Raw genomic sequence first — 230686 nt, 5'->3', positions numbered from 1 at the left:
AATTTATAAGGGCGGTGCCTTAAAGAGCACAGGGAGATTGTAAGTAGCCCGATATTGTTGGCTTTTGCTTAGCTTGCTGACGGGATTTGTCGTATGAAACATGAAAATTACCTCATGTTTTATATAAGGATTCGACACTATATCAAAACCGGTAACTCTCAATCTTTCAAAGCTATGTGTCAGATCAGGTCATGATAAGACACATAAATTTAAAAATCTATATATCTGGCCCGATAGACTTTTTTATAACAGCTTTATAAATTAAACAAATCTGCCATAGAGACAGATTTGTTTAATTTATAATTAGAGGTTTGCAACGTTATGATATACTTTTTGCACATCATCATCATCTTCAAGGGCATCAACAAGTCCTTCAAAGATTTCTAAATCTTCTGGTGAAAGTTCAACTTCTGATTGAGCAATCATTTCTAATTCTGTTGTTGAAAATTCAGTAATTCCAGCTGCTTTTAGCGCTGCAATTCCTTTGTGCAGGTCTGTAGCTTCAGTATAAATAACGATGTTTCCTTCTTCTTCGGTTACATCACGAACATCAACTTCAGCATCAAGCAAAATTTCAAAAATATGGTCAGGGTCTGTTCCTTTAAATACGATCACTCCAGTATTGTCAAACATATAGCTGACAGCACCTGCCGCTCCGATATTCCCGCCTTTTTTATTAAAAATTGTGCGAATATTAGCAATCGTACGGTTAACATTAGACGTCAACGTTTCAGCGATAACCATTGAACCATTGGGTCCAAAGCCTTCATAACGCCCTTGCACGAACGTTTCATCTCCGCCACCTTTGGCTTTATCAATGGCTTTATCAATAACATGTTTTGGAACCTGTGCTTGTTTCGCACGTTCAATAACGAATTTTAAAGCTGAGTTTGATTCCGGGTCTGGTTCACCTTGTTTAGCCGCAGCATAGATTTCTACACCAAATTTCGCATATACTTTGGACGTTGCACCGTCTTTAGCCGTTTTTTTAGCAACAATATTTGCCCATTTACGTCCCACTGGAAACATCTCCTCAAAAAATTATTTACATTAATGGCAGGTTAATAACCTGCATGTTTTTCTGCCGCATTATATCATAATATATAAATTCTCGTCTATGAGAAATAAAAACATCCAGCTTTTACGGGGGGTTACTTTGATTTTAACAATGGCTAATATGGTGGGTAAGTCATTTTTTAATTTTCTTCTGGTTCTTTTTTTATTTTTAATAATTGAATTGCAGCAATAACGTCTTATTGATGGTGGTGTCGCTCATCAGGTGAGGTGGAACGCTTGCACGTCTTGCGACAAATTGTGGCAGAAACTTAATGGCGAAATTAAGAGCCTATCCCATTAGGGCTATTTTACTTGCCATTTTGGACCTGGGCAGTGCTCAAAATCTTCACGTACTACGTGTACGCTCCGGTTTTTGCGCGCTGTCCGTGTCCAAACTGGCTGCGCCAATAACGCCTACTGGGATAGTCTCTAAGACGATATATTCCCGCCTTGAGCCGCGTTAATTTGTTGCATACTTTTAAACGGAGGTATACCTCTTGTAGGCTATACCTCCTGCTTCACGTTATCGCGCGATTAACGCAAATACGCCCCAGCCAAAGTATTCTCGCGTCCAGGTGACGTGACGTTTGGGGGCTACCGTCAGTTCTGTTCGAACCTCTTGCGCAAACTCATCGTCAGGGTTTTCCTCCAGCCAGCGGCGCATGGTCATCCACTTCGCGGCTTCATATCTGTCCCAGCCTTGCGGGTCTGCCAGCACCATTTCCACTACGTCATAGCCAAGTTGGTCGAAAAAGGCGACCAGTTCGGGCAGGGGGCGAAAATCGGCGACGGATGAGACGCCACAGGCGTGGGCGATCTCTTCCGTTGCGGGGATCCGACGCCAGTACGGTTCACCGATGAGAATGATCCCGCCAGGTTTGAGGCTTTTGGCCAGCAGATCTATTGTCCCCGCGACACCGCCCGCAATCCAGGTCGCGCCTACGCAGGCCGCCACGTCATATTTTTCCTCGTCGATATAACCGGCCGCGTCGTTATGAATAAAATGTACATATTCACTGACGCCGAGCTCTTCTGCACGTTGTTTTGCCTGTGTGGTGAAGAGCGGGCTTATGTCAATGCCAGTACCTGTAACACCGTAATCGCGAGCCCAGGTGCAGAGCATCTCACCCGAACCGCTACCGAGATCGAGAATCCGCATGCCTGGCTTCATGCGTAACACATGGCCCAGTGTGGCGTACTTTTCCGCTGTAAACGGATTATGGATACGGTGTTCGCTTTCGCTAATGGTAAAAATACGTGGGATATCCATTGGGTTATTCCTTTTACTGAGGGCAATACCCTCAGAAGTGGATGCTTTTTCAGCCAGCAGCGCAAACAGCTTGCCTGCAAAAGTCTCGCCGACCGGCCAGGTGTGACTGTCCGGGCGCTGCAACACAGTGAAGCCAGCATCACCAAGCAGGCTGATATATTCATCATCGCGCCAGGCCTTCATTTGACTGCCGAAACGGGTGGTACAGCCGTTTTCCTCTATCGCCCAGAACTGCGTTGAGCTGGTTTGGGCCTCTTCATCCCAGGCATTTTCCGTTAACAGCAGATGAGGCTCGGCAAGAAACAGGCCGTGCGGACAACGCTGCCAGCCTGGCTGCGCCATGCCCTGGCGTTTAACTTCATCGAAGGTATGCACTTCAACAAGCAGTTTGCCATCCGGTTTCAACCACTGAGCGCAATGACTGATGAGGCTTTGCGCATCAGCAGCGCTAAAGACATTCAGTTCCCCAAACGTCATCATAATGAAATCAAAAGGTTCCGTGGGGTGGTATGTACGAATATCCTGCTGAATGTAGTCAATATTCAGGTTTGCGGCTTGCGCCTGCTGGCGAGCCCATGTGATGGATGCCGGAGAGAAATCTACGCCTGTGCAGTGAAACCCACGCTCCGCTAACAGGCGGGTATAAAAACCGGGGCCACAGCCGAGATCCAGAATGCGGGCGCCAGCGGGTAACTGACGGGTAATCCATGTTACCTGTTGCTCAATCACGGTTAGCCGGCGGCTGGCCCAGTCGTGGTCCTGCGACAGATGATTTTCCAGCATGCGTTGGCTGAAGGCTGGCTCGTCCCAGGGGATTTTGCCTTCATCGGGTAATAGCCGAATGTGATGCGTTGCAAAAATAACGGCGCTGATATCCATCATCATCTCCTTAGCGATTATCAGGCTGGGCGCGAACGCTGTTCAGCCCGGTTGTATTAATGCGGTAGGGCTGACCGTTAACGGATTTGATCAGCTTTTTGGTTTTGAGTTTTTTGAATACAGCGAGCGTGCAATCGGCGAGCAACAACCCTTCGCGGCTATAGCACTCAACGGCGGTGACGCGGCCTGACGCATCGCGGATGTGCGTAATGCGTCCGCCTTTGGCGAGAACGTGTAAGGTACGTTGTTCCTGACGGGATAAATTCATACTGAAGAACCTGTTTAATCATCATAGGCAAAACGTGCAAACACACTGCGGTGTCCGCATTCGATTTCGGCGCATTGATAATCAGTCCGGCCTGAAAAGGTCGGGGAACTGATTATCAGATGATGACATTCTCCAGCATCAAAGCCTCGGGTTGAGTTGAAAGGTATTTACGTCGTGAATGATAACACCTGATTTCTGTAAGTGAATAACCGGGAGTGAAAAGTGTGATCTCAAAGGGAGGCTCATGACGTTTAACGTATCAGATGAATAGCTCCCGCAATTACCATAATGAATATTGATTAAACTCATATACCCGATAATGACCGCTTTGATAGTCTCGACGTATCTTTTGGCCATTGACAGGGTTGTAGCGTTGGAAATCTTTTTTTAACCCGCTGAAAAATATCACTTAAATATTTTTCATACACAAATATTTATGGTCCGCTGAGTTCGGATCCGGTTTTGTATGGGTTAAAAAAGGTACGTTATGAAAGTCATATGGACTGTCACTCCTGTGGGGTATCAGCGCATAGCGAAACGTTGCCCTTCATGCAGCGTAAAACGGGACTTCACGCCTTCTGGGGCATTTCGGGTTAATTCGCAAAAGAAGGTACTCGATGTCTGGAGTATCTATAAATGCACACACTGCGATTACACCTGGAATATCTCCCTGTTCTCGCGCCTGCCAGTCAGCAAAATTAACCGCGATCTTTATGGCCGACTGATGGCGAATGATGCTGCCACGGTGCAATATTTTGCTTATGACAACGCGATCCTGAAGCGAAACAATGCTGAATTATCGGGGCAGCCTGATTTTCACATTCAGGAACGGTGGCTGGTCAGTATCGCCTCCCACAAGCAGGTCAGTGTTAGCGTCAGGATTTCCCGTTCTTTTCAGGTCAGCCTGCTGTCCATTTTGAAGAGGCAACTCCTGTTAAGCGCAGCCGAAATCAAGAGACGGATTGAAACAGGGCAAATAAGTGGCGTCACGATGAAAATGCTTAAATCGCGAAAACTGAAGAATGCGAAATATGACTTGCAGCTCTCTGTTGAAACACTGTATGACCGGCGAAGGATTGTTCTGACCCGTCGATAAAAACAATAAGCTTACCTTACGTTTAAGTGTGCTGGTATGGCAACGACGTAACGGAATGAAAGAAGGGCTAAGGGACAGGTGAGCTTTAGTTGAATAACCCTTGTCTGTGGCATTCAGTGAAGACTGAATGCCATGGATAATCCAGATTTTCGCACCAGTGATGATATTGTATGGATTCTTTGCGCAAGCCAGCAGAATGACAAAGGGCGATGGGTTACAATTATCTGTAGAGTAAACAAAAGGAATATAATGTGGCGCTATACAATATCTCTGAGAAAATACTGACTACCCTTGAAAAAACATCTTTCACCATCGAAAGGCTGCAGGAACGCTATGATCTTCAGGAGGCTATCAAGAAGAATATTGATATTGTCGCGCCGGGCTGCCTTGTCATATCCGAAGAATTCTCTGATTGGGAGGATAGTCGGCGGAGGATTGATTTATTAGCGATTGACAAGCAGGCCAATTTGGTTGTCATTGAACTGAAACGTGATGAAATCGGCGCGCATATGGAACTGCAGGCGCTAAGGTATGCGGCAATGATTTCAACGATGAGTTTTGCGAAAGCATGCGAATATTATCAGGCATATCTTTGGAAGCATGGGATCGATGAGAATGCAAAAGAGAAGTTACTGGATTTTGTGGAGTTAGAAGAAAACGAACTCGCTGATTTTGGTAAAGATATTCGCATCGTTCTGGCATCAGCGGATTTCAGTAAAGAATTAACGACAACCGCAATATGGCTAAGAGATAAAGGTGTCGATATTCGCTGTGTTCGCTTAACGCCTTACAACTTTAAGGGTGAAGTGCTGATTAATGCTGAACAAATAATACCAGTCCCTGAACTGGAAGAATATCAGGTCAGATTCAGAGAGAAACGCACGGAACAAATTATTAGCAGTCAAAAGTCGGAGAGGGATTATTCCTTATATAAATATAAAGGAAAAACCTTCAATAAACGGAAGCTTGCACTTGAACTTTTCACTGACTGGATTAATAAACATAATCCTGCGAATATAGATGATCTCAAGAATAAATTGAGTGAAGACTTACAGAAAAGAACAGTAGCACTGGTTGAGCAGATCCCTGAAAAAAGGAAAAACAGATATCATATGCAGGAAGATGCGTTGATTGAGTTGCCGTCCGGTGAGCGTATTGCTATATCGAATCAATGGGGGTTAGGGACTATAGAACTGCTTATTGATTTTGTTCGTCAGGATAATTTTGTAGTTGAAAAAGTGGGTTGACAGGAAGTAATAATAAAATAGATCCCATTCATTAATGGGATCTCACGTTTCATCCGATACGAAGACCATGGTCTCTTTGACAGTAGCGTCATAATTACGCAAGCCTCTTTACTTTGCTTATCATTTATATTTAATGTAAATATTCACTCAACACCATTAAAAAATAAGAAAAAATGACTCACTGTTGAGCTGATATTAATACCTGAACCACTGAATTAGAGTAATGTGGTGCTATCCATAGCGTAAGTTCTGTTGCGGTTACAGGGGGAGGAATGCACACCTTTAGACCATACTCACTAAGGCATAGCGATCTGTTATATGAAGATATTCCGTTAGAAATACGCGAGCAAATACTCTTATTGATTATCAATACGTTAGGGAATTGCTCCTCTTTTTATGATATGACATTATACTGCTATCATAATAGTCATTCTGACGAAGTTTATCGAAGAATATGTAAAACGTTGCGCAAAGAGTATGGCTTATTCACCTTATATGCGCATTCAACGTCATATCTGGATGAAATGAGTAATCTGTTATTAAAAACAGATGATAAAAGAAAGCATATTGATACCATTGAGCTTGCTTTTAACTATATAGATACCTACCTTCGAACCTATGAAGTTACGCTTGGGTTAGAACCGGATAAGGCGATTAGTGAATTAAACAATATATTTCATGAGCATAGTTTAAAATATCGCTATGAAAATGGTAGAATTGTAAGGTTGCGCAGAATAAAACGGCTTAAAAACATATGTTATTATTTGTACTCCCCTGGAGAGTATGGCTTTGTCGAATATGATCTTATGGAAGCGTATAATCGCCTGATACTTAATGATTTTGCCTGTGTCGTAAGGGAATGTCATGCAGCCTTCAGAAGTGTTATTCTCAGAATTCATGAGAGAAAAGGTATCGTGTATCATGAACAAGATAGTTTAAATACCTTAATGACTAATCTGATGGCGAGAGGCGTTATATCTGCTGAATATGTACATAAATTTCATTTTTTAAGTGACGTGCTGGAGTCAGAAATATTTCTGCCGATGGCGCAAGAAAAATCGCATCATCACTACGCAATGATGCTCCGTATCTCTGAAGAGTTGGCCTGTAGTATTTATTATCTTACTGAGCGGAGTATATTTTTTCTTACCCAGCGGGCTGAAGAAGACAGTGTCGCGCCATAATAATGATCGCGCTGTCGCTCAGTCAGACTGGATCATCGTTATTTAAATTTGTTCAGACGTCGGAATTTTTTGTTCTGCCGTCTGTTTTTTTAGTGATGAGCTGTTCAGTGCAATAATAAGGGGTACAGTACGATGACTGATTTTTAAACTGCATATCATCTGTGTCGCATTTACTCATGGGTATTGGGTCAGGGAGAGAGAAGAATGAGCACTATTTTAAAGCCTTTTTTATTGGCAGTAACCCTGATGTTAATCTTAATAAGGCCTGGCTTTGCAACGGAGGATGGAGCGATAACCATGGTTAAAACCTACAGCGCTTATGACTATTTGCAGACCCGAGCGCGGTTGATGCACGCTGTCGCCGATCACGGTCTGGTGTTATTTGGGGAATTTGATCATGCCAGAGCGGCACAGAATGTTAACCTGAAAATGCCGCCGACAACGGTTCTGGTCTTTGGCAATCCTAAAGGCGGAACGCCTCTCATGCTGGCGCATCCCGAACTGGCGCTGGATTTACCGTTTCGGGTGCTCATTAGCCAGCAAGCCGATGGGCGAACGTTAGTCAGTTATCATCCCGCTGAAACGCTGCAACGTTATGGTCTTGATGCCGCAGACATACAGGCTTTGAAAAAACTGGAACAGCTCGTTGAAAAAAGTCTCCACTAAAGCTGAAAATCGGGCGATGTGTTTGCACGGGTGATGTCGCGAATAAATGCGCTCACATCGTCCATTACCTGATGCGACAAGGCGGCATCGAAGGTGGCGCTATCAGCATCACAGAACCCGTGCCGCGCATCGTACATTTTACACTGCACCCGGGGTCGCTTTTCCAGCGCCTGTCGCATGGCGAGGGGATCAAACGCCGGCTCATAACGCGCGATAATAACCAGTGTCGGACAGAGAGGCGCAAGATGAAGGTACTGGCGTATACGGGAACCGTAATAGCAAATGACGCCATCGCATAACCCACTGGCTGCACTTAGCCATGCGAGCGTTGCGCCGACGCTATATCCTACGACGATTAACGTCTCATACTGCGTTCTGAGCTCGTGGAGTAATTTGGTAACGACGGCGGGATCAAAGCCGACATTTGCTGAAAAGTGACGGTAAGCCTCCTCCTGCTGTTCATAGCGAAAGGGGGTATGGTGAGGAAACAGCGCGGGAATATAGATGTCGAATCCGCGCGTCATCCATTCATGGCCTGCGCGTTGGATATGAGCGTTAATACCATAAATTTCATGCAGAATAATCGCTGCCCGGCGATGGCGGCTCGACAGACTGGAGGCGTTGCTTCCCCCGGATACGCCTGGGGCGAAAAACACGGTGTCTTTTATCATAACGCGTTCTTGATACAAAGAGAGCGGCTGGATTTTCGCCGATCACGCTATGTCAGAGGCGTTGTTCCTGTCAATGTACAGACACATTTTATGGCCTGATTTTTGGTTGATAAATTTTATATTGGTAAACCAATATGCTGTTCATATTCAGGCATCAGGGCTAAAGGTGGAACATCAGTCGTGTATTGTCTATTGCCTTTCCTTTCATCTGGCCTCACTAGCGAAACGGGGCGCATTATTATTTTGTTGGTTGACCAGTTTCGCGTTTTTGGTGTGCTACGCGTGCTATCCCTATTTACAAATGCTATAGTCTGATACCGGGAAATCGCATCGGACGGGCACGACCAATATGAAATCAAACACTTCTCAGCAAAGACCTTACCAGGAAGTGGGCGCAATGATACGGGATCTGATTGTGCAGACGCCGTACCGCCCCGGGGAGCGCTTGCCGCCGGAAAGAGAGATCGCTGAGAGGCTCAATGTGACGCGTACCGTCGTGCGTGAAGCGCTGATCATGCTGGAAATTAAAGGTCTGGTTGAAGTCCGCCGCGGCGCCGGGATCTACGTGCTCGACAGCGCGGATAATAACGAGATGGAAGGCGCTGACGTCAATCACTGTAATGACGCCGGGCCGTTTGAACTGTTACAGGCGCGTCAGTTGCTGGAAAGCAATATCGCTGAATTTGCCGCTCTGCAGGCCACCCGCGAAGACATCATTAAAATGCGCCAGGCGTTACAACTGGAAGAGCGAGAGCTCGCCTCCAGCGCGCCGGGCGGCTCAGAAAGCGGCGATATGCAGTTTCATCTGGCCATTGCCGAAGCGACCCATAACAGTATGTTGGTAGAGCTCTTCCGTCAGTCCTGGCAATGGCGTGAAAATAATCCGATGTGGCTCCAGCTTCATAGCCATCTGGGCGATACGCTTTACCGTAAGGAGTGGCTGGTCGATCATAAGCAGATCCTCGCGGCGTTAATTAAGAAAGACGCCCGCGCAGCGAAGCTGGCGATGTGGCAGCACCTGGAAAACGTGAAGCAGCGTCTGCTGGAGTTTTCCAATGTTGATGACATCTACTTTGATGGCTATCTGTTTGAGTCATGGCCGCTGGACAACGTTGATGCCTGATTATACCTGGAATAGCGTGGGCAGACCCAGTCCACGTTTTACTTCCTGTAGCGTCTTTTGAGTGACCTCATGCGCCCGCTCGCTACCTTTTTTCAGCAATTCCATTAGCATTCCCTTATCCGCAATAAAGGTTGCCCGCCGTTCGCGTATTGGCGCGATCAGTTCTTGCAGGCAGGTCTCCAGCTCATTTTTACAGACACGATCGCCTAATCCGCCTTGTTGATAATGTGCTTTCATCGCCGCGACTTTGGCTTTATCCGGATGGAACGCATCCAGCCACGTAAAGACGACGTTACCTTCTATTTTTCCCGGATCGCTAATTTTTAAATGATTGGAATCGGTGTACATCGCGCTGACCGCACGGTGGATGGTCTCTTCGCTGGCGGAAAGAAGCAGGGTATTGCCGAGCGATTTCGACATCTTGGCGCTGCCGTCAATGCCGGGCAGACGGCCCGTATCGCTCAGGAGCGCCTGACAGGGTCGCAATACCGGCGAGGAGAAAAGACTATTCATCTTATGAACGATCTCATTCGTTTGCTCAATCATGGGCAATTGGTCGTCGCCAACCGGTACCATTTCGGCCTTAAAGGCGGTGATATCTGCCGCCTGGCTAATGGGATACGCCATGAACCCGACCGGCAGGGAACGGGTAAAGCCTTTTTGGGCAATCTCATTTTTTACCGTAGGATTACGCTCCACTCGGGCGACGGTAACGATATTCATATACAGCACCGTTAATTCGGCGAGGGCAGGTAACGCGGATTGCAGGCAGATCGTCGTTAGCGCGGGATCGATGCCGACGGCCAGATAGTCAGCTAACACTTGCGGAATATTATCGCGGATTTTTTGCGGATTACTGCCGTTATCGGTGAGTCCCTGCAGGTCGGCAATCAGGACATACTGTTGGTGATCCTGCTGTAGCGCGACGCGCTGGCGCAGTGAACCGACATAATGGCCGAGGTGCAGCGAGCCGGTGGGGCGATCGCCAGTCAGAATGATAGGAAGGGTGTTCATTAAGGACTCCTTTATGCTTACTGTAAAGCCGAAAGACGTCCCGAAACGCAGTAGCCGCCTTTCGGCGGCTACTTAAAGAGGGATAGTGATCCGTGCCGCCTTCAGGAAGGCAGCCACCAGCGGAGATGACGTTGCGTAGCGTTGGATCGTTTCGTGTTCATGTGATCTAACGTATCACGACTAAACGTAAGGGTAAAGCGGCTGACGTGTCGTCCGGGCATAAAGTCATATCGCCTGAACAGAGAACATGTTACTGACTTTGAAACGCGATTTTATAATTTGCTGCCCAAAATACGTGGCGCTGAAAGGCGCATTTTTGATGCAAATCATTTATTACTGTGATAACACTGCGCGCGATAAAAACATTAAATATATTCACATAGTAAATATGTTCTATTGGAATGGTTGTTTTCGATATGACAAAAGTCTAAAAAGCCCATTGATGTGAAAAGGAATAAGAATTGTCTATATTCCGATTCGGTGTAATTAAGTAATTTCTCGGATAAAAATAAGAAATGATATTGATATTTCTTTTTTGATATGGTTCTTATAGCGGCTATGGTTATTCAGGAAACGATGCTTGAATGCCAGGCGTAATAGATTTCAGGTCAGTAGCGCTATTGTAAAATGGATTGTTGATGGCAGAAGGTATTTAGCAAGAATCCAGTTATAGCAGATTGTCGGTATTTAATCTGGTATACAGAGACACCAACGAAATGGCTGGAAAATGGAACGTTCTTTCATTGTTGGCGTTCCGTCCTTGTCAGCCTGCTTTGCCGCATGATAATCACGGAGGGGGGATGGACGCCATCTATTTAAAACTGGACGGTATTGAAGGCGAAAGCCGGATCAAAGGTTTTGAAAACCAAATAAAACTTATTGCTTACAACCACAACCCGACGAAACGGGAGTCCGGCGAAGCGAGAGGGACATATATTGGAGGGTTGACGCTGACAAAGCCAGTCGATCTTGCTACACCAGGCCTCTATGAGCACTATTGTAACGGGAAAACGGTGAAAGAAGGCGTGCTGACATTATGCCGTCGTGATAAGGGCGCAATGCTGCCATTTATTATTTATACGCTCACCAATGTGCGAATTTCACGCATGAGCAATCATGGCGACGCCGAAGGCAGCGCCACGGAGACCGTGGATTTGGTTTATAGCCATATTCGCTGGGATATTCCCGCATTAGCGTCGAAAAGCAAAACACGGCGGCCCCTTCACCGACAGGCGCTGTGGCGATGAGGACAAAACAAGCTTGCGGACTCGCAGTGGGCGATGCTGTATAGCGAAATGGCATTTAGCGGCTTGCGAAGGCTGATGAGCGCTCATGTAACCAATCGATTGCCTGAAAAGGCGATAACGCATGGCCCTTACACCCGTTATGATTTTTACGCATAGCCGCTAATAAAACGGCATTTTTTATATACACATCAAGTTGATAGTGTGTTTCTGACCTTGACGTAAATAAGCGGGAAAAGCGATGAAACACACCATTGGGATACTGGGGGGGATGGGACCTGCGGCAACGGCGGATATGTTGGAAAAATTTGTTGAATTGCGACATGCCAGTTGTGATCAACAACACATCCCGCTCATTGTCAGCTCTATCCCTGATATTCCCGATCGTACAGCATGTCTGTTATCCGGCGGGCCTTCGCCATACCGTTATCTGGAGCGTTATCTGCATATGCTGGAAGACGCCGGGGCGGAGTGTATCGTTATCCCATGCAACACTGCGCATTATTGGTTTGATGATTTACAGAACGTCGCGAAAGCGCGAATGATCAGCATCCTGGACGCCACCCTGGGGGATATTCCGCCATCGGCGCGGCACGTTGGTCTGCTGGCGACCAATGCGACGCTGGCGACCGGGTTATATCAAAAGAAAGCTCTGGCGCGGGGGCTGACGTTAATTCAGCCAGAAGAAGCGGGGCAGGCGTTGGTAATGCAGGCTATTTATACGCTTAAACGTGGCGATAAAACTGCGGCGCAAGCGCTGCTGCTGCCGCAAATCGATAGCCTTATTGCCCGTGGCGCTCAGGCAATTATTATGGGGTGTACCGAAATTCCGCTTATTGTGGCCGGACATGAACGCGCGATAGCGTGCCCGATGATTGATTCCACAGCGTCGCTGGTGCGCGCGGCGATTCGTTGGTATGAGTCCTGGCCAGACACCCGCGCCTCTTTGACCGGGGAACAACGCCTTACCGCCTGAGGTGTTTACAGCGCGGCCTGAAGCCCACGCAGGTCGCGCCAAAATGTTTCGGCTACCTGACTCATGCGGGTATTCATGCGATAAGCATAAGCCTGAATCGGAATAACCAGTTCGTCGGCATCAAGCACTATCAGGCGTCCGTCGGTAATCTCCTGACGGATAGCATACTCGGGCAACCAGGCGATTCCGCAGCCGTCCATCGCAACCTGTTTTAACAATTCACTCATCGAAGAGACGAAAAATGTACTGAAACTCAGTTCAGCATGGCGAGTCAGGGTTCGATTTATCAGCCGGCCCATATAGGAGTTCTGACTGTAATTAAGCAGGGGAAAGTGCGGCTGCTCAAGCGTATAGCGCGGCTCGCCCCGGCCATTGCTGGCGCAAACCGGAAACAGTCTCGACTCAAACAGGCGGATGTTATCAAACGGCGCTTGTTGCAGGTTTTCATCGTGATAAGAAAAGATAAAATCGCTTTGTCCCTCACGTAACATATCCACCGCCTGGTCGACATCTATCGCCTCAACGGCGTAGGTAAACTGCGTCGGCATCTGCTTAACGATAGTCGGCAACAGGCCGAGGGAGAGCGAGTGGGCGGCGGCAATCTTGATTTTACGCAGCGTATAATCGCTGCCGCCGCGCAGTTCGGTCAGATTACTTTCCAGCTGCTGTAACAGGTGGCGAACCTGGGAGTGAAAGATTTTACCCTGTTCGGAAAGCTGTAGCGGCGAGACCTGTCGGTTAAACAGTTCAACGCCCACGGCATGTTCCAGGGCGCGAATCCGCCGGCTAAAAGCGGGTTGCGATACGTTGCGGATAATGGCGGCCTGAGAGAAATTGCGGCACTTTTCCAGCGTCAGAAAATCATACAGCCATTTTGTCTCAATATTGTGCAAACCTGCTCCAGTTACATCCATTTACCGTTATCCTGTCAGCCGCCCGAAGGGGCATTCTACGTCCATTCGGGCGGCTGACAACCGCTTATCCCGTCCTCTTTCAGAATGCCGTGAGGGGGCAGCCTGAAACTAGCGGGAATTACGCCGGTTCAAAGGTACCTTTTACGCAGGCTTTCCCCTCATTGACCATGCGTTTGCCGCGCGCATACACCTGCTCAATGCGTAAATCTTCGCTAAAGACAAGCAGATCCGCATCGTGACCGGGACGGATTTCGCCTTTGCTGTCCAGACTGAGGAAGGCGGCTACGCTGGTCGTCAGCGGGCGCAGAGCATCGGTCAGGCTGAATCCGTAGTGGTTAACCAGCGTCTGCAACGTCTCCAGCAAACTTTCGAAGCCCGCGACGCCGATACCCGTCAGATTTCCGGCAGCGTCAAATAGCGGCTGGCTGCCGTTGCCGTCTGAACTGAGCGTCACCCGGGAAAGCGGGACGCCGGCTTTTACCGCTCTGGCAATGCCCTCCGCCGGCGCGACGGGATCCGGGATACTGGTGGTAATGTCGATCACGCCGCCTTTAAGCGCAAACGCCAGCGCCTGCTCGAAAAGAGATTCGCTACGGTTGACGTGGGTAGGCAGCAGTTTACCGATCGGCACGTCACTGTTTTCCAGGATGTCATACAGCGGCTGTAACCCTTTTTTGCTGCTGCCCATATGAAAAACGCTGACACCGGGTTTGCCGCCCAGCAGGCCGCCAACGCGTGATTCGGCGGCCATGCTGGCGAGTTGATTCCCGCTGGGCGCGGCGGAACGGTGGTCGGAGACTGCGCATTTCACGCCAATGACGCGGTCGATCAGCGCGACGTCTTTTTCTACCGAGCCAGTAATGGTCGGCGACGGAACGTGATAAGCGCCCGTGAGCATCCAGGCGGTGATCCCCTCCTCATTTAGCGCTCGCGTTTTGGCTAACAGCGACGCGGGATGACGGCTGACGGAGTCGGTGCCAAGCAGGCCGACGACCGTTGTTATCCCGGCTTCCGTCAGGCGGCTCAGAGAGACTTCCGGCGTTCGCGTCGTCGGCCCCGCTTCGCCGCCGCCGCCGATCAGATGAACGTGTTGGTCGATAAAGCCCGGGCACAGCATACGGCCGCTAAGATTAATCACCGTACAGTCCGGTACGATATCGCTGGGGATGTCAGCGCCGACGGCAATAATTTTGCCATTCGCGAGCAGAACATCGCAGATGCCCCGGTCTTCTGGCGCAAACAGGTGCGCACCCTGTAATAAGGTAAACTCCGCGGCGGATAAATCAGGCATGATAACTCCTTATTAAACAATAAGCTGCATGACCCAGATCGACAGCAGCGCATTGATGGCGCAGACTGCGATAATATGCGGGTAATATTTGGCGTTGACTTCGGCAGTACCGAGACAGCGGCCGACATTCTGTACCGGGTTTCCCATCAGGTAAATGGCTGGCAGTAGTACGGTAACATCGTGGCCGCTTAGCGCGCCGGCGGTAGCCAGACTGGCCGCCACGCCAACGGCGCCGCCCATACTCATCAGCGAAGCCAGAAGCACCGTAGCCGCTTCGCCGGGAAGCCCCCACAACGCCATCACGGGCTGGCAGATATGGCCTACCCAGTCGAGCAGACCGGTAATTTTCAGCGCCTGAATAATGACAAATGCCATGACCACATTGGGTAACAGGTTGGTCGTGGCGATGGTAAAACCGCGGCGTGCGCCATCGATAAACATATCCATGACATTCTTACGTACCTGAGTCGTCATGATTGGGCTCCTTGCGCAGGGTGACGGCGTTCTTCGATGTTAATCCAGACGCGCAAAAGGTTTGCGCCGATAAATTTGAATAGCAGAATGACCACCAGCGGAATGATGACTGACGTCCCCAGAAAGGCGAATACCACAACGCCGGAGGAGAAATAGTTGGTGATAATAGCGCTGCCGCTGGTCTGCCAGGCGGCAAAAATCACTTTATCGCGTTCGGTGATTTCACCTTCCTGCGCCAGCTCTTTAGTCATACCCGCCGCGGCGTCGGTATTTTGCAGGTTGGCGATCAGCGCCAGTGAGCAAATGCCGGGAATGCCAAGCAATGGTTTCAGGATAGGCGTCATCAGTTGCTGTGCCGCCCGCAGACCGCCCAGTCCATCCGTGATCGCGATGATACCCAGAGAAAGGATAACCGACGGTGCCAGCTCCAGCGCAAAAAGGAAGCCATCTTTCGCGCCCGTTCCGCCCGCGCCGCGAAAGGTCTGCGTACCGGTCACATGACCGAATGACCCGTTGAGTACGGTAAAATCAAAAACGCGCCACCAGCCTTCGCTTCCGGAAAATACGCCGGAAAAGAAAATAATGGTGAGAAAAAACGCCAGGTATCCCTTTATCCCGACCTTTTCTGTATCAAGCGGCATGGCCGCCCCGTCCACTTGTTGCGCCATAGCGATCCCCGAATTTTTTTGATGATGTGTTGGTTGTAGCCACAGGCCAAAAAGCCCGAAACAGAAAGACCTTATCAGCCATAAGGGTAAGGACAAAATGCAAGTATGTATCGTGCTATGCGTTTCTTGCATAGTAGCGCGAAAAATCACCATCCTCGCTACTGCCGGAGGCGCGGGGAACCGTGGACGGTATAACGCGAGGTAAAAAAGCAAAGAAACAGGTGTTGACGCAGGCCGGAGCTGGGAGCAGGAAAAAAGGAGAAATAAATTTGACGTTAGTCAATTTCACGCCACTTAATTATCGTTGTTAAAAAATAGGATTTTTTAACCTAAATTTTACTTTTTTACTGTAATTTTTCACGCCTTAAGAGGAATTGTCACGGTCAGGTCAGTAGCCGCTGATAGGTCAGCTTGCGCCCTAAGAATCCTACGGGCAGGTAATAAAAAACGAATAATCGAATTAATTTCATGATGTGATTTATTTATAATTGTGATGATTTGAGAGGAAGCGATAATCATCATAATGGAATATATAGCCAAAATAATTCGAGTTGCTTAAAGGCGGCAAGGGAGTGAGTCCCCAGGAGCATAGATAACTATGTAACTGGGGTGAGCAACGGCCCGTCAGGGCGAGGCCCATGGATGGGCCGGGTAATCCGTAGCCAACACAGAAGCCACTTGAAGTAGGAAGGGTATATAAAATAATAGGCAGATTGATAGCACTAATAACCATAGAATAAGTATAGTTTTTAGTGGCATCTTTACCTTGAAATAACGTGTTGAGGATGTGCTATTAAAAACAGATCCGCATTGCGCCGCGAATAGCATTAAAGATACAACCCGGTGCGGAGAGCGCGGGTTTACTCTACCGCTTATTCACGTATCACAAACCGTTTTTGTTTTATCTGCTGCGCGGCGCTGATCAGCGCGGCAAAAAAGAGCGCCGCGGCACCGCAAAGCGTGGCGTTGATAATTGCCGACGCGCCATTGCCTGACAGACTGGCGGCGAGCGGACCGAGAATTTGCCCAATACCATACGTTAGCGTCACTAGGCCTAACAAATTAATATTGCCCGGCGCGCTGAGTTGTCGGGCTAGCGGCATCACCAGCGAGGTTGTGCCCATAAACGTGGCGCCAAAACCAATACTGCTCAGTATTAACAGCAACAACGAGTCGCTGGCGAGAGACAGCAGCACGCAGGCGCTCTGGATCAACAGGTTCGCGGTCAGGCATGGCAGGACACCCCAATGTTTTGCCGCCCACAGCCAGCCGAAGCAGCCGGGAATGATCGCCAGGCCGACCAACGACCAAAGGTGCGCCGTGAGTAGCGGAGAGCCCGCGCTTTTCGCCATCAGCGGCAAATAGGTAGCGACAATGATGTAGCCGAATCCGGCGAAACCGTACAACAGCGCCAGTTGCCACCAGGGCATAGGCTGATTTTCGATTCTTGCTAAGGGCGCAGGCGGCAGCGCATGAGCGCGGGGGGGAATCAACATTGCCACGATTAATAGCAATATACCGGCGAGCGCTCCGGCCCCCAGCCATAGCGAATGGGCCGAAAGCGCATAATGTAAACCGCCAATGACATATTCGTTGCCCAGTGCAATCCCGGCCCCGACGCCGGAAAAGAGCGCGGCGATCACAAACGGATGGCGGGTATGATGCAACACAATCATTGATCCAAAAATCATCATTCCCGCACTCGCGACGCCTGCCAGGAAGCGCACCAACATGACGACCGCGGGCTGAGTAAATATCGCCATAGACAGAATAAGAATACCGGTGGCGACCGCCGAAGCCAGCAGCATGGGGTGTAGACGAGAGGGGAGATGAAAAAGGCCAAAGGAAAACAGTAAGCTTCCCGCCAGGTACCCTGCATAATTGGCGCTGGCAATCCAGGAGAGTTGGTTAAACGTTAGCTGCTTTTCCGCCAGCATTACCGGCAGCATGGGCGTATACAGAAAGCGGCCAACTCCCATCCCCAGCGTCAATACCATCATACCGAAAAGCGCCGTAAAAATGGGATGGCGAGGTGAAGCGCTCTGAGCATGAACCATGGTTTTTCTCTTTGCTAAAGTAAGGCAGGAATGCCGGATTGTTGTTGTAAATGATAATAAAAAGTAAAATTAATGTTTCAAATTTGCAAGAAAAGAAAGTGAAGCGCAGGCGAATAACGGATTGAGAAGAGGGGCATCGGTGGGAAATGGCATTAAATTAATGCCTCCCACGTGCGGGGTTTGGCAGTTAATCTGAACGAGAATTGCGCCTTCCCCTTCTTAGATACTGAGCAGTGCCGGTATTTGCGACAGTAAATATAACACCAGACCAATAGCGCCGCCGACCAGCGTGCCGTTCACGCGGATAAACTGCAAATCTTTACCGATATTAAGCTCAATCTGCTGCGACATATCGCGCGCATCCCAGCCTTTTACGGTATCGCTGATGTGGCGCGTCAGGAAGGCGGCGAATTCCGGCGCGACGCGGTGCGCGGCCTGTTCCAGATGACCGTTAAGCGAAGCGCGTAATGCGTCGTCGGCGATCAGCGTCTCGCCAAACCATTGTCCGGCATGAGCGATGCGCTGCTTCACCTTTGAGTCTTCGGCGTTGATATCTGTTTTTAACCACTGGCGCAGATCCGCCCAGATCTCGCCGAGATAACGGTTAAATGCCTCATCTTCCTTCAGGTAACTTTTAATGTTTTCTGCCCGGGCAGCCATTTCCGGATCATGTTTAAGTTTATCGATCAGCTTATACGTCGCGCGATCGAAGGCATGACGAATCTGATGCGCGCGGTCGTGACTGATATCATCCAGCAGAGAATTTACCGCGTCGGAGACCAGTTCAGCGCTGTGTTCTCCCAGCCATTCGGTCGGCAGAATCTTCGCTTTTAACGGATGCTCGGTCTCCAGCCAGCGTATGATCTGTCTGGCGATAAATGTTCGGGAGCTGTCACGCTGTAACAGGGCGATAAGCTGGGCGATCAGCGTATCGAGTAACACCTGGTGACGATCGTTTTTGGTCATGCTTTCCAGCATCAGGGCGCTGGTGCCGGAAAGATCCACTTTATCAATCGCCTTATGTACCGCTCGCTTGAGCAGCCGCTGAATACGGGCGTCATCGGTTAGTTCCAGAAAGCCGCTCATAATTTGCAGCAGATGCTGCCCGACCCGGCTGGCGTTGTCCGGCTGGCTGAACCAGTTTCCGATAAGCAGCGCGGGTTCATGGCGGCGGATTAGCGCGATCAGCGACTGCGTATCAAGGAACTTCTCCTGCACAAATTGCCCAAGATTTTCGCCGATTCGGTCTTTGTTACGGGGAATAATCGCCGTATGTCGTGAAATAAACGGAATGGGAATGCGGCGAAACAGCGCCACCACGGCAAACCAATCCGCCAGCGCGCCAACCATCGCCGCTTCGGCAATAGCTTTTACGCCCAGCACCCAAAAACTGGGCGGCAGGAAAAGCGTGGTTACAAACGTCGCGGCGGCTATCAGCAACAGTGAGAGCGCCAGGCGTTTGGCGCGTTTGAGTTCGGCGATTTTATTCATAGGGTTAAGGATAGAGCCAGACGGCAGGAGCGTGCAAAAAACATCAGATTATCCTGTGCCGGATAAGCCTCTATCCGGCAGAGTGTTTACTTCTCAGCGACCAGTTCTGCCGCCTCATGCTGGCGCACGCGCTGTAATAATGTCGCCAGGGTGAAGACCACAATCACCCCGGCCACCGCTGCCAGCAGGTGAAATGGCAGTCTCCCGCCGTGAAACCACAGCCAGCGGCCAACTTCGACCGACACCGCCATCACCGTCAGAATCACCATGTTCAGCGAGGCTGAAACGGTCCCTTTTGGCAAGTTGTTGGAGAAAAGCGTGAAGCGAAACAGCGTCGGGAAAATCATTCCAATGCCGAACGCGTACAGGCTGGTGCCCAGCACAGACCAAAGCCAGACGTGCGGCAGAAGAAGATTACCGAGGAGCAATGTCGCCAGCCCGCTTAACTGAATTGGTACGGCGCGCCAGATAAAACGCGGTCGGGTCGGATCTTTCACCAGGCGCACAACGATCATATTGGCCACGATCACCGCGCCGAATACGGGCACCTGCGCCCAGGCGAATTGCGAAGTACTCATCCCGCCGGCATCGATCAGGATCACCGGCGACACCGCCACCCAGCTCATCATCGGGATGTAGCTCAACGACAGCGTCGCCGCCCCGGTGAGAAAAATCGGGTTGCGAAACACATTACGAAAATCGCGCAGTACGCTCACCGCGCTGAACGGCACCGCGCCGCGTTGCACCGTTTCTGGCATCGCCAGCAGCAGGCCGCACAACGCCAACAGTCCCATCACCGCAATAATACCGAACAGCACCTTCCAGTGAACGAAGTGCATCAGCGCGGCGCCGGAGAGCGGGCCGATAACCGGAGCGACCAGCACAATGGAGGTAATAATCGCCATCAGCTTAATGGCTTTGGTTTGACCGAAAGCCTCCTGTACCGTGACGTAGCCGACCGTTGCGATAAAGCAAATGCTGGTGCCCTGCACAAAACGGGCAACCAGAAACTGCGTCATTGAGGTCGTCAACAGCGTTGCCGCGCAGGCGAGAGTAAAAATTAATGCCCCTGCAATCAGCACTGGCCGGCGGCCAATCCTGTCGGATAGCGGCCCCAGAAGCCATTGCAACGCCATTCCGCCCGCCAGATAGAGACTGACCGAGGCCGGCGCAAGACTGACGTCAGCATTAAAATCGCGCACGACGTTAATGATGCCAGGCTGAATCAGATCCGTCGTCAGATAGGCGGCAAAATCGTACAAAATCAGCGCCATCGGGAAAAATAACGTTGTGGCGCGTTGGGAGAAAAACTGAATAATCCGTTGCATAAAAAATGCGCTCCATGTCGGAGAACCCCATGATGGGATAGCGAAACTCAATACCGTCATCGTGACGTCAGGCAGGCGATGGAAACAGCGGCTGCGGATGTACTGAATTTCATGTAATCAAAAACGCTGCCGGTGAAAACACAGACAGGAAGAGACGCGTTCTGAATCTCGTCAGAACGTGTGGCGATTACAGATAACAATCAGCACATCACACCTCGGGAAATTTACGTTGCACGGAAAATATACACATTAAGTGTAATTAAATTTTGATGTTAATCAAAAGAGTTTGTCTGGTTAATAAAGATAAAGGCAGGGCGCGCAGACTGGCATTTTGCGTGTTCAGTTCCGAAAATGCATATGCATTACAGATAACAGGATTTATCTTTCGTCGCGCCTCGCAATGCTGAAAAGGTACGGATGAGAAAGGAATTTTCAGGAGGTAGAGTCGCAGCATCCTGGTTTGGGATGACGGAGCGCCATGAAAAAATCGACGACCTCAACACCGCATGATGCGGTGTTTAAAACCTTTTTGCGCCACCCGGAAACCGCCCGCGATTTTATGGAGATTCATCTGCCGGTGTCGTTACGCCAGCTTTGCGACCTGCGGACGCTAAAGCTGGAACCCGGCAGTTTTATTGAAAAAAATCTGCGAGCCTATTATTCCGATGTGCTTTGGTCGCTGAAAACGCGCGAGGGCGACGGTTATATCTATGTCGTGATTGAACATCAGAGCACGCCGGATGCGCATATGGCGTTTCGGCTGATGCGGTATGCGATGGCGGCAATGCAACAGCATCTGGATGCGGGGCATAAGCATCTTCCGCTGGTGGTGCCGATGCTGTTTTATCACGGTGTTGATAGCCCGTATCCTTTTTCGCTGTGCTGGCTGGATGAGTTTGCGAACCCGGAAGTGGCAAGAAGACTCTATGCCGCTGCCTTTCCGCTGGTCGATATTACGGTGGTATCGGATGATGACATTATGCAGCACCGCCGCATTGCGCTGCTGGAGCTCATCCAAAAACATATCCGCCAGCGGGACCTGCTGGGACTGGTTGAACGGATTGCTTCGCTGTTAGTTACTGGTTGCGCTAATGACAGGCAGCTTAAAGCGCTGTTTAATTATCTTATGATTCAGCACGGACATACGCCTCGTTTCACCACGTTTATTCGTGATGTGGTAGGGCATGTCCCGCACACTAAGGAGAGACTGATGACGCTGATAGAGAGGATCCGCGCAGCGGATCGCAGAAAAGGGGAACGGCAAGGGAGACAGCTCGGTCTGGAGGAAGGATTAGAAAAAGGGCTGGAAAAAGGTCAGCATGTTGCCGCATTGCGTATCGCCAGACAGATGCTGGCGGACGGACTTGACCGCGAGACTGTCCAGCGGTTCACCGGCCTTACGGCTGAAGAGCTTCAGGATGTTAGTCACTAACGCGGTTCCAGTCTGAATGTTGCAGGCCCGGTGCCCACCGGGCAACGCGCTCTATAATTATCGCTGATAACCTCACGAATATACCGAACTTTACCGATAGCGCCAGCCATCTCTACTACCCTTATTGTTCTGAGCGGCATTTACGGCTGCCTTAATGACGATAACAAGGAGACATGTGATATGGCTTACCAGACAGTGAATCCTGCCAATAATCAGCTCATTAAAGAGTATCCCCCGCACACGGACGCGGATATTGAAGCCGCGCTGCAAAAAGCTGACGCGCTCTATCACTCCGATTGGTCCAAAGGAGAGATTGACCAACGTCTGCCGGTACTGCATAAGCTGGCTGACTTGATCGACAGCCGTGTTGAAGAACTGGCAAAAATCGCCAGCCAGGAGATGGGCAAGCTCATCGAGCAAAGCCGTGGCGAAGTCAAACTATGCGCGCAGATCGCTCGCTATTATGCGGATAACGCGAAGCAGTTTCTTGCCCCGGTGCCTTATAAAACCGAGTTTGGCGACGCGTGGGTAGAACATCATCCGATTGGCGTCATCATGGCTGTTGAGCCGTGGAACTTCCCGTACTATCAGTTGATGCGTGTGCTGGCGCCGAACCTGGCCGCAGGTAACCCGGTGCTGGCGAAACATGCCAGCATCGTACCGCACTGCGCCGAGACGTTTGCTCATCTGGTGCGTGAAGCCGGCGCGCCGGAAGGCGCATGGACCAACCTGTTTATTTCCTCCGATCAGGTGGCGAATATCATCGCCGACCCGCGCGTGCAGGGCGCGGCGCTGACCGGATCTGAAAAAGCGGGGAGCGCCGTGGCGGCACAGGCGGCGAAGCACATTAAAAAATCGACGCTGGAACTGGGCGGGAACGATGTGTTCGTCGTGCTGGACGATGCCGATCTTGAGAAAGCGGTGAAAATTGGCGTGCAGGCACGGCTCACTAATGCGGGGCAGGTATGTACGGCGGCGAAGCGCTTTATCCTGCATGAGAAAATCGCCGATCAATTCCTCAGCCAGTTCACCGAGGCGTTCAGGAAGGTGAAGGTGGGGGATCAGATGGACGCTTCTACCGAACTGGGGCCGCTGTCGTCGAAAGATGCGCTGGAAACATTGACCAGACAGGTCGAGGAAGCGGTGAAAAATGGCGCGACGCTGCACGTTGGTGGCAAGCCGCTGGAAAGCAAAGGCAACTTCTTTGAGCCGACGATTCTGACCAATATTACGCGTGACAACCCGGCGTACTTTGAAGAGTTCTTCGGCCCGGTGGCGCAGATGTATGTGGTGAAAGACGATGATGAGGCGGTAAAACTCGCCAACGATTCCCACTACGGCCTGGGCGGCGCGGTGTTTAGTCAGAATATCGAACGCGCTAAACGCATGGCCTCCCGGATTGAAACCGGGATGGTTTATATCAACTGGCTGACCGACACCGCAGCGGAGCTGCCGTTCGGCGGCGTTAAGCGTTCGGGCTTCGGACGCGAGCTATCGGATCTGGGGATTAAGGAGTTTGTGAACCAGAAGCTGGTAGTGGTGCGCCGCTAATCCCTGTTGCCCCTCTGAAATCGGGAGGGGCCTGGCTTTTTGCAGCGAAGGACGCGGATCTTAAATCAGAACGAAATAAGCGAACAAAACCCCCTCAATTGCCCTCCTTATTTATCCACGTTGCACTAACCGTGCTTTTTATCCCGGTATTGTTTGTACAGACATTCATGATGCCCGCATTTTCTGTTCTATGCGGAGGCCGGTATGGAATTTTACGAGAACCGCCCCAGACAACCATTCATTGGCTTTGTGCAGCTCAGACGGGCGCTAAAAAGGTGGTGGCTGCGTAAGCGGGCCTGTCAGGCGCTGCGACGAATGAGTGACGAGCAGTTAAGGGATATCGGGTTGGAAAGGAAGGATGTGGAATAACAGATAAGAGCCAGTAAAACTGGAAAGGCTGGATAATCTTATCTTAACCTCTCCAGTAGGCGGGTATCCTGGAACGCTAATTTTCCTGCCAGGCTTTCTCGATCAGCAGTTTGGCTTTATCCAGGTCGTGTTCGTTACGCACAATCAATTCGACGTCGCCGGTTCCCCAGTGGCCAATATGCGTGACGTCCCGGCTAAATCCTTCTTCAAGCTGGATATGCTGTGGATTGATTTTCAGCCACAGGCGTAGGTGTGGGTCGGTCACGGGATAAACAGCCACGCACAGAAAGTTACGAATGAGATGGAAGGCGTCATAGAGCTTAAGCTCTTTAAACTGAACCTCATCACTGAGTGACAGCACATAGCTTTTTAGCTGTTCATATAATGAAAGCAGCGCGGGAGAGGCCGAAGAGAGCTGTTCGCGCTGCGTGCGGGTATGGCGTTTACCGCTGCTGACGGAACCGTTCGCGATGATGTACTGAGGGCTATTTTCGACCACGGCGTTAACCAGTTCCAGCATTAACAGGTCGTCGGCAAAAAGCTTATAGCGAATCAGGTTGATATTGCGGTTGATTTGCTGAACGGCATGTTCGTCGTATTTATTAAAATCGGCGGCAATACAGATTAACCGTGTGCCGGACCAGTCAATGGCTTTGGCCGCGGTTTTATTTATTTTCTCCATCACCAGCAACTGAAATTCCGCTTTATGATCGAGCAGCCAGTCGAGATAAAAGAGCCCCTGGTTAATGACGTTTTCATTGCTGTGGCGCTTATATTCAATAATCACCGGGCAGTTATTTTCATCGAGGCCGAGGGAATCAATTCGCCCACGATGGGTTTTACCCGTGCGGTATTCGGTGCCGAGAAAGCGGACGCCAAGGAATGTTTCCATATGGGATTCGATCAGCATTTGCAGATCTTTTTCAATGGCTGCGGCTTTGCCCGGCAGTTCTTGTACTTTCCCGCCACCGAGGCGGAAAAGCTGGATATCGCTCATGGATCCCTCCTGAATTTTCTGCGCACTATCATACGTTATGTGAAAAGAGATAAAAGAGATAAAAGCGGAAATCGGGCTTTTGGAGGTGAGATATGTTATAAGCCCGACAGCAGGTAGTTACCGGGCAGCGGGCCGTAGGTCGGATAAGCGTTAGCGCCATCCGACGCTGTTACAGCAATTTGCGCGTCTTACAGAAGAAAAGTCCAGCTGAAAACCAATGAAAATAAGCCGCTGGATGAGAGGTGATATTATATTTGGTGATGAGAATAAAGCGGCTATTTAGTCGCTTTATTGGTTTCTGGGGCAGGTTAATTTATGGCGGCGTCAGCATTATAAGAAGGAAAGGGTTCGAATGATGCAGACCCTGTTCATCTGCCCGGGCAACGTTGACCACCGTATAAAGCTGCCCCTCATCGATTTAACTGGTAATGAACTGCCACACAATCCAGCAGCCAAAGGCGATCAGAATGCCGCCGGCGGCGCGTTCAATTTTCCAGACAAGATTACCCAAGCGACGTTGAATTTGCGGCAGGGCGATAAGCGTTATCAGCAGCAGATCCCAGAGTAACACTACGCTGGTCATCCAGATTCCACATATGGCCTGCTGTGTAACGGTCACGTTTGGGCCCAGCAGGGCTGTCATTAGCGCCAGATAAAACAGAGCATTTTTCGGATTCAACAGCGATGAACCTAGCCCCAGTAATAGTTGTTTTGCCAGTGACGGACATGCCGATGCGGCGTACCGCCACTCCAGCGGCCCGGCGCGGCTTTTCAACAGTTGACGGCCCACCCATAGCAGGTAGGCGGCACCCAATAGTTCGATGATGGTAAAGAGCAGCGGCGTCTGACGTAGTAGCCCTGACCCAATCACCACCAGCAGAATATAGAGCCCATTTCCCGCCGCAATGCCGAGGCACAGTCCGACGCTGCCGCGCAGCCGATAGCGTACGGCGTAACCGACCAGCAAAAAGAAGTCCGGGCCCGGGCTGAGCAGCGCCATAAAATGCGCCAGCGCCAGTGCGGGAAACGCCGGGGGAAATAACGTTGTAACCTGTTCCATAATAACCTCAGTGATGATACTGAGGCCAGCCTATACCTGCGGATGCGCTATTTATTGTCGGATATTGATCTGTTCTGCGCGTACTGACGCGGCGTTGCCGCCGTGTAGCTGACGAAGGTTTTGTGGAAATGACTTTGATCGGCGAAACCGGTCTGATAGGCAACATCGGCAATATCGTCCCCGGCGCGCAATCGGTGCCGGGCATATTCAATGCGGGCCATATTGGTAAAGCTGACAGGAGTCAGGCCTGTATCCTGCTTAAAAGTGCGAATCAGAGTCTCCTTACGGAGCGCAAACTCCTGCGCTAGTGTGTCCAGCGTCGGCGGTTCCTGAAGGTTGCTGACTAAGCGGGCAACCAACTGGCGGCTGATGGCACATGGCGGTTCGGCGTCGGCACTTTGTAGCGGCAGGGCGCGCAACAGGTGGATAATAAGCGCCGGAAGTCCGGCGGTTTGCTGCTGAGTAATAGACGTCACAATTTGCTGATAAAGCTGGAAAAGCTGCGGGTCCTGCAACTGTGGCTGCGTGGTATGCAGGCGGCTATCCGCCGGCAAATGGGGAAGTTGCGTCAGGCACCAGTCCGCATCGAGATACAGCATATGATAGCTGCGTGGTCGCTCGTGGAGCGGGTTACAACTGTGTGGAGATTGCGGGGGGATCAGGATCAGCTCGCCGGGGCGTAACAGATACTCTTGCCCGTTACTGATGCAGCGGGTTTCTCCGGCGATGATTGCGCCCAGCGACAGTTGCGGGTGGCTGTGGCGCTTATAGGCCTGACGGCTTTCACTGGTGGTACGTAGCTCCAGCCACGGCAGTTGTGGCAGACGCCAGAAGCGTTGGTGAATATCTCGGATAAGGGGCATACAATCTCCTGTGCGGTCCCGGCTTTTCTGCGCCCGTTTACTTCCTTAACCCCGCAAACGCCGCTCTGATCTCGTCTTCCGGCAACTGGATCCCGATAAACACCAGCGTGCTGTGCGGCGTTTCGTCGCCCCACGGTCTGTCCCAGTCGGCGCTGTAGAGACGCTGCACGCCCTGGAACAGCAGGCGGTTGGGTTCGCCGTCGATCCACAGCATCCCTTTGTAACGCAGCAGTTTATCCGCTGATTCCAGCAGCAGGTTTTCCATCACCCGCGAAACCTCGCTGATATCCACCGGGTAATCCAGTTCCACCACAATTGACGACACATCGTTCTGTTTATCGGCAATAAAGTGGAAACGCGGTTGGCTTGCCAGCACGTTCTCTTCCAGCATAAAGCCGCTGGTATTAAACAACTGACTCAGGTCAATATCGCCGTGTACCACGGTGTAAACCGGGGCGCGGGCGTTGATACGCGCCAGCCGCTCGCGCAGTTTCTCGCTGTCGCCTGCCACGTCGGTTTTGGTCAGCAGGATACGGTCGGCGTAGCCTATCTGCGACTGGGCGATGGTGAACTGGTTCATCTGCTCGTTAGCGTGCACCGCGTCGACCAGCGCAATCACGCCGTCTAACAGGTAGCGTTCGCATAATACGTCATGGGAGAAAAAGGTCTGAATAATCGGGCCGGGGTCAGCCATGCCGGTGCATTCAATCACCAGACGGTCGAAAGCAATATCGCCGCGGTCGCGGCTGTCGAGCAGGTCTAATAGCGCATCTTCCAGCTCGTTGGAGCGGGTACAGCAGATGCAGCCGTTGGTCAGGGTTTTGATCTGTGTAGCGCGATCGCCAATCAGTTGATCGTCAACGGAGACTTCGCCAAATTCGTTTTCGATAACGGCGATTTTAAAACCATGTTGTTCGTTGAGGATATGGCGTAGTAGGGTGGTTTTGCCGGCACCAAGAAAACCGGTAAGTAGGGTAACTGCAATCGGGGTCATAGTCTCTCCATTAACAACAGCGCATACCGCCTTTGCCATCGCCGCCGTAACGTGCTTGTTGACGTTCGCGGAAGAACTCTTCATAGGTCATGTACGGCTTGTCGGGATGGTTGGTTTTCATGTGCTCGACATAGTTGTCGTAGTCCGGAATACCAATCAACATTTTTGCCGCCTGGCCGAGATATTTTTTTGCCTGACCTAAAGTATCAAACATTCTGCCGTCCTGTTAATGAATAAAGCCGGATGGCGGCTTGCGCCTTATCCGGCCTACACTAGCCGGGATCGCTGTGCGCTACCCGGCATCAGTTTTAGTGGTGTGAAGAGATCTTCACGCCGCCTTCCGGCACGGGCACATACGGGGTTTCTTTGTCGGTACGTTTATCGCTGTTGCGTACCTTCATCCAGGTGATGAAACCGTAGAAGATAATACTGTACACCACCACCAGGAACAGAATACTCAAACCAGCGTTAGTGTAGTTATTCACCACGATATGGTTCATATTGGCAATCTGCTGCGCGGTCAGGTTGGTGCCGTTGGCAATCTTCTCTTTATACAGGTTTGCCATGTAGAAGAAACCTTCCATCTGTGGGTTGGCGCTGAACAGTTTCAGGCCCAGTGCCCAGGTGGTGCAGATCAGCAGCCATACCGCCGGGATTACCGTCACCCAGATGTACTTGGTGCGCTGCATTTTGATCAGTACCACGGTGCTCAACACCAGCGCCACGGCGGCCAGCATCTGGTTAGAGATACCGAACAGCGGCCACAGGCTCTTCACGCCGCCCAGCGGGTCGACCACGCCCTGATACAGCAGATAGCCCCACAAACCGACGCAGCCTGCGGTACCGATGATACCCGCGACCAGAGAATCGGTTTTTTTCAGGAACGGGACGAAGTTACCCAGCAAATCCTGCAACATAAAGCGGCCGGAACGGGTACCCGCATCCAGCGCGGTCAGGATAAACAGCGCTTCGAACAGAATACCGAAGTGATACCAGAAGCCCATATCCGCCATCGGCAGGACTTTGTGGAACACATGCGCGATACCTACTGCCAGCGTTGGCGCGCCGCCTGCGCGGTTCAATACTGACGGTTCACCGATATCTTTCGCCGTTTGCAGGATTTGTTCCGGGGAAATCACAAAGCCCCAGGAGCTGACGGTCGCCGCTGCATGTGCGGTAACGTCTTTCAACTGCGCCATAATCAGCGGCGCGTTCTCGCTGCCCATCTCGTGCAGGTTTGGCATGGTAATGCCCAGACCTGCCGGCGGGGTGTTCATCGCGAAGTAGAGACCCGGTTCAATAATCGAGGCCGCCACCAGCGCCATCACCGCAACAAAGGACTCCATCAGCATCGCGCCGTAGCCGATAAAACGCGCATCGGTCTCACAGGCCAGCAGTTTCGGCGTGGTGCCGGAAGAGATGAGCGCGTGGAAGCCAGAGACGGCGCCACAGGCGATGGTGATGAACAGGAACGGGAACAGGGCGCCTTTCCACAGCGGGCCGGTTCCGTCGACATACTGCGTCAATGCCGGCATTTTCAGTTCCGGGTTGAGGATCACAATCCCCAGCGCCAGACCGACGATCACGCCGATTTTCAGGAAGGTAGCGAGATAGTCGCGCGGGGCGAGGATCAGCCATACCGGCAGCAGCGCGGAAACAAAGGCGTAGCCGATCAGCGCGAAGGTAATGGTGGTGTCTTTAAAGGTCAGCGCCGGGCCCCAGTAAGGGTCGTGGGCAATCACGCCGCCGAAGTAAATAGACGCCACCAGCAGCACGATACCAATAACGGAGACTTCGCCTACGCGTCCCGGACGCAGGAAGCGCATGTAGATGCCCATAAACAGCGCAATCGGCACCGTGGAGCAGACGGTGAAGACACCCCACGGGCTTTCGGCCAGCGCTTTAACCACAATTAATGCCAGCACCGCGAGGATGATGATCATAATTAAGAAGCAGCCGAACAGCGCGATGGTGCCTGGAACGGTACCCATCTCTTCTTTGATCATCTCGCCAAGAGAGGCGCCGTTACGGCGGGAAGAGATGAACAGCACCATAAAGTCCTGCACTGCGCCCGCGAGCACTACGCCCGCCAGTAACCACAGTGTCCCCGGCAGATAGCCCATCTGCGCGGCCAATACCGGCCCGACCAGCGGACCTGCGCCGGCGATGGCGGCGAAGTGGTGACCAAACAGCACGTAGCGGTTAGTCGGCACGTAGTTCAGGCCGTCGTTATTGATAACCGCCGGCGTCGCGCGCGTCGGGTCGAGTTTCATGACCTTCTGGGCGATGTACAGGCTGTAGTAGCGGTAAGCCACCAGATAGACGGAAACGGAAGCGACCACGATCCACAGGGCGCTCACGTGTTCACCCCGACGTAGGGCAACAACCGAGAGGCAGAAAGCACCGATGATTCCGAGAATCACCCAGGGTATGTGCTTGAATATCTTTTTCGTATCCATAGTAAAACCTGGTTGTAAGTTTAATTATCAGCCGAAGCTGGGTGGATATTGAGTTCGTGTTTGAGGAGGTAGATTGACTGCTATGCTGAGAGGATCTTGCCAGATCATCGCGCGCGTAAAGTTAGGTAAATCAGTGAGTGGTTGTATGGCGGTTTAAGCGGTCGGACGTACCGGTAAGCGGTTTCGCAGAGGAGGGCGTGGGCTATTTTATGTGATTGAGATCACGATATAAAATGGGACGATCCTTGTTGCGCGGGGCGTCATAACGACTTAACTGAGCTAATCGTGATATTAATGGCGCGCATCCCATAAAGTTTTCCCTTTCCAGGCCGAAAATTCTGTATCTGTCTAGCGGAAAGAGAAAACATGTTAAAGCGAATTAAAATTGTTACCAGCTTACTGCTGGTATTGGCGCTATTTGGCCTTTTACAACTGACATCCGGCGGGCTGTTCTTCAACTCGCTGAAGAATGACAAAGAAAACTTCACCGTATTGCAAACCATTCGTCAGCAGCAGTCTGCCCTGAATGCAACCTGGGTGGAGCTGTTGCAAACGCGTAATACCCTGAATCGCGCGGGTATCCGCTGGATGATGGACCAGAGCAATATTGGCAGCGGCGCAACTGTCGCTGAACTGATGCAGGGGGCGACCAATACGCTGAAGCTGACCGAAAAAAACTGGGCGCAGTATGAGGCGTTACCGCGCGATCCACGTCAGAGTGAAGCGGCTTTCCTTGAGATCAAACGAACCTATGATATCTACCACGGCGCGTTGGCGGAGCTTATTCAGCTTCTTGGCGCGGGTAAGATTAACGAGTTTTTTGATCAACCGACTCAAAGCTATCAGGACGCTTTTGAGAAGCAGTACATGGCCTATATGCAGCAAAACGATCGTCTGTACGATATTGCTGTTGAGGATAACAACAGTTCCTACAACCAGGCGATGTGGGTACTGGTCAGTGTGCTGATTGCCGTTCTGGTGGTCATTATCGCCGTCTGGTTCGGCATCAAACTGTCGCTTATCGCCCCGATGAATCGTCTGATTGAAAGCATTCGTCATATCGCCAGCGGCGATCTGGTGAAGCGTATCGACGTGGAAGGCTCCAACGAAATGGGGCAGTTGGCTGAAAACCTGCGTCATATGCAAAGTGAACTGATGCGTACCGTTGGCGATGTACGTAACGGCGCGAATGCAATCTATAGCGGTGCCAGCGAGATTGCGATGGGTAACAACGATCTCTCTTCCCGTACTGAGCAGCAGGCAGCGTCTCTGGAAGAGACCGCCGCCAGTATGGAACAACTGACCGCCACCGTGAAACAGAACGCCGAAAACGCCCGTCAGGCCAGCCACCTGGCATTGAGCGCCTCTGAAACAGCGCAAAAAGGCGGCAAAGTAGTGGATAACGTCGTACAAACAATGCGCGATATCGCCTCCAGTTCGCAGAAAATCGCCGATATTATCAGCGTAATCGACGGCATTGCTTTCCAGACCAATATCCTGGCGCTGAATGCGGCGGTAGAAGCGGCGCGCGCAGGCGAGCAGGGACGCGGGTTCGCGGTGGTGGCCGGTGAAGTCCGTAATCTGGCCCAGCGTAGCGCGCAGGCGGCACGGGAGATCAAGAGTCTGATTGAGGATTCCGTGAGCCGTGTTGATGTGGGTTCGACGCTGGTCGAAAGCGCCGGTGAAACCATGGATGAGATCGTCAATGCAGTGACCCGCGTGACCGATATCATGGGCGAGATTGCCTCGGCGTCTGACGAGCAAAGCCGTGGTATCGACCAGGTGGGCCTGGCGGTAGCGGAGATGGATCGCGTAACGCAGCAGAACGCCTCGCTGGTGGAAGAGTCCGCCGCCGCGGCTGCGGCGCTGGAAGAGCAAGCCAGCCGTCTGACCCAGGCCGTCGCGGTGTTCCGTATTCAACAGCAACAGCAGCGTGCGCGTGATGTGGCAGCGGTAAAAACCCCGGCAGCCGTGTCGTCACCAAAGGCCGCTGTGGCCGACGGCAGCGATAATTGGGAAACGTTTTAAGGGCGTATGGTGAACAGTCGGCCTACAGATGATCGTAGGCCGGATGAGATGTTCACACTTTTGCCTGATGGCGCTTCGCTTATCAGGCCTGTGCGCCAGTTTATTGATAAAGATGATGTGTAGGCCGGGTAAGGCGCAGCCGCCACCCGGCATATATGACATTCTCTTTTAACTCTCAACATTCACCACTTTGATCTCCACCATGCCAATCCCCAATTTGCGCGGCGAATGGCCCAAAATATTACCTTCGTTGGTGGAGACGGGAGCGGGCGGCGCAATGACTAAGGTATTCGCGTCCGTCGGGTTGTTGAAATGCAGCGTGATAGTGGACACATCGTGACCCAGCACCAGCGTCTGCTCTTCGTTGCCTACGCGTACCGGAATCGGCCGATTCGCGTTGTCGCCGAAGGCTTTGGCGGTGATCACCAGATCAAACTTTTTCGGCAGCGGCGCTTTATATTCGATTTTAACCTCATCGCCCAACTGCGCATTTGACCAGCGCCCCCAGGACTCCGGCCGGGAAATGCCGCTAAACTGCTTCACCTCCTCCGGCGCGCCCGCCACATTAAAGATAAAGCTATCGGCTTTATAACGAATATCGTTATCGACAATCTTTAAGGTATCGACGTTGCCTTTGTAGCGTTCCATATCGATCATCGTGTCTTTAAACGCCGTCTTACCCTGCCACTGCGCTTTATCGACATGCTGTACGGTTTGCTGCCCGCCAAGCTGCCCCTGCGAGACGCACCAGTCGGTGGAGAGCGCCAGCGCCGGCGCCCATAGCTGCGCCATTTTGTAGCAGCGATCGATCCAAACGAAATTATCGCGCGGGGCGAAGTCGGCCAACTGGAACCGTAGCGGAGCGGAGTATTCACTTTCCGGTAACGGTTCAACACGCTTATCCGATACGCGCAGTAGTAACGGCAGGCGGAAGTGGCTGCCGGAAAACGCGATCATGTTTTTGTCCCGATCGACGGTAAAATCTTTTATCTCTTTCGGGAAATTCCACAGGCGAATGATATCCGGCTTCATCGCCAGCACTTTCTCTTTTACATTCAGGAACACTTCCGACAGCGACTGCCCGGAAAGGCTGCTACGTCCCAGACCGATAAAATTATCGCCGCCGAGAATATCCAGCACCGTTGCGCCGTTGTCCATCGTGTTGCGTTTGACCGCCAGCGTCTCCTGCTGCGGTTTATCGCCGCGCAGAATAAAAAACAGATTGTTGCGATCTTGCTTATTCAGGTATTTCCAGGCCGTATTATTCATCGCCAGATGGTCGGAAGAGACGACGATAACGGTATCTTTAAACCATGGTGACGCTTTGATTTTGTTGATAAACTCGGCGATGTTTTCCTGGCTGCAACTTACGGCGCTAAAGGACTGGTTGGGCTTGCCGTCGTAATCGTAGCGTTTGCGGTTGCAGGTGCGTGAGATAAAACCGTCCGGGTGATGGGTATCCACCGTCAGCGTAAACAGCGAAAAACGCTGGCCTGAGCGGGAAAGCGCTTCAAATTTCTTCCATGCCTCATCAAGCACCGTATCGTCGTAGAAGCCCCAGTCGTTACGATAAGATGGGTCCGCCACCACCGTTTTTAGCTCTTCAGCGCCGTACAGATGATCAAATCCGTGTGATTTCAGGAACACGTCTTTCCCGGCAAAACGCAGGTTAGCGCCCTGCACGAAATAGTTCTGGTAGCCGGAGTTTTTCAGAATATCGCCGAGGCAAATATTTTGCGGGAAGAAGCTGGAAACCGACGCGGACGCATTGCCCTCAAACGGCGCAAACAGCGGAATACCACACTGGGAAGCCACCATCCCGGCGATGGTGTAATCCGTTCCCGGCAGTTGCATGGTATGGCTGAAATCCAGCCCCTCATTTTTCAGCGCGCCCAACTCTGGCGTGAGATTGGGGAACGCGTCATTATCAAAATAGGTCCGTTCCAGGCTCTCGCCGTAGATATAGACCAGATTGAGCTTCGGATTAGGAATGGTTTTTGCTGGTTCTTTATAATAAACGGCAAAATCCGGATCGCCATCGCGCATTTGTGATTTTACCAGTTCGGTAATCTGGCGAAACGCCGGGCTGGCGTCGACCGAACCCAACGCCAGCAGTAACGCCAGCAGGCTGTAACCGACATGATGAGGATGGTGACGGCGGCGGCGTAGTACCCATCCCAGCGCGCCGAATACCGCCACTAACGCCAGGGCAATGCCGATTCCCGGCAGAATATATTTGCCGACTCCCGCTCCCGTCAGACTATTCGTGAGCGTATAAAGCACTGCGTCGTTGATCCCGTCGCCGGTAAAATAGTCGCTGGCATACAGGGTAATATTCAGAATGACAAAAAGTCCCAGCACCGTGAGAGTGGCGGCAAACCACCAGGTGTTACGGCCCGCCTTCCAGGCATATATCAGCACAGAGGCGAGAAACAGAGCGACAGAGAGCAACTCGGACAACTGACGATCCTCAATAAACCAGGCTTATCGCTGGCAGGAAAAAATTTCTAACAATGTAATAGCGATGTCACATTGCTGCAATTCTAATAACTTTACACGGCGCTGTTATTTAGAATGAGTTTAGAAAGTTGGTTTTTTGATCGGCATCACTTCCTGCCATAGCGGTTAATAACAGGAAAAGACGAAGAGAAAAATCGGGTTAATGCCGTGTTGGCGGGTAAAAGGCCAAAACACGGCTTTTAACAGGGCGTCCCGGCGTGGCGCACGGTCAGAAAAACGCAGTCAGGAGAGGAAATTCAGCCCTTGCTGCAACACCAGATCGCAAGCTTTGGTTTTCACCTTTTCCGCCAGCGGCGTACTGCCGATATTATTGAGGTTCAACTGCTGGCCGTCCTTCGTCTTGAGCAACCCTTGCAGGCCGTTCAGGTAGTTAGTGTCCTGCTCCTGCTGTGTGGTATCCAACCCCAACTTGTTCAGAATCTGATTTTTAACGTTTTCCACGTTGGTAGCGGACGCCAGTTTCTGTTTGGCGCAGTACTGCAAAATACCGGCGGCATTATTCATATTATCGGCGCTGAGTGACTGGGCACCTCTGCTGAGCAGACCGGTTAGCGCAGAAAGCGACATCCCGCCCTGCTGTGCGTTCGCGCCCTGAGCGCTTAACTGACTGGCGGCAATACCGCTGGTGGAAATCAGTACGCTGGCGATCGCCGCGCAGCACAGAACATGTTTCGCTGTATTCATGGTAATCACCTGTGTTATGCCAGCCAGGCGTTGTATCGCCCTGGCGCACGTTGCAATTTAATACTCTTTACCTGTCACCCGGCTGCGGTAACTGTCCCAGGTAAAATTAACCCATAAACTGTTGCCGAGACGCATACGGTCCATGACGCGTTCGCCAAGCATTTTCGTCATCTCTTCCATATTGCTGTTCGTCAACATGCCGGTGGGACGTTTTGACGAGGAACGACGATCGACAATTTGATTGATGATCACTTTTTCATAGCGGGATTCGGTCTGCACGCCGATCTCGTCGATCACCAGCAGATCAACGTTACTCAGATCGTTAAGCAACTGCTCTTCGCTGGTTTCCCGATTGCTGAACGTGTCTTTCATCGCTGACATAATATCCGCTACGGTGATAATCAGTACCGACTTTCCGCGCAGCAGCAGCTCGTTACAAATAGCCGCGGCGAGATGGTTTTTACCGGTTCCCGGCTTGCCGGAAAAGACAAAGCTGGCGATATTGCCGTCAAACTCATCAACGTACTGTCGGGCTTTGCTTAACGCGTTCATTTGTCCGTCGCACTCAACCCGATAGTTATCAAACGAACAGTTCTGATGCAGCGGTCGAATGCCGGAACGGTTAAAGGTGCGCTGCATTTTCATCGCCCGGTTTTCCCGCGCCAGCGCCGCCGCCCGGATCTCGCCTTGCTCTTTCTGCCACGCCAGCAATTCTTCGCCCGTTTTAAACGCCGGCGTAATATGCGCAGGCATCATTTTTTGTAGACGCTGCATCAGGTCGCCAACATTTTTCATCGTTACCCCCTAAAACCTGGTGGAATATGATTGTCAGGTTCGCTGACGCTATTGATGTCGCGCTGCGGCATTCCGCCATTGCTGGAACGGCTGATTTGCACGCTGCGCGCCAGCTTTTGCTGCCACTGGATATGGTGAAAAACCTTACCTTCCGCCTGCCAGTAGGCGATAAACGCCGCCAGCTCTTCTGCGGTGACCGGCTCCCGAAGCGCCACGCCCCAAAGGGCAGCCTGACGCTGAAAATCCGCATCCGGTTGCCAGGCGGGATACATGGCGAATTTTCCGCAGGGAATCGCAACGGGGGCGGCTTCGGGTTCTTCGTAAAATTGCGCGTCTAACGCCACATCGCTTCCCGGACGTGATAACTTTTCTTCAAGCGCCAGCAGTTCAGCCATGCGTGCAGGCGTCACGGCATAAAATGCAGGCGCATTATTAGCGAATACCGCCACTGCGCCGCCCGTTGACTTCGCCAGCACAGCATGATGATCGTGTAAAAGGGCGTCAATACCGATGACGTCCGACGTTAAAATTCTGGAAGACATAATGTTTCTCAATATGGAACAACAACCGAGAAGGGCGACTGTTTTTATAGTACCACACAGACCTGTAAGAACAGCAGGAGGCGTTCCACCATTCACACGCGGGGGCGTTTGCGGTACAGCCATAATCCCGGTACAGAGAGGCCAATTGAGAGCGCGCCAACAATGGAAGAGGCTTTCAGAAAATTGGTCAGCAGCGTAATCATCATCGGTTCGCTATAGCCCAGATGGCTAATTTTTACTGCGGAAATCATCGCGGTATAGGCGGAAATCCCCGGAAACATCGGGATCACGGCCGCGACGGTAAACACTTTAGGGTGAGCGAGATACCAGCGTGACCACTGAATACCAATACTGCCGACCAGCAGCGAAGCCATAAACGTCGACCATTCGATATTAAAGCCAGCGCTCATCATTAGCATACGCGAGCCATGACCCAGCGCCCCCAGTAGCGCGCACCACGGAAGCGCCCGGTGGGGAACATTAAAGACCATCGCAAACCCGACGGCGGGGATCGCAGACAAGATCATGTCCTGCATTAGCGCCAGTAAAAAGTCGATTATACCCATCCTCGTAGCCCCCATATTGTCATTGACATCACTACGCCCACACAGGTGGCCAGTGTCAACAGGCTGGCGATAGCCCAGCGCGCCAGCCCGGTATTAATATGTCCTTTAAACATATCTGCGACGGAATTAATCAGCGGAAAGCCCGGCACCAGTAGCAGTACGCTCGCCGCCATGGCGATAGTGGGCGTCTGGCTAAAGGCGGGAAGGGTGAGCATCAGCCCGGAAATCGTGGTAGCGACAAAGGCGGTAATGCAAAAATTGATCTGCGGATGTAAATGCCGCTGCGCCAGCATCTGGCGGATATACATGGCTATCATACTGGCGAAAAAGGTGATAACCGCGCCATCCCAGCCGCCATTATTCAGCTTACAAAAGCAGGAGCAGGAAAGACCGACCATAAACGCCACCAGCCAGCGCGGATAACGCAGCGGGCGGAGCTGGCTAAAGCGTTTTTCCACGCCTTTGTAATCCAGCAGACGATGTTCCGCGAGGATAACGATATGCTGAACCTCCGTGACGACGTGCATATTAATGCCGCGATCCTGGTTTTTACGTGTCGATGTCAGACATTGTCCGTCTTTAATGGTCGTCAGGACAATGGCGTTAGAGGAGATCGCGCTTTCGACGCTATCCATACCGAGCGCCAAACCGAGGCGGGTGGAAAGCTCATCAACCAGTGCGCTTTCCGCCCCGTGCTGCAATAAAAGCAGCCCGCATTGAATACATAACCGTGTTACTGCTCGTTGAATTGATTGCTCTTCTTGCATGACTCGTCCTGTCCGAAAAGACATTCTATGCGCCGCCACTATGACAGAGGCTTTCTTTTTAACACGAAGCGCAGGCATGATGGCGTTGGTTAAGATCAATTTCTTGTTGATAAAAACGTCAACCGCCAGACGCAACGCATAAGCTTCCTGAGACGTGCGCTTCGTCACAGGCAGGATATCCTTATGGGCGACGGTTCTCGTATGTCCGTTTCCAGAATAGAGGCATTATGCCAGCCTGGCCGCTCATTTTTGAATCAATGATGTGGTGAATTTTATCAACGATATGCATTAATGGTTTAACCACAATGGCGTGAGCAGCGGGCGTAAAAATAGGCATGACTTAGTGTAATTCGTAGATATTACATGGGTTTTATGGATGGTGGACAGTATTGTTGGGCTTTTGTTTTAGGACTCAGCAATATGAATGAAGGGCGAACTCATATTTTAAATTTATTAATATGATGCGTTTTCGTTAGAATTGCTAATGTGCAAATTTAGTTAATTTAATTGTCTTGCTTCTGGTTTTATGAGTAACTATGCGATAGTGATTTCATGTTTTTGTGCTATGTGGATTGTAGCGCAATCAATGTTAGATATTTAAAAATAAAACAAGGATAATTAATCCACTCGGCCTATATTTCTTTGCGATCATTGTTAATAGTGTTTTTATTAATGGGGCAATGAAAGGGGGCGGCGTGGGTGCGGAGGAATTATGCTGCCAGGATGCTGCAAAAATGGACTTATTATCAGTAAAACCCCTCTTATACAGGAAGGCCTTAAAGGGGCTATAACAGGTAATTTCCCCGATTATAAACTGGCGTATTGTCGTACGATAGAAGAGCTAACGCTGCTACAGCTACGCCGAAGTAATTTAGTTATTGCTGATTTAGCAGTTAACAATGCCTCTCCCCGCGCTATCTGCGAATATTTTTATAGCTTAATCTCGCAATATCGCGACATACATTGGGTATTTCTGGTTCCTAAATCCTGCTATCCACATGCGGTTGATCTCCTGATGGGCCCCGTCAGCACCTTGCTTTCAGACGAAGAGCCAATCGAGAATCTTATTAGCGTTATCCATGCGGGAAACGCTCGCTCAGAAAGAATAAGTAAAACGTTATTATCGCCTCAGGTACCGTCTGAAATTCAGCAGGCCCACGACAGGCCGATTGTCCTTACGCTGTCTGAACGAAAAGTATTACGCCTTTTAGGAAAAGGGTGGGGCATTAACCAAATTGCGGCGTTACTTAAAAAAAGTAATAAAACAATTAGCGCCCAAAAAAATAGCGCCATGCGACGCTTATCAATACACAGTAATGCAGAGATGTATGCATGGATAAACAGTTCTCAGGGAGCCAGAGAATTGAACCTACCTTCGGTATATGGAGAAACCATGGAATGGAAAACAGAATCAGCAAGAGAAATGTTGCGCTCGTAGAAAAATGCGTGATGAGCACCATTGGTATTAAAGGGCTATTTGATGCAATGCCGGATTGCCGACATACGCTTCATATTTTTTCAAAACCATCCGCGTTTTATAAGGCTGCGCTAAAGACGCCGTTTTCTGCCGTTATTTTTTCTCTTTCTGCGTTAAGAACTGAACGCCGGACAGGATTATCCAGCCTGACGGAACTGGCGATAAATTGTCCCCATATGCGGCGTCTGGTGATTGCCGATGATGATGCTGAAGCCCGCTTAATCAGCGCATTATCCCCGCTGCCGCTGGATGGGGTCATCAGCAAAGCGTCGCCGTTGGATGTTTTACAGGATGCCTTATTTACATCGCTTAATAGCGCCCGGCGGACAACGGAGCGTACAGACAATCTTTGGGAACTTCACCAGAATTGTATGCTTAGTCCAACCGAGCGGGAGATTCTGCGTTTCATGTCGAACGGCTACTCAATGCCGCAAATTGCCGTCCAGTTAGAACGTAACATTAAGACTATCCGGGCGCATAAGTTTAATGTGATGTCCAAGCTGGGCGTGAGTTCTGATGCCGGGTTACTCGATGCGGCGGATATTCTGTTATATCTGCGCGCCGGAGATGGTACCGCGCTCCAGCATCGGGTATAGCCCGCGCCGGATGCGCCGTGCTTGTTCGGGGAATCCGGGTGTCAGGCACGTTATTGGCACACGTCTACCCAGGTCGCCGATGTCAGTTCAGCCATTCTTTCCGGCGTGATGCGTACCGCGCTGTGCGTGGCGCCTGCGGCAGGCAATACTTCGTTATACCCCTTCAGAGAGATGTCGCAATAAACGGGCAGCGGGTGCTCCAGCCCAAAGGGACATACGCCGCCGACAGGATGTCCGGTTGCATTGACCACTTCATCGCTGCTCAACATACGGGCTTTTGCGCCGAAAGTGGTTTTAAGCTTCTTATTATCCAGGCGGGCATCGCCTTTCGCGACCACCAGGATAATGGCGTCTTTTACTTTAAGCGAGAGCGTTTTAGCTATCTGCCCTGGCTCTACGTTGTGCGCTTTGGCTGCCAGCTCGACAGTCGCTGTACTTTGATTTAATTCGATAATTTCAATATCGGGAGCATGATCGGCCAGAAATTGCCGTACAGATTGCAGACTCATTCTTCTCTCCTGAGACCTTACCAATAGCCACGGTAGACCCAAAAATGGCAAAACGTAATTTGGCATACGGAGAGCGCCGCTGTAAATATAATAATGTGACAGGCCAGCAGCAGTAAGCCGTGACGATAACTGAAGGCAACGTAACGCAGTTTACTTTAGCGTGCAGTCGCCGCACTGTTGTACGTCAGGTAAGCGGTAACGTTGGCAGCAGGTTCTGCGTACCAGAAGACCGTCGCGCATTACGACGGTCCGCCACAGCGGGTTATCCTGACCGTCGGATAGCTGCTTTTCAAAAAAACAGCGCTGGCGTAGCGTTGCCAGCAGGGCTTCGCCAAGCAGCGGTTTCATCTCAGTCAGATACCAGTTGATTAAATAACCGGTATTGCTCCAGATAAGTTTCGCGTTGATGTCGCCAGTCGCCTCCAGCGCCTGAATGACCGGCTGTAGTGCGGAGACTACCAGCGTTTCCATTCGTTCTTCCGGGGAACGCTCCGTTGCCAGGTTATCCTGATGCACATCAAGCCAGAAACACGCGGCGCGCCCGGTTTCATGAAATTCAACGTGAATATGTTCTGCCGAGACATTGATAGCGCGCGCTTGCGTCAGTAATGCCAGCATCAGCGGCGGCGCCATCAGCCCGATATACCATTGCGCCCACAGGGAGAGTAACGGTTTATTTTCACGTGGCAGGCCTGGCGTGTGCCGATAGATGTGATCGGAATAGGCGGCCAGCAATGAACGAAACGTCGCGGGGCGCGTCCACTGGGCAAGAGTCATTGCCGTTGGCGGCGGTGTTTCATCCAGCCGGATGAAGTCCAACAGGTGCTCACGGGTAGAGGCGATCGTCTCGCGTACTGCGTCCGCCAGCGAGGCGTCTTCCGGCTGGGGAGCAGCTCGCCAGATAATATCGTCAGCAATCGGTGCGGAACGGTAGGCCATAGCGCAGTTTAATGATGTTAATCTAAATGATAATGATTGCTAATCCTATCGATAGCGATAAACGATGGCAAGCGGTTTATGGTTAACGCTGTTGGCGTAGCACGATTACGTCAGCAGGATTCATAGGGCGCGCATGTCGTCGCTGACCAGAATGTGGTTACGTCCAAGATGCTTGGCTTCGTAGAGCGCTTTATCCGCTTTTTCGATAGCGTCTCCGATATTGCGATCCGTCAGGGGCGCAATGCCGATACTGACAGTGACATTGGTGGCGACGCTTTCGTTAAACATATGCGGGATTTTAAGATCGTATACTTCCTGTCGGATACGTTCTGCGGTAGCGCGGGCTTGCTGTGGTTCGGCGGTGGTCAGCAACACCAGAAATTCTTCCCCGCCAAAACGGCAGACGACATCGCGCGATCGCACGGCGTTCCGAATTGCCGCTGAGACGCGGATTAACGCCTGATCGCCCATCATATGACCGTAGTGATCGTTATACGCTTTGAAATGATCGATATCCAATAGCAGGACGTAGTGTTCATGGCTGCCCGGCGCCTGTAACGTATCCAGCCGATTTTGCAGGCCACGGCGGTTATATAAGCCGGTTAATGGATCAAGCATGCTCAGGCCATTGAGGGTTTCCCGCTCGGCCAGCAGCTTAAACATGAGCTGTTGGGCAAAATTATCGTAGCGTTTCTGGATAACATGTTGAATAGCGATTCCCACCATTGGCAGGGCCAGCAAATAGAGAATTCGCAAACCTTGTTCATTACCGTTCAGCCACAGGCAGACCGCGACTGGCGGTAGCGAATAGAGCGTAAACGCGACGATATTCGCGGCAAAGGCTATCGAGCCGATAAACAGAACGCTAAGCAGGGAAATCAATAAAAAAGAGAAATCATAATGGCCTAACGCCGGATACTTTAGCGCAATATGCGCCGCCCATATTCCCCCAAAGAGTAGGGAGATAAAGGGGAGATTAATTCTTTTTTGTCCATATTTCCCATGCCATATCAACAGTAATACGCTCAGGACCACTATCCCGATCATTGGCGTGCAAAATACATTGATCTGATAAAGGGGGAAAACGAGAGTAAATAGCGCCGACACGGCGTTGAGAAACAAGAAAAGACGTAAAGAAAACTGATACTTCTTAATACGAAGCGACCGCCAGGATGGTGTTGTCATGGGTAATTGTCGTTATTTATCGGTGATATACACGGAATCGGGCGCCAACATGAAAATAACGTATGAGAAAAGGTCGCCTAAAGCGAGGTGTTGTTGTTTTTACGTTAACAGTCGGACAATTTATCACCTTACTGAATACGTGTCATCAACCGTTAAGTAAAACTCATTTCTTTAGCTTTCTCCCTGGCTGACAAATGAGAAAATATATCATATGATATTGGTTATCATTATCAATTCCAGAGGTGAAACCATGTTGCAGCGGACGTTAGGCAGCGGATGGGGCGTGTTATTGCCTGGAGTGATTATCGTTGGACTGGCGTTTATCGGCCTGTCAGCTTATGCGCTGAAGCTGTTGATTGTATCAGGATTGCTACTGTCTGCGCTGATGTTGTATCACAAACAATTACGGCATTTTGTATTGCTGCCATCGTGTATGGCGCTTATTGGCGGCATGATGTTGGCAATGATGAACTGGAATCAGGGATGAAAATGAAGAGACAAAGGAAGGATAAGATAATTGGTGCGAGGGGGGGGACTTGAACCCCCACGTCCGTAAGGACACTAACACCTGAAGCTAGCGCGTCTACCAATTCCGCCACCTTCGCACAGTTATCTTACTTTTTGATATCGCCTCGTTGGTGCGAGGGGGGGGACTTGAACCCCCACGTCCGTAAGAACACTAACACCTGAAGCTAGCGCGTCTACCAATTCCGCCACCTTCGCCCAGTGCGAGCAATATCAACGTGGTTTTGGTGCGAGGGGGGGGACTTGAACCCCCACGTCCGTAAGGACACTAACACCTGAAGCTAGCGCGTCTACCAATTCCGCCACCTTCGCATACCATCGATTCTTGAAAAGAATCACTACCACGGAGGCGCATTCTAGTGGTTTTCAGCTATTCGTCAATAGTTAATTGCATGGGATAGATTGATTGCTGCAAAAATGGGCGCGAGATGTAGGTTGGATAAGACGCCTGGCGTCGCCATCCGGCACATGCAACCAGATGGCGCTGCGCTTATCAGGCCAACTATTTCTTCGCCTGACGGGTCATCACGGTACGATAAACCTTAAAGCGCCCGGTTTGCGCGATGACTTCATGGAAGCCAAAAGTCTCATCCAGAATCTTAGGATAGGGCAGAAAGGCGTTCGCCACGATGCGTAACTCTCCGCCGCTGTTCAGATGGCGCACTGCGCCGCGAATGAGCGTTTGCGCCGCATCGAGGCTGGTTTGCATTCCGTCGTGGAACGGCGGGTTGGAGATGATCATGTCAAAACGTCCTTTGACTTCCGAAAAGACGTTGCTGGCGAATACCTCGCCTTCAAGACCATTAGCGGCAAGCGTGGCGCGGCTGGCTTCCACCGCCGGCGCGCTGACGTCACACAGCGTCAGGCGCACTTTCGGCGAATGGCTAGCCAGCGCGGCGGAAAGCACGCCAGCGCCGCAGCCGACATCCAGCACTTTACCTTTGGTGTGCGGCGTCAGCGTAGACAGCAGCAGTTGGCTACCAACATCCAGTCCGTCACGGCTGAATACGCCCGGCAACGTTTTGATGGTCAGCCCGTCGATGTTGTACTCGGCCCACCAGGATTCGAGACTAAACTGCGGCTGCTTTTCCAGACGACCATGGTAAAGGCCGCAACGTCGCGCGCTATCTACTTTGTTCAGCGGCGCATAGTCCGCCAGCATCGGTTCGGCGCTACGCACGCCGCTGCGGTTTTCTCCCACGACGAAAACATCGCTGCCCACCGGCATTAGCGACAAAATATTCATCAACTGGAACTGCGCTTCGGGTTTATTTTTCGGCCAGTAGTAGATCAGCGTATCGCAGTCAGCGACATCGCTGGCTTGCGCGACCAGGCTAAAACGGACGTTATCGCCCATCTGGCGGCTTAACGCCTGCCAGTGGTGAAACTGTTGCGTATACGCGCGGCTGGCGGCGCATTCAAAGCGCGCGGGCAGGTCATCCTGCAAATCTCCGGCAAAAAGAATACGGCTTTGTTCGAAATCATCACTGTGGCGCAGCAAGACTTCACTTGCCGGGGTAAAAGCAGACATGGAATGCTCCTTAATTCAGACTGGCGGCGATTATAGTAGTTTGATGGCGGAGATTCGACAGATTTGCTATATTTGCGCCCCTGATTACAGGAGCGTTTCGCTATGACATCCCGACGAGACTGGCAGTTACAGCAACTGGGTATTACGCAGTGGGCGCTGCGACGTCCTGGCGCGCTACAGGGCGAGATTGCGATTTCCCTTCCCGCGCACGTTCGTCTGATCGTGGTTGCAGAGGAATTACCCGCGCTGAACGAGCCGCTAATGCGCGATATTTTACGCGCGTTGACCGTGAGTCCCGATCAGGTTTTACCCCTGGCGCCTGAGCGCGTCGCCATGCTGCCGCAGGGCAGCCGTTGTAATAGCTGGCGGTTAGGAACTGACGCGCCGCTCCAACTCGAAGGCGCTCAGGTCACGACGCCGGCGTTTAATGAACTCCGGGCAAACCCGGCGGCACGCGCCGCACTATGGCAACAAATCTGCGAACATGAACACGATTTCTATCCTCAGCACGACCGATCTCCCCGCAGCCTGGCTGATTGAGCAACGCGCTCATGCGTTTCCGTGGAGCGAAAAAACGTTTTTCGGCAACCAGGGCGAACGGTATCTCAACCTTAAGCTGACCGCTGATGACAGAATGGCCGCGTTTGCCATTACACAGGTGGTGCTGGACGAAGCGACGCTGTTCAATATTGCCGTCGATCCGGATTTTCAGCGTCGGGGGCTGGGGCGTATGCTGCTTGAGCATCTGATTGATGAACTGGAAAAACGTGGGGTTGTAACGCTATGGCTGGAGGTACGCGCCTCTAACGCTGCCGCCATCGCGCTGTATGAAAGTCTGGGGTTTAACGAGGCGACGATTCGCCGCAATTACTATCCCACGGCACAAGGGCATGAGGACGCCATCATCATGGCGTTACCGATAAGCATGTAATAAAAGAGGCAAGGTGTAATGATGAAGTGGGACTGGATTTTCTTTGATGCCGATGAAACGCTGTTTACGTTTGATTCTTTCACCGGCTTACAGCGGATGTTCCTTGACTATAGCGTCACCTTTACCGCTGAGGATTTCCAGGATTACCAGGCCGTGAATAAGCCGCTATGGGTGGATTATCAGAACGGCGCGATTACCTCATTACAATTGCAGCACGCGCGCTTTCAAAGTTGGGCTGAACGGCTAAACGTTGCGCCGGGGCTGCTGAATGACGCTTTTATTAGTGCGATGGCGGAGATCTGTTCTCCTTTGCCGGGCGCCGTTTCGCTACTTAATGCGATTCGCGGGCAGGCTAAAATCGGTATTATTACTAACGGTTTTACCGCGCTACAACAAACTCGTCTGGAGCGCACCGGGCTGCGTGAGTATTTCGATCTGCTGGTGATTTCCGAGCAGGTTGGCGTCGCGAAGCCCGATCCGAAAATCTTTAACTACGCCCTGGAGCAGGCGGGGAATCCTGACCGCTCGCGCGTATTAATGGTTGGCGATACCGCGGAGTCCGATATTCTTGGCGGCATTAACGCCGGATTGTCGACCTGCTGGCTTAACGCGCATCATCGCGAGCAGCCTGCGGGTATTCATCCAACCTGGACTGTGGCGTCATTAAGCGAACTGGAGCAGCTCCTGTGTAAACACTGATTGCCTCCCCCAGGTTGATGGGTAAAATAGCCGCATTTTTCGTATTCAACATGCGTGGTCAAACGCCGCGCTTACTCAAGAAGATTTGACTATGACGTTGTCTCCTTATTTGCAAGAGGTGGCCAAACGCCGCACTTTTGCCATTATTTCTCACCCGGACGCCGGTAAAACCACCATTACCGAAAAAGTGTTGCTGTTCGGACAGGCGATTCAGACCGCCGGTACGGTAAAAGGCCGTGGCTCCAGCCAACATGCAAAATCTGACTGGATGGAGATGGAAAAACAGCGTGGTATCTCCATCACCACCTCGGTGATGCAGTTCCCGTATCACGACTGTCTGGTGAACCTGCTGGACACCCCGGGGCACGAAGACTTCTCCGAAGATACCTACCGTACCCTGACGGCGGTGGACTGCTGCCTGATGGTGATCGACGCTGCAAAAGGCGTTGAAGACAGGACTCGTAAGCTGATGGAAGTTACCCGTCTGCGCGATACGCCAATCCTGACCTTTATGAACAAACTCGACCGTGACATCCGCGACCCGATGGAGCTGCTGGATGAAGTCGAGAACGAGCTGAAAATCGGCTGCGCGCCGATCACCTGGCCGATTGGCTGCGGCAAGCTGTTTAAGGGCGTTTATCACCTTTATAAAGATGAAACTTATCTGTATCAGACCGGTAAGGGCCACACCATTCAGGAAGTGCGCATCGTTAAAGGGCTGAATAACCCGGATCTGGACGCCGCCGTCGGTGAAGACCTGGCGCAGCAGCTGCGCGACGAGCTGGAACTGGTGCAGGGCGCGTCTAACGAGTTTGATGAAGAGCTGTTCCTGGCAGGGGAAATTACCCCGGTATTTTTCGGTACCGCGCTGGGTAACTTTGGCGTTGACCATATGCTGGATGGTTTAGTGGCGTGGGCGCCTGCGCCGATGCCGCGTCAAACCGATACCCGCACAGTGGAAGCCTCGGAAGAGAAATTCACCGGTTTTGTCTTTAAAATTCAGGCCAATATGGACCCGAAACACCGCGACCGCGTGGCGTTTATGCGCGTGGTTTCCGGTAAGTATGAGAAGGGCATGAAGCTACGCCAGGTCCGTACCGGCAAAGATGTGGTGATTTCCGACGCGTTAACTTTTATGGCGGGCGACCGTTCGCACGTTGAAGAAGCGTACCCGGGCGATATTTTGGGTCTGCATAACCACGGCACCATTCAGATCGGCGATACCTTCACCCAGGGCGAGATGATGAAGTTTACCGGTATCCCGAACTTTGCGCCGGAACTGTTCCGTCGTATTCGCCTGAAAGATCCGCTCAAGCAGAAGCAGCTACTGAAAGGGCTGGTGCAGCTTTCTGAAGAGGGGGCGGTGCAGGTATTCCGTCCCATCTCCAACAACGATCTGATTGTCGGCGCCGTGGGCGTTCTGCAGTTTGACGTTGTTGTCGCGCGCCTGAAAAGCGAATACAACGTTGAGGCGATTTATGAATCCGTCAACGTGGCGACGGCGCGCTGGGTGGAAAGCGCCGATGCGAAGAAATTCGAAGAGTTTAAGCGTAAGAATGAAACGCAGCTGGCGCTGGATGGCGGCGACAATCTCACCTATATCGCCCCCACGATGGTTAACCTGAACCTGACCCAGGAACGTTACCCTGACGTTCAGTTCCGTAAAACGCGCGAACACTGATCCCTTTCCGGGCGCGGCATCCGCCGCGCCTTCGTACTTTCCCTGCCTTTTTAACCGCTTACGGAATGTTCTTAAATCCCGCGTTTTTTCTCCGATCTGCCTGTTTTTTATACGCACCGACAAGCGATTTTAAAATTGTGATCTATATTTAACAAAGTGATGACATAAATGTCGGCTTTAATGCCTGTTCAATGCGTGAATATGAGAGCTTAAAGCTGAGATTTGTTTCAGTCACGATATTAATAACTGAAACGGAAGGGTGGCAGGCGACGCGTCGTTACAAATTCACGAATGTGATGCCAGTCATTGACTTCAGAAACCGGTGAGTTTCACCGCATTCAGCAATGCAACCTCGTGTTGCCTGAGCTCAAATTACGAGCAAACTATACAGGACAAAATCGATGACTATGACAAGACTGAAGATTTCTAAAACTCTGCTGGCCGTAATGTTGACCTCTGCTGTTGCGACAGGTTCTGCCTTTGCAGAAAACGCAACAACGGACAAGGCGCAAAGCGGAACCGAAACCGCAGGGCAAAAAGTCGATAGCTCTATGAATAAAGTCGGTAACTTCATGGATGACAGCGCCATCACTGCGAAAGTAAAAGCTGCGCTGGTAGACCATGACAATATTAAAAGCACCGATATTTCTGTCGAAACCAATCAGAAAGTCGTCACCCTGAGCGGCTTTGTAGAAAGCCAGGCGCAGGCTGAAGCCGCCGTGAAAGTGGCGAAAGGCGTAGAAGGCGTGACCTCCGTTAGCGACAAACTTCACGTTCGCGACAATAAAGAAGGTTCCGTGAAAGGTTATGCCGGCGATACGGCCACGACCAGTGAAGTCAAAGCCAAGTTGCTGGCGGACGATCTCGTCCCTTCCCGTAAAGTGAAAGTGGAAACGACCGATGGCGTCGTACAGCTCTCCGGTACTGTTGAAACTCAGGAACAAAGCGACCGCGCTGAAAGCATCGCGAAAGCCGTTGATGGCGTAAAAAGTGTTAAAAACGATCTGAAAGTTCAGTAATTCGTCGTAATTCGTCCTCCCGACGTTTGTCGGGAGGCGTAATGTGCACCACACTAAAAATATCGCGAATGAGTAGCCTGAGCGCTCATATTTAGCGGTCGACATTAACTATGGTAAAGGAGAGGCTTATGTTTCGTTGGGGCATTATATTTCTGGTTATCGCGTTAATTGCCGCCGCATTGGGTTTTGGTGGACTGGCTGGTACGGCTGCCGGCGCGGCGAAAATCGTCTTCGTCGTCGGGATCGTGCTCTTCCTGGTCAGCCTGTTCATGGGCCGTAAACGACCCTAGCAGGCAGCTGTAAAGATATATTGTTATCAAGCCAGTCCAGCGGACTGGCTTTTACGGTTTTAGCCGTTAACGTTTTGCGTTACCTTGTCAGCCTGGAAAAAAATGAAAAACAGGAAGGCAGAGGTGGGCCAGCGAATACCGGTTACGCTCGGCAATATTGCGCCGTTATCATTAACACCGTTCCGGCCAGGCCGTATGGCGCTGGTCTGTGAGGGCGGGGGGCAGCGGGGTATATTTACCGCAGGCGTGCTGGATGAGTTTATGCGTGCGCAGTTTAATCCTTTCCATCTCTACTTCGGCACATCAGCCGGTGCGCAAAATCTCTCGGCGTATCTCTGCAACCAGCCCGGCTACGGGCGTAAAGTCATTATGCGCTATACCACCAGGCGCGAATTTTTTGATCCGCTGCGATTTGTACGCGGAGGAAACCTTATTGACCTCGACTGGCTGGTGGAATCCACCGCCGCCCGAATGCCGCTGCAGATGGATACCGCAGCGCGCCTGTTCGACAGCGGAAAATCCTTTTATATGTGCGCCTGCCGGGGGGATGATTACACGCCGGGCTATTTCTCGCCGACAAAACAAAACTGGCTTGATATCATTCGCGCCTCCAGCGCCATACCGGGTTTCTACCGTACCGGCGTTACGTTAGAGGGCATCAACTATCTGGACGGTGGCATTAGCGACGCCATTCCGGTTCAGGAGGCGGCAAAGCGAGGGGCGAAAACCATTGTGGTGATCCGCACCGTACCCTCGCAAATGTATTACACGCCGCAGTGGTTTAAGCGTATGGAGCGCTGGCTGGGGGAGAGCAGTCTACAGCCGTTGGTCAACCTGGTGCAGCATCATGAAACGTCCTACAGCGCGATCCAACAATTTATTGAAAAGCCGCCGGGTAAGCTGCGGATCATTGAAATTTATCCGCCGAAACCGCTGCACAGCATGGCGCTGGGCAGCCGTATCCCGGCGCTGCGTGAGGATTACAAAACCGGGCAATTATGCGGGCGTTATTTCCTTGCCACCGTTGGTAAATTGCTCGCCGCAACGCCGCCTCTCTTGCGCCATACGTCGCGGATTGCCGTGCCGGAAACGGTGGTCGTGCCTCCGGCGCCGGTGGCCAATGATACGCATGTGGCGGAGGTCATTAGCGCGCCGCAGGCAAACGACACCACATTTACCGACGAGGATCTGGCGTGAGCTGGCGCTTTATCGATACACACTGCCATTTTGATTTCCCGCCCTTTACGGGCGATGAGCGCGCCAGTATTCAGCGTGCCTGTGAGGCGGGCGTTGAAAAAATCATCGTGCCGGCGACCGAGGCGGCTCACTTTCCCCGCGTGCTGGCGCTGGCGGCGCGTTTCCCGTCGCTTTATGCTGCGCTGGGATTGCACCCCATTGTGATTGAGCGTCATGCCGATGACGATCCTGATAAGCTACAACAGGCGCTGGCGCAACAACAGAACGTCGTGGCGGTAGGCGAGATCGGTCTCGACCTTTATCGCGACGACCCGCAGTTCGCCAGGCAAGAGCGATTTTTAGACGCGCAGCTGCAACTGGCAAAACGCTACGATCTGCCGGTGATCCTGCACTCGCGGCGCACGCATGACAAACTGGCGATGCACTTAAAGCGCCAGGATCTACCGCGAACCGGTGTGGTGCATGGTTTTGCCGGCAGTCTGCAACAGGCCGAACGCTTTGTGCGACTGGGCTATAAAATCGGCGTCGGCGGCACCATCACCTACCCGCGCGCCAGTAAAACCCGTGATGTTATGGCGCGGTTGCCGCTGGACGCGCTGTTGCTGGAGACCGATGCGCCGGATATGCCGCTAAAGGGGTTTCAGGGGCAGCCGAATCGCCCGGAGCAGGCGGCGCGCGTATTTGATGCGCTCTGTGAATTACGTCCGGAGCCCGCAGAGGTGATAGCCGATACGCTGTATCGCAATACCATTACCTTGTTTCGGCTCTGATGGCATCGCAGCCGCCGTCCGGCAGGCGACGGTTACAAATATAGCGCCGGCAAAATCAGCTTCGCCACCCCACGCGCGCGCAATCCGTCTGCCAGCCGTTCCACCTCTTGCGGCGTCGCGCCTGGCCAGGCTTTAGCTTCGCCATAGACGCCATGCGCATGAAAGGCATTCAGGCGCACCGGAACCTCGCCCAGCGAAGTAATAAACGCCGCCAGTGAATCGATATGCGCCGCATAGTCCACCTGACCCGGGATAACCAGCAACCGCAGCTCCGCCAGTTTTCCCCGCGCAGCAAGAAAGCGGATACTGTGCTTAATATGCGTGTTATCACGTCCGGTCAGACGGTGATGACACTCGCTCTTCCAGGCTTTCAGATCGAGCATTACGCCGTCGCAAACCGGCAGTAGTTTTTGCCAGCCGGTTTCGCTTAACTGACCATTACTGTCCACCAGACAGGTCAGTCGTTGTAACTGCGGATCGGCTTTGATCGCCGTAAATAGCGCCACAATAAACGGTAATTGCGTGGTCGCCTCTCCGCCGCTGACGGTAATACCTTCAATAAACAGCGATGCTTTACGAATATGACGCAGCACATCGTCAACGCTCATGGTCTGCGCCATTGGCGTTGCCTGCTGTGGGCACATTTTCAGGCAGGTATCGCACTGCTCGCAGATGTCCGACCGCCATACCACTTTCCCGCCATCAACGCTGAGGGCGTGGTGCGGACACTGCGATACGCATTCCCCGCAGTCGTTACAGCGTCCCATCGTCCACGGGTTATGGCAATTCTTGCAGCGCAAATTGCAGCCCTGTAAGAATAATGCCAGGCGGCTGCCTGGCCCATCGACGCAGGAAAACGCAATGATCTTACTGACTAAAGCGCATCTGTTGTTCATGGCTGACTACGCGTGGCTGTCGTTCCAGGATGCGGGTATTACGTGCGGCTTCTTCTCCCAGCCAGGTGGTATTCGTGCGCGAGCCTTCGGCGCGAAATTTCGCCAGATCCGACAGGCGCACCATATAACCGGTGACGCGCACCAGATCGTTGCCGCTGACATTGGCGGTAAATTCCCGCATCCCGGCTTTGAACGCGCCAAGACAAAGCTGAACCAGCGCCTGCGGATTACGCTTGATGGTTTCGTCCAGCGTCAGAATGTCGCTGATCCCGGCATGATAAAAGGCATGGTGCGGCGCGACGGTTTGCAAATGGGTGATAGGGTCCGGTTCATCGCCATACGGCAGACGCGCGCCCGGCGTAGTGCCAATATCGGAACTGATGCCAGACTGGGCATGGAGCAGCGCCCGTTGCTTCCAGCCATACTTCACTGGCGTATTTTCGACGAAATCCGCCAGTTGGGCGCTAATACGGTAGCCCAGCTCGTTTGCCGTTTCATTCTTGCCGTAACGGGCGTTCAGGCCCGCGTTTTCGCACAGCAGATTCACGGCTTCCGCCAGCCCGTACATACCGAACATCGGCGCAAAACGTTCGGGATCGATCAAACCTTCCTGTACAAGAAAGCTATTCTCAAAGAAATGTGACTTTTCATAGAGGAATTCACATCGTGAATTAATGATGGCGATCTGCTGTCGGCAGTAGTGCGGTAGCGTGCGTGAAAAGAAGTCATCGACAGACGTACTGCGTTCTGCCACGGCTTTCAGGTTGAGACGTACCAGCGTACTGCCGCCGCCGCCAAGCGGTAGCGAGTTATAACAACTGACGATGCCATAATGGCCTTTTGTGAAAATTTTATCATTTACAGGGCCATTGGAAATGTGTGGCTTACTGCATTCGCAAATGTTTTTGGCGACCTCCAGCAGCAGATCGTCCGGCGTAATTTCCGCATCGTAGATAAACGTCAGGTTAGGCGCCACCTGCTTTAGCTCGGCATCAGCGCGCAAAATCGCTCGTGTGACAGGCGTATCGGCAGGGCCAATATTGGCATGCATAAAGGCGTCTGGCAGCGTTCTGTCGAGATAACGCCAGAAACGTTTTATTCGAATATCGATCGCATCTTGTGTTAGAATTCTAACATACGGTTGCAGCAACGCATCAAGCTGGCCGAGATAAACCGGCATGGACGTCACGGAAGGAACGTGATGATACAGAATGGTGAGTAGGGATAACGCATCATCCAGATCTTTCGCGCCTTCCAGTTCCAGCCACTGTGAACCGTTAGCCAGAAATCGGGCGTAATCGGGCAACACGTAGCGCGGTTTGAAGGGGGCGTGCCCCTCAAACATATCGCAAATGACGCCTTCATCCAGCGCCTGGCGGGCATCTTCCGGCAGGGGGGGATAAGGCAGGGCGTTTTCAGCTTCCAGCGCCAGAAAATGGCGTTTTTGTTCAGGCGTGAGCACCGGGCTGGTCACAATTTGCTGGCAACGCTGCTGGAGCGCAGTTTCGCATGAGGCAGGCATCTTCGTTTCCTCTTTATGCCGGGACGATGCGCTATTGTAGAAAATGGCGGCAAACCGACTTTGATCCTGATGCGCTTATCGCTCGAAGAACAGACGGTGACGGCGGGATAATTTGATTCAGATCTCATTACAGTAATGCAAATTTGTACGTAGTTTTCATTAACTGTGATGTATATCGAAGTGTAAACGCGAGTGAATGTTAGAATATTAACAGACTCGCAAGGTGAAATTTTATACGGCAATGCCGTTGGAGAATGTCATGACTGATTTAAAAGCAAGCAGCCTGCGTGCGCTCAAACTGATGGATCTGACCACTCTGAACGATGACGACACCAATGAAAAAGTGATCGCGTTGTGTCATCAGGCAAAAACCCCGGTCGGGAATACGGCGGCGATTTGTATTTACCCGCGTTTTATCCCGATTGCGCGTAAAACTCTGAAAGAACAAGGTACGCCGGACATCCGCATTGCAACGGTGACTAACTTCCCGCATGGCAATGATGACATCGATATTGCGCTGGCGGAAACCCGTGCGGCGATCGCCTACGGCGCTGACGAAGTGGACGTGGTATTCCCGTACCGCGCGTTGATCGCCGGTAACGAGCAGGTGGGTTTTGACCTGGTAAAAGCCTGTAAAGACGCTTGTGCCGCAGCGAACGTATTGCTGAAAGTGATCATCGAAACCGGCGAGCTGAAAGAAGAGGCGCTGATTCGTAAAGCCTCTGAAATCTCCATCAAAGCCGGTGCGGATTTCATCAAAACCTCTACCGGTAAAGTGCCGGTAAACGCTACGCCGGAAAGCGCGCGCATCATGATGGAAGTGATCCGCGACATGGGCGTTTCCAAAACCGTTGGCTTCAAACCGGCGGGCGGCGTACGTACGGCGGAAGACGCGCAGAAATTCCTCGCGATTGCAGACGAACTGTTTGGCGCTGACTGGGCAGATTCTCGTCACTACCGCTTTGGCGCATCCAGCCTGCTGGCAAGCCTGCTGAAAGCGCTGGGTCACGGCGACGGTAAGAGCGCCAGCAGCTACTAAGCTCTGATTTGCCGGATGGCGCTGCGCTTATCCGGCCTACAAATCCAGGCCTGTAGGCCGGATAAGGCGTTAACCGCCATCCGGCGATGTAAGCCTTCTACTCTTTTCCCTCAGGAGGGTACCGTGTTTCTCGCACAAGAAATTATTCGTAAAAAGCGTGATGGTCATGCGTTGAGTGACGAAGAAATTCGTTTTTTTATCAATGGTATTCGTGACAATACTATCTCTGAAGGGCAGATTGCCGCCCTGGCGATGACCATCTTCTTCCACGATATGACCATGCCGGAGCGTGTTTCGCTGACCATGGCGATGCGGGATTCCGGTACTGTCCTTGACTGGAAAAGCCTGAATCTCAATGGCCCGATTGTCGATAAGCATTCGACCGGCGGCGTAGGGGACGTGACGTCTCTGATGTTGGGGCCAATGGTAGCGGCCTGCGGCGGTTATGTGCCGATGATCTCCGGTCGCGGCCTCGGACATACCGGCGGTACGCTCGACAAACTGGAAGCGATCCCGGGCTTCGATATCTTCCCGGATGACAACCGTTTCCGCGAAATTATTCAAGACGTGGGTGTGGCGATTATTGGGCAGACCAGCTCGCTTGCACCAGCGGACAAACGTTTTTACGCCACCCGCGATATTACCGCGACGGTGGACTCTATTCCGCTGATCACCGGTTCCATCCTCGCCAAGAAACTGGCCGAAGGGCTGGATGCGCTGGTAATGGACGTAAAAGTCGGCAGCGGCGCGTTTATGCCAACCTATGAACTTTCTGAAGCCCTTGCTGAAGCGATTGTCGGCGTGGCAAACGGCGCGGGAGTTCGCACTACGGCGTTGTTAACCGATATGAACCAGGTGCTGGCTTCAAGCGCCGGTAACGCGGTGGAAGTGCGTGAAGCCGTGCAGTTCCTGACCGGTGAATACCGCAATCCGCGCTTGTTTGACGTTACCATGGCGCTATGCGTGGAGATGCTGATCTCCGGTCAGCTGGCGAAAGACGACGCCGAAGCGCGTGCGAAATTACAGGCGGTGCTGGATAACGGTAAAGCGGCAGAAGTCTTTGGTCGTATGGTGGCCGCGCAGAAAGGGCCGAGCGATTTCGTTGAGAACTACGATAAATACCTGCCGACCGCCATGTTGAGCAAAGCGGTATATGCTGATACCGAAGGGTTTATCAGCGCAATGGATACGCGTGCGCTGGGGATGGCGGTCGTCTCGATGGGCGGCGGCCGTCGTCAGGCGTCTGATACCATTGATTACAGCGTTGGCTTTACCGACATGGCCCGTCTGGGCGACAGCATCGACGGGCAGCGCCCGCTGGCGGTGATTCATGCCAAAGACGAAGCCAGTTGGCAGGAAGCGGCGAAGGCCGTCAAAGCGGCAATTATCCTTGACGATAAAGCGCCAGCAAGCACACCTTCGGTCTATCGTCGAATTACTGAATAGTTGTATACTGATCTGATCAATTATTTTTGAAGCACTAAGTACGGAGAAGATATGAAACGTGCATTTATTATGGTGCTGGACTCATTCGGCATCGGCGCTACTGAAGACGCGGATCGTTTTGGCGACGTAGGTTCCGACACTCTGGGCCACATCGCAGAAGCTTGCGCCAAAGGCGAAGCTGACAATGGCCGTAAGGGCCCGTTGAATCTGCCTAACCTGACTCGTCTGGGGCTGGTGAAAGCGCATGAAGGCTCTACCGGTAAAATTGCCGCCGGCATGGACGGCAACGCGGACGTTATTGGCGCATACGCATGGGCGCACGAACTGTCCTCCGGCAAAGATACGCCGTCCGGCCACTGGGAAATCGCCGGCGTGCCGGTGCTGTTCGACTGGGGCTATTTCAGCGATCACGAAAACAGCTTCCCGCAGGAACTGCTGGATAAGCTGGTGAAACGCGCCAACCTGCCGGGCTATCTCGGTAACTGCCACTCTTCCGGTACGGTCATTCTGGACCAGCTCGGCGAAGAGCACATGAAAACCGGCAAGCCGATTTTCTACACCTCCGCTGACTCCGTGTTCCAGATTGCCTGCCACGAAGAGACCTTTGGCCTGGATAAACTCTACGAGCTGTGCGAAATCGCCCGTGAAGAGCTGACCGAAGGCGGCTACAACATTGGCCGCGTGATCGCGCGTCCGTTTATCGGCGACAAGGCCGGTAACTTCCAGCGTACCGGCAACCGTCACGACCTGGCCGTAGAACCGCCAGCGCCGACTGTGCTGCAGAAACTGGTCGATGAAAAACAGGGCCACGTGGTGTCCGTCGGTAAGATTGCCGACATCTACGCCAACTGCGGCATCACTAAGAAAGTGAAAGCGACCGGTCTGGACGCGCTGTTCGACGCGACCCTCAAAGAGATGAAAGAAGCGGGCGATAAAACCATCGTCTTCACTAACTTCGTCGACTTCGACTCTTCCTGGGGCCACCGTCGCGACATCGCGGGCTACGCCGCAGGCCTGGAGCTGTTTGACCGCCGTCTGCCGGAGCTGATGGAGCTGGTGGGGGAAGATGACATTCTAATCCTGACCGCTGACCACGGCTGTGACCCGAGCTGGACCGGTACTGACCATACCCGTGAGCACATTCCGGTGCTGATCTACGGTCCGAAAGTCAAACCGGGCTCTTTAGGTCACCGTGAAACCTTCGCGGATATCGGCCAGACGCTGGCGACCTACTTTGGTACATCGCCGATGGACTACGGTAAAAACATGCTGTGATACCCGTTGTCTTTCGCGCTGTAGATGCGTTGACTTCATTCGCTCACCCCGGTCACATAGTTAATCTATGCTCCCGGGGATTCACGAATTCGTCGCCTTCCTACAACGCGAAACCCTTAGGGTATTTCACTGTTTTTACACACGTTTTGTAGACCTGATAAGGCGTAGCCGCCATCAGGCAATAACAACAAATTTAAAGGGAACTGAAGATGGCAACTCCACATATTAATGCAGAAATGGGTGATTTCGCTGACGTCGTATTGATGCCGGGCGACCCGCTGCGTGCGAAGCACATTGCTGAGACTTTCCTCGAAGATGTCCGCGAAGTGAACAACGTTCGCGGCATGTTAGGTTTCACCGGGACTTACAAAGGCCGTAAGATCTCCGTGATGGGCCACGGTATGGGTATCCCGTCCTGCTCCATCTATACCAAAGAGCTGATCACCGATTTCGGCGTGAAGAAAATCATTCGCGTCGGCTCCTGCGGCGCTGTGCGCATGGACGTCAAACTGCGCGACGTGGTGATCGGTATGGGTGCCTGCACCGACTCCAAAGTGAACCGTATCCGTTTTAAAGATCATGACTTCGCGGCTATCGCTGACTTCGACATGGTACGTAACGCGGTTGACGCGGCAAAAGCGCTGGGCGTAGACGCGCGCGTGGGCAACCTGTTCTCTGCAGACCTGTTCTATTCTCCGGACGGCGAAATGTTCGACGTGATGGAAAAATACGGCGTACTGGGCGTAGAGATGGAAGCGGCGGGCATCTACGGCGTTGCGGCTGAGTTTGGTGCGAAAGCGCTGACCATCTGCACCGTGTCCGACCACATCCGTACCCACGAGCAGACCACAGCCGCTGAACGTCAGACGACCTTCAACGACATGATCAAAATCGCGCTGGAATCCGTACTGCTGGGCGATAAAGAGTAAGATTGTGAAGGGGGCCAGAGCAGGCCCCCTTCATCGTTTATTTCGTCAGCACTTCCCACTGTAAATTGCTTTCTAGCATGACCGTATCGGTAGCATGCGTAAATTGATTATCGTTCAAGACAGGTGTTAATGTCAGCGTGACGTTCATCATTTTCCCACTGACCTGCTGGTTATTATCCATCGCGATGATACCGTTGTTATTATGTAGCAACAGACTATCCAGGGCACTGTCATTGGGAGCAAAGCTCACTCTATCAAGGGTGCTGGCAATAGGATAACTTTTACCATCTACTATCATCTGACTAACACGTACGGCGAGACCACCGTTATTTCCAAAATAAAATCGTCCCTTTTCCCCCGCTGAGGCCTGCACAAAAAGAGCAATATTCTGGCTTTCTGGGCAACTCACACTAACGTGAACCTCCTGTGAAGACATTTGATTCCAGCCTTGCTGAGAATTGACGATATCATCTTGCTTAAGCCAGCCAAAGCTGACGTTTGGCGAAGAGAACGTTATTTGGCAGTCATCGTCGGCCCGGGCTGATGGAGGGAGTAGTGCGGTGAAGATACAACATATAGCAATCCCCAACCATTTGCTGTTGGATTTCATTGACAGACTCCCTTTGCCGTTTCATAAAATGCCTCTTTATCCTGGGTTTTCTGCAGCGTGTAGTGGATGCGACACAGACGATTCATATCATCATCAGCGGCATATAACGCAGGATTATCCCCAACATCGGTGATAAATACGCGTCCGCTGTCGACAGCGCTGACCAAATAGTTATTTTTTTCATCTACAATGCTGGTGCCTTTAGGTAGCCATGAGCCATCCGGACGCTTTACTGTCAGCATCACACGGCGTGTATTCAGCACGTTGAAATCCAGTACCCGAAAAGCGCTGTGCGCGACGGTAATATTCTTAATACCGTTTGCCAGTTCCATGCTCTTTGGTAGCGTATTCGCATTAACCTCTACGCGGGATTTCCGCCATTCAGTTAGCCCCGGAATGACGGCCTGCCCCCAGCGGTCAGTCCAGATTCGCCCCTGTGGCGTGGCGATTTCAATGCCGCTTTCTGGTTCACTCAGGCGTGCGATAGCAAAGGTATTTTTGATGGTGTAAGGCGAGAACGTTATGCCATGTTCATGTGCAGCGATGCCTCCGCTGAAGGTTGCGTTATAGTTGCGGTAATTATCGCCATCAGTGCCGCCGCCCACGCTGAGTTGAGTGTAATGAAGATTGCTATTGAGATTACCGTTGAAGCTATTTTGCTGGTTTTTTGCATCACGATCCGCAGAAATATAGTAATGGGTGTCTTTACTCAGCGAACCATTATTTTGTAGCCCATAGGTTGTTTTATCACCTTGATTACGCATATAAGCGCCGACGCGCTGCTCACCGAGTGGAATGCTGATGTTGATGTAAAACATATCATCATCATTACTGTCGTTATGATTCTCATCATCCTGATTAACAGCGTGCTGCCAGTTAGCGGTAATTGAGGCATATTTAAATGTTTTGCCCCAGGAAGCCATTATGCTGCGAGAGTCGTTGTCATTATCCGTAGCCTGATAAGTGTAATAACCCAGTGAGAAGGTACCTAACAGATTATGGTTCCAGGCGATATTAGCACTGGAGCTACTTTGATATTCGTAAGCATCTTTATTGAGCGCATCCGTTAACTCACGATATCCGTCGCTGTAGCGGGCGGTACTAACGTCAAGTCTGATTTCCCCGGGCAGCGCCATGCTGGCGCGTAGTTCACTTTTCGCACCCTGCAGAGATTCGCCAAAGGACGCTTTACTGCCCAGCATTGAGCCGGAAAACGTCCATTTGTTGGTTGGAAGCCATTGCAGCATCCCTCCTGCCGCTTGATAGTCTTGTGCCAGTACGCCAGACGCCTGCGCCAGCCAGTTTTCACTCAGTTTCCAACCATCGCTGATGTTATAGATCCAGGGGAGCGAATAGTCGCTGGTGGTATCACGTATGCGCCCTATGGACATTGTTAAGCCTGCGGGCGTGAGTTCGCGTAAATTAAAGGATACTGCCGGCACCGTGAAGGTTGTCGTTGAGCCATCGGTTTCAACGACGCTGACGTTAAGGTCGGTATTGCTGCGTATGATGGGGACATTTTCAAGGGTAAATGCCCCAGCGTTCACTGGTGCGGTATAAATAATCTGTCCGGACTGACGAACTTCAACGCGAGCCTGGTGGGTTCGGGCAATACCGTTAATGGTTACGCCTTGTGTATCCTGTGCCAGCCCTTGTTCAGGGATAAGCTGTACGCCGTTGATCGGCGCGCCACTGAATAGACTGGAGTTGACGTTGATCTGCCCAACTTGCGCACGCATTTTTTGTGCCTGAAATACGTGCTCCGCATAGGTATATAGACTATCGGTACGGTATTCTCCATCATTATTCGTCAGCATGTAGCGGCTGCGCAGCGTCCATTCCGCGAAGTTTAAGCCAGCTTCAAGGTTTGCCTGGGCATAGTTTCGGCTATCGCTACCGGATGACTCGCTGCGACTGGCGTACAGGTTATAGTTAAATAACCCGGCGGTGCCGCCTTTAATCACGTTGTTTAGCGAGAGTAAGTTATTATCCAGAGCCTGCGCCGGAACAAAAAGCTCCAGCGATTCACTGTTTGGCAGTGGGGTAATAATCGCTGAGGGATAATCTTCTTGTAGGCTATGGCATGTTTCTTTGGCGCTGATATTAAGCGGTACGAGCCCGCTGGCGCTGAGGAAATCGTCATCCACGCAAAGCTGGCCTTCTGTGTCGAAACGCGCGACCAACGACCCTCTATTTACGCCATTGATCTTTACCATGACGGTGTGGCTGCCTGGTAGAAAACGCGGCGCACGGGAAAAATATTGTGCCACGTTGGGGCTAATGCCTCTGGAGGTGAGAATACCCATGTCAAAATTCAGCTCCTCCGCCAGAGCCGAAAACGCCGTGGTCGCCAGTGAGCAATAAAGCGCAGTTTTGATGTATAGCGGCAGTTTTAAATACTTCACGTGCTAGCTCTCATCACGGCACCAGCGGTGAGGTAAAGCTGGGGACTTCAATGCCGTAACGGCTGGCAGGGTAAAAACGTACGGATGTATCAGCAGCAAGGGGCGTTTTTATACTGACGTTCAATGTTTCGCCGGGCAGAATATAGGTTTTTTTAATCGTGCCTTCGCCCCCGGAAGGTAAGAAGGTAATATTTTGGGCTAAACGTACAACGTAGGGAGACGGATTTTTGACGTTGATTGTTTGTCCGTTTCTGGACCAGGTTAATAATTTCCAGGCATCAGTAACGACCGGTAGATTTTTAGGACGAATTAATACCGGCAAATCCTGGCGTAGATTAAAACCTATTTTCATTCCTTTATCGGTAGATTTCGGAGGAATACCTTCAAACGTGACGCGCTTATAGTGCTCGACGGTGAGAGGTTCCGTGCTTTCCATAATAAAGCGTAGTTGCTGCTGCTGGCCTGCTTCAACGCGAACAACTGGTTGAGTGACATCCAGTTTCACACCATTGTCGTCAGGTAAATCAACGACGGTGGTATATAACAAAGCCGGATTGCTGTCGGTGTTTTTAACATTCATTACGCCGCTGTGTGTGGATTCTTCAATCACCAGTAGCGTAGTTTCCGGTACCATGCCGGCAGCGTTAGCCTGTGAAAAGAGTGTTGAAAAAACAAAAGGGACGCTGAGTAATAATAATGGAAGTTTAGTCACTGCTGGCATCAGGATTAGTCCTTTAATTTTAATCTGTCTCCCCATAATAAGGGAGACAGATCAATAACCTTTTTACACGGTCTGGATCAGAGATATTTAAGCGTGATGGTTGCCTGACCATCCAGATCAGTATCATCAGTAATGGCCAGCGTTGCAGTATTCTGAATAGCCAGTGAGGTTTTCAGCGGGAAAATGGCGAGGGTATACGGAACCGGTTCGGTGGTGCCTTTTGTAGCAACGGTAAACATTTCCATATTGCCGTTTTTGATAATCCCGGTGGAAGACTTCTGCCAGACTGGGCTATCAACGGTTCCTGAGATAGCGTCAGATTTTACACCATCAGCGGTAACGTTCGCGGTATCGGTATAAATAGAGAACGCGCCGATTTTTACACCTTCGGTTGTTTTGCCAACGCCGTAGGACATTGTGGTATCAGATACTATACTATTAGTCATATCGCCATTGGCTATGGAGATAACGGATGCGCCTGGGTGGGTGTCCGCACGGTCATCGGTAATAGTCCATGCTGCTTTGGTTGCAGACGGACAAGAGATACTCAGAGAGACATCTTTAGTACCCAGTTGGTTTACATCGGTTGCGGAAAGTGTGGCGAGGCGGATAGTACCGTAATCAACCACGCCGCCGCCGCTGAGTTCTGGGGTACAACCACCAACAACCAGTTGACCGGTGACTTTTAATACGGCAGTGGTGTCAGCATTCACGCTGGTTGTAGCAAAGGAAGCTGCAATTGCAGTAATAAGCAAAATTTTTTTCATTATAGTTCCATTAAAGAGGTGTTGAATATTCCATGTGAATGCTGGAGTTACAGATATACGAGTGTAAAGGTCGCCTGACCATCAAGCGTGGTGTTATCGGTAATAGCCAGTGTGTCCGTTCCCTGTATAGCGGCAGCTACGCGTATAGGAAATGTTGCGGTGGTAAAAGCGACGGGGCCATTGTCATCGCCAACACTATATGTATTGCGGGTTGGAAATGTATTGGTAAGCGCAACGTATTCGTTTGATGCTAAAGCCCAGACACCAGGATTCGAATCATTTGACGCTAGCATCTTCGTCTTAACTCCATCGACGGTCGAATTATTCGCGTCTATGGAGAGGCCGTATGCACCAATCTTGATACCATCTGCGGTTGTACCCAGACCTAGCTGATAGTTTGGTATTCTATTGTTCTGACCGCTAAATGTTGCGTTATCGATAGTCAGCGTTGTCGCCGAATCGGCATGATTATCGGTAGCGACCCAGCCAACTTTTGCCGGTGCAAGGCACTGAATCGTGAGTGTTATATCTTTGTATCCCAGTTGATTCGTCTGAGTTGGCAGCAGATCGCTAACGGCCTTAGTACCGAAATCTACAACGCCACCATCACTTAACTCTGGTATACATGCGCCGTTGGTTAAAACGCCAGTCAGTTTTAATACAGCAGTGGATTCAACCGCTTGCGCTGAAGTTGATAATCCTATTACGACAGAGGTCGCTATTAATAATTTTTTCATCAGTAATCCCTAACGATTAAGTATATTTCCAAATGACATGTAATGCGCGGGTCGGGATTCTATGAAGATAATGATATGTTGTAAATTTAATAAAATTAAATCTTGGTTAAGAAAAACTTTAATCATCATTGGTGATGATAAATGGTTTATAATTCGCTGGGTTTATGAAGTGCGGGGAAATAATATTAATTTTAAAGAATATAGTAGTTAGTGAGTGTGTTTTAACTATTTGTGCTATTCACTCATTTTTCAGAATATGTTGTTATGTTTAAATAATATCAGAGACACATTCGTCTCTCTGATATTATTCATTTAGCGCACAGCTTCTGCAATCCACGCCGACAGTTCCCGCAGTTCTTTTTCCTGCTCCGGGAAATCAATCAGCAGCGCTTCGCACGTTTCCTGTAGTTTATCCGCGCGGTACAAACACCCTTGCAGCCGCTCGGCCAGCGCTTCCAGCGGTGCCGGGTTCAGGCTATCGGTAAACGCCTGTGCGCGGGTAATCACACCTTTCTCGACGTCAAAATGCAGCTCGACGCCGCCCCAGGTGAAACGCTCGTCCAGCAGATGGCTGAACGCCGGTGCCTGGCCGAAATTCCACTCCCAACTGCTCTGGCGCGCAAAGGTTTCGGCAAAATTCGGCAGATCCGGCGTTTTATCCGGTGAAATCACTTCCGCGCCGACGCGTTCGCCGTAATGGGCGAAAAAGGCTTCCGTCACCGCCTGGCAGACCTGTTCATGGGTGATACCCGGTAATAGCTCGGTAAGATTGGCCACGCGGGAGCGAACGGAGGTAATCCCTTTCGCCGCAAGTTTCTTTTTATCGGGATTCAGATAGTTCGCCAGACGGCTGAGGTCGGCGTTCAACAGCAGCGTACCGTGATGGAAGCCGCGATCTTTGGTTTCGCGATAGGCTGAACCGGAGACTTTGCGATCGCCGTCCGGCGTTTTTACGACCAGATCGTTGCGTCCCGAAGCATCGGCCATGACCCCCAGCGAATTCAGCGCCGCGAGCACAATATGGGTGGAGATGGTTTTATCGTATTCCGGTTTACCGGCCATAAAGGTAAAGCAGGTATTACCGAGGTCATGGAATACCGCGCCGCCGCCGCTGCTACGGCGGGCCAGACGGACGTTATCTTCTTCCATACGCCGCGTATTACACTCTTTCCACGGGTTTTGCGCGCGTCCAATGACCACCGTATCCGCGTTGCGCCACAGGAACAGCACGCGCTGGGTGGCGGGCATCTGGCGGAAAATGCACTCCTCGACCGCCAGGTTAAACCAGGGATCGTAAGAGTCAGAAATAAGCAGGCGTAATGTTGTCATAGTGGTTTTCCTTACCTTTATTAAGCCGTCATTTTACTCTTTTTCCTCACGCTCTTCCTCTTCCGGAACAGGCTTGCTGGCCGTTAACAGGAAGGGCGACTGCTGCCAGCGGGTGCGTTTACCTTGTAGCAAGGTGCGCGTCAGCACCACGCCTATCGCCAGCGAGAGTAGCAGCATCAGGCGTAGAATGTTGGTGGTGTTATCGACCTGCTTTGCTTCGGTGGCCAGCGTGTGGGTATCCAGCGTCAGACGCAGGTAGCCCAAGGGGCCGTTTTTCCCCTGGATAGGCTCGACAATTTGTTGGTTAAAATAGCTGCCCGCTTTTTTGCCATCCAGCGCCAGCCTGTCGCGCACATTGACGCTTTCGCCAGCGCGAGTAATAAGATCGCCCTGTTCATCATAGACGCCGGCATCCAGAATACGGCTCTCTTGCGTGAGCTGACGCAGCACGGCGTTGATGCGATTTTCATCCGGTGTTTCGCTGCGCATCAGCGGGGCGATGTTGAGCGTCACCTGGCGCGCCAGCGTGCGGGCCAGCTCTTCCAGCTGCGGATTGCGCTGTCGCTGGTGGTTTTGACTAAACCATGAAGCGCCCTGCATGAGCGCGACGAGCAGTGTGAGACAGAACAATACAATGACTGCACGATGCAGCCGAAATTTCAGTTTTGCGCGAGCCATATTCCACCTGCTGAAAATTTGAGGCTTAATGTTGCCAGAAGCGATGGTTACAAGGTAGCCTCATGCGTTATTTTCCGCGGGGCGGTTACCGGCCTGAACGATTTACAGGAGCTTTAATGCCTAACATTACCTGGTGCGATCTGCCTGAAGATGTCTCTTTATGGCCTGGTTTGCCTCTTTCTTTAAGCGGCGACGAGGTGATGCCTCTGGATTACCATGCAGGCCGCAGCGGTTGGCTGCTGTATGGGCGCGGGCTGGATAAGCAGCGTTTAACTCAATATCAGACCAAACTGGGCGCCGCAATGGTGATTGTCGCCGCCTGGTGCGTGGAGGATTATCAGGTCATTCGTCTGGCGGGGTCGCTGACGCCGCGTGCGACGCGGCTGGCGCATGAGGCGCAGCTGGATGTCGCGCCGCTGGGTAAAATTCCGCATCTGCGCACGCCGGGGCTGCTGGTGATGGATATGGATTCCACGGCGATCCAAATTGAGTGTATCGATGAAATCGCGAAGCTGGCCGGTACCGGTGAGAAGGTGGCTGAAGTGACGGAGCGCGCGATGCGCGGCGAGCTTGATTTTACCGCCAGCCTGCGCAGCCGCGTGGCGACGCTGAAAGGCGCGGATGCCGATATTTTGCGCCAGGTGCGCGGGAATCTGCCGCTAATGCCAGGATTAACGCAGCTGGTGCTAAAACTGGAAGCGCTTGGCTGGAAAATCGCTATCGCCTCCGGCGGCTTCACTTTCTTCGCCGACTATCTGCGTGACCAGCTACGCCTGACGGCGGCGGTCGCCAATGAGCTGGAGATCATGGACGGTAAATTTACCGGCCACGTTATCGGCGATATTGTGGATGCTGAGTATAAAGCCAATACCTTGCTTCGTCTGGCGCAAGAGCATGACATCCCGCTGGCGCAGACGGTGGCGATTGGCGACGGCGCTAACGATCTGCCCATGATCAAAGCGGCAGGGTTAGGTATTGCCTTCCATGCCAAGCCAAAAGTAAACGAAAAGACGGAGATTACGATCCGCCACGCTGACCTGATGGGCGTGTTTTGCATTCTCTCCGGCAGCATGAACCAGAAATGATTAACCTGCCCAATGGCAAGGCGACCGTAGGCCGGATAAGCGTCAGCGCCATCCGGCAACAGCGTTAACGAAAGAGGTAAAACGTGGCAAAAGCTCCCAAACGCGCCTTTGTTTGTAATGAATGCGGGGCCGATTACCCGCGCTGGCAGGGGCAATGCAGCGCCTGCCATGCCTGGAACACCATTACCGAGGTGCGCCTTGCCGCATCGCCGACGGTGGCGCGTAACGAACGTCTGAGCGGATACGCCGGCAGTGCGGGCGTATCAAAAGTGCAGAAACTGTCTGACATCAGTCTTGAGGAACTGCCGCGCTTTTCTACCGGTTTTAAAGAGTTTGACCGCGTGCTGGGCGGCGGGGTGGTACCCGGCAGCGCCATTTTGATTGGCGGTAACCCCGGCGCGGGCAAATCAACGTTGCTGCTGCAAACGCTGTGCAAGCTCGCCGAGCAGATGAAAACGCTGTACGTCACCGGCGAAGAATCGCTACAGCAGGTGGCGATGCGCGCGCACCGTCTCGGCCTGCCGACCGCTAATCTGAATATGCTCTCCGAAACCAGCATCGAGCAGATCTGCCTGATAGCGGAAGAAGAACAGCCGAAACTGATGGTGATCGACTCCATACAGGTGATGCATATGGCGGACATCCAGTCGTCGCCGGGCAGCGTCGCCCAGGTCCGCGAAACGGCAGCCTACCTGACGCGCTTCGCCAAAACGCGCGGCGTGGCGATCGTGATGGTCGGCCACGTCACCAAAGACGGGTCGCTGGCGGGGCCGAAAGTGCTGGAACACTGTATCGATTGCTCAGTATTGCTCGACGGCGACGCCGATTCTCGTTTCCGCACGCTGCGCAGCCACAAAAACCGCTTTGGCGCAGTCAATGAGCTGGGCGTCTTCGCCATGACCGAACAGGGGTTGCGCGAAGTGAGCAATCCGTCCGCCATCTTTTTAAGCCGCGGCGATGAGGTCACTTCCGGCAGTTCAGTGATGGTCGTCTGGGAAGGTACGCGACCGTTGCTGGTGGAGATTCAGGCGCTGGTCGATCACTCGATGATGGCGAACCCCAGACGCGTGGCGGTCGGTCTGGAACAAAACCGTCTGGCAATCCTGCTGGCGGTGCTGCACCGACACGGCGGTCTGCAAATGTCGGATCAGGACGTCTTCGTCAACGTGGTCGGCGGCGTGAAAGTCACCGAAACCAGCGCGGATCTGGCTTTACTGCTGGCGATGGTCTCCAGCCTGCGTGACAGGCCGTTGCCGCAGGATCTGGTGGTGTTTGGCGAAGTGGGGCTGGCAGGCGAGATTCGTCCGGTGCCGAGCGGGCAGGAGCGTATTTCCGAGGCGGCGAAACACGGCTTTCGTCGGGCGATTGTGCCTGCCGCCAACGTACCGAAAAAGCCGCCGGAAGGAATGCAGGTGTTCGGTGTTAAAAAGCTCGCAGATGCGTTAAGCGTGTTTGACGACTTATAATTCGCTGTATGTAGTGATGTTGTATAATTTGCCGGATGGCGATGCAATGCGTCTTATCCGGCCTACGGATTGATACGGATTGATGTTGTAGGCCTGATAAGCGAAGCGCCGTCAGGCAGTGTTATGCGATTTTTCCAGCAGGAGGCTCTTGTGTCATCGTTCGACTATCTCAAAACCGCGATTAAGCAGCAAGGTTGCACTCTGCAACAGGTGGCTGACGCCAGCGGTATGACCAAGGGGTATCTGAGTCAGTTACTTAACGCCAAAATCAAAAGCCCCAGCGCGCAAAAACTGGAGGCGCTACACCGTTTTCTCGGGCTGGAGTTTCCCCGCCGGCAGAAAAACATTGGCGTGGTGTTCGGTAAATTTTATCCATTGCATACCGGACACATCTACTTGATCCAGCGCGCCTGTAGCCAGGTGGATGAGTTGCATATCATTATGGGATATGACGATACGCGCGACCGCGGGCTGTTTGAGGATAGCGCCATGTCGCAGCAGCCCACCGTGTCGGATCGCCTGCGCTGGTTGCTGCAAACCTTCAAATACCAAAAAAATATTCGCATCCACGCCTTTAATGAAGAGGGGATGGAGCCTTATCCGCATGGCTGGGACGTCTGGAGCAACGGCATTAAAGCGTTTATGGCAGAGAAGGGAATACAGCCGAGCTGGATCTACACTTCCGAAGAGGCTGATGCGCCGCAGTATCTTGAGCATTTAGGGATTGAGACGGTGCTGGTCGATCCTGAACGCACGTTTATGAATATCAGTGGGGCGCAAATCCGCGAAAATCCGTTTCGTTACTGGGAATATATTCCTACCGAAGTGAAGCCGTTTTTCGTGCGTACCGTCGCGATTCTGGGCGGGGAATCAAGCGGCAAGTCTACGCTGGTCAATAAGCTCGCCAATATTTTTAATACCACCAGCGCCTGGGAATATGGCCGCGACTATGTCTTTTCGCATCTGGGCGGCGATGAGATGGCGTTACAGTATTCCGACTACGATAAAATCGCGCTGGGCCATGCGCAATATATTGATTTTGCAGTGAAATATGCGAATAAAGTGGCGTTTATCGATACCGATTTCGTCACCACCCAGGCATTTTGCAAAAAATACGAAGGGCGCGAGCATCCCTTTGTCCAGGCGCTGATCGACGAGTATCGCTTCGACCTGGTGATTTTGCTGGAGAATAATACGCCGTGGGTAGCTGACGGACTGCGAAGCCTGGGCAGTTCAGTGGATCGCAAAGCGTTCCAGAGCCTGTTGGTCGAGATGCTGAAAGAAAACAACATTGAGTTCGTTCACGTTAAAGAGGCTGATTACGATGGCCGCTTTTTGCGCTGTGTGGAACTGGTGAAAGAGATGATGGGCGAGCAGGGATAAGAACCAATGCCTGATGCGACGCTTACCGCGTCTTATCAGGCCTACAGTTTCACAACGTATTGGAATCGCTGGGTTTGTAGGCCGGGTAAGCGCAAGCGCCACCCGGCATTCAGACATTTATTTGGCAATACGCTTGTACTTGATACGCTTCGGCTCCAGCGCCTCGGCGCCCAGCGTGCGTTTCTTGTACTCTTCGTATTCGGTAAAGTTGCCTTCGAAGAATTCCACCTTACCTTCATCCTGATAATCCAGAATGTGGGTGGCGATACGGTCGAGGAACCAACGGTCGTGCGAGATAACCATCGCGCAGCCAGGGAACTCCAGCAGGGCGTTTTCCAGCGCGCGCAGGGTTTCGATATCCAGGTCGTTCGTCGGTTCGTCGAGCAGCAGGACGTTGCCGCCCACCTGCAGCAGTTTCGCCAGATGCAAACGACCGCGCTCACCGCCGGACAGTTCGCCAACGCGTTTGCCCTGATCGACGCCTTTGAAGTTGAAGCGGCCTACATAGGCGCGGCTTGGCATTTCAGTGTTGCCGATCTTCATGATATCCAGCCCGCCGGACACTTCTTCCCAGACGGTTTTGCTGTTGTCCATCGCGTCGCGGAACTGATCGACCGAGGCCAGCTTGACGGTTTCACCCAGCGTAATGGTGCCGCTATCAGGCTGCTCCTGACCGGACATCATGCGGAACAGGGTCGATTTACCCGCGCCGTTTGGCCCGATGATCCCGACGATAGCGCCTTTCGGCACCGAGAAGCTCAGGTCGTCGATCAGTACGCGGTCGCCGTAGGATTTACGCAGGTTGCTGACTTCAATGACTTTGTCGCCCAGACGCGGTCCTGGTGGAATAAACAGTTCGTTGGTTTCGTTACGTTTCTGATACTCAACGCTGTTCAGTTCTTCAAAGCGAGCCAGACGCGCCTTACCTTTCGACTGACGGCCTTTCGCGCCCTGACGCACCCACTCCAGCTCTTTCTCAATGGATTTACGGCGCGCCGCTTCGGCAGACGCTTCCTGCGCCAGACGCTGATCTTTCTGCTCCAGCCAGGAGGAGTAGTTGCCTTCCCACGGAATACCTTCGCCGCGGTCAAGTTCCAGAATCCAACCGGCAACGTTATCGAGGAAGTAACGGTCGTGGGTAATCGCCACGACGGTGCCTTCGAAGTCGTGCAGGAAACGTTCCAGCCACGCAACAGACTCGGCATCCAGGTGGTTGGTGGGTTCGTCGAGCAGCAGCATGTCCGGCTTTTCCAGCAACAGACGGCACAGCGCCACGCGACGGCGCTCGCCGCCGGACAGTTTTTCGACTTTGGCATCCCAGTCCGGCAGACGCAGAGCGTCAGCAGCGCGCTCAAGCTGCACGTTCAGGTTATGACCGTCGTGCGCCTGGATAATCTCTTCAAGCCGGCCTTGCTCTGCCGCCAGCTTGTCGAAGTCGGCATCCGGATCGGCATACAGCGCGTACACTTCATCCAGACGTTTGAGGGCGTTAACCACTTCCGAAACGGCCTCTTCAATCGACTCGCGTACCGTGTGTTCCGGGTTTAGCTGAGGTTCCTGCGGCAGGTAGCCAATCTTAATGCCGGGCTGCGGGCGCGCTTCGCCCTCGATATCTTTATCGAGACCCGCCATGATGCGCAGCAGGGTAGACTTACCGGCGCCGTTAAGGCCCAGCACGCCGATTTTGGCGCCAGGGAAGAAGCTCAGCGAGATGTTTTTCAGAATATGACGTTTCGGCGGAACCACTTTGCCGACACGATGCATGGTATAAACGAATTGAGCCACGTTGGACTTCGCCTCTATGTTTATCGTGATGGTGAATAGATTTCAAAGGCGAAGTGTAGCCTTTTTCCCTGCCTAAGCCCAGCCAGCAGATCGCACTCGCAATAAAAGTAAAAAAGTGTCCGTAACGTGGCGCAAATGGCTATGACTGGTTAGCATAAATTCATTACGCGGCATGATGCTGCATTGGATAACAATTGAGGAAGAGCTTGTGGATAGAGCCAAACCATTTGTCTGGCGTCTCGTCGCCGCCAGCGTATGCCTGCTGACCTTTTGTCACCTCGCGCGGGCCGACTCACTGGAAGAGCAGCGTAACCGCTATGCGCAGATTAAGCAGGCCTGGGACAACCGCCAGATGGATGTGGTAGAGCAGATGATGCCGGGTCTGAAAGATTATCCGCTCTACCCGTATCTGGAATACCGTAAGATCACCGACGATTTGATGAACCAACCGGCGATTGCTGTCACGCAGTTTGTGCGCGCCAATCCTACGCTTCCGCCTGCGCGTACGCTGCAATCACGCTTCGTCAATGAGCTGGCGCGTCGTGAAGACTGGCGCGGCTTGCTGGCGTTTAGCCCGGAGAAACCCGGCACCACGGAAGCGCAATGTAACTATTACTACGCGAAATGGAGTACCGGGCAAACGGAAGCGGCCTGGCAGGGCGCGAAAGACCTTTGGCTGACCGGCAAAAGTCAGCCGAATGCCTGCGATAAACTGTTCAGCGTCTGGCGGGCCTCCGGCAAGCAAGACCCGCTAGCGTACCTGGAACGTATTCGGCTGGCGATGAAAGCCGGGAATACGGGGTTGGTTACGGTGCTGGCCGGACAGATGCCGGCGGAATATCAAACGATCGCCTCAGCGATCATTACCCTGGCTAATGACCCTAATAACGTGTTGACCTTCGCACGCACCACCGGCGCCACCGATTTTACCCGCCAGATGGCGGAAGTCGCGTTTGCCAGCGTCGCCCGCCAGGACGCGGAAAATGCGCGTCTGATGATCCCCTCGCTGGTACAGGCGCAGAAACTTAATGAGGAACAAACGCAGGCGCTGCGCGATATCGTTGCCTGGCGACTGATGGGCAACGATGTGACCGATGCGCAGGCGAAATGGCGCGATGACGCGATTATGCGCTCGCAATCGACGTCGCTTATCGAGCGGCGCGTGCGTATGGCGCTGGGGATGGGCGATCGTCGCGGTCTCAATACCTGGCTTGCCCGACTGCCAATGGAGGCGAAAGAGAAAGACGAGTGGCGTTACTGGCAGGCGGATTTATTGCTGGAGCGCGGTCGTGACGCCGAAGCGAAAGAGATCCTTCATGCTTTAATGCAGAAGCGCGGTTTTTATCCGATGGTCGCGGCGCAGCGTTTAGGCGAAGAGTACACGCTTAAAATCGATAAAGCGCCCGCCAACGTAAACAGCGCGTTGACGCAGGGGCCGGAGATGGCGCGTGTACGGGAGCTGATGTACTGGAACCTGGATAACACGGCGCGCAGCGAATGGGCGAATCTGGTAAAAAGCCGTAGTAAATCTGAACAGGCGCAGCTGGCGCGCTATGCGTTTAACCAGCACTGGTGGGATCTGAGCGTACAGGCGACGATCGCCGGAAAACTGTGGGATCATCTGGAGGAGCGTTTCCCGCTGGCGTATAACGATCTTTTTACCCGCTATACCCGCGGAAAAGATATCTCACAAAGCTATGCCATGGCGATTGCCCGCCAGGAGAGCGCCTGGAACCCGAAAGTAAAATCGCCGGTAGGGGCCAGCGGCTTAATGCAGATTATGCCGGGAACGGCCACCCATACGGTGAAAATGTTTTCGATTCCGGACTACCGCGGCCCCGGCCAACTGCTGGAGCCGGAGACCAACATCAACATTGGCACCAGCTATTTGCAGTATGTCTATCAGCAGTTTGGTAATAACCGTATTTTCGCCTCGGCGGCGTATAACGCCGGGCCGGGGCGCGTGCGCACCTGGCTTGGCAATAGCGCCGGGCGTATCGATGCCGTAGCGTTTGTCGAAAGCATTCCCTTTTCGGAAACGCGCGGCTACGTGAAAAACGTTCTGGCCTATGACGCTTACTATCGCCACTTTATGGGGCAGAAAGAGGCCTTAATGAGCGACTCTGAGTGGCAGCGACGGTATTAATGCAGACGGGTTATGTTATCATTTGTACTCGTGTAACAGTACAAACGGCGGTATAACATGACCCAGCATTCCCCTTATTCATCGGCTATCGCCGAACAACGTAATCAGGAGTGGCTTCGTTTTGTGGAGTTACTCCGTCAGGCATATGCAGAGGATCTGCATCTGCCTTTATTACAACTGATGCTTACGCCGGACGAGCGTGAAGCGCTGGGAACGCGCGTGCGCATTATTGAGGAGTTGTTGCGTGGCGAAATGAGCCAGCGCGAGTTGAAAACCGAGCTGGGGGCGGGCATCGCCACCATCACGCGCGGGTCAAACAGCCTGAAATCCGCGCCGGTTGAACTGCGTCATTGGCTTGAGCAGATACTGCTGAAAAGCGCCTGATTTGCTCGTAGGCCGGATAAGGCGAAGCGGCCATCCGGCAACATCGCCGCGAAATGCCTGATGGCGCTGTGCTTATCAGGCCTACAACATAGCGCAAATAATTATCGATACACCGCGTTATGAAACGGGCTGAGCGCCAGGATCACCGCCTGGTAGTAAACGCTGGAGCGCGTTAATTTTCCGGCGGTAAATACGCCAATGGCGCCCTCTTTGCGACCAATCTCGTCAATACCGGTATAGTGGGACATCACCGGGCCAAGCGCTTCTCCCTGGCGGACTCTGTCGAGAATGACGGCGGGCAGCGGCAGCGTGGCCGATCGCGCTTCACCGCGCTGAACGCCGTTATCAATCACCACCCAACTGAAGGTGGCGTCATCGTCAATTCCGGCTTCAATGGCTACCCAGAAATCAGCTTGTGGATGCAGGCGTCGCGCATTATCCACGCGATTTCGTGCGCCAGCACGCGTTTCCTCGCTTCCGAAGGGCTGCTCCGGTACGCCGCTCTCGACGGCGACGGGCGTAATATGGCACGATCCTTCGCCGAAAATCTCTTCAAATGCCTGTAGAATTGCCTGAATTTTGGCAGGATTGGTGGTCGCAGAGATAACCTGGTGCATAATTAAGCTCAGTTTTAAAAATTTATCGCAGTATAACGGAAAAAAAACATGTTACAGGTATACCTTGTTCGCCACGGTGAAACGCAGTGGAACGCCGAGCGACGTATTCAGGGCCAATCGGACAGTCCCCTGACAGCAAAAGGCGAGCAGCAGGCCATGCAGGTAGGAGAACGCGCCCGCAGCCTCGGCATCACCCATATCATCAGCAGCGATTTAGGCCGCACAAAACGCACGGCGGAGATTATCGCCCAGGCGTGCGGGTGTGATATCACCTTTGACTCCCGCCTGCGCGAGCTGGATATGGGCGTGCTGGAAAAGCGCCAGATCGATTCGCTGACGGAAGAAGAAGAGGGCTGGCGTCGTCAGCTGGTCAACGGCACGCAGGATGGCCGCATTCCCGGTGGGGAATCGATGCAGGAGTTGAGCGATCGCGTTCATGCCGCGCTGGCGTCCTGTCTGGAGCTACCGCAGGGCAGCCGACCTTTATTGGTCAGTCACGGTATCGCGTTGGGCTGTCTGGTCAGTACTATACTGGGACTACCCGCCTGGGCGGAACGCCGGTTACGTTTGCGCAACTGCTCTATTTCCCGCATCGATTACCAGGAAAGTCAGTGGCTGGCGTCTGGGTGGGTGGTAGAAACCGCAGGGGACGTTTCGCATCTGGACGCCCCTGCATTGGATGAGCTACAGCGTTAACGGCGAATCGGGATCAGAAATTCGCAGCGCAGGTTGATAGGGCGATCGCCGGTTTTGGTATCTTCTGACGGGTAGTATCGCTCTATATCCTGTCCTTTACGACGGGTCAGATTCAGCATTGGCATACAGGTGCCGTAAACGGTCAGGATAAAATCCTGCACGCCGGTTCCTAACCCTTCATAGGTGAACATGACGTATTCACCGCCCTGCAACAGCACAGGATGCGCCGACTGAACATAGCCATCGGCCTGCTCTTGCGGCAGTGCGGTGGTATAGAATACTTCCTGCTCATCGTCTTTCTCCATGCTGGGGCGCGTTTCATTAAGCCCATAAAGCACTGGCGGAATAGTTGGCGAATGACCGAGGAAATCATGCCAGAATTGCACGCGCATTTCGTGGCGGAAGTCGGAAATCTGTTCCAGCGAGCAGGAATAGCTCTGCGTGACGCCAAGGAGCGGCGTATCTTCCAGCGTAACGAACTGATGTTCCGGCACGGTAAACTCGCCCAGCCGTAATGGCGGGCGAATGCCAAAGGCGCTCCATTCCGAGGAGCGACGATACAGCGCTGGCGTCTGGGAAAACTGTTTCTTAAAGGCGCGCGTAAAGGTTTGCTGAGAATCGAAGCGGTACTGAAGAGCAATATCCAGAATTGGACGCGCGGTCAAACGCAGCGCCACTGCTGATTTCGATAAACGACGGGCGCGGATGTAAGCGCCAATGGCGTGGCCCGTCACGTCCTTAAACATTCTCTGCAGGTGCCACTTGGAATAGCCTGCTTTTGCCGCCACATTGTCAAGTGACAGCGGCTGATCCAGATGACCTTCCAGCCAGATTAACAGGTCGCGAATTATGCCAGCCTGATCCATAAAATATCCCCATCCTTTCAACAACGAGCACCCGATATCAGGTAAGAGGATAATAGCATTTTTTGTTCTTTTAGCATTCAGTGTTTTTTTTGAGCTTAAATGCTTTTTTTAGGCAACGTGACAGGTAATTATTCTAATCCTGTGATCTATAACCATTTTATTTTAGAATGTCTAATAATTACGCAACGTAACTTTTATGAATGGTAACAATATGAAATACAAGAGCTTAGTACTTTTCTCAATTTTGTTGCTGCTGGGGCAGAGCGCCCGCGCGGAACAAATTGGTTCAGTCGATACGGTATTTAAAATGTTCGGTCCTGACCATAAAATCGTGGTGGAAGCTTTTGACGATCCTGATGTCAAAAACGTGACGTGCTATGTTAGCCGGGCGAAAACGGGCGGCATAAAAGGCGGATTAGGGCTGGCGGAAGATACGTCTGACGCCGCTATCTCTTGCCAGCAGGTCGGGCCTATTGAACTGAGCGACAAAATTAAGAACGGCAAGGCGCAGGGAGAGGTAGTTTTCAAAAAACGCACCTCATTGATATTTAAGTCATTGCAGGTCGTGCGTTTCTATGATGAGAAACGCAACACGCTGGCGTATCTGGCCTACTCCGACAAAGTAGTCGACGGGTCGCCGAAGAACGCCATCAGCGCGGTGCCGGTCATGCCGTGGCGACAATAACAGGGAAAGAGTATGCAGCAACCGCAGGTCTGGTTAGTCGAGGATGAACAGGGAATCGCCGATACGCTCATCTATACCCTGCAACTGGAAGGGTTTACCGTTGAGCTATTCGCTCGCGGGCTGCCCGCGCTGGAAAAAGCGCGTCAGCAACGGCCGGATGCGGTGATTCTCGATGTGGGACTACCGGATATCAGCGGCTTTGAGCTGTGTCGGCAGTTGCTGGAACGCCATCCTGCGCTGCCGATTCTTTTCCTGACTGCCCGTAGCGATGAAGTGGATCGATTGCTTGGTCTGGAGATCGGCGCAGATGATTATGTCGCCAAGCCGTTCTCGCCGCGCGAAGTGAGCGCCCGCGTGCGCACGCTGTTGCGCCGGGTGAAAAAGTTTGCTGCGCCGTCGCCGGTGGTGCGTACCGGACATTTTGAACTCAATGAACCGGCGGCGCAGATCGCCTGGTTTGGTACGCCGCTCTCGCTGACGCGTTATGAGTTTCTGCTTCTTAAAACCCTGCTGCTGTCGCCGGAGCGCGTGTACTCGCGTCAGCAATTGATGGATATTGTCTGGTCTGATGCCCAGGAGACCTTCGATCGGACGGTCGATACACACATCAAAACCCTGCGCGCTAAGCTACGCGTGATCAACCCGGATCTCTCGCCAATTAACACGCATCGTGGAATGGGATACAGCCTGAGGAGCGTCTGATGCGCATCGGAATGCGTTTGCTACTGGGCTACTTTCTTATTGTCGCCGTCGCCGCCGTGTTTGTGCTGTCTATCTTTGTTCAGGAGATAAAGCCGGGCGTCCGCCGCGCGACGGAAGGGACGCTGATTGACACCGCGACGCTGCTGGCGGCGCTGGCCCGCGACGATCTTCTCTCCGGCAACCCGACTGACGGCCAGTTGGCGAAAGCATTCGCCCAGCTGCAACATCGCCCGTTTCGCGCCAATATCAGCGGGATCGTCAAAGTGCGCAATGAATACCATGTCTACATGACGGATGCGCAGGGGAAGGTATTGTTTGATTCGGAAAACAAAGCGGTGGGGCAGGATTATTCTCGCTGGAATGACGTCTGGCTTACGCTGCGCGGACAGTATGGCGCCCGCAGCACGGCAAAAGATGCTGCCGATCCCAATAGCACGGTGATGTACGTAGCCGCGCCGATAATCAGCGATGGACGGATTATCGGCGTCCTGTCTGTCGGTAAACCGAATGCGGCAATGGCGCCGGTGATTAAGCGCAGCGAACGGCGCATTCTGTGGGCCAGCGCCGTTTTACTGGGGATTGCGCTGGCGATTGGCGCGGGGATGGTCTGGTGGATTAACCGCTCCATCGCCCAGTTGACGCGCTATGCGGATTCCGTCACCGAAAACCGCCCGCTTGCGTTACCTGCATTAGGCAGCAGCGAGCTGCGTAAACTGGCGCAGGCGCTGGAGAGTATGCGCATTAAGCTGGAAGGCAAGAATGAGATTGAGCAGTACGTGTATGCGTTGACTCATGAGCTGAAAAGTCCACTGGCGGCGATACGCGGCGCGGCGGAGATTCTGCGTGAAGGACCGCCCGCGGATGTGGTTACCCGCTTTACAGAGAATATACTGGCGCAAAATACGCGAATGCAGGCGCTGGTAGAAACCCTGCTGCGCCAGGCGCGGCTGGAAAACCGGCAGGATATCCCTCTCGCGCCGGTTGCTGTTGATGAGCTATTTACGCAGCTTAGCGAGGCACGCAGTATTCAGTTGGCGGCAAAAAATATCACCCTTACTCTACGGCCTTCCTCGCTGGTTGTCGTCGCCGACGCGGAGCTTCTGGCGCAGGCGCTGGGCAATGTGTTGGACAATGCCATCGACTTTACGCCTGAAAATGGCGTTATCACATTAAGCGCTCAGCCGATGGGGGAGAAAGCGATCCTGCAGGTGACGGATTCCGGCTGTGGTATTCCTGATTTTGCGCTGCCGCGCATTTTCGACCGATTCTATTCGTTGCCCCGTGAAAACGGACGTAAAAGCAGCGGGCTTGGGCTGGCGTTTGTCAGCGAGGCGGCGCGGCTCCTCAACGGTGAGGTGACGTTGTGCAACCGCCCCGAAGGCGGCGTGCTGGCCTCGTTGACACTTCACCGTCACTTCACATAACTTCAAATTCTCCCCACATCGCGTTCTTACACTGCTGGCATTGCAAAGGAGAACGCTATGTTGAAATCCCCCCTGTTGTGGAAAATGATTACGTTAGGCGGCGCCATGATCCTGCTGTTAATTCCCCTGATGATGGTACGGCACACCATCGTGGAGCGTGCTGATTATCGAAGCCATGTAGAAGCCGCTATTCGTCAGAGTACCAGCGGCCCGCAAAAGGTTGTCGGCCCGCTGGTGGCGGTTCCGGTGACAGAGCTCTATACCGTGCTGGAAGAGGAGAAAGAGGTCCAGTATAAGCGCAGTTATCTCTATTTTTGGCTGCCGGAGTCGCTATTGGTCGAAGGCAATCAAAACGTTGAAGCGCGAAAAATAGGTATTTATCAGGGGCAGGTGTGGCATACCGATATGGCGATAAAGGCGGAGTTTGATGTGGCCCGTCTGCATGAGCTGAACAGACCGAACATTACCCTTGGAAAGCCCTTTATCGTCGTAGGCGTCGGCGATGCGCGCGGTATCAGCGCAGTAAAAGCGCCGCAGGTGAATGGTGAAACGCTCACTGTAGAACCGGGGACCGGCTTACCGGAAAGTAGAGAGGGCATTCATATCCCGCTGCCGGACAGTCAGTGGGCGACGCGCAACCTGACGTTGGATATGTCGCTAAATTTAAGCGGAACCGGCAGCTTTTCACTGGTTCCCGTCGGGCGTAGCAGTGAAATGACCCTGACCAGCAACTGGCCGCACCCAAATTTTGTGGGGGATTTTCTTCCCGGTAAACGCGAAATCAGCGGTTCAGGATTTCAGGCCCAGTGGCAAACCAGCCGGTTTGCCACGAATCTCGGCGAACAATTTGCTGATGCGCAAAAGGTGGATTGGGACAACTTACCGGCGTTTAGCGTCGCTGTATCGACGCCAGCCGATCAGTATCAACTGACGGACAGAGCGACGAAATATGCCATTTTGTTGATTACGCTAACGTTTATGGCTTTCTTTGTCTTCGAAACCCTGACGGGACAGCGGTTACACCCGATGCAGTATCTGCTGGTGGGGTTATCGCTGGTGATGTTCTACCTGCTATTGCTGGCACTGTCGGAACATATCGGTTTCACGCCAGCCTGGATCGCCGCCAGCCTGGTGGGCGCGTTGATGAATAGCGTTTATTTGCAGGCGGTGCTGAAAGGATGGCGCAATAGCGTACTGTTTACGTTAGCGTTATTGGCGCTGGATGGCGTGATGTGGGGATTGCTGCGTTCGGAAGATAGCTCGTTGCTTCTGGGTACCGGCGTTCTGCTACTGGCGCTTGGCGGCGTGATGTTCCTGACGCGCCATCTGGACTGGTATTCGCTCTCTTGTCAGCAACGTAAGTCATTACCGCCAGTACAAGATGACGAATTACGTTTGTGGAAATAAATCTAACGGGCGCGCGCGTTAACGTTTTCCCGCGCAGCGCCAGAAAATGTGATGCCGTTAGTTATAGGTCAGGTTTAATGTTGCCGTGGCATTCGCTTGCCCGGCCGTTACCGTGGCGGCGGTTTTATAGTAGCGCGCGCTAATTTTCAGGGTGGTCGACATATTCATGGTTCCGCCGTTAACCGTCTGGCTGCCATCGGCATTGGTGGTAATCGTGTGAGTAAAGAGATCAATTTTTTGATTGATTGGCAAACTGTCGGTAAAGAAACCGGCGTCCGGCGCCTGAATACCCAACTGTACGCCAACGCCGGTTGCGCTGGTTGGCGCGCTTGCATTGCTCAACTGGATGACTGAATTATCAGGATTGTTTCCGCTGGCCGGTTGGGCGCTTAACGATGCGGAAATAGCGGTGCCTTGTTCGCAGGTCAATAAGATATCCTGCTCGCCTGTGCCCGCGGTTTGACTGTTAGCGAAACTGCCTAAATTGACGCTGCCTAAATCCACGGTGATGGCAGGTGTTTCTACCCGACATCCCATCGCTTTCATAATCAATTGCGTATTCCCCAAATACAGATGGGTCAGGATATCGCCGCCGGAGTCTTCCGTTGCGCTATCGCGAAAAGATACGCGCGCCAGTGGGCTTTGGAATGTCGCGGTACCGGAGGTGATCGGACCGCCTAAGGCGACCAGTTCAACATTGTAGGCGGGAGCCATCGCATGGTGTGTTTTATTGCCATCGCCATTATGGTAGGTATTATCGATTGGCATGACATTATCGTAAGGGCCAGCATTCGTTTGGGTTTTAATCGCAATGCCCACGCCGGAAATCCCGGTGCTAAATACCGGCGTGTTGTTCCCGTCATTCGCATTGATTGTCGCTGATGTATTTGACTGCGCGCTACCGGGTTCATATAAAAAACCGACCTTATAATCGCGACTACAGCCATCCATTGTGACTTCGGAGGTGGAAACCCAGCCCGATTGCCACAACACCTCGCCTGCGGTATAGGCGTGGCTATCCACCACAAGCTGCGACGGCGGGGTGATAGTGATCGCGCCTTCATTTCCGGAACGTTTACAGGAGGCGTAACCATGACCGGAATACGCGAACAGCAGAATAAGCGCCAGATATAACCTTCTCATGAAAAATTCCTGCTTTTATACCAGGTGAAATAGAAAGATGTTATTGCCATGCGATAGTGATCGTCACAACGGACGTGAAATCCCCTGCCGTGACTTTTCCATACGGGGTATACATCCTTGCGGCGACAGGCAAATTGGCTTCATGGGTATTACTGTTGATATCCACCGTGTAAGTGACGTTGTTGGCCAGATTGACCAGACTTTTACCGTCCAGGTTAAAAAGCTGTAATCCTAAATCCTGCGCCGGATTGGCCGCGCTGTTTGCATAAATCGCAGAAGCATAATTTGGATCGGGATAAGGTACGCCGTTAAATGAAATCGCGGCTTTTGTGGTCGTTGCCGGGCAATTCGTCATTTTTATGGTGAAAGGAATGGTGGCGGTATTGCCACCGGCCACGGCGATATCCGCCCGGGCATATTGTCCAAGAGAGAGCGTGTCGGGGACCGTCACGGTACACGGATCGGCATAAATTAATCCCGTAACGTTAATGTCTACGGCATCTGCGGTATTGTATGCCGCGCTGATCGAGGGCGACCATAATGCCAGACCCGTGAACGTTAACAGGGCGGCTAATGCAGCAAATCTGTTCATATTCATCTTTTATCCCACCAGAATTACTGGCATTGCTCGTGTAAGATTTCTACGCCAGAAGCGGAGGGGGAGCTCGGTATACGATAAGAGACCTGACACCGGTCTGCTGCTGTTGGTCCCCACTTCACTAATAACCGCCCTTGTTTTTCCAGTCCGGTTAACCAGGCTTGCCCCGCATCACCAACAAAACTGCTGTGATTGTCTGGTTTTGTTAAAGACGAGACGGTCGCGCCAAAAGGAACAGGCAGATTGTTTATGCGGGTTAATACCATCAATGCCTTGTAACCAATATTGGTTTTATATTCAGCCCTGACCACCGCGCCACGGGTAGGCACCAGCGTTTTACTGGTATCAATGAGCTCAATATTTTTTCTAATGCCCGTCGTATCTAAAGACACTTCATTACGATGGTAAGGCGAAGCATAAGGTACGACGGCATAGCCCCGAAAATCGGTGTCCACGCCCGTTTCGTTATTCACGGGGACACCCGCTGCGCCAGGGGCTTTAACCAATATGATGGTGTCGTCCATTGGCTGGGATAGTGTCAGGCCATTTCGATGTAGTAGTACGCCGCCCTGAACGCCATAATTCAGGCGACGCATATGATTATCGTAGCTATACCCGCCGTTAATATCCGCATACGTCCCGTTATAGGTTGCGCTCACATTACCGCTGGTGGCTTTCTCTTGAGAGGAATAACCTTCCTGAACGCTCCATGAGAGATTTTTCTGTGCCAGCGCTGTTCCGTTTAAACCGACAGTGTGCGTGGTATCGCCGTCTTTCGCGGAGTTCATATTGTAGGTGGCATACGTTGACGGCATAAAGGCATCTAACGGAATACTAATATTGATTGAAATTTGCTGGTCATTACTGTCTTCCGTATCGTCGTCTTCATCCTGAGAATTATCGGCGTTCAGCGTATAAGAATAGTTAATGCCATAGCTTACGTTATGCCATGTGTTGTTATAGCCAATACCTAATGATGTGGTATGAGTGTCATTCCAGTAATCTTCATTATATAAAGTGAGTGAAATGGAACCGTAGACAATGTCTTGCGACAACGACAGGTCGGTGCGATTGCGGACATGATCATAGTGACTATTATCGCTATAGGTATCCAGCACATCCTCAAGAGCGTAGTAATCTTTGGTCGAATAACGGTAGCCAGCGACAGTGAAATTGGTGCCTGTTGACTGAATATCTTTGCTGTAACGAATACGCCAGGATTGTCCGGTAAGCGTATCGCTAACCACATCGCCTGCTTTAATTTTTGACCATGAGTTGGTGACGTCTAAAGACAATGCGCCCAGATCGCCAAGGTTTAAACCTGTCCCGATGAGCGCCGCATGATAAACATCATTGCTCAGCGTACTCTCTATTCCGCCATAGGCGGTTATGCCGCCTGCTAATCCGTATAAGGCCGTCAGTTCAGCGAAGTTCTGTTGCGCGGAATGCGTATCTGATGAACGCGTGCGGCCTACCGTCAGGTCGTATTTCAGGTGGCCTTCACGCTGTAATACCGGAACGCTGGCGTAGGGCACAATGAAATGCTGTTCAGAACCATCGGATTCTTTGATGGTGACGTACAGGTCGCCCGAACCGCCGGTTGGATAAAGATCGTTGATGGCGAATGGACCCGCCGGAACGTTAGTTTTGTAGATGGTATAACCGTTTTGTTCAACGGTTACCTGCGCGCTGCTTTTGGCCACCCCGCGAATGACCGGGGCGAACCCTTTCATACTGTCCGGCAACATATCGTCATCAGAAGAGATCTGTACGCCTTTAAATGAAATACTGTCAAAGACGTCCGCGGGCGTGTTATTTTCCCCGGCGATCAGCTGTCCTTTTAAAAATTCGATATCGCGAGAAACATAGGTGTAGGCAGAATCCCAGCTATTTTGCCCATCGCTATCATGATTCCAGGTTGAGTAGTTACGAAAACGCCATGCGCCAATGTTAATACCAGGGCGCAGGTTAGCGTATTCGCTATTTTCCGTCCGGTTTTCATCAATATCGTGATCCTGCGATCCGGTAAAACTGTAGTTCAGCAAAAAAGCATTAATGCCTTCATCCCATTCGCTGGTAGGGACGAATTCTCGCGGGTCGGCGATCAACGCGATTTGAGGGATCGCTAAATCCAGCCGGTTACCGATGACATTAAACTTTGCTACAGCGCCAGCCAGCAGACTAAGATCGGTACACCCGTTTGGGTCATTTTTAAGCTCGGGGAAGTTTTCTGTTTTTACGCCCCACTGCTTGAGTTGTTCAACGCTAAGACACGGCTGTAGGGAGAGCTTATTATCTGCTGATTTTTTATTTTTAAAGGCAATATTTTTTGTTTCAACACTGGTGTTATTAATATAAATATCAACGTTATAGGTGCCTTCTGCCTGCCCCCCCTTTTCGAAAACCGATAGATCGACATTCTCCACGCCCGGTTCATCATTTTCCAACGATAATGGATTAAAATGATCATGCGCTAACGCTGGTTTTATGGAACAGCATATAAAGAGAAACGATAACGCTAATTGAGAACGGGGCTCTACTCTGGAGAATTGCACAGTAAAAGTCCTGAAAGGGTAAAAGTAAAGTGAAGTCGTTAATGGCTAGAATGAACCGGAATGCGGCTCTAAACTCATCCCATAATCGCTGATTAATCGCCACGTTACCGTGCCATGAGGGGCGGCAGTAGAACTCAATTTAAATGACGCTGATGATTTTGGCGGAACGAAGGTCGCTGATTTCACTTCATGGCTGTTAAGCGTCACACTGGCAAAGTTCATATAATAGGGAGTGGGGTTATTTACGGTAATAACATCACCTGCCGTCTGCCATTTTAATTGTTGGCTCTGGCTATCAGGCGTCGATTTTTTTAATGCTGGCGGTCGATATATAAGCTTTATTTGGGTATTAATGGAGATTTCCACGCGGTTCGCGGAGGCATTATCATCAATAGAAGGAATACCCTTAATATTGAGCCAGTACATAGACTCCCGATCTGCAGGTAGGGGGGCGCCAGAGCGAATAACCCGAATACTGTTCTTTTGCCCGGCATCAAGGCGAAAAAGAGGCGGGGTGATAATAAACGCCTGCTTATTTGTGACCTGGGGATCGGCAACCGATAACCATGACTGAACAAGATTCGCTTTGCTGTCTTTATTCTCTACATTGATTGACGACTCATCATTATTGCCGTCGAAAACCAGTCGGGTTCCGCCAACAACAATGCTGGCATGGGCAACATGGCTTGTCAGTAATACGACCAACACGGATTTCTTTATGTGTTTCATTTTTTACTCTGTAAAGATGTTTTACGCTATGGACTGGCATCCTGCCTGTCCACATCAGGATGAGAATGCCTTACTGATACGAAACGGTATACGTAACCTGAGTGCTAACATCTCCACCGGTTACGGTTGCGGAACCATCGTTTGCCATGGCGGCGTAATAGGTAAAGTCTGCTTTCGAGCCGTCGGTTGGCAGGTTTACTGCGGCATCATCCGTGTTATCTGTCACATCGCTATGTGAGGCGTTCTGAATAGAAATACCGACACCCGCTGCGCCCGTTTCCGATCCTTCGTCCGCGTTTTTGAAGTACGTTGGGTTGGAATCATCTGTTGCGCCGTGGAAGCGGAACATGGCCTGGGTCGGTACGCCAGTCCCTGCTTCCGGGCAGCTAACCAGGCTTACGATAAACGGCACGTAATCGGTTGTGGCGCCTTTTTCCGCGATGCGTTCTTTGCTGTAATTACCCAAATCAATGGTGGTATCCGTGGAGCCATTAACCTGAACCGTACACGCCTGATCGTAAATTTTGCCATTGAACGTAATCGTGTTCTGGGCAAATACCGGTGTGGATGCTACGGCAGTTAACATTGCCAGGATGATAATTTTCTTATTAAACATATTAATTGTTGCCTGATTCTATTCGCTGAAAAATAAAGATAGCTATATAAAATAAAATATTATATTTTACTCTGTATGCGCTTCTTTCTGTTCTGTAGATAAGCAGGCGGCTATTCTACGTATATCAACTATGAACTCAATAAAAATTCTGATGTAATATTGAACGGCAGTCCAGTTTCGGACTCGGTAACAAAGTTTAATAAAATACCACTAAAGAAGTATGGTTGATGACTGGGTTTATAGAGCAAGATCTCTTTTTTGATAATAGTTATTATTTCCTGGAGGATTTATTTAACTCTATATTGCTTTCTTTTTAAGAATATACGACGCTTGTCCGTTTAAAATGAAACCGGCAGGTTTCGAAGCTCTAACAGTCTTCCATGCAGTATTTTTATATAGTCCCCCGCTTTTAGTTCTGAAAGTACCTGCATGATACGGCTGCGTGAAAGCCCGGTTCTCTGCTGTATGAAGTTCTGTGCGTTGATCTCAAATCGTGAGCTTTCAGGATACGACCACAGTTCAAGTAACAGCGCTTTTATCTGGCTATAGGCGTCCTGCCCGATAAGGTTTCTGTCACGGTTAGTCATGAAAGCAATGCGGTACATCAGGATGTTCGAAATGTCACGCCAGAGATGCTTTTCATCAGCTATTTCCACAAAATCTTTTACTGGGACAGGATAATATTCACAGGTGGTTTCGGCGATAAAAAAGACGTCTGAATTCTCTTCTAACTGGTATAAGTCAGCATAGGCATCTACAAGGCCTAAAATCATTGGTGAGACACCGCAGCCCATTACAATGCTGTCGATACGCCGACATACTTTAATAGCGCCTTTAGTGATTAACAGGATGTGGGATTGATTATCAATCTTGATATCCAGTGTTTTACCGGCCGTAATAGTGACAGGGGAGATGTTTTGAATAACGTGCCGATGAATATTTAAAATGGCTTGCAGGTTTTTTTCTTTCCCTGTGGGACGATACACATTCCCGCCGTTTAACTGCTTCATATCTTCCCCATTATTATGGCTGATAAAGTGGTTGACTATTAAAAGGTAAAGATAAATTTAATATTCACTTGAAATTATAATTAAGTAAATAAAAATAGCCAACAAGAATATTTAAGTCAATGTATTCACCTTATCAATGCATGAGCGACAACGCTGTTTGTAAGGTTAACCATAGTAAATGTGATGATTTTATTTGCAATCATTTTATGACAGCTATCATAGGTACCGTGCTTAACGAGCGCGTAGAGCGTACAGGATAGCGAAGCGATGAACATCGCTATTGGAGGATACGAATGAGAGAAAAGTACAAAATGCAGGCGGGCGGCGTTTTACTGAGCGAAATCGCCGCCTGCCGGAACTCCTCCCGGCGGGAGCCATAAGCGGTTAGCGGTACTGGACGATCAGACTTTGAATCTCCGGATGATCTTTTAACGACACGTGCCGTACCGTGGCGATTCCATTCATCAACGAAATAGCGTTTCCAGACGGTGTGGCGACTGTCTGCAAATGGGGGATATTATTCCGCAAACATGATACCTCGATATTGCGATCGTGAGGCGCAAGATTACAACCATATTCGACAATCTGGCCTTTGAAATGAATAACGCCTGCGGAGACCGGCGCGGTAGCAGCCAGCGCGGCTGATGAAGCTGACATCGCTGCACAAAACAGGTAGCAGCATAATGGTGATTTTTTCATCCTTTGAAACCTCACGTCCTGTGAGCATCCCCTTATTTTTTGGGGACCAACAAATCCCGTGTATTACTCTTTAATGTAAATACACAAACTACCTTAACTTTCGCAAGCTGAGATAAACAGCGCTATACGACAATTTTTATGTAAAAGAGTACGTCATAACGGCAGGTCAGGAGGGAAAGCGAGGCCGCTTAGCGGAAGGGGGGCATAAGAAACAGCCAGTAAGAATAACTTACCGGCTGTTTTTACGGTTCGGCGCCTGGGCCGAATTAATCCTGCAGGTCGCCGCAGAAGCGATAACCTTCGCCGTGAATGGTGGCGATGATTTCCGGCGTATCCGGCGTGGATTCGAAATGCTTACGAATACGACGAATGGTAACGTCAACAGTACGGTCATGCGGCTTCAGCTCGCGGCCGGTCATTTTCTTCAACAGCTCTGCGCGCGACTGAATTTTGCCAGGGTTTTCGCAGAAGTGCAGCATCGCGCGGAACTCGCTGCGCGGTAGTTTATACTGCTCGCCGTCCGGGCCGATCAGTGAACGACTGTTGATATCCAGTTCCCAACCGTTGAACTTGTAGCTTTCAACGCTACGACGCTCTTCGCTGACGGTACCCAGGTTCATGGTACGGGACAGCAGGTTGCGGGCACGGATGGTCAATTCGCGTGGGTTAAACGGTTTGGTGATGTAATCATCCGCGCCGATTTCGAGGCCGAGAATTTTGTCGACTTCGTTATCGCGGCCCGTCAGGAACATCAGCGCAACGTTAGCCTGTTCACGCAGTTCACGCGCTAACAGGAGACCGTTTTTCCCTGGCAGATTGATATCCATGATCACCAGGTTGATGTCATATTCAGAGAGGATCTGATGCATTTCCGCGCCATCTGTCGCTTCGAATACATCATAGCCTTCCGCTTCGAAAATACTTTTCAACGTGTTGCGTGTTACCAACTCGTCTTCAACGATAAGAATGTGCGGGGTCTGCATGTTTGCTACCTAAATTGCCAACTAAATCGAAACAGGAAGTACAAAAGTCCCTGACCTGCCTGATGCATGTCGCAAATTAACATGATCGGCGTAACATGACTAAAGTACGTAATTGCGTTCTTGATGCACTTTCCATCAACGTCAACAACATCATTAGCTTGGTCGTGGGTACTTTCCCTCTGGACCCGACAGTGTCAAAAACGGCTGTCATCCTAACCATTTTAACAGCAACATAACAGGCTAAGACGTACCGGACACCTAATAAAACTACGCTTCGTTGACATATATCAAGTTCAATTGTAGCACGTTAACAGTTTGATGAAATCATCGTAGCTAAATGCTAGCTTTCATCACAAATTTGCAATATTCCAACTAGTTACGTAAGCCAACTAATAAATGTGATGAATCCAAAGAACAGGATCTATTTTAAATTAAATTATCCTAAATAAACAGCAGGATAACGATGTTCTGTTAACATAAACAGCAATAGTACAGATACGCAATAGTGTAGCGTCTTTTACGAAATCAAAAATGCTTTTTCAGTGATATCCGTTAAAATTTTGTAAATTTGCGAAGCGTAATATGCTTACAAACGCCAGCTAATTTCCTGTAAATTAGTCAAAAAGAGTAATGAAATGCGTGTAACAATCGTTCTTGTCGCTCCCGCCAGAGCGGAAAATATCGGCGCAGCCGCCCGGGCTATGAAGACCATGGGATTTACTGACCTGCGTATTGTCGACAGCCAGGCGCACCTGGAGCCCACCACCCGTTGGGTCGCACATGGATCTGGAGATATTATTGATAATATTGAGGTTTTCCACACCCTTGCCGACGCACTCCACGATGTGGATTTTACCGTAGCGACGACAGCCCGCAGCCGGGCAAAATTTCATTACTACGCTTCGCCCGCTGAACTGGTTCCCTTATTACAGGAAAAATCACGCTGGATGCGTCATGCCGCGCTGGTTTTTGGCCGTGAGGATTCCGGTCTGACCAATGACGAGCTGGCGCTGGCGGATGTATTGACCGGCGTGCCGATGGCGGCGGATTACCCTTCGCTCAATCTGGGACAGGCAGTCATGGTGTATTGCTATCAATTAGCAGGTTTAATGCAACAGACCACAGAATCCGTTGATATTGCTGATGAATCGCAGTTACAGGCGTTACGCACGCGTCTTTTACGCCTGCTAACGACTCTGGAGGCGGCCGATGACCACAAATTAACCGACTGGCTACAACAGCGAATCGGCCTGCTGGGACAGCGAGATACGGTAATGTTGCACCGTTTGGTCCATGATATTGAAAAAAAACTAACAAAATAACGTGCTGTAATTTTTAAAATAATAAGAGATTACGTCTGGTTGCAAGAGATCATAACAGGGGGAATTGGTTGAAAATAAATATATCGCCAGCAGCACATGAACAAGTTTCGGAATGTGATCAATTTAAAAATTTATTGACTTAGGCGGGCAGATACTTTAACCAATATAGGAATACAAGACAGACAAATAAAAATGACAGAGTACACAACATCCATGAACCGCATCAGCACCACCACCATTACCACCATCACCATTACCACAGGTAACGGTGCGGGCTGACGCGTACAGGAAACACAGAAAAAAGCCCGCACCTGAACAGTGCGGGCTTTTTTTTCGACCAGAGATCACGAGGTAACAACCATGCGAGTGTTGAAGTTCGGCGGTACATCAGTGGCAAATGCAGAACGTTTTCTGCGTGTTGCCGATATTCTGGAAAGCAATGCCAGGCAAGGGCAGGTAGCGACCGTACTTTCCGCCCCCGCGAAAATTACCAACCATCTGGTGGCGATGATTGAAAAAACTATCGGCGGTCAGGATGCTTTGCCGAATATCAGCGATGCCGAACGTATTTTTTCTGACCTGCTCGCAGGACTTGCCAGCGCGCAGCCGGGATTCCCGCTTGCACGGTTGAAAATGGTTGTCGAACAAGAATTCGCTCAGATCAAACATGTTTTGCATGGTATCAGCCTGCTGGGTCAGTGCCCGGATAGCATCAACGCCGCGCTGATTTGCCGTGGCGAAAAAATGTCGATCGCGATTATGGCGGGACTTCTGGAGGCGCGTGGGCATCGCGTCACGGTGATCGATCCGGTAGAAAAATTGCTGGCGGTGGGCCATTACCTTGAATCTACCGTCGATATCGCGGAATCGACTCGCCGTATCGCCGCCAGCCAGATCCCGGCCGATCACATGATCCTGATGGCGGGCTTTACCGCCGGTAATGAAAAGGGTGAACTGGTGGTGCTGGGCCGTAATGGTTCCGACTATTCCGCCGCCGTGCTGGCCGCCTGTTTACGCGCTGACTGCTGTGAAATCTGGACTGACGTCGATGGCGTGTATACCTGTGACCCGCGCCAGGTGCCGGACGCCAGGCTGCTGAAATCGATGTCCTACCAGGAAGCGATGGAACTCTCTTACTTCGGCGCCAAAGTTCTTCACCCTCGCACCATTACGCCCATCGCCCAGTTCCAGATCCCCTGTCTGATTAAAAATACCGGTAATCCGCAGGCGCCAGGAACGCTGATCGGCGCGTCCAGCGACGATGATAATCTGCCGGTCAAAGGGATCTCTAACCTTAACAATATGGCGATGTTTAGCGTCTCCGGCCCTGGAATGAAAGGGATGATTGGGATGGCGGCGCGTGTTTTCGCCGCCATGTCTCGCGCCGGGATCTCGGTGGTGCTCATTACCCAGTCCTCCTCTGAGTACAGCATCAGCTTCTGTGTGCCGCAGAGTGACTGCGCGCGTGCCCGCCGTGCGATGCAGGATGAGTTCTATCTGGAGCTGAAAGAGGGGCTGCTGGAGCCGCTGGCGGTTACGGAGCGGTTGGCGATTATCTCTGTTGTCGGCGACGGTATGCGCACGCTACGCGGCATTTCAGCGAAATTCTTCGCCGCGCTGGCGCGGGCTAATATCAATATCGTGGCGATCGCTCAGGGATCTTCTGAGCGTTCCATTTCTGTGGTGGTGAATAACGACGATGCCACCACCGGCGTGCGGGTAACGCACCAGATGCTGTTCAATACCGATCAGGTGATTGAAGTGTTTGTCATTGGCGTCGGCGGCGTCGGCGGCGCGCTACTGGAACAGCTTAAACGTCAGCAAACCTGGCTGAAGAACAAACACATCGATCTACGCGTGTGCGGCGTGGCGAACTCAAAGGCGTTGCTAACCAATGTGCATGGCCTGAATCTGGACAACTGGCAGGCGGAACTGGCGCAAGCGAACGCGCCGTTCAATCTGGGACGCTTAATTCGCCTGGTGAAAGAATATCATCTACTCAATCCGGTGATTGTTGATTGCACCTCCAGTCAGGCGGTGGCCGACCAGTATGCTGACTTCCTGCGTGAAGGATTCCATGTGGTGACGCCAAACAAGAAAGCGAACACCTCGTCGATGGACTACTACCATCAGCTACGTTTCGCCGCCGCGCAATCACGGCGCAAATTCTTGTATGACACCAACGTCGGCGCCGGTTTGCCGGTAATCGAAAACCTGCAAAACCTGCTGAATGCGGGTGATGAACTGCAAAAATTTTCCGGCATTCTTTCCGGGTCGCTCTCTTTTATTTTCGGTAAACTAGAAGAGGGGATGAGTCTCTCACAGGCGACCGCGCTGGCGCGCGAGATGGGCTATACCGAACCCGATCCGCGCGACGATCTTTCCGGTATGGATGTGGCGCGGAAACTGTTGATCCTTGCCCGCGAGACGGGTCGCGAGCTGGAGCTTTCCGATATCGTGATTGAACCGGTGTTGCCGGACGAGTTTGACGCCTCCGGCGATGTGACCGCCTTTATGGCACATCTGCCGCAGCTTGACGACGCGTTTGCCGCCCGTGTGGCGAAAGCTCGTGATGAAGGTAAGGTATTGCGCTATGTGGGCAATATCGAAGAGGATGGCGTGTGCCGCGTGAAGATTGCCGAAGTTGATGGTAACGATCCGCTCTTCAAAGTGAAAAACGGTGAAAACGCGCTGGCGTTCTACAGCCACTATTATCAGCCCTTGCCGTTGGTGCTGCGCGGCTACGGCGCAGGCAATGATGTGACGGCGGCGGGCGTGTTTGCCGATCTGTTACGGACCCTCTCATGGAAGTTAGGAGTTTAACATGGTGAAAGTGTATGCCCCGGCTTCCAGCGCGAACATGAGCGTCGGTTTCGACGTGTTGGGCGCAGCCGTCACACCCGTTGACGGCACGTTGCTGGGTGATGTGGTATCCGTTGAAGCAGCGGACCATTTCCGTCTGCATAACCTGGGGCGATTTGCCGATAAACTGCCGCCGGAGCCGCGTGAAAATATTGTTTATCAGTGCTGGGAACGTTTTTGCCAGGCATTGGGGAAAACCATCCCGGTGGCGATGACGCTGGAAAAAAATATGCCGATTGGTTCCGGGTTAGGGTCCAGCGCCTGTTCCGTCGTCGCTGCGCTGGTCGCGATGAATGAGCACTGCGGCAAACCGTTAAACGACACGCGTCTGTTGGCGCTGATGGGCGAGCTGGAAGGCCGTATCTCCGGCAGCATCCATTACGATAACGTTGCGCCGTGCTTTCTTGGCGGTATGCAGTTGATGATTGAAGAAAACGGCATTATTAGTCAGCAGGTGCCGGGCTTTGATGAGTGGCTATGGGTACTGGCTTATCCGGGCATTAAAGTTTCTACCGCAGAAGCACGGGCCATTTTGCCTGCGCAGTATCGCCGTCAGGATTGCATTGCGCATGGACGGCATCTGGCCGGTTTTATTCACGCCTGTTACTCGCGGCAGCCGCAGCTTGCCGCCGCGCTGATGAAAGATGTTATTGCCGAACCATACCGCGCGCGTTTACTGCCGGGCTTTAGCCAGGCGCGGCAGGCGGTGTCGGAGATCGGCGCGCTGGCGAGCGGGATTTCAGGATCGGGGCCGACGCTGTTTGCGCTATGCGATAAACCGGAGACGGCGCAGCGCGTCGCGGACTGGCTGAGCAAACATTATCTGCAAAATCAGGAAGGCTTCGTTCATATTTGCCGGCTGGATACGGCGGGCGCACGAGTAGTGGGATAATCAATGAAACTCTATAATCTGAAAGACCATAATGAGCAGGTCAGCTTTGCGCAGGCCGTCACGCAAGGACTGGGCAAACAGCAGGGACTTTTTTTTCCGCACGAACTGCCGGAGTTTAGCCTGACGGAAATTGATGAGATGCTCAACCAGGACTTTGTCAGCCGTAGCGCAAAGATCCTCTCGGCATTTATTGGCGATGAAATCCCGCAGCAAATTCTGGAAGAGCGCGTCCGCGCGGCGTTTGCTTTCCCGGCGCCGGTAGCGCAGGTAGAAAGCGATGTCGGCTGCCTGGAGCTGTTCCATGGTCCGACGCTGGCCTTTAAAGACTTCGGCGGGCGTTTTATGGCGCAAATGCTGACGCATATCAGCGGCGACAAACCGGTGACGATTCTGACCGCAACGTCAGGCGATACCGGCGCGGCGGTGGCTCACGCGTTCTATGGCCTGGAAAATGTGCGGGTCGTCATTCTCTACCCGCGCGGTAAAATCAGTCCATTGCAGGAAAAACTGTTCTGTACGCTGGGCGGCAACATTGAAACCGTGGCGATCGACGGCGATTTCGACGCTTGCCAGGCGCTGGTGAAACAGGCATTTGATGACGAAGAACTGAAAACGGCGCTGGGGCTGAATTCGGCTAATTCGATTAATATCAGCCGCCTGTTGGCGCAAATTTGCTACTACTTTGAAGCCGTGGCGCAACTGCCGCAGGGGGCGCGTAACCAACTGGTGATCTCCGTCCCCAGCGGCAACTTTGGCGATTTGACGGCAGGGCTGCTGGCGAAGTCGTTAGGCCTACCGGTGAAACGTTTTATCGCCGCCACCAACGTCAACGACACGGTGCCGCGTTTTCTGCATGACGGAAAGTGGGCGCCGAAAGCGACGCAGGCGACCCTGTCGAATGCGATGGATGTCAGCCAGCCGAATAACTGGCCGCGCGTGGAGGAGCTATTCCGCCGTAAAATCTGGCGCCTGACTGAGCTGGGCTATGCGGCGGTGGATGATACTACGACACAGCAGACGATGCGCGAGCTGAAAGCGAAAGGTTATATCTCGGAACCTCATGCGGCGGTAGCGTATCGGGCATTACGCGACCAGTTAAACCCTGGCGAGTATGGCTTGTTTCTCGGAACGGCGCATCCGGCGAAGTTTAAAGAGAGCGTGGAGTCCATTCTGGGAGAAACGCTGGCCTTGCCTGAAGCGCTCGCCGAACGCGCCGACCTGCCGCTGCTTTCACATCATCTGCCTGCGGATTTTGCCGCCCTGCGTAAGCTGATGATGACCCGCCAATAACCATTGCGCCCGGTGGCGCTGTCGCTTACCGGGCCTATGGGGTGGTGTCGATTTGTAGGCCGGATAAGGCGTAACCGCCATCCGGCGATGCCGTTACTGCTCGTAGCGTTTAAAGACCAGCTCGTCTTGTGTGGAGGTTTCTTCATCAAAGAAATACCCTTCACGGTCAAACGCGGTAAGCTGTTCCGGCTTCGTTAAGCGGTTTTCAATAATAAAACGGCTCATCAGTCCGCGCGCTTTTTTGGCGTAGAAGCTTACCACCTTAAACTTGCCGTTTTTCTCATCAAGGAACACGGGCTTAATCAGTTCGGCATTCAGTTTCTTCGGCTTCACCGATTTAAAATATTCCTCGGAGGCCAGATTCACCACCACCCGATCGCCCTGCGCCTCAAGCGCTTCGTTGAGCTTATCGGTAATGATATCGCCCCAGAATTGATAAAGATCTTTGCCGCGCGGATTCTCCAGGCGAATCCCCATCTCCAGACGATAAGGCTGCATTAAATCCAGCGGGCGCAATACGCCATACAAGCCAGAGAGCATGCGCAGATGCTGTTGGGCAAAATCAAAATCCGCGTCGTTGAACGTTTCCGCCTGTAGGCCGGTATAAACATCGCCTTTGAACGCCAGAATCGCCTGGCGTGCATTATCCGGCGTAAAATGAGGCTGCCAGTCATGAAAACGCGTGGCGTTGAGATCCGCCAGTTTGTCGCTAATTCCCATCAGCCTGGAAATTTGCGGCGCCGAAAGCTGGCGGGCCTGTTGAATAAGCTGCTGGCTGTGATCCAACAGCTCCGGCTGGGTATAGCGGGTCGTGGCCAGCGGGCTTTGATAATCAAGCGTTTTTGCAGGTGAAATCAGAATCAGCATATCCAGTCCTTGCAGGGAATTTTCTGCGACTTTAGCAAAAAAACGCCGCAGAGTTGACCGATGGTTGTGATTGTCGGCTTAATCGCGCGATGCCGCATCCCAGGTATCTGGCGCCAGTTGTGGTTCGATATCCGGGAAGCGCCGCGGATCGAACTGCGGTCTTACGCCCAGTTTCCGTTGTCGCAGATAATCGCCGGCGAGGGTATACACCACCGGTGAGAGCAACAAAATCGCCGTCAGATTGGTAATGGCCATACAGGCCATGATCATGTCAGCGAGCTGCCATATCAGCGGAAAACTGATAAGCGTACCGGCGATAACCATGCCAAGCGTCGCAAGGCGTAATAGCCAGATAGCCTTTGCGTTATGTAACCGCAGAAAAAACAGATTGTTTTCGGCGTAAATATAGTTGGCGACGATAGAACTGAACGCGAACAGAATGACGATAAGCGCGACAAAACTGGCGCCCCATTCACCGGTCAACGAAACCATTGCATGTTGGAGAAGCTGAATGCCTTCTGTTGACGAGTGGGACGCGTGATTCCCCGCCAGCAGGATAATCATCGCGCTGGCGGTACAGATGATAATGGTGTCGCTGAATACGCCAATCATTTGCACAATCCCCTGCGCGACAGGGTGAGGGGGATACGACGTTGCCGCTGCGGCCGCATTAGGCGTTGACCCCATTCCCGCTTCATTAGAGAACATCCCACGCTGAAAACCGCTGGTAATAGCCTGAGTGAGCGTATATCCGGCTGCGCCTGCCGCGGCTTCCTGCCAGCCAAATGCGCTTTTGACTATCGAGGCGATAACGCCAGGCATTTGCTCAATATGCCAGAGGCAAATGAACACGCTGCCGGCGACCCACAATAACGCGATGAGGGGAATCAGCCATTGCATCAGGCGGGCGACGCCTTTTATGCCGCGAATGATAATTAACAGGGCACAGAACGCCAGCGCAATGCCGGAGATAAGCGGCGGAATGTTGAAGGCGAAATGGAGCGCGCGTGAGACGGCATTCGCCTGCACGCTATTAAAAATCAACCCGTAGGCGACGAGCAGAAAGAGGGCGAAAACCACGCCCATCCAGCGCATTCCCAGCCCACGCGCCATATACCACGCCGGGCCGCCGCGGAACTGGCCTGTCGGGTCACGTTCTTTATAAAGCTGGGCAAGCGAACACTCGGCGAAGGAGGTCGCCATGCCAATGATGGCCGAGACCCACATCCAGAATACCGCGCCGGGACCGCCTGCGGCGATAGCCAGCGCCACGCCGGCCAGATTACCGCTGCCAATCCGCGCCGCGAGGCTGGTACACAGCGCCTGAAATGACGTCAGGCCGCCTGGCTGCGGGCTAAAGCTGCCTTTGAGACTGCGGCTAAATTGGCGAATATAACGAAATTGAATGAATCCGGTACGCCAGGTAAACCAACATCCTGCGCCGAGCAGCAGGTAAATCATTACCGAGCCCCAGAGTATTTCGTTAATAAAACTGAAAAACTCAGGCATTAACGTCCCTCTTGTTGATGCCGGCACGCTTTGATAATTCTGTATAAGCGTGACCCATGATGTAGATGACCTTGTCAGACTAATATTAACGGCAGTTTACCATAAATACGGCGGTATCCTTTAATTGCGCATCAACCGTCGGCAGATACGCAAACAGTGCACAAGGGCAGCCAGGTGCATGTAGGCGGTTGCGCTGTGAGTGCGTCGTGTTATCATCAGGGTAGACCGGTTACATCCCCTAACAAGCTGTTTAAAGAGAAACTCTATCATGACGGACAAATTGACCTCCCTTCGTCAGTTCACCACCGTAGTGGCTGATACCGGAGATATCGCGGCAATGAAGCTGTACCAGCCGCAGGATGCTACAACTAACCCTTCTCTCATTCTTAACGCAGCGCAAATCCCGGAATATCGTAAGCTGATTGACGATGCTGTCGCCTGGGCGAAACAGCAGAGCAGCGACCGCGCGCAGCAGGTTGTTGACGCGACCGATAAGCTGGCGGTGAATATTGGCCTGGAAATCCTGAAGCTGGTGCCGGGGCGTATTTCTACCGAAGTTGACGCGCGTCTGTCTTATGACACTGAAGCGTCTATCGCCAAAGCAAAACGTATCATTAAACTCTACAATGATGCGGGTATCAGCAACGATCGTATCCTGATCAAGCTGGCGTCCACCTGGCAGGGCATTCGCGCAGCCGAACAGCTGGAAAAAGAAGGCATCAACTGTAACCTGACGCTGCTGTTCTCCTTCGCGCAGGCGCGTGCGTGCGCCGAAGCGGGCGTCTACCTGATCTCGCCGTTCGTAGGTCGTATTCTTGACTGGTATAAAGCCAATACCGACAAGAAAGACTATGCGCCAGCTGAAGATCCGGGCGTGGTTTCCGTAACGGAAATCTACGAGTACTACAAACAGCATGGTTACGAAACCGTCGTTATGGGCGCAAGCTTCCGTAACGTAGGCGAAATTCTGGAGCTGGCGGGCTGCGACCGTCTGACTATCGCACCGGCATTGCTGAAAGAACTGGCGGAAAGCGAAGGGGCGATTGAGCGTAAGCTCTCTTTCTCCGGCGAAGTCAAAGCGCGCCCGGAACGCATTACCGAAGCCGAGTTCCTGTGGCAGCATCACCAGGACCCCATGGCGGTGGACAAACTGGCGGATGGTATCCGTAAGTTTGCGGTAGACCAGGAAAAACTGGAAAAAATGATCGGCGATCTGCTGTAATCATTAACGCGTGGCCCTGATATGGGTCACGCTACCTCTTCTGAAACCTGTCTGTCCTTCCCTTCGCAGTGTATCATTCTGTTTAACGAGACTGTTTAAACGGAATAATCATGGATACCTTACGTATTGGCTTAGTTTCTATCTCCGACCGCGCTTCAAGCGGCGTTTACCAGGATAAAGGCATTCCTGCGCTTGAGGAGTGGCTCGCTTCTGCGCTGACCACGCCTTTCGAGGTCCAACGGCGCTTAATTCCTGATGAACAGGAAATTATCGAGCAAACGTTGTGTGAACTGGTTGATGAGATGAGCTGTCATCTGGTGCTGACCACTGGCGGTACCGGTCCGGCACGTCGCGACGTCACGCCGGACGCGACCCTTGCCATCGCTGACCGTGAAATGCCAGGTTTTGGCGAACAGATGCGCCAGATCAGCCTGCGCTTTGTGCCGACCGCCATTCTTTCCCGCCAGGTGGGCGTTATCCGTAAACAGGCGTTAATTCTTAATCTGCCTGGACAGCCAAAATCGATCAAAGAAACGCTGGAAGGCGTAAAAGCGGACGATGGCAGCGTTAGCGTGCCGGGCATTTTTGCGAGCGTGCCGTATTGTATACAGCTGCTTGACGGGCCGTATGTCGAAACCGCGCCGGAAGTGGTTGCCGCTTTCCGTCCGAAGAGCGCCAGACGTGAGAATATGTCATCCTGACCGGAAGAGACTGATAGTAGGGTTATTCCTCCCGGTGCGGGAGGAATAAAAGAGATTTAGTGCGCCTCGCCGATTGGCAGAATAGTGCGGCCAAATTGCTCGTTTAGCACTTCACCCATCGCCAGATAAATAGCGCTGGCGCCGCAAACCAGACCAACCCAGCCTGCGATATGGATAATGGCTTCGTTACCGGTGATATTGCCGACCGCCAGCAGAGCGAACAGTACGGTCAGGCTCAGGAAAACAAATTGCAGCGCGCGGGCGGCTTTCAGCGTACCGAAGAACATAAACAGCGTAAACACGCCCCACAGACCTAAATAAGCGCCGAGTAGCTGAGCGTCAGGCGCATCCGTCAGGCCCATTTTCGGCATCAGCAGGATAGCGACCAGCGTCAGCCAGAACGAACCGTAAGAGGTAAAGGCCGTTAAACCAAAGGTATTGCCTTTTTTATACTCCAGCAGACCGGCAAAAATTTGCGCGATACCGCCGTAGAAAATCCCCATCGCCAGAATAATACCGTCCAGGGCGAAAAAACCGGCATTGTGCAGGTTAAGCAGAATGGTGGTCATGCCGAAGCCCATCAGGCCCAGCGGTGCCGGATTAGCCAACTTAGTGTTGCCCATAATTCCTCAAAATCATCATAATTGAATGGTGAAATAGTTTCCCAGAATAACGAGTTCCGTATTCGGGGCGCGGCATAATAATCAGGGGGAAGAGGACTGTCTATGATCTAATAAGGGGGAAAAGAAAATATTTCCCCCTGTGAGGGCATTCACGCCTGAACGGCTGCCATCATTCGTCGCAGGCAGGCTATTTGCAACACTGCCGGAATAGTCACGCGATACGCGCTGCCGCTCATCGCTTTGACGCCGTTTAACGCCGCGCCGACCGGGCCGCCAAGACCTGCGCCGCGCAGCAATCCGTGGCCCAGGATGCTCATTGCGGCATGGGTACGCAAAATGCGGGTAAGCTGGGTGGAAAGCAGGTGAGAGACCCCTTTTGCCAGACTGCGATCTTTCATGAGCAGCGGCAGCAGTTCTTCCAGTTCAGAAACTTTGGCGTCTACGGCTTGCAGAAATTCCTGCTTATGCGCCGCGTCCATCTTCTGCCAGGTATGACGTAAAAAATGCTCCAGCAGTTGCTGTTCTATTTCAAACGTCGACATGCTTTTATCTGCTTTGAGTTTTAGCCGTTTTGCGACATCCAGCAGAATCGCGCGGTACTGTTTTCCGTGCCCGCGCAATTTGTTGGCGATACTGTCGCCGCCGTAATGCTGAAACTCGCCGGCAATGAGCTGCCAGTTACGGCGGTGTTGCTCCGGGTGACCTTCCATCGCTTTGAACAGTTCGTTATGACTAAGGACGCTCGACAAGCGAGCCTTGCCCTTTTCGTTATGCGTCAGCAAACGGGCGAAATCGGCGAGTTGTTCTTCGCTACAATGCTGAAGAAAGTCTAAATCCTCGTCGTGTAAATAGGTGACGTTCATTTTCAGTCTGGCTTTTGGAATAGAAATAACAGCGATTAATCGTCGCCAATGACTTTAAGTCTCGCCATATCGGAAGAATTTACCGTATGGCCTGAGAAGGTAATCTTTGATACGCAGCGTTTGTTGTCGTTATCGCTATTAATATTGATCCAGCCTGTTGTCTGGCCCTCTTTGATTGAGGAAGGGACGTTCAGGCTTTGGCTGGCGCTACGCGCAGTTTTAAAATAGACGGATGCGCCGCTAAGTTCGATGTCGCCGTGATCCGCCGTGAGTTGAATGCGCTTCACGATGCGGCAGACGGGAATTTTCAGCGTGAGATCGTTCGTTTCATTTCTGGGCATGGCAATAACACCCAGTATTTTATGGTCGTTCGCGTGCGCGACGCTACTTAACGCCAGGCCGAAAAGCAGGCTGGCGGAAATCGTTAACACAGATCGCATGAAATTTCTCTTTGACGGGTTCAATAAGCAATTACCGTCTATCATACTCTGCTCATGGCAACGATTCATTTTTGTAATCTTTTCTTTTTATTACAATTTTTCTGTGAATGGTATTCGTTGTTTAATTTATTTCATGAATATTTATCTGTCTGGTTTTCCATCGTGCCCTCTCGTCACTAAAAAATTTTTTCATCTCCCCCTTGATGACGTGGGTTACGACCCCATCTTGTAGTCAACCGCAGTGGTGAGTCTGAAAAAAAACGATTCAGGGTAGTTGAAACCGCACGTTTCGCCCTTATTACAGATTCACAACCACATGATGACCGAATTTTTAGTGGAGACGTTTAGATGGGTAAAATTATTGGTATCGACCTGGGTACTACCAACTCTTGTGTAGCGATTATGGATGGAACGCAGGCACGCGTGCTGGAGAACGCCGAGGGCGATCGCACTACGCCTTCTATCATTGCTTATACCCAGGATGGTGAAACTCTGGTTGGTCAGCCGGCTAAACGTCAGGCAGTGACAAACCCGCAAAACACCCTGTTTGCGATTAAACGCCTGATTGGCCGCCGCTTCCAGGACGAAGAAGTTCAACGTGACGTTTCTATCATGCCGTACAAAATCATCGGCGCCGACAACGGCGACGCATGGCTTGATGTGAAAGGTCAGAAAATGGCGCCGCCGCAGATTTCTGCCGAAGTGCTGAAGAAAATGAAGAAAACGGCTGAAGATTATCTGGGCGAACCGGTAACTGAAGCGGTTATCACCGTACCGGCTTACTTTAACGATGCGCAGCGTCAGGCTACCAAAGATGCTGGTCGAATCGCGGGGCTGGAAGTTAAACGTATCATCAACGAACCAACTGCCGCAGCGCTGGCTTACGGTCTGGATAAAGAAGTCGGCAACCGTACTATCGCGGTTTACGACCTCGGTGGTGGTACTTTCGATATCTCTATTATCGAAATCGACGAAGTTGATGGCGAAAAAACCTTTGAAGTTCTGGCAACCAACGGTGATACCCACCTGGGTGGTGAAGACTTCGATACCCGCCTGATCAACTACCTCGTTGACGAGTTTAAGAAAGATCAGGGCATTGACCTGCGTAACGATCCGCTGGCCATGCAGCGCCTGAAAGAAGCCGCAGAAAAAGCCAAAATCGAGCTGTCTTCTGCGCAGCAGACCGACGTGAACCTGCCGTACATTACCGCAGATGCTACCGGTCCGAAACACATGAACATCAAAGTGACTCGTGCGAAACTGGAAAGCCTGGTTGAAGATCTGGTGAACCGTTCTATCGAGCCGCTGAAAGTCGCACTGCAGGACGCTGGCCTGTCCGTGTCTGATATCAACGACGTGATCCTCGTCGGCGGTCAGACCCGTATGCCAATGGTGCAGAAAAAAGTGGCTGAGTTCTTTGGTAAAGAGCCGCGTAAAGACGTTAACCCGGACGAAGCTGTGGCTATCGGCGCAGCGGTACAGGGCGGCGTATTGACCGGTGATGTGAAAGACGTACTGCTGCTGGACGTTACCCCGCTGTCTCTGGGTATCGAAACGATGGGTGGCGTGATGACTCCGCTTATCACCAAAAACACCACCATCCCGACCAAGCACAGCCAGGTGTTCTCTACTGCGGAAGACAACCAGTCTGCGGTAACCATCCATGTGCTGCAGGGTGAGCGTAAACGTGCGTCTGATAACAAATCTCTGGGTCAATTCAACCTGGATGGCATCAACCCGGCGCCGCGCGGTATGCCGCAGATCGAAGTCACCTTCGATATCGATGCTGACGGTATCCTGCACGTCTCCGCGAAAGATAAAAATAGCGGTAAAGAGCAGAAGATCACCATCAAGGCATCTTCTGGTCTGAACGAGGAAGAAATTCAGAAAATGGTTCGCGATGCAGAAGCGAACGCTGAATCCGACCGTAAGTTTGAAGAGCTGGTTCAGACCCGTAACCAGGGCGACCATCTGCTGCACAGCACCCGTAAGCAGGTTGAAGAAGCCGGCGATAAACTGCCGGCTGATGACAAAACCGCTATCGAGTCTGCCCTGAGCGCGCTGGAAACTGCCCTGAAAGGCGAAGATAAAGCCGCTATCGAAGCGAAAATGCAGGAACTGGCGCAGGTTTCCCAGAAACTGATGGAAATCGCTCAGCAGCAACATGCGCAGCAGCAGGCTGGCTCCGCTGACGCTTCTGCAAACAACGCGAAAGATGACGACGTTGTCGACGCTGAGTTTGAAGAAGTAAAAGATAAAAAATAATCGCCCTTTGAACGGGTAATTACTGGCACGGGCGAAGAGGTTTCCTCTCCGCCCGTGTATGCATGTTAAGGGCAGATAAAAAGAGATGGCGAAAAGAGATTACTACGAGATTTTAGGCGTTTCCAAAACAGCGGAAGAGCGTGAAATCAAAAAGGCGTATAAGCGCCTGGCCATGAAATATCATCCGGACCGCAATCAGGGTGATAAAGAGGCCGAAGCTAAATTTAAAGAGATTAAAGAAGCCTATGAAGTGCTGACCGATGCGCAAAAACGCGCAGCCTACGATCAGTATGGTCACGCCGCGTTTGAACAAGGCGGTATGGGCGGCGGATTTGGCGGCGGCTTTAATGGCGGCGCTGATTTCAGTGATATCTTTGGTGACGTTTTTGGCGATATCTTTGGCGGCGGGCGTGGTCGCCAACGTGCGGCGCGTGGGGCTGATTTGCGTTATAACATGGATCTCACCCTGGAAGAAGCGGTGCGTGGCGTGACCAAAGAGATCCGTATTCCGACGCTGGAGGAGTGCGACGTTTGCCACGGCAGCGGCGCGAAAGCTGGCACGCAACCGCAAACCTGTCCGACCTGTCATGGTTCTGGTCAGGTACAGATGCGCCAGGGATTCTTTGCTGTACAGCAGACCTGCCCACACTGTCAGGGACGCGGTACGCTGATCAAAGATCCGTGCCATAAATGTCACGGTCATGGGCGTGTTGAAAAGAGTAAAACTCTGTCCGTTAAAATCCCGGCGGGCGTGGATACCGGCGATCGTATTCGTCTGGCAGGCGAGGGCGAAGCGGGCGAGCATGGCGCACCGGCAGGCGACTTGTACGTTCAGGTCCAGGTGAAACAACACCCTATTTTCGAGCGTGAAGGCAATAATCTTTATTGCGAAGTGCCGATCAACTTTGCGATGGCGGCGCTGGGCGGTGAAATTGAAGTGCCGACGTTAGATGGTCGCGTGATGCTGAAAGTACCGAGCGAAACACAAACGGGCAAGCTGTTCCGTATGCGCGGCAAAGGCGTGAAGTCCGTACGCGGTGGCGCGCAGGGCGATTTGCTGTGCCGTGTGGTGGTTGAAACGCCGGTCGGTCTGAGCGAAAAACAGAAGCAATTGCTAAAAGATCTTCAGGAAAGTTTTGGCGGCCCGACGGGAGAGAAAAACAGCCCGCGTTCAAAAAGCTTCTTTGACGGCGTGAAAAAATTCTTTGACGATTTGACTCGCTAATCTTTTTCCCGTTGTATTTTTCTTCAGCCCGGGTGTATATCCGGGCTTTTTTCTGCCTGTACGCGCCCAGGCTTCTGTTGAACGCATCGTATCCTCTCATTTGTTGATATTTTGTTTTTACTGATAAACAAATTGATGTTAATCAGCAGTTTTGTATACGCTTATTCTTTAAAAAAACGTGATGTGATGACATTAATGATTGCTTTTTTAGATGCTGTGAATTGATTTATCTTGAGTATTATCTATATTGCTTTTTTTAGTTTCCGGAGGCAGACAGCGAATGGGATCGAAAGGTGCCAACAAGAGCTTTGATTATAATTTAATCAAAATTCTTGACGCTGTTATTTTGTCAGGAAATGCGGCTATGGCGGCAAAAAAGTTAGGCATTACACCGGCTGCCGTTTCTCTGGCGTTAAAGCGCCTGCAGAGTTATTACCCGGAAGAACTGTTTAGCAGAGGGAAAGGCGGGCTCATCCCCACAGCTAAGGCTGTCGACATTCACCAAAATTTCAGTCAGGTGATGAAACTGGTGGATGACACCTTTCTCTGTAATAGTAAAAAAGATGAAGCGTTCCAGATAACGTTATTAGGCAGTGATATTGTTGAAAGCTATTATCTTTCTCAGCTCTATAACAGCGATATATTTGACCGTATTTTGATAAATCATTTCACTGTCAGAAATATGAGTCGGGAGCATATCAGCGAACTTCTGTTTACTGCGCAAGGCGATCTGTTGATTAGTGCCGAACCTTTGCTGGAGTCCGGCATAGAGAATCAAATTATTGATAGTTTTAAATCATTTGTTTGTATCTGTAGCAGTAAACACATGCTGAGTACCCTCTCACAACTGTCGCTACATCATTTTTATTCTTCGCGTCATGCGTTATATCAGCCGGGGATGGGGGCTTCAGTGATATATCATGATAGCGAATTATTTAAGGATGAGCTTTACTATACTGGCAGGCGTATTGTCGGCTATCGCAGTGATTCGCTTAACGGTTTGATGAGCATGATCGAACGAACCTCATTGATTGCATTGATGCCTTTGAAATTAGCGCTTTTTTATAAAAATCATCGTAAATATGACATTAAGTTTATTCAGCCTCCGCCCGAACTGGCTTTGAAGTCAGTTCAGGTCTATGCATCCTGGAATAAAAATAGTAGAAATATATCGACGATTAATGAGATGGTAAGTATGTTACAAACACTTTCCTCCTTCCGTCGCTAATACACCTCATTTTTACGCTTTGATTTAATATGGTTTTAAATGATGTGCTTTGATTTTTACCCTTCTGACAGGGCGCTTACACTCCTTGTGTTAATTATTCATTTATAATGATTTCGGAGTGTTAAAATGTCTATTCCCAACCATGTGTCGACAACGGAAGTTGTGCTATTGGAGCTAGAGATCTTACTCACTATTATTTCGATTGGCGCGTGGGGAGGCTTTGTCAGCTATCTTTTACGCAAAGATAAGACAGAATATAATAGTTCTCATGAAAGTATTAAATATTGCTTAACGCAGATCGTGATTTCCTGCTTCACCAGTTTCTTGTTAAGCGCGATTGCGATCGAAAAAGAATGCAGTTTCAACATTGTTCTGTTGGCGGCAGGCTTAGGCGGTGTTTTCGCGAGTCCGATCTTAAAGATTCTTGGGCGGCGGATTAAAAAAATTATCGAAGGTAATAATTCAGACTAATTATCATTCGCAGTATCAGGCTCATCCGTGAGCCTTTTACGCGTCTTTTTTCAGCCGGGTCTAGGTCACTCTGTTCTTGATCCAGCCATAAATAAATTGTTCGTTATTGTGGTTTTTCTCAGCAACGTTTAAGTAGTACGTGCCCTGACTGCAATTGAGGGCTTTCACCAAAACGGCTTCCCCTTCCTGGCCTCGCCAGGCCAAATAATGTTCGAGAGCGGCAAGCGTCCGCGGGCCAATATTGCCATCCACATGAATATCCGGGTAGCGTTTACCTTCGTGATTAAAGACGTTCAACCAGCGTTGCAGCCACGCGCTGGGGTGGTAAGCGCCTATGTTGACTGCCGCATCGCACAGCTCGAAGGAGACTGGCCACGATAGCGTCGAGATGACGTCAAAACCTGGTTTTATCCAGTAATCCTCTTCGAGAATCGCGTAGGCTTCAGCGTGGGTCAGATCCCGCATATCGCCAGCATAGCCATGCGCTCGCGCCGTGGCTTCGGTAATGCCCCAATGGGTGGCGCCGCCTTTATCTTTAGGGTTAAATACGTAACCGCCTTCAAGCGCAATAATTCCATCTATAATTGGATTCATCTTCCCTTTCCTTCGCTTAGTGAATATGCAGATACATGAGAGAACCTAACGTTACTGAAAATACGGTCGTCAGGGCGGCGATGGTTTGCCGTACAATCTGTTTTTTTCTTCCCTTTGTTTCGCTATCCGTCGCGATAATGGTGATATCACTATTAACTTTGAGGCCTTGTCTTGGAATGGTAATAAAAAGATCGTTAATACCAAGCGCTTTAAGGTCACGTCTGATTAAATAGAGAATCTGCGTTAGATTTGCATCATTAACATAATGGCTTCGACTTCCCCATAACGCAGTGGTTATTTTTTGTCGCTCGATAATCTCCAGATGAGCATTCTCGATGATGAAACTGAGACATTTGGCTCTCATCGCAGTCATTTTAATAACCTGTGAATTTGAGACCGTCCTCAGTTCATATTTACCTTCATTGTAAATGCAATTGCTATTAATGATATAAGTTTTCATAACGTCTTCCTTTAGAAATGTACATCCTGGTTGTCTGTGGTGACTATATTGTATGAGAAATGTCTTAATCCAATAAATGTCACTGGTTTTATTGTATTGTCATTGTCTATAGCGAGTGTAATCACATTATTTCATTGTAATTAAATGATATTTAATTACATGATAAATGATATTTACTATGTTCTCACCAGAACGGAGTAAGCGGGCGCTGAGAGGTGTTGTTTTCTCTTCGTTAGACGGTGTTGTTAACCTCATTTTTATGATTTTTATATCATCTAAAAAGATGATGTTTTGTGATTAGCTATTTTTTATGCCTGTAACGATTATGGACCCCGCAGAACGAGCTGCGACAATTTTGAAACGTAAAAGGAAATTTGAAAATGGCTACAAGCAAACTGATTCAAGGCGATACAATTACTGAAACTACTCATGCAGCGAATGGTTTTGACCCTGCAACAAGCGATGATAAAATAAGCTATACTTCCGCTCGTGTTGCGAAACCGGTATACAATAAATATAAAAATTCCACGACTAAACCGAAGGTATTCGGTTATTACACCGACTGGTCACAGTATGACAGCCGTCTGCAAGGCAATATGTCCGAACCAGGCCGTGGTTATGATTTAACCAACGTTTCACCGACGGCTTATGACAAACTGATTTTCGGCTTTGTTGGCATCACCGGTTTCAGAAAAATTGATAAAGAAGACCGCGACGTCGTAGCAGAAGCGGCAGCACAGTGCGGCAAAGTGAAATATGAACCGACCTTCCTCGATCCGTGGGGTGATTTCCAGTCTTATATCAACCTGGGTTTTGAAACCAGCGGCTGGGATGTTGATCCGAAAACCGTGACCCAGGCTAACGCCAAAGGTATGCTGGGCGCGCTGCGTGATATGCAGGCAAAAGCGAAAGCCGCAGGCCACACGCTGGCGCTCTCCATGAGTATCGGCGGCTGGAGCATGAGTAACGGGTTCCACGAAACCGCCGCTTCTGACTCTTCTCGTAAAATCTTCGCCAAAGGCGTGGTGAAACTGTTCAAACAGTTCCCGATGTTCAGCGAAGTGGATATTGACTGGGAATACCCGAACGATGAAGGGGCGGGCAACCCGTTTGGTCCGGAAGATGGCGCTAACTACGCGCTGCTGATTGCCGAACTGCGTAAACAGCTGGATTCCGCGGGTCTGAGCAATGTGAAAATCTCTATTGCCGCTTCTGCTGTCACTACTATTTTTGACTATGCGAAAGTAAAAGATCTGTTGGCTGCCGGCCTGTATGGCATCAACCTGATGACCTATGACTTCTTCGGTACGCCGTGGGCGGAAACGCTGGGCCACCACACTAACCGCAAAGCGCTGGAAGAGGGCGGCTGGGCTGTCGAAACTATCGTTGATCACCTGCTGGCGGAAGGTTTCTCCGCTGACCGTATCAACATCGGTTATGCCGGCTATACCCGTAACGCTCGTCAGGTAGAAATTGAATCCCTGTCGCCGCTGAAAGGTTCTTACAACCCAGGTTCTGGCGTTACTACCGGTTCCTTCGAATCCGGCACCAGCGAATGGTATGACGTCATTTATAGCTACCTGGATCTGGAAAACCAGAAAGGCCGTAACGGTTTCAACGTTTACACCGACCAGGTCGCTGATGCTGACTACCTGTATAGCCCGGAATCCAAACTGTTTTTATCCCTGGATACGCCGCGTACCGTCAAAGCAAAAGGCGAATATGCAGCGAAACTGGGCCTGGGCGGCGTGTTTACCTGGACTATCGATCAGGACAACGGCGTGCTGGTTAACGCCGTGCGTGAAGGTCTGGGTTATGAAATCGAATCTGAAGTTATCGATATGGAACCGTTCTACTTTGAAGGTATCAATGTAGAAAAAGATGAAGAGCAGAGCGACAGCGACGACGCACAGAAGGTCAACCACGCGCCGAAAGCGGCGATTGAACTGCTGGTCGTAGGCGGATCTACGGTACAGCTGTCTGGCGCAGGTTCTTCTGATGAAGATAACGATGAGCTGTCCTTTAGCTGGGGCGTGCCTTCTCAAATCACTGTGGCAGACAAAACGGCTGAAATCATTGAGGTTGTGGTACCGGAAGTTAGCGAAAAAACAGACTTCCAGTTCACCCTGTTTGTACGCGACTGTTACAACGAACCGTCCTCTCAACAGCGCTTTGTTCTGACGGCTGTGCCTGCGCTATCTCAGGTTCAACCGGAACCGGAAGAGGAAGAAGAGATTATCGTTCCTGTACCGGACGAGGAAGAAGATACCACGCCGGCTGAGGATGATACGCCAGCAGATGACAAAACGTCACCTTACGCGCAGTGGGATGCTTCTACCGTTTATGGCGCAAACTGGGGTTCTTTCGAAATCGTTAGCTGGAAAGGCCATAACTATCAGGTGAAATGGTGGTCTATGGGCGACCAGCCTGACCTGAACTGCGGTGTCGGCGGTGCATGGACCGATCTTGGCGCTTACTAATACACGGCATTAAGCACGATGTATTGGGCTTCATGATTCAAGCCCCGGTTTACCGGGGCTTTTCTCCACCAGGGACAGAGGAAGAGCAGACCATGACCATTTCCATCCATGCCAGCGCATTTGACGTCAACAGCTGGTATCAAAAAATCACCTTAACCTTCATCAATGAGAGCGGTAATGCGGTCGATATGAACCATGCCGCAATATCATTCACGGCTTCCGGGCACATCGATCCATGGGGAAATAGCGGCGGTACGCTCAAAGGGAACCTGCCGCTTACGCTGAATGAGAGTTCGTATGGCACGCTGGAAACTAACAACATCATCATTAATAACAGCGATGCATTACTTCTTCAGCCGGGCGAACGCGGGACGCTCTCTTTCAGCCTCGCGGCGACGCAGGTGCCGGTAAAAATGTCCGCCATCACCTTGACGCTGGCGTCATCGTCATCCGAAGACGCAGAGTCTGAAACCCCATCCGATCAGGAGACGCCAGCGATACCCGCTGCAGACGAACAACCCGCCGAACCCGATGCGCCGGAAAAGGATAACGACCTTCAGGAACGCGGCCTTACGCTTAACGTTAGCGAGTTGAATACCGCGAGTTGGTATCAACGCGTCACCTTTACGCTGACCAACCTCTACGCCCAGGCGGTAGATCTCAATCAGCTTCAACTGAATTTTACGGCCAGCGCGCACCCCGATCCCTACAGTCCGTTTCAGGGAACAATGCTGGGGAATCAGGCTGTGACGCTGGCCAGCGATGGGGGATGGCCCATCGAGAAGAATACCATCACCATTAATCATGACGGCGCGCTGATGCTGGCGGCGGGGGATACCGCCGAATTACAGTGCTATCTGGCTGCCACGCAGATGCCAGTTGCCATCAGCGATTTGAGCGCGACGTTGGCCCATGACCCTGCCCGTCAGGGAAAAATTTGTGTTCATTTTCCTGCCATGACGCAGACCGTGGCGCTCAAACCGGCGATTGAGCTGCTGTTTCCTGCCGGCGAAACCCGGCGCTTTGTCGGTGAGTGGGGAGAGGTTCTGACAATAAGCGATCTTAGCGCAGGAACGTATCGGCTTACCGTACCGGTACTGGCGAATGATGAGATGCAAATCGCGCCAGTCGAGTCCTCTTTTACCGTTACGCTGCAATCCGGCGATGCCGCCGCGCAGGTCCAGGTATCCTGTCTGCCGATTGTCCGTTATGCCAGCGCGCGTCTGATGATTGACGCCCCTGCGCTTGGTAATGCGAAATTGACCGTTGATATCGCTGATACTACGCAAGCGGATGAGCGTACCGTCACGCTTATCGCCAACCAACCGCAGTTAATCACCCGGCTACTGGCGGGGCATCATTATACGGTCAATCTGCAGCCTGCGATGATTAATAACCGCTTTATATCGGCACCCATACAGCTTACGGGGTTTATCCCTGCTGCGGCGCAGGTTGCCGAGGTTGCTGTCGCTTACCAACAGTCAGCGCTCGACACGGCGAGTTTCGTGACGGTGGATGCCACTCTACTGGGCCTGCCCGATGGCGTCGCGCCGCAGCGTTATCTGTTCAGCAGCGGTAAATATCAGTACTCATTAATGCTGGAGAGCGGCAGCGATCGGCAGACGTTGGCATTACGCTTTGCGCCCGGGCTGTATGATGTTCAGACGGACGATATTTTCATCGACAGCGTGCCGTGGCGTTGTGAACAGGCCGGGCCGCTACGGTTGTTGCAAAAGGTCAACCATGTGGCGCTGGAGTTTCTGCCCGGCGTGACGCTACAGGTAAAAGGTTGGCCTGATTACCTTGCTCATGGCGGCGTGACGGTTAACGCGCCAGAGACGGTTTCTCTTTATCGCGATATACCGTTTAGCGCGTTGTTTAAATACGATGGTTTTGACGGCGGCGGCGATCCGGTTCCGGCCGCGGAGGTTGACGTGAACGGGGATGGTTTTCTGGATTACGCGACGTTACCGATCCATAAAACCGTTGCGCTGGTGCGCCAGATAGAAAAAGAAGCCGGGCGTAGCATCATGCCGGTAATGGTCATTTATACCGCGAATGCCAGCGGCGGTAGCGCGCTGGCGGATTTACAGGATGCGCAAAAGCTACGTAACCATTTTGGTAACTTTATTACCCAGTGTCTGGCGGCGCAGTCATACAAAGATGAGACGCATCCTGTCCCGGCCACCTTTGTGCTTAACCCGGATTTTCTCGGGGCGCTACAGCAAGGACCGTATGGCTATACCGTAGTACGGCAAAAAAACAGTGTGCCGGTGAATGCCCAACTGGCGGCGGCGATACAAGCATTACCGGCGATGGCTGGCTTTATCGCGCCTTCGTTGCCGACGTTTAGCGACGATCTCTACGGCTATATTCAGGCGGTGAACTATCTTGTTCGTCAGTTTGCCCCGGATGTGGCTTTTGGCTGGCAGACGAATGTCTGGGCGACAGGAACGGCGGACTGGGTGCTGCGCGATACCGCTGATCCGGTAGCTGAAGGGCAGGCGATCGCCGGATTTATTCATGAACTGGGCGTTTATAGTGGAGAATATGCGCCGGACTTTATTGCGTTTGATAAATTTGAGCGTGACTGTTTCAGTCCTGATGCGCTTGCCCACTATGGCTGGAATGCGACATGCTGGCTTAATTACCTGGCGATGGTCAAACAGGTGACGAAAGTGCTGCTGACGCCCGCCATGCTGTGGCAAATCCCTGGCGGCCATATGCCTACAGTAGAAGAGGGCGTCAGTAAAATCAGCGCTGCGCACTTTGCATCCGGCGGAACCTTTTTTATGGGTGACGCCCGCATTGGCAGCGATCCTGACACGCTCTCTTTGCAGCTACTCAATACGGCCTTAAATAGCGCGACTTACGGCGTCCCGACCGTCGGCGACTTTTTACGTAAAGATAAAGGGTATGACTGGGGCCAGATGCAGGCGCTGAACCTACCGGACTTTAACGTCTTTTCGATCTTATGGGGCGGTGGTTCTACTATCAGTATTACGACAATCCATTCTAACGGTGAAGACGGCGGCTGGCTGGCGGATAAAATGGTAGAGTATTATGCTGCTCCACGCTATTTCAGATAATATCACTGCTTATTTGCATTAATCTGGACTATTAGTTTGAGATTCGAAGGCGCGTGCTTTCGAATCTCTTTTCTTGCGCCCCCTGACCTCTCATTCTTTATGCGTAATTCGTTATTAATTTTCTGTAATCATTTTGTATTAAGAATTGTCTTAATCTTAAAAATATTGCGTATTAGTGCCTTGTGAATACAGAAATACTGCATAGTGATGTTATTTATTATTAATTTAAGTACTTTTTGAGAAGTTATACTGTGGCGCTACATTGAGTAGACAACCGTTAATGAAAAAAATGATGAATGACGCTTTTGCTAAAGATAATAATGAGAATTCATTACACTCTTTTCTTTTTTCTCAGCAGGCTAAACCTCACGCGGCGATTGATGCCTTATTTTCGGCCTTGCTGCCATTTGGTCAACCGTTTACGCTGGGTATCGGCGATGAGTTTTATTTACAGGCAAACGATGAACACTACATTGTATTACTGGAGTCAGGCGTTGTTTCTTTCTGTCATAATGACAAACGACTCCATATATCTTCATCGTTTGCGCCATCGGTCGTGGGTATGGTTGACAGCTATGGCGCTACCTATAATGTCCCCGCGCGACCGGAACACTTTTTGCTCGCAGAAACGGTTTGTACCGGTAGATTTGTTCGCCTGCCGGATTTTATAAAAATCGCCGATGAATGCGATTTGTGGCACGACGTGGCCCGTTGTCTGGCTTACCGTCTGATGGTGATGAGCGCGCGCGATCGTGAATTAGTCGGCGTCGATTCTTATCTGAAAGTTCGGGCGCTGCTGACTGAAATATGGGCTTATCCACAGGCCTACCGGGAAAGCATTATCGTGTTGAATTTTATTCAACGGCGTACCGGGATATCGCGCAGTCGGACCATGAAGATTCTGTCTGAACTAAAAAAAGGCGGGTATATCCATATTGATAATGGGCGGCTGACGGCGCTCGGAAAACTACCAGTGGCGTATTAATGCACTATCCGCAACGATATATTTACATATCTCGGCTGAATTTGCCTGTTATCGTTAATAGAATGTTTTACTGAAGATTGTTATGAAGGTTATTTTTAAAAAGTCAATACGGCTAAAGGAGATAGGCCGAACGACTGGTGTAAAGTTAATATAAAACAAGAAGTTATGCCTGGTCCTATAAAACCAAATGTCGATGATTGCAACTTGCCGTTGGCTTGCTAATAATTAATAACATCGTTATCTCATTATAACGTAAAGATTAACTCACGACGTTGAGTGGCTGTTTTATTGCCTCTGACATTTATATCAGAACAAGAAGACACTTTTTTTCGCATAAGAAAAAGTCGTGATATTGCTGTGAAGAAATATCAGCAGCCGTTTCGTTAAAAAATCTGATTACCCTCATTTTTATATTTAAAAGGAGCTTGAATGAAAAAGCCTGTACTAGCATTAATGGTCTCTGCAATTGCCTTTGGCGGAATGTTGTCCACCGCGCAAGCGGATACTACAACCGTCACTGGCGGTACGGTAAATTTTGTCGGACAGGTCGTTGACGCCGCCTGTTCTGTTTCCGCTGACTCTGTCGATCAGACCGTGACATTAGGCCAGGTTCGCGCCAGTAAATTAACCGAGGCCGGTATGGTGGCGAATCAAAAAGAAGATTTCACCATTAAACTGGAAGACTGCGATACTCAGACCAGCCAGAATGCGGCGGTGATTTTTAATGGCCAACAGGACGCAAACCAGCCGGGGTCGCTGGCGAATACCGCTGGGGCAGGTTCGGCGACGAATGTGGCATTACAACTTTATGGACCAGATGGCCAGGCGCTGAATATCGGTGAATCGTCCAGTACTGTTATCTTGAACGATGGCGAAAACGTTATTCCGCTTAGCGTGGATTATATCGCTACCGGTACGGCGACTGCCGGTAATGTTACCGCGACGGCGACATTTAGCATGGTTTATTCCTGATTCCTTATCGGGATTTTTTTCTCGTCTGTTGGGAGGCGAGAAAGGGGAGTTACGCGCGTCACTGCGCGTAACAAACCGACGGCATCAGGATATTACGCAGATGAAAAAAAACTTACCGATTTTCCTTCGATTATTGCTACTGCTGTCGGCGGCCGGCCTGTCGTTTGCCGCGCAGGCGGGAGGCATTGCGCTGGGCGCGACCAGGGTGATTTATCCGCAGGGAAGTAAGCAAACCTCCTTGCCGATTATTAATTCTTCTGCCAGCAATGTTTTTTTAATTCAGTCATGGGTCGCCAATGCCGATGGTTCACGCTCGACGGATTTTATCATTACGCCGCCTCTCTTTGTGATCCAGCCTAAAAAAGAAAATATATTACGTATTATGTATGTCGGGCCGTCATTACCGACCGATCGCGAAAGCGTATTTTATTTAAACAGTAAAGCGATACCCTCTGTCGATAAAAATAAATTGACCGGCAACTCCCTGCAAATTGCGACGCAAAGCGTGATTAAGCTATTTATTCGCCCGAAAAATCTGGCGGAGGCGCCAGCTCATGCCCCGTCGACGCTTCGCTGCCGTAACGAGCGCGGCCAGCTAACGATTACTAACCCTTCGCCGTACTACGTTTCGATGGTTGAACTGTACAGCGCGGGGAAAAAACTGCCGAATACTATGGTACCGCCGAAAGGCGCGATCACTCTCCCGGCGACGCCCGGCCAGGTATCTTTGCGCACGGTAAACGATTTTGGCGCAACGACGCCAGCACGCGTTTGTCCAGCTTCATGATGTTATGCGTAATCAGCTTTTCATGACGCGATATTACTCCAGCGTAACTAAACCCGTATTAACCCCGCTGGCGTTGGCTATCGCACTGGCGCCTGCGTCGGGGTGGGCGGAAAACTATTTCAACCCGGCGTTTCTGTCTGACGACCCGTCTGCGGTGGCCGACTTATCGACCTTTTCCCGTAATGCCCAGGCGGCGGGGATGTATCGCGTTGACGTTTACCTGAACAATACGTTTCTCGCGACCAGAGACATTGCCTTCCAGGCGGTGAAAACGACGGGAAAAAGCGCGCCCACCGATGACAGCGGATTACGCGCCTGCCTGACGCCTGAAATGCTTAAAAATATGGGGGTAAACACCGGGGCGTTTCCACTGTTGGCGAAGGCGGCGGCGGGAAGTTGCCCGGATCTCGCCAGTGCGATACCGGCCGCCCGGACCCGCTTTGATTTTGCGCAGCAACGTCTCGACATTAGCATCCCGCAGGCGGCGATGGTTGCCAGCGCCAGAGGCTATATCCCACCGCAATACTGGGATGAAGGTATTAACGCGTTGCTATTGAATTACACCTTTACCGGCGCGAATAGTCAGGATCGGAGCCCTGGCGGCAGTGCGGAGAACAGCTATTTTCTTGGATTGAATAGCGGCCTTAATCTGGGGGCCTGGCGGTTACGCGACTACTCCACATGGAACGCGAATAGCGGCGATCAGAATAGCGACAGCGACTGGCAGCACATCAGTACTTATCTGGAACGTGATGTGGTCTTTTTGCAGGGAGAATTGACGGCAGGCGATAGTTATACCCCCTCCGCATTATTCGACAGCCTTCCTTTTCGCGGGCTACAACTGGCGTCTGACGACAATATGTTGCCAGACAGCATGAAGGGCTTCGCGCCGACCATTCACGGCATTGCCAGAAGCAACGCGCAAGTGACCATTCGGCAAAACGGCTACATCATCAATCAGCGCTATGTGCCGCCCGGGGCATTTACTATTAATGATCTCTATCCCACCGCCGCCAGCGGCGATTTGACTGTGGAAGTCAAAGAGTCCGACGGTTCTATTAATCGCTATAACGTGCCCTATTCCGCCGTGCCGATTCTACAACGAGAAGGGCGGCTGAAGTATGCGGCGACGGTGGCGGAGTATCGCAGCGATAGTAGTCAAAAAGAGAAGGTGAAATTCAGTCAGGCGACCTTGATATGGGGGTTACCGCATGGTTTTACGCTGTATGGCGGAACACAACTTTCCAGTCATTATCACGCGCTGGCGATCGGCAGCGGCGCAAATCTGGGCGACTGGGGCGCGGTGTCGCTGGATGTCACCCAGGCTACCAGTACGCTGGCGGATAATAACACCTACCAGGGGCAATCGCTGCGTTTCCTGTATGCCAAATCGCTTGCACAGTCAGGAACCAATTTACAGCTTATGGGCTATCGCTATTCAACCTCGGGCTTTTACACGCTGGATGATACCACGTGGAAACGGATGAGCGGCTATGACGATGACAGTCGGACTGACAGCGATAAAAGCAGGCCGGAATGGGCGGATTATTACAATCTTTATTATACCAGGAGGGGGAAAGTACAACTCGATATCAATCAACAGCTAGGCGGGTTGGGATCGCTTTTTATTACCGGCAGTCAGCAAAGTTACTGGCACACTGATGAAAAGGATTCTTTGTTGCAGGTGGGATACAGCGATACGCTGGCGGGGATTACATGGAGCGTTTCTTACAACAATAACAAATCCGCAGGCGATGCGGAGCGCGATCAAATTTTCGCGCTGAATATCTCGGTGCCGCTAAGTCAATGGCTGCAACACGATGATGAGGTCACGCGCCATCACAATGTTTACGCTACCTTTAGCACCAGTACGGACAAAGAGCATAACGTTACGCAGAATGCGGGCCTTAGCGGCACACTGCTGGACGAAAACAATCTTAGTTACAACATACAGCAAGGCTATCAGAATCACGGTATTGGCGAAAGCGGCGCCGCTAGCCTGGAATACGATGGGGCGAAAGGCAACGCCAACATTGGCTATAACGTTAGCGATAACGGCGATTACCAGCAGGTGAATTATGGCCTGAGCGGCGGCCTGGTGGCGCACGCGCATGGGGTGACGCTAAGCCAGCCGCTGGGCAATACCAATATTTTGATTGCCGCGCCGGGCGCAGCCAACGTCGGCGTTGTCGACCAGCCGGGTATTCATACGGACGCGCGTGGCTATGCGGTGGTGCCGTATGCGACAACATATCGCCAAAACCGTATGGCGCTGGACGTTAACGCCATGGCGGATGATGTCGATATTGATGACGCGGTGACGCGCGTTGTGCCGACCGAAGGCGCGCTGGTTTTGGCCAGCTTTAAAGCGCGGGTTGGCGCGCGTGCCCTGGTAACGCTGAATCATAACGGTAAGCCTGTACCCTTTGGCGCAACGGTGACGGTGAATGATCGCCATGCGGAGGCGATTGTTGACGAGGCCGGGGAGGTCTATCTTTCCGGGTTGTCAGCGCAAGGCGTTCTGCACGTTCGCTGGGGGAACCTGCCGGATCAACAGTGCGTCGCGTCCTATCATCTCTCTTCCTCCCGTCAGATTCTGAGTCGACAACATGCGGAGTGTCATTAAATGAAAATACCTCTTTTATTTGCTCTGCTGGTGGGAAGTGTCGTATCGCAGTACGCACACGCAGACGTGTGTAAAAACGTTAACGGCGTGCCTTCCAGTATTAATTACGATTTAACGACCACTCTGACGGCAGAACAAAACCAGGTGGGAAAGACGGTTCAACTGGAAAAAAGCCAGGAAGTTAATGTACAGGCGGTGTGTCCCGCCGGCGCGTCGACCTATAGCCAGACTTATCGCTCCTATGTGTCGCCATATCCGGTCGTAGAAACGAGCGGTAACTGGAAATATTTAAAGCTGGACCCGGACTACCTTGAAGGCGGAATGCGAATTGAGGATTCTTCGGCGGGCGATATCTATCCGCCAATGAACAATGTCCTGATGGGATATGATGAAAATGTGAAAGCGGGTCAACCGTTTTACGTTCGTGACTCAAATCTGGAGTTTCAGCTCAAAATTGTTAAACCGTTCGTCGGCACGGTGAATATTAGTCCTAAGACTATGTTCAATGTTTATGTCATGACCGCCGCAGGCGATCCGCTGACAGATGTCGTGTACAGCATTCTTTATAGTGGAACGGTGACCGTACCGCAAAGCTGCGAAATCAACGCCGGACAAACGATTCTGGTGAATTTCGGCGCATTATACAGCGGCAATTTCAACCATGCAGGCCAAAAGCCGGAGGGGGTACGGGCGAAAAAATTTAGCGTACCGGTAAAGTGCAGCGGCCTGGATTCGCAGGTCAATTTAACGATGCGTCTTATCGCTACGCCGGATAGCCACGTTCCCCAGGCTATCGCTTCGGATAATGCCGATGTCGGCGTAGTGGTCGAAACCGATGAAGGAAACGCGCTTATCCCCAATGATGTACAGAGCGTCGCGCCTTTTATCACCGATAGCGCCGGACGCGCTAACATCACATTGCAGGCCTACCCGGTAAGTACAACAGGCGAAACGCCTGCGGAAGGGGCATTTACCGCACTGGCCAGCCTGCGAGTGGACTTTGACTAAATGAACAGATCACACTGCGCTCTTTTTGCCATGGGACTGATGCTGTGTCCACAAATCAATGCCAGCGCTGACGACCTCGCTTATAACCTCGAATTTACCGGCACTATTGTGGCGCAAACCTGCGACATAGATATCTCCAGCCTCAGTCAAAGTATTGATTTAGGGCAGTTTGCAGTTGGCGATTTTCCTTCGACAGGAACAACGACAAAATTTAAGCCCTTTAATATCAACCTCAAAAATTGTTCCCGAGGAATTGCCGGGGCGAAGATCTGGTTTACCGGCGAACCCGATCCGGACAATCCCGCGCTACTGGCGATCACCGATACCGGAATGGGAAGCGGAAACATGTTAGCAAGCGGGGTTGGGGTGGAAATTCTGAATGATGATCAGGATACCATCAGTATCAATAATGCCGACTCGGTGGTCTATCCGTTGAAAGCCGGACGCAACACGCTGTCTTTTTATATTCGCTATAAATCGACCCGGCCGACGGTCACGTCCGGGAACGCGACGGCGGTCATGTATTTCGATATGCAGTATGAATGAGGAGCCATCGTAATTATGCGTAACGATATCCTGTACGGCATCGGGATGCTGCTGGCGGCATCCGGCGTCCAGGCGCACGATGGCCGGGTCTATGTTTCCGGAACCATCACGGACAATACGTGTTCGCTCTCTCCAGGCTCGGAAAATATTAACGTGGCGATGGGCGCGGTTTCTCAACGGCAGTTTTATCGCGCAGGCGACGGTTCCGCATGGCAACCTTTTGCTATCGATTTACAGAACTGCGGCAGCACTGCCAGCGGCGTAACGGTCAGTTTTAGCGGTGCGGCGGACAGTCGTAATACGGATTTATTGGCGCTTACCGCAGGGGAAAGCGACGCTTCAGGCATTGGGATTGCGCTTTATGATCAAAATAAAACCTTAATCCCACTGGGGCAGGAGAGTGATGTGGTGACGCTCAGTCCGGGCCAGGCGTCGGCACATCTGCAATTTTATGCGCGTTATCTTGCCGATGGCGGCGCGGTAACGCCCGGGGACGCCAATGCCTCCGCAACCTTCATTCTTGCCTATGAATAAGCTCTTTTTACGCTGCGCGATATATTGGTGCTTGCTTCCCATATCATGGGCGCAGGCTGGCGTGGTAATTGGCGGTACTCGCTTTATCTATCATGCGGGCGCCCCGGCATTAAGCGTACCGGTAAGTAACCATTCAGAAGCGTCCTGGTTAATCGATACGCATATTTTACCTGGTGGCCGCTGGCCCGGAACCAAAAACGAAGGGAATATCACGCCCTTCGTAGTCACGCCGCCATTATTTATGCTTTCAGCGCGCCAGGAAAACTCAATGCGGGTGGTTTATACCGGCGCACCGCTACCCGCCGACAGGGAAAGTCTGTTTACCTTGAGTATCGCCGCTATTCCCTCCGGTAAACCGGAAGCGAACCGTGTACAAATGGCGTTTCGTTCGGCTTTAAAATTGCTCTATCGCCCTGAGGGACTCGCCGGCAATCCGCAGCAGGCCTACCGGCATCTGATCTGGTCGCTTACCCCCGATGGCGCGACGGTACGCAATCCGACACCCTATTACGTTACGCTCTTTTTATTACGCGCTAACGAGCGCGCCCAGGACAACGCCGGGGTCGTGGCTCCCTTTGCAACGCGTCAAACGGACTGGTGCCGGCACACGGTTCGCTGCACTGTGCGCTGGCAAAGTATTAATGACTATGGGCGGGTAATGACAGCGCAAACCGTGGATCTGACGCGTATTCATTAACTTTTTTTCAGGCGTCTCCCGATAGCGGGAGGCTTTCCGAACTTATCGAACGAGACTTTTATTATGTATTATCACGCGTTAAAACTTTCCCGACTGGCGATGTTGACGTTGGCAGGCGTTGCCGTATCCGCCTCGGCAATCGCCGCCGATTCTGCCCCGACGTCGCAAATTGGCCCGACGGCGGAAGCCTACATCGTCAGTCATCCGGATAAAGTGGGAGAGGTGGTGGCAACGTATTTGGCCGAACATCCGGAATTTTTGGTCGCCGCCAGCGAGACGTTGCATCAGCGTCAGCAGATTGCGCAACAACAGGCGTATGTTCAACTGGCATTACAGTATCGTGCTGAGTTGCTCAGTAGCAGCAGTCCTTCCGTTGGGCCCAACGAGGCAAAAGCGGCGGTGGTGATGTTCTTTGATTACCAGTGCTCGTGGTGCAGCAAAATGGCGCCTGTGGTCGAAAACCTGATTAAGGCGAACCCGGATACCCGGTTTATTTTCAAAGAGTTTCCTATTTTTTCCTCCCGCTGGCCGGTATCCGGACTGGCGGCCAGAGTCGGCGAACAGGTATGGCTTACCCAGGGCGGGGCGAAATATCTCGACTGGCATAATGCGCTTTATGCCACAGGGAAGGTGGAAGGCGCGTTAACGGAACACGATGTCTATACCCTGGCGCAACATTATCTAACGCCGACGCAGCTGGCCGCCGTAAAAGAAGCGCAAAGCAGTGGTGCAGTACATGATGCGCTCCTCACTAACCAGGCACTGGCGCAGCATATGGACTTTAGCGGCACGCCTGCTTTTGTCGTCATGCCTCAGACGCAAAACGGTGATGTAAAACGGGTGACCGTGATCCCGGGAAGCACGACTCAGGATATGTTGCAAATGGCGATTCAGAAAGCGAAGGGGTGATATTCGCTCAGAGGAGAACGCACAGGAGTGAAAGTAAAATGAAGTCTATGCGTTGCGTCATACCGGTGATTTTACTTTCCTTTATCGTTCATGAAGGGACAGCGAAACCGACCGCTCAGATTCATTTTATGGGATCGGTTGTTGAGGCAGGCTGCTGGAATGACGTGGGAACCTTAGAAATTCAATGCCATAATAAAGAGGGAGTTGAACGTTATATTATTGTCGAGAATATTATCACGCCGATATCGTCTCCTCATGCAACGGTAAAACGAGATTATTTGGATGAAGATAAGCAATTAACAGTGCTACGCATTGTCTATGACTGAACCGCGTAGCAGACCGCAGATGGTGTCCCGTCAGTGTCGTGTGAGGATATTATGAAAAATGTTCTCACCTTCCCGGGACACGGTCTACAGACTTTATCTTCAGATAAACGGCGCTAAAAAGAAAAGCACGATCAATAAAAAAAGAGTGGGAATACCAATGGATATAATTTTATTACATCGGTGAGTATGATGTTGAATAGCTTGTGGCGGTATGTCAGCAGCGTCAATGATAAATCTTTCATCGATTTTTATCCCCTGCCTGGGGAGCGTAACAAACAGTTCGAAAAGCCCGATTTGTTGTAAATCTCGTCGCAGCAGATAAAGAAGTTGTGTCAAATTAGCATCGCTAACAAATTGACTTCGCTCTCCCCAAACTGCGTACGCGACACCTTCACGGATAATCAATTCCTGATGTGCGTTTCCTATTAAATAGCTCAGGCACCGGGCCCGCATAAATGTCATTTTGAACGCTGCATTGCTGCGCAAGGACGTGATTTCCCTTAATGATTCATTGTAAATAAACTCATTATTTATTTTATGCTGTCTCATGATTACTCCATTTGTGCTTTCAGGCCATGACATCCCACTTGTTCCGTATAGTCAGCATCGTTGCAACGTGTCCGCTATGCTATGAGCAAGGATAGGTTGGGGCGACAGGCCTGAAAAATCAACTGTCATTAAATTGGCTAAATTGTTTAAGTGAAATAAATGTTATTGTTTTTGTGTTCTTTCTATAAGCATGTTGATTCTGTTTTATCAATATTTAATGAGGTATACATATAACGCGTCGTTTAAGGATTCTCAAACCATGTTTTTGAGCGATACATAATATGTATATCATTATTTTTTATTCAGTTGATGAGAATTGTCTGTTGTGATTCATTAATTTGAAAATGCGGTTAGTTACAAAAAAGGACATAAAAATAATATTTTTCTGCTGTTTGTTTTTAATTTTATTAAGTGTTGCTATGATTTTAGGTTAAGCATTTTTTATGTGCTTGGATGGTAATTTATGTTACCTGGTATAACGTTTATTTCGGCCTGTTGGTCGGTCTTATGGATGCTATAGGATATAGATAAAAAGAACTAAATAAATATTCGATGATGGCTTGCTTTCTCAGGATGAAATTTTATGAGCTGATGGCGATATAAAATATTTTTATGATTTTTTTTGTTATGGAGTTATACATGATAACTATGCTGCACATCTTCGGAATATTACGTTGGACGGGCAGAGAAATTGCCTCTGCATTGCAGAAGTCTCATAACGTATAGTCTGGAGATCATTATGTACGTAAACCAAACAGTCCTCACTCGCCATGCCTGCACCAATAGCGCCGATGAATCAGAAAATTGATACCGATAACGCGATGGTGCAAAACCATAACGCCATATACCAACAGCTCCTCGACCAAATTCGTGAGGACAATACATATACACATGCCGTTATTACCCTTAATCCTTATGGCACCGCGCCGTTAAGCCTTTATCCTGGTGTCTGAGTTGAAAGCAGCGAACCGGGTATCGTGGAGTTTCTGGTTTTTGACAACGGTAATTACCGTTCCCGCGAAGATAATATCAATCTGCCGCCACCGGATAACGACCGCATGAGAGTTGTTTTATTTACTGATGTCGTCAACACGCATGGTGTGATCCGGAACGATGTTATTGATATGTTCCATATAATCAGCAATTGCCTGCGAGGTTTACAGCCCTTTAATGTCTTTGACATTTTTACCTTTCGTGAAGCCAGATCCGCCACGGCCTTTATCGATAAAGGAGTCCAGCGCGACGGTACTGAATGTATTGTCTGCGACCTGTTTACCTTTGATATCAAATTCGACAATACGCTGTCCCAGCGGTTTTGTGTTGTAGTGTTTGAATTTGGCCGTTTTCGACACATGCAGCATGCTGTTCTTCGGAGCGGCTGCATGAGACATCATCGCCTTCAGATCGTTACCGCTAACTTCCACGTTCATTACGTCGTTAGTAAAAGGATACATACTCAGAACATCGACGATCAGGTAATCATCGTCATATCAATAATAGTGTGATGGAGGGCACCGTTGTAGTGATGGCTGAGATGGCAGGTTTTCAGGTATTGCTTACAGCGATAGAGTTGCACTCCTGAGGGGGAAATGACCGTTTGGATCACCCCATGAGTTACGGAACAGCGGGGCAAATCACATCAATCTTTGCTATCAGTTATCCAAAAGGTAAAGCTTAGTACAACACTAAATCTGCGGTATGACCTAAAAAGATGAAGTGTTGATTTAATAATAAACATTGAGTTATTTTTTATAAAAAAACATTTCTCGACACATTATTTTTAAATACTTTTATCCTGCGTGATGTGAGATTTATATCACTATTCTATAACTAGATTTGGTTAAACTTCGACACCGGAGTAAAACATATTCATTGATGAATAAAATATAACTATGGGAAATATATTCAATGTCTCTGATAAAGCGAACAGTATTATTTAGTCTCTTACTTACAATATCTACTGTTTTTAGCCATTCTGTACATGCACTGGAATATAAGAATTCATTTGGATCAATTAATGCCGGTTATGCTGACTGGAATAGTGGATTCGTCAATGTACATCGTGGGGAGGTGTGGAAAGTAACTGCTGACTTTGGTGTCAATTTCAAAGAGGCAGAATTCTATTCATTTATTGAAAGCAACGTGTTAAATCACGCTGTTGCTGGAAGAAATCATACTGTTTCTGCCATGACTCATGTACGACTCTTTGATTCAGATTATACTTTCTTCGGTAAGATATATGGTCAATGGGATAACTCATGGGGCGATGACCTCGATATGTTTTATGGAGCGGGGTATTTAGGTTGGAGCGGGAGTTGGGGGTTCTTCAAACCCTATATTGGTCTGCATAATCAATCTGGTGATTATGTCTCGCAGAAATATGGGCAGACAAGCGGCTGGAATGGCTATGTTATTGGCTGGACTGCAGCCTATAATTTTAATTTATTTGGTGAAGATTTTGTTTTATCTGACTGGAATGAAATCGAACTAGATAGAAATGACGCTTATACGGAGCAGCAATTCGGTCGAAATGGATTAAATGGTGGATTAACACTGGCATGGAAATTTTATCCCCGCTGGAAAGCTACTGTGACATATCGTTATTTCGCGAACAAACTAGGTTATGACGGATATGGAGACCAGATGATTTATATGGTCGGATATTCATTTTAAATAAAATCAAAGGAGTTGAAATGAAAAAAACAGTCATTGCCAGCATGATTGGACTGGCGCTTTGTGCGACAAGTACGTTATCTGTCGTGCACGCGGCTGCCGAAAAACGCCCGAACTTAGTTTTTATTGTGGCAGATGATCTTGGCTATGGTGATTTGGCGACTTACGGTCACCAGATAGTGAAAACCCCGAATATTGACCGCCTGGCGAAAGAAGGGGTCAAATTCACTGAATACTATGCGCCGGCTCCTTTGTGTTCTCCTTCCCGCGCCGGGATGTTAACAGGCCGTATGCCCTTCCGCACCGGTGTACGCTCCTGGATCCCTGAAGGTACTAATGTTTCTATTGGACGTAACGAATTGACCATAGCCAATCTGCTGAAACAGCAGGGTTACGATACCGCGATGATGGGTAAACTGCATCTCAACGCCGGGGGCGATCGTACCGATCAGCCGCAGCCGAAAGAGTTAGGTTTTGATTACTCTCTGGTGAACCCGGCTGGCTTTGTGACCGATGCTACGCTGGATAATGCCAAAGAGCGCCCGCGTTACGGCGTCGTCCACCCAACCGGCTGGATGCGTAACGGCAAACATATTGATCGTGCCGATAGCATCAGCGGCGAATTTGTCAGTTCTGAAGTGGTGAACTGGCTAGATAACAAGAAAGACGACAAACCGTTCTTCTTATACGTTGCCTTTACGGAAGTTCACAGCCCGCTGGCCTCGCCGAAAAAATACCTCGATATGTATTCACAATACATGAGCGAATACCAGAAGCAGCATCCCGATCTGTTCTACGGCGACTGGGCGGATAAACCGTGGCGCGGTACCGGTGAATATTACGCCAATATCAGCTATATGGATGCGCAAGTCGGCAAAGTACTGGATAAAATTAAAGCGATGGGGGAAGAAGATAATACCATTGTCATCTTCACCAGTGATAACGGCCCGGTGACGCGTGAAGCGCGTAAAGTCTACGAGCTGAACCTCGCAGGCGAGACTGACGGTCTGCGCGGACGTAAAGATAACCTGTGGGAAGGCGGTATTCGCGTTCCGGCAATTATCAAATACGGTAAACACATTCCACAGGGCGTCGTTACCGATACGCCGGTGTATGGTCTGGACTGGATGCCGACGCTGGCGAACATGATGGATTTCAAACTGCCTACTGATCGTACATACGACGGGCAATCGCTGGTTCCGCTGTTGGAGCAGAAAACGTTAAAACGTAATAAGCCGCTGATCTTCGGTATTGATATGCCGTTCCAGGATGATCCGACCGATGAATGGGCGATCCGCGACGGTGACTGGAAAATGATCATCGATCGTGAAAATAAACCTAAATACCTCTATAACCTGAAAAAAGATCGGTTCGAAACGCTGAACCAAATTGGCAAACAGCCTGAAATTGAAAAACAGCTGTATGGCAAGTTCCTGAAAATGAAACAGGACATCGATAACGACTCATTAATGAAAGCCCGTGGCGACAAACCAACGCCGGTGACCTGGGGCTAAAAGGATAATTATAAAAAATTAAGTATGCCACTTAGGGCTCTGCCCGCCTGATTCAGCGCCCTCGTGCTGAGTCAGGTTCTTTTATTTTAGGGATACGGAAAATATGCAACGGAAAAGCTGTCAGGTAATGATCAAACCGACCGGGTCGGTGTGTAATCTTGATTGTAAATATTGCTTCTATCTGGAAAAGGAAATGCTCTATCCCGATAGAAAAAACCATTACAAGATGACGGAAGAAACGCTGGCGTTGTTTGTGCAACAGCATATTGCGGCGCAGGACGTGGATGAAGTGATTTTTGCGTGGCAGGGTGGGGAACCGACGCTGATGGGGCTGCCATTTTACCGCCAGGCTGTAGCGCTCCAGCAACGTTATGCTAATGGAAAAGCCATCGTTAATACTTTTCAGACCAATGGCATTCTGATTGATGATGAATGGGCGAGATTCTTCAGGGCGCATGACTTTCTGGTTGGTATTTCGATTGATGGCGATGCGGCGCTGCACGACGAATGGCGGGTAACTCGCGCAGGGCAATCTACCCATCATAAAGTTGAACAGGCGATAAAATGCCTGGCGAGTCATGGCGTTGAATTTAATACTCTCACGGTGGTGAGTCAGAGCAATATGCTGCACCCGCAGCGGGTTTATGCGTATCTGAAATCTATCGGCAGCCGCTATATGCAGTTTATTCCGCTAGTGGAAAGAGCGGCAAATAAAGACGGAATGCTGGCGCATCCGCAGGACGAGCAAACCGCAGTAACCCCCTGGTCAGTGGACGGATTACAGTTTGGAAAGTTCCTGAATGCCATTTTTGATATCTGGATCCGCGAAGATATTGGTGATATCGGCATTCAACTCTTTGAACAAACGCTGGCGGCATGGTGTGGACTCCCCCCTCAGGTTTGCGTTTTTGCGCCCGTTTGCGGTAGCGCTTTTGCAATGGAAATGAATGGCGATGTGTATAACTGCGATCATTTCGTTTACCCGCAATATAAGCTCGGCAATATTAATGACACGCCGCTGCGTCAGATGAATAATTGCGCGCAAAACCAGCAGTTTGGTCTCGATAAAAGCCGCACGATGGCGCAGGAATGCCATACCTGCCCGTGGCAATTCGCCTGTTATGGCGGTTGCCCTAAACACCGCTTTTTGCCTTCGGCTTGTGGACCGATGAAGCAAAACTATCTTTGTGCCGGCTATCAGTGCTTTTTCTCTCATACCGCGCCGATGATGAAAGCGATGAAAACCCTTTACGTAAATAACCTGTCACCGGCGGAGATCCGGTCTGTTTTTTTTAAGTAATGCTCAAGGAGGAACGCATGTTTGCCAATATTAATGTGGACTGCTGTAAAACGCCGGGATGTAAAAATCTGGGCGTGTTGAACAGTCCGGATTATGTCCGCCAGGGAAAAGATGTTCTTTGTCGGGAATGTGGTTTCCTGTTTCCTGTTATTTCCGCTGGGGCGTTAAATCTTTTTCGCCACACGGTAAACCGGGGATGGAAAGGCCTGGTCAAACAGTGTCCTGCCTGCGGCAGCACCTCATTAAAGAAATACGGCTTCTCGACTCAGGGCGAACACCGCATGGCGTGTAGTCAGTGTCGGAAAACGTTCATCGTCCCCGAAAAGGCAAAAAGCGATTGCCGACAGGACGAGCTGGCAACCCTAATTGAGGAAGGGACGTCGCTTGCCGGGATCCGCTCACAGCTGAAATTAGACAGCACAGGCCTTAACCGGGCGCTGTTTAAACTATCCCGTAATGCAAACCTTGCCGAGCGATGCCAGCAGTTTCCGGCCTTCGATATCGCACTCAGCACCCGCGCTTTCCGGGTGAACTATAACGGTGGAGACAGCAGCCTGTATGTTCTGGTGACGGCAGAAGAACAAAGCGGAAGGGTGGTGGCGATTTCGTCAAATTATTCAGCACAGCCGCTGGATAAAGCCTGGCAGTATCAGTCGTATTATGAAGAACGGCTACCTCCGGGAACGCTGGCGCATATGGTGCAACGTAAGGAAGCGATTACAGCGCGCCGCGAAACTTTATTTGATATCGATTACGGCCCGGCCTCGTTATATAAGAATGACTCCGGAATGATCGTAAAGCCGGTGTTGCCTGCCTACCGCCATTTTGAACTGGTGCGGATGCTGACGGACGAACGCTCCTTAAACGTTCAGCATTACCTCGATCATGAATGCTTTATTCTGGGGGGATGCATGATGGCGAATATGCCGCATGTCCATCAGGGCCGTTGCCATATTTCATTTGTCAAAGAACGCGGTACGACGCCGCTGCAAAAAGATATTCCGCCACGCCTGTTTTTAAGCGGCGGTATCCGTAACAATGTCTGGCGTACTTTTTCTACCCGCGATTATGCTATGGCGGTGTGTAATCTCACCGGTAATAAAAAAATTACCCAGCAACGTTATGCTACGTTACAAGGCGCGACGGCGTTCATTAATTATCTGTATGCGCATCCTTTTTTGGCGCAGCTTAATCGTTTGTCACCGGCAAATGTGACGGCAACGCTGGATTATCTGAAGTATGAATATAATCAATCCCGTAAGGTCGGATAACGCATCGCATGCCGTGTGATAGAGCTGAGTCGATGGCTTTTGATTATCAGCCCACCCCTCTCCAGCGTATCTATTTCGTTGTTCCAGCAAGGAACGACAACGATATACTGGAGAGATCATGGGGCCGTTCAAACATCAAAAGAATACGCTTCTTGGCCCGTGTCTTGCCGTCAATCAGAGGATTGATAAGCAAAATGCGATGGTGCTCAACCATACGGCGATTTATGAGCACAGCCTCAGCCAGATTACAGAAAGTAATACAGTACAAAATGCGTTGATTATTCTTAATCCGTTTATGGCCGCGCCATCTCTTGCCAGCCTGGTGAGAGCGATATTATCGATCCGCAGGCGGGCAGTGAGGCGATGGGGCTGCTAATTTTACAGGAGATTGCGCCTACGGAGAAAACCGTGCTTTTTGAAGCGACCATGACGTCAGGTTACTACAAAAACGCGGAAACGAACGGGGAAGGCTATCGCTACGATATTACCAGTTTCCGGGTGTATAAAATGGATCTGTACGCGTAGCGGTCTATCATCAATGACTGACTGCACTAAAAAGGTCCGGCGTAAGTCGGACTTCATTTCGTAAAAAACGAGCTATTCATCATATATAATCTAATTTTAACGATGAGTCAGGCGAGGTAAGATAGTAGATCCGAAGAATTCACCTGATTGAGAGAATAAAAAGTGAAACATCTGCACCGATTTTTTAGCAGCGATGCCTCTGGGGGCATCATTCTCATCATCGCCGCTGCGCTGGCTATGCTGATGGCCAATATGGGCGCGACCAGTGGATGGTATCATGATTTTCTGGAGACGCCGGTTCAGCTACGGGTTGGGGCGCTTGAAATCAACAAAAACATGCTGCTGTGGATCAACGATGCGCTGATGGCCGTGTTTTTCCTGTTGATTGGCCTGGAAGTTAAGCGTGAACTGATGCAAGGCTCGTTAGCCAGTCTGCGCCAGGCCGCTTTTCCGGTGATTGCCGCCATCGGCGGGATGATTGTACCGGCATTGCTCTATCTGGCCTTTAATTACTCCGATCCGGTCACTCGCGAGGGCTGGGCTATTCCTGCCGCGACGGATATCGCCTTTGCGCTGGGCGTGCTGGCGCTGTTGGGCAGCCGGGTTCCGCTGGCGCTGAAAATTTTCCTGATGGCGCTGGCGATCATCGATGATCTCGGCGCCATCGTTATTATCGCACTGTTTTATACCAGCGATCTTTCTATCGTCTCGCTGGGCGTGGCGGCGTTCGCGATTGCCGTGCTGGCGCTGCTGAACCTGTGCGGCGTCAGACGGACAGGGGTATATATTCTGGTCGGGGCAGTGCTGTGGACGGCGGTACTGAAGTCCGGCGTTCACGCGACGCTGGCAGGCGTCATTGTCGGTTTCTTTATTCCGCTGAAAGAAAAACACGGTCGCTCGCCGGCCAAGCGTCTGGAGCATGTTCTGCACCCGTGGGTCGCGTACCTGATCCTGCCGCTCTTCGCTTTTGCGAATGCCGGCGTTTCTCTTCAGGGCGTCACGATTGACGGTCTGACCTCCATGCTGCCGTTGGGAATTATTGCCGGTCTGCTGATTGGTAAGCCGCTGGGGATTAGCCTGTTTTGCTGGCTGGCGCTGCGTTTCAAGCTGGCGCATCTGCCGCAGGGGACCACTTATCAGCAAATCATGGCGGTCGGCATTTTGTGTGGCATTGGCTTTACGATGTCCATCTTTATCGCCAGCCTGGCATTTGGCAATGTCGATCCGGAACTTATTAACTGGGCGAAATTGGGCATTTTGATTGGTTCATTGCTCTCCGCAGTGGTGGGGTATAGCTGGTTGCGCGCGCGTTTGAACGCTCCGGCATAACCAGTACGAAGGAAAGGGGGAGCGATGTATCGCTCCCTTGCGACATTGAACAGGGAGAGGAATGAGCATGTCTCATATTAACTACAACCATCTTTATTACTTCTGGCATGTCTATAAAGAAGGTTCTGTCGTGGGTGCCGCAGAGGCGCTTTTTCTGACGCCGCAAACCATTACTGGTCAAATTAAAGCCCTGGAAGAGCGTTTACAGGGGAAGCTATTTAAACGTAAGGGACGCGGTCTTGAGCCCAGCGAACTGGGCGAGCTGGTTTTTCGCTATGCGGACAAAATGTTTACGCTAAGCCAGGAGATGCTGGATATCGTCAATTACCGCAAAGAATCAAACCTGTTGTTTGATGTCGGCGTCGCCGATGCTTTATCCAAGCGTCTGGTCAGCAGCGTTCTGGATGCGGCGGTGGTGGTGGACGAACCCATACATCTGCGTTGCTTCGAGTCCACGCACGAAATGTTGCTCGAACAGCTCAGCCAGCACAAGCTGGATATGATTATCTCCGACTGCCCGATAGATTCCACGCAGCAGGAGGGGCTATTCTCAGTCAAAATCGGCGAATGTAGCGTCAGTTTCTGGTGTACGAATCCACTTCCCGAAAAAGCGTTCCCTGCCTGCCTGGAAGAGCGACGTTTGCTGGTGCCGGGACGGCGCTCGATGCTGGGGCGTAAATTGTTGAACTGGTTTAATTCGCAGGGGTTGCAGGTTGAGATCCTCGGCGAATTTGATGACGCGGCCTTAATGAAGGCGTTTGGCGCGACGCACGATGCGATTTTTGTGGCGCCGAGCCTTTATTCGCTGGATTTTTATGCCGATGAGTCGGTAATAGAGATTGGGCGCGTGGAGAATGTCATGGAAGAATATCATGCGATTTTTGCCGAGAGAATGATCCAGCATCCGGCGGTGCAGCGTATTTGCAATGCGGACTACTCGGCATTGTTTAAGCTACAGTAGACGTACCTACCGTAATACTTCCGGCTGCGGAACTAGCCCGCAGCCGGAATCATTCTACAAGTTCAGTAGGCTACGGTACTGCCCACCTTCGCGGATAAACACCGGAATTCTGTTCAGTGGCGTAGCGTACTGCAGCGTCTGCCCTCCTGAATAGCTTTCACCGGTCGCAAGATCCGTCCATGTTTCCCCTTCTGGTAGCCAGACATCACGTTCGCGCATATCTTCATGCATGACGGGGGCGATCAGCAGGTCAGGACCAAAACAATACTGGTCGGTGATTGCCCAACTTGTTTCCTGTTCGGGGAATTCAAAGAACAGGGGGCGCATCACTGGCGTATTGTGCTTATGGGTTTCCTCCATCAGCGCTTTGATATAGGGCTTGAGTTTTTCTCGCAACGCCAGGCAACCTGTCAGTACGTCGCATACTTCCTCACCGTAGCTCCAGACCTCGTTCGGCGCACCTGTAGGGCACTGGGCGATACCATCCCGGTATGGTTGTGCGGGTAAAATCTGCGGATCGCGGTTGCCGTGCAGACGCATCACCGGGCTAAAGACGCCCCACTGGAACCAGCGAATCAGCAATTCATGGAATTTCGGGTCGTGAATATTACCGCCATGAAAACCGCCGATATCCGTCGTCCACCACGGTATCCCCGCGATTCCCATATTGAGTCCGGCGGCAAACTGGTTGCGTAGCGATCTAAACGAGGAGTGAATATCCCCTGACCAGACCAGTGCGCCGAACTTCTGACTGCCGGCCCAGGCGCAGCGTAGCAGGTTGATAACCTGGTCTTCGCCATCGGCTTTCATGCCGTCAAAAAAGGTTTTAGCGTACATACGTGGGTAGATATTGCCCACTTCCAGTACCGGCCCGGCATGGTAGCGATAGTTGTCGTAGTCGTAAACGCTGAACTCAGGTTCGGCTTCATCTAACCAGAATAACTTCACGCCTTTATCGTAATAGTTGCGTTTGGCTTTGCCCCAGACGTAGTCGCGCGCGCCCGGATGAGTCGCATCAAAGTAAGTGGTATTGCCGAGGAAATCCATATTGATCGGCAAGCCACGTTCCGTTTGTACCAGCCAGCCGTTTTCGCGCATTTCCCGATAGCTTTCGGTACGGTTATCCACCGTCGGCCAGACGGAGACCATCAGTTCAATTCCCAGCGATTTCAGCTCGGCAATCATGGCATCAGGATCGGGCCAGTCGCGCGCATCGAACATCCAGTCACCCTGATTCGGCCAGTGAAAGAAGTCGATTACGATCACTGAGATAGGCAGATTGCGGCGCTTATATTCGCGGGCGACCTCCAGCAGCTCTTCCTGTGTACGATAACGGAGTTTGCACTGCCAGAAGCCCATGGCGTAGTCCGGCATCATCGGCGGCGTGCCGGTAGCCAGCGCGTAAGCCCGGCTAATTTCTGCCGGGGTATCGCCAGCCGTGATCCAGTAGTCTAACTGTTCGCTGACCTGCGCTTCCCATTCGGTAACGTTTTGGGCAAAGGTTACGCGTCCGACTGCCGGGTTGTTCCATAAAAATCCGTAGCCCAGACTGGAGAGCATAAACGGTACTGAGGCCTGGGAGTTACGTTGCGCCAGCTCAAGCACGCATCCTTTGAGATCCAGGTTGGCCTGTTGATACTGCCCCATGCCATAAATTTTTTCCCCTTCGGTGGCTTCGAAGCGGGCTTTCAGTGAATATTTCCCACCCTGAATCGGGCGGAACTCGCGTCCCTCAAGGTTGAGTGCGCTGACGTACTGGCCGTGAGATGATTCATCCTCGCCAATTTCGCCCCGCAGGCGCCAAAACTCCTGCAACAGGGGTTTGTGTGGATGGCGGTAAAAGGTAACTTGTCCTTTTTGATTGACGATAGCGATAATTTTGCCATTGGTCAGCGTTGCCTGGTGGTGCTCATAATCAATGTGGCACTGGCTTTCTGCGACTGGCTCAGTCAATGCCCAGTCTTCATTTCTCATTACCGGCAGATGACGGCCGCTGCGTACGCGCAGGCTGTTCTCGCCCCAGGGTTCAATCCATAAATAGCGATCGTTTTGCTGCCAGACCAGACGACGCGGGTCTTGTTGCATAAATGGCATGGTGGTGCCTCCCATATTCGAGGGTGAAGGTAAAGAACGTTATGAGTTGACGGTTTCCAGATCGTGGCGAATCTTCTCTTCCATCGCTTCGTATTTGCGAAAGAAAAGTAGTGGGATCGCTGCGAGCGCGAAGAGTAGGGCGGGTGCCCAGATAAAGGCCCAGATAATGCCCTCCAGACCCGCAGCACTCTGGGCATGGTTGGGGACATAGCCAAAACTGTTCATGATCCAGGCGGCGAAAGCGGTGCCGAGGCCACTACCCATCTTGATGCAGAAGGTGCTGCCGAAGGCGATAAGAATGCCGGTAGCCTTAATACCGGTCTTCCAGGCGCCAAAATCAACGGCGAAGCCCAGCATGGCAAATGGCATTGAGCAGGCGATACCGCTGCCGATATTGCCGAGTATCCAGGCGGCGATGAGGAAAGTAATGTTGTCCGCTGCCAGCCACATCATGACGCCGCCAAACGTGGCGACCAGCAGACCGCCTACCCATATCCAGGTTTTAGCCAGGTATTTGCTAAAGAAGGGGATAGCGATGATAAACAGGATCTGAATCGTCGCCAGGCTGTTAATCAGCGGTACCAGATCTTTACGGTCGAGGTTGTAGGTCAGATAATAGACAATGGTCGTGTTGCGCTGCTGTAGGGCAATCCAGAAGATCAGATTAGCCAGCACCATCAGGATCCACGGCCAGTTACCTTTCATCGCCGCGAAACTTTTTTTCATCGGCAACTTAGGTTCATGCTGTATTTTATCCGTATCCATTTCACGAATGTTTTTAAACGCAAAGAGCGTTAGCGCGCAGGATATAATGGCAAACGTAATTGCCGTATAAATAAAACCAGCGTGATCATCACCGTTACCTAAAAAAGCGACTAACGGCAAGGCGGTCGCGTTCATTAATAAAACCCCAATTTGCCCACCGGTCATTCGCCAGGAATTTAAAACCAGTCTTTCCTTGGGAGATAAGGTCATCAGGGGTAATATTGCACTGAGTGGTGTATTAAGTCCGGTAAATAGAATGCTGGCAATCATATAAGATATTGCTGCATAGATGGCTTTTCCTGTCATACTGATATCAGGAGACCAAAATGACAGCGCGCTGAATACCGCAAAAGGCAGCGGTAACCATAAAAACCAGGGACGACATTTACCGTAGCGTGAACGCGTTTTATCGATGATGATCCCCCATATGGGGGCGTCTATGCCATCGATAATACGCGCCAGCAGCAGGATAACGCCTGCTACGGCAAGGCTAATGCCCGCAACGTCTGTGTAGAAATATAAAATGTACGTTGAACCGAAGCAGTACAGCAGATTACCCGCCACATCCAAAGAGCCGTAGCTAATACGCTGTAGTAAAGACAATGATGCTGACCCGGAAGGCTGGGTATCCTCAATGACAGAACTCATAATGATAACTCCGATATTGGTACGATACGCCCAGAAAAACAACCTCTACTTTCTAAGCAAGTTTTGAATATTATTTTTATGTCGTTTTTGAATTTAACCTCAGATTAAAATGAGTAAGTAAGGTGTACATGAAAAGTAGTTAACCCGACGGCATCAATCAATTATTAAATCTTACATCAGGATTGCGTTTATTAGTTTTTGAATGAGCGATGTTTTTATTTGCTAAGGTGGTCACAGTTTTTTCAGTAATGAAATAAAAAAAGGAAAATAGTGAAAGAAAATAACTTTCAAGTATTACGTGACTGAGGGAGGGATAGCTGAAAAAATAGGCTGGTTAGTAAGAGCGTGAACGAGTGAGATCAGCGCCAGCGGTTGACGAGCAAAACGGCAGATAGCAGGCATAAAAAAACCCGCTTTACGCGGGTTTTTCTACAAAGCTGATAACAAGCAGGCGATTAAGCCAGTTTGTTGATCTGTGCAGTCAGGTTAGCTTTATGACGTGCAGCTTTGTTTTTGTGGATCAGACCTTTAGCAGCCTGACGGTCCACGATCGGTTGCATTTCGTTAAATGCTTTCAGTGCAGCAGCTTTGTCGCCAGCTTCGATAGCTGCGTATACTTTCTTGATGAAAGTACGCATCATAGAGCGACGGCTTGCGTTGTGCTTACGAGCCTTTTCAGACTGAACGGCGCGCTTCTTAGCTGATTTGATATTAGCCAAGGTCCAACTCCCAAATGTGTTCTATATGGACAATTCAAAGGCCGAGGAATATGCCCTTTTAGCCTTCTTTTGTCAATGGATTTGTGCAAATAAGCGCCGTTTAAATTGCAGCACTCGTTGCGTAGTGATGGCGCAGGATTCTACCAGCTTGCGTGCTGTGAATACAGCCTTTCCATGAGAAAAATTGCATTAAGCGGCGGGTTTTGGGGCGGAGTTTGCCGCATGGCGATGAAAAGCATCTTCTTTATGTTTCATCAGGGCAATAGTCGGTTAACCTTGACCGCTGTACAAGGTATACTCTTGCGATTTTCACTGTTTTGAGTCAGACATGAAGCTGATACGCGGCATACATAATCTCAGTCAGGCCCCGCATGGGTGTGTGCTGACCATTGGTAATTTCGACGGCGTACATCGGGGGCATCGCGCTCTACTGCAGGGTTTGCAGGAAGAAGGACGCAGACGCGGTCTGCCGGTGGTGGTCATGATTTTCGAACCGCAGCCGCTGGAGCTGTTCGCGACGGATAAAGCGCCCGCCCGCCTGACGCGCCTGCGTGAAAAACTGCATTACCTTGCGCAGTGCGGCGTGGACTATGTGCTGTGCGTGAAATTCGATCGTCGCTTTGCCGCTTTGACGGCGCAAACGTTTATCAGCGAACTGCTGGTGGAGCGACTTGGCGTGCAATTTCTTGCCGTCGGCGATGATTTCCGCTTTGGTGCTAGCCGTGCGGGCGATTTCTTGTTATTACAGAAGGCGGGGGCGGAGTATGGTTTTGCGGTTTCCAGCACCCAAACCTTTTGTGAAGGCGGCGTGCGTATCAGTAGTACCGCAGTGAGACAGGCGCTGGCGGAAGATAACCTGGCGCTTGCCGAAAGTCTGCTGGGACATCCCTTTACTATTTCCGGGCGTGTCGTTCATGGCGACGAGCTGGGACGTACCATTGGCTTCCCGACGGCGAACTTACCGCTGCGCCGTCAGGTCTCCCCGGTCAAAGGGGTCTATGCGGTGGAAGTCACCGGGCTTGGCGATAAGCCGTTACCCGGCGTAGCGAACATTGGCACTCGTCCAACGGTGGCTGGCGTGCGTCAACAACTGGAAGTGCATCTGCTGGACGTTGTAATGGACCTCTACGGTCGCCATATAGATGTAATACTGCGTAAAAAGATACGTAATGAGCAGCGATTTGCGTCGCTTGATGAGCTAAAAGCGCAAATCGCACGCGATGAGTTAACGGCCCGCAAGTTTTTTGGGCTAACCGGGCAGGCATAACCCTGACGGTGTTTATCAAACCGAAATACGGAACCGAGAATCTGATGAGTGACTATAAATCGACCCTGAATTTGCCGGAAACAGGGTTCCCGATGCGCGGCGATCTCGCCAAGCGTGAACCGGGAATGCTGGCGCGTTGGACCGATGATGATCTGTACGGCATCATTCGTGCGGCCAAAAAAGGCAAAAAAACCTTCATTCTGCATGATGGCCCTCCATATGCGAATGGCAGCATTCATATTGGTCACTCAGTTAACAAGATTCTGAAAGACATTATCGTGAAGTCCAAAGGACTGTCGGGATTTGACTCGCCTTACGTGCCGGGCTGGGACTGTCACGGTCTGCCTATCGAGCTGAAAGTCGAGCAGGAGTTCGGTAAGCCGGGCGAGAAATTCACCGCCGCTGAATTCCGCGCCAAGTGCCGCGAATATGCCGCTACGCAGGTTGACGGCCAGCGTAAAGACTTCATTCGTCTGGGCGTGTTGGGCGACTGGTCGCATCCGTACCTGACTATGGACTTCAAAACCGAAGCCAACATCATCCGTGCTCTGGGCAGAATTATCAAAAACGGTCATCTGCACAAAGGCGCTAAGCCGGTGCACTGGTGCGTTGACTGCCGTTCCGCGCTGGCGGAAGCGGAAGTTGAATATTACGACAAAACGTCACCGTCTATCGACGTGGCGTTCCGCGCCGTCGATCAGGATGCGGTGAAAGCGAAGTTTGGTCTGCCGGGCGTGAGCGGCCCTGTGTCGCTGGTTATCTGGACCACCACGCCGTGGACTCTGCCGGCTAACCGCGCCATCTCTCTGGCGCCGGACTTTGATTATGCGCTGGTGCAGATTGACGGTCAGGCGGTGATTCTGGCGAAAGATCTGGTTGAAAGCGTCATGCAGCGTATTGGCGCGGCTGAATACACCATTCTCGGCACCGTTAAAGGCGCGGAGCTGGAACTGCTGCGCTTTACCCATCCGTTTATGGGCTTTGACGTGCCGGCGATCCTCGGCGATCACGTCACCCTGGACGCCGGTACCGGCGCGGTACATACCGCCCCTGGTCACGGCCCGGATGACTACGTGATCGGCCAAAAGTATGGCCTGGAAACGGCTAACCCGGTTGGCCCGGACGGCACTTACCTGCCAGGCACATATCCAACGCTTGACGGTGTTAACGTCTTCAAGGCGAACGATATCGTTATTGAACTGCTGAAAGAAAAAGGCGCGCTACTGCATGTCGAAAAAATGCAGCACAGCTATCCGTGCTGTTGGCGTCACAAAACGCCGATCATTTTCCGCGCGACCCCGCAGTGGTTCGTCAGCATGGATAAAGAAGGGCTTCGTCAACAGTCCCTGAAAGAGATCAAAGGCGTTCAGTGGATCCCGGACTGGGGTCAGGCGCGTATTGAATCAATGGTCGCTAACCGTCCTGACTGGTGTATCTCACGTCAGCGTACCTGGGGCGTACCGATGTCGCTGTTCGTGCATAAAGAAACGCAGGAGCTGCTGCCGATTGAGCGTACTCTGGCGGCGATGGAAGAGGTGGCGAAACGCGTTGAAGTTGACGGTATCCAGGCGTGGTGGGATCTCGACCCGAAAGAGATCCTCGGCGAAGATGCCGATCAATACGAGAAAGTTCCGGATACGTTGGACGTTTGGTTTGATTCCGGTTCCACCAGTTACTCCGTGGTTGACGCACGTCCGGAATTCGCCGGTCACGCTGCCGATATGTATCTGGAAGGGTCTGACCAGCATCGCGGCTGGTTTATGTCCTCCCTGATGATTAGCGTGGCGATGAAAGGCAAAGCGCCATACCGCCAGGTACTGACTCACGGTTTCACCGTCGATGGTCAGGGGCGCAAGATGTCCAAGTCCATCGGTAACACCGTGTCGCCACAGGATGTGATGAATAAACTGGGCGCGGATATCCTGCGTCTGTGGGTGGCGTCTACTGACTATACCGGCGAAATGGCGGTCTCTGACGAAATCCTCAAACGTGCTGCCGACAGCTATCGTCGTATCCGTAATACCGCGCGCTTCCTGCTGGCGAACCTCAATGGCTTCAATCCGGCCACCGATATGGTCAAACCGGAAGAGATGGTGGTGCTGGACAGGTGGGCGGTGGGCTGCGCGAAAACGGCGCAGCAAGAGATTCTGAAGGCATACGAAGCTTACGACTTCCATGAAGTGGTACAGCGCCTGATGCGCTTCTGCTCCGTTGAAATGGGCTCGTTCTACCTCGACATCATCAAAGACCGCCAGTACACCGCGAAGGCCGATAGCGTCGCGCGTCGTAGCTGCCAGACTGCGCTGTATCATATCGCAGAGGCGCTGGTTCGCTGGATGGCACCGATCATGTCCTTCACGGCTGATGAAATCTGGGGCTACCTGCCGGGCGAGCGTGAAAAATATGTCTTCACCGGCGAATGGTACGACGGGTTGTTTGGCCTGGAAGAGAATGAAGAATTTAATGACGCATTCTGGGACGATGTCCGCTATATCAAGGACCAGGTCAACAAAGAGCTGGAAAATCAGAAAGCCAATGGCATCAAATCGAACCTGGAAGCAAAAGTGACGCTGAAATATGCTGACGATGCTAACGGTACGATCAAGAAGCTGAAACTGTTGGGTGAAGAGGTCAGGTTTATCTTCATTACTTCCCAGTTCGTGATTTCTGAGCAAGCGGGGGGTATTGATGATGAAAATATTCAGTACAATGCTGGTAATACGACAGTTCAGGCAGTGGTAACGCGTGCCGAGGGCGATAAGTGTCCGCGCTGCTGGCACTACACTACTGATGTCGGCAAGGTGGCGGAACATGCAGATATCTGCGGACGCTGTGTCAGCAACATCGCCGGTAATGGCGAACAACGTAAATTTGCCTGATGAGTAAACCACTCTGTTCAACAGGACTACGCTGGCTATGGCTGGTAGTAGTCGTGCTGATTATCGATTTGGGCAGCAAATACCTGATCCTCCAGAATTTCGCTCTGGGGGATACGGTAGGGCTGTTCCCGTCGCTTAATCTGCATTATGCGCGTAACTACGGCGCGGCTTTTAGCTTCCTGGCGGATAGCGGCGGCTGGCAGCGCTGGTTCTTTGCCGGGATTGCGATAGGGATCTGCGTAATTCTTTTGGTGATGATGTATCGCTCGAAAGCGACGCAGAAGCTGAATAACATCGCTTATGCGTTAATCATCGGCGGCGCGCTGGGTAACCTGTTCGACCGCCTGTGGCACGGCTTTGTTGTCGATATGATCGATTTTTACGTCGGCAACTGGCATTTCGCGACGTTCAACCTTGCCGATAGCGCGATCTGTATCGGCGCGGCGCTGATAGTACTGGAAGGCTTTTTGCCGAAACCGACAGCGAAAGAACAGGCATAAGCGTAAATACCGGGTGGCGCTTATCCGGTTTTGTAGGCCTGATAAGCGCAGCGCCATCAGGCAAACGTGGTGCCGGATGGCGGTGAAAACGCCTTATCCGGCCTACGGTTTTATCGTTCTTTGTGCCTCCGGGCAAAACACGTGAGCAATTTGCATGTCTAAATCCGTACAGAGCAACAGCGCGATCCTCGTTCACTTCACCCTGAAACTGGATGATGGCTCAACGGCGGAATCTACCCGCAATAACGGCAAGCCAGCCCTGTTCCGTCTTGGCGATACCTCGCTTTCCGAAGGTCTGGAGCAGCAGCTTCTGGGGTTGAAAGAAGGGGAAAAGAAAGCGTTTTCGCTGGAGCCTGACGCCGCGTTTGGCGTCCCCAGTCCGGACTTGATCCAGTATTTCTCGCGCCGTGAGTTTATGGCGGCGGGCGAACCGGAAGTCGGGGCGATTATGCTTTTTACCGCAATGGATGGCAGCGAAATGCCTGGCGTGATTCGCGAAATCAACGGCGACTCGATTACCGTTGATTTTAACCATCCGCTGGCCGGGCATACCGTTCACTTTGATATTGAAGTGCTGGAAATCGATCCGGCGCTGGAGGCATAAACATGCAGATCCTGTTGGCCAACCCACGCGGTTTTTGCGCTGGGGTAGACCGCGCTATCAGCATTGTTGAAAATGCGCTCGCCATTTACGGCGCGCCAATTTACGTTCGGCACGAAGTCGTGCATAACCGCTATGTAGTGGACAGCCTGCGCCAGCGCGGGGCGATCTTTATAGAGCAAATTAGCGAAGTGCCGGATGGCGCCATTCTGATCTTCTCCGCTCATGGGGTTTCCCAGGCGGTGCGTAACGAGGCGAAAAGCCGCGATCTTACCGTTTTTGACGCCACCTGCCCGCTGGTGACGAAAGTCCATATGGAAGTGGCGCGCGCCAGCCGTCGCGGTGAAGAATCTATTCTCATCGGCCACGCCGGGCACCCGGAAGTGGAAGGCACCATGGGTCAGTACAGCAACCCGGAAGGGGGGATGTACCTGGTTGAGTCGCCAGAGGACGTCTGGACGCTGAATGTCAAAAATGAAGGCAAGCTCTCCTTCATGACGCAAACCACGCTTTCCGTGGACGATACGTCCGATGTGATTGATGCGCTGCGTAAACGCTTTCCGAAAATCGTCGGCCCGCGCAAAGACGATATTTGCTATGCCACTACTAATCGTCAGGAAGCAGTGCGGGCGCTGGCGGAGCAGGCTGACGTGGTGCTGGTGGTCGGCTCGAAAAACTCTTCTAACTCTAACCGGCTGGCGGAACTGGCCCAACGGATGGGAAGAACCGCGTTTCTTATCGACGATGCGGCGGATATCCAGGAGGCGTGGGTGAAAGAAGCCGCCTGCGTCGGCGTCACCGCTGGCGCTTCCGCGCCGGATATTCTGGTGCAGAATGTTATTGCGCGTCTGCGCGAGTTTGGCGGCGGCGAAGCTGTCACGCTTGAGGGGCGCGAAGAAAATATTGTTTTCGAAGTGCCGAAAGAGCTGCGTGTGGATGTTCGTGAGGTCGAATAAGATTTCATAATTCAGAAATCTGCCTGATGACGCTACGTTGACCAGATCTTAAGAATTTCTTTTGATATTCAATGTGCGACAGGAAGAATAAGGCGTAGTCGTCATCCGTTGCTAATGCCCCACCTTTTTGCTATTCATCTGAAAAACCAGCACAATCGTTGCTGGTTTTTGGGTTGTAATGCCTACAGGGATAAGGGAAATGGGCAAAATAAAATATGGATTGGCAACGTTACTCGCCATCGGCTTTTGGATGGACGCAACAAGCGCCACGGTGCTGGAGCTACCCGCCTGGGAGCGAAACTATACCGGGACTATCGCGGGGAAACCGGTAAACGTTAATATCACGCGATTTGGTAACACGCTTTATGGGTATTACTGCTATGAACCTTGCAATCAGCACAAGGCAGTGATTGTTCTACGCGGCTCACTCCAGGATAAAGAGGTGCATCTTGAAGAACGCGTGAAGGCGCTTTCGGGTTACTGGAATGCGGAAATCTCCAGCAGTGAGATTAAAGGCGAATGGACGTCCGCAGATAAAAAACGACATTTTCCTGTTGCCCTTATCTACCTCAAACCTAAAAGCTCCCCTGATATTGTGCTGGTCACGAACACGAATGATGCAGGGGGTTACGACCCTTCCAAAGAGATTGATTGCGGCAATACGCCGGCCATTTCGGCGATAAAATTATACCGTGATGGTAAACTCATACAGACCTTAGATACCGCCTCGGTGGGCACTTGTAGCCCGTTTATGCCTCAATGGGGGGATGTCAATTTTGATGGCTACCCGGATCTATCGATTGTAACAGAGCTACTTGCAGGGCCGGATGCTCCAGTACAAACATGGCTCTATGACCCCGCCAAACAGCGTTATGTTGATGCGCCAGCGTCTTATCAGGAAATCACTTCACCAGAGATCGATGCTGAACATAAACAGATTGTCAGCTATTGGCGCGGCGGTTGCTGCAGCCATGGCGTCAATGTGTATCGCTGGAAAGGAAAAACGATTGAACTGATCGATCGCGGTGAAAGCTACTTTCAGCCTGTGATAAGTAAAGGCAAAATGTATAACTGCTACATGACACCTTCCTACGCTGATGGGCGTATTATTTATCCGCTAGTACGTAAAAATGGTCATTTGACGCCGCCTCTTAGCCTTGATGGGACGTGTCAATCTTTTTGGCTAACCGGTAATGTTCGTACCGTGATTCAGGCAGAAAAACCCGGCGCTGAGCCCGAATCGCTTGAGATTCAGTGGCAGGAAAACAAAGCATCGCCAGGGCGTTTTTGCCCATTAGTTCCGTTTGTCGAAGGTGATAAGCTAAGTCCGCGTCTGGTGACGGATGACGATGTGCCTGATGCCTGTATCAGTCGCGCTGAGTATGAAGATATAAAACAATAGGTCAGGAGAGCATTAATGACAGCATCCCTACACATTATTCTTGATACCGATCCGGGCATTGATGACGCGGCTGCGATTGCCGCTGCGCTGTTCGCCCCCCAGCTTGATCTGCAACTAATAACCACCGTCGCAGGCAATGTTTCCGTTGAAAAAACGACCCGTAATGCGTTGCAGCTTCTGCATTTCTGGGACGCCGATGTGCCACTTGCACAAGGGGCCGCGACGCCGCTGCTGCGTCCGTTACGCGATGCGGCATACGTCCACGGCGAATCCGGCATGGAAGGCTATGATTTTGTCGACCATCAGCGCCAACCGTTGGCGAAGCCTGCGTTTATCGCTATCCGGGATGTGTTGATGAACGCCCCGGAGCCCATGACATTGGTGGCGATTGGGCCATTGACCAATATTGCGTTGCTACTGATGCACTATCCGGAGTGTGCGTGTAACATTCGCCGCCTGGTGTTGATGGGCGGTTCCGCAGGGCGCGGCAATTTTACGCCTAATGCTGAATTTAACATTGCTGTCGATCCGGAGGCCGCGGCGCTGGTGTTCCGCAGCGGTCTGGAGATTGTGATGTGTGGGCTGGACGTCACGAATCAGGCAATGCTCTCGCCAGATTTTCTGAATAAACTGCCCGCGCTGAATCGCACCGGTAAGATGTTGCACAGCCTGTTCAACCATTATCGCAGCGGTAGTATGCGCACTGGCGTCCGGATGCACGATCTCTGCGCGATCGCCTGGCTGGTGCGTCCGGAGCTTTTTACCCTGCAATCCTGTTTTGTGGCCGTAGAAACGCAGGGGCAATATACCGCCGGTACCACGGTGGTAGATATTGAAGGGCGTCTTGGGCAGCCCGCCAACGCGCAGGTGGCGCTGGCGCTGGATGTGGACGGTTTTCGTCAGTGGGTGGCTGAGGTGTTTGCCTGTGCGCCGTAATTACATGTTGGCGCCATAATCTCATACTTTGCCGCGATAGAGTCTCTCCGGCCTGCCCACTTTCCCGTAGCTGATCTCCGCTTCGAGAAAGTTATTTTTCACGCCTTGTTCAAGATAGCGTCGGGCAGTGGTTTTACTGCTGCCCAGAATTTGCGCCAGAGTGTCTGCTGTATGTACTGCCTGCGGGTCGGCGAATATTTGTCGTACCCGGTTGAAGGTGTTTTCATCAATTCCCCGCAGTCCGCTATTCGGTTCTGCGGTTTGTTCTTTGGCCTGGATATTAAATAAGGCATCAACGTGCGTCTGGTTTGCCTGCTCACTGGAACGTAACGAACTGCGGTAACGGGTGAACCGCTCCAGGGTATGCTGCAGGCGCTGATAATGTACCGGCTTAATCAGATAATCGAATACGCCCATGCGTAAGGCATCGCTGATGGTATCCATATGATTGTCGGCGGTAATGAAAATAATTCGCCCCGTGTAGTTGGTGCTGATGGTATGACGAATTAAATCGATCCCTTTGCCATCGGGTAAAAAATTATCCAATAGAATTAACTGTGGTTGATAGAGGCGTATTTGCTTCTTTGCACTTTCCAGTTTGTCTGCGATGCCGACGATTGAAAACTGGGGAAAAAGCTTGATGGTATCCACCAGGATTTCCGCTAGCATCGGTTCGTCTTCAACGATGAGTGTCGTAATGCTATCCATGTTATTCTTCTCTGGTAAAAGGGATATAGAGGGTAAAAATGGTGCCAAAAGGATTATTGTTATCGACGATAATGTCGCCATTGGCCTGCTTGACGTAGCTGTGCACCAACCATAATCCAATTCCGTGATCGCCGTTGTTGTGGGTGGTCACTCCACGCTCGAAAATATGCTGGCGGATATTTTCGTCAATACCACATCCCTGATCGGCAACTTCAATAATGACTTCATTACCTTCGCTATTGATCAGGCACTCAATCTGTCGCGAGCCTTCGCTATTGAGCAGGGTGGCGTTATAGGCGTTGTCCAATAAATTGCCAACAATCGAAATCCATTCATTATGCGAGAGCGATGACGGCAGGTGTTCAACAAAGCTTGAAGGATCGAAAATCAGCTCCAGCCCCAGCTCTTTTGCCCGATAATATTTACCGATTAATAGCCCCGCAAGGTGGTGGTCGCGGAAATTATGGGAAATAAAATCGAGTACTTTCTGGTGGCTTTCCGACTGCTGCTGAATCAGCGCCAGCGCATTATCGTAGCGCTTCAGGAACAGCAGTCCGGCAATGGTGGAAATAAGGTTGCGATGCTCATGCTGCACGGCGCGCAGGTTATCGGCGTATTGCCGCACCTGACTTAACTGCAGGCTGAGTGTATTGATATCGTCTTTGTTGCGAAAGCTAATAACCCAGCCCTGAGGCTGGTTGTCAATAATGACCGCCATGCGACTGGCGATGACTTTCATTTGGTTAAAGGTGACGATCTCATCTTTTTTGTTTTTTTGCGGCGCATCGTAAAAGAAGGCCTCCGGCAACACGACATGGTGGATTGCATAGCCAATGAGTTCAGACTCCGGTTGGCTCAGATTCAGTAAGCGGCGAGCCGTTTGGTTAATGGCGGTAATACGGTGATGGGAGTCAATGGCGATCAACCCTTCAAATACCGACTCAAACAACACGCTTTGCTGAATTAATAGTTGTGAAAGCTGCTGCGGCTCCATGTTAAGCATCTGCTTTTTAATATGCAGCGAGAAGCGGCGGGCGCAGTACAACAGTACCAGCAGCAGTAACGCCATCGGGAACAGCAACGAGCTGATTTGTAAGTTAAGCCAGCTCTCCAACTGTTCCAGAGTATAGCCGACGGAAACAATACCGATGACTTTACCGGTACTGTCCTGAATCGGGGATTTACCACGTAAGGAAGAGCCTAATGAACCTTTGCGCACCGATACGTAGCTTTTAGCGTTATACAGCGCGTCGTCGCTATCACCGCCCTCCATATATTTGCCGATCTCATCCGGGTTGACGTGATACAGTCGCTGACCTTTTTCGTTGCCAACGGTAATGTAAGTCGCGTCCGAAAACGAGCGCATTGGGTCAATCAGCGCTTTGATGCGTGACAAATCATGCGCCTCTACGGCTTCAACTAATTCTGGCATAGCGGATATTTGCATTGCCTGAATAAGCGCACGTTGGCCCACCTGATAATGCAGGCGTTCTTTCGTGATATCGGTCAGATACCAGGTGATTGCCAGCATCACGATGGTGGATGTAAACAGGATCAGTAGAAATATCCGGTTTTGAAACGAGCGTCTGGCAAACCAGCGTGTAATTTCCCGTATAAACATATTGGTATTTAGATATTTAATTACGGTATTTTCTTGCATTCGGCATCACCGGAACCTGAACCAGTTCATACTTACTTTTCTTTCAGAAAAAATTTGGATGAAAATGGGATACGACATGCGTATCCCATCCACTATTACATCGCCAGCACGTACTTCAGCATCACGCCCGCCGCAATGGCCGAACCGATAACCCCCGCCACGTTCGGCCCCATCGCGTGCATCAGCAGGAAGTTCTGCGCGTCTGATTCCAGCCCCACTTTGTTCGATACGCGGGCCGCCATCGGCACCGCCGACACCCCCGCCGAACCGATAAGCGGGTTGATTTTGTTTTTACTGCACAGGTTCAGCAGCTTCGCCATCAGCACCCCGGCCGCCGTCCCGATACCAAAGGCAATCACCCCCAGCACCAGGATGCCCAGCGTCTGCGGCTGCAGGAACTTGTCCGCCACCAGCTTTGCCCCCACCGATAATCCGAGGAAGATGGTCACGATATTTATCAGCCCGTTCTGCACCGTATCGCTTAACCGCTCCACCACGCCGCTCTCGCGCATCAGGTTGCCGAAGCAGAACATCCCCAGCAGCGGCGCCGCGTCCGGCAGCAGCAGCGCCACCAGCAGCAACAGCACAGCCGGGAACAGAATCTTCTCCCGCTTGCTCACCGTGCGCAGCTGCACCATGCGGATTTTCCGCTCCTTCTCCGTGGTCAGCGCCTTCATAATCGGCGGCTGGATTAACGGCACCAGCGCCATATACGAGTACGCCGCCACCGCGATGGCCCCCAGCAGCTCCGGCGCCAGCTTGCCCGACAGGTAAATCGCCGTCGGGCCGTCCGCGCCGCCGATGATGCCGATGGCCGCCGCCTGCGGCAGGGTGAAGCTGATGAGGCCGAAGTAGTTCAGCGTCAGCGCCCCCAGCACCGTGGCGAAGATACCGAACTGCGCCGCCGCCCCCAGCAGCAGGGTGCGCGGGTTGGCCAGCAGCGGGCCGAAGTCGGTCATCGCCCCGACGCCCATAAAGATGACCAGCGGCGCAATGCCCGAGCCGATGGCGACCTTATAGAAAATCGCCAGCACCCCGGCGGAGTAGCCCATATCCACGGCGAGGTCTTCCATCTGCCCCTGCACCGACGGCAGCGCCAGCGCTAACGCCTCCTTGATGGCGTGGACGTCCGGCGTACAGTTGAGCTTCGCGGCAATCACCGCCAGCTGCCCGGCGTCGTGGTGGGCCAGCAGGCTCTCCAGGGCGGTCAGCGCCAGCCCGGCCTCCGGGATATTCGACAGCAGCCCGCCGAAGCCAATCGGCAGCAGCAGCAGCGGCTCGAACTTCTTCGCAATCGCCAGCCACAGCAGCAGCAGGCTCACCAGCAGCATGATGGCCTGGCAGATGCCGAGGTGCATCAGGCCCATCCCCTGAATCAGGGCGTTCAGACTTTCCATTTCCGCTCCTCGTCCTTACGCCAGCGTCATCAGGGTGTCGCCCACGGAGACCGCGTCGCCGGACTTCACCGCAATACCGCGCACGGTCCCGGCCTGCGCGGCGCGGATTTCGGTTTCCATCTTCATGGCTTCCAGAATCAGCAGCACATCGCCTTCGGCCACCGTCTGGCCCTCAGTGGCAATCACCTTCCAGATGTTGCCCGCCAGCGGGGCGGTGACCGGGGTGCCTGCACCTGCCGGGGCCGTCGCCGGAGCAGAAGAGGCAGCAGGAACGGCTGCGGTCAGCTGGCTGATATCGCCGCCGTCGCTGACCTTCACCACAAAGGCCTTACCTTCCACTTCCACGGTATAGACGCCGGAGGCAGCGGCTTTTGCCGGGGCAGCAGCAGGTCTGGCTTCTTCCGCCTGCGGTACCGGCTCAAATGCCGCCGGGTTGTTACGGTTCTCAAGGAACTTCAGGCCGATTTGCGGGAACAGCGCCACGGTCAGCACGTCGTCGATGGCGTTTTCCGCAAGCGTGATGCCCTTCTCCTGCGCCTGGCGCCTGACGTCCGCTTCCAGTTCAGCCAGCTCCGGCTTCAGTAAATCCGCCGGGCGGCAGGTCACCGGTTCAGCCCCTTCCAGTACCCGCGCCTGTAGCGCGGTATTCACCGGCGCTGGCGTGTGGCCGTATTCGCCTTTCAGTATCCCGGCGGTTTCCTTCGCAATGGTCTTGTAGCGCTCGCCGGTCAGGACGTTGAGCACCGCCTGGGTGCCGACAATCTGTGAGGTGGGGGTCACCAGCGGGATAAAGCCGAGGTCCTCGCGCACGCGGGGGATTTCCGCCAGCACCTGGTCCAGCCTGTCCGCCGCGTTCTGCTGCTTCAGCTGGCTTTCGAGGTTGGTCAGCATTCCGCCCGGTACCTGGGCCACCAGAATACGGCTGTCGTAGCCCTTCAGCTGGCCTTCAAAGGCGTGGTATTTTTTGCGCACCTCGCGGAAGTACGCGGCGATGTTTTCCAGTTTCAGGATATCCAGCCCGGTGTCGTGCTCAGTACCTGCCAACGTCGCCACCAGCGCTTCGGTGGCCGGGTGGCCGTAGGTGGCGCTCATGGAGGAAATCGCCGTGTCGACGCCGTCGACGCCCGCCTCGATAGCCTTCAGCAGGGCCATCTCCGCCATCCCGGTGGTGGCGTGACAGTGCAGGTGCAGGCGCACCTCAAAACGTTTTTTGATTTCGCTGACCAGCTCATACGCCGCCATCGGTGTGAGAATGCCGGACATATCCTTGATGGCAATCGAGTCAACGCCGGTTTCCAGCAGTTGCTCCGTTAAATCCAGCCAGGTCTGCAGGGTGTGCGCCGGGCTGGTGGTGTAACTCAGGGTCCCCTGGGCGTGCGCGCCGTGGCTGCGCACCGCCTGTAATGCGGCTTTCATATTACGCGGGTCGTTCATGGCATCGAAGACGCGGAACACATCCATGCCGTTTTTCACCGCGCGTTCGACGAAGCGCTCCACCACGTCATCGGCGTAGTGGCGGTAGCCGAGCAGGTTCTGGCCGCGCAGCAGCATCTGCAGCGGGGTTTTGGGCATGGCCTTTTTAAGCTCGCGCAGGCGCAGCCACGGGTCTTCGCCGAGGAAACGGATGCAGGCGTCAAAGGTGGCGCCGCCCCAGCACTCCAGCGAGCCGTAGCCCACGTCATCAAGCTGGGCGGCAATCGGCAGCATGTCGTCAAGGCGCAGGCGGGTGGCGAACAGAGACTGGTGAGCGTCGCGCAGGACAACATCGGTAATGGCAATGGTCATGGATTCCTCCGTAAATTAAGGGTTAAGGCGGCGATGGTGGTGGATAGCGGCGGCAATCACCGGCTTTAAGCGGGTGAAGTCGTCCACGACGGGAACGGCGCGCGGTGCGGGCGCGGCGACGGGTTCCGGGAAGAAGCGAGTAATCACGGCGGACATGCCGCGGATGGCAAAGATGAGCAGGAACAGAAAGCTCAGTACGAACCCCATCCCTAAAAACATCAGGGTGAAACCTTCACCCAGTAGTACAGCTTCATTCATGAATCATTTTCCATAATGAGAGGCACGACGGTGGCCTTGACGACAACCTTCCTGGTGAATCCGGCTAAGGAGTAGAGTGGATTTCCCTTGGCCACCTCTGGCTTTGGCCTCTACTTTTCTCCAGGTCGTTTGCGGCAAAGACACCGCCGTGCGTTTTTTTACACCATCATGCTGAACACGATGCTGGCGATAACCAGCACAATACCGCCGCCCAGACGAGAGGAAATTTGTGCATATGAAATGAGGTTCATACGGTTACAGGCGGAGAGCACTTCCAGATCGCCGGAGCCGCCGCGGTTGGCCATACAAAGACCCGCAGTAATGGATGATTCAATCGGGTAGAAGCCAATCAACCAGCCCCCGACAGCCGCGCCGACGACTGCGCCGACCACAATGATTGCGGCGATAACGACGTTCGCGAACGTCAGGGCATCGATGATCTCTTGCAGATCGGTGTAGCAAACACCCACACCTACCATCAACACCCACAGCAGTTGTTTGGAGAAGAAGTCAGAAAGACGTTTCGCCCCGGCTTTAATCTCCGGTGAGCAAAGACCTGATGCGTTCAGCGCAGCAACAATCAGGACCATCCAGGCGAAGTAGTGAATAGAGACGCCGCCGATGCTTGGCAGAATTTTTTTGGCAACGACATAGGCCAGCAGGAAGCAGGTGGTGGATAGCACCATGCCAACCGCCGTTTCACGATGGGTAATCTGACCGGCCTTTTCATCATCTTCGGTTTTGAAGGAAGCCTTACGAACCAATTCACCTTCACCGCTAAGCCAGGTGTATTTTTTGCCTATCATATCGAGGAGGGCGGCGAAAATAATGGCGAAGATATTCGCAATGGTCAGAATAGCAATAGCCGTTGAGTAATACTCTTCGCGAGAACGTCCGGTAACCGAGTGATAAATTTCAGACAGAGGCACGGCGCCCGCGCCGTTACCACCGCCCATAATCGGCAGAACGTACAGCATCATGATACGGTCGACCGGGATACCGAAGCACAGACCAATGACGATACCGAAAAGGGACGCGCCGACAATCCCGGCGAGGATGGTTGGGATATAGCCCAGCAGTGATTTTAATAGCAGCTTACGGTTTACCGACAGGATCGCGCCTGTGATCAACACTGCGATAAACAGGTTAAGGAAGTTGCTTTTATCCATTACGTTGCTGATCGCATCAATTTCTTTCTGCGTAAATATGCCAGCATAGACAAAATAAGCTGCAACCAGAAATATCATAACCGGTGCGCCGCCAATATATTTATTGAAGATCGGTAAACGTTTGCCGATTTCACCAAAAATGGCCCCCATCACAAACATAAGGGCAAAGCCACCAACTAAGTCAGTAGGTATAGCATTATAAAAATGAGAAAGTAATAAAGTAATTAATGCAAAAACATAAAGCGGTAGCGGCATACCAAAGATTTTGAATCTGAGTAAATCGCTAGCCCCCTTTTTCTCCGTCGCCGAAGCTTGGGTCATGTTGGTCATAAACATTTTCCTGTGTATTGATGGGTAACAAGACCCGCGCATACTAATAAATTCAATGAACCGTGAGATGTGACTATCTTCACTGAATGGTTGTGTTTTTAATTAATTTAATTATTTTTATTAACTCTGGTTAATTAAGGAAATAAAAACCATAAAGCTTATAAAAGCAAGGGGGAAAGTGTGATGTCTATTCCAGACGAGTAATACAAACGCTGGCGAAATATGCGACGTTATTTGCTGACGGATGCAGAATAGAGTGAATCTAATATTTAAACGCATTTATTTGCAAAAGGATGTATTGCGTCGCGAGTCGGTCGCCATGTTTCTGGAGGGCGTGGGACTCGCCCTGGAAGATGATTGTGAAATCGCGGTATGCGCATATTGGCAGGGTGAGATAGTTGGATGCGGCTCGCTGGCCGGAAACGTACTGAAATGCATCGCCGTTTCCCCGGTTTTACAAGGGGAAGGGCTCAGCCTCAAATTGCTGACTGAGCTGCTTACATTGGCCTACGAGTTAAACCGCAGCGAGCTTTTCCTGTTCACTAAGCCGCAAAATCGGTTGCTGTTTTCTGGCGCGGGGTTTTGGCCCATTGCGCAGGCAGGTGAGCTGGCGGTGTTAATGGAGAACAGCAGTGAACGGTTAGCGCGCTTTTGTCGCCAACTGGCGCTTTATCGTCAACCGGGAAAAACGATCGGCGCCATCGTCATGAACGCCAATCCGTTTACATTGGGCCACCGTTATCTGGTGGAGCAAGCAGCGGCAGCCTGTGACTGGCTGCATCTGTTTGTGGTCAAAGAAGATGCTTCATTTTTTTCCTATACCGACCGTTGGGCGCTGATCGAACAAGGAATCGCGGGCATTGACAACGTCACGTTGCATTCCGGCTCCGCTTATATGATCTCGCGTGCGACGTTTCCCGGCTATTTCCTCAAAGAAAAAGGGGTTGTGGACGACTGCCATTGCCAGATCGATCTGCAACTCTTCCGTGAACATCTGGCTCCAGCGCTGGGGATTACCCATCGTTTTGTCGGCAGTGAACCGTTTTGTCCGCTGACCTGTGCCTATAACCAGCGAATGCACGACATTTTACACGATCCGAAGCGCAGCGGCCCGGTTATTGAGGTCGTCGAGCTGGCGCGGGTAGAGAAAAACGGCGTGGCTATTTCCGCCTCTCGCGTCAGAAAACTGTATAGCGAACGTAATTGGCCGGCGATAAGCGCGCTGGTGCCTGTTGGCACCCTGGCATATCTGCAGCGGCATGCCGCCAGACACACTGAAACCATATGACGTAACACCGTTAACAAGGAACATAACTAATGAAAATCATTAAAGATGCCCTGGCAGGCACGCTGGAATCCAGCGATGTGATGATCAGGATTGGTCCATCCAGCGAGCCAGGAATTCGGCTGGAGCTAGAGAGTCTGGTGAAGCAGCAGTTTGGCGCGGCGATTGAGCAGGTGGTTCGGGAAACGCTGGCGAAACTCGGCGTTGAACGCGCGCTGGTTAGCGTCGATGACAAAGGCGCGCTGGAGTGCATTTTACGCGCCCGAGTGCAGGCGGCGGCGTTACGCGCTGCAGAACAAACGGAAATTCAATGGAGTGCGTTATGAGACCACGTCGCAGTATGTTGTTTATCCCCGGCGCAAATGCGGCCATGTTGAGTACCTCGTTTGTCTATGGTGCGGACGCGGTGATGTTCGACTTAGAAGACGCCGTAGCGTTACGTGAGAAAGATACCGCCCGTCTTTTAGTCCATCACGCGCTTCAACATCCGTTCTATCAGGATGTTGAAAAAGTGGTGCGCATTAATCCACTGAACACGCCGTTCGGTCTGGCCGATCTTGAGGCCGTCGTGCGTGGTGGCGCGGATATCGTGCGTCTGCCGAAAACCGACAGCAAAAACGATGTGCTGGAGCTGGAAGCGCAGGTCGAACGGATCGAACGTGAATGTGGACGTGAGGTCGGCAGTACCAGGCTGATGGCGGCGATCGAATCAGCGAAAGGCGTGGTCAATGCCGTCGACATCGCCACCTCCAGCCCGCGCATGGTGGCAATTGCGCTGGCGGCATTTGATTACGTGATGGATATGGGCACCTGCCGGGGCGATGGCACCGAGCTGTTCTACGCCCGCTGCGCAGTGCTGCATGCGGCGCGCGTTGCGGGTATTGCCGCCTATGATGTTGTTTGGTCGGATATCAATAATGAAGAAGGCTTCCTGAAGGAAGTGCAGTTGGCGAAAGGACTTGGTTTTAACGGTAAGTCCTTAGTGAACCCACGTCAGATTGAGCTGTTACATCAGGCTTATTCTCCGACACGTAAAGAAGTTGAGCATGCGCACGAGGTGATTGCTGCCGCTGAAGAGGCTGAGTCTCGCGGTCTGGGCGTCGTTTCACTCAACGGCAAAATGATTGACGGCCCGATTATCGACCACGCGCGCAAAGTGGTGGCGCTGTCGGCTTCCGGTATTCGTGATTAAGGAAGAAACCATGAAAGAGACTGTAACCATGCTCAACCAGCAATATGTCGTACCGGAAGGATTACAACCCTACCAAGGGGTAACAGTGAACAGCCCGTGGCTTGCCAGTGAAACGGAAAAGCGTCGGCGTAAAATTTGTGACTCGCTTGAAGAGGCTATCCGTCGTTCCGGGCTTAAAAATGGCATGACGATATCCTTCCACCATGCGTTTCGTGGTGGCGACAAAGTTGTCAATATGGTGATGGCGAAACTGGCGGAAATGGGATTCCGCGATCTGACGCTTGCCTCCAGCTCATTAATTGATGCCCACTGGCCGCTTATCGAACACATTAAAAATGGCGTGGTGCGGCAGATTTACACCTCCGGGCTGCGCGGCAAGTTAGGGGAAGAGATCTCCGCTGGACTGATGGAAAACCCGGTACAGATCCACTCTCACGGCGGCCGCGTAAAACTGATTCAGAGCGGTGAGCTGAATATTGATGTCGCTTTCCTCGGCGTGCCGTGCTGCGACGAATTTGGTAATGCTAACGGTTTTAGCGGTAAGTCACGCTGCGGTTCTTTGGGGTATGCGCAGGTTGATGCGCAGTACGCTAAATGTGTGGTGCTCCTGACTGAAGAGTGGGTCGAATTCCCCAATTATCCGGCCAGTATTGCGCAGGATCAGGTTGATTTGATCGTACAGGTGGACGAAGTTGGGGATCCGGAAAAAATTACCGCGGGCGCGATTCGTCTGTCCAGCAACCCGCGTGAACTGTTGATCGCCCGGCAGGCGGCCAATGTGATCGAACACTCAGGTTATTTTTGTGACGGTTTCTCGCTGCAAACCGGCACCGGTGGCGCTTCTCTGGCGGTCACCCGTTTCCTGGAAGACAAAATGCGTCGCCACAACATTACGGCGAGTTTTGGCCTGGGCGGGATCACCGGCACGATGGTGGATCTGCATGAGAAAGGGTTGATCAAAGCGCTGCTGGATACGCAATCATTCGATGGCGATGCCGCCCGTTCGCTGGCGCAGAACCCGCATCATATTGAAATTTCAACCAATCAATACGCGAACCCCGCCTCTAAAGGCGCGGCATGCGAACGCCTGAATGTGGTGATGCTGAGCGCACTGGAAATTGACGTGAATTTCAACGTTAACGTGATGACCGGTTCAAACGGCGTACTGCGTGGCGCATCGGGCGGCCATAGCGACACTGCGGCAGGTGCGGATCTGACCATTATCACTGCGCCGCTGGTGCGCGGGCGTATTCCTTGCGTGGTAGAAAAAGTGCTGACTACCGTCACGCCAGGGGCAAGCGTTGATGTGCTGGTTACCGACCATGGTATTGCGGTGAACCCTGCGCGTCAGGATCTGCTTGATAACCTGCGTGCTGCAGGTGTGGCGCTGATGACCATCGAACAACTGCAACAGCGCGCCGAGCAACTGACCGGTAAACCGCAGCCGATTGAGTTTACCGATCGGGTGGTGGCTGTGGTGCGTTATCGCGACGGTTCAGTGATTGACGTGATTCGCCAGGTTAAAGGCTGATGAAGGGCACAGACCTGCTGTACCAGGGCCAGGCAGTTACGCTGGAGGAGATGCTACAAGCGCGCGATAAACGTGCCGCCAGGCAGCGTCAGGCGTTGAACTGCTATCGGCTACCGTTGATTTCCCTCACGCTGGTTGCACCGGGCGCCGTTAAAAACTCAGCGGTCTGGCGGCGTGTCGCCGATTACGCAATTGCCGAAATACTGGCGCTTTGCGAACAGAAGGAGTGGGTCAACGTCTGGGAAATGCAGGTAAATGAACGCAGCGGCCCGGAATGGATGGCAGCGGTCTGTGCGCCGGCAATGGCGTTGAAACAGCACATGTCGACACTGGAGATGAGCCATCCGTTAGGGCGGCTTTGGGACATCGACATTATTGATAGCGACGGTAAGTCGCTATCACGCCGTGAACTCGGGCATCCTGCCCGGCCATGTTTGATATGCCAGCAGGATGCTCATCTCTGTGCCCGGGGCAAGCATCACACCCTTGACCTTTTGTTGGATGAAATTGCACGAAGGATTGAATGCTATGAACGTGAGCGTTGTGACTGAACGGCGTACGCCAGCGTACTCATCGCTGGCGGCTGGCGAACTTAATGGGTTGGTTGCAAGAGCGCTGCTGACGGAAGCCAGGCTGACACCAAAACCCGGTCTGGTCGATATTCGTAATTCGGGAGCGCATAGGGATATGGATCTGGCGGCATTTGAACGTAGTACTACCGCCATTGCTCCGTGGATGGAAAAGTTTTTTATCATGGGCAACAACACGGCGGCGCTGGCGGCAGAAAATGTCCTGGTGATGCTGCGTCCGCTGGGGATGGCCTGTGAGAACGATATGCTACAGGCGACCAATGGTGTGAATACCCATCGCGGGGCGATTTTCGCTTTTGGCCTGCTGAGCGCAGCGATTGGCCGACTTCTCGCGCGGGGAGAACCGTTGGAGCAAAATCGTATCTGCGACCAGGTTGCCCGCCTGAGTCGGAATATTGTTGCCCACGAGCTCTCAGCAAAAAAAGCGGGAAAACTGACAAAGAGTGAAACCCATTTCCAGTGTTATGGCCTGTCGGGCGCGCGGGGAGAAGCGGAAAGCGGTTTTCGAACCGTCAGAACGCAGGCTTTGCCGGTGTTTAACCGGGTCGTGCAGGAGCATGACGATACCCATCTTGCCCTGCTGCAAACATTGTTGCATCTGATGGCGTGGAATGATGATACCAATCTGGTGTCACGGGGAGGCCTGGAAGGGCTTTACTACGTGCAGCAGCAGGCACAAAAATTGTTGTGGCAAGGGGGCGTATTGGTTGAGGGGGGCATTGAAGCGATGCAGTCCCTCGATGATGAACTCATCCTGCGTAACTTAAGCCCTGGCGGTAGCGCGGATTTACTGGCAGTGACCTGGTTTTTAAGTCATTTTCCTGCCGGTTCCCTCTATCCTGAGTAAGTTTCTCTTCTTTCATTCTCTCCAGCAATGATTCATCCTGCGGGATGAATCATGTCTTTTACTGATATCGCTCCCTGTTTATCATTAATTTCTAATTATCGGCGATTTTAGATGGCGGCCTCCGGGCGCGCTGGTTACTCTGAAAACGGTTTACGCAATTTTTACAAAAGAGAATAGCTATGCATGAAGCACAAATCCGCGTCGCCATTGCCGGCGCCGGTGGCCGCATGGGACGGCAGTTAATCCAGGCCGCCATGGCGATGGAAGGTGTTCAGCTGGGTGCCGCGCTGGAGCGCGAAGGCTCTTCCTTGCTGGGCAGCGATGCTGGCGAACTGGCGGGGGTGGGAAAGTCCGGCGTGATCGTTCAAAGCAGCCTTGAGGCGGTAAAAGATGATTTTGACGTTTTCATCGATTTTACCCGTCCGGAAGGCACGTTGACGCATCTGGCGTTTTGCCGCCAGCATGGTAAAGGGATGGTGATTGGTACTACCGGCTTTGACGACGCCGGTAAACAAGCCATTCGCGAGGCGTCACAAGAGATTGCGATCGTTTTCGCCGCAAACTTTAGCGTCGGCGTTAACGTCATGCTCAAGCTGCTGGAGAAAGCCGCGAAGGTAATGGGCGACTATAGCGATATTGAAATTATTGAAGCGCACCACCGCCATAAAGTGGATGCACCGTCGGGTACGGCGCTGGCAATGGGCGAGGCAATCGCCGGGGCGCTGGATAAAAATCTGAAGGACTGCGCGGTCTACTCGCGTGAAGGTTATACCGGCGAGCGCGTACCGGGCACGATTGGCTTTGCGACCGTTCGGGCGGGCGACATCGTCGGCGAACATACCGCGATGTTTGCCGATATTGGCGAGCGCGTAGAGATTACGCATAAAGCTTCCAGCCGCATGACGTTTGCAAATGGCGCGTTGCGATCGGCGTTATGGCTAAAAACGAAGAAAAATGGGCTATTTGACATGCGGGATGTGCTGGGGCTGGATGTATTATAGCGACTAAATACCTTCGTGATGTGGTTGTGGTAATCAAGATTAATTGATTACAAAGGGCAATATATTATTGCCCTTTTGTTTTTTGCCCCCCGGTTATTCGGTCAGATAAATAACGCCTTTCGCCATTCATGTTTCGACAGTTTCTTCGCCCACGACATGTTCTGCCGCAGTGGCTTACCGTATGCAAAAGGCACCTCGACCAGACTAATAAGACTGATATCCATCGGAGGGGGAGTGCTGTTCCTCGGGGCATTTTATCTCTTTTACTTCAATGGGTTAGCTTTTTTATGCTGTAGTGAGGCTGGTTGTGTTCCAATCTTATGCGCTAGTCTTAAAGAAAAAGAAGTTGGATCTTTATATCGCGATTGTAATTCTTATTACATTGTCTTAATTTGCTGTTTTTTGTCGATTTTTTGATTTGTTTGATTTGTTTTTTATTTTCATAACAACTTGATTTTTAAATTATTTTTGTCGTTAATTTGCTTTATTTTGAATTTTTATGCATTTAATGGTATTAATGATTATTAAATGAATTTTTATCGTTGTTTTTTGTTGTTTTGATGTGAAATTTGACCATTTGGTCCACTTTTTATCATGCCGGCCAGTTTTTTGCGAACTAAAGGAAGCGCAAGCGTTTTCTATCGTCACTTAGTTGATCTTTTTGCCTCTTAAACAGAATAACTTCCTTATAATGTGCAAAATAACATAAAAAATACCCTCTTTAAGTTGACTTTTATCCGGCTTAACTTCAGAATGCCGCCGTTTGCCAGAAATCCACGGGTAAGCAAATTTGCATTGCTTCATACTGACTGAATGAATTAATATGCAAATAAAGTGAGTGAATATTCTCTGGAGGGTGTTTTGATTAAGTCAGCGCTATTGGTTCTGGAAGACGGAACCCAGTTTCACGGTCGGGCCATTGGGGCAACGGGTTCGGCGGTTGGGGAAGTCGTTTTCAATACTTCAATGACCGGTTATCAAGAAATCCTCACTGATCCTTCCTATTCCCGCCAAATCGTCACTCTTACTTATCCCCATATTGGTAATGTCGGCACCAATGAAGCCGATGAAGAATCTTCTCAGGTTCATGCGCAAGGTTTAGTGATTCGCGATCTGCCGCTGATTGCCAGCAACTTCCGTAACACAGAAGACCTCTCTTCTTACCTCAAACGCCATAACATTGTGGCGATTGCTGATATCGATACCCGCAAGCTGACCCGACTGCTGCGTGAGAAAGGCGCACAGAACGGCTGCATCATTGCAGGCGATAGCCCGGATGCGAAGCTGGCGCTGGAAAAAGCGAAAGCATTTCCTGGACTTAACGGTATGGATTTGGCGAAAGAAGTGACCACGACGGAAACTTACCGCTGGACGCAGGGTAGCTGGACGCTGAAAGACGGTTTACCGGAAGCGAAATTTGAGGATGACCTGCCGTTCCATGTGGTGGCCTATGATTTCGGCGCCAAACGCAACATCCTGCGCATGCTGGTGGATCGCGGCTGCCGCCTGACGGTGGTGCCAGCGCAAACCTCTGCTGAAGAGGTGCTGAAAATGAATCCGGACGGCATCTTCCTGTCGAACGGCCCTGGCGACCCGGCTCCGTGCGACTACGCCATCGAGGCGATTAAGAAATTCCTCCAGACCGACATTCCTGTGTTCGGCATCTGCCTCGGCCATCAGCTGCTGGCGCTGGCGAGCGGTGCGAAGACCGTTAAGATGAAGTTCGGCCATCACGGCGGCAACCATCCGGTAAAAGATATGGACAGAAACGTGGTGATGATCACCGCGCAGAACCACGGCTTTGCGGTTGATGAAGACTCGCTGCCAGCCAACCTGCGCGTAACCCATAAATCCCTGTTCGACGGCACCCTGCAGGGTATTCATCGTACCGACAAACCGGCGTTCAGCTTCCAGGGACACCCAGAAGCGAGCCCCGGCCCGCACGATGCGGCGCCGCTGTTCGACCACTTTATCGAGCTTATTGAGCAATACCGTCAGTCCGCGAAATAATCAGGAGTAATAAGAGCCATGCCAAAACGTACAGATATAAAAAGTATCCTGATTCTGGGCGCGGGCCCGATTGTTATCGGTCAGGCGTGTGAGTTTGACTACTCCGGCGCTCAGGCGTGTAAAGCGCTGCGCGAAGAGGGCTATCGCGTTATTCTGGTGAACTCTAACCCGGCCACCATCATGACCGACCCGGAAATGGCCGATGCCACCTACATCGAGCCGATTCACTGGGAAGTGGTACGCAAAATCATCGAAAAAGAGCGTCCGGATGCAGTGCTGCCGACCATGGGCGGCCAGACCGCGCTGAACTGTGCGCTGGAGCTGGAGCGGCAGGGCGTGCTCGAAGAGTTCGGCGTCACCATGATTGGCGCCACCGCCGACGCCATTGATAAAGCCGAAGACCGTCGTCGTTTCGATATCGCGATGAAGAAAATTGGTCTCGACACCGCGCGTTCCGGTATCGCGCACACTATGGAAGAAGCGCTGGCGGTTGCCGCTGACGTGGGCTTCCCGTGCATCATCCGTCCGTCCTTTACCATGGGCGGCACCGGCGGCGGTATCGCTTACAACCGTGAAGAGTTCGAAGAAATCTGCGAACGCGGTCTGGACCTCTCGCCAACCAACGAGCTGCTGATTGATGAGTCGCTGATCGGCTGGAAAGAGTACGAGATGGAAGTGGTGCGTGATAAAAACGACAACTGCATCATCGTCTGCTCCATCGAAAATTTCGATGCGATGGGCATCCATACCGGCGACTCCATCACCGTGGCGCCCGCGCAGACTCTGACCGATAAAGAATACCAAATCATGCGTAACGCCTCGATGGCGGTGCTGCGTGAAATCGGCGTCGAAACCGGTGGTTCTAACGTCCAGTTCGCAGTGAACCCGAAAAACGGTCGTCTGATCGTTATCGAAATGAACCCGCGCGTATCCCGCTCCTCGGCGCTGGCGTCGAAAGCCACCGGTTTCCCGATTGCCAAAGTAGCCGCCAAACTGGCGGTGGGTTACACCCTTGACGAACTGATGAACGACATCACCGGCGGGCGTACTCCGGCCTCCTTCGAGCCGTCTATCGACTACGTTGTCACCAAAATTCCGCGCTTTAACTTCGAGAAATTCGCCGGTGCTAACGACCGTCTGACCACCCAGATGAAATCGGTCGGGGAAGTGATGGCGATTGGCCGCACTCAGCAGGAATCCCTGCAAAAAGCGCTGCGCGGCCTGGAAGTGGGCGCCACCGGCTTCGACCCGAAAGTCAGCCTCGACGACCCGGAAGCGCTGACCAAAATCCGCCGCGAGCTGAAAGATGCGGGCGCAGATCGTATCTGGTATATCGCCGATGCTTTCCGCGCAGGCTTGTCTGTGGATGGCGTGTTCAACCTGACCAACATCGACCGCTGGTTCCTGGTGCAAATTGAAGAGCTGGTGCGTCTGGAAGAGAAAGTGGCGGAAGTGGGCATTAACGGCCTCAACGCCGACTTCCTGCGTCAGCTCAAGCGTAAAGGTTTTGCCGATGCGCGTCTGGCGAAACTGGCGGGCGTGCGTGAAGCGGAAATCCGCAAGCTGCGTGACCAGTATGACCTGCACCCGGTCTACAAGCGTGTGGATACCTGCGCGGCGGAATTCGCCACCGATACCGCCTACATGTACTCCACTTATGAAGATGAGTGCGAAGCGAACCCATCCGTTGATCGCGATAAAATCATGGTCCTCGGCGGCGGCCCGAACCGTATCGGCCAGGGCATCGAGTTTGACTACTGCTGCGTCCATGCCTCGCTGGCGCTGCGCGAAGACGGTTACGAGACCATTATGGTCAACTGTAACCCGGAAACCGTCTCCACCGACTACGACACTTCCGACCGTCTGTACTTCGAGCCGGTGACGCTGGAAGACGTGCTGGAAATCGTGCGCATCGAGAAGCCGAAAGGCGTTATCGTGCAGTACGGCGGCCAGACCCCGCTGAAGCTGGCGCGCGCGCTGGAAGCGGCAGGCGTGCCGGTTATCGGCACCAGCCCGGACGCCATCGACCGCGCGGAAGACCGTGAGCGCTTCCAGCATGCGGTTGACCGTCTGAAGCTGAAGCAACCGGCCAACGCCACCGTCACCGCCATTGAACAGGCTGTCGAAAAAGCGAAAGAGATCGGCTACCCGCTGGTGGTACGTCCTTCTTACGTGCTGGGCGGCCGGGCGATGGAAATTGTCTATGACGAAGCCGATCTGCGTCGCTACTTCCAGACGGCGGTCAGCGTCTCTAACGATGCGCCGGTGCTGCTGGACCGCTTCCTTGATGACGCGGTTGAAGTGGACGTGGACGCTATCTGCGACGGCGAAATGGTGCTGATTGGCGGCATCATGGAGCACATCGAGCAGGCGGGCGTACACTCCGGCGACTCCGCCTGTTCCCTGCCAGCCTACACGCTGAGCCAGGAAATTCAGGACGTGATGCGCCAGCAGGTGCAGAAGCTGGCCTTCGAGTTGCAGGTGCGCGGCCTGATGAACGTGCAGTTTGCGGTCAAGGACAACGAAGTCTACCTGATTGAAGTCAACCCGCGTGCGGCGCGTACCGTACCGTTCGTCTCTAAAGCCACCGGCGTGCCGCTGGCGAAAGTGGCGGCGCGCGTGATGGCCGGCAAATCGCTGACCGAGCAGGGCGTGACCCAAGAAATTATCCCGCCGTACTACTCGGTGAAAGAAGTGGTGCTGCCGTTCAATAAATTCCCCGGCGTTGACCCGCTGTTAGGGCCGGAAATGCGCTCCACCGGGGAAGTGATGGGCGTGGGCCGTACCTTTGCGGAAGCGTTCGCCAAGGCACAGTTGGGCAGTAACTCCACCATGAAGAAACAGGGCCGTGCGCTGCTCTCCGTCCGCGAAGGCGACAAAGAGCGCGTGGTGGATCTCGCCGCCAAGCTGCTGAAACAGGGCTTTGAGCTGGATGCCACCCACGGTACCGCGATTGTGCTGGGCGAAGCCGGTATCAACCCGCGTCTGGTGAACAAGGTGCATGAAGGTCGTCCGCACATTCAGGACCGTATCAAGAATGGCGAATACACCTACATCATCAACACCACCGCAGGTCGCCGCGCGATTGAAGACTCCAGGGTGATTCGCCGCAGCGCGCTGCAGTATAAAGTGCATTATGACACCACGCTGAACGGCGGTTTTGCCACGACGATGGCGCTCAATGCTGATGCCACCGAGAAGGTAACCTCGGTGCAGGAAATGCACGCGCAGATCAAAAAGTCGTAAACAAAGGGTTCGGCGGATATTGCTCTAACCGGACCTGTAATATAATGTTGAAAGGGTTTCTGTAAAGAAACCCTTTTTTTATCTTGCGTAAGGTCATTCCTGGAGAAGTCCGTTTCCGTAACCACATTTTCAATGTAATAAGCACGATATTGCTCACACTAATCAATATTTAAGTCGCATACTATCTTGCATATCCACAATTTTAATATGGCTTAGTTTTTATTAGTTTGGACAGGCCGTAGCCAGATTTTTAATTTGTGAAATGGTGTGCTTATGTGTGAAAAATATGTTGAAAGACCGCTTTATTTGTTAATTGCTGACTGGATGATGGCAGAGAACCGATGGATCACTGCCAGGGAGATTTCCCGTCAATTTGATATTGAACATTGCAAAGCAATTAATACGCTCTCCTATATTCTGTCAGAAGTGGGGGAAATTGTTTGTGAAGTGAAGATGATCCCTAACCAAATTGCAGGACGAGGCTGCCAGTGCCAGCGTCTGGTGAAAGTCGTGAGTATCGACTCTCAACTCTATCGCCGATTGAATCATAATTTGCAGGAAAGAAAAGTGAGCGTGGCGAAAGCGCCGCGGCTGTCTGCCGTTCCCCCCACAGAGCTAAACCGTGAGCAGAAATGGCAGATGATGCTCTCCAAGAGTATGCGTCGCTAATTGTCTGTTTAACCTGATGGCGGGGTAAACGGTAATTGACGCGTAGGCCGGATAAGCGTGAGCGCATCCGGCATCAATTACTGTGCTGATTTTGGCTTCACGTCCGTCGTGCCTTTCAGGCGCGGTCGGTTTTCTTCGATCTGCGTTAACGGCTTCGTTTCAGATAACCCCGTTCGACAACGGATCGCAAGATCCTGATATTCTTTGGTATTGAGGCGTTTCCAGTGCAGCTCCTGGTCCGTAACCTGGCGTAGTACGCGCGCAGGTGACCCCACCAGCAGTTGCCTTGCCTCACCCTGAAATCCGGCTTTGACAAAACTCATGGCGGCGACAATGCTCTCTTCGCCAATCACTGCGCCGTCCATAATGACGCTATTCATGCCGACCAGGGCGTCCCGTCCCACCACGCAGCCATGTAGAATAGCGCCGTGGCCGATATGGCCGTTTTCATGCACGATGGTATCGGTATCGCAGTAGCCATGCATAATGCAGCCATCCTGCAGATTAGAGCCTGCCTCCAGGATCAGGCGACCATAATCCCCACGCAATGACGCGAGTGGGCCAATATAAACACCGGCGCCCACGATGACATCGCCAATCAGCACGGCGCTGGGATGGACAAACGCGTCCGGATGCACCACCGGGATCAGTCCTTCAAAGGCGTAATAGCTCATAGTTGTACCTCGGTTTTTTTGCCGGATGGTGGCGTAAACACCTTATCCGGCCTACGGTTGCGCATGTGCTGTAGGCCGGATGAGCGAAGCGCCATCCGGCATAGTCACATTAACGACCTTTCCACACCGGATCGCGTTTTTCGGCAAATGCCTGCGGTCCTTCGAGCGCATCTTCTGAATGCAGTACCGACGGATAATGCTTCAGCACGCCGCTGCGGATGTAGCGGTAGCCTTCTTCTACCGGCATTTCGCTGGTCGCGCGATAAATCTCTTTCAGCGCCGCGATAGCCAGCGGGGCGCTATTGACCAGTTGTTGCGCCAGTTCGCGCGCGCTATCCATCAGTTCGCTCTGGCTGACAACGCGGTTCACGATCCCCCAACGCAGCGCTTCTTCGGCGCTCATTCGTCTGCCGGTCATTACCATTTCGTTGACGATAGCCGGTGGCAGCAGCTTAGGCAGACGCAATACGCCGCCGCTGTCAGGCACGATGCCGAGCTTTGCTTCCGGCAGCGCGAAGCTGGCGTTTTCGGCGCAGACAATAAAGTCCGCCGCCAGCGCCAGCTCAAAACCGCCGCCAAACGCGTAGCCGTTCACCGCGGCGATAACCGGCTTATCGAGGTCAAATATTTCGGTTAAACCGGCAAAGCCGCCGGGACCAAAATCGGCATCCGGCGCTTCACCTTCCGCTGCCGCTTTTAAGTCCCAGCCAGCAGAAAAGAATTTCTCCCCGCCGCCGGTAATGATTGCTACGCGTAATTCCGGATCGTCACGGAAATTAAGAAAAGCTTCACCCATTGCAAAGCTGGTTTTGGCGTCAATGGCATTCGCTTTAGGTCGGTCGAGGGTAATTTCCAGGATCGGGCCGTTACGGGTCCGATGTAATGACTCACTCATAGTTCATCTCCAGATAAATAGTTTCCCGGCGGGAGGGATTCCTGCCGGAAGGTTTATTTCAGATTTTTTTTGATTATTTTTCCTGAACAGTTGCGTGGCAGGTCAGTTCTGATCTCCATAAAAGAGGGAACCTTGAATTTCGCCATATTGTTTTCGCAAAAGCTGAAAAACTCGGCTTCGCTTAATGTTTCACCTTCATTAAGGACGATAAACGCTTTAATGGCCTCATCACGGATCGCGTCTTTAATACCAACCACCACAATGTCCTGAATTTTCGGATGCGCAGAAATAATATTTTCCAGCTCGACGCAGGAGACATTTTCCCCGCCGCGTTTAATCATGTTGCAGCGTCTGTCGACAAAATAGAAATAGCCATCCTCATCCTGGTAACCCGAATCACCGGTATGTAACCAGCCCTCTGGTTCCAGCGCCCTGGCGGTTGCCTCCGGCTGCATGTAATACTCTTTGAAGATAGTCTTGCCGGGGATGCCTTTAATACAGATTTCGCCAATTTCTCCGGCGGGCAGCGGGCGATTTTGATCGTCGCGAATTTCAGCTTCATAGCTAAAACCCACGCGACCAATGGAGGGCCAGCGCCGTTTGTCTCCGGGACGGTCGCCAATAATTCCGACAATGGTTTCAGTCATACCATAAGAGGTCAGCAGCCTGACGCCAAAGCGTTCGGTAAAATCGTCTTTTTCCTGCTCGGATAAATTGAGATAGAACATCACTTCGCGCAGGTGATGCTGCCTGTCCGTTGGTGCGGCGGGCTGGACCATCAGCGTGCGGATCATCATCGGGATGCACTCGGTCACCGTAGCCTGATATTTACGTACCTGATCCCAGAATGCCCGGGCGCTGTACTTTTCCAGGAGCACAAAGGTGCTGCCGGCGGAAAAGGCTGGCATTGCGGCGGTACACTGGCAGTCGATATGAAAAGCGGGCATCACCGTCATGTACACGTCATCATCGCGCAGGGCGATTTGCCAGGCAGAGTAGTAGCCTGCAAAACGCAGGTTGTAGTGGGTAATTACCACCCCTTTAGGCCGTGAGGTGGTGCCTGAGGTAAACAGAATTTCCGCCGTATCGTCAGTGGATAACGCGGGCGTATAGCACAGCGTGGTGGACTGGCGGGATTGCAGTTGGGTAAAGTGACTCACGCCGTCGTCAGCCGGAAGCTGCTCGGCAATCAGACAGATATGATTAAGCGGAGTGCTATTGTCCTGGCGTATTTCACGGTACATAGGATAAAACTGGGCGCTGGTAACCAGCAGACTCACCTGGCTGTTTTGCAGGATCCAGGCGCTTTCTTCGCCCAGTAAGCGGGCATTAATCGGCACCATAATGGCGCCGATTTTTGCCAGTCCAAACCAGCAAAAGATGAATTCCGGGCAGTTATCCAGATGCAGCGCGACCCTATCACCCTTGCGGATCCCTAAGGAATAAAAAAGGTTCGCCGTGCGGTTAATCTCTTCATTGAGCGAAGCATAGCTAAACTGCCGAACGATTCCCTCACAGGATTCGAAAATTAACGCCGTTTTATCTCCGTACACCCCGGCCAGGTCGTCCCACATCTGACGTAAGTTTTGTCCGCCAACGATATCCATATTGCTTTATCCACTGAAATCAGGCGTGAGCGCTAATCGGAAAACCGATTAGCGCATCGCGTTTAATCCTCAACTTTGGCCAGGCCTTTGCCGACCAGTTCCTTAATATCTGCTTCGCTATAACCAATGTTTTTCAGAATGGCGGCGGTATCCATGCCGTGTGACGGCATGCCACGCCAGATTTTCCCCGGGTTGTTTTTAAATTTCGGCATGATGTTCGGCCCTTTACAGGTGCGACCGTCCATTGTTTGCCACTGAGTAATCGATTCGCGGGCAACGTACTGCGGGTTACCTTCCAGTTCCGGAATGGTGAGCACCTTCGCACAGGCGATATTCAGCTCAGCAAAGCGCGCCTGAACGTCGGCGATGGTGTGTGTTGCCAGCCAGGCGTCCAGTTTCTCTTCGACGAGCGGGCCGTAAGGGCATTCCACGCGATGGATGAGCTGCGTGCCTTCCGGAACTTCCGGCGTACCGAGAATGTGGGCCAGGCCAATATCTTTAAAACACTCGTTGATTTGCGTGATGCCGACCAACTCCATGACGATGTAACCATCGGCGCATTTATACAGGCCGCAACCGGCGTAGTAGGGGTCTTTCCCTTTCGTCATACGTGGACAGATTTCGCCGCCGTTGAAGTAGTCCATCATGAAATACTGACCCATGCGCAGCATCACTTCGTACATGGCGATATCGATGCTTTCACCTTTACCCGTTTCGCGTACTTTGTGCAGGGCTGCCAGCGCGGCTGTCGTCGCGGTCATCCCGGAGAAGTAATCGGCGGTATACGGGAAGGCTGGCATCGGCTGATCAACGTCGCCGTTTTGGATCAGATAACCACTGAATGCCTGCGCGATGGTGTTATACGCCGGAAGATTGGTGTACTCCTCGGTACCATACTGGCCGAAGCCGGAAAGGTGGGCAATGACCAGTTTCGGGTTATGTTCCCACAGCACTTCATCAGTAATACCACGGCGGGCAAAGGCCGGGCCTTTACTGGCTTCAATGAAAATATCGGTGGTTTCCATCAGTTTCAGAAACGCTTCCCGACCTTCATCTTTGAAAATATTCAGCGACAGGGCGTGCAGGTTGCGGCGTGAGAGCTGCGGGTAGTTAGGCTGTACGCGGATGGTATCGGCCCATGCGACGTTTTCAATCCAGATAACCTCGGCGCCCCATTCGGCGAACATCTGTCCGGCGAATGGACCGGCGATTTCGATTCCTGAAAAAACAACGCGTACCCCAGCAAGCGGGCCAAAGGTTGGCATTGGTAAATGATTCATCATTTTTCTCCTGGCATTTTTTGCGGTATGTAGGCCGGATAAGCACAGCGCCATCCGGCATGATTGCCTGATGGCGACGCCCCGCGTCTTATCAGGCCTACAAGGGATCGATTAGCGGTATTGCTTGAGTACCGCACGACCCAACGTCAGGATCTGCATTTCGTCAGAACCACCAGAAACACGGTCAACGCGCAGGTCACGCCAGAAACGCGTGATGCGGTGGTTGCCCGCGATACCAACACCTCCCAGTACCTGCATGGCGGTGTCTACCACTTCAAACGCGGCGTTGGCGCAGAAGTATTTGCACATTGCCGCGTCGCCGGAGGTAATAGTGCCGTTATCTGCTTTCCACGCGGCTTCCAGCAGCATATTTTTCATGGAGTTCAGTTTGATCGCCATATGCGCAAACTTCTCCTGAATCAGCTGGAAACGGCCAATAGCTTCACCAAACTGCACGCGCTGATTCGCGTAACGCGCAGCGTCTTCAAAAGCGCACATTGCGGTACCGTAGTTGGTCAGCGCGACGAGGAAGCGTTCATGGTCAAACTCTTCTTTCACGCGGTTGAAGCCGTTACCTTCCCGACCGAACATGTCTTTCTCGTCCAGTTCAACGTCGTCAAAGGTGATTTCACAGCAGCTATCCATGCGCAGACCGAGTTTCTCCAGTTTGTTGACCTTGATACCCGCTTTGCTCATGTCCACAAACCACTCGGTGTAAACCGGTTTATCCGGCGATGCACCGTCTCTCGCCATGACCACGATGTACGGGGTATAGGCGCTACTGGTGATAAAGCACTTACTGCCATTAAGATAAACCTTACCATTTTTGCGTGTATAAGTGGTTTTCAGACTACCAACATCCGATCCCGCTCCCGGTTCGGTGATAGCAGAGTTCCACATCTGCTTACCGGTGCCCCGGAACGCCATGATTTTATCAATTTGCTCCTGAGTCCCTTCACGCAGGAAAGTGTTAAAACCTCCTGGCAATTGGTACAACACGTAAGTTGGCGCGCCAAGACGTCCCAGCTCCATCCAGACGGCGGCGACGGTAACAAAACCCGCTTCCAGACCGCCGTGTTCTTCCGGGATCAGCAGGCTATCAATACCCATATCCGCCAGCGCTTTTACAAAACGCTCAGGGTAGACGCTGTCACGATCGCACTCGGCAAAATAAGCTTCCCAGTTCTCACTGGCCATCAGTTCGCGAATACCGGCGACAAACAGCTCCTGTTCGTCATTTAAGTTGAAATCCATCTTTCAGCCTCTTGATCAATTGGGTTAATAAGAATTACTTGTCTTTCCAGTGCACTTTGGCGTCTTTAATAAAGGACAGCGTCACCATAATGTTGACGAAGAACAGCGGACATCCTCCGGCGATAATCGCGGTCTGAATCGGCTTCAAACCACCCAGCGCCAGCAGAACGATACCGATGATACCGACCAGCACCGACCAGCCGATACGCACTAACAGAGGCGGCTCTTCACCATCGCGAACTTCACGACAGGTCGACATCGCCAGGGTGTAAGAGCAGGCGTTAATCAGCGTGACGGTGGCAATAAAGCAGAGGATGAAGAAGCCCCACATGGTGGCGGTGCTGAGCGGCAAGGCGGCCCAGGTTTCGATAATGGCGCGCGCCACGCCGTGTTGCTCAATCAGTTGCGGAATGTTGAGGATGTTTTTATCCATCAGCAGCAGCGTGTTGCTGCCCAGCACTGTCCACAGGATCCAGGTAGACGCGGTCAGACCCATCACCATCCCGAAGCACAGTTCACGTACGGTACGACCACGGGAAATACGGGCCAGGAAGATACTCATCTGGATGGCGTAAATAACCCACCACGCCCAGTAGAAAACGGTCCAGCCCTGTGGGAAGCCGCCTTTACCGATGGCGTCGGTATAGAACAGCATCCGTGGCAGGTGCATTAACAGCATCCCGACGGAGTCGGTGAAGTAGTTCATGATGAAGCTGGCGCCGCTGACGATAAACACCCAGCCGAGCATCAGGAAGCTCAGGTAACTACGCACATCGCTGGCGATTCTGACCCCTTTTTGCAGGCCGCAGGCTACGCAAATCGCGTTCAGAATGATCCAGCAGGTAATGATGATGGCGTCGAGTTGCAGCGTATGCGGAATACCGAACAGCCATTGCATACACTCGGTGACCAGCGGGGTAGCCAGACCGAGGCTGGTGCCCATCGCGAAGATCAGCGCCACCAGGTAGAAGTTATCGACGATGGTACCGAACAACCCTTTCGCATGCTTTTCACCGACGAGCGGTACCAGCGTGGAGCTGGGGCGGATGACATCCATCTTGCGTACAAAGAAGAAGTAGGCGAAGGCCACGGAAAGGAAGCTATAGGTTGCCCACGGTAGCGGCCCCCAGTGGAACAGGCTGTACGCCAGGCCTATCTCTTTCGCGCCCGTGGAATTGGGTTCCAGGCCGAACGGCGGGGTGGAAATATAGTAGTAGATCTCAATAGAGCCCCAGAACAGAACCGCAGCGGATGTACAGGAGGCGAACATCATGAAAATCCAGCTGGCGGTGCTAAACTCCGGTTTTTCGTCACCTAATCTCTTTTTGGCATAGGGGCCAAAAACCAGCCAGAACCAGCCGAAGAGCATGACGACCATATACCATTCAAATGCCCAACCCCAGACGTTGGTGACATAACTGAATACCGCATTAATAACGACGTTAGCGGCATCAAGATCTCTGACTGTTAGCCAGCAAAGTATCCCGACAATTATTAATGGCGGAAAAAAAACCTTCGGTTCAATTCCCGATTTTTTCTTTTCATTTTTCATAAGTGAATTCCAGTGTGAAAACGAAATTTATTTAGCGTGCCAGTCCATGAACGTTTGTTTATTTATTATTAATGATTTGTTGATAAGTTTTTAACCTCTGGGACGCCTCAATGAGTAACTCATGATGGGTATTCACTTCGGGTGATTCTGTTATCTTCGTCACACTTTTTTGCGTTGATTATTTTGTGTCTAAATTTTGATTTTTTTCTTTATTTATCAATTAATTGGTTGTGGTTTTTTAACTTTTTTAAGTATCTGACGTTCAATATTGTTGAGCCAGCAAACAATATTGAAAATTTTCATATTTGGCATATTTCTTTCAATATTGGTGAGGTGCGTAACACTATTGAAAGTTACGAATATCAATGTGTGACATTTTCAATATTGGTGATTAAGGTTTTATTTCCGAATTAAAGAGCGTGATATCTGTATTTAACACCGCCGATATAAATACGTTTCCTTCATGATTTCTGGAGATGCAATGAAGATAATTACTTGCTACAAATGCGTACCTGATGAGCAGGATATTGCGATTAATAATGCTGACGGAACACTCGATTTCAGCAAAGCGGATAGCAAAATCAGCCAATATGATCTGAATGCAATTGAAGCTGCTTGCCAGTTAAAACAGCAGTTGGGAGACGTTCAGGTTGTCGCCATGAGCGTTGGCGGCAAAGCGCTGACTAATGCAAAAGGGCGCAAAGATGTCCTCTCTCGTGGCCCTGATGAACTGATTGTGGTCATTGACGATCAATTTGAGCAGGCGCTGCCGCAACACACCGCTACCGCGCTGGCCGCCGCGGCGCAAAAATCAGGTTTCGATCTACTTATCTGCGGCGACGGTTCTTCCGATCTTTATGCTCAGCAGGTTGGTTTGCTGGTGGGCGAAGCGCTGAACATGCCGGCGATTAACGGCGTGAGTAAAATCCTCTCTCTTACCGACAGCACATTGACGGTAGAACGCGAACTGGAAGATGAAGTTGAAACGCTGAGCATCCCGCTCCCGGCGGTGATCGCGGTTTCCACCGACATTAACACCCCACAAATCCCTTCGATGAAAGCCATTCTTGGCGCGGCGAAAAAACCGGTTCAGGTCTGGTCGCCTGCGGATATCGGGCTGAACAGCGTACCCGCGTATTCCGCACAACAGGTTGCCGCACCGAAGCAGCGCGAGCGTCAGCGTGTGGTGATTGAAGGTGACGGTGAAGAACAAATCGCCGCGTTTGTCGAGAATCTGCGCAAAATCATTTAATTATCAGGGGATGTTATGAACAAATTTTCCAGTGTCTGGGTATTCAGCGATACCCCTTCTCGTCTGCCCGAACTGATGAGTGGCGCGCAGGCTGTAGGTGAAAAAGTTAACGCGTTCGTACTGAACGAAGCGGACAGCGCGACAGCATGTCATTTGGGCGCGGATCATGTCTGGCTGCTCAGCGGCAAACCAGAAGACCGCATGATCGAAGACTACGCTGCTGCGATGGCTGAGACTATTCGTCAGCATAGCGAGGGCGGCGCGGTGCTGCTGCCGAATACGCGTCGGGGCAAGCTGTTGGCGGCAAAGCTGGGCTATCGCTTGTCGGCTGCGGTTTCCAACGATGCCAGCGAAGTCGCCCTGCAGGATGGAAAAGCGGCGGTTAAACATATGGTCTACGGCGGTCTGGCGATAGGGGCAGAAACCATCGCTTCGCCGTTTGCCGTGATCACGCTCAGCAGCGGAACGTTTGACGCACAACAACCGGATGCTTCTCGCAGCGGCGAGATGCACACCGTGCAGTGGCAGGCTCCGGCCACTGCCGTGACCCGCACCGCAACCCAGGCGCGTCAGAGCAACAGCGTTGACCTCGACAAAGCGCGTCTGGTGGTCAGCGTGGGACGCGGCATCGGCAGCAAAGAGAATATCTCGCTGGCCGAAGCGCTGTGCCAGACGATTGGCGCCGAGCTGGCCTGTTCCCGCCCGGTGGCGGAAAACGAGAAGTGGATGGAGCACGAGCGCTACGTCGGTATCTCCAACCTGATGCTCAAACCTGAACTGTATCTGGCAGTGGGGATCTCCGGGCAGATCCAACACATGGTCGGCGCCAACGGCGCGCAGACGATTTTCGCCATCAACAAAGATAAAAACGCGCCAATCTTCCAGTATGCGGATTTTGGCATCGTTGGCGATGCGCTGAAGATCCTGCCTGCGCTGACGGCTGCCTTAGCGCGATAAACCATTTCGGGCAGGATGCGAAGGTATCCTGCCGCTGACAGGAGTACGTATGTCCGAAGATATCTTTGATGCCATCATCGTGGGTGCAGGTCTGGCCGGTTCGGTTGCGGCGCTGGTGCTTGCTCGCGAAGGTGCACAGGTGCTGGTTATCGAGCGCGGCAATTCTGCTGGCGCGAAGAATGTCACCGGTGGGCGTTTGTATGCACATAGCCTGGAACGCATCATTCCCGGCTTTGCGGATCAGGCCCCCATTGAACGCATGATCACCCACGAAAAACTCGCCTTTATGACCGACAAAGGGGCGATGACGATGGATTATTGCAACGGCGAGGACGCCGCATCGTCGCAGGTTTCTTATTCCGTTTTGCGCAGTAAATTTGACGCCTGGCTGATGGAGCAGGCCGAAGAGGCGGGGGCACAACTGATCACCGGTATTCGCGTCGATAACGTCGTTCAGCGTGATGGCAAAGTCGTGGGCGTGGAAGCCGATGGCGATATTCTGGAAGCCAAAGTCGTAATCCTCGCTGACGGGGTGAATTCTCTGCTGGCTGAAAAGCTGGGCATGGCCAAGCGTGTTGAGGCATCGCATGTTGCTGTCGGCGTGAAGGAACTGATCGAATTGCCGAAGTCGGTCATTGAAGATCGTTTTCAGCTACAGGGCAACGAAGGTGCCGCCTGTCTGTTTGCCGGGGCGCCGACCGATGGTCTGATGGGCGGTGGCTTCCTGTATACGAATGAAACAACCCTTTCCCTGGGGCTGGTCTGTGGACTTCATCATCTGAAAGACGCGAAAAAATCGGTCCCGCAAATGCTGGAAGATTTCAAACAGCATCCGGCCGTTGCGCCGCTGATCGCCGGTGGCAAGCTGGTGGAATATGCCGCACACGTTGTACCCGAGGCGGGAATGAATATGCAGCCTGAACTGGTGGGCGATGGCGTACTGATTGCCGGAGACGCTGCCGGCATGTGTATGAACCTCGGCTTTACCATCCGGGGTATGGATCTCGCCATATCCGCAGGCGAAGCGGCGGCGAAGACGGTGCTTTCGGCGATGAAGCGTGACGATTTTAGCAAGCAGTCGTTGGGTGAATACCGTCAGCATCTGGACGAAGGTCCGATGCGCGATATGCGCATGTATCAGAAACTGCCAGCTTTTCTTGATAATCCCCGCATGTTTACCGCCTATCCCGAAATGGCGGTCAATATCGCGCGCGACCTGTTCACCGTGGATGGCTCCGCTCCGGTGCCGATGCGTAAAAAAATCCTGCGCCATGCGAAGAAAGTGGGCTTCATCAACCTGATGAAAGATGGCCTGAAAGGAGTGACCGTATTATGACATCTCCCGTCAATGTGGACGTCAAACTGGGCGTCAATAAGTTCAATGTGGATGAAGACAGCCCGCACATCATTCTCAAAACCGATCCTGATAAACAGGCGCTGGAGGTGCTGATTAAGGCCTGTCCGGCGGGACTGTATAAAAAGCAGGACGACGGCAGTGTTCGTTTTGATTACGCCGGGTGCCTGGAGTGCGGAACGTGCCGGATCCTCGGCCTTGATACGGCGCTGGAAAAATGGGAATACCCGCGCGGGACGTTTGGCGTGGAGTTCCGCTACGGCTAATAAGTACGAAGTTGTGCCCCCGTAGGCCGGATAAGATGCGGTAGCGTCGCCATCCGGCAATCATGTGGCGCCAATGCCGGATGGCGGCGGAAACGCCTTATCCGGCCTACAGATGCGCTTTGCCCGTGTTGAAACAGGACATCACCATGCAGCAGCCCAGGAACTTTGATGACCTTAAATTCTCCTCCATTCATCGCAAAATTATGCTGTGGGGAAGCGGCGGCCCGTTCCTTGATGGCTACGTGCTGGTGATCATTGGCGTGGCGCTGGAACAACTGACGCCGCTATTGCACCTTGATGCTGAATGGATTGGCGCGCTCGGCGCGGCTACGCTTGCCGGACTGTTTATCGGCACCTCGTTGTTTGGCTATATTTGCGATAAAGTCGGGCGGCGTAAAATGTTCCTGCTTGATATTATCGCTATCGGCGTTATCTCCGTGGCGACCATGTTTGTTTCCACGCCGCTTGAATTACTGGTGATGCGCGTTTTAATTGGCATTGTTATCGGCGCGGATTACCCTATCGCTACTTCCATGATTACGGAGTTTTCCAACACCCGCCAGCGCGCGTTCTCCATCGGTTTTATCGCCGCGATGTGGTACGTCGGCGCGACCTGCGCCAACCTGGTGGGCTACTGGCTGTATGACATGGAAGGCGGCTGGCGTTGGATGCTTGGCAGCGCCTTTATCCCGTGCTTAATCATTTTGATTGGCCGCTTTGACCTGCCGGAATCGCCACGCTGGCTATTGCGAAAAGGACGGGTAAAAGAGTGTGAACAAATGATGATCAAACTGTTCGGCGAACCGGTCTGCTTTGACGATGAGCCGCCGCAGAAGACCCGCTTCCTGCAGTTGTTTAACCGCCGTCATTTTCCGTTTGTACTGTTCGTTGCGGCTATCTGGACCTGTCAGGTAATCCCGATGTTCGCTATCTATACCTTTGGGCCGCAGATCGTCGGGTTACTCGGCTGGGAACAGGGGCGCAACGCGGCGCTCGGCAATGTGGTGATTAGCCTCTTTTTTATGCTGGGCTGTATCCCGGCGATGTTCTGGCTAAACAGTATTGGCCGTCGCCCTCTGCTTATTGGCAGCTTCGCCATGATGACTATCGCGCTGGCGCTGCTGGGGCTGGTGTCAAATCTGGGCATCATACTGGTCGTGGTGGCGTTTGCGGTATACGCCTTCTTTTCCGGCGGACCGGGCATACTGCAATGGCTTTATCCTAATGAACTCTTCCCGACGGATATTCGCGCTTCGGCCGTGGGGGTCATCATGTCATTAAGCCGCATCGGAACCATTGTCTCCACCTGGGCATTACCGATTTTCATTACTCGTTACGGTATTAATAACGTCATGCTGATTGGCGCGTTGATTTCGTTAGTCGGGCTTGGCGTATCGGTGATGTTTGCCCCGGAAACCCGCGGCTTGACGCTAACACAGACCGGAAACATGACTTTGCGCGGAACGCCATCGGATAACCCTCGTTAAGAGTGTTCTGCATTTCTCCCTGCTTTTCGCCAATAACGCTACAGTTAACAGTCACATGCTAAAACAACTGAAAAGCAGGGAGAACACCATGCAAAAACGTCTTATGACCGCACTGTTTACCGCAGCAACACTATTCACCGTCGCAGGATGCTCTTCTAACCAGGCGGTTGAAACCACGGATGGCAAAACTATTGTCACCGACGGGAAACCCGAGGTCGATAACGATACCGGTATGGTGTCTTACAAAAACGCCGCCACCGGGAAAACCGAACAGATTAACCGCGATCAGCTGAAAAATATGAGCGAGCTGGATAATTAATTCAATTTTTTCTGGTTAGCCGCTCAATAATATTCTCTCTTTATGCGCATCCATTTATTCCCATGCGAATAAACGGATGCCTGAACAGGCAGGGACGCCGGAAAACGTCGAAATACGTTAGACCATTCGCCCGTGTTCCCGCTTTCCCCACCGCGCTGTCCGCTTACATGAGGTTACACTCATCGACATTTCTCTGAACAGCGGCTCAACATTTCCCGGAAAAAAACATATCGCAGGGCATTTATCCTTATGATTAGGTATAAATGATGAGGTATAAGGAACAGGAGTCTGTAATGAAACTGAAACTAATACCTTTTTATTTTCTCGCGCTATTTTCTGCCGCCTCCGGGGCTACGGAGATAAACGCCTGCAAAGACCTGATCGGAACATGGAAAACCACGGCAGATAACCCGCCTTATACCATGACAATATTGCCGCCAGTAGAAGGCTGCGGGGAAAAATGTGTGAAACTGAACGTGCAGTATGAACTTGACGTGACTCACCGCAACGCGCTTTATTGCCATGAAGGACAAGAGGGGGTAAAAGGGCAGGGACCCATGGTGATAGCATTTGAAGGGGCGTATGGTGGACACGCTATTGGAACCTATAACCGACAGCTGCAATTACTTTGGGCTGGCGTAATACCGAAAAATAAAAAGGGGAAATGGATAACGAAAATGGAAAATTACTGGTTCAGGCAGGTAAAAGCGCATTAAACATCATCTTAAAACAGCCCGCAAAACCGTCTTATTCACGAAGGGCTTACTGCCTGCGCGCATACATTCTACCGACTTGCCTGCCCCGGATGAACTGTTGATAAAAAAGAGGGCCAGCATCTGTTTCCAGACGGCCCTGAGTGGATTGTGACGTAACATGGCACCTTGCTGGCGCTCTCTTATTATTTCATGCCTGTGCCCTCGTTATGGCGCAATCAGAGCTTTATTTCGTCGCATCGTTATAAACTTCGGCAACGGCTTCAAAATTCGGACCATGCTCACGTGCAGCGATAATATGATAATATTTTCCGCCTTTCGCATCGGCTAATTCTGACAGTTTTTCGCGTAGATCAGAGGGTGAGGAAATCTGCCCGCCACTCTGGGACACATTTATGGTGCCGACCTTAACCAGTTTGAAGTGGCTGATTTCTTGTTTAGAGACCTGCTCTGCCGCAAGTGTGCTGAATGAAGCAACCGTTGCCAGTAATGCGGCGGCAATAATGCGTTTTTTCATAGTTCTGTTCCTGTTGCATTGATGATAAGGTTTGCGCAATATCAGTAATCCGTAACGAAATTATTTATCCCCTTCATACTTCAGGTTGCTTATGGGTTGGCTACGGATTACTCGGCCCACCCATGGGCCTCGCCCTGACGGGCCGTCGCACGCGACGTTCAAATCTGCTCCCGGCAGATTTGTCGCTCACCTCAGTCACATAATTATCTATGTTCCTGGGGACTCACTCCCTTGCCGCCTTTAAGCAACTCGAATTATTTTGGGTAATAACCTCGGTTGATTATCTGAAAATAGCCTTATTTGGTGTGACCGTCTTATATCTTGTTATAGTCACCTCTTTATGTTGTTGTCAATGTAAAATAATGCACTGCCAGCTAAAAAGAAACTTAACCCCCTGTAAATAATAGTTTTTATATTGTTTCTTTTAATGGCGTAATTTTTATTGAATCACGCGGCAATACGCTAGTTTTATTCATAAGCAACATAACAGAATTGAGTTATGTTTTAATTTCCCAGAGTGATATTACCGGTTGTATGTCTATGGTTGCGCGGCCTGTTACTGATAGTGTTTCTTTCGGGGCGATTTTATTGTAGCGGCATAGGGTAATCACCGTAGTTGAAGGGAAAAGGCACGAACACAGAGCTATAGAGTATGTTTAATAATGTATTTTTTTATGAAGTAATGTCTGCAGTTGTATCTCTAAAATAAAAACAATGAACTTTTCATCTAAATAATTTTTCAATGAATTATGCTCATTTATTAATATATTTCTAATTTGAAATACAAATCAATTTATAACACATATTCTTACCCGGAAGGCATTGATACATATCCACGCTTCCTCGTACAGTAATAAATGAATATGTGATAAAGTTACTGACTACAGGTATAATAATATGAGTAATAAAAAAAATCTGTCCGCAGAAGAGACGGATCTTACGCGTAGGAAACTGTTAACCAGCGCCGGTATTCTTGCCGCCGGCGGTATGCTATCCGGCGCGGTAAAAGCTGATGAAAAATGTGCCGTCAAGGCGAAACCGGCGTGGGATAAACCGTTTACCGGCGAAATCCCGGAAAAATTGCCAGAAGGATATAATATTCTGTTAGTCGTGACCGACCAGGAGCGTTTTTTTCCTACGTTTCCTTTCCCGGTACCCGGCAGAGAGCGGCTCATGAAAACGGGGGTGACATTCTGTAATCATCAGAATACCAGTAATGTCTGTACGCCTTCCCGCTCCGTATTGTATACCGGCTTACATATGCCCCAGACAAAGATGTTTGATAATCTGGGATTACCCTGGATGCCTTATGACCTTGACCCCGCTCTTGGAACCACAGGCCATATGATGCGGGAACTGGGATACTATACGGCCTATAAAGGTAAGTGGCATCTTACAGAAAAACTGGAGAAGCCTTTGCCTGACGAAAAAGATGAGGATATTGATGTCGGGGATATTCCTGAACCAGAATTACATAAAATTATGGAAAAATATGGTTTTGCTGACTATCACGGCATCGGCGATATTATAGGCCATAGTAAAGGCGGCTATTTTTATGATTCAACCACCACGGCTCAGACTATAAATTGGTTAAGATGCAAGGGGCAGCCCTTGAATGGCCAACACAAGCCCTGGTTCCTGGCCGTTAACCTCGTTAATCCTCATGACGTCATGTTTATTGATACCGATAAAGAGGGAGAAAAGGTACAGTGGCGTGGCGAGTTGGATCAGGATGATAATACCCTGGCGCCCACGCAGCCACCGGAAAACGAACTTTATCAGGCAAGCTGGCCGAACTATCCGCTGCCGGCAAACAGGCATCAGTCATTCAATGAGCAGGGAAGACCGCCGGCGCATCTTGAATACCAGACGGCGCGCGCTGCGCTGGAAGGGCAGTTTCCTGATGAAGATCGTCGTTGGCGTAAACTGCTTGACTACTATTTCAACTGTATCCGCGATTGTGATACTCACCTTGACCGGATATTAAATGAACTTGATGCCCTCAAGTTAACTGATAAAACGATTGTTGTATTTACTGCCGATCATGGCGAATTAGGCGGAAGCCATCAGATGCACGGTAAAGGCGCTTCCGTTTATAAAGAACAGATCCATGTACCGATGATTATTTCCCACCCGGCGTACCCCGGTAATAAGAAATGTCAGGCGTTGACCTGTCATCTTGATATTGCGCCGACATTAGTTGGGCTGACCGGTTTGCCGGAAGAAAAACAGCACCAGGCGTTAGGCAACCGCAAAGGCGTTAATTTTAGCGGATTGCTAAAAAACCCGGAAGGCGTTGCGGTTAATGCGGTGAGAAATGCCAGCTTATATTGCTATGGCATGATCTTGTATACCGATGCCCATTATCTCCACCGCGTTATCGCGCTACAAAGAGATAAACAAAAAACGGTGGCGCAAATCAAGCAGGAAATATCCCATCTGCATCCTGATTTTAGCCATCGTTCAGGGACGCGCATGATTAACGATGGCCGTTATAAGTTTGCGCGTTATTTCTCGCTAAGGGAGCATAATACGCCGGAAACCTGGGAGGATCTTATTAAGTACAACGATCTTGAACTTTACGATCTTAAAAATGATCCCGATGAGAACCATAACCTTGCTGCTGATAAACAGAAATATCAGGATCTCATTCTTACGATGAATGAAAAACTGAATAAAATTATCAAGGACGAAATTGGCGTGGATGACGGCAGTTTTATGCCGGATGCTGCCCGTGAGCCGTGGGATCTTACTATTGAGCAATTTAACCGCATGGCGAAAGATTAAGTGCCTGACCCATTAGGCTATTTTATTCGCCATTTTGGGTCCGGGCAGTGCTCAAAATCCTCACGTACTACGTGTACGCTCCGGTTTCTGCGCGCTGGTCGGCCCCAAACTGGCTTCAACAATTACGCCTACTGGGCCATGCTCTAAGTACCTGACCCATTAGGTTAATTTATGCGTCGGCGATCTGGCATCCACCGTGTCTGGAGGTTCAGATGCTGTTGGCGCTGCGCTTATTGGGCCTGTGTCATCATGTAATGGATTGATATTACAGTCATTACAGGCAAATTTAGCGCAGCGCCGCCCGACAAGAAGGCCTTAAACCGATTGGTCAGCAATTTAAGGCTGCCATCATCACCAACCTTTCCACACCGGATCGCGCTTTTCCGCAAACGCCTGCGGCCCTTCGAGAGCGTCTTCCGGGGGCAGGATGGCGTCAACTCCTGGCTGGCGTTAATTCAATTTTTTCTGATTAGCCGCTCAATAATATTCACTATTAGCCTGGCGAATTTGTCACTACACTTTGTAATAAAAAACAGATCATCACAGGCTAATCATGATCCTCATTATTTATGCGCATCCGTATCCGCATCATTCTCATGCGAATAAGCGGATGCTTGAACAGGCAGGGACGCTGGAAAACGTCGAAATACGTTCGCTTTATCACCTCTATCCCGATTTCAATATTGACGTTGCCGCCGAGCAGGAGGCGCTGTCGCGCGCGAGTCTTATCGTCTGGCAGCATCCGATGCAGTGGTACAGCGTCCCTCCTTTACTCAAATTATGGATGGATAAAGTCCTCACCCACGGCTGGGCTTACGGTCATGGCGGTACGGCATTACACGGTAAACATCTGCTGTGGGCGGTAACGACCGGCGGTGGTGAAAACCACTTTGCTATCGGTTCACATCCGGGATTTGACGTCCTTTCTCAGCCGCTACAGGCGACGGCGCTCTATTGTGGCCTCAAATGGCTGCCGCCGTTTGCCATGCACTGCACGTTCATTTGCGATGACGACACCTTACAGGCGCAGGCGCGTCAGTATAAACAGCGTTTACTGGCATGGCAGGAGGTGAATCATGGATAGCCATACTCTACTGCAGGCGCTGATCTATCTTGGTTCGGCGGCGCTGATTGTGCCGATTGCGGTACGTTTGGGCTTAGGATCGGTGCTGGGGTATCTGATTGCGGGTTGCATTATCGGCCCCTGGGGGCTACGGCTGGTAACGGACGCCGAATCTATTCTGCATTTTGCGGAAATCGGCGTCGTGCTGATGTTGTTTGTTATTGGGCTTGAGCTGGACCCGCAACGGTTATGGAAGCTGCGCGCCTCGGTATTTGGCGGCGGCGCGTTACAAATGGTGGTCTGCGGCGGACTGATTGGTCTGTTCTGCATGTTTCTTGGCCTGCGTTGGCAGGTGGCGGAACTGATTGGCATGACGCTGGCGCTTTCGTCCACGGCTATCGCCATGCAGGCAATGAATGAGCGTAACCTGACCGTTTCGCAAGTAGGGCGTAGCGCATTTGCAGTGCTCTTGTTCCAGGATATCGCGGCGATCCCGCTGGTGGCGATGATTCCGCTGCTGGCCGCCAGCGGCGCATCCACCACGCTTGGCGCGTTTGCGCTATCGGCGTTGAAAGTCGCAGGCGCGTTGGCGCTGGTGGTGCTGCTGGGACGCTACGTCACGCGCCCGGCGCTGCGCTTTGTCGCGCGTTCTGGTTTGCGGGAAGTGTTCAGCGCCGTGGCGCTATTTCTGGTGTTTGGTTTCGGCCTGTTGCTGGAAGAGGTTGGGCTGTCAATGGCGATGGGCGCGTTCCTGGCGGGCGTTCTGCTGGCGAGTTCAGAATATCGTCATGCGCTGGAAAGCGATATTGAACCCTTTAAGGGGTTGCTGCTGGGGCTGTTCTTTATTGGCGTCGGCATGTCGATTGATTTCGGCACGCTGGTGGAGAATCCGCTGCGCATTCTGCTGTTGTTGGCCGGTTTTCTGGCAATCAAAATCGTCATGCTGTGGCTGGTCGCGAGGCCGCTGGGCGTACCGGCAAAACAGCGTCGCTGGTTTGCCGTCTTATTAGGCCAGGGAAGTGAGTTTGCGTTTGTGGTTTTTGGCGCGGCGCAAATGGCGGATGTACTTGAGCCGGAATGGGCAAAAGCGCTGACGCTGGCGGTCGCGCTGTCGATGGCGGCAACGCCGATTTTTCTGGTGCTGCTGACGCGCATGGAGAAGACCGCGACGGGGGAAGCGCGCGAGGCGGATGAAATCGACGAAGAGCAACCGCGGGTTATTGTGGCCGGGTTTGGACGATTTGGTCAGATAGCCGGGCGTTTGCTGCTGTCGAGCGGGGTGAAGATGGTGGTGCTCGATCACGACCCCGATCATATCGAAACGCTGCGTAAATTCGGCATGAAGGTTTTTTATGGCGACGCGACGCGTATGGATTTACTGGAATCTGCCGGAGCGGCGAAGGCGGAGGTATTGATTAACGCCATTGACGATCCGCAAACCAATTTGCAACTGAGTGAACTGGTGAAGTCGCATTTCCCGCATCTGCAGATTATCGCCCGCGCCCGTGATGTCGATCATTACATTCGCCTGCGCCAGGCTGGTGTGGCGATGCCCGAACGTGAAACCTTCGAAGGCGCGCTCAAAAGCGGGCGACAGGCGCTGGAGGCGCTGGGGCTGGGGCGTTATGAAGCCCGCGAGCGCGCGGATCTGTTCCGTCATTTTAATACCCGGATGGTGGAAGAGATGGCGAAAGGGGAAAACGATCCGTTATCTCGCGCCGCCGCCTATAAACGTACCAGCGCGATGTTGAGCGAAATTATTACCGAGGACCGGGAGCATCTGTCGTTGATTCAGCGCCACGGCTGGCAGGGAACGGCTGAGGGCAAACATTCCGGGGAGGCCGCTGATGAACCCGAGGTCAAACCGTCAATCTAAAGTAAAAAATGTGATGTTCTGCAAACTTTACTGCTAATTGGCTGTTTTTGAACTACTGTAATGCTGGCGCTCCACATCAAATGAGTGGCGTCGCCAGCAGAACGAAAAATTTTCGTGCTCATCCTCTTTTCGTCAGTCGACGAAAGATTGCGCTTTACGTATAGTGGCGGCAATTTTTTTTGTATCAGGAAATAATTAATGATCAGTCTGATTGCGGCGTTAGCGGTGGATCGCGTCATCGGTATGGAAAACGCCATGCCGTGGAACCTGCCTGCCGATCTCGCCTGGTTTAAACGTAACACGTTAAATAAACCTGTCGTCATGGGACGTCACACCTGGGAGTCCATCGGACGCCCCTTACCGGGACGTAAAAATATTGTTATCAGCAGCCAGCCGGGCACCGACGATCGCGTGCAGTGGGTGAAGTCTGTCGATGAGGCGATTGCCGCTTGCGGCGATGCGCCGGAAATTATGGTCATTGGCGGCGGGCGCGTGTACGAGCAGTTCTTGCCAAAGGCGCAGAAGCTTTATCTGACGCATATTGATGCGGAAGTCGAAGGCGATACCCATTTTCCGGATTATGAACCGGATGACTGGGAATCGGTATTCAGTGAGTTTCACGATGCCGACGCGCAGAATTCTCACAGCTATTGTTTCGAGATTCTGGAACGTCGTTAATACTGTAGTGCCGGATGGCGGCGAAACGCCTTATCCGGCCTACTCTTGAGCCGGATGTAGCCGGATGTAGGCCTGATAAGCGTAGCGCCATCAGGCATAAACCTATCAGGCGTTGACCGCTTCGCCTTCGCCCATATCCATCTGGCGGTTTGACGGCTGCACAAAATACTGTTTATCTTCCCAGCGTAAACAGGTCAACTCCCCGCCCCAGCAGCAGCCGGTATCCAGCGCGTAAATACCTTCCGGCGTCCCTTTCCCTTCCAGCGACGCCCAGTGCCCGAAAGCAATACTGTAAGCCTCGCTCACCGGTCCCGGAATGGCGAACCACGGCTTCAGCGGCGCAGGGGCATTTTCCGGCGACGCTTTGCTGTACATATCCAGTTGACCGTTAGGAAAGCAGTAACGCATACGGGTAAAGGCATTAGTAATAAAGCGTAGCCGCGCCAGACCGCTTAACTCCGGCGACCAGTTATTCGGCATATCGCCATACATCGCGTCGAGGAAAAACGGGTACGAGTCGCTCGACAGCACCGCTTCAACATCGCGGGCGCACTCTTTTGCCGTCTGCAAATCCCACTGCGGGGTAATACCCGCATGCGCCATGACCAGCTTTTTCTCTTCATCTACCTGCAACAGTGGCTGACGGCGTAACCAATTCAACAGCTCATCGGCGTCCGGCGCTTCAAGAAGCGGGGTCAGCCGGTCTTTAGGTTTGTTGCGGCTAATCCCGGCGAATACGGCCAACAGGTGTAAATCGTGATTCCCCAGCACCAAACGCACGCTATTGCCAAGTGATTTGACGTAGCGTAACACGTCCAGCGAACCAGGACCGCGGGCGACCAAATCGCCAGTCAGCCACAGAGTGTCTGTGTCTGGCGTAAATTCCACTTGCTGTAATAAGGCGATCAGTTCGTCGTAGCAACCGTGAACGTCGCCGATGAGATAAGTTGCCATTGTTATAATTTTAGTGAATGAGTGTAGGGACGGCGAGTCGAAACACGGGAATGTCGATGGTAAAGGCGTCGCCATTTTCATCGATCATTTCGTAATGACCCTGCATGGTGCCCAGCGGCGTTTCAATTACCGCGCCGCTGGTGTACTGATACTCTTCGCCAGGCGCAATGCGCGGCTGGACGCCAACCACACCTTCGCCCTGGACTTCGGTTTCACGGCCATGACCATTGGTAATCAGCCAGTAGCGGTCCAATAGCTGCACTGGCGCCCGGCCCAGATTGCGGATGGTTACGGTATAGGCAAAAACGTAACGTTCATCGTCAGGTGAGGATTGCGCCTCAATGTAGACGCTTTGCACCTGAATACACACTCTGGGCGAATTGATCATGTTTAACTCTCCTTCAAAGGCGCGTTTTCCGACAGATAATTGGCCATCTGGCAGTACTGCGCGACAGAGATATTTTCCGCGCGCATTGCCGGGTCAATACCCATTTCCGTCAACGTCTCAACGCTAAAAAGGTTGCCGAGACTGTTACGGATCGTTTTACGGCGCTGGTTAAAGGCCTCGGTGGTAATACGGCTCAACACGCGAATATCTTTAACCGGGTAAGGCATTGTTGCGTGTGGAACCAGACGCACCACGGCGGAGTCCACTTTGGGCGGCGGCGTGAAGGCGGATGGCGGCACTTCAAGCACCGGGATCACCTGACAGTAATATTGCGCCATCACGCTTAAACGACCATACGCTTTGCTGTTCGGCCCTGCAACCAGACGATTTACCACTTCTTTTTGCAACATAAAGTGCATGTCGGCAATGGCATCAGTATAGCTAAAGAGATGGAACATCAGCGGGGTGGAGATATTATAGGGCAGATTGCCGAACACACGCAGCGGTTGGCCCAACTGCGCAGACAGTTCGCCAAAGTTCATGGTCATGGCGTCCTGCTGATAAATAGTCAGCTTCGGCCCTAAAAACGGATGGGTTTGCAAACGCGCCGCCAGATCGCGGTCAAGTTCAATGACCGTGAGCTTATCCAGTCGTTCGCCGACCGGCTCCGTCAGCGCCGCCAGACCGGGGCCGATTTCAACCATCGCCTGGCCTTTTTGCGGATTAATAGCAGAAACAATACTGTCGATCACAAACCGATCGTTGAGAAAGTTTTGCCCGAAGCGTTTACGGGCTAAATGGCCCTGATGGACTCGATTATTCATTGGGTATTAACAATCATTTTGATGGCGAGATTAAGCGCCGTAATAAAACTGCCGACATCCGCTTTTCCTCGGCCCGCCAGTTCAAGCGCGGTGCCGTGATCAACGGAGGTTCGAATAAAAGGTAGGCCGAGCGTAATATTCACTCCCCGACCGAATCCCTGGTATTTTAGCACGGGCAGGCCCTGATCGTGGTACATTGCCAGCACCGCGTCGGCATTATCGAGATATTTGGGCTGAAACAGCGTATCAGCAGGTAGCGGCCCGTTGAGTTTCATCCCCTGCGCCCGCAGCTCGTCGAGCACCGGAATGATGATGTCTATCTCTTCCGTGCCCATATGACCGCCTTCGCCCGCGTGCGGATTCAGGCCACAGACAAGAATGCGCGGTTCGGCAATACCAAATTTGGTCCGCAAATCGTGATGCAAAATAGCAATCACTTCGTGCAAAAGCGCAGGGGTGATGGCGTCTGCAATCGCCCGTAGCGGCAGATGCGTGGTCGCCAGCGCCACGCGAAGTTCTTCGGTTGCCAGCATCATCACGACTTTTTTCGCCTGCGAACGCTCTTCGAAAAACTCGGTATGACCGGTAAACGGAATGCCTGCGTCGTTAATAACGCCTTTGTGCACGGGGCCTGTGATCAGCGCGGCAAATTCACCGTTCAGACAGCCATCACACGCTCGCGCCAGCATCTCTACCACGTAGGGGCCATTTTCTACCGTCAACTGACCGGGGATGGCAGGCGCGCGCAGCGAGACCGGCAATAGGGTCAGCGTTCCCGCGGGCTGCGGCGCAGCGGGGACATCAGGCGAGTAAGGGAGAAGCGAGAGGGGCTGGCCGAGCATGGCGGCCCGCTCCGTCAGGAGCGCGCCGTCCGCACAGACGACCAGTTCAATCGGCCACGCGCGTTGCGCCAGTTGGACGACAAGATCGGGGCCAATCCCGGCGGGTTCGCCGGGAGTGATAACAACGCGTTGCGCACTGCTCATTAGTTACTCAAAATCTTAACGTAAGCGCTGGCGCGCTGTTCTTGCATCCAGGTCGCCGCTTCTTCTGAGAATTTACGGTTCATCAGCATACGATAAGCGCGATCTTTCTGCGCCGCATCGGTTTTGTCTACCTTACGCGTATCCAGCAATTCGATCAGATGCCAGCCGAAAGAGGAGTGTACCGGCGCGCTTATTTGGCCTTTATGCAGCTTCGTCAGCGCGTCGCGGAACGCCGGATCGAAAATATCTGGCGTAGCCCAACCCAAATCACCGCCCTGGTTAGCGGAGCCCGGGTCCTGAGAGTACTCTTTCGCCGCAGCGGCAAATGTGGTTTTACCACTCTTAATGTCAGCCGCGATTTCTTCCAGCTTCAGGCGCGCCTGCTGATCGTTCATGATCGGCGACGGCTTAAGCAGAATATGACGAGCGTGAACTTCGGTCACGGAGATACTCTGGCTCTGACCGCGCAGGTCGTTTACTTTCAGAATGTGGAAGCCGACGCCGGAGCGAATCGGGCCGACAATGTCGCCTTTCTTCGCGGTGCTCAGCGCCTGGGCGAAAATCCCCGGCAGCTCCTGGATACGGCCCCAGCCCATCTGACCGCCTTTTAGCGCCTGCTGGTCGGCAGAGTAGGTAATCGCCAGTTTGCCGAAATCTGCGCCGTTACGCGCTTCTTCAACAATGCTTTCCGCCTGGCGCTGCGCGTCGTTAACCTGCTCGGAGGTTGGGTTTTCCGGCAGAGCAATCAGGATATGGCTCAGGTTCAGCTCGGTGCTGGCGTCGTTTTGGGTGCCAATCTGTTTTGCCAGCGCGTCAACTTCTTGCGGCAAAACGGTGATACGGCGACGAACTTCGTTGTTGCGCACTTCAGAGATAATCATCTCTTTACGAATCTGGTTACGGTAGGTTGAATAGTTCAGCCCATCGTAAGCCAGACGGCTGCGCATCTGATCCATCGTCATATTGTTTTGTTTGGCGATGTTGGCGATGGCCTGATCCAACTGCTCATCCGTGATCTTCACCCCCATCTTCTGACCCATCTGCAGGATAATTTGATCCATAATCAAACGTTCCAGGATCTGGTGACGCAGCGTGGCGTCGTCCGGAAGCTGCTGACCTGCCTGACCCGCGTTGAGTTTGACTGATTGCATTAAGCCATCAACGTCGCTTTCCAGCACGACGCCATTATTGACGACGGCTGCGACTTTATCGACTACCTGGGGGGCAGCGAAACTGGTATTCGCGATCATGGCGATACCGAGAAGCAGCGTTTTCCAGTTCTTCATACTTTTTCCATTTCAATTAACCGCAATGCGGATTACGTTGTAAATCAATCAGATTACATAGAGCTTTGGTACGGCAGAATGTTCGAACGCAACATTTCTTGCGTGCCGAGGCCGTAGTTAGAGCTCAAACCGCGCAGCTCAATGTTGAAGCCAATCGCGTTATCATAAATCGCGTGTTGTTTATCGTTATCCCAACCGTTCAGCTTACGTTCGTATCCGACGCGGATCGCATAGCAGCAAGAGTTGTACTGCAAGCCGAGCATCTGGTCTGCAGGTTTGCTCGAATTGGTATCGAAGTAGTACGCGCCGACAATCGACCAGCGATCGGCAATCGGCCAACTTGCCACCGCGCCCACCTGGTTGATGCCGTTTTTATACTGCTCTGCCGTGGAATAATACGAAGGCAACGTAGCCTGAATATATTCCGGGCTGGCATAGCGGTAGTTCAACTGTACCAGACGATCCTGATCCCGACGGTATTCGAGGCTGCTACTGCTGGTAGCGACGCTATCCAGACGGGTATCGTACTGCACTCCGCTACGCAGCCCCCAGCGTTCTGAAATACGCCAGTAAGTGTCGCCTGCCCAAACCAGCGAACCGGTTTTGTCGTCATTCTCCCATTTAATGTTGTCATCGCCGGTGCGAGACTCCGTGAAATAGTAGATTTGACCAACAGAAACGTTAAAACGTTCAACGGCGGCATCATCATAAATGCGTGTTGTGACGCCTGTCGTGACCTGGTTGGCGGAAGCAATACGGTCGAGACCGCCATAAGTGCGGTCGCGGAACAGGCCGTTATAGTCGGATTGCAGCAAAGAAGAATCGTAGTTATAGATGCCGCTCTGGTCGCGGTACGGCACATACAGGTACTGCACGCGTGGTTCCAGCGTCTGGGTATACCCCGGCGCCAGCATCGCCATATCGCGTTCGAAGATGAGCTTACCGTCGACTTTAAACTGCGGCATGACGCGGTTAACCGAATCTTCCAGCTTATTTTTATTGTTTGGATCGCTGTTATAGCTGTCCAGATTCGTTTGCTGATAGTGCGTCGCCATCAGCTTCGCTTCGGTGTTCAGGCTGCCCCAGCGGTTGGAGAGCGGCAAATTAATGGTTGGCTCCAGGTGGACGCGGGTCGCTTCCGGCATATTGTCTTTGGTGTTGACGAAATGTACCGCCTGGCCGTAAATCCGGGTATCAAACGGCCCGAGATCGTTATGGTAGTAGTTAACGTCTAACTGCGGCTCCGCAGAGTAGCTGCTGGTGTTTTGATCGTTAAACACCTGGAATTGTTTGGTCGACACCGTAGCGTCAAAGTTTTGTACGGCGTAGCCGACGCTGAATTTCTGCGTTGCGTAGCCGTCGGTACTGGAACCGTACTTACTGTCGAAATCATTAAAGTAGCTGGAGTCGCTGACTTTGGTGTAATCGACGTTAAAACGCCACACCTGATCCATCACGCCTGAGTGCTGCCAGTAGAATAACCAGCGGTGCTTATCGCCCTCTTTGGGATGTTCGTCCTCGTAGACTTTATCAGAAGGCAGATAATCTAATTCCATCAACCCGGCGCCTGCCTGCGTGAGATAACGGAATTCGTTCTCCCACATAATATTGCCGCGGCGGTGCATATAGTGCGGGGTGATGGTGGCGTCCATATTGGGCGCGATGTTCCAGTAATACGGTAAGTAGAACTCGAAATAGTTCTTGGTCGTGTATTTCGCGTTCGGGATCAGGAAACCTGAGCGACGTTTGTCACCGACGGGGAGCTGTAAATAGGGGCTATAAAAGATCGGAACCGGACCTACTTTAAACCGGGCGTTCCAGATCTCCGCAACCTGTTCTTCACGGTCATGGATGACTTCACTCCCCACCACGCTCCAGGTATCGGAGCCAGGCAGACAGGAGGTAAAGCTGCCGTTTTCCAGAATGGTATAGCGGTTTTCGCCGCGCTGCTTCATGAGATCGGCTTTACCGCGCCCCTGACGGCCCACCATCTGGTAATCGCCTTCCCAGACGTTCGTGTCTTTGGTGTTCAGGTTCGCCCAGCCCTTCGGCCCTTTAAGGATGACCTGATTGTCATCATAATGCACATTACCCAGCGCATCGACGGTGCGTACAGGTTCCGGCTGACCTTCCGCCTGCTTCTGATGAAGCTGCACTTCATCCGCTTGCAGGCGGCTATTCCCCTGCATAATGTCCACGTTGCCGGTAAAAACGGCATCGTCCGGGTAGTTACCTTTAGCGTTATCGGCATTGATAGTAACCGGCAGATCGTTGGTATCGCCTTTTACCAGAGGACGATCGTAGCTCGGCACGCCCAACATACACTGTGAGGCGAGATCGGCTGCCAGCCCCTGATGACTATAAAGGGCGCTGGCGATCATGGTGGCCAGAAGAGTGGGAATACGTTTTTTCATACGTTGTATTTATTGTTCCATCATCGGTAGCGTTGCGCGTGACAAACGGTCACAGCCTAACTTACTCATCTTCGCTGCGCCAGTGTTAATCCTGCCGTTTAGCGTCTGTGGTGTTAGGCACGGCATTGAATGACAGGTATGATAATGCAAATTATAGGCGATGTCCCACAATTGACCGTAGCCTTCATTCGCAGAAAAGCACCTTATTTTGTGGGAGATAGCCTCACCGATAGCGTAACGTTTTGGGGAGTCTATGCAGTACTGGGGAAAGATAATTGGCGTCGCCGTAGCCCTGATGATGGGCGGCGGCTTTTGGGGCGTGGTCCTGGGTCTGCTGGTGGGCCATATGTTCGACAAAGCCCGCAGCCGAAAAATGGCGTGGTTTGCCAACCAGCGGGAACGGCAGGCGCTGTTTTTTGCCACCACCTTTGAGGTAATGGGCCACTTAACCAAATCAAAAGGACGGGTGACGGAAGCGGATATTCATATCGCCAGTCAGTTGATGGATCGTATGAATTTACACGGCGATTCACGTACTGCCGCGCAGAACGCCTTTCGGGTCGGAAAAGCGGATAATTACCCATTACGTGAAAAGATGCGGCAGTTTCGTAGCGTCTGCTTCGGGCGTTTTGATCTGATCCGGATGTTTCTGGAAATTCAGATCCAGGCGGCGTTTGCCGATGGCTCGCTACACCCTAATGAGCGGGAAGTGCTGTATGTGATTGCGGAAGAGCTAGGTATTTCCCGCGTACAGTTCGATCAGTTTCTGCGCATGATGCAGGGCGGCGCGCAGTTTGGCGGCGGTTATCATCAACAGTCCGGCGGCGGCTGGCAGCAGGCGCAGCGCGGCCCGACGCTGGAAGATGCCTGTAATGTGCTGGGGGTTAAAACCACCGACGATGCAACCACCATTAAACGCGCTTATCGCAAACTGATGAGCGAGCATCATCCGGACAAACTGGTCGCGAAAGGTTTACCGCCGGAAATGATGGAAATGGCGAAGCAAAAAGCGCAGGAAATTCAGAAAGCGTATGAGCTAATCAAAGAACAGAAAGGCTTCAAGTGATTGAATTGCCGGATGCGGCTAGCGCCTTATCCGGCCTACGTTAATGAATGTAGGCCGGGCAAGCGAAGCGCCCCGGCATAAATTGGCTCTGAATTTAAAAATCTGCCGGGACTTTAAACGTCATGCTGTTACCGTAAGCGGGATGGGTAATGGTCAGCATTTCGGCGTGTAACTGCAAACGCGGCGCCAGCGACAACGCTTCCGGCGAGGCGTAAAACCGATCGCCTAAAATCGGGTGGCCTAACGCCAGCATATGCACACGAAGCTGATGCGAACGTCCGGTGATCGGTTTGAGCACCACGCGGGCGGTATTATCCGCCGCAAACTCCACCACGTTATATTCCGTTTGCGCCGGTTTGCCGGTTTCATAACACACTTTCTGCTTTGGCCGGTTCGGCCAGTCGCAGATAAGCGGTAAGTCAACCAGTCCTTCCGCCGGGGAGGGATGCCCCCATACGCGCGCCACATACTGCTTTTTCGGCTCACGTTCGCGGAACTGGCGTTTTAGCTCCCGCTCCGCGGCTTTGGTCAGCGCCACTACAATCACGCCGCTGGTGGCCATATCCAGACGATGCACCGACTCTGCCTGCGGGTAGTCGCGCTGGATACGCGTCATAATGCTGTCTTTGTGCGCTTCCAGACGCCCCGGCACGGACAACAGGCCGCTGGGCTTATTGACCACCATAATGTGCTCATCCTGATACAGGATAACCAGCCAGGGTTCCTGCGGCGGATTGTAGTTTTCCATCCCCATGTACGGCTCCGTTATTGGTGCGTGACGACGATAAGACGCAGCGCGTCCAGACGCCAGCCTGCTTGATTCAGGCTTTCCAGCACCTGCTGACGGTTGCTGTCGATAGCGGCAAGTTCGTCGTCGCGAATGTTCGGGTTGACGGCGCGCAGCGCTTCCAGACGCGACAGTTCCCCAGACAGTTTTTCATCCGCCTCGCGACGCGCGTTATCAATCAGCGATCTGGCGGACTTTTCAATCTGCGTCTCGCCCAGTTGCAAAATGGCATGGACGTCCTGTTGCACGGCGTTAACCAGTTTGCTGCCGGTGTGGCGATTCACGGCGCTGAGCTGACGGTTGAAGGTTTCAAACTCGACCTGGGCGGCCAGATTGTTGCCGTTTTTATCTAACAGCATACGTACCGGCGTCGGCGGCAGGAAGCGGTTCAGTTGTAGCTGTTTCGGCGCCTGCGCTTCCACGACGTAAACCAGTTCGACCAGCAGCGTGCCGACTGGCAGCGCTTTATTTTTCAACAGCGAAATGGTACTGCTGCCGGTATCGCCGGAGAGGATCAGATCCAGTCCGTTACGGATGAGCGGATGTTCCCAGGTAATAAACTGCGCATCTTCGCGAGACAGGGCTACATCACGTTCAAACGTGATAGTACAGCCGTCTTCCGGCAGGCCGGGGAAATCCGGCACCAACATGTGGTCGGACGGCGTCAGCACGATTAGGTTGTCGCCGCGATCGTCCTGGTTAATGCCGACGATATCGAACAGGTTCATGGCGAACGCGATCAGGTTGGTGTCGTCGTCCTGTTCTTCAATGCTTTGTGCGAGCTGTTGGGCTTTTTCTCCGCCGTTGGAGTGGATCTCCAGCAGGCGGTCGCGGCCCTGCTCTAACTGGGCTTTTAGCGCTTCATGTTGCTCGCGGCAGGATTTGATCAGATCGTCAAACCCGTCGGTTTCTTCAGGCGCGGCCAGATAGTTAATCAGACTGGCGTAGGCTGAATCATAAATCGCGCGACCGGTCGGGCAGGTGTGCTCAAAGGCGTCCAGCCCTTCGTGATACCAGCGAACCAGCACCGACTGGGCGGTTTTTTCCAGGTACGGGACGTGGATCTGGATATCATGCGCCTGGCCGATACGATCCAGACGACCAATACGCTGTTCCAGCAGATCCGGGTTAAACGGCAAGTCGAACATCACCAGATTGCTGGCAAACTGGAAGTTACGTCCTTCGGAGCCGATTTCGGAACATAACAGCACCTGCGCGCCGGTATCTTCTTCGGCGAACCAGGCGGCGGCGCGGTCGCGTTCGATAATCGACATGCCCTCATGGAACACGGCGGCGCGGATGCCTTCGCGTTCGCGCAGCACCTGCTCCAGCTGTAACGCGGTGGTCGCTTTGGCGCAGATCACCAGCACTTTTTGCGAACGATGGCTGGTCAGATAGCCCATCAGCCACTCAACGCGTGGGTCGAAGTTCCACCAGGTGCCGGTATCGCCTTCGAACTCCTGATAAATTTGTTCCGGATAGAGCATATCGCGGGCGCGATCTTCCGCGCTTTTACGCGCGCCCATAATGCCGGAGACCTTAATGGCGGTCTGATACTGGGTCGGCAGCGGCAGTTTTACCGTATGCAGTTCACGTTTCGGGAACCCCTTGACGCCGTTACGGGTGTTGCGGAACAGAACGCGGCTGGTGCCGTGGCGATCCATCAGCATCGACACCAGCTCATCACGGGCGGCCTGCGCGTCGTCGCGATCGCTATTAGCGGCCTGCAACAGCGGTTCAATATCCTGTTCGCCGATCAGATCGCCCAGCCTGTTCAGTTCGTCGTTGCTGAGTTTATTGCCCGCCAGCAGCATGGCCACCGCATCAGCGACAGGGCGGTAGTTTTTCTGTTCTTCGACAAACTGTTCGAAATCGTGGAAACGGTTCGGATCGAGCAGGCGCAGACGGGCGAAATGGCTTTCCATCCCCAGCTGTTCTGGCGTGGCGGTCAGCAGCAGCACGCCCGGTACGCGTTCAGCTAATTGTTCGATGGCCATATATTCACGGCTCGGCGCATCGGTGCTCCACACCAGATGATGCGCTTCGTCGACCACCAGCAAATCCCACTCGGCGTCGCACAAATGTTCCAGACGCTGCTTATTACGGCGGGCGAAATCCAGCGAACAGATCACCAGTTGTTCGGTTTCAAACGGGTTATACGCGTCGTGCTGCGCTTCGGTATAGCGTTCGTCATCGAACAGCGCGAAGCGCAGGTTGAAACGGCGCAGCATTTCTACCAGCCACTGGTGTTGCAGGGTTTCCGGAACGATGATCAATACGCGTTCCGCCGCGCCGGATAATAACTGTTGATGCAGAATCATCCCGGCTTCAATGGTTTTACCTAAGCCCACTTCATCCGCCAACAGTACGCGCGGCGCGTGGCGACGACCCACATCATGAGCGATATTAAGCTGATGCGGGATCAGATTGGTCCGCTGACCGCGCAGACCGCTGTATGGCATCCGGTACTGCTCGCTCTGAAATTTACGGGCGCGATAGCGCAGCGCGAACCGATCCATTCGATCGATTTGACCGGCGAACAGACGATCCTGGGGCTTACTGAAAACCAACTTGCTGTCGAGCAGAACTTCGCGCAACGTCACATTGGTCTCTTCGGTATCCAGGCGGGTGCCGACATAAACAAGCAGGCCATTTTCTTCTTTTACTTCATCGATATGTAGCTGCCAGCCTTCATGGCTTGTAATCGTATCGCCAGGGTTGAACATGACGCGGGTCACGGGAGAATCACTGCGCGCATACAGGCGGTTTTCCCCCGTGGACGGGAAAAGTAAGGTGACGGTTCGCGCATCCATCGCAACAACGGTTCCAAGTCCCAGCTCGCTTTCTGTATCGCTGATCCAGCGTTGACCAAGTGTAAAAGGCATATGTGTTCGGCTCTATATCTTTAATTGCAGGCATTACTCGCCATTCCCAGGCGACAGCACTGGATAATTGCGAGTATACGACCCCGCTACCAGGCTAATGTGGTAGTGGCGTTAATTAGGTCCAGGAATGGAAAGGGCGCTATGGTACTGGAAGGCGGCGCTTTCGTCACGCGTCAAAATAGCCCCAGTTGCCCGGTCAGTAGTGTAGCAAAATTATCTTCAACGAAGGGAAGAATTCCTTCCGCCACGGGTTGTAGCTGGCGGGTAAGATAGTGTTCGTAATCCAGCGGCGACTGCTGGTAATCCACGGGCTCGGGGCCGTTAACAGTCCAGACATATTTTATGGCGCCGCGATTCTGATACTGCGCCGGACGACCCTGCTTCAGGTTTTGTTCATCCGCCAGCCGGGCGGCGCGAACGTGCGGCGGAACGTTACGTTGGTACTCATGTAAAGGGCGACGCAGACGCTTACGATAAACCAGCTGCGCGTCCAGTTCGCCCGCCATCAGTTTATCAATAGTCTCGCGCACATAGTCTTGATAAGGTTCATTGCGAAAAACACGCAGATACAGCTCCTGTTGAAAGCGCTGCGCCAGCGGCGTCCAGTCGGTCCGCACCGTTTCCAGACCTTTAAATACCATGCGCTGGCTGTCGCCTTCCTGAATCAGGCCCGCGTAGCGTTTTTTACTGCCAGTATCCGCGCCGCGGATGGTCGGCATCAGAAAACGGCAAAAGTGGGTTTCAAACTCCAGTTCCAGCGCGCTGGTCAAATTTTGCTGTTGTAACGTCTGCGCCCACCATTCGTTCACGTGACGTACCAGCCTGTGCCCGATTTCCGCCGCATCGGCTTCTGAATGCGCGCGCCGGAGCCAGACGAAAGTGGAATCGGTATCGCCATAGATCACGTCATAACCCTGCGCCTCAATCAGCGCTTTGGTCTGGCGCATAATCGCATGACCGCGCATGGTGATTGACGACGCCAGACGGGGATCGAAAAAGCGACAGGCCGTGGTGCCGAGTACGCCATAAAAGGCGTTCATAATGATTTTAAGCGCCTGCGAGAGCGGTTTATTGCCCTGACGTTTGGCTTCATCGCGCCCGTGCCAGATTTGGCTAACAATTTCCGGCAGGCAGTGCTTTTCTCGTGAAAACCAGGCGTCAAGGAAACCTTCGGTACTGTGTTCCGGATCCGGCTGCGCCATGCCTTCGACCAGCCCGACGGGATCAATCAAAAACGTGCGGATAATCGACGGGTACAGGCTTTTATAATCCAGCACCAGTACTGAATCGTATAATCCGGGTTGTGAATCCATTACGTAGCCGCCGGGACTTGCCAGCGGCGGCACTTCGCCGAGATTGGGCGCGACATAGCCGGCGCGGTGCATTCGCGGAAAGTAAAGATGCCCGAATGCGGCGACCGAACCGCCGTGGCGATCGACCGGCAGGCCGTTGATCGTCGCGCGTTCCAGCAAAAACGGCATGATCTCGGTTTTATGGAAAATGCGCGTGACCAGCTCGCAGTCTTTCAGGTTGTAGGTGGCGAGGGCGGGTTTATCCTGGGCAAAGCGGCGATCGATCTCATCCATACGATCCCAGGGATTATCAATGGATTTTCCTTCGCCGAGCAGTTCCTGCGAGACGGCTTCCAGCGAAAAAGACGAAAAATTCCAGAACGCGGATTTAAGCGCGTCGATACCATCGATAATGACTCGCCCTCTGGCCTGGGCGAAAAAAACGCCGTTTTTGAAGCCATGTTCGCGCCACTCCAGTTCGCTATTGTCTCGCCCCAGCCGTAAAGGGATACGGTAGCGTTCGGCATGTTTTTGCAGCATACGCAGGTCGAACTGCACCACGTTCCAGCCGATGATGACGTCAGGATCATGTTCGGCAAACCAGGCGTTGAGTTTTTCCAGCAACTGCGGGCGGCTGGCGACATACACAAGCTCGAAGTCCAGTTGGCGGTCATCGCCATTCGCCGGACCCAGCATATAAACGGTACGCTGGCCGCAGCCTTCCAGACCAATGCAATACAGTTCGCCGTGTCGCGTGGTTTCGATATCCAGCGAGACCCATTTTAGCGGCGGTCGATAGTCGGGGTGGGGTTTAAGACGCGCATTGCGGATAACGCCGTTGCGCATCTCGCCGTCTACCCAAACGGGCGACGTAATAAAACGCTCCATCAGGTAACGTTCCGGCGGGCGTACATCCGCTTCATAAACGGTGACGCCGTTTTCGCGCAGCAGTTTCTCCATCCGCATAAGCTGGCGGTGAGTGCGGCAATACAGACCGGATACCGGCTGACGATGAAAGTCTCGCAGCTGGAGCGGCGTCAGGCGATAGTCTTTTTCCGCCTGTAGCAGCGAGGCTGCGCGGAAGGTCTGGCTGGTCGGAATAAACGCCACGGACTCTTGCGGCGCCAGCGTCGCCTGCACAGGGCCGTTGTCTGTCGCCAGCCAGAAAGAGACCTCCGTCCCTTGCGGCGTATCCCGCCAGTGCCGGGTTAAAATGAAACCTGCCTGCGCCACGATGATTACCTGTCTAAAAAATTCACGCTAATTATAACCTGTTTTAGGGGGTAATACTGTTATTTTGTACAGGCATATAACGTAAAAGCCGATATCCGCTGTAATAAAAAGTTTCTCGCAGTAAGAAGCGGGTTTGCGCCCACCAGGATTTATAGCGGGTGGATCGCGTGGGTGATGAGCGGCTATCGATACCATTATCCTGAGCGATAGTTTTCAGACGCAGCATATGCAGCGGATCGCTGACCAGTAACGCTGTGCGCCATTGTTGTTGTCGCAGTATCTGTTTTGCGTAACGAATATTTTCGCGCGTCACGGTAGAGCGCTCTTCAATAAAAATCGCCTTAGCCGGAATGCCTTTTTCCAGAACGTATTGACGGGCTATCGCCGCGTCGGAAACCGTTGCGCCAGCGCCGTAGCCGCCGGTTAATACCAACGCGCGGACTATGTGTTGTTGGTAAAGCCAGATGGCATGATCCAGTCTGGCCTGAAAAACGGGAGAAGGCGTTTTTCCGCTAACGCCTGCTCCTGCGACAATCGCGCAGTCAGCTACGCGCGTCTGGTTTTGCTGACTGAACTGATAAATAGCGATGGCATTATGGATAAACACCGTAGCCATAATGAGAATTATGCCTGCCGCGATTCTGATGATGTAGCGATATTTCATGAATGAGTTCGTTCCCCGTGACGGGTGTAATGGATATTTTAACGATAAAATGGCTTTTAGCGTCAGATATTTTTGCTGACGTATATTTATCAATATAATGATGCCGGTATATACAGCAGATATAATTATCCTATAACTGCTAATTTTGAATCATGTTTATTTACCATTTTTACCCATGTATTAGCTGTTTTGTGTCAAGTCTGTTTTCATACATTCAGTATTTTTCAGAAAGGCGCTTGTTCGAATCTGTTACTTATTTCTCGGATTAACAAAAAAGCGATATTTTTTGTTTGTTTTAATTAATGAAAAGTGTAACAATTTCATTTGGAACATCCGCACCGTCAGGTAGAAATATAATATTCCAATTGGCCGCTATGGTTAAATAAAAATGGATTACAGTGCGAATTCGTCGGGAACTCTCTGCATAATTTAATTTTTATTTTAGAATATAATTTTATTTTGACTTTCGGGTGCGGGTGTTTTTATCAAAATTTGTGGTATTCGGGAATTATCTTTTATGAATGTGAGTATGCAGGCGTGTCTGGTAGGGAGCGACCGTTATCTTTTCGTCAATACTCAACGCGCTAACCCTTCCATAAAAACCGTGAGTCGATTTTTTGAGTATAAAACATGGACCGAACAGATTTGGCGTACCGAGATTATTGAAAACGGCAATGCTTTTTTTCACTGGCAAGGACACGACAGAAAAAACGGACATCGGGATACCATTATTAACTATCTGTTAAATGGGCAACGCTGGCAGTCAACAATCGAAGATTATATTTTCTTCCATGCGCTGGAAGGAAAAGCGTGGCAGGGACATTATGATAATATTATTGAATATGTGAGTTCTGATCATTACGTCTATCAAAGCACATTTGCTGAATATATCACCGACCAGATTCATCAACGCGCCCCCCATGGGACGCGTTTTTAGAGGCATTACTGCCCGTAATAGGCTTTTGCGCCATGTTTGCGTAGATAGTGTTTATCCAGCAGGGATTGCTGCATGTCGGGCAACTGCGGCGCAAGCTGGCGGCAGAAAATCCCCATATAGGCCACTTCTTCCAGCACGATGGCGTTATGCACGGCATCCTCGGCATTTTTACCCCAGGCAAACGGGCCGTGCGAATGGACAAGCACGCCGGGCATTTGAGCGGCGTCAATACCTTGTTTTTCAAAGGTTTCAACAATGACATTGCCCGTTTCCCATTCATACTCGCCATTAATTTCCGCCTCGGTCATTTTGCGAGTGCAGGGAATCGTACCGTAGAAATAGTCGGCATGGGTGGTTCCCGTCGCCGGAATCGGCTGACCCGCCTGCGCCCAGATAGTCGCGTGGCGCGAATGGGTGTGTACGATGCCGCCGATAGTCGGAAATGCCTGGTACAACAGACGGTGGGTTGGCGTATCGGACGACGGTTTCTTATGACCTTCAACGACTTCACCGGTCTCCAGGCTGACCACCACCATATCGTCAGCGGTCATGACGCTATAATCGACGCCGGACGGCTTAATCACCAGTACGCCGCGTTCGCGATCGACGGCGCTGACGTTACCCCAGGTAAGGGTGACCAGGTTGTGTTTTGGCAGCGCTAGATTGGCTTCCAGTACCTGGCGTTTGAGATCTTCTAACATTGTTTTCTCCCTGCCGGATGGCGCTTCGCTTATCCGGCCTACGAGCGACGGTGTGCCGGATGGCGACACAAATGCCTTATTCGGCCTACAGGACCGTAGGCCCGGTAAACGCAGTGCCACCGGGCAATCCGTTTCACCAATTAACGTTTGAACCCGTAATACACCTCGTTCCAGCGCAGCGCGTCCTTAAAGGTCGGCAGACGGGTATCGTTATCAATCACCGCGATTTCGATATCGTGTATTTCTGCGAACTGGCGCATATCGTTCAGATCCAGCGCGTGGCTGAAGACGGTATGGTGCGCGCCGCCAGCCAGAATCCACGCTTCGGAGGCGGTCGGCAGATCCGGCTGCGCCTTCCACAGCGCGTTAGCTACCGGCAGTTTCGGCAGGGAGTGCGGCGTTTTTACGGTGTCAATGCAGTTGACCAGCAGGCGATAACGATCGCCGAGGTCGATCAGGCTGGCGACGATCGCCGGGCCGGTTTGGGTATTGAAAATCAAACGCGCCGGATCTTCCTTGCCGCCAATGCCGAGGTGCTGGACGTCGAGGATCGGTTTCTCTTCCACCGCGATGGACGGACACACTTCCAGCATGTGCGAGCCGAGCACCAGATCGTTGCCTTTCTCGAAGTGGTAGGTGTAATCCTCCATAAATGAGGTGCCGCCCTGCAGACCGGTTGACATCACTTTCATAATGCGAAGCAGAGCGGCGGTTTTCCAGTCGCCTTCGCCCGCAAAGCCGTAGCCCTGTTGCATAAGACGCTGTACGGCCAGACCCGGGAGTTGTTTCAGGCCGTGCAAATCTTCAAATGTCGTCGTAAAGGCGTGAAAGCCGCCCTGTTCCAGGAAACGCTTCATACCGAGTTCAATACGCGCCGCTTCTCGCACGTTCTGGCGTTTATCGCCGTGGATTTGGGTGGCGGGCGTCAGGGTATAGCTGCTTTCATACTCGTCAATCAGAGCGTTGATATCGCCGTCGCCGATAGAATTCACCACCTGCACCAGATCGCCGACCGCCCAGGTATTGACCGAAAAGCCAAATTTGATTTGCGCGGCCACTTTATCACCGTCAGTCACTGCGACTTCACGCATATTGTCGCCGAAGCGGCAGACTTTTAGCTGGCGGGTATCCTGTTTAGAGACCGCCTGGCGCATCCAGGCGCCGATACGCGTATGGGCCTCTTTATCCTGCCAGTGACCGGTGACGACCGCGTGCTGCTGGCGCATCCGCGCGCCGATAAAACCGAACTCGCGGCCGCCGTGCGCAGTCTGGTTCAGGTTCATAAAGTCCATATCGATGCTGTCCCACGGCAGGGCGGCGTTAAATTGGGTATGGAATTGCAGTAGTGGTTTGTTAAGGATACTCAGCCCGTTGATCCACATTTTGGCCGGGGAGAAGGTGTGCAGCCAGACCACCAGCCCCGCGCAGCGATCGTCATAATTGGCGTCACGACAAATGGCGGTAATCTCATCCGGCGAGGTGCCCAGCGGTTTTAATACCAGTTTACATGGCAGTTTGGCTTCGGTATTCAGCGCGTTGACCACATGCTCGGCATGTTGAGTGACCTGACGCAGGGTTTCTGCGCCATACAAATGCTGGCTGCCAATCACAAACCATACTTCATAATTATCAAAAATCGTCATTGTCGTGTCCTTAATGAGTCAGGATTGCCTGATTGGCCGGGGTCGTTGGCGCCGGCGCGGCAGTCGGAAGATAATGTTGTTCTGCGCTTAGCGCCCACTGCTGGTAGCGGCGGTAAAGCTGTTCGAGGCGTTGCGCCTGTTCAGGGCGGGGACGCAGAGTGCGTTCTACCGCGCTTGCCATGCTTTGCTGGGCGGCAGGAATATCGGCATGGACTTTCGCAGCGACGGCGGCAAAGATAGCGGCGCCTAATGCGCAACACTGGTCGGAAGCGACGATCTGCAACGGACGATTCAGTACGTCGCAGCAGACCTGCATAATGACCTGATTTTTACGGGCGATGCCGCCAAGCGCCATCACGTTATTGACCGCGATACCCTGATCGGTAAAACACTCCTGAATGGCGCGCGCGCCGAAGGCGGTCGAAGCGACCAGACCACCAAACAGCGCTGGCGCGTCGGTGGCGAGATTGAGATCGGTAATGACGCCTTTCAGACGCTGATTAGCGTTTGGCGTGCGGCGACCGTTAAACCAGTCGAGCACCACCGGCAGGTGATCCAGGGACGGATTTTTCGCCCAGGCGTCGGTGAGCGCTGGCAGTAGCTGTTTTTGGCTGGCTTTAATCTGGGTTTTCAGTTCCGGGTGCTGCGCGGCAAGTTGTTCCAGCGGCCAGCTCAACACGCGGCTAAACCAGGCGTAGATATCGCCGAAAGCAGATTGCCCCGCTTCCAGACCGATAAAGTTCGGCACCACGCTGCCATCAACCTGACCGCAAATGCCTTTCACGGCGCGATCCCCGACGCTCTGTTTATCCGCAATCAGAATGTCGCAGGTAGACGTGCCGATGACTTTTACCAGCGTATTGGACTGTGCGCCCGCGCCAACCGCGCCCATGTGGCAGTCGAACGCGCCGCCGGAAATCACTACGCTTTCCGGCAAGTCGAGGCGCTGCGCCCATTCGGCGCACAGGGTGCCCACGGGCAGATCGGCGGTGAAGGTTTCGCTAAATAACGGGTAGCGAAGATGACGGTTAATGCACGGATCGAGTTCATCAAAAAAGCTCGCGGGCGGCAGACCGCCCCAGCTTTCATGCCATAGCGTTTTGTGCCCGGCGCTGCAGCGGCCACGGCGGATATCTTGCGGGCGAGTGGTGCCGGAAAGCAGCGCCGGCACCCAGTCACACAGTTCAATCCACGAGACGGCGGCCTGCGCGACGGCGCTATCCTGACGGGTGACGTGCAGAATCTTCGCCCAGAACCATTCGCTGGAGTAAATGCCGCCAATATAGCGGGAGTAGTCGACCTTGCCTGGCTTATGGCACAGACGAGTGATTTCGTCGGCCTCTTCCACGGCGGTGTGATCTTTCCACAGCACAAACATCGCATTCGGGTTCTCGGCGAACTCCGGACGCAGCGCCAGGACGTTACCGTCGGCGTCAATCGGCGCTGGCGTAGAGCCGGTGCTGTCAACGCCAATGCCAACGACATTTGCGCGTTGCGCGGCGCTTAATTGTGCCAGAACGGCTTTCAGCGCGGCCTCCATTGACTCCATGTAGTCGCGCGGATGATGACGGAACTGGTTGTTCGGGCCGTCGCAATAACGGCCTTCTTGCCAGCGCGGATACCACTCTACGCTGGTGGCGATCTCGTCGCCGGTGGCGCAGTCCACTGCCAGAGCGCGCACTGAATCACTGCCAAAATCGAGGCCAATTGCAATTGCCATCGTCTTACTCCATCCAGAAAAACAGGTATGGAGAAACAGTAGAGAGTCGCGGCAAAAACCGTCAGGCAGGATCCGCTAATCTTATGGACAAAAATGCTAATGCTTTGCAAAGTGTGACGCTGTGCAAATATTCAATGTGGACATTCCAGCCATAGTTATAGACACTTCTGTTACTTAATTTTATCGCCTGAACTGTACGCTTTTGTTACAAAGCGCTTTTCACAAGCGGGGTTGATACGTGCTTTCATCAAGCGCAAGGTCTTGCGGAGACGTAAGCTCTGTCGTCCTGGTCAATATGGACAATTTGTTTCTTCTCTGAACATCGGGGGGTAGAGAAATCATGGCTGAAACGCAAAATGATCCGCTATTGCCGGGATATTCATTTAATGCCCATCTGGTCGCCGGACTGACGCCAATTGAAGCGAATGGATATCTGGATTTTTTTATCGATCGTCCGTTGGGCATGAAGGGATATATTCTTAACCTGACCATCCGCGGAGAGGGCGTCATTAATAATAATGGCGAGCAGTTTGTCTGTCGGCCTGGCGATATATTATTGTTTCCGCCGGGCGAGATTCATCACTATGGACGGCATCCGGACGCCAGCGAGTGGTATCACCAGTGGGTTTATTTCCGGCCTCGCGCCTACTGGCAGGAGTGGCTGACCTGGCCGACAATCTTTGCCCAGACAGGATTTTTCCGCCCGGACGAGGCGCGCCAGCCGCATTTCAGCGAACTGTTCGGGCAGATCATCAGCGCCGGGCAAGGAGAAGGCCGCTATTCTGAGCTACTGGCGATCAATCTGCTGGAGCAGTTGTTGCTCAGACGTATGGCGGTAATTAATGAGTCGTTGCATCCGCCGATGGATAGCCGTGTGCGCGATGCCTGCCAGTATATCAGCGACCATCTCGCGGACAGTCATTTTGATATCGCCAGCGTCGCCCAGCATGTCTGCCTGTCGCCCTCCCGGTTATCGCATCTGTTCCGCCAGCAGTTAGGCATTAGCGTATTGAGTTGGCGCGAAGATCAGCGTATCAGCCAGGCGAAACTTCTGCTTAGCACCACGCGAATGCCGATAGCGACCGTTGGGCGCAATGTTGGATTTGACGATCAGCTCTATTTTTCGCGGGTATTTAAAAAATGCACCGGGGCAAGTCCTAGCGAGTTCAGGGCCGGATGTGAATAAAAAGTGAATGATGTGTCCACAAAGATGTCATAAGCCGTAACTATTCGGATAATTGACGGCTTGACGAAGGGGGACGGGGTAAGCAGAATCCCTGCTTCATCACGCTGACGGACACACTATGCAAGCACTGCTGGAACACTTTATCACCCAATCCACTCTGTATTCGCTTATCGCCGTGTTGCTGGTCGCCTTCCTGGAATCGCTGGCGCTGGTGGGGTTGATTTTACCCGGCACGGTACTGATGGCGGGGCTGGGCGCGCTTATCGGCAGCGGCGAGCTCAATTTTTGGCATGCCTGGCTGGTGGGTATTATCGGCTGTCTGATGGGCGACTGGATTTCGTTCTGGCTGGGGTGGCGTTTTAAAAAGCCGCTACACCGCTGGTCTTTTATGAAAAAGAACAAGTCGCTGCTGGATAAAACCGAACACGCGCTGCATCAGCACAGTATGTTCACGATCCTGGTCGGACGTTTTGTCGGTCCGACGAGGCCGCTGGTGCCGATGGTGGCAGGGATGCTGGATCTTCCCGTAGCGAAATTTATTGGGCCGAACTTGATTGGCTGTTTGCTGTGGCCGCCGTTTTATTTCCTGCCGGGCATTCTGGCGGGAGCGGCAATCGATATTCCTTCCGATATGCAGAGCGGAGATTTCAAATGGCTGCTGCTGGCGACGGCGTTGCTGCTGTGGGTCGGCGGCTGGCTATGCTGGCGGCTGTGGCGCAGCGGCAAAGCGGCAGTCGATCGTTTAACCGCGTATTTCCCCCGCAGCCGTTTGCTGTATCTGGCGCCGTTGACGCTCGGGATCGGCGTGGTCGCGCTGGTGGTGCTGGTTCGCCACCCGCTGATGCCGGTATATATCGATATTCTGCGCAAAGTTGTGGGTTACTAACGATTCCTTTGCCGGATGGCGGCTTCGCCTTATCCGGCCTACAAAATATGGGATTTGATGCCCAATAGCGCTGAGGCGCTGGCCTGACCGCTTAGTAGCTCGTCTGTTTTGCCTTGCCACGCAATGCGTCCGTCGGCGACGACGATTGACCGGGGCGCAATTCGCGCCGCATCTTCCACGCTGTGCGAGACCATCAACAGCGTGAGCTGTCGCTCGCGGCAGATATCGCTGACCAACGTCAGCATCTCCTGGCGCAGCGCGGGATCGAGCGCGGAGAACGGTTCATCCAGCAGCAGTACCGGCTGTTCACGTACCAGGCAGCGCGCCAGCGCTACCCGCTGACGCTGGCCGCCGGACAGTTCGCCCGGTAAACGCGTCATCAGACTCTCAATGCCCATCTGATGTGCGATAGCGTCCCGTTTTTCCCGCTGGCTGGCGTTGAGCGTTAACCCAGGGTTTAGCCCCAGACCGATATTTTGCTGCACATTCAGGTGGCTGAATAAATTATTCTCCTGAAACAGCATTGAGACCGGACGGCGTGAGGGCGGCGTAAGCGTATGATCTTCGCCGGCAATCAGTAGCGTACCGCTGGCAGGTGCAAGAAAACCGGCAATTAAATTCAACAACGTGCTTTTCCCCGCGCCGCTGGGGCCAAGAATCGCCACCTGCTCGCCGCGTTCTACCGCCAGCGTAAAACGCATCGGCAAATGATGGTAAAGCCAGGTGATATCAATCAGTTTTAGCATGTCGGCCCGGTAGTTTCTCTATGAGGGTAAATAACGTAAAGCAGAGCAGCAATAGTATCAGCGCGGTCACCGCGCCGTCCTGGCTGCGGTAGGAGCCGATCTGCTGATACAGATAAAACGGCAGCGTGCGGAAATTGTCATTGCCGAAAAGCGCGACGACGCCAAAATCACCGATAGAAAGTACGCAGGCAAACGCCAGCGCCTGCGCCAGCGGACGTTTCAGCGCCCGCAGTTCCACGACCTTTAACCGCGACCAGCCTTCAATTCCTAATGACTGGCACAGCATTCCATAACGGGCGGTAATATCGCGCATTGGGTTTTCCAGGACTTTTAGCGCGTAGGGGATTGCCATCAGCGCATTGGTGAAAATCACGATGCCGTTGGCGGATTCCGGTAAGCCAATGCTGTTATTGAGCAGTAAAAAGAAGCCTGTCGCCAGTACGATCCCCGGCATCGCGAGGATCAACATCCCGCTGAGTTCCAGCGTTTGTCCGGCGAATAGTTGCTGGCGTTGGCGTAGCTCGCGGCTACTCCACAGCAGCATCATGGTCAGCACCACACACAGAACGCCCGCCGCCAGCGCAATGCGTAGCGATGTCCAGACAGCCTGCCACAGAATGGGTTGCGCCAGCACCTCCGGCAGGCTGCGGTTGACGCCATCGACCACCACGGCGACCAGCGGCGGAAGCAGCAGCAGCAGCGCCAGCACGATTAATAAGGCGTCCGTCAGACGGCTGTGGAGACGATCGTCAGGATCGCGCCAGCCCTGCGTCAGCGTCATCCCCGGCGCAATCGCTTTGCTCAACCGTTGGCTTAGCAGTACCAGCGCCAGGCAGCAGACCATCTGGATTAATGCCAGCATCGCCGCGCGGGCGGGATCGTAGTCATAACTGAGCGCCTGAAAGATAGCCAGTTCGATAGTGGTGGCCTGCGGGCCGCCGCCGAGCGACAGGACCGTTGCGAAACTGGCGAAGCAGAGCATAAAAATCAGCGCCGCGACGGGCGGAATTTGGCGGCGCAGCCACGGCCATTCGACAAAACGGAAAAAATGCCAGCCGCGCATACCGAGCTGGGCGGCGAGCTGGCGCTGCTCGCCGGGAATGCTTTCCAAAGATTGCAGCAACAAACGGCTCGCCATTGGCAGGTTAAAAAAGACGTGCGCCAGTAAAATGCCCTGCAAGCCGTAGGGGGAGAATGTCCACTGAAGCCCCAGCATCTGCCACAGCGAGGCCAGCCAGCCCTGACGGCCATACACGCTAAGAATACCGAACACGGCAACCAGTACCGGCAGAATCAGCGTCATGGCGCACAGACGCAGCAGCGCCAGACGTCCAGGAAAACGGCGTCGATAAAGCGCGCGGGCGAGAAAAACCGCCGGGACCACAGACAGCACTGCGGACAGCAACGCCTGCCAGAATGAGAAGCGCACCACATGCCACAGGTAGCTATCCCGCCAGATTGTCGACCACGCGCCCGACGGCGCGTTCAGCCAAAGCGCCAGAAAGGCCGCCAGCGAGACGGTTATCATCAGCGCGGCGGCGCACAGCCCCGGAATCAGCCAGCCGGGAATTAACGGCTGACGGCGCGTTGCCATTCGCTAATCCATGCCTGGCGTTGTGCTGCCACTTGTTGCGGCGTGAATTCCAGCGTTGTGGCGGGTTTGGCCAATGATTCAAACCCTGCGGGTAGGGAGACGTCCGCTACCGGGTACATCCAGTTGCCGGTGGGTATGGCGTTCTGAAACGCCGGAGAAACCATAAATTTGAGGAATTTCTCCGCCAGTTCCGGCTGCTTACTGGCGACGGTACGCGCCGCGACTTCTACCTGTAAGTAATGGCCTTCGCTGAAGTTCGCGGCGGCGTAATTGTCCTTCTTCTCTTCAATAATGTGATACGCCGGAGAGGTGGTGTAACTGAGCACCAAATCGCTTTCACCTTTCAGAAATAAACCGTAGGCCTCGCTCCAGCCTTTCGTCACCGTCACCGTTTTGGCCGCCAGTTTTTGCCAGGCCTGCGGCGCGTTATCGCCATAGACTTTGCGCATCCACAGTAACAGCCCCAGCCCTGGCGTACTGGTACGCGGGTCCTGATAAATCACCCGCCATTTTTGATCGCTCTCGACCAGTTCTTTCAGGCTTTTCGGCGGATTTTTCAGCTTGCTTTTATCGTAGACAAAGGCGAAATAGCCGTAATCGAACGGCACAAATGTGTCGTTTTTCCAGCCGCCGGGCACCTTGACCGCTTCATTCGCCACGCCGCTTTTGGCAAAAAGTTTAGTTTGCGTGGCCGCTTCCAGCAGATTATTGTCCAGCCCCAACACCACATCGGCTTTGCTGTTCTTCCCCTCCATCCGCAGGCGGTTGAGCAGTGAAACGCCATCCTCCAGCGCCACCAGTTTCAGCTCGCAGTTGCAATCGGCTTCAAACGCTTTTTTCACCGCCGGGCCTGGCCCCCAGTCGGCGGCGAACGAGTCGTAGGTATAGACGGTGAGAACGGGTTTGGCGAAAGCAGGCGCCGCGCACAGGAGTAAAAGTGGAAGATGTTTTTTTAACACTTTGCACCTCAGTTAAAGAGTGGCAAAGGACTTGAGAGGTAGCCTCAAATCCCTTCGCCGGCATTATCCGGATCAGGTTCGACGGGTATTTTCTCAGCGCGCGCATGAGCGCGGCACCCCGTTGAGTTCGGCGTTAGTGTAGTGATTTTGTTGCCGGGCAGCAATCAAGAGCTGGCGTTAAGGATCTGGCGGCGCAAACCACGCCGATTTAAAATCAAACCAGCCGAGGGTATTCATGCGCAGCCCGCGCATACTGCGCTGTCCCTGGATAATCAGCCAGTGGTGGATCAACGGCACAATCGCTTTGTTGGCCAGCAGTTGCTGGCACCAGTTCGCCAGGTTCATCTCGCCAGCGCGCCACTGCGCGGCGTCGCCCTGCCAGTCGCGCGGAATGCAGTTCTGCAAGAGCGGTACTTCGCACAGGTGCGCGAACAGCGAGAAATCCAGCGGCAGCGTAAAGTTAGCGCTATTGAGCCAGATATCGCTTTCGATCTCGCCGGCGTGCCATTGATCGTAGTCGATCTCCTGAATATGCAGATGCACCTGATGTTCAGCCAGAAGCGCGCTCATGATACGGGCGATAACCCGGTGCTCAATGTGTTCGCGATAGAAGGTCAGCGTGAGGGTTTCCAGCCCGGCGGGTTTTTCGCCCGGGCCTGGACGGGCGTGATGCCAGCGCGGCAAAAGCCCATAGGCCGGGAACCAGAGCTGCTGTAGCGGTTCATCGGCATGATAGAGTAAATTGGTGGGGGAGAGGACGTGGCTTACCCATTCTCTGACCTGCGGATGTGCGCCGCGCGGCGTTCTGGCGTCGAATAGTAGGTAATAGCACCCCTCTTCCAGTCGGCTTTCTATCGCTTTTTCACCGCCTTGTATCGGCCCTTCCAGCATCAAGCCGCAGGCCGGTTCTTCACTGATATCCGGCAGTACCCAGACGTTCACTTCGTCTATCAACGCCCGGTAGCCGAAGTAATCATCAAAGGCGAGTATCTTGAGCTGGTTTGGCGTATTACGCCGCACGGCATAAGGCCCGGTGCCGATAGGGTGGCTGGCGAAATTAGCCAGCGTTTCCCACTCCCGCGGCAAAATCATCGCCGGGACCTGGCCCAGCAGCCACGGCAACCAGCGATCCGGCTGGGAAAGATGAATATCCAGCGTCCACGCGGTAGGGGAGTCTATCTTTGTGATGTGCGAGTAAAGCGGAAGCGTATTGATACGCGTCAGCGAGGCGATGACATCTTCCATCTCCAGCTCGCGGCCATGATGAAAATGAATGCCAGGGCGCAGGTAGAAGCGCCACAGTAAAGGGGAAATTTGCTGCCAGTGGTGCGCAATGTCCGCTTCCAGTTCCCCGTTTTCCTCATTTACCCGCGTGAGCGAACTGAAAATTTGCCGGGCAATATGGGTTTCCGAGCGACGTAATGCGGTTCCCGGCAGGAGATTGTGCATCGGACGATAGTAAAGAACCCGCAGAATATGCCGCCCCTGGCGGAAGCTGCGTCCCAGATGGGAAATCAGCATTTGCCTGACAGCGCTTTTATCGCCGACCAGTTGTACCAGTTGATCGATTCGATCTTGTTCCAGCAGGTCTTCCGCCCGCTGCTGTTGCAGCGCCAGTCCGGTATACAGGAACGTCAGACGCGAACGCTTTCCGCGTCCAACCTCGGCCTCCCATGTTAGCCAACCGCGCGCCTGCATCGTATTTAGCAGCGTACGCATATGGCGACGCGAACAGTTCAGCAGATCCGCCAGCTCATTAAGCGTGGTGTCTTGCGTTTTACCGTCACAACATTGCCAGAGACGGATAAATTGTTGTTGCAGGCGACCTGAGGGCATAAAAGGGGAACTCCGATGAAAAACTCAGCAATTTTATTATCCCTATATTAGGCCAATAATATCTTTCGATGAAGCAAGAGGAAGAGGTCACTATGCGCCAGTTCTGGTTGAGATATTTTGCCGCGACGGAAAAAACGTCCTGGCTGGCTTGCCTGAGCGCGCCGCAGCGCTTAAAAATGCTCGCGGAACTGATGCAGTGGGAGGCGACCGATTGAAGCCAATTGCAGACATCATGTGTGACTGAGTATTGGTGTAGGCGATAGCCTAAAATCACCCGCCAGCAGATAATATCTGCTGGCTTTTTTTATTTCGGCTGTTTCTGGATGACGACGATGGGACGGCGTCTCAACGGGATTTATGCGGCGGTTTCTGTGGTCACGCAGGTGGTGAGCGGGCGAGTAAAAGACGTATAAAAAATGCCGGAATATCCCCGGCATGAGCGACTGATGAGTAACCCGGCGCTTGATGGCGCTACGCTTATCAGGCCTACAGGATATAGTGGCAACCTGGTGATATTGCATAACCTGTAGGCCCGGTAAGGCGTGAAAGGTTACCGCATAAATGCCGGTTGTTTATTTTCGTAGGCGGCAATCGCGTCTTCGTGCTGCAGCGTCAGCCCGATGCTGTCCAGACCGTTCAACATGCAGTGGCGGCGGAAGTCGTCGATTTTAAAGCTGTAGGTCTTATCGCCTGCTTTCACCACCTGTGCTTCCAGATCCACTTCAAAATGAATCCCCGGATTGGCTTTCACCAGAGCAAACAGCTCATCGACCTGTGCGTCGCTCAGGGTTACCGGCAGCAGTTGGTTATTGAAACTGTTGCCGTAGAAAATGTCGGCGAAGCTTGGCGCGATCACCACTTTAAAGCCGTAATCGGTCAGCGCCCACGGCGCGTGTTCGCGTGACGAGCCGCAGCCAAAGTTTTCCCGCGCCAACAGTATCGACGCGCCTTGATATTCCGGAAAGTTCAACACGAATTCCGGATTTGGCTGTTGACCCTTTTCGTCCAGGAAGCGCCAGTCGTTAAACAGATGGGCGCCAAAACCGGTGCGCGTAACCTTCTGCAAAAACTGTTTAGGGATAATTGCATCGGTATCGACGTTGGCGGCATCCAGTGGGACAACCAGGCCGGTATGCTGGGTAAATTTCTCTGCCATGGTAGTTTCCTTATTTGATGCTGCGAATGTCGGCGAAGTGGCCGGTAACGGCGGCAGCGGCGGCCATCGCCGGGCTGACTAAATGCGTGCGACCCCCGCGGCCCTGACGGCCTTCAAAGTTACGGTTGCTGGTGGATGCGCAGCGCTCGCCCGGGTTCAGGCGGTCATTATTCATGGCCAGGCACATGGAACAGCCCGGTAAGCGCCATTCAAATCCTGCTTCGATAAAGATCTTGTCCAGACCCTCCGCTTCCGCCTGCGCTTTCACCGGACCTGAACCCGGTACCACCAGAGCCTGCACGCCCGGCGCCACTTTGCGCCCTTTGGCTACTTCCGCCGCCGCGCGCAAATCTTCAATGCGCGAATTGGTACAAGAGCCGATAAAGACTTTATCGATAGCAACGTCCGTTAACGGTACGCCCGGCTGTAAGCCCATATAAGCCAGCGCTTTTTCGGCGCTGGCGCGCTCAACCGGATCGCTAAAAGAGGCGGGATCGGGGATGATGTCGGTGACGGAAATGACCTGGCCCGGATTAGTGCCCCAGGTCACCTGCGGCGCGATCTCTTCTGCTCGCAGGGTGACGACAGTATCAAAGGTCGCGCCGTCATCGGTTTTCAGCGTTTTCCAGTACTCGACGGCTTCGTCAAAATCGCGGCCCTTCGGCGCGTGCAAACGCCCTTTTACGTAGTTGAAAGTGGTTTCATCCGGGGCGACCAGACCGGCTTTGGCGCCCATCTCAATCGCCATATTGCACAGCGTCATGCGGCCTTCCATACTCAGCGCGCGGATAGCGTCGCCGCAAAATTCAACCACGTGCCCGGTGCCGCCGGCGCTGCCGGTTTTACCGATGATCGCCAGCACGATGTCTTTGGCGGTAATGCCCGGCGCGGCGTTGCCCGTGACTTCAATCTTCATGGTTTTAGCGCGCCCCTGTTTCAGGGTTTGCGTCGCCAGTACATGTTCTACCTCAGAAGTGCCGATGCCGAAGGCCAGCGCGCCAAACGCGCCGTGGGTGGCGGTGTGGGAGTCGCCGCAGACGATGGTCATGCCCGGCAGGGTGACGCCCTGTTCCGGCCCCATCACATGGACGATGCCCTGATACGGGTGATTCAGGTCATACAGCTCGACGCCGAACTCGTTACAGTTTTTAATCAGCTCCTGCATCTGGATACGCGCCATTTCACCGGAAGCATTAATGTCTTTAGTCTGCGTCGAGACGTTGTGATCCATCGTGGCGAAGGTTTTCCCTGGCTGACGTACCGGACGATGGTGCGCGCGCAGACCGTCAAACGCCTGCGGAGAGGTGACTTCATGCACCAGGTGGCGGTCGATGTACAGCAGCGGCGTTTCGTTTGGCGCCTCAAAGACCACGTGGGCATCAAATAATTTTTCGTATAACGTTTTGGCCATGATTACACCCCTTCTGCGACATAGCGGGCGATAATATCGCCCATCTCATCGGTACTGACTGCGGCAGCGCCCCTGGCTAAATCGCCGGTGCGAACGCCCTCTTCTAATGCGCGATTGATCGCCTGTTCAATGGCCGTTGCCGCATCGTTGGCATCCAGGCTGTAGCGCAGCAGCAGCGCCAGCGACAGGATCTGCGCAATTGGATTGGCGATATTTTTCCCGGCGATATCCGGCGCGGAGCCGCCAGCCGGTTCATACAGGCCAAACCCTTGCTCGTTCAGGCTGGCGGAGGGCAACATCCCCATTGAGCCGGTGATCATCGCGCATTCGTCGGACAGAATGTCGCCGAACAGGTTAGAGCACAGCAGTACGTCAAACTGCGACGGGTCTTTAATCAACTGCATGGTGGCGTTATCGATATACATGTGCGCGAGTTCCACATCGGGATACGTTTTCGCGACATCATTGACGATCTCACGCCACAGGATAGAGCTTTGCAGTACGTTGGCTTTATCAATAGAGGTGACTTTACGGCGGCGTTTACGCGCCGATTCAAAGGCGATACGGGCAATGCGCTCGATCTCAAAGCGGTGATAAACTTCGGTATCAAAGGCTTTTTCGTACTGACCGCTGCCTTCACGGCCTTTTGGTTGTCCGAAATAGATCCCGCCGGTCAGCTCGCGCACGCACAGGATATCGAAACCGTTAGCGGCGATATCGGCGCGCAACGGGCAAAATGCTTCCAGCCCCTGATACAGTTTCGCCGGACGCAGGTTACTGAATAATTTGAAATGTTTGCGCAGCGGCAGCAGGGCGCCGCGCTCTGGCTGGCTTTCCGGGGGCAAATTTTCCCATTTCGGGCCGCCGACGGAGCCAAACAGAATGGCATCCGCCTGCTCGCACCCTTCAACGGTGGCTTTCGGCAGTGGATGACCATGATTGTCGATAGCAATACCGCCGACGTCATAGTGGCTGGTGGTTATACGCATATCAAAACGGCTGCGTACCGCATCCATAACTTTCAGGGCTTGCGCCATGACTTCCGGGCCGATACCGTCGCCCGGCAGTACGGCAATATGATAGTTCTTCGACATTACACGGTTTCCTTGTTGTTCTCTTTATTTTGAGCTTTGCGTTGCAATTCTTTTTCAACTTCGGCGGCGCGCCAGATATTGTTCAGTACGTGCACCATCGCTTTGGCGGAGGATTCGACGATATCCGTCGCCAGCCCGACGCCGTGGAAGCGGCGACCATGATGGTTCACGACGATATCGACCTGACCCAGCGCGTCTTTGCCCTGGCCTTTGGCGTTCAGGTCGTATTTAACCAACTCAACGTCGTAGCCAGTGATGCGGTTAATCGCCTGATAGATGGCGTCGACCGGGCCGTTGCCGTTCGCCGCTTCGGCCTTGATCTCTTCACCACAGGCCAGCTTCACGGAAGCGGTGGCGATATCGCTGGAGCCGGACTGCACGATGAAGTAATCCAGACGGAAATGCTCTGGTTCTTCTTGCTGTTTATTAATAAACGCCAGCGCTTCCAGGTCATAGTCGAACACCTGGCCTTTTTTGTCCGCCAGCTTCAGGAACGCGTCGTACAGGTGATCCATGTTGTAGTCTGTGTCCTTGTAACCCATCTCTTCCATGCGATGTTTCACGGCGGCACGGCCAGAGCGGGAGGTCAGGTTCAGCTGTATCTGGTTCAGACCGATGGACTCTGGCGTCATGATTTCATAGTTTTCGCGGTTCTTGAGGACGCCATCCTGGTGGATGCCGGAAGAGTGGGCGAAAGCGCCGCTGCCGACAATCGCTTTGTTGGCCGGGATCGGCATGTTACAGATCTGGCTGACGGTCTGGCTGGTGCGCCAGATTTCGTGGTGATTGATGTTGGTGTGTACGTTCATGATGTCTTTGCGCACTTTAATCGCCATGATCACTTCTTCCAGTGCGCAGTTACCGGCACGTTCTCCGATACCGTTCATCGCGCCTTCAACCTGACGCGCGCCCGCATGTACTGCCGCCAGCGAGTTGCCTACCGCTATCCCTAAATCGTCGTGGGTATGAACGGAGATGATGGCTTTGTCGATATTGGGGACACGTTCATACAGGCCGGAAATGATTCCCGCAAACTCAAACGGCATGGTATAGCCCACGGTATCGGGAATATTAATGGTTCTCGCGCCGGCGTTTATAGCGGCTTCCACCACGCGCGCCAGATCGTCAACAGGCGTCCGGCCAGCATCTTCGCAGGAGAACTCTACGTCATCAGTGTAATTACGCGCCCGCTTAACCATGTATACCGCGCGTTCGATGACCTCATCCAGCGTGCTGCGCAGTTTGGTGGCGATGTGCATTGGCGAGGTGGCGATAAAAGTATGGATGCGAAACGCGTCGGCGACCTTCAGCGCCTGTGCCGCGACGTCGATGTCTTTTTCTACACAACGCGCCAGGGCGCAAACGCGGCTGTTTTTAATGGTGCGGGCGATGGTTTGGACGGATTCAAAATCACCCGGAGAAGAGACCGGGAAGCCCACTTCCATGACATCAACACCCATGCGCTCAAGGGCCAGGGCAATCTGCAGCTTCTCTTTCGCGCTCAGGCTGGCCTGTAACGCTTGTTCGCCGTCGCGTAAGGTCGTATCAAAAATAATGACTTGCTGGCTCATGATGTGGTCCTTGTCTCCAGGGGCGCCTTGCGTCAGGCATAAAAAAACCCGCGCAACGGCGCGGGTTTTGTTTGACTTCGAGCTGACTTAATGTTGAATGCCGCCCACCGGTCTACCGCGCACAATAAATGCGTTGAGTAGTAGTAGCCCAGTGAAACGAACGATATGTGACATTAATTCAGCTCCAGCGAATGCGTTATGCTTTTAGTGGTACTGGATATGCCGTTTAATGTCAACTCTATTTTCTGTCGCCATTGCATTTTGTTGACGATATCCGGATACGTACTTTAGCTAATTGTGCTGGGCTGCGCGTCCAATAAAGGATAAAAGAACGAGTGGACATTCATACTTTTCATTGTTTGAAATATTTAGGCATTTTTGTTTGCAAATTGGTTAGGGGAATGGACTGTTAAAGGTATGCTAAAGGTTTGGTTTATCTTTTTGATTTGTTTTATATTTTAACAAATAACCTTGTTTACTTAATGGATAAGGATAAAGTTATTGATAAATTAATGTTAACTTTTTAGCTATTAATAATATAAACATTTAATTGAAACTTAAATGATCATTCACTTGGTGTATGATTGTGTATTCGCCATAGTTATGGTTATATTGCTTGCGTAATTTAAACATTATGAATCGCAATGGTGTGACTCAGGACACATTACGCTTGCGCTGGCATTCTATTTGTCTCTGTCAGCGTCTTTATGTTTTCCGAATTTTAACGCTTTCCCTTTTTCTTATTTTATATGCATGGTAAATCATATTTTCAGGAATTATTTCTGCCTTCAGCCAGAAAAAGGGAGTTAAGCGTGACAGTGGAGTTAAATATGCCAGAGGTCAAAACCGAAAAGCCGCATCTTTTAGATATGGGCAAACCACAGCTTCGCATGGTTGATTTGAACCTATTGACCGTGTTCGATGCGGTAATGCAAGAGCAGAATATTACGCGCGCCGCCCACACGCTGGGAATGTCGCAGCCTGCGGTCAGTAACGCCGTAGCGCGTCTGAAGGTTATGTTTAATGACGAACTTTTTGTTCGATATGGACGAGGAATTCAGCCGACTGCCCGTGCATTTCAGTTATTTGGTTCAGTCCGTCAGGCGTTGCAATTGGTGCAAAATGAATTGCCGGGATCGGGGTTTGAGCCGACCAGCAGCGAACGTGTATTCAATCTTTGCGTGTGCAGTCCGCTGGATAATATCCTGACGTCACAGATTTATAATCGTGTAGAAAAAATTGCGCCAAATATTCATGTCGTTTTTAAAGCGTCGTTGAATCAGAATACTGAGCATCAGTTACGCTATCAGGAAACCGAATTCGTTATTAGTTATGAAGAATTCCGTCGTCCTGAGTTTACCAGCGTACCGCTATTTAAAGATGAAATGGTTTTAGTCGCCAGCCGAAAACACCCGCGTATTAGCGGCCCGCTACTGGAAGGCGATGTTTATAATGAACAACATGCGGTTGTTTCTCTCGATCGTTATGCGTCATTTAGTCAACCGTGGTATGACACGCCGGATAAACAGTCGAGCGTGGCTTATCAGGGCATGGCGCTTATCAGCGTTCTGAACGTGGTTTCGCAGACGCATTTGGTCGCTATTGCCCCGCGCTGGCTGGCGGAAGAGTTTGCGGAGTCGCTGGATCTGCAAATATTGCCGTTGCCTTTAAAACTGAATAGCCGGACATGCTACCTTTCCTGGCATGAAGCGGCTGGGCGTGATAAAGGGCATCAATGGATGGAAGATTTATTAGTTTCTGTTTGTAAGCGATAAAACCGGGCAGAATAAATCAGAAACAAATTCTGGTTTATTCTGCTTTTTTGCGTATATCAAAAATTTTATGCTGAATTAACGGTGAGCGATTCTTTTCGTCGCTGTGAAAAATAGATGAATTGCTGTAAGTCTGCATTTATAAGCGATTATTTATTACCTGGTGTGATTCAGACGGAGTATTTCTCCATTTCTTCTCTTCTTGCCTCCTGATTATTCTAACCTTCCCCATCTTTACGTCATTCCACCCAATTGCCAGGCGTGATAGCGAGCGGTTAAGGTGTCCGTCAAACCGTGATGACAGGTATAAAGTGGAGGCAAGCCGTGGAGATGTTGTCTGGAGCCGAGATGGTCGTCCGATCGCTTATCGATCAAGGCGTAAAGCAGGTGTTCGGCTATCCTGGAGGCGCAGTGCTTGATATTTATGATGCGCTACATACCGTTGGAGGGATCGATCATGTGCTGGTGCGTCATGAGCAGGCCGCGGTGCATATGGCGGATGGCCTGGCGCGAGCCACTGGCGACGTTGGCGTGGTGCTGGTGACTTCCGGACCGGGAGCGACCAATGCGATTACCGGGATTGCTACGGCCTATATGGATTCCATTCCGCTGGTGATTCTTTCCGGCCAGGTCGCCACCTCATTGATTGGCTATGATGCCTTTCAGGAGTGCGACATGGTGGGGATTTCCCGACCGGTGGTTAAACATAGCTTCCTGGTCAAACAGACGGAAGATATTCCCCAGGTGCTTAAAAAGGCCTTCTGGCTGGCGGCAAGCGGACGTCCTGGGCCGGTGGTCGTGGATCTGCCGAAAGATATTTTGAATCCGGCGAAAAAAATGCCGTATGTCTGGCCGGAAACGGTCAGTATGCGCTCTTACAATCCCACAACATCAGGACATAAAGGACAAATTAAGCGTGCCTTGCAAACGCTGGCGTCGGCAAAAAAACCGGTGGTCTATGTTGGGGGAGGGGCGATAAGCGCGGCCTGCTATGCGCCGCTGCGCCACATCATTGAAACCTTTAACCTGCCGGTGGTCTCTTCATTAATGGGACTGGGCGCGTTTCCTGCTACTCATCGCCAGTCGTTAGGAATGCTGGGAATGCATGGCACTTATGAAGCCAATATGACCATGCATAACGCCGACGTGATTTTCGCTGTTGGCGTACGATTTGACGACCGCACGACGAATAATCTCGCTAAATATTGTCCGAACGCGACGGTATTACACATCGACATTGACCCGACGTCCATATCCAAAACGGTTAACGCTGATATCCCGGTGGTTGGCGATGCCCGCCTGGTACTGGAACAAATGCTGGAGCTACTGGCGCAGGATGCGCCGTCTCAGCCGCAGGATGATATTCGCGACTGGTGGCAGCAGATAGAGATCTGGCGCGCCCGTCAGTGCCTGAAATATGACGCGGAAAGCGAAAGTATTAAACCCCAGGCGGTGATTGAAACCCTCTGGCGTCTGACGAAGGGCGACGCTTACGTGACGTCCGATGTAGGACAACACCAGATGTTTGCCGCCCTCTATTACCCGTTCGATAAACCACGTCGCTGGATTAATTCCGGCGGGCTCGGCACGATGGGTTTTGGCCTACCGGCTGCGCTGGGCGTTAAAATGGCCCTGCCGAAAGAAATGGTGGTCTGCGTGACCGGCGATGGCAGCATACAGATGAACATTCAGGAGCTGTCGACAGCCTTACAGTATGAACTGCCGGTACTGGTTCTGAACCTGAACAACCGTTATCTGGGGATGGTGAAACAGTGGCAGGATATGATCTATTCCGGTCGCCATTCTCAGTCTTATATGCAGTCGTTACCGGATTTTGTGCGCCTGGCGGAAGCATATGGCCATGTCGGGCTGCAGATTAACCGTCCGGATGAGCTGGAAAGTAAACTCAGCGAAGCCCTTGAGCATGTGCGTAATAACCGACTGGTGTTCGTCGATGTCACCGTTGATGGCAGCGAGCATGTCTATCCAATGCAGATTCGCGGGGGCGGGATGGACGAAATGTGGTTAAGCAAAACGGAGAGGACCTGATGATGCGCCGGATTTTATCGGTATTACTGGAAAACGAATCTGGGGCGTTATCGCGGGTTATCGGCCTCTTTTCGCAACGCGGATATAATATTGAAAGCCTGACCGTCGCGCCGACAGACGATCCGACGTTGTCGCGCATGACTATCCAGACGGTAGGCGATGAAAAAGTGCTTGAGCAAATTGAAAAGCAACTGCACAAGCTGGTTGATGTGCTGCGCGTCAGCGAGCTGGGACAGGGAGCGCACGTTGAGCGGGAAATCATGCTGGTGAAAATCCAGGCCAGCGGCTACGGACGGGAAGAGGTGAAGCGTAATACGGAAATTTTCCGTGGTCAGATTATTGACGTTACGCCAACGCTGTATACCGTTCAACTGGCGGGCACCAGCGATAAACTGGATGCTTTTCTGGCCTCGCTGCGCGACGTGGCGAAAATTGTTGAAGTGGCGCGTTCAGGCGTCGTCGGGCTTTCGCGCGGCGATAAGATTATGCGCTGAGCAGATTCGCCGGATGACGACGCGGTTGCGTTTTATCCGGTCTACAGGCTGATATCTGGCCCAGGTCCGATAAGCGTAGCGCCATCAGGCAGGTTTGCCGGATATCAGCCAACAGGAATTATCGCCCAACCCAATATCACCGGTTGGGCTTTTTTTTTGCGAAATCCGTGGTAACCCGGAATAAAAGCGGTTGCCGGAGTGATCAAACTGCGCTTAGATGTTAACGATTTTAACCCATGCCGACATAAAGGTTATGGTTTGTACAATTTACACAAGGGGCAATTGTGAAACTGGATGAAATCGCTCGGCTGGCCGGTGTCTCGCGCACAACTGCAAGCTACGTTATAAACGGTAAAGCAAAGCAATACCGCGTGAGCGACAAAACCGTAGAAAAAGTCATGGCGGTAGTGCGTGAGCACAATTACCATCCTAACGCTGTGGCTGCCGGGCTGCGTGCTGGACGCACACGTTCCATTGGTCTGGTGATCCCGGACCTTGAAAACACGAGCTACACCCGTATCGCAAACTATCTTGAGCGCCAGGCACGCCAGCGTGGCTACCAACTGCTGATCGCCTGTTCTGAAGATCAGCCGGATAACGAAATGCGCTGCATTGAGCACCTTTTGCAACGCCAGGTGGATGCAATCATTGTTTCAACTTCGTTACCGCCGGAGCATCCCTTCTATCAACGCTGGGCCAACGATCCGTTCCCCATCGTCGCGCTCGACCGCGCGCTGGATCGCGAACATTTCACCAGCGTGGTCGGCGCCGATCAGGATGATGCCGAGATGCTGGCGGAAGAGCTGCGTAAATTCCCGGCGGAAACGGTGCTTTATTTGGGCGCGCTGCCGGAGTTGTCCGTCAGTTTCCTGCGCGAGCAGGGGTTCCGCACCGCATGGAAAGACGATCCGCGGGAGGTGAATTTCTTATATGCCAACAGCTATGAGCGCGAAGCCGCCGCGCAGCTGTTTGAGAAATGGCTGGAAACGCATCCTATGCCGCAGGCGCTCTTTACGACATCATTCGCGCTATTACAGGGCGTGATGGACGTTACGCTGCGGCGCGATGGAAAACTGCCTTCGGATTTGGCGATTGCGACCTTTGGCGATCATGAGCTGCTGGATTTTCTGCAATGCCCGGTACTGGCGGTGGCGCAGCGTCATCGTGATGTCGCGGAACGCGTGCTGGAGATTGTGCTGGCAAGTCTTGATGAACCGCGTAAACCGAAACCCGGCTTAACGCGTATTCGGCGAAACCTGTATCGTCGCGGCATTCTGAGCCGTAGCTAAAGGACCGGCGGTAAAAGACTCTCTCTTCTGCCGCCGTCAAACAAATGCGTATCAGTAAAAATATCCCTCAAATAATTAAGATTATTCCTTAAAATTATCCGAAAATTCTTTTTTATTACCTTTCTTTTGTCCGAAATCGTCCATATTCCACTAATTAAGACGTAACGAGTCTTTTCCTTTGTCTTGTTTTGTTACAAGCAGGCAAGAAATCGTCGAATTAACAGCCACTTTTTGTCTTTGGCGCGACAGTCGCTCGTAGGCGCTGGTATAGCAGGCGCCGCACACGTTAAACAGGCACTGTTAACACGGTGCAATATGTCCTAAAATGCCGCTCGCGTCGCAAACTGACACTTTATATTTTTCTCGGATTATATTGAGTCCGTTTTAAACGGCGGTGGGTCTTTGGTTTTTTTCTTACAAATATTCATAACGTTAATTTGACTTGCACGCTGGGTGGAAATTAATCAACGCAGATATTCGCCGTAAACATTGGCTTTTTTACTTAGGTAAGCGTTGTGACTTGCTTGACAAGCTTTTCCTCCGCTCCGTAAACTCCTTCGAGTGGGAATTTGTGGGATAAAGTGGTAAGAAGGGGTGAGACTGGCATGTTCCGGGGGGCAACGTTAGTCAATCTCGACAGTAAAGGGCGCCTGACCGTGCCGACCCGTTATCGGGAGCAACTGATCGAGAGCGCTACCGGTCAAATGGTATGTACCATTGACATCCATCACCCATGCCTGCTGCTTTACCCCCTGCCTGAATGGGAAATTATTGAGCAAAAGTTATCTCGTCTGTCGAGCATGAACCCGGTAGAACGTCGCGTACAGCGTTTACTGTTGGGCCATGCCAGCGAATGTCAGATGGATGGTGCAGGTCGATTACTGATCGCGCCAGTTCTGCGGCAACATGCCGGACTGACGAAAGAAGTGATGCTGGTTGGACAGTTCAACAAATTTGAGCTGTGGGATGAAACGACCTGGTATCAACAGGTCAAGGAAGATATCGACGCTGAACAGTCAGCTACCGAAACGTTATCGGAGCGGCTGCAGGACTTGTCTCTATAAGATGATGGAAAATTTTAAACACACTACGGTACTGTTGGATGAAGCCGTTAATGGGCTGAATATTCGTCCGGATGGTATCTATATTGATGGCACATTTGGTCGCGGCGGCCACTCGCGCCTGATCCTCTCGCAACTGGGCGAAGAGGGGCGCTTGCTGGCGATCGATCGCGATCCGCAGGCGATCGCCGTTGCGCAGACCATTAATGATCCTCGCTTCTCCATCATTCATGGACCTTTTTCCGCGCTGGCTGATTATGTAGCCGAGCGCGAGCTTACCGGCAAGATTGACGGGATCCTTCTCGATCTTGGCGTCTCTTCTCCGCAGCTTGACGATGCGGAGCGCGGTTTTTCATTTATGCGCGACGGTCCGCTGGATATGCGAATGGACCCGACGCGCGGCCAGTCTGCCGCCGAGTGGTTACAAACGGCGGAGGAAGCGGATATCGCTTGGGTGCTGAAAACATTCGGCGAGGAGCGTTTTGCCAAACGTATTGCTCGCGCCATTGTTGAGCGCAATCGCGAACAGCCGATGACCCGCACCAAAGAGCTGGCGGAAGTGGTTGCGGCGGCGACCCCGGTAAAAGACAAATTCAAACATCCCGCGACCCGTACCTTCCAGGCGGTGCGCATCTGGGTAAACAGTGAACTGGAGGAGATAGAGCAGGCGCTAAAAAGCTCGCTCAGCGTACTGGCCCCAGGCGGGCGGCTTTCAATCATCAGTTTCCACTCGCTGGAAGACCGTATTGTGAAACGCTTTATGCGTGAGCAAAGCCGCGGTCCGCAGGTACCGGCGGGATTACCGATGACGGAAGCGCAGCTCAAAAAACTGGGCGGTCGTGAGTTACGAGCGTTAGGCAAGTTGATGCCGGGTGAAAAAGAGGTAGCTGAAAATCCTCGGGCCCGTAGTTCAGTTCTGCGTATCGCAGAGAGGACGAACGCATGATCAGCAGAGTGACAGAAGCCCTAAGCAAAGTGAAGGGATCGATAGGAAGCAACGAGCGCCATGCCTTGCCTGGCGTGATCGGTGACGATCTTTTGCGGTTCGGGAAGCTGCCACTCTGCTTGTTCATTTGCATCATTTTAACGGCGGTGACGGTGGTCACGACGGCGCACCATACTCGTTTACTCACCGCGCAGCGTGAACAATTGGTTCTGGAGCGCGATGCATTGGACATTGAATGGCGCAACCTGATCCTTGAAGAAAATGCGCTCGGCGATCACAGCCGGGTGGAGCGGATCGCAACGGAAAAGCTGCAAATGCAGCATGTTGATCCGTCCCAAGAAAATATCGTAGTGCAAAAATAAGGATAAACGCGACGCATGAAAGCAGCGGCAAAAACGCAAAAATCGAAGCGCCAGGAAGAACAGACCAACTTCATCAGTTGGCGTTTTGCGTTGCTGTGCGGCTGTATTTTACTGGCGCTGGTTTTTTTACTTGGACGCGCGGCGTGGCTACAGATTATCGCCCCGGATATGCTGGTGCGTCAGGGCGATATGCGTTCGCTGCGTGTTCAGGAAGTCTCCACCTCACGCGGTATGATTACCGACCGTTCCGGGCGTCCACTGGCGGTCAGCGTACCGGTTAAGGCGATCTGGGCCGACCCGAAAGAAGTTCATGACGCCGGCGGCATCAGCGTTGGCGATCGCTGGAAAGCGCTTTCTACTGCGCTCAATATTCCGCTCGATCAGCTCTCCGCCCGTATCAACGCCAACCCGAAAGGGCGTTTTATTTATCTGGCGCGCCAGGTAAATCCTGACATGGCGGACTACATCAAAAAACTCAAACTGCCGGGCATTCATTTGCGTGAAGAATCCCGCCGCTACTACCCGTCAGGAGAAGTAACCGCTCACCTCATCGGTTTTACCAACGTCGACAGTCAGGGGATTGAAGGCGTTGAAAAGAGCTTTGATAAGTGGCTTACCGGTCAGCCTGGCGAGCGAATCGTGCGTAAAGACCGCTATGGTCGCGTGATTGAGGATATCTCCTCCACTGACAGTCAGGCAGCGCACAACCTGGCGTTAAGCATTGATGAACGCTTACAGGCGCTGGTTTACCGCGAACTGAACAACGCGGTGGCGTTTAACAAGGCGGAATCCGGTAGCGCGGTGCTGGTCGATGTCAATACCGGTGAAGTACTGGCGATGGCGAATAGCCCTTCCTATAACCCCAACAACCTTGCCGGTACGCCGAAAGACGCGATGCGTAACCGTACCATCACCGACGTGTTTGAACCGGGTTCTACGGTTAAGCCGATGGTGGTGATGACTGCGCTTCAGCGCGGTATCGTCAACGAAAATACGGTGTTGAATACCGTTCCATACCGAATTAACGGCCACGAAATTAAAGACGTGGCGCGCTACAGCGAATTAACCCTGACCGGGGTTCTACAGAAGTCGAGTAACGTCGGTGTATCCAAGCTGGCGTTAGCGATGCCGTCCTCAGCGTTAGTAGATACTTACTCACGTTTTGGGCTAGGAAAGGCGACCAATTTGGGGTTGGTCGGAGAACGCAGTGGCTTATATCCTCAAAAACAACGGTGGTCCGACATAGAGAGGGCCACCTTCTCTTTCGGCTACGGGCTAATGGTAACGCCGTTACAATTAGCGCGAGTCTATGCAACGATCGGCAGCTATGGCATTTATCGCCCGCTGTCGATTACCAAAGTTGATCCGCCTGTACCCGGCGAACGCATCTTCCCTGAATCCACCGTACGCACCGTGGTGCATATGATGGAAAGCGTGGCGCTGCCGGGCGGCGGCGGCGTGAAGGCAGCGATTAAAGGCTATCGTATCGCGATTAAAACCGGTACGGCGAAAAAAGTGGGGCCGGACGGTCGCTACATCAACAAATACATTGCTTACACCGCAGGCGTCGCGCCTGCGAGTCAGCCGCGCTTCGCGCTGGTGGTTGTCATCAACGATCCGCAGGCGGGTAAATACTACGGCGGCGCCGTTTCCGCGCCGGTATTTGGTGCCATCATGGGCGGCGTTCTGCGCACCATGAACATCGAACCGGACGCGCTGGCAACGGGCGAAAAAAATGAATTCGTAATTAATCAAGGCGAGGGAACAGGTGGCAGATCGTAATTTGCGCGACCTTCTTGCTCCGTGGGTGGCTGGACTACCCGCGCGAGAACTGCGAGAGATGACGCTCGACAGCCGTGTGGCTGCGGCGGGCGATCTCTTTGTGGCAGTGGTGGGTCATCAGGCGGACGGGCGTCGATATATCCCGCAGGCGATAGCGCAAGGCGTAGCTGCCATTATTGCAGAGGCGAAAGACGAGGCGAGCGACGGTGAGATTCGCGAAATGCACGGCGTACCAGTCGTCTATCTCAGCCAGCTCAATGAGCGTTTATCTGCGCTGGCGGGCCGCTTTTACCATGAGCCATCTGAAAACATGCGTCTGGTGGCGGTGACCGGCACCAATGGCAAGACCACCACCACCCAACTACTGGCGCAGTGGAGCCAGTTGCTCGGCGAAACCAGCGCAGTGATGGGAACGGTAGGCAACGGACTGTTGGGTAAAGTGATCCCGACGGAGAACACAACCGGTTCCGCTGTGGATGTTCAGCATGTGCTGGCCAGTCTGGTTGCGCAGGGCGCGACCTTCGGCGCGATGGAAGTCTCTTCTCACGGCCTGGTGCAGCATCGCGTGGCGGCGTTGAAATTTGCCGCCTCCGTGTTTACTAATTTGAGCCGCGACCATCTCGACTATCATGGCGATATGGCGCATTACGAGGCGGCAAAATGGATGCTTTATTCCACCCACCATCACGGTCAGGCAATCGTCAACGCCGATGATGAAGTTGGACGCCGCTGGCTGGCGTCGCTACCCGATGCGGTCGCGGTTTCAATGGAAGGGCATATCAACCCTAACTGTCACGGTCGTTGGCTGAAAGCGGAGGCGGTGGAGTACCACGACCGCGGAGCGACGATTCGTTTTGCTTCAAGCTGGGGTGAAGGCGAAATCGAAAGCCGCCTGATGGGCGCGTTTAACGTCAGCAACTTACTGCTGGCATTGGCGACGCTGCTGGCGCTGGGCTATCCGTTAACGGATTTGCTGAAAACCGCCGCGCGTTTGCAGCCGGTTTGCGGGCGTATGGAAGTGTTCACTGCGCCAGGCAAACCGACGGTGGTGGTGGATTACGCGCACACGCCGGATGCGCTGGAAAAAGCGTTGCAGGCGGCGCGTCTGCACTGCGCCGGAAAATTGTGGTGCGTCTTTGGCTGTGGCGGGGATCGTGACAAAGGTAAGCGCCCACTCATGGGGGCCATTGCCGAAGAATTCGCGGATATCGTCGTGGTGACTGACGATAACCCGCGTACCGAGGAGCCGCGCGCCATTATCAACGATATTCTGGCCGGAATGCTGGACGCCGGGCAGGTCAGGGTAATGGAAGGCCGCGCTGAGGCGGTAACCAATGCCATTATGCAGGCAAAAGACAATGACGTCGTGCTGATTGCAGGTAAAGGGCACGAGGATTACCAGATTGTCGGCACGCAGCGTCTTGATTATTCAGACCGCGTGACCGCAGCGCGTTTGCTGGGGGTGATCGCATGATTAGCGTAACGCTCAGCAAAATTGCCGATGTCCTTGGCGCCGAACACCGCGGGGCGGATCTCACGCTCGATACGGTCATTACCGACACACGGAAAGTGACGCCGGGATGCCTGTTCGTGGCGCTGAAAGGGGAACGCTTTGATGCGCATGATTTTGCTGATAAAGCAAAAGCGAACGGCGCTGGCGCCCTGCTGGTCAGTCGTCCTCTGGATATCGATCTTCCGCAGGTGATTGTAAAAGACACGCGTCAGGCATTTGGCCAACTGGCCGCCTGGGTACGTATGCAGGTACCGGCGCGGGTGGTGGCGTTAACCGGTTCGTCCGGCAAAACCTCGGTCAAAGAGATGACCGCCGCGATTCTTAGCCAGTGCGGAAATACTCTGTATACCGCAGGCAATTTTAACAACGACATCGGCGTGCCGATAACGCTGCTGCGCTTAAACCATGATTATGACTATGCGGTAATCGAGTTAGGCGCTAATCACCAGGGAGAAATCGCCTGGACCGTTAGCCTGACGCGCCCGGAAGCGGCGCTGGTCAATAACCTGGCGGCGGCGCATCTGGAAGGTTTCGGCTCGCTGGCCGGCGTGGCGAAAGCGAAAGGCGAAATCTATACCGGTTTGCCTGAGAACGGTATCGCGATTATGAATGCCGATAATAATGACTGGCTGAACTGGCAAAGCATTATTGGCGATCGTCAGGTGTGGCGCTTTTCGCCGAATGCGGCAAACAGCGACTTTACCGCTGCTAATATCCACGTGACGTCACACGGTACCGAATTTACCCTGCAAACGCCGATGGGCAGCATTGATGTGCTGCTGCCGTTGCCGGGGCGGCACAATATTGCCAACGCGCTGGCGGCCGCTGCTTTATCAATGGCGGTGGGGGCGACGCTGACGGCGATTAAAGCAGGGCTGGCGGCGTTAAAAGCCGTACCCGGGCGTCTGTTCCCGATTCAGCTAAGTGAAAACCAACTGGTACTGGATGACGCTTATAACGCCAACGTCGGTTCGATGACCGCCGCAGTGCAGGTCCTTTCTGAAATGCCCGGCTACCGCGTGCTGGTGGTAGGCGATATGGCCGAGCTGGGCGCAGAAAGCGAAGCGTGCCACCTCCAGGTT

207 protein-coding genes, 3 tRNA genes, 3 pseudogenes, 1 riboswitch and 1 other annotated feature (1 of these 215 running past the window's edge) are annotated in these 230686 nt (G+C 52.3%); of the genes and pseudogenes, 113 read left to right on the top strand and 100 right to left on the bottom strand.

The annotated features are described in order from the left end of the window. Positions 1-303: 303 nt before the first annotated feature. From EOS98_RS19715 to EOS98_RS19705, 3 genes are all read right to left on the bottom strand, one after another. Positions 304-1020, bottom strand: coding sequence for a YebC/PmpR family DNA-binding transcriptional regulator (locus EOS98_RS19715; protein ID WP_000532939.1), 717 nt, complete (start codon positions 1018-1020; stop codon positions 304-306). Between the two features lie 559 nt (positions 1021-1579). After that, positions 1580-3211, bottom strand: coding sequence for a class I SAM-dependent methyltransferase (locus EOS98_RS19710; RefSeq protein WP_126524320.1), 1632 nt, complete (start codon positions 3209-3211; stop codon positions 1580-1582). 4 nt (positions 3212-3215) lie between these two features. After that, positions 3216-3473, bottom strand: coding sequence for a YjhX family toxin (locus EOS98_RS19705; protein WP_001054381.1), 258 nt, complete (start codon positions 3471-3473; stop codon positions 3216-3218). Between the two features lie 487 nt (positions 3474-3960). On the opposite strand from EOS98_RS19705, the gene EOS98_RS19695 reads away from it, so the two are divergent. From EOS98_RS19695 to EOS98_RS19680, 4 genes are all read left to right on the top strand, one after another. Next, complete coding sequence (locus EOS98_RS19695; protein WP_000864867.1) at positions 3961-4569, top strand: DUF1062 domain-containing protein; 609 nt, start codon at positions 3961-3963, stop codon at positions 4567-4569. Positions 4570-4820: 251 nt separating this feature from the next. Beyond that, positions 4821-5816 (top strand): membrane protein, encoded by a 996-nt coding sequence (locus EOS98_RS19690; RefSeq protein ID WP_001240360.1) that lies wholly within the window; start codon positions 4821-4823, stop codon positions 5814-5816. A gap of 272 nt (positions 5817-6088) precedes the next feature. After that, positions 6089-7000: an STM4504/CBY_0614 family protein gene (locus EOS98_RS19685; protein ID WP_126524319.1), complete on the top strand. Its 912-nt coding sequence runs from the start codon at positions 6089-6091 to the stop codon at positions 6998-7000. 204 nt (positions 7001-7204) lie between these two features. Further along, positions 7205-7666: a DUF302 domain-containing protein gene (locus EOS98_RS19680; protein WP_001654330.1), complete on the top strand. Its 462-nt coding sequence runs from the start codon at positions 7205-7207 to the stop codon at positions 7664-7666. On the opposite strand, the gene EOS98_RS19675 is transcribed toward EOS98_RS19680, so the two are convergent. After that, entirely contained in the window at positions 7663-8337 is a 675-nt protein-coding gene (locus EOS98_RS19675) for a dienelactone hydrolase family protein (RefSeq protein WP_126524318.1), read from the bottom strand. The two genes, EOS98_RS19680 and EOS98_RS19675, sit on opposite strands and share 4 nt — an antisense overlap. Before the next feature lie 349 nt (positions 8338-8686). On the opposite strand from EOS98_RS19675, the gene uxuR reads away from it, so the two are divergent. Next, a complete protein-coding gene (gene uxuR / locus EOS98_RS19665; RefSeq protein WP_000841654.1) occupies positions 8687-9460 on the top strand; it encodes a Uxu operon transcriptional regulator in 774 nt (257 codons plus the stop codon). Here uxuR and trpS read toward each other — a convergent pair whose 3' ends face one another. Continuing rightward, positions 9461-10474 carry a tryptophan--tRNA ligase gene (gene trpS / locus EOS98_RS19660; RefSeq protein ID WP_023207484.1) on the bottom strand — a complete coding sequence of 338 codons (1014 nt, stop codon included), beginning with the start codon at positions 10472-10474 and terminating at the stop codon, positions 9461-9463. Between the two features lie 716 nt (positions 10475-11190). On the opposite strand from trpS, the gene EOS98_RS19655 reads away from it, so the two are divergent. Together EOS98_RS19655 and EOS98_RS19645 are read left to right on the top strand one after the other, a co-directional pair. After that, complete coding sequence (locus EOS98_RS19655; RefSeq protein ID WP_000907671.1) at positions 11191-11721, top strand: Hcp family type VI secretion system effector; 531 nt, start codon at positions 11191-11193, stop codon at positions 11719-11721. Positions 11722-11959: 238 nt separating this feature from the next. Then, a complete protein-coding gene (locus tag EOS98_RS19645) occupies positions 11960-12694 on the top strand; it encodes an aspartate/glutamate racemase family protein (RefSeq protein WP_000683251.1) in 735 nt (244 codons plus the stop codon). Positions 12695-12699: 5 nt separating this feature from the next. Here the strand turns inward: EOS98_RS19645 and hypT are convergent, their stop codons facing one another. From hypT to mdtM, 7 genes are all read right to left on the bottom strand, one after another. Continuing rightward, on the bottom strand, positions 12700-13608 hold the full coding sequence (hypT, locus tag EOS98_RS19640) for a hypochlorite stress DNA-binding transcriptional regulator HypT (RefSeq protein ID WP_000383513.1): 909 nt from the start codon (positions 13606-13608) through the stop codon (positions 12700-12702). A gap of 118 nt (positions 13609-13726) precedes the next feature. After that, a complete protein-coding gene (gene iadA / locus EOS98_RS19635; protein WP_126524317.1) occupies positions 13727-14899 on the bottom strand; it encodes a beta-aspartyl-peptidase in 1173 nt (390 codons plus the stop codon). Positions 14900-14911: 12 nt separating this feature from the next. After that, positions 14912-15373, bottom strand: a complete 462-nt coding sequence (locus tag EOS98_RS19630; protein WP_000211979.1) for a YjiG family protein — start codon at positions 15371-15373, stop codon at positions 14912-14914. Further along, positions 15370-16041 (bottom strand): nucleoside recognition domain-containing protein, encoded by a 672-nt coding sequence (locus tag EOS98_RS19625; RefSeq protein WP_127821202.1) that lies wholly within the window; start codon positions 16039-16041, stop codon positions 15370-15372. The genes EOS98_RS19630 and EOS98_RS19625 overlap by 4 nt, the downstream gene beginning before the upstream one ends. Positions 16042-16913: 872 nt before the next feature. Further along, entirely contained in the window at positions 16914-18098 is a 1185-nt protein-coding gene (locus EOS98_RS19615) for an MFS transporter (protein WP_127821201.1), read from the bottom strand. Between the two features lie 219 nt (positions 18099-18317). Further along, positions 18318-19589, bottom strand: a complete 1272-nt coding sequence (locus tag EOS98_RS19610) for a DUF445 domain-containing protein (RefSeq protein WP_001033033.1) — start codon at positions 19587-19589, stop codon at positions 18318-18320. Between the two features lie 86 nt (positions 19590-19675). Further along, positions 19676-20917 carry a multidrug efflux MFS transporter MdtM gene (gene mdtM, locus EOS98_RS19605; protein WP_021001104.1) on the bottom strand — a complete coding sequence of 414 codons (1242 nt, stop codon included), beginning with the start codon at positions 20915-20917 and terminating at the stop codon, positions 19676-19678. 478 nt (positions 20918-21395) lie between these two features. On the opposite strand from mdtM, the gene EOS98_RS19600 reads away from it, so the two are divergent. Next, positions 21396-22349 (top strand): Rpn family recombination-promoting nuclease/putative transposase, encoded by a 954-nt coding sequence (locus EOS98_RS19600; protein WP_000749993.1) that lies wholly within the window; start codon positions 21396-21398, stop codon positions 22347-22349. A 180-nt stretch (positions 22350-22529) separates the two neighbouring features. Continuing rightward, positions 22530-23900 (top strand): NAD-dependent succinate-semialdehyde dehydrogenase, encoded by a 1371-nt coding sequence (locus tag EOS98_RS19595; RefSeq protein WP_079826866.1) that lies wholly within the window; start codon positions 22530-22532, stop codon positions 23898-23900. A 94-nt stretch (positions 23901-23994) separates the two neighbouring features. Here the strand turns inward: EOS98_RS19595 and EOS98_RS19590 are convergent, their stop codons facing one another. Next, entirely contained in the window at positions 23995-24138 is a 144-nt protein-coding gene (locus EOS98_RS19590; protein ID WP_001595639.1) for a hypothetical protein, read from the bottom strand. Here EOS98_RS19590 and yjiS point away from each other — a divergent pair. Next, positions 24105-24269, top strand: a complete 165-nt coding sequence (yjiS, locus tag EOS98_RS19585; protein ID WP_000397917.1) for a DUF1127 domain-containing protein YjiS — start codon at positions 24105-24107, stop codon at positions 24267-24269. The genes EOS98_RS19590 and yjiS overlap by 34 nt on opposite strands. Positions 24270-24345: 76 nt before the next feature. Here yjiS and EOS98_RS19580 read toward each other — a convergent pair whose 3' ends face one another. From EOS98_RS19580 to btsT, 6 genes are all read right to left on the bottom strand, one after another. Further along, complete coding sequence (locus EOS98_RS19580; RefSeq protein WP_058331410.1) at positions 24346-25266, bottom strand: DUF5655 domain-containing protein; 921 nt, start codon at positions 25264-25266, stop codon at positions 24346-24348. Between the two features lie 418 nt (positions 25267-25684). Next, the gene (locus EOS98_RS19575) at positions 25685-26326 is read right to left on the bottom strand and encodes a LysE family translocator (protein ID WP_000438687.1); all 642 of its coding nucleotides are present in this window, start codon (positions 26324-26326) and stop codon (positions 25685-25687) included. Positions 26327-26373: 47 nt separating this feature from the next. Continuing rightward, the gene (locus EOS98_RS19570; RefSeq protein WP_001128426.1) at positions 26374-27189 is read right to left on the bottom strand and encodes an AraC family transcriptional regulator; all 816 of its coding nucleotides are present in this window, start codon (positions 27187-27189) and stop codon (positions 26374-26376) included. A gap of 37 nt (positions 27190-27226) precedes the next feature. Then, on the bottom strand, positions 27227-28183 hold the full coding sequence (yjiA, locus tag EOS98_RS19565; protein WP_000187838.1) for a GTPase: 957 nt from the start codon (positions 28181-28183) through the stop codon (positions 27227-27229). Positions 28184-28193: 10 nt separating this feature from the next. Continuing rightward, positions 28194-28397 (bottom strand): YbdD/YjiX family protein, encoded by a 204-nt coding sequence (locus tag EOS98_RS19560; protein WP_000460616.1) that lies wholly within the window; start codon positions 28395-28397, stop codon positions 28194-28196. A 94-nt stretch (positions 28398-28491) separates the two neighbouring features. Next, the gene (gene btsT, locus EOS98_RS19555; RefSeq protein ID WP_127821200.1) at positions 28492-30642 is read right to left on the bottom strand and encodes a pyruvate/proton symporter BtsT; all 2151 of its coding nucleotides are present in this window, start codon (positions 30640-30642) and stop codon (positions 28492-28494) included. Positions 30643-31008: 366 nt separating this feature from the next. On the opposite strand from btsT, the gene tsr reads away from it, so the two are divergent. Beyond that, a complete protein-coding gene (tsr, locus tag EOS98_RS19550; protein WP_000919512.1) occupies positions 31009-32670 on the top strand; it encodes a methyl-accepting chemotaxis protein in 1662 nt (553 codons plus the stop codon). Positions 32671-32838: 168 nt separating this feature from the next. Here tsr and opgB read toward each other — a convergent pair whose 3' ends face one another. The 6 genes from opgB to EOS98_RS19520 all read right to left on the bottom strand — a co-directional run bounded on the left by opgB (position 32839) and on the right by EOS98_RS19520 (position 38544). Beyond that, complete coding sequence (gene opgB, locus EOS98_RS19545) at positions 32839-35130, bottom strand: phosphatidylglycerol--membrane-oligosaccharide glycerophosphotransferase (protein ID WP_001292726.1); 2292 nt, start codon at positions 35128-35130, stop codon at positions 32839-32841. Positions 35131-35412: 282 nt separating this feature from the next. Continuing rightward, on the bottom strand, positions 35413-35874 hold the full coding sequence (locus EOS98_RS19540) for a DUF2501 domain-containing protein (protein ID WP_001090314.1): 462 nt from the start codon (positions 35872-35874) through the stop codon (positions 35413-35415). 57 nt (positions 35875-35931) lie between these two features. Next, positions 35932-36669, bottom strand: coding sequence for a DNA replication protein DnaC (gene dnaC / locus EOS98_RS19535; protein ID WP_000799924.1), 738 nt, complete (start codon positions 36667-36669; stop codon positions 35932-35934). 2 nt (positions 36670-36671) lie between these two features. Continuing rightward, entirely contained in the window at positions 36672-37211 is a 540-nt protein-coding gene (gene dnaT, locus EOS98_RS19530) for a primosomal protein DnaT (RefSeq protein ID WP_000098573.1), read from the bottom strand. Positions 37212-37303: 92 nt separating this feature from the next. Continuing rightward, positions 37304-37777, bottom strand: a complete 474-nt coding sequence (locus EOS98_RS19525) for a threonine/serine exporter (RefSeq protein ID WP_000511329.1) — start codon at positions 37775-37777, stop codon at positions 37304-37306. Then, the gene (locus tag EOS98_RS19520; RefSeq protein ID WP_001747536.1) at positions 37768-38544 is read right to left on the bottom strand and encodes a threonine/serine ThrE exporter family protein; all 777 of its coding nucleotides are present in this window, start codon (positions 38542-38544) and stop codon (positions 37768-37770) included. The genes EOS98_RS19525 and EOS98_RS19520 overlap by 10 nt, the downstream gene beginning before the upstream one ends. Before the next feature lie 712 nt (positions 38545-39256). Here EOS98_RS19520 and EOS98_RS19515 point away from each other — a divergent pair. Beyond that, a complete protein-coding gene (locus EOS98_RS19515) occupies positions 39257-39982 on the top strand; it encodes a response regulator transcription factor (RefSeq protein ID WP_000936652.1) in 726 nt (241 codons plus the stop codon). Next, positions 39943-40617: a DNA-binding transcriptional activator BglJ gene (gene bglJ / locus EOS98_RS19510; protein WP_127821199.1), complete on the top strand. Its 675-nt coding sequence runs from the start codon at positions 39943-39945 to the stop codon at positions 40615-40617. Before EOS98_RS19515 ends, bglJ begins: the two co-directional genes overlap by 40 nt. A 50-nt stretch (positions 40618-40667) precedes the next feature. On the opposite strand, the gene EOS98_RS19505 is transcribed toward bglJ, so the two are convergent. The 3 genes from EOS98_RS19505 to EOS98_RS19495 form a co-directional block, all read right to left on the bottom strand. Continuing rightward, a complete protein-coding gene (locus tag EOS98_RS19505; protein ID WP_080095369.1) occupies positions 40668-41126 on the bottom strand; it encodes a YbaK/EbsC family protein in 459 nt (152 codons plus the stop codon). A 150-nt stretch (positions 41127-41276) separates the two neighbouring features. Beyond that, positions 41277-42065, bottom strand: a complete 789-nt coding sequence (gene fhuF / locus EOS98_RS19500; RefSeq protein WP_001727654.1) for a siderophore-iron reductase FhuF — start codon at positions 42063-42065, stop codon at positions 41277-41279. A 120-nt stretch (positions 42066-42185) separates the two neighbouring features. Further along, positions 42186-43250, bottom strand: a complete 1065-nt coding sequence (locus EOS98_RS19495; protein WP_126524313.1) for a GGDEF domain-containing protein — start codon at positions 43248-43250, stop codon at positions 42186-42188. A 250-nt stretch (positions 43251-43500) separates the two neighbouring features. Between EOS98_RS19495 and EOS98_RS19490 the strand changes: the two genes are divergently transcribed. Continuing rightward, positions 43501-43737: a DUF1435 domain-containing protein gene (locus EOS98_RS19490; protein ID WP_000941879.1), complete on the top strand. Its 237-nt coding sequence runs from the start codon at positions 43501-43503 to the stop codon at positions 43735-43737. Between the two features lie 31 nt (positions 43738-43768). On the opposite strand, the gene EOS98_RS19485 is transcribed toward EOS98_RS19490, so the two are convergent. The 4 genes from EOS98_RS19485 to rsmC form a co-directional block, all read right to left on the bottom strand. Next, positions 43769-43855 (bottom strand) — tRNA-Leu (locus EOS98_RS19485). A 31-nt stretch (positions 43856-43886) separates the two neighbouring features. Continuing rightward, positions 43887-43973 (bottom strand) — tRNA-Leu (locus EOS98_RS19480). 27 nt (positions 43974-44000) lie between these two features. Next, positions 44001-44087, bottom strand: a tRNA-Leu gene (locus tag EOS98_RS19475). Positions 44088-44277: 190 nt separating this feature from the next. Continuing rightward, positions 44278-45306 (bottom strand): 16S rRNA (guanine(1207)-N(2))-methyltransferase RsmC, encoded by a 1029-nt coding sequence (gene rsmC, locus EOS98_RS19470; protein ID WP_001272293.1) that lies wholly within the window; start codon positions 45304-45306, stop codon positions 44278-44280. A gap of 102 nt (positions 45307-45408) precedes the next feature. Here rsmC and EOS98_RS19465 point away from each other — a divergent pair, with 102 nt between their 5' ends. From EOS98_RS19465 to EOS98_RS19430, 8 genes are all read left to right on the top strand, one after another. After that, positions 45409-45846 carry a DNA polymerase III subunit psi gene (locus tag EOS98_RS19465; RefSeq protein WP_000203996.1) on the top strand — a complete coding sequence of 146 codons (438 nt, stop codon included), beginning with the start codon at positions 45409-45411 and terminating at the stop codon, positions 45844-45846. Further along, positions 45791-46237 carry a ribosomal protein S18-alanine N-acetyltransferase gene (gene rimI, locus EOS98_RS19460; protein WP_061378532.1) on the top strand — a complete coding sequence of 149 codons (447 nt, stop codon included), beginning with the start codon at positions 45791-45793 and terminating at the stop codon, positions 46235-46237. Before EOS98_RS19465 ends, rimI begins: the two co-directional genes overlap by 56 nt. Positions 46238-46258: 21 nt before the next feature. After that, on the top strand, positions 46259-46936 hold the full coding sequence (gene yjjG, locus EOS98_RS19455; RefSeq protein ID WP_000870686.1) for a pyrimidine 5'-nucleotidase: 678 nt from the start codon (positions 46259-46261) through the stop codon (positions 46934-46936). A gap of 91 nt (positions 46937-47027) precedes the next feature. Then, the gene (gene prfC, locus EOS98_RS19450) at positions 47028-48617 is read left to right on the top strand and encodes a peptide chain release factor 3 (protein ID WP_000175965.1); all 1590 of its coding nucleotides are present in this window, start codon (positions 47028-47030) and stop codon (positions 48615-48617) included. 401 nt (positions 48618-49018) lie between these two features. After that, positions 49019-49636, top strand: a complete 618-nt coding sequence (gene osmY / locus EOS98_RS19445) for a molecular chaperone OsmY (RefSeq protein WP_000178963.1) — start codon at positions 49019-49021, stop codon at positions 49634-49636. A 128-nt stretch (positions 49637-49764) separates the two neighbouring features. Then, on the top strand, positions 49765-49926 hold the full coding sequence (locus EOS98_RS19440; RefSeq protein ID WP_000490276.1) for a DUF1328 domain-containing protein: 162 nt from the start codon (positions 49765-49767) through the stop codon (positions 49924-49926). Between the two features lie 123 nt (positions 49927-50049). Beyond that, positions 50050-51123, top strand: a complete 1074-nt coding sequence (locus tag EOS98_RS19435) for a patatin family protein (RefSeq protein WP_000531540.1) — start codon at positions 50050-50052, stop codon at positions 51121-51123. Beyond that, positions 51120-51893: a metal-dependent hydrolase gene (locus EOS98_RS19430; protein WP_000119005.1), complete on the top strand. Its 774-nt coding sequence runs from the start codon at positions 51120-51122 to the stop codon at positions 51891-51893. The genes EOS98_RS19435 and EOS98_RS19430 overlap by 4 nt, the downstream gene beginning before the upstream one ends. 32 nt (positions 51894-51925) lie before the next feature. Here the strand turns inward: EOS98_RS19430 and EOS98_RS19425 are convergent, their stop codons facing one another. Continuing rightward, positions 51926-52789, bottom strand: coding sequence for a YjjW family glycine radical enzyme activase (locus tag EOS98_RS19425; RefSeq protein ID WP_001064939.1), 864 nt, complete (start codon positions 52787-52789; stop codon positions 51926-51928). Continuing rightward, positions 52761-54311, bottom strand: a complete 1551-nt coding sequence (locus tag EOS98_RS19420) for a YjjI family glycine radical enzyme (protein ID WP_001111671.1) — start codon at positions 54309-54311, stop codon at positions 52761-52763. The genes EOS98_RS19425 and EOS98_RS19420 overlap by 29 nt, the downstream gene beginning before the upstream one ends. A 259-nt stretch (positions 54312-54570) precedes the next feature. On the opposite strand from EOS98_RS19420, the gene deoC reads away from it, so the two are divergent. From deoC to deoD, 4 genes are all read left to right on the top strand, one after another. Further along, positions 54571-55350, top strand: a complete 780-nt coding sequence (gene deoC / locus EOS98_RS19415; protein ID WP_001519713.1) for a deoxyribose-phosphate aldolase — start codon at positions 54571-54573, stop codon at positions 55348-55350. A 123-nt stretch (positions 55351-55473) separates the two neighbouring features. Continuing rightward, on the top strand, positions 55474-56796 hold the full coding sequence (gene deoA / locus EOS98_RS19410; RefSeq protein WP_000477838.1) for a thymidine phosphorylase: 1323 nt from the start codon (positions 55474-55476) through the stop codon (positions 56794-56796). A 51-nt stretch (positions 56797-56847) separates the two neighbouring features. After that, positions 56848-58071: a phosphopentomutase gene (deoB, locus tag EOS98_RS19405; protein ID WP_000816454.1), complete on the top strand. Its 1224-nt coding sequence runs from the start codon at positions 56848-56850 to the stop codon at positions 58069-58071. A 209-nt stretch (positions 58072-58280) separates the two neighbouring features. Continuing rightward, a complete protein-coding gene (gene deoD / locus EOS98_RS19400) occupies positions 58281-59000 on the top strand; it encodes a purine-nucleoside phosphorylase (protein ID WP_000224864.1) in 720 nt (239 codons plus the stop codon). Positions 59001-59037: 37 nt separating this feature from the next. On the opposite strand, the gene EOS98_RS19395 is transcribed toward deoD, so the two are convergent. The 7 genes from EOS98_RS19395 to EOS98_RS19365 form a co-directional block, all read right to left on the bottom strand. Beyond that, positions 59038-59610: an outer membrane protein gene (locus EOS98_RS19395; RefSeq protein ID WP_000841604.1), complete on the bottom strand. Its 573-nt coding sequence runs from the start codon at positions 59608-59610 to the stop codon at positions 59038-59040. Continuing rightward, the gene (locus EOS98_RS19390; protein ID WP_126524312.1) at positions 59607-62015 is read right to left on the bottom strand and encodes a fimbrial biogenesis outer membrane usher protein; all 2409 of its coding nucleotides are present in this window, start codon (positions 62013-62015) and stop codon (positions 59607-59609) included. The genes EOS98_RS19395 and EOS98_RS19390 overlap by 4 nt, the downstream gene beginning before the upstream one ends. 13 nt (positions 62016-62028) lie before the next feature. Beyond that, positions 62029-62736 (bottom strand): fimbrial biogenesis chaperone StjC, encoded by a 708-nt coding sequence (stjC, locus tag EOS98_RS19385; RefSeq protein WP_001112033.1) that lies wholly within the window; start codon positions 62734-62736, stop codon positions 62029-62031. Between the two features lie 77 nt (positions 62737-62813). After that, positions 62814-63503: a DUF1120 domain-containing protein gene (locus EOS98_RS19380; RefSeq protein WP_000722276.1), complete on the bottom strand. Its 690-nt coding sequence runs from the start codon at positions 63501-63503 to the stop codon at positions 62814-62816. 47 nt (positions 63504-63550) lie between these two features. Next, the gene (locus tag EOS98_RS19375) at positions 63551-64240 is read right to left on the bottom strand and encodes a DUF1120 domain-containing protein (RefSeq protein WP_126524311.1); all 690 of its coding nucleotides are present in this window, start codon (positions 64238-64240) and stop codon (positions 63551-63553) included. A 312-nt stretch (positions 64241-64552) separates the two neighbouring features. Continuing rightward, on the bottom strand, positions 64553-65569 hold the full coding sequence (gene lplA, locus EOS98_RS19370; protein ID WP_126524310.1) for a lipoate--protein ligase LplA: 1017 nt from the start codon (positions 65567-65569) through the stop codon (positions 64553-64555). A gap of 33 nt (positions 65570-65602) precedes the next feature. Then, complete coding sequence (locus EOS98_RS19365) at positions 65603-66247, bottom strand: YtjB family periplasmic protein (RefSeq protein WP_000090067.1); 645 nt, start codon at positions 66245-66247, stop codon at positions 65603-65605. A gap of 116 nt (positions 66248-66363) precedes the next feature. On the opposite strand from EOS98_RS19365, the gene serB reads away from it, so the two are divergent. From serB to nadR, 3 genes are all read left to right on the top strand, one after another. Beyond that, positions 66364-67332 (top strand): phosphoserine phosphatase, encoded by a 969-nt coding sequence (gene serB / locus EOS98_RS19355; protein WP_001132983.1) that lies wholly within the window; start codon positions 66364-66366, stop codon positions 67330-67332. Positions 67333-67415: 83 nt separating this feature from the next. After that, positions 67416-68798, top strand: a complete 1383-nt coding sequence (gene radA / locus EOS98_RS19350) for a DNA repair protein RadA (protein ID WP_001029710.1) — start codon at positions 67416-67418, stop codon at positions 68796-68798. Between the two features lie 150 nt (positions 68799-68948). Further along, a complete protein-coding gene (gene nadR / locus EOS98_RS19345) occupies positions 68949-70181 on the top strand; it encodes a multifunctional transcriptional regulator/nicotinamide-nucleotide adenylyltransferase/ribosylnicotinamide kinase NadR (protein ID WP_001519486.1) in 1233 nt (410 codons plus the stop codon). 117 nt (positions 70182-70298) lie between these two features. On the opposite strand, the gene ettA is transcribed toward nadR, so the two are convergent. Next, on the bottom strand, positions 70299-71966 hold the full coding sequence (ettA, locus tag EOS98_RS19340) for an energy-dependent translational throttle protein EttA (RefSeq protein ID WP_000046770.1): 1668 nt from the start codon (positions 71964-71966) through the stop codon (positions 70299-70301). 208 nt (positions 71967-72174) lie between these two features. Here ettA and sltY point away from each other — a divergent pair, with 208 nt between their 5' ends. Next, positions 72175-74112, top strand: a complete 1938-nt coding sequence (gene sltY / locus EOS98_RS19335) for a murein transglycosylase (RefSeq protein ID WP_000373272.1) — start codon at positions 72175-72177, stop codon at positions 74110-74112. A gap of 57 nt (positions 74113-74169) precedes the next feature. After that, positions 74170-74496, top strand: coding sequence for a trp operon repressor (trpR, locus tag EOS98_RS19330; RefSeq protein ID WP_000192005.1), 327 nt, complete (start codon positions 74170-74172; stop codon positions 74494-74496). Positions 74497-74597: 101 nt separating this feature from the next. On the opposite strand, the gene yjjX is transcribed toward trpR, so the two are convergent. Then, on the bottom strand, positions 74598-75113 hold the full coding sequence (gene yjjX, locus EOS98_RS19320; protein WP_000554310.1) for an inosine/xanthosine triphosphatase: 516 nt from the start codon (positions 75111-75113) through the stop codon (positions 74598-74600). Between the two features lie 48 nt (positions 75114-75161). Here yjjX and gpmB point away from each other — a divergent pair, with 48 nt between their 5' ends. Continuing rightward, positions 75162-75809, top strand: coding sequence for a 2,3-diphosphoglycerate-dependent phosphoglycerate mutase GpmB (gene gpmB, locus EOS98_RS19315; RefSeq protein ID WP_000942363.1), 648 nt, complete (start codon positions 75162-75164; stop codon positions 75807-75809). Here gpmB and robA read toward each other — a convergent pair. Further along, positions 75806-76675, bottom strand: a complete 870-nt coding sequence (gene robA / locus EOS98_RS19310) for an MDR efflux pump AcrAB transcriptional activator RobA (RefSeq protein ID WP_000371685.1) — start codon at positions 76673-76675, stop codon at positions 75806-75808. The genes gpmB and robA overlap by 4 nt on opposite strands. Before the next feature lie 211 nt (positions 76676-76886). Here robA and creA point away from each other — a divergent pair, with 211 nt between their 5' ends. From creA to creD, 4 genes are read left to right on the top strand one after another with little or no spacing between them, the layout of a single operon-like run. Continuing rightward, a complete protein-coding gene (gene creA / locus EOS98_RS19305; RefSeq protein ID WP_000875811.1) occupies positions 76887-77360 on the top strand; it encodes a protein CreA in 474 nt (157 codons plus the stop codon). Positions 77361-77372: 12 nt separating this feature from the next. Next, positions 77373-78062, top strand: a complete 690-nt coding sequence (gene creB / locus EOS98_RS19300) for a two-component system response regulator CreB (RefSeq protein ID WP_061383312.1) — start codon at positions 77373-77375, stop codon at positions 78060-78062. Then, positions 78062-79486, top strand: coding sequence for a two-component system sensor histidine kinase CreC (creC, locus tag EOS98_RS19295; protein ID WP_126524309.1), 1425 nt, complete (start codon positions 78062-78064; stop codon positions 79484-79486). Before creB ends, creC begins: the two co-directional genes overlap by 1 nt. 57 nt (positions 79487-79543) lie before the next feature. Continuing rightward, positions 79544-80893 carry a cell envelope integrity protein CreD gene (gene creD / locus EOS98_RS19290; RefSeq protein WP_017441770.1) on the top strand — a complete coding sequence of 450 codons (1350 nt, stop codon included), beginning with the start codon at positions 79544-79546 and terminating at the stop codon, positions 80891-80893. 57 nt (positions 80894-80950) lie between these two features. Here creD and sthE read toward each other — a convergent pair whose 3' ends face one another. The 8 genes from sthE to arcA form a co-directional block, all read right to left on the bottom strand. After that, positions 80951-82036, bottom strand: coding sequence for a fimbrial major subunit SthE (gene sthE / locus EOS98_RS19285; protein WP_001253761.1), 1086 nt, complete (start codon positions 82034-82036; stop codon positions 80951-80953). Between the two features lie 40 nt (positions 82037-82076). After that, complete coding sequence (locus EOS98_RS19280; protein ID WP_001056984.1) at positions 82077-82634, bottom strand: fimbrial protein; 558 nt, start codon at positions 82632-82634, stop codon at positions 82077-82079. A gap of 17 nt (positions 82635-82651) precedes the next feature. Beyond that, the gene (locus EOS98_RS19275; protein WP_061380428.1) at positions 82652-85189 is read right to left on the bottom strand and encodes a fimbrial outer membrane usher protein; all 2538 of its coding nucleotides are present in this window, start codon (positions 85187-85189) and stop codon (positions 82652-82654) included. 45 nt (positions 85190-85234) lie between these two features. Further along, positions 85235-85918 carry a fimbrial biogenesis chaperone SthA gene (gene sthA, locus EOS98_RS19270; RefSeq protein ID WP_126524308.1) on the bottom strand — a complete coding sequence of 228 codons (684 nt, stop codon included), beginning with the start codon at positions 85916-85918 and terminating at the stop codon, positions 85235-85237. A 70-nt stretch (positions 85919-85988) separates the two neighbouring features. Beyond that, positions 85989-86534, bottom strand: a complete 546-nt coding sequence (locus EOS98_RS19265) for a fimbrial protein (protein WP_001628055.1) — start codon at positions 86532-86534, stop codon at positions 85989-85991. 338 nt (positions 86535-86872) lie between these two features. Then, positions 86873-87544: a winged helix-turn-helix transcriptional regulator gene (locus EOS98_RS19260; protein ID WP_000811635.1), complete on the bottom strand. Its 672-nt coding sequence runs from the start codon at positions 87542-87544 to the stop codon at positions 86873-86875. Positions 87545-87928: 384 nt separating this feature from the next. Next, the gene (locus tag EOS98_RS19255) at positions 87929-88243 is read right to left on the bottom strand and encodes a hypothetical protein (protein ID WP_000749515.1); all 315 of its coding nucleotides are present in this window, start codon (positions 88241-88243) and stop codon (positions 87929-87931) included. A gap of 266 nt (positions 88244-88509) precedes the next feature. Then, positions 88510-89226 carry a two-component system response regulator ArcA gene (arcA, locus tag EOS98_RS19250; RefSeq protein WP_001194359.1) on the bottom strand — a complete coding sequence of 239 codons (717 nt, stop codon included), beginning with the start codon at positions 89224-89226 and terminating at the stop codon, positions 88510-88512. A gap of 95 nt (positions 89227-89321) precedes the next feature. Between arcA and yjjY the strand changes: the two genes are divergently transcribed. The 6 genes from yjjY to thrC all read left to right on the top strand — a co-directional run bounded on the left by yjjY (position 89322) and on the right by thrC (position 95592). Next, entirely contained in the window at positions 89322-89462 is a 141-nt protein-coding gene (yjjY, locus tag EOS98_RS19245; protein ID WP_001541509.1) for a protein YjjY, read from the top strand. A gap of 399 nt (positions 89463-89861) precedes the next feature. Continuing rightward, complete coding sequence (locus EOS98_RS19240) at positions 89862-90548, top strand: tRNA/rRNA methyltransferase (RefSeq protein WP_126524307.1); 687 nt, start codon at positions 89862-89864, stop codon at positions 90546-90548. A 213-nt stretch (positions 90549-90761) separates the two neighbouring features. Then, a complete protein-coding gene (gene thrL / locus EOS98_RS19235) occupies positions 90762-90827 on the top strand; it encodes a thr operon leader peptide (RefSeq protein WP_001575544.1) in 66 nt (21 codons plus the stop codon). Beyond that, positions 90763-90883 (top strand) — a sequence feature (Thr leader region). Its footprint overlaps the gene before it by 65 nt. 25 nt (positions 90884-90908) lie before the next feature. After that, the gene (thrA, locus tag EOS98_RS19230; protein ID WP_001264677.1) at positions 90909-93371 is read left to right on the top strand and encodes a bifunctional aspartate kinase/homoserine dehydrogenase I; all 2463 of its coding nucleotides are present in this window, start codon (positions 90909-90911) and stop codon (positions 93369-93371) included. Position 93372: 1 nt separating this feature from the next. Next, entirely contained in the window at positions 93373-94302 is a 930-nt protein-coding gene (gene thrB, locus EOS98_RS19225) for a homoserine kinase (protein WP_000241685.1), read from the top strand. Positions 94303-94305: 3 nt separating this feature from the next. After that, positions 94306-95592, top strand: coding sequence for a threonine synthase (thrC, locus tag EOS98_RS19220; protein WP_000781110.1), 1287 nt, complete (start codon positions 94306-94308; stop codon positions 95590-95592). A 93-nt stretch (positions 95593-95685) separates the two neighbouring features. On the opposite strand, the gene yaaA is transcribed toward thrC, so the two are convergent. Both yaaA and EOS98_RS19210 read right to left on the bottom strand, forming a co-directional pair. Further along, positions 95686-96459, bottom strand: a complete 774-nt coding sequence (gene yaaA / locus EOS98_RS19215; protein WP_000906175.1) for a peroxide stress protein YaaA — start codon at positions 96457-96459, stop codon at positions 95686-95688. Positions 96460-96537: 78 nt separating this feature from the next. After that, the gene (locus EOS98_RS19210) at positions 96538-97968 is read right to left on the bottom strand and encodes an alanine/glycine:cation symporter family protein (RefSeq protein WP_001113807.1); all 1431 of its coding nucleotides are present in this window, start codon (positions 97966-97968) and stop codon (positions 96538-96540) included. Positions 97969-98236: 268 nt separating this feature from the next. Between EOS98_RS19210 and tal the strand changes: the two genes are divergently transcribed. Together tal and mog are read left to right on the top strand one after the other, a co-directional pair. Further along, positions 98237-99190, top strand: a complete 954-nt coding sequence (gene tal, locus EOS98_RS19205) for a transaldolase (RefSeq protein WP_000130175.1) — start codon at positions 98237-98239, stop codon at positions 99188-99190. Positions 99191-99300: 110 nt separating this feature from the next. After that, positions 99301-99891 carry a molybdopterin adenylyltransferase gene (mog, locus tag EOS98_RS19200; protein WP_000380373.1) on the top strand — a complete coding sequence of 197 codons (591 nt, stop codon included), beginning with the start codon at positions 99301-99303 and terminating at the stop codon, positions 99889-99891. A 56-nt stretch (positions 99892-99947) separates the two neighbouring features. Here mog and satP read toward each other — a convergent pair whose 3' ends face one another. The 3 genes from satP to EOS98_RS19185 form a co-directional block, all read right to left on the bottom strand. Further along, entirely contained in the window at positions 99948-100514 is a 567-nt protein-coding gene (gene satP / locus EOS98_RS19195) for an acetate uptake transporter (RefSeq protein ID WP_000528525.1), read from the bottom strand. A 149-nt stretch (positions 100515-100663) separates the two neighbouring features. Further along, positions 100664-101377: an acidic protein MsyB gene (gene msyB / locus EOS98_RS19190; protein WP_001103477.1), complete on the bottom strand. Its 714-nt coding sequence runs from the start codon at positions 101375-101377 to the stop codon at positions 100664-100666. Positions 101378-101412: 35 nt separating this feature from the next. Then, a complete protein-coding gene (locus tag EOS98_RS19185; RefSeq protein ID WP_001258090.1) occupies positions 101413-101817 on the bottom strand; it encodes a DUF2541 family protein in 405 nt (134 codons plus the stop codon). Positions 101818-102165: 348 nt separating this feature from the next. Here EOS98_RS19185 and dnaK point away from each other — a divergent pair, with 348 nt between their 5' ends. From dnaK to EOS98_RS19165, 4 genes are all read left to right on the top strand, one after another. Next, entirely contained in the window at positions 102166-104082 is a 1917-nt protein-coding gene (gene dnaK, locus EOS98_RS19180) for a molecular chaperone DnaK (RefSeq protein ID WP_000516126.1), read from the top strand. A gap of 85 nt (positions 104083-104167) precedes the next feature. Then, positions 104168-105307: a molecular chaperone DnaJ gene (gene dnaJ, locus EOS98_RS19175; RefSeq protein WP_001119009.1), complete on the top strand. Its 1140-nt coding sequence runs from the start codon at positions 104168-104170 to the stop codon at positions 105305-105307. A 280-nt stretch (positions 105308-105587) separates the two neighbouring features. Beyond that, positions 105588-106535, top strand: a complete 948-nt coding sequence (locus EOS98_RS19170) for a LysR family transcriptional regulator (protein ID WP_000534911.1) — start codon at positions 105588-105590, stop codon at positions 106533-106535. 126 nt (positions 106536-106661) lie between these two features. Continuing rightward, positions 106662-107006 (top strand): phage holin family protein, encoded by a 345-nt coding sequence (locus tag EOS98_RS19165; protein ID WP_000026889.1) that lies wholly within the window; start codon positions 106662-106664, stop codon positions 107004-107006. 60 nt (positions 107007-107066) lie between these two features. On the opposite strand, the gene EOS98_RS19160 is transcribed toward EOS98_RS19165, so the two are convergent. Both EOS98_RS19160 and EOS98_RS19155 read right to left on the bottom strand, forming a co-directional pair. Beyond that, the gene (locus tag EOS98_RS19160) at positions 107067-107600 is read right to left on the bottom strand and encodes a glycoside hydrolase family 108 protein (protein WP_001068132.1); all 534 of its coding nucleotides are present in this window, start codon (positions 107598-107600) and stop codon (positions 107067-107069) included. Positions 107601-107616: 16 nt separating this feature from the next. After that, entirely contained in the window at positions 107617-108060 is a 444-nt protein-coding gene (locus tag EOS98_RS19155; RefSeq protein ID WP_000860682.1) for a winged helix-turn-helix domain-containing protein, read from the bottom strand. A gap of 380 nt (positions 108061-108440) precedes the next feature. On the opposite strand from EOS98_RS19155, the gene EOS98_RS19150 reads away from it, so the two are divergent. From EOS98_RS19150 to EOS98_RS19095, 12 genes are all read left to right on the top strand, one after another. Then, the gene (locus tag EOS98_RS19150; protein WP_126524306.1) at positions 108441-110540 is read left to right on the top strand and encodes a glycosyl hydrolase family 18 protein; all 2100 of its coding nucleotides are present in this window, start codon (positions 108441-108443) and stop codon (positions 110538-110540) included. Positions 110541-110632: 92 nt separating this feature from the next. Beyond that, complete coding sequence (locus EOS98_RS19145) at positions 110633-113629, top strand: chitinase (protein WP_126524305.1); 2997 nt, start codon at positions 110633-110635, stop codon at positions 113627-113629. 280 nt (positions 113630-113909) lie between these two features. Continuing rightward, positions 113910-114614, top strand: a complete 705-nt coding sequence (locus EOS98_RS19140) for a winged helix-turn-helix transcriptional regulator (RefSeq protein ID WP_000738619.1) — start codon at positions 113910-113912, stop codon at positions 114612-114614. 429 nt (positions 114615-115043) lie between these two features. Then, the gene (locus EOS98_RS19135; protein ID WP_126524304.1) at positions 115044-115586 is read left to right on the top strand and encodes a fimbrial protein BcfA; all 543 of its coding nucleotides are present in this window, start codon (positions 115044-115046) and stop codon (positions 115584-115586) included. A 100-nt stretch (positions 115587-115686) separates the two neighbouring features. Further along, positions 115687-116373, top strand: a complete 687-nt coding sequence (gene bcfB / locus EOS98_RS19130) for a fimbrial biogenesis chaperone BcfB (protein WP_000739906.1) — start codon at positions 115687-115689, stop codon at positions 116371-116373. A 4-nt stretch (positions 116374-116377) separates the two neighbouring features. Beyond that, complete coding sequence (gene bcfC / locus EOS98_RS19125; RefSeq protein ID WP_126524303.1) at positions 116378-118999, top strand: fimbrial usher BcfC; 2622 nt, start codon at positions 116378-116380, stop codon at positions 118997-118999. Further along, entirely contained in the window at positions 119000-120007 is a 1008-nt protein-coding gene (locus EOS98_RS19120) for a fimbrial protein BcfD (protein WP_126524302.1), read from the top strand. Then, positions 120008-120553 carry a fimbrial protein BcfE gene (locus EOS98_RS19115; RefSeq protein WP_001082038.1) on the top strand — a complete coding sequence of 182 codons (546 nt, stop codon included), beginning with the start codon at positions 120008-120010 and terminating at the stop codon, positions 120551-120553. It begins immediately after the preceding gene. 15 nt (positions 120554-120568) lie between these two features. After that, on the top strand, positions 120569-121087 hold the full coding sequence (locus EOS98_RS19110) for a fimbrial protein BcfF (protein WP_001243232.1): 519 nt from the start codon (positions 120569-120571) through the stop codon (positions 121085-121087). Then, positions 121053-121784 carry a fimbrial chaperone BcfG gene (gene bcfG, locus EOS98_RS19105; protein ID WP_077950170.1) on the top strand — a complete coding sequence of 244 codons (732 nt, stop codon included), beginning with the start codon at positions 121053-121055 and terminating at the stop codon, positions 121782-121784. Before EOS98_RS19110 ends, bcfG begins: the two co-directional genes overlap by 35 nt. 63 nt (positions 121785-121847) lie before the next feature. Next, a complete protein-coding gene (locus tag EOS98_RS19100; protein ID WP_000291393.1) occupies positions 121848-122693 on the top strand; it encodes a DsbA family protein in 846 nt (281 codons plus the stop codon). Between the two features lie 38 nt (positions 122694-122731). After that, positions 122732-123019 carry a hypothetical protein gene (locus EOS98_RS19095; RefSeq protein ID WP_000839833.1) on the top strand — a complete coding sequence of 96 codons (288 nt, stop codon included), beginning with the start codon at positions 122732-122734 and terminating at the stop codon, positions 123017-123019. 99 nt (positions 123020-123118) lie between these two features. Here EOS98_RS19095 and EOS98_RS19090 read toward each other — a convergent pair whose 3' ends face one another. Beyond that, positions 123119-123568: a winged helix-turn-helix domain-containing protein gene (locus EOS98_RS19090; RefSeq protein ID WP_064013435.1), complete on the bottom strand. Its 450-nt coding sequence runs from the start codon at positions 123566-123568 to the stop codon at positions 123119-123121. A gap of 770 nt (positions 123569-124338) precedes the next feature. Between EOS98_RS19090 and EOS98_RS24730 the strand changes: the two are divergent. Then, a pseudogene (locus EOS98_RS24730) lies at positions 124339-124518 on the top strand (arylsulfatase); the annotation flags it as partial. Positions 124519-124725: 207 nt separating this feature from the next. Here EOS98_RS24730 and EOS98_RS19080 read toward each other — a convergent pair. Further along, the gene (locus EOS98_RS19080; RefSeq protein WP_126524301.1) at positions 124726-125022 is read right to left on the bottom strand and encodes a 5'-nucleotidase C-terminal domain-containing protein; all 297 of its coding nucleotides are present in this window, start codon (positions 125020-125022) and stop codon (positions 124726-124728) included. A 454-nt stretch (positions 125023-125476) separates the two neighbouring features. On the opposite strand from EOS98_RS19080, the gene EOS98_RS19075 reads away from it, so the two are divergent. From EOS98_RS19075 to nhaR, 8 genes and pseudogenes are all read left to right on the top strand, one after another. Then, entirely contained in the window at positions 125477-126241 is a 765-nt protein-coding gene (locus tag EOS98_RS19075; protein WP_000052612.1) for an outer membrane protein OmpK, read from the top strand. A gap of 20 nt (positions 126242-126261) precedes the next feature. After that, positions 126262-127755, top strand: coding sequence for a sulfatase (locus EOS98_RS19070; protein ID WP_000754366.1), 1494 nt, complete (start codon positions 126262-126264; stop codon positions 127753-127755). A gap of 103 nt (positions 127756-127858) precedes the next feature. Beyond that, positions 127859-129055, top strand: a complete 1197-nt coding sequence (locus tag EOS98_RS19065) for an anaerobic sulfatase maturase (RefSeq protein WP_126524300.1) — start codon at positions 127859-127861, stop codon at positions 129053-129055. A 17-nt stretch (positions 129056-129072) separates the two neighbouring features. Further along, positions 129073-130326, top strand: coding sequence for a hypothetical protein (locus EOS98_RS19060; protein ID WP_000457885.1), 1254 nt, complete (start codon positions 129073-129075; stop codon positions 130324-130326). A 118-nt stretch (positions 130327-130444) separates the two neighbouring features. Continuing rightward, complete coding sequence (locus EOS98_RS25175) at positions 130445-130702, top strand: aryl sulfotransferase (RefSeq protein WP_126524299.1); 258 nt, start codon at positions 130445-130447, stop codon at positions 130700-130702. Beyond that, positions 130624-130851: pseudogene (locus EOS98_RS25170) on the top strand (arylsulfatase); the annotation flags it as partial. The gene EOS98_RS25175 and the pseudogene EOS98_RS25170, both read left to right, overlap by 79 nt. 162 nt (positions 130852-131013) lie before the next feature. After that, on the top strand, positions 131014-132180 hold the full coding sequence (gene nhaA / locus EOS98_RS19045; protein WP_000681340.1) for a Na+/H+ antiporter NhaA: 1167 nt from the start codon (positions 131014-131016) through the stop codon (positions 132178-132180). Between the two features lie 61 nt (positions 132181-132241). Beyond that, on the top strand, positions 132242-133141 hold the full coding sequence (gene nhaR, locus EOS98_RS19040; protein ID WP_000062872.1) for a transcriptional activator NhaR: 900 nt from the start codon (positions 132242-132244) through the stop codon (positions 133139-133141). A gap of 54 nt (positions 133142-133195) precedes the next feature. On the opposite strand, the gene EOS98_RS19035 is transcribed toward nhaR, so the two are convergent. The 3 genes from EOS98_RS19035 to rpsT form a co-directional block, all read right to left on the bottom strand. Next, positions 133196-135235 carry a TIM-barrel domain-containing protein gene (locus EOS98_RS19035; RefSeq protein ID WP_094963787.1) on the bottom strand — a complete coding sequence of 680 codons (2040 nt, stop codon included), beginning with the start codon at positions 135233-135235 and terminating at the stop codon, positions 133196-133198. Positions 135236-135274: 39 nt separating this feature from the next. After that, positions 135275-136648, bottom strand: coding sequence for an MFS transporter (locus EOS98_RS19030; RefSeq protein ID WP_000099989.1), 1374 nt, complete (start codon positions 136646-136648; stop codon positions 135275-135277). 455 nt (positions 136649-137103) lie between these two features. After that, the gene (gene rpsT / locus EOS98_RS19025; protein WP_001518655.1) at positions 137104-137367 is read right to left on the bottom strand and encodes a 30S ribosomal protein S20; all 264 of its coding nucleotides are present in this window, start codon (positions 137365-137367) and stop codon (positions 137104-137106) included. A gap of 105 nt (positions 137368-137472) precedes the next feature. Between rpsT and EOS98_RS19020 the strand changes: the two genes are divergently transcribed. From EOS98_RS19020 to rihC, 8 genes are all read left to right on the top strand, one after another. Further along, on the top strand, positions 137473-137688 hold the full coding sequence (locus EOS98_RS19020; RefSeq protein WP_001726890.1) for a DUF2575 family protein: 216 nt from the start codon (positions 137473-137475) through the stop codon (positions 137686-137688). A gap of 7 nt (positions 137689-137695) precedes the next feature. Next, positions 137696-138634 (top strand): bifunctional riboflavin kinase/FAD synthetase, encoded by a 939-nt coding sequence (ribF, locus tag EOS98_RS19015; protein ID WP_126524298.1) that lies wholly within the window; start codon positions 137696-137698, stop codon positions 138632-138634. A gap of 44 nt (positions 138635-138678) precedes the next feature. Further along, positions 138679-141513: an isoleucine--tRNA ligase gene (ileS, locus tag EOS98_RS19010; RefSeq protein WP_001670710.1), complete on the top strand. Its 2835-nt coding sequence runs from the start codon at positions 138679-138681 to the stop codon at positions 141511-141513. Further along, on the top strand, positions 141513-142013 hold the full coding sequence (gene lspA / locus EOS98_RS19005) for a signal peptidase II (protein ID WP_000042739.1): 501 nt from the start codon (positions 141513-141515) through the stop codon (positions 142011-142013). Before ileS ends, lspA begins: the two co-directional genes overlap by 1 nt. 154 nt (positions 142014-142167) lie before the next feature. Next, entirely contained in the window at positions 142168-142617 is a 450-nt protein-coding gene (gene fkpB, locus EOS98_RS19000) for an FKBP-type peptidyl-prolyl cis-trans isomerase (protein ID WP_000047269.1), read from the top strand. Between the two features lie 2 nt (positions 142618-142619). Then, positions 142620-143570, top strand: coding sequence for a 4-hydroxy-3-methylbut-2-enyl diphosphate reductase (ispH, locus tag EOS98_RS18995; protein WP_001166428.1), 951 nt, complete (start codon positions 142620-142622; stop codon positions 143568-143570). A gap of 199 nt (positions 143571-143769) precedes the next feature. Then, on the top strand, positions 143770-144972 hold the full coding sequence (locus tag EOS98_RS18990) for an XAC2610-related protein (RefSeq protein WP_126524297.1): 1203 nt from the start codon (positions 143770-143772) through the stop codon (positions 144970-144972). A gap of 15 nt (positions 144973-144987) precedes the next feature. Continuing rightward, on the top strand, positions 144988-145908 hold the full coding sequence (gene rihC / locus EOS98_RS18985) for a ribonucleoside hydrolase RihC (RefSeq protein ID WP_079842213.1): 921 nt from the start codon (positions 144988-144990) through the stop codon (positions 145906-145908). Positions 145909-145929: 21 nt separating this feature from the next. On the opposite strand, the gene EOS98_RS18980 is transcribed toward rihC, so the two are convergent. The 6 genes from EOS98_RS18980 to citS all read right to left on the bottom strand — a co-directional run bounded on the left by EOS98_RS18980 (position 145930) and on the right by citS (position 153215). Beyond that, positions 145930-146616, bottom strand: coding sequence for a response regulator (locus tag EOS98_RS18980; RefSeq protein WP_000377415.1), 687 nt, complete (start codon positions 146614-146616; stop codon positions 145930-145932). Between the two features lies 1 nt (position 146617). Then, entirely contained in the window at positions 146618-148237 is a 1620-nt protein-coding gene (locus EOS98_RS18975; RefSeq protein ID WP_023216942.1) for a sensor histidine kinase, read from the bottom strand. A gap of 134 nt (positions 148238-148371) precedes the next feature. Continuing rightward, positions 148372-149673: an oxalacetate decarboxylase subunit beta gene (locus tag EOS98_RS18970; RefSeq protein ID WP_126524296.1), complete on the bottom strand. Its 1302-nt coding sequence runs from the start codon at positions 149671-149673 to the stop codon at positions 148372-148374. Positions 149674-149688: 15 nt separating this feature from the next. Next, complete coding sequence (gene oadA / locus EOS98_RS18965; protein ID WP_126524295.1) at positions 149689-151458, bottom strand: sodium-extruding oxaloacetate decarboxylase subunit alpha; 1770 nt, start codon at positions 151456-151458, stop codon at positions 149689-149691. A gap of 15 nt (positions 151459-151473) precedes the next feature. After that, a complete protein-coding gene (locus EOS98_RS18960; RefSeq protein ID WP_001538909.1) occupies positions 151474-151716 on the bottom strand; it encodes an oxaloacetate decarboxylase subunit gamma in 243 nt (80 codons plus the stop codon). Between the two features lie 158 nt (positions 151717-151874). Further along, on the bottom strand, positions 151875-153215 hold the full coding sequence (gene citS, locus EOS98_RS18955; protein ID WP_058331384.1) for a citrate/sodium symporter CitS: 1341 nt from the start codon (positions 153213-153215) through the stop codon (positions 151875-151877). 244 nt (positions 153216-153459) lie between these two features. On the opposite strand from citS, the gene citC reads away from it, so the two are divergent. The 10 genes from citC (at position 153460) to caiF (ending at position 165586) form a co-directional block, all read left to right on the top strand. Further along, entirely contained in the window at positions 153460-154503 is a 1044-nt protein-coding gene (gene citC / locus EOS98_RS18950) for a [citrate (pro-3S)-lyase] ligase (protein WP_001181445.1), read from the top strand. A 29-nt stretch (positions 154504-154532) separates the two neighbouring features. Further along, a complete protein-coding gene (citD, locus tag EOS98_RS18945) occupies positions 154533-154826 on the top strand; it encodes a citrate lyase acyl carrier protein (protein ID WP_000691461.1) in 294 nt (97 codons plus the stop codon). Beyond that, on the top strand, positions 154823-155692 hold the full coding sequence (gene citE / locus EOS98_RS18940) for a citrate (pro-3S)-lyase subunit beta (protein ID WP_052932296.1): 870 nt from the start codon (positions 154823-154825) through the stop codon (positions 155690-155692). Before citD ends, citE begins: the two co-directional genes overlap by 4 nt. 10 nt (positions 155693-155702) lie before the next feature. After that, entirely contained in the window at positions 155703-157223 is a 1521-nt protein-coding gene (gene citF, locus EOS98_RS18935) for a citrate lyase subunit alpha (protein WP_126524294.1), read from the top strand. Continuing rightward, positions 157223-157774: a citrate lyase holo-[acyl-carrier protein] synthase gene (citX, locus tag EOS98_RS18930; protein WP_000679050.1), complete on the top strand. Its 552-nt coding sequence runs from the start codon at positions 157223-157225 to the stop codon at positions 157772-157774. Before citF ends, citX begins: the two co-directional genes overlap by 1 nt. After that, positions 157752-158660, top strand: coding sequence for a triphosphoribosyl-dephospho-CoA synthase CitG (citG, locus tag EOS98_RS18925; protein WP_001103238.1), 909 nt, complete (start codon positions 157752-157754; stop codon positions 158658-158660). The genes citX and citG overlap by 23 nt, the downstream gene beginning before the upstream one ends. Before the next feature lie 179 nt (positions 158661-158839). After that, complete coding sequence (gene dapB / locus EOS98_RS18920) at positions 158840-159661, top strand: 4-hydroxy-tetrahydrodipicolinate reductase (RefSeq protein WP_000544037.1); 822 nt, start codon at positions 158840-158842, stop codon at positions 159659-159661. Between the two features lie 861 nt (positions 159662-160522). Further along, positions 160523-161671, top strand: a complete 1149-nt coding sequence (gene carA, locus EOS98_RS18910) for a glutamine-hydrolyzing carbamoyl-phosphate synthase small subunit (protein ID WP_126524293.1) — start codon at positions 160523-160525, stop codon at positions 161669-161671. Positions 161672-161689: 18 nt separating this feature from the next. After that, entirely contained in the window at positions 161690-164917 is a 3228-nt protein-coding gene (gene carB / locus EOS98_RS18905) for a carbamoyl-phosphate synthase large subunit (protein ID WP_094897763.1), read from the top strand. Positions 164918-165190: 273 nt separating this feature from the next. After that, the gene (gene caiF / locus EOS98_RS18900; RefSeq protein WP_000333324.1) at positions 165191-165586 is read left to right on the top strand and encodes a carnitine metabolism transcriptional regulator CaiF; all 396 of its coding nucleotides are present in this window, start codon (positions 165191-165193) and stop codon (positions 165584-165586) included. 77 nt (positions 165587-165663) lie between these two features. Here the strand turns inward: caiF and caiE are convergent, their stop codons facing one another. The 6 genes from caiE to caiT all read right to left on the bottom strand — a co-directional run bounded on the left by caiE (position 165664) and on the right by caiT (position 172848). After that, positions 165664-166260 (bottom strand): carnitine operon protein CaiE, encoded by a 597-nt coding sequence (gene caiE, locus EOS98_RS18895; protein ID WP_094946925.1) that lies wholly within the window; start codon positions 166258-166260, stop codon positions 165664-165666. A 109-nt stretch (positions 166261-166369) separates the two neighbouring features. Then, positions 166370-167155: a crotonobetainyl-CoA hydratase gene (gene caiD, locus EOS98_RS18890; RefSeq protein WP_127821198.1), complete on the bottom strand. Its 786-nt coding sequence runs from the start codon at positions 167153-167155 to the stop codon at positions 166370-166372. A 53-nt stretch (positions 167156-167208) separates the two neighbouring features. After that, positions 167209-168762: a crotonobetaine/carnitine-CoA ligase gene (gene caiC, locus EOS98_RS18885; protein ID WP_126524292.1), complete on the bottom strand. Its 1554-nt coding sequence runs from the start codon at positions 168760-168762 to the stop codon at positions 167209-167211. Between the two features lie 62 nt (positions 168763-168824). Beyond that, a complete protein-coding gene (gene caiB, locus EOS98_RS18880; protein WP_001016212.1) occupies positions 168825-170042 on the bottom strand; it encodes an L-carnitine CoA-transferase in 1218 nt (405 codons plus the stop codon). A 111-nt stretch (positions 170043-170153) separates the two neighbouring features. Then, complete coding sequence (gene caiA, locus EOS98_RS18875; RefSeq protein WP_000347134.1) at positions 170154-171296, bottom strand: crotonobetainyl-CoA dehydrogenase; 1143 nt, start codon at positions 171294-171296, stop codon at positions 170154-170156. A 34-nt stretch (positions 171297-171330) separates the two neighbouring features. After that, a complete protein-coding gene (gene caiT / locus EOS98_RS18870; RefSeq protein ID WP_000787073.1) occupies positions 171331-172848 on the bottom strand; it encodes an L-carnitine/gamma-butyrobetaine antiporter in 1518 nt (505 codons plus the stop codon). Positions 172849-173329: 481 nt separating this feature from the next. Here caiT and EOS98_RS18865 point away from each other — a divergent pair, with 481 nt between their 5' ends. The 7 genes from EOS98_RS18865 to EOS98_RS18835 all read left to right on the top strand — a co-directional run bounded on the left by EOS98_RS18865 (position 173330) and on the right by EOS98_RS18835 (position 179199). Further along, on the top strand, positions 173330-174100 hold the full coding sequence (locus tag EOS98_RS18865; RefSeq protein ID WP_126524291.1) for an electron transfer flavoprotein FixA: 771 nt from the start codon (positions 173330-173332) through the stop codon (positions 174098-174100). Positions 174101-174115: 15 nt separating this feature from the next. Further along, positions 174116-175057, top strand: coding sequence for an electron transfer flavoprotein subunit alpha/FixB family protein (locus EOS98_RS18860; RefSeq protein WP_001032198.1), 942 nt, complete (start codon positions 174116-174118; stop codon positions 175055-175057). A 49-nt stretch (positions 175058-175106) separates the two neighbouring features. Further along, entirely contained in the window at positions 175107-176393 is a 1287-nt protein-coding gene (locus tag EOS98_RS18855) for an FAD-dependent oxidoreductase (protein WP_023213706.1), read from the top strand. Continuing rightward, positions 176390-176677 carry a ferredoxin-like protein FixX gene (gene fixX, locus EOS98_RS18850; protein ID WP_000203736.1) on the top strand — a complete coding sequence of 96 codons (288 nt, stop codon included), beginning with the start codon at positions 176390-176392 and terminating at the stop codon, positions 176675-176677. The genes EOS98_RS18855 and fixX overlap by 4 nt, the downstream gene beginning before the upstream one ends. Positions 176678-176823: 146 nt before the next feature. Beyond that, entirely contained in the window at positions 176824-178164 is a 1341-nt protein-coding gene (locus tag EOS98_RS18845; RefSeq protein ID WP_126524290.1) for an MFS transporter, read from the top strand. A gap of 88 nt (positions 178165-178252) precedes the next feature. Continuing rightward, positions 178253-178483: a YgdI/YgdR family lipoprotein gene (locus tag EOS98_RS18840; RefSeq protein ID WP_001172089.1), complete on the top strand. Its 231-nt coding sequence runs from the start codon at positions 178253-178255 to the stop codon at positions 178481-178483. Positions 178484-178782: 299 nt separating this feature from the next. After that, a complete protein-coding gene (locus EOS98_RS18835; RefSeq protein ID WP_161460226.1) occupies positions 178783-179199 on the top strand; it encodes a hypothetical protein in 417 nt (138 codons plus the stop codon). 223 nt (positions 179200-179422) lie between these two features. On the opposite strand, the gene srfN is transcribed toward EOS98_RS18835, so the two are convergent. Beyond that, positions 179423-179713 (bottom strand): DUF1471 family virulence protein SrfN, encoded by a 291-nt coding sequence (gene srfN / locus EOS98_RS18830; RefSeq protein WP_000745961.1) that lies wholly within the window; start codon positions 179711-179713, stop codon positions 179423-179425. Between the two features lie 897 nt (positions 179714-180610). On the opposite strand from srfN, the gene EOS98_RS18825 reads away from it, so the two are divergent. Next, on the top strand, positions 180611-182500 hold the full coding sequence (locus EOS98_RS18825) for a sulfatase-like hydrolase/transferase (protein ID WP_126524289.1): 1890 nt from the start codon (positions 180611-180613) through the stop codon (positions 182498-182500). A gap of 351 nt (positions 182501-182851) precedes the next feature. Here EOS98_RS18825 and EOS98_RS25165 read toward each other — a convergent pair. Further along, positions 182852-182932: pseudogene (locus tag EOS98_RS25165) on the bottom strand (hypothetical protein); the annotation flags it as partial. 121 nt (positions 182933-183053) lie between these two features. Between EOS98_RS25165 and kefF the strand changes: the two are divergent. From kefF to folA, 3 genes are all read left to right on the top strand, one after another. Then, on the top strand, positions 183054-183584 hold the full coding sequence (gene kefF, locus EOS98_RS18815; protein WP_000600706.1) for a glutathione-regulated potassium-efflux system oxidoreductase KefF: 531 nt from the start codon (positions 183054-183056) through the stop codon (positions 183582-183584). After that, on the top strand, positions 183577-185439 hold the full coding sequence (gene kefC, locus EOS98_RS18810) for a glutathione-regulated potassium-efflux system protein KefC (protein WP_000377163.1): 1863 nt from the start codon (positions 183577-183579) through the stop codon (positions 185437-185439). Before kefF ends, kefC begins: the two co-directional genes overlap by 8 nt. A gap of 198 nt (positions 185440-185637) precedes the next feature. Then, positions 185638-186117 carry a type 3 dihydrofolate reductase gene (folA, locus tag EOS98_RS18800; RefSeq protein ID WP_000624379.1) on the top strand — a complete coding sequence of 160 codons (480 nt, stop codon included), beginning with the start codon at positions 185638-185640 and terminating at the stop codon, positions 186115-186117. Positions 186118-186222: 105 nt separating this feature from the next. On the opposite strand, the gene apaH is transcribed toward folA, so the two are convergent. The 6 genes from apaH to lptD are packed head-to-tail and all read right to left on the bottom strand — an operon-like array spanning position 186223 to position 192969. Further along, positions 186223-187071 (bottom strand): bis(5'-nucleosyl)-tetraphosphatase (symmetrical) ApaH, encoded by an 849-nt coding sequence (apaH, locus tag EOS98_RS18795; protein ID WP_000257211.1) that lies wholly within the window; start codon positions 187069-187071, stop codon positions 186223-186225. Positions 187072-187081: 10 nt separating this feature from the next. Beyond that, a complete protein-coding gene (apaG, locus tag EOS98_RS18790; RefSeq protein WP_126524288.1) occupies positions 187082-187459 on the bottom strand; it encodes a Co2+/Mg2+ efflux protein ApaG in 378 nt (125 codons plus the stop codon). A 2-nt stretch (positions 187460-187461) separates the two neighbouring features. Next, positions 187462-188283, bottom strand: a complete 822-nt coding sequence (gene rsmA / locus EOS98_RS18785; RefSeq protein WP_001065397.1) for a 16S rRNA (adenine(1518)-N(6)/adenine(1519)-N(6))-dimethyltransferase RsmA — start codon at positions 188281-188283, stop codon at positions 187462-187464. Further along, on the bottom strand, positions 188280-189269 hold the full coding sequence (gene pdxA / locus EOS98_RS18780) for a 4-hydroxythreonine-4-phosphate dehydrogenase PdxA (protein ID WP_126524287.1): 990 nt from the start codon (positions 189267-189269) through the stop codon (positions 188280-188282). Before pdxA ends, rsmA begins: the two co-directional genes overlap by 4 nt. Then, positions 189269-190555: a peptidylprolyl isomerase SurA gene (surA, locus tag EOS98_RS18775; RefSeq protein ID WP_000800482.1), complete on the bottom strand. Its 1287-nt coding sequence runs from the start codon at positions 190553-190555 to the stop codon at positions 189269-189271. The genes pdxA and surA overlap by 1 nt, the downstream gene beginning before the upstream one ends. Positions 190556-190608: 53 nt before the next feature. Further along, entirely contained in the window at positions 190609-192969 is a 2361-nt protein-coding gene (gene lptD / locus EOS98_RS18770; RefSeq protein WP_000746119.1) for an LPS assembly protein LptD, read from the bottom strand. A 253-nt stretch (positions 192970-193222) separates the two neighbouring features. On the opposite strand from lptD, the gene djlA reads away from it, so the two are divergent. Next, positions 193223-194035 carry a co-chaperone DjlA gene (gene djlA / locus EOS98_RS18765; protein ID WP_001200595.1) on the top strand — a complete coding sequence of 271 codons (813 nt, stop codon included), beginning with the start codon at positions 193223-193225 and terminating at the stop codon, positions 194033-194035. Between the two features lie 94 nt (positions 194036-194129). Here the strand turns inward: djlA and rluA are convergent, their stop codons facing one another. From rluA to EOS98_RS18745, 4 genes are all read right to left on the bottom strand, one after another. Beyond that, positions 194130-194789, bottom strand: coding sequence for a bifunctional tRNA pseudouridine(32) synthase/23S rRNA pseudouridine(746) synthase RluA (gene rluA, locus EOS98_RS18760; RefSeq protein ID WP_000525196.1), 660 nt, complete (start codon positions 194787-194789; stop codon positions 194130-194132). Positions 194790-194800: 11 nt separating this feature from the next. Beyond that, complete coding sequence (gene rapA / locus EOS98_RS18755) at positions 194801-197707, bottom strand: RNA polymerase-associated protein RapA (protein ID WP_126524286.1); 2907 nt, start codon at positions 197705-197707, stop codon at positions 194801-194803. Between the two features lie 173 nt (positions 197708-197880). After that, positions 197881-200232, bottom strand: a complete 2352-nt coding sequence (gene polB / locus EOS98_RS18750) for a DNA polymerase II (RefSeq protein ID WP_000035709.1) — start codon at positions 200230-200232, stop codon at positions 197881-197883. Between the two features lie 43 nt (positions 200233-200275). Next, positions 200276-200896 carry a YdcF family protein gene (locus EOS98_RS18745; RefSeq protein WP_000877512.1) on the bottom strand — a complete coding sequence of 207 codons (621 nt, stop codon included), beginning with the start codon at positions 200894-200896 and terminating at the stop codon, positions 200276-200278. A 517-nt stretch (positions 200897-201413) separates the two neighbouring features. Between EOS98_RS18745 and EOS98_RS18735 the strand changes: the two genes are divergently transcribed. Beyond that, entirely contained in the window at positions 201414-201833 is a 420-nt protein-coding gene (locus EOS98_RS18735) for a DUF4751 family protein (protein WP_126524285.1), read from the top strand. A gap of 5 nt (positions 201834-201838) precedes the next feature. On the opposite strand, the gene araD is transcribed toward EOS98_RS18735, so the two are convergent. The 3 genes from araD to araB form a co-directional block, all read right to left on the bottom strand. Further along, a complete protein-coding gene (gene araD / locus EOS98_RS18730; RefSeq protein WP_000888685.1) occupies positions 201839-202534 on the bottom strand; it encodes an L-ribulose-5-phosphate 4-epimerase in 696 nt (231 codons plus the stop codon). A gap of 140 nt (positions 202535-202674) precedes the next feature. Continuing rightward, positions 202675-204177: an L-arabinose isomerase gene (gene araA / locus EOS98_RS18725; RefSeq protein ID WP_126524284.1), complete on the bottom strand. Its 1503-nt coding sequence runs from the start codon at positions 204175-204177 to the stop codon at positions 202675-202677. A 10-nt stretch (positions 204178-204187) separates the two neighbouring features. After that, positions 204188-205897, bottom strand: a complete 1710-nt coding sequence (gene araB / locus EOS98_RS18720; RefSeq protein ID WP_126524283.1) for a ribulokinase — start codon at positions 205895-205897, stop codon at positions 204188-204190. Positions 205898-206237: 340 nt separating this feature from the next. On the opposite strand from araB, the gene araC reads away from it, so the two are divergent. Continuing rightward, the gene (gene araC / locus EOS98_RS18715) at positions 206238-207083 is read left to right on the top strand and encodes an arabinose operon transcriptional regulator AraC (RefSeq protein WP_000852387.1); all 846 of its coding nucleotides are present in this window, start codon (positions 206238-206240) and stop codon (positions 207081-207083) included. 118 nt (positions 207084-207201) lie between these two features. Continuing rightward, a complete protein-coding gene (locus tag EOS98_RS18710) occupies positions 207202-207969 on the top strand; it encodes a DedA family protein (protein ID WP_001148369.1) in 768 nt (255 codons plus the stop codon). 38 nt (positions 207970-208007) lie between these two features. Here the strand turns inward: EOS98_RS18710 and thiQ are convergent, their stop codons facing one another. The 4 genes from thiQ to sgrR form a co-directional block, all read right to left on the bottom strand. After that, positions 208008-208715: a thiamine ABC transporter ATP-binding protein ThiQ gene (gene thiQ / locus EOS98_RS18705; protein ID WP_000915970.1), complete on the bottom strand. Its 708-nt coding sequence runs from the start codon at positions 208713-208715 to the stop codon at positions 208008-208010. Next, complete coding sequence (thiP, locus tag EOS98_RS18700) at positions 208699-210309, bottom strand: thiamine/thiamine pyrophosphate ABC transporter permease ThiP (protein WP_126524282.1); 1611 nt, start codon at positions 210307-210309, stop codon at positions 208699-208701. Before thiP ends, thiQ begins: the two co-directional genes overlap by 17 nt. After that, positions 210285-211268, bottom strand: a complete 984-nt coding sequence (thiB, locus tag EOS98_RS18695) for a thiamine ABC transporter substrate binding subunit (protein ID WP_127821197.1) — start codon at positions 211266-211268, stop codon at positions 210285-210287. The genes thiP and thiB overlap by 25 nt, the downstream gene beginning before the upstream one ends. Positions 211269-211299: 31 nt before the next feature. Further along, positions 211300-211399, bottom strand: a riboswitch (TPP riboswitch). Between the two features lie 46 nt (positions 211400-211445). Then, entirely contained in the window at positions 211446-213104 is a 1659-nt protein-coding gene (gene sgrR, locus EOS98_RS18690) for an HTH-type transcriptional regulator SgrR (protein WP_064043304.1), read from the bottom strand. 92 nt (positions 213105-213196) lie between these two features. Here sgrR and sgrT point away from each other — a divergent pair, with 92 nt between their 5' ends. Next, complete coding sequence (gene sgrT, locus EOS98_RS18685; RefSeq protein WP_001248755.1) at positions 213197-213319, top strand: glucose uptake inhibitor SgrT; 123 nt, start codon at positions 213197-213199, stop codon at positions 213317-213319. A gap of 335 nt (positions 213320-213654) precedes the next feature. Here sgrT and leuD read toward each other — a convergent pair whose 3' ends face one another. The 5 genes from leuD to leuL all read right to left on the bottom strand — a co-directional run bounded on the left by leuD (position 213655) and on the right by leuL (position 218510). Further along, on the bottom strand, positions 213655-214260 hold the full coding sequence (gene leuD, locus EOS98_RS18680; protein ID WP_000818264.1) for a 3-isopropylmalate dehydratase small subunit: 606 nt from the start codon (positions 214258-214260) through the stop codon (positions 213655-213657). A gap of 10 nt (positions 214261-214270) precedes the next feature. Then, complete coding sequence (gene leuC / locus EOS98_RS18675; protein WP_001140632.1) at positions 214271-215671, bottom strand: 3-isopropylmalate dehydratase large subunit; 1401 nt, start codon at positions 215669-215671, stop codon at positions 214271-214273. A 2-nt stretch (positions 215672-215673) separates the two neighbouring features. Then, a complete protein-coding gene (gene leuB, locus EOS98_RS18670) occupies positions 215674-216765 on the bottom strand; it encodes a 3-isopropylmalate dehydrogenase (protein ID WP_000042325.1) in 1092 nt (363 codons plus the stop codon). Then, positions 216765-218336: a 2-isopropylmalate synthase gene (gene leuA, locus EOS98_RS18665; protein ID WP_127821196.1), complete on the bottom strand. Its 1572-nt coding sequence runs from the start codon at positions 218334-218336 to the stop codon at positions 216765-216767. Before leuA ends, leuB begins: the two co-directional genes overlap by 1 nt. 87 nt (positions 218337-218423) lie before the next feature. Beyond that, positions 218424-218510, bottom strand: coding sequence for a leu operon leader peptide (gene leuL / locus EOS98_RS18660; RefSeq protein ID WP_001575587.1), 87 nt, complete (start codon positions 218508-218510; stop codon positions 218424-218426). A gap of 656 nt (positions 218511-219166) precedes the next feature. On the opposite strand from leuL, the gene leuO reads away from it, so the two are divergent. The 10 genes from leuO to murF all read left to right on the top strand — a co-directional run. Beyond that, on the top strand, positions 219167-220111 hold the full coding sequence (gene leuO, locus EOS98_RS18655; RefSeq protein WP_001115420.1) for a transcriptional regulator LeuO: 945 nt from the start codon (positions 219167-219169) through the stop codon (positions 220109-220111). A 321-nt stretch (positions 220112-220432) separates the two neighbouring features. After that, positions 220433-222157, top strand: a complete 1725-nt coding sequence (gene ilvI / locus EOS98_RS18650) for an acetolactate synthase 3 large subunit (protein WP_023193147.1) — start codon at positions 220433-220435, stop codon at positions 222155-222157. Between the two features lie 2 nt (positions 222158-222159). Further along, complete coding sequence (gene ilvN, locus EOS98_RS18645) at positions 222160-222651, top strand: acetolactate synthase small subunit (protein ID WP_001563086.1); 492 nt, start codon at positions 222160-222162, stop codon at positions 222649-222651. 284 nt (positions 222652-222935) lie between these two features. After that, on the top strand, positions 222936-223940 hold the full coding sequence (gene cra / locus EOS98_RS18640) for a catabolite repressor/activator (protein WP_000762406.1): 1005 nt from the start codon (positions 222936-222938) through the stop codon (positions 223938-223940). A 605-nt stretch (positions 223941-224545) separates the two neighbouring features. Continuing rightward, positions 224546-225004 carry a division/cell wall cluster transcriptional repressor MraZ gene (gene mraZ, locus EOS98_RS18635; protein ID WP_000488294.1) on the top strand — a complete coding sequence of 153 codons (459 nt, stop codon included), beginning with the start codon at positions 224546-224548 and terminating at the stop codon, positions 225002-225004. Between the two features lies 1 nt (position 225005). Further along, positions 225006-225947 carry a 16S rRNA (cytosine(1402)-N(4))-methyltransferase RsmH gene (gene rsmH / locus EOS98_RS18630; RefSeq protein WP_000970444.1) on the top strand — a complete coding sequence of 314 codons (942 nt, stop codon included), beginning with the start codon at positions 225006-225008 and terminating at the stop codon, positions 225945-225947. Then, positions 225944-226309: a cell division protein FtsL gene (ftsL, locus tag EOS98_RS18625; protein ID WP_000625651.1), complete on the top strand. Its 366-nt coding sequence runs from the start codon at positions 225944-225946 to the stop codon at positions 226307-226309. Before rsmH ends, ftsL begins: the two co-directional genes overlap by 4 nt. Before the next feature lie 15 nt (positions 226310-226324). Then, entirely contained in the window at positions 226325-228091 is a 1767-nt protein-coding gene (ftsI, locus tag EOS98_RS18620; RefSeq protein ID WP_000642235.1) for a peptidoglycan glycosyltransferase FtsI, read from the top strand. Further along, positions 228078-229565 carry a UDP-N-acetylmuramoyl-L-alanyl-D-glutamate--2,6-diaminopimelate ligase gene (murE, locus tag EOS98_RS18615; RefSeq protein ID WP_000775073.1) on the top strand — a complete coding sequence of 496 codons (1488 nt, stop codon included), beginning with the start codon at positions 228078-228080 and terminating at the stop codon, positions 229563-229565. Before ftsI ends, murE begins: the two co-directional genes overlap by 14 nt. After that, positions 229562-230686: the 5' portion of a UDP-N-acetylmuramoyl-tripeptide--D-alanyl-D-alanine ligase gene (gene murF, locus EOS98_RS18610; RefSeq protein ID WP_000626637.1), read on the top strand. Its footprint extends 234 nt past the window's final position; the window shows 1125 of its 1359 coding nt (coding positions 1-1125); the start codon lies at positions 229562-229564; its stop codon lies beyond the right edge, outside the window. Before murE ends, murF begins: the two co-directional genes overlap by 4 nt.

It is taken from the genome of Salmonella sp. SSDFZ69 (assembly GCF_004010755.1).
Lineage (GTDB): Bacteria > Pseudomonadota > Gammaproteobacteria > Enterobacterales > Enterobacteriaceae > Salmonella > Salmonella enterica.
The sequence above is the reverse complement of the archived record's forward strand: the minus strand, read 5'-3'. Positions and strand labels throughout refer to the sequence as shown.

What these genes read in the sequence shown, in the direction of transcription:
- EOS98_RS19710 (WP_126524320.1), bottom strand. Translation starts at nt 3,211, where the DNA reads ATGATGATGGATATCAGCGCCGTTATTTTTGCAACGCATCACATTCGG.
- EOS98_RS19705 (WP_001054381.1), bottom strand. Translation starts at nt 3,473, where the DNA reads ATGAATTTATCCCGTCAGGAACAACGTACCTTACACGTTCTCGCCAAA.
- EOS98_RS19695 (WP_000864867.1), top strand. Translation starts at nt 3,961, where the DNA reads ATGAAAGTCATATGGACTGTCACTCCTGTGGGGTATCAGCGCATAGCG.
- EOS98_RS19685 (WP_126524319.1), top strand. Translation starts at nt 6,089, where the DNA reads ATGCACACCTTTAGACCATACTCACTAAGGCATAGCGATCTGTTATAT.
- EOS98_RS19680 (WP_001654330.1), top strand. Translation starts at nt 7,205, where the DNA reads ATGAGCACTATTTTAAAGCCTTTTTTATTGGCAGTAACCCTGATGTTA.
- EOS98_RS19675 (WP_126524318.1), bottom strand. Translation starts at nt 8,337, where the DNA reads ATGATAAAAGACACCGTGTTTTTCGCCCCAGGCGTATCCGGGGGAAGC.
- uxuR (WP_000841654.1), top strand. Translation starts at nt 8,687, where the DNA reads ATGAAATCAAACACTTCTCAGCAAAGACCTTACCAGGAAGTGGGCGCA.
- trpS (WP_023207484.1), bottom strand. Translation starts at nt 10,474, where the DNA reads ATGAACACCCTTCCTATCATTCTGACTGGCGATCGCCCCACCGGCTCG.
- EOS98_RS19655 (WP_000907671.1), top strand. Translation starts at nt 11,191, where the DNA reads ATGGCTGGAAAATGGAACGTTCTTTCATTGTTGGCGTTCCGTCCTTGT.
- EOS98_RS19645 (WP_000683251.1), top strand. Translation starts at nt 11,960, where the DNA reads ATGAAACACACCATTGGGATACTGGGGGGGATGGGACCTGCGGCAACG.
- hypT (WP_000383513.1), bottom strand. Translation starts at nt 13,608, where the DNA reads ATGGATGTAACTGGAGCAGGTTTGCACAATATTGAGACAAAATGGCTG.
- iadA (WP_126524317.1), bottom strand. Translation starts at nt 14,899, where the DNA reads ATGCCTGATTTATCCGCCGCGGAGTTTACCTTATTACAGGGTGCGCAC.
- EOS98_RS19630 (WP_000211979.1), bottom strand. Translation starts at nt 15,373, where the DNA reads ATGACGACTCAGGTACGTAAGAATGTCATGGATATGTTTATCGATGGC.
- EOS98_RS19625 (WP_127821202.1), bottom strand. Translation starts at nt 16,041, where the DNA reads ATGGCGCAACAAGTGGACGGGGCGGCCATGCCGCTTGATACAGAAAAG.
- EOS98_RS19615 (WP_127821201.1), bottom strand. Translation starts at nt 18,098, where the DNA reads ATGGTTCATGCTCAGAGCGCTTCACCTCGCCATCCCATTTTTACGGCG.
- EOS98_RS19610 (WP_001033033.1), bottom strand. Translation starts at nt 19,589, where the DNA reads ATGAATAAAATCGCCGAACTCAAACGCGCCAAACGCCTGGCGCTCTCA.
- mdtM (WP_021001104.1), bottom strand. Translation starts at nt 20,917, where the DNA reads ATGCAACGGATTATTCAGTTTTTCTCCCAACGCGCCACAACGTTATTT.
- EOS98_RS19600 (WP_000749993.1), top strand. Translation starts at nt 21,396, where the DNA reads ATGAAAAAATCGACGACCTCAACACCGCATGATGCGGTGTTTAAAACC.
- EOS98_RS19595 (WP_079826866.1), top strand. Translation starts at nt 22,530, where the DNA reads ATGGCTTACCAGACAGTGAATCCTGCCAATAATCAGCTCATTAAAGAG.
- yjiS (WP_000397917.1), top strand. Translation starts at nt 24,105, where the DNA reads ATGGAATTTTACGAGAACCGCCCCAGACAACCATTCATTGGCTTTGTG.
- EOS98_RS19590 (WP_001595639.1), bottom strand. Translation starts at nt 24,138, where the DNA reads ATGGTTGTCTGGGGCGGTTCTCGTAAAATTCCATACCGGCCTCCGCAT.
- EOS98_RS19580 (WP_058331410.1), bottom strand. Translation starts at nt 25,266, where the DNA reads ATGAGCGATATCCAGCTTTTCCGCCTCGGTGGCGGGAAAGTACAAGAA.
- EOS98_RS19575 (WP_000438687.1), bottom strand. Translation starts at nt 26,326, where the DNA reads ATGGAACAGGTTACAACGTTATTTCCCCCGGCGTTTCCCGCACTGGCG.
- EOS98_RS19570 (WP_001128426.1), bottom strand. Translation starts at nt 27,189, where the DNA reads ATGCCCCTTATCCGAGATATTCACCAACGCTTCTGGCGTCTGCCACAA.
- yjiA (WP_000187838.1), bottom strand. Translation starts at nt 28,183, where the DNA reads ATGACCCCGATTGCAGTTACCCTACTTACCGGTTTTCTTGGTGCCGGC.
- EOS98_RS19560 (WP_000460616.1), bottom strand. Translation starts at nt 28,397, where the DNA reads ATGTTTGATACTTTAGGTCAGGCAAAAAAATATCTCGGCCAGGCGGCA.
- btsT (WP_127821200.1), bottom strand. Translation starts at nt 30,642, where the DNA reads ATGGATACGAAAAAGATATTCAAGCACATACCCTGGGTGATTCTCGGA.
- tsr (WP_000919512.1), top strand. Translation starts at nt 31,009, where the DNA reads ATGTTAAAGCGAATTAAAATTGTTACCAGCTTACTGCTGGTATTGGCG.
- EOS98_RS19540 (WP_001090314.1), bottom strand. Translation starts at nt 35,874, where the DNA reads ATGAATACAGCGAAACATGTTCTGTGCTGCGCGGCGATCGCCAGCGTA.
- dnaC (WP_000799924.1), bottom strand. Translation starts at nt 36,669, where the DNA reads ATGAAAAATGTTGGCGACCTGATGCAGCGTCTACAAAAAATGATGCCT.
- dnaT (WP_000098573.1), bottom strand. Translation starts at nt 37,211, where the DNA reads ATGTCTTCCAGAATTTTAACGTCGGACGTCATCGGTATTGACGCCCTT.
- EOS98_RS19525 (WP_000511329.1), bottom strand. Translation starts at nt 37,777, where the DNA reads ATGGGTATAATCGACTTTTTACTGGCGCTAATGCAGGACATGATCTTG.
- EOS98_RS19520 (WP_001747536.1), bottom strand. Translation starts at nt 38,544, where the DNA reads ATGCAAGAAGAGCAATCAATTCAACGAGCAGTAACACGGTTATGTATT.
- EOS98_RS19515 (WP_000936652.1), top strand. Translation starts at nt 39,257, where the DNA reads ATGCTGCCAGGATGCTGCAAAAATGGACTTATTATCAGTAAAACCCCT.
- bglJ (WP_127821199.1), top strand. Translation starts at nt 39,943, where the DNA reads ATGGAAAACAGAATCAGCAAGAGAAATGTTGCGCTCGTAGAAAAATGC.
- EOS98_RS19505 (WP_080095369.1), bottom strand. Translation starts at nt 41,126, where the DNA reads ATGAGTCTGCAATCTGTACGGCAATTTCTGGCCGATCATGCTCCCGAT.
- fhuF (WP_001727654.1), bottom strand. Translation starts at nt 42,065, where the DNA reads ATGGCCTACCGTTCCGCACCGATTGCTGACGATATTATCTGGCGAGCT.
- EOS98_RS19495 (WP_126524313.1), bottom strand. Translation starts at nt 43,250, where the DNA reads ATGACAACACCATCCTGGCGGTCGCTTCGTATTAAGAAGTATCAGTTT.
- EOS98_RS19490 (WP_000941879.1), top strand. Translation starts at nt 43,501, where the DNA reads ATGTTGCAGCGGACGTTAGGCAGCGGATGGGGCGTGTTATTGCCTGGA.
- rsmC (WP_001272293.1), bottom strand. Translation starts at nt 45,306, where the DNA reads ATGTCTGCTTTTACCCCGGCAAGTGAAGTCTTGCTGCGCCACAGTGAT.
- EOS98_RS19465 (WP_000203996.1), top strand. Translation starts at nt 45,409, where the DNA reads ATGACATCCCGACGAGACTGGCAGTTACAGCAACTGGGTATTACGCAG.
- rimI (WP_061378532.1), top strand. Translation starts at nt 45,791, where the DNA reads ATGAACACGATTTCTATCCTCAGCACGACCGATCTCCCCGCAGCCTGG.
- yjjG (WP_000870686.1), top strand. Translation starts at nt 46,259, where the DNA reads ATGAAGTGGGACTGGATTTTCTTTGATGCCGATGAAACGCTGTTTACG.
- prfC (WP_000175965.1), top strand. Translation starts at nt 47,028, where the DNA reads ATGACGTTGTCTCCTTATTTGCAAGAGGTGGCCAAACGCCGCACTTTT.
- osmY (WP_000178963.1), top strand. Translation starts at nt 49,019, where the DNA reads ATGACTATGACAAGACTGAAGATTTCTAAAACTCTGCTGGCCGTAATG.
- EOS98_RS19440 (WP_000490276.1), top strand. Translation starts at nt 49,765, where the DNA reads ATGTTTCGTTGGGGCATTATATTTCTGGTTATCGCGTTAATTGCCGCC.
- EOS98_RS19425 (WP_001064939.1), bottom strand. Translation starts at nt 52,789, where the DNA reads ATGAACAACAGATGCGCTTTAGTCAGTAAGATCATTGCGTTTTCCTGC.
- EOS98_RS19420 (WP_001111671.1), bottom strand. Translation starts at nt 54,311, where the DNA reads ATGCCTGCCTCATGCGAAACTGCGCTCCAGCAGCGTTGCCAGCAAATT.
- deoC (WP_001519713.1), top strand. Translation starts at nt 54,571, where the DNA reads ATGACTGATTTAAAAGCAAGCAGCCTGCGTGCGCTCAAACTGATGGAT.
- deoB (WP_000816454.1), top strand. Translation starts at nt 56,848, where the DNA reads ATGAAACGTGCATTTATTATGGTGCTGGACTCATTCGGCATCGGCGCT.
- deoD (WP_000224864.1), top strand. Translation starts at nt 58,281, where the DNA reads ATGGCAACTCCACATATTAATGCAGAAATGGGTGATTTCGCTGACGTC.
- EOS98_RS19395 (WP_000841604.1), bottom strand. Translation starts at nt 59,610, where the DNA reads ATGAAATCCAACAGCAAATGGTTGGGGATTGCTATATGTTGTATCTTC.
- stjC (WP_001112033.1), bottom strand. Translation starts at nt 62,736, where the DNA reads ATGCCAGCAGTGACTAAACTTCCATTATTATTACTCAGCGTCCCTTTT.
- EOS98_RS19380 (WP_000722276.1), bottom strand. Translation starts at nt 63,503, where the DNA reads ATGAAAAAAATTTTGCTTATTACTGCAATTGCAGCTTCCTTTGCTACA.
- EOS98_RS19375 (WP_126524311.1), bottom strand. Translation starts at nt 64,240, where the DNA reads ATGAAAAAATTATTAATAGCGACCTCTGTCGTAATAGGATTATCAACT.
- lplA (WP_126524310.1), bottom strand. Translation starts at nt 65,569, where the DNA reads ATGACAACATTACGCCTGCTTATTTCTGACTCTTACGATCCCTGGTTT.
- EOS98_RS19365 (WP_000090067.1), bottom strand. Translation starts at nt 66,247, where the DNA reads ATGGCTCGCGCAAAACTGAAATTTCGGCTGCATCGTGCAGTCATTGTA.
- serB (WP_001132983.1), top strand. Translation starts at nt 66,364, where the DNA reads ATGCCTAACATTACCTGGTGCGATCTGCCTGAAGATGTCTCTTTATGG.
- trpR (WP_000192005.1), top strand. Translation starts at nt 74,170, where the DNA reads ATGACCCAGCATTCCCCTTATTCATCGGCTATCGCCGAACAACGTAAT.
- yjjX (WP_000554310.1), bottom strand. Translation starts at nt 75,113, where the DNA reads ATGCACCAGGTTATCTCTGCGACCACCAATCCTGCCAAAATTCAGGCA.
- gpmB (WP_000942363.1), top strand. Translation starts at nt 75,162, where the DNA reads ATGTTACAGGTATACCTTGTTCGCCACGGTGAAACGCAGTGGAACGCC.
- robA (WP_000371685.1), bottom strand. Translation starts at nt 76,675, where the DNA reads ATGGATCAGGCTGGCATAATTCGCGACCTGTTAATCTGGCTGGAAGGT.
- creA (WP_000875811.1), top strand. Translation starts at nt 76,887, where the DNA reads ATGAAATACAAGAGCTTAGTACTTTTCTCAATTTTGTTGCTGCTGGGG.
- creB (WP_061383312.1), top strand. Translation starts at nt 77,373, where the DNA reads ATGCAGCAACCGCAGGTCTGGTTAGTCGAGGATGAACAGGGAATCGCC.
- creC (WP_126524309.1), top strand. Translation starts at nt 78,062, where the DNA reads ATGCGCATCGGAATGCGTTTGCTACTGGGCTACTTTCTTATTGTCGCC.
- creD (WP_017441770.1), top strand. Translation starts at nt 79,544, where the DNA reads ATGTTGAAATCCCCCCTGTTGTGGAAAATGATTACGTTAGGCGGCGCC.
- sthE (WP_001253761.1), bottom strand. Translation starts at nt 82,036, where the DNA reads ATGAGAAGGTTATATCTGGCGCTTATTCTGCTGTTCGCGTATTCCGGT.
- EOS98_RS19280 (WP_001056984.1), bottom strand. Translation starts at nt 82,634, where the DNA reads ATGAATATGAACAGATTTGCTGCATTAGCCGCCCTGTTAACGTTCACG.
- sthA (WP_126524308.1), bottom strand. Translation starts at nt 85,918, where the DNA reads ATGAAACACATAAAGAAATCCGTGTTGGTCGTATTACTGACAAGCCAT.
- EOS98_RS19265 (WP_001628055.1), bottom strand. Translation starts at nt 86,534, where the DNA reads ATGTTTAATAAGAAAATTATCATCCTGGCAATGTTAACTGCCGTAGCA.
- EOS98_RS19260 (WP_000811635.1), bottom strand. Translation starts at nt 87,544, where the DNA reads ATGAAGCAGTTAAACGGCGGGAATGTGTATCGTCCCACAGGGAAAGAA.
- EOS98_RS19255 (WP_000749515.1), bottom strand. Translation starts at nt 88,243, where the DNA reads ATGAAAAAATCACCATTATGCTGCTACCTGTTTTGTGCAGCGATGTCA.
- arcA (WP_001194359.1), bottom strand. Translation starts at nt 89,226, where the DNA reads ATGCAGACCCCGCACATTCTTATCGTTGAAGACGAGTTGGTAACACGC.
- yjjY (WP_001541509.1), top strand. Translation starts at nt 89,322, where the DNA reads ATGACTAAAGTACGTAATTGCGTTCTTGATGCACTTTCCATCAACGTC.
- EOS98_RS19240 (WP_126524307.1), top strand. Translation starts at nt 89,862, where the DNA reads ATGCGTGTAACAATCGTTCTTGTCGCTCCCGCCAGAGCGGAAAATATC.
- thrA (WP_001264677.1), top strand. Translation starts at nt 90,909, where the DNA reads ATGCGAGTGTTGAAGTTCGGCGGTACATCAGTGGCAAATGCAGAACGT.
- thrB (WP_000241685.1), top strand. Translation starts at nt 93,373, where the DNA reads ATGGTGAAAGTGTATGCCCCGGCTTCCAGCGCGAACATGAGCGTCGGT.
- thrC (WP_000781110.1), top strand. Translation starts at nt 94,306, where the DNA reads ATGAAACTCTATAATCTGAAAGACCATAATGAGCAGGTCAGCTTTGCG.
- yaaA (WP_000906175.1), bottom strand. Translation starts at nt 96,459, where the DNA reads ATGCTGATTCTGATTTCACCTGCAAAAACGCTTGATTATCAAAGCCCG.
- EOS98_RS19210 (WP_001113807.1), bottom strand. Translation starts at nt 97,968, where the DNA reads ATGCCTGAGTTTTTCAGTTTTATTAACGAAATACTCTGGGGCTCGGTA.
- tal (WP_000130175.1), top strand. Translation starts at nt 98,237, where the DNA reads ATGACGGACAAATTGACCTCCCTTCGTCAGTTCACCACCGTAGTGGCT.
- mog (WP_000380373.1), top strand. Translation starts at nt 99,301, where the DNA reads ATGGATACCTTACGTATTGGCTTAGTTTCTATCTCCGACCGCGCTTCA.
- satP (WP_000528525.1), bottom strand. Translation starts at nt 100,514, where the DNA reads ATGGGCAACACTAAGTTGGCTAATCCGGCACCGCTGGGCCTGATGGGC.
- msyB (WP_001103477.1), bottom strand. Translation starts at nt 101,377, where the DNA reads ATGAACGTCACCTATTTACACGACGAGGATTTAGACTTTCTTCAGCAT.
- EOS98_RS19185 (WP_001258090.1), bottom strand. Translation starts at nt 101,817, where the DNA reads ATGCGATCTGTGTTAACGATTTCCGCCAGCCTGCTTTTCGGCCTGGCG.
- dnaK (WP_000516126.1), top strand. Translation starts at nt 102,166, where the DNA reads ATGGGTAAAATTATTGGTATCGACCTGGGTACTACCAACTCTTGTGTA.
- dnaJ (WP_001119009.1), top strand. Translation starts at nt 104,168, where the DNA reads ATGGCGAAAAGAGATTACTACGAGATTTTAGGCGTTTCCAAAACAGCG.
- EOS98_RS19170 (WP_000534911.1), top strand. Translation starts at nt 105,588, where the DNA reads ATGGGATCGAAAGGTGCCAACAAGAGCTTTGATTATAATTTAATCAAA.
- EOS98_RS19165 (WP_000026889.1), top strand. Translation starts at nt 106,662, where the DNA reads ATGTCTATTCCCAACCATGTGTCGACAACGGAAGTTGTGCTATTGGAG.
- EOS98_RS19160 (WP_001068132.1), bottom strand. Translation starts at nt 107,600, where the DNA reads ATGAATCCAATTATAGATGGAATTATTGCGCTTGAAGGCGGTTACGTA.
- EOS98_RS19155 (WP_000860682.1), bottom strand. Translation starts at nt 108,060, where the DNA reads ATGAAAACTTATATCATTAATAGCAATTGCATTTACAATGAAGGTAAA.
- EOS98_RS19150 (WP_126524306.1), top strand. Translation starts at nt 108,441, where the DNA reads ATGGCTACAAGCAAACTGATTCAAGGCGATACAATTACTGAAACTACT.
- EOS98_RS19145 (WP_126524305.1), top strand. Translation starts at nt 110,633, where the DNA reads ATGACCATTTCCATCCATGCCAGCGCATTTGACGTCAACAGCTGGTAT.
- EOS98_RS19140 (WP_000738619.1), top strand. Translation starts at nt 113,910, where the DNA reads ATGAAAAAAATGATGAATGACGCTTTTGCTAAAGATAATAATGAGAAT.
- EOS98_RS19135 (WP_126524304.1), top strand. Translation starts at nt 115,044, where the DNA reads ATGAAAAAGCCTGTACTAGCATTAATGGTCTCTGCAATTGCCTTTGGC.
- bcfB (WP_000739906.1), top strand. Translation starts at nt 115,687, where the DNA reads ATGAAAAAAAACTTACCGATTTTCCTTCGATTATTGCTACTGCTGTCG.
- bcfC (WP_126524303.1), top strand. Translation starts at nt 116,378, where the DNA reads ATGCGTAATCAGCTTTTCATGACGCGATATTACTCCAGCGTAACTAAA.
- EOS98_RS19120 (WP_126524302.1), top strand. Translation starts at nt 119,000, where the DNA reads ATGAAAATACCTCTTTTATTTGCTCTGCTGGTGGGAAGTGTCGTATCG.
- EOS98_RS19115 (WP_001082038.1), top strand. Translation starts at nt 120,008, where the DNA reads ATGAACAGATCACACTGCGCTCTTTTTGCCATGGGACTGATGCTGTGT.
- EOS98_RS19110 (WP_001243232.1), top strand. Translation starts at nt 120,569, where the DNA reads ATGCGTAACGATATCCTGTACGGCATCGGGATGCTGCTGGCGGCATCC.
- bcfG (WP_077950170.1), top strand. Translation starts at nt 121,053, where the DNA reads ATGCCTCCGCAACCTTCATTCTTGCCTATGAATAAGCTCTTTTTACGC.
- EOS98_RS19100 (WP_000291393.1), top strand. Translation starts at nt 121,848, where the DNA reads ATGTATTATCACGCGTTAAAACTTTCCCGACTGGCGATGTTGACGTTG.
- EOS98_RS19095 (WP_000839833.1), top strand. Translation starts at nt 122,732, where the DNA reads ATGAAGTCTATGCGTTGCGTCATACCGGTGATTTTACTTTCCTTTATC.
- EOS98_RS19090 (WP_064013435.1), bottom strand. Translation starts at nt 123,568, where the DNA reads ATGAGACAGCATAAAATAAATAATGAGTTTATTTACAATGAATCATTA.
- EOS98_RS19080 (WP_126524301.1), bottom strand. Translation starts at nt 125,022, where the DNA reads ATGTATCCTTTTACTAACGACGTAATGAACGTGGAAGTTAGCGGTAAC.
- EOS98_RS19075 (WP_000052612.1), top strand. Translation starts at nt 125,477, where the DNA reads ATGTCTCTGATAAAGCGAACAGTATTATTTAGTCTCTTACTTACAATA.
- EOS98_RS19070 (WP_000754366.1), top strand. Translation starts at nt 126,262, where the DNA reads ATGAAAAAAACAGTCATTGCCAGCATGATTGGACTGGCGCTTTGTGCG.
- EOS98_RS19065 (WP_126524300.1), top strand. Translation starts at nt 127,859, where the DNA reads ATGCAACGGAAAAGCTGTCAGGTAATGATCAAACCGACCGGGTCGGTG.
- EOS98_RS19060 (WP_000457885.1), top strand. Translation starts at nt 129,073, where the DNA reads ATGTTTGCCAATATTAATGTGGACTGCTGTAAAACGCCGGGATGTAAA.
- EOS98_RS25175 (WP_126524299.1), top strand. Translation starts at nt 130,445, where the DNA reads ATGGGGCCGTTCAAACATCAAAAGAATACGCTTCTTGGCCCGTGTCTT.
- nhaR (WP_000062872.1), top strand. Translation starts at nt 132,242, where the DNA reads ATGAGCATGTCTCATATTAACTACAACCATCTTTATTACTTCTGGCAT.
- EOS98_RS19035 (WP_094963787.1), bottom strand. Translation starts at nt 135,235, where the DNA reads ATGCCATTTATGCAACAAGACCCGCGTCGTCTGGTCTGGCAGCAAAAC.
- EOS98_RS19030 (WP_000099989.1), bottom strand. Translation starts at nt 136,648, where the DNA reads ATGAGTTCTGTCATTGAGGATACCCAGCCTTCCGGGTCAGCATCATTG.
- ribF (WP_126524298.1), top strand. Translation starts at nt 137,696, where the DNA reads ATGAAGCTGATACGCGGCATACATAATCTCAGTCAGGCCCCGCATGGG.
- ileS (WP_001670710.1), top strand. Translation starts at nt 138,679, where the DNA reads ATGAGTGACTATAAATCGACCCTGAATTTGCCGGAAACAGGGTTCCCG.
- lspA (WP_000042739.1), top strand. Translation starts at nt 141,513, where the DNA reads ATGAGTAAACCACTCTGTTCAACAGGACTACGCTGGCTATGGCTGGTA.
- fkpB (WP_000047269.1), top strand. Translation starts at nt 142,168, where the DNA reads ATGTCTAAATCCGTACAGAGCAACAGCGCGATCCTCGTTCACTTCACC.
- ispH (WP_001166428.1), top strand. Translation starts at nt 142,620, where the DNA reads ATGCAGATCCTGTTGGCCAACCCACGCGGTTTTTGCGCTGGGGTAGAC.
- EOS98_RS18990 (WP_126524297.1), top strand. Translation starts at nt 143,770, where the DNA reads ATGGGCAAAATAAAATATGGATTGGCAACGTTACTCGCCATCGGCTTT.
- rihC (WP_079842213.1), top strand. Translation starts at nt 144,988, where the DNA reads ATGACAGCATCCCTACACATTATTCTTGATACCGATCCGGGCATTGAT.
- EOS98_RS18980 (WP_000377415.1), bottom strand. Translation starts at nt 146,616, where the DNA reads ATGGATAGCATTACGACACTCATCGTTGAAGACGAACCGATGCTAGCG.
- EOS98_RS18975 (WP_023216942.1), bottom strand. Translation starts at nt 148,237, where the DNA reads ATGTTTATACGGGAAATTACACGCTGGTTTGCCAGACGCTCGTTTCAA.
- EOS98_RS18970 (WP_126524296.1), bottom strand. Translation starts at nt 149,673, where the DNA reads ATGGAAAGTCTGAACGCCCTGATTCAGGGGATGGGCCTGATGCACCTC.
- oadA (WP_126524295.1), bottom strand. Translation starts at nt 151,458, where the DNA reads ATGACCATTGCCATTACCGATGTTGTCCTGCGCGACGCTCACCAGTCT.
- EOS98_RS18960 (WP_001538909.1), bottom strand. Translation starts at nt 151,716, where the DNA reads ATGAATGAAGCTGTACTACTGGGTGAAGGTTTCACCCTGATGTTTTTA.
- citS (WP_058331384.1), bottom strand. Translation starts at nt 153,215, where the DNA reads ATGACCAACATGACCCAAGCTTCGGCGACGGAGAAAAAGGGGGCTAGC.
- citC (WP_001181445.1), top strand. Translation starts at nt 153,460, where the DNA reads ATGCAGAATAGAGTGAATCTAATATTTAAACGCATTTATTTGCAAAAG.
- citD (WP_000691461.1), top strand. Translation starts at nt 154,533, where the DNA reads ATGAAAATCATTAAAGATGCCCTGGCAGGCACGCTGGAATCCAGCGAT.
- citE (WP_052932296.1), top strand. Translation starts at nt 154,823, where the DNA reads ATGAGACCACGTCGCAGTATGTTGTTTATCCCCGGCGCAAATGCGGCC.
- citF (WP_126524294.1), top strand. Translation starts at nt 155,703, where the DNA reads ATGAAAGAGACTGTAACCATGCTCAACCAGCAATATGTCGTACCGGAA.
- citX (WP_000679050.1), top strand. Translation starts at nt 157,223, where the DNA reads ATGAAGGGCACAGACCTGCTGTACCAGGGCCAGGCAGTTACGCTGGAG.
- citG (WP_001103238.1), top strand. Translation starts at nt 157,752, where the DNA reads ATGAACGTGAGCGTTGTGACTGAACGGCGTACGCCAGCGTACTCATCG.
- dapB (WP_000544037.1), top strand. Translation starts at nt 158,840, where the DNA reads ATGCATGAAGCACAAATCCGCGTCGCCATTGCCGGCGCCGGTGGCCGC.
- carB (WP_094897763.1), top strand. Translation starts at nt 161,690, where the DNA reads ATGCCAAAACGTACAGATATAAAAAGTATCCTGATTCTGGGCGCGGGC.
- caiF (WP_000333324.1), top strand. Translation starts at nt 165,191, where the DNA reads ATGTGTGAAAAATATGTTGAAAGACCGCTTTATTTGTTAATTGCTGAC.
- caiE (WP_094946925.1), bottom strand. Translation starts at nt 166,260, where the DNA reads ATGAGCTATTACGCCTTTGAAGGACTGATCCCGGTGGTGCATCCGGAC.
- caiD (WP_127821198.1), bottom strand. Translation starts at nt 167,155, where the DNA reads ATGAGTGAGTCATTACATCGGACCCGTAACGGCCCGATCCTGGAAATT.
- caiC (WP_126524292.1), bottom strand. Translation starts at nt 168,762, where the DNA reads ATGGATATCGTTGGCGGACAAAACTTACGTCAGATGTGGGACGACCTG.
- caiB (WP_001016212.1), bottom strand. Translation starts at nt 170,042, where the DNA reads ATGAATCATTTACCAATGCCAACCTTTGGCCCGCTTGCTGGGGTACGC.
- caiA (WP_000347134.1), bottom strand. Translation starts at nt 171,296, where the DNA reads ATGGATTTCAACTTAAATGACGAACAGGAGCTGTTTGTCGCCGGTATT.
- caiT (WP_000787073.1), bottom strand. Translation starts at nt 172,848, where the DNA reads ATGAAAAATGAAAAGAAAAAATCGGGAATTGAACCGAAGGTTTTTTTT.
- EOS98_RS18865 (WP_126524291.1), top strand. Translation starts at nt 173,330, where the DNA reads ATGAAGATAATTACTTGCTACAAATGCGTACCTGATGAGCAGGATATT.
- EOS98_RS18860 (WP_001032198.1), top strand. Translation starts at nt 174,116, where the DNA reads ATGAACAAATTTTCCAGTGTCTGGGTATTCAGCGATACCCCTTCTCGT.
- EOS98_RS18855 (WP_023213706.1), top strand. Translation starts at nt 175,107, where the DNA reads ATGTCCGAAGATATCTTTGATGCCATCATCGTGGGTGCAGGTCTGGCC.
- fixX (WP_000203736.1), top strand. Translation starts at nt 176,390, where the DNA reads ATGACATCTCCCGTCAATGTGGACGTCAAACTGGGCGTCAATAAGTTC.
- EOS98_RS18845 (WP_126524290.1), top strand. Translation starts at nt 176,824, where the DNA reads ATGCAGCAGCCCAGGAACTTTGATGACCTTAAATTCTCCTCCATTCAT.
- EOS98_RS18840 (WP_001172089.1), top strand. Translation starts at nt 178,253, where the DNA reads ATGCAAAAACGTCTTATGACCGCACTGTTTACCGCAGCAACACTATTC.
- srfN (WP_000745961.1), bottom strand. Translation starts at nt 179,713, where the DNA reads ATGAAAAAACGCATTATTGCCGCCGCATTACTGGCAACGGTTGCTTCA.
- EOS98_RS18825 (WP_126524289.1), top strand. Translation starts at nt 180,611, where the DNA reads ATGAGTAATAAAAAAAATCTGTCCGCAGAAGAGACGGATCTTACGCGT.
- kefF (WP_000600706.1), top strand. Translation starts at nt 183,054, where the DNA reads ATGATCCTCATTATTTATGCGCATCCGTATCCGCATCATTCTCATGCG.
- kefC (WP_000377163.1), top strand. Translation starts at nt 183,577, where the DNA reads ATGGATAGCCATACTCTACTGCAGGCGCTGATCTATCTTGGTTCGGCG.
- folA (WP_000624379.1), top strand. Translation starts at nt 185,638, where the DNA reads ATGATCAGTCTGATTGCGGCGTTAGCGGTGGATCGCGTCATCGGTATG.
- apaH (WP_000257211.1), bottom strand. Translation starts at nt 187,071, where the DNA reads ATGGCAACTTATCTCATCGGCGACGTTCACGGTTGCTACGACGAACTG.
- apaG (WP_126524288.1), bottom strand. Translation starts at nt 187,459, where the DNA reads ATGATCAATTCGCCCAGAGTGTGTATTCAGGTGCAAAGCGTCTACATT.
- rsmA (WP_001065397.1), bottom strand. Translation starts at nt 188,283, where the DNA reads ATGAATAATCGAGTCCATCAGGGCCATTTAGCCCGTAAACGCTTCGGG.
- pdxA (WP_126524287.1), bottom strand. Translation starts at nt 189,269, where the DNA reads ATGAGCAGTGCGCAACGCGTTGTTATCACTCCCGGCGAACCCGCCGGG.
- surA (WP_000800482.1), bottom strand. Translation starts at nt 190,555, where the DNA reads ATGAAGAACTGGAAAACGCTGCTTCTCGGTATCGCCATGATCGCGAAT.
- lptD (WP_000746119.1), bottom strand. Translation starts at nt 192,969, where the DNA reads ATGAAAAAACGTATTCCCACTCTTCTGGCCACCATGATCGCCAGCGCC.
- djlA (WP_001200595.1), top strand. Translation starts at nt 193,223, where the DNA reads ATGCAGTACTGGGGAAAGATAATTGGCGTCGCCGTAGCCCTGATGATG.
- rluA (WP_000525196.1), bottom strand. Translation starts at nt 194,789, where the DNA reads ATGGGGATGGAAAACTACAATCCGCCGCAGGAACCCTGGCTGGTTATC.
- rapA (WP_126524286.1), bottom strand. Translation starts at nt 197,707, where the DNA reads ATGCCTTTTACACTTGGTCAACGCTGGATCAGCGATACAGAAAGCGAG.
- EOS98_RS18745 (WP_000877512.1), bottom strand. Translation starts at nt 200,896, where the DNA reads ATGAAATATCGCTACATCATCAGAATCGCGGCAGGCATAATTCTCATT.
- EOS98_RS18735 (WP_126524285.1), top strand. Translation starts at nt 201,414, where the DNA reads ATGAATGTGAGTATGCAGGCGTGTCTGGTAGGGAGCGACCGTTATCTT.
- araD (WP_000888685.1), bottom strand. Translation starts at nt 202,534, where the DNA reads ATGTTAGAAGATCTCAAACGCCAGGTACTGGAAGCCAATCTAGCGCTG.
- araA (WP_126524284.1), bottom strand. Translation starts at nt 204,177, where the DNA reads ATGACGATTTTTGATAATTATGAAGTATGGTTTGTGATTGGCAGCCAG.
- araB (WP_126524283.1), bottom strand. Translation starts at nt 205,897, where the DNA reads ATGGCAATTGCAATTGGCCTCGATTTTGGCAGTGATTCAGTGCGCGCT.
- araC (WP_000852387.1), top strand. Translation starts at nt 206,238, where the DNA reads ATGGCTGAAACGCAAAATGATCCGCTATTGCCGGGATATTCATTTAAT.
- EOS98_RS18710 (WP_001148369.1), top strand. Translation starts at nt 207,202, where the DNA reads ATGCAAGCACTGCTGGAACACTTTATCACCCAATCCACTCTGTATTCG.
- thiQ (WP_000915970.1), bottom strand. Translation starts at nt 208,715, where the DNA reads ATGCTAAAACTGATTGATATCACCTGGCTTTACCATCATTTGCCGATG.
- thiP (WP_126524282.1), bottom strand. Translation starts at nt 210,309, where the DNA reads ATGGCAACGCGCCGTCAGCCGTTAATTCCCGGCTGGCTGATTCCGGGG.
- sgrR (WP_064043304.1), bottom strand. Translation starts at nt 213,104, where the DNA reads ATGCCCTCAGGTCGCCTGCAACAACAATTTATCCGTCTCTGGCAATGT.
- sgrT (WP_001248755.1), top strand. Translation starts at nt 213,197, where the DNA reads ATGCGCCAGTTCTGGTTGAGATATTTTGCCGCGACGGAAAAAACGTCC.
- leuD (WP_000818264.1), bottom strand. Translation starts at nt 214,260, where the DNA reads ATGGCAGAGAAATTTACCCAGCATACCGGCCTGGTTGTCCCACTGGAT.
- leuC (WP_001140632.1), bottom strand. Translation starts at nt 215,671, where the DNA reads ATGGCCAAAACGTTATACGAAAAATTATTTGATGCCCACGTGGTCTTT.
- leuB (WP_000042325.1), bottom strand. Translation starts at nt 216,765, where the DNA reads ATGTCGAAGAACTATCATATTGCCGTACTGCCGGGCGACGGTATCGGC.
- leuA (WP_127821196.1), bottom strand. Translation starts at nt 218,336, where the DNA reads ATGAGCCAGCAAGTCATTATTTTTGATACGACCTTACGCGACGGCGAA.
- leuL (WP_001575587.1), bottom strand. Translation starts at nt 218,510, where the DNA reads ATGTCACATATCGTTCGTTTCACTGGGCTACTACTACTCAACGCATTT.
- leuO (WP_001115420.1), top strand. Translation starts at nt 219,167, where the DNA reads ATGCCAGAGGTCAAAACCGAAAAGCCGCATCTTTTAGATATGGGCAAA.
- ilvN (WP_001563086.1), top strand. Translation starts at nt 222,160, where the DNA reads ATGCGCCGGATTTTATCGGTATTACTGGAAAACGAATCTGGGGCGTTA.
- mraZ (WP_000488294.1), top strand. Translation starts at nt 224,546, where the DNA reads ATGTTCCGGGGGGCAACGTTAGTCAATCTCGACAGTAAAGGGCGCCTG.
- rsmH (WP_000970444.1), top strand. Translation starts at nt 225,006, where the DNA reads ATGATGGAAAATTTTAAACACACTACGGTACTGTTGGATGAAGCCGTT.
- ftsL (WP_000625651.1), top strand. Translation starts at nt 225,944, where the DNA reads ATGATCAGCAGAGTGACAGAAGCCCTAAGCAAAGTGAAGGGATCGATA.
- ftsI (WP_000642235.1), top strand. Translation starts at nt 226,325, where the DNA reads ATGAAAGCAGCGGCAAAAACGCAAAAATCGAAGCGCCAGGAAGAACAG.